Here is a 230,686-nt window from a genome sequence, read left to right on the forward strand (position 1 = left end):
AGGTGAAGGATTTCATCGATAATCTCGGTGCATAAGCAGTCTGCAAAGGGTGACGTATGCGTGCAATATGTGCGCTTGCCCATGGCATCTTATTGCAATCACTCCTATATTCCCCGCGTGGGGGATGTGAGTGAGGAAAGATGCTGAAACGCAATAGCTCGCGCCGGGAAGCTTTTCGGGAAAAGCTTGAGAAGGCAAGTGCCGTTCGGGCGAAGGTGCTCGATGAAGTCAAATTCATCCGTTCCTGGGCTCAGAACCCGCTTCGAACCGGTGCCGTTGCCCCTTCCGGGCCAGAGCTCGCCGCCAAGATGGCGTCCTTTCTGACACCGCGTCCCCATTCAAGGGTTGTGGAACTCGGGCCGGGAACCGGCGTCGTCACGAAGGCGATTCTTGACCGTGGATTTTCCTCCCAACAGGTCAGGCTCATCGAGTATTGCCCGGAATTTTGCGAACTGTTGACCCGCAGATACCCCGGCCTGAAAATTGTCCAGGGTGATGCCTACGCCCTTGGCGCCACCCTCTCGCGCGCCGGCGATACGCTGTCGGCTGCGGAAGACCAGCGCCATTCGCTTGATGGCATCGTGTCGTCCCTGCCGCTGCTGACGCGACCGGAAACGGTCCGCAAGGCGCTGCTGGCGGAAGCTCTGGAAATTCTGAAACCGGGCGCGCCCTTCATCCAGTTTTCCTACGGGCTGGTCGCTCCGGTGAAGCCGGACAACCGCTCTGTCTCCGTCTTCAGTTCGGACTGGGTCTGGAAAAACCTGCCTCCGGCACGCGTCTGGGTTTACCGCAAGGCCCATTGAGGGCTCAGACGGCAGGGGACAGCGGGCAGGAAGCACTCCCATTTCCCGAAAAGCGCTCTAAACTTGCCCTCAGGCGGTTCACTGCGGTGCCACGCGCGAGCCGGACATATGTAGGGTAGGTTCTGATGCGCAATCCGAAGATCCTCGTTTGCTCGGGCTCGGTCCGAAGCGGTTCCTTCAACGGCAGACTGACGGCGCTGGCCGCCAAGAAACTTGCAATCCTGGATGCTCAGGTGACGCATCTGTCGCTGAAGGACTATCCGTTGCCGATCTACGACGGCGATCTGGAGGACACGAATGGCGTTCCGGAAAATGCCAGGAAACTCAAACGCTTGTTCCTGGCGCAGGATGGCATTTTTCTGTCCTGTCCGGAATATAACGCCGGTATCTCGCCGCTGCTGAAAAACACCCTGGACTGGATCAGCCGCGTGAAGGAACCGGGCGATCCCTACAAGACCAAGGTCTTTGCACTCGGTGCAGCTTCGGCCGGCGCGTTCGGCGGCATGCGCGGTCTGATCGGCATGCGCACCATTCTGGAAGTCGGCCTTGGAGCAATGGTCCTGCCGCAGATGGTGGCCGTACCCAAGGCGGCGGGCGCGTTCGACGACAAGGGCGAACTTTCCGATGAACGGGCAGGCGGCCAGCTCGACAAGCTGGTGGACGCACTTTTGCGGGCAACCCGGATCGAGATGTCGCACTGAGGCTTCGAATTGCCGGCAGAAATCGCCCTGAAAATGTGTGTCTTGAGCCGATTTCGGTCGGCTTCATAGCCGAGCTTAACAGGGCCGCATCCCATTGACTGCTTGGAAATACCGGATTTGCCGCCTACATAGGGCGGCAGACAAGATGACCATGAAGATTGCCAAGAGGATTGAATGAGCGAAACGCGCGAACCGGCCCAGTGGCACGGTACGACGATCATGATGGTGCGCAAGGGTGGCAAGGTGGTGATCGCCGGTGACGGCCAGGTCTCCCTCGGCCAGACCGTGATCAAGCACACCGCCCGCAAGGTACGCCTGCTGGCCAAGGGTGAGGTTATTGCCGGTTTTGCCGGTGCAACCGCCGATGCCTTCACCCTGTTCGAGCGCCTTGAAGCGAAGCTGGAACAGTACCCCGGCCAGTTGATGCGCGCCTGCGTGGAACTTGCCAAGGACTGGCGGACCGACCGCTATCTGCGCCGACTGGAAGCAATGATGCTGGTGGCCGACAAGAACGTGTCGCTGGTGCTGACCGGTACCGGCGACGTCCTGGAGCCCGAAGGGGGCGTCATGGGTATCGGGTCTGGCGGCAACTATGCACTTGCGGCCGGACGTGCCCTGGCAGATACCGACTTTGACGCAGAAACCATAGCCCGCAAGGCGATGGCGGTTGCGGCGGAAATCTGCGTTTACACAAACGCCAGCGTGACGGTCGAGTCGCTGGATACGGCCGAGTAAAGGCCGATGATTTCGTTTCGCCCCGTCACCGCCGAGGATTTGCCCATGCTGGCGAATTGGTTGGCGCGGCCGCACTGGCGGCAATGGTGGGGCGATCCGGACGAAGAGTTGAGCAATATCCGGGACATGGTCGAAGGCAGGGATACGACCCGGCCTCTCATCTTTCAGGAAGACGGCACCGACAAGGGCTATATCCAGGTCTGGTGTGTCGGCGATCAGCAGGGAAGCGCATTTGCGGCGGATTATCCCTGGCTGGAGCGGCTGCCGGCAGAGGCTGTCGGTGTCGACCTCTCGATTGCATTCGAGGAAGATCTGTCCCGGGGACTTGGAACAAGAACTTTGCAGGCGTTTGTCCGCCAGTTGCGCGAGGAAGGTCACGAACGGATCATCATCGATCCGGATCCGGCCAATCTCAGGGCCCTGAAGGCCTATCGCAAGGCGGGCTTTCAGGAGATCGAAGCGCTTCTGGGACGCACCGGCGACTGCCTGCTGATGGAACTCGTAAGTAAAGAAGGCGTGTCTTAAACAATGTCCGATTTTTCTCCGCGTGAGATCGTTTCCGAACTCGACCGCTACATCGTCGGCCAGAAAGATGCCAAGCGCGCGGTCGCAATTGCATTGCGCAACCGCTGGCGCCGCCAGCAGCTGCAAGGCCAGATGCGCGAGGAAGTTCTGCCGAAGAACATCCTGATGATCGGCCCGACCGGCGTCGGCAAGACCGAGATTTCCCGCCGTCTGGCAAAGCTGGCAAATGCCCCCTTCACCAAGGTGGAAGCCACCAAGTTCACAGAGGTCGGCTATGTCGGCCGCGACGTGGAGCAGATCGTCCGTGATCTGGTGGAAGCCGGCATCACGCTGGTGCGCGACCAGAAGCGCGAAGCGGTGAAGGCCAAGGCACACATGCTGGCCGAGGAACGCGTGCTGGATGCGCTGGTCGGCAAGAACGCAAGCCCGGCAACCCGGGACAGCTTCCGCACCAAGCTGCGCAATGGCGAGATGGACGAGAAGGAAATCGAGGTCGAGGTCCGGGCCCAGGCACAGATGCCGAGCTTTGATCTGCCGGGTATGCCGGGTGCCAGCGTCGGGGTGATGAATGTCTCCGATCTGCTGGGCAAGGCGTTCGGCGGCCAGACCAAGACCAAACGCACCACCGTTCGCGACAGCTACCAGCTCCTGATCAACGAGGAATCTGACAAGCTGCTCGACGACGACAAGGTGGTGGAAGAAGCAATCTCACTTGTCGAGAATTCCGGCATCGTCTTTTTGGACGAGATCGACAAGATCTGTGCCCGTGAAGGCCGTGCGGGAGCCGATGTCTCTCGTGAAGGCGTGCAGCGCGACCTGCTGCCGCTGATCGAAGGAACAGTCGTCTCCACCAAGCACGGACCGGTCAAGACCGACCACATCCTGTTCATCGCTTCCGGTGCATTCCACGTCGCAAAGCCTTCGGACCTTTTGCCGGAACTGCAGGGCCGCCTGCCGATCCGGGTCGAGCTGCGTGCGCTCGACAAGGACGATTTCCGCGCGATCCTGACCGAACCGGAAGCCAGCCTCATCAAGCAGTATGTGGCTCTGATGGAAACGGAAAAGGTCACGCTGAACTTTACAGAGGATGCCATCGACGAGATCGCCTCGATTGCGGTTGATCTCAATGCCTCTGTCGAGAACATCGGTGCCCGCCGCCTGCAGACGGTGATGGAGCGCATTCTCGACGAGATTTCCTTCACGGCGCCGGACCGTCCGGGTGAAGAGGTGGAGATCACGGGCAAATTCGTTCGCGACAACATCGGCGACCTTGCCAAGAACGTCGACCTGTCGAAGTTCATCCTCTAGGAGGCATGCGGAAAGACACCGGTTGAGCGCTTCGTGCGCGGCGATTTCGCCGCTTGCGGAGTGCGCGGACCGGTGGCAGCATGCGGCCCATGGTAGCTATCAGAAAAAGCAACGAGGAAGGCCACCGCCGGAAGTTCCTGGTCGTGGTCGACGAGACGCCCGAATGTGACCGGGCGATCGTATATGCCGCGAAACGGGCGGCCCGGACCGGCGGCGTCGTGACGCTGGTCTTCATCATTGCGCCTGGCGACTTCCAGCATTGGCTGGGGGTTGAAGACATCATGCGGGCGGAAGCCCAGGAAGAAGCCGAAGCAGCGCTTGCGAAAGCCGCCGAGCGCGTGCGGTCCGTTGCCCGTACCGAACCGGAATCGGTGGTGCGGGAAGGGACAAAGGCCGAGGAGATCATGGAGCTGATCGAGGCGGATGCCGACATCGCGATCCTGATCCTGGCGGCCAGCACGGGCTCTGAAGGGCCGGGACCGCTGGTGTCGTCGATTGCCGGAAAATCCGCGGGAACCTTCCCCATTCCGGTGACGATCGTGCCGGGTAACCTGGACGATGATTCCATCGCCGCGCTGGCTTGAAGAGCGACCGCAGGGCTGCCGGATTCAAGAAGACGGCTTGACCAGGCAGGATCTGCACCTATCTAGTTTTTAACGGTTCCAAACTGCCGAGAGATACGTTAGAAACATTCATCGGCGTTTTGCGATGGAGGTGAGGCGCAAAACGAAGCCGGCAACATGGGCGCGACCTGAAGCGCAAGGACGAGACAAGATGTTCATTCAAACCGAAGCCACTCCCAATCCGGCGACACTGAAATTCCTGCCGGGACGGGTTGTCCTGCCGGAGGGAACCTACGATTTCCGCTCCAGGACGGACGCAGGGGTGTCGCCTCTCGCACAGAAACTGTTCGACGTGCCGGGCGTGGTCGCGGTCTTCTTCGGCCACGACTTCGTGACCGTGACCAAGGACGAAACCGACTGGCAGCACATGAAACCCGCCATCCTGGGCGTGATCATGGAGCAGTTCATGTCCGGACAGCCGGTCATGGCCACCAGCGAAGCGGAAAATATCGAGGAAGGCGAATTCTTCGAGGCAGGTGACGCAGACACCGTCAGCACCATCAAGGAACTCCTGGAAACCCGGGTGCGTCCGGCTGTGGCGCAGGATGGTGGCGACATCACCTTCAAGGGCTTCAAGGAAGGCGTGGTCTATCTGTCCATGCGCGGCGCTTGCGCCGGCTGCCCGTCATCCACGGCAACACTGCAGCACGGCATCCAGAACCTGCTGCGTCACTTCGTTCCGGAAGTCGAGGAAGTCCGCCCGATCTGATCGGAGCATTCCTGAAGAATTTCAAAGGCCCGGCCTCTTGTCCGGGCCTTTAATATTTTCGACTCCCATTCTTTGTGGAAGGCAAGCCCCCCTTTGGACTTAGGTCCAAAGCCCCGCTCGACTCGCGGGCCGGGGCGGGGTAGTGGCATGTGGGACACGAAAACCATGAGCCAAACCGGAATGCGCGTCCTCGCCATCGATACAGCCCTTGCCAATTGCGCCGCCGCCGTTCTCGACGACGGTGACGAAACCGCGTGTTTCGAGGCGTGCGGCGAGGAGATCGGCCGCGGTCATGCCGAGAAGCTGATGGACATGATCGGTGAGGTCATGGCCGAGTCGTCCACCACCTTTTCCGAGCTCGACCGCGTTGCCGTGACCATCGGACCCGGCAGCTTTACCGGCCTTCGCGTCGGACTGGCGGTTGCCCGCGGCTTTGGTCTCGTGCTCGGAAAGCCGGTTGTCGGCGTAACGACACTGGCAGCCATTGCCCGTTCCGCCGTGCCGGGAGATGACGGCGGTCCCGTGCTGGTGGCGCTGACGGGAAAGGCAGACGAGGTCTACTGCCAGCTTTATCATGCGTCCGGCACCGCTGCCGATGAAGCCGGTGTCCGAACCATCGCAGATCTTGCGGCGAACCTGCCCAAGGACATAAGATTGGCAGGATCGGCATCGGAAAAAATCGCGATGGAGCTTGGGCTTCCGGAAAGCGCGATATTGTCCCGCAGCACTTTCCCGGGTATTCGGGATGTCGCGGAACTGGGGATCTCCGCCGATCCTTCGAGGTCATCCCCTTCGCCACTCTATTTGCGGCCGCCCGATGCGACGCCGCAAACGAAGGGAAGGATAGAACGGCAATGAGTTTTTGGTGGTTCTGGACCCAGCCGCCGGTGATAGAAGAGGCGCTGGACGAGGATCTACCGAAGATTGCCGACATCCACGCGCTTTGTTTCAAGCACAAATGGAATACGGACGAGCTTGCGCGGATGAAAGCGCACGCCGGGACGATGTTTCTGGTGGCACGCCGGGCGAGCCCCTATGGCACGCGCGCACCGCTTGGTTTCCTGATCGTGCGCACCGTTGCTGACGAAGCCGAGGTCATCACCATTGCGGTTCACCCGCGCCAGCGCGGCCGCGGCATCGGCAAGAAGCTGATGGAAGCCGGCCTGTTTCGGCTCTACGGTGAACGTTGCAAACACCTTTTTCTGGAAGTGGACGCAGCCAACGAACCGGCTCTGCTGCTGTACCGGGCGCTCGGCTTCAAGGAAGTCGGCAGCCGCAAAGGCTATTACAGCGACAGTGGAGGAGACGGCACCGCGCTTGTCATGCGCGTCGATCTTGGTTAAGCGCTGTAGCGGAAACGGATACGGTATCGGAAACAGACAGCGGACGGCATCGCAATGGCGGAAGAGCGGCAATCAACGCTAGCGGACTTGTGCATCGAAAAAGGTATGCGCATGACCGAACAGCGTCGCGTCATTGCCTCCGTCATCGAAGCCGCGTCCGACGAGCACCCGGACGTCGAGGAACTCTACCGCCGCTCCGTGGCGATCGATCCCGGCATTTCCATTTCGACGGTCTATCGTACGGTGAAGCTGTTCGAGGACGCCGGCATGATCGAACGGCACGATTTTCGTGACGGCCGGTCGCGTTATGAAACCGTTCCGGACGAGCATCACGACCATCTGATCGATCTGCGCTCCGGTCAGGTCATCGAGTTCCGCAACGAGGAAATCGAGGCCTTGCAGGAATTCATCGCCAAGAAGCTGGGTTACCGTCTGGTCGATCACCGGCTGGAACTTTATGGCGTCCCGCTCGATGTCCCGAAGGATAATCAGGGCGATGGCTGAGCTCAAGGCCGGGGTTATCATCTTCCTTCTGACGCTGGTCTCGCTGGTGCTGATCCCGCTTCAGTGGCTGGCGGTAAAGCTCGGGCTGAAGATGCAGCGAAAACTGCCCCAGCTCTGGCACCGGATCGCCACCCGGCTCGTGGGCATCAAGATCGAGCAGATCGGGGCCCCTGCCGTGGACCGGCCGTTGCTGATCGCCTCCAACCACGCATCCTGGGTCGATATCACCGTGGTCGGCTCGCTGATGCCTCTCTCCTTCATCGCCAAGTCCGAGGTTTCCGGCTGGCCCATTTTCGGCCTGTTCGCCAAGCTTCAGCGCACGGTGTTCGTCAATCGCACCCGGCGCACGGAAACAGCCCAGGTGGCCGATGCCATCGCCGATCGCATGGCTGCCGGCGACGCGATGGTCCTGTTTGCCGAAGGGACCTCCAACGACGGCAATTGCGTCCTGCCGTTTCGCTCGGCCCTACTGGGCGCCGCCACCCGTGCGGTCGGCGAGGACGAAACCTCGAAAGTCTGGGTGCAGCCGCTTTCGGTCGCCTATCAGGGCTTCTACGGCCTGCCGATGGGCCGGGCCCATCGGCCGCATGTCGCCTGGTATGGCGATATGGAACTCGCCGGCCATCTGTGGGGCATCTTTTCGCGCGGTGCACTCGACGTGGTGGTGCGCTGGGGCGAGCCGGTTCTGGTTGACCGGACAACGGACCGGAAAGCCCTGACCCGCCGTCTGGAAACGGAGGTTCGGGCGATGACGATAGCCTCGCTGCTGCAAAAGCCGGTCGACACCGAAGATTTCAGCGAAATCGAGACACTCGAGTTCTTCTCAAACGCGGAAAAAACCGCTAAAGCTGGCGCCTGAATTTGCAAGGTGCCGTCCGCCGCCGGTCTCAGGCGCGGGTCCCGGGCATGAAGGACGGATCGATCCTGTGCCTGTGCCGGGTGAACTGCCCGATGAAGGTACCGACATTCACGACATCCGGCCGCCTGAAAAAGGCCAGCGTATCAAGGCCATGAGGAGCCCCACGAGGAGCGAATGACAAGCCGCCCTGAACAAGACATGGAAACGAACGTCACCGCCGTTTCCGCCGCCGATATGACAGACGCCCGCAAGGGCGGAAACACCCGCAAGGTGTTCGTGCGTACCTATGGCTGCCAGATGAACGTCTACGACAGCGAGCGCATGACCGATGTGCTGGCACCGGAAGGATTCGAGGCGACGGACGATCTGGAAGACGCGGATCTTGTCATTCTGAACACCTGCCATATTCGTGAAAAGGCAGCCGAGAAAGTCTATTCGGAGCTTGGCCGCATCCGCAAGGTCAAGGAAGAGCGGGCTAAATCCGGCAAGGACATGATGGTGGGTGTCGCCGGCTGCGTTGCGCAGGCGGAGGGCGAGGAAATTTCTCGCCGGGCGCCGATTGTCGATCTTGTGGTGGGCCCGCAGAGCTATCATCAGTTGCCGTCCCTTCTGGAAAAGGCCCGCGCAGGCTCCAAGGTTGTCGAGACCGAGTTCGACATCGACGCCAAGTTCAATCACTTGTCGGAACGTGCCGAAAAGCAGGTTCTCAAACGCCCGCCATCCGCCTTCCTGACTGTGCAGGAAGGCTGCGACAAGTTCTGCACCTTCTGCGTCGTTCCCTACACGCGCGGGGCCGAAGTCTCCCGCTCTGTCGAACAGATCGTCAGCGAAGCCGAACGCATGGCCGCGGCCGGGGTACGCGAGATCACGCTCCTGGGCCAGAACGTCAACGCGTATCACGGCACATCGCCGGAAGGTGCCGTCTGGGGTCTTGGCCGGTTGCTGCGTCGTCTGGCGGAAATCGACGGTCTGGACCGGCTGCGCTACACCACCAGCCATCCGCGCGACATGGATGATGACCTGATCGAGGCGCATCGGGACCTGAAAAGCCTGATGCCGTATCTGCACCTGCCGGTGCAGTCCGGGTCCGACAAGATCCTGAAGGCGATGAACCGCCGGCACACGCGCGATGAGTATCTCCGCCTGATCGACCGCATTCGCGAGGTATCTCCCGACATTGCGCTCTCAGGCGATTTCATTGTCGGTTTCCCGGGCGAGAGTGACCAGGATTTCGAAGACACGATGGATCTGATTCGACAGGTCGGCTACGGCTCGGCCTTCTCGTTCAAATACAGTTCCAGGCCTGGTACGCCCGGCGCATCCATGGACGAACAGGTGCCGGAGGACGTCAAGTCCGCACGGCTGGCCGCGCTTCAGGCGCTGGTTGCCGAGCAGCAGAAGGCGTTCAACGCCTCGCGTCTGGGCATGACCTGCGATGTGCTTCTGGAGAAGACCGGCCGCAATCCCGGACAGCTGGTTGGGAAGTCGCCGTGGTTGCAGCCGGTGCAACTGGATGCACCTGAAGACCTCATCGGGTCGATACAAGCGGTGGAAATCGTCGACATCGGGTCCAATTCCCTGTTCGGGCGGCTGATTGCGGGGCAAGATGATCTTGGAAGGTCCGGACGCATCCCGGCTCCGGCGGCCTAAAGGAGACGTCATTTGACGCGCGACAGCCACTCTTCATCCCGCAAGTCTTCGGTACAATCCTCTGCGGCCGGTTCGGCCTCCGACATGACCCATATTGTTCTTGCCTTTGAAGATAACCGGCTGATCGGAGATCTGTTTGGGCAATTCGACCAGAACCTTGCGCTGATCGAGCAGCGTCTTGGGATCGATGCGATTGCCCGGGGCAACCAGGTGACACTGAAAGGCAGCCAGGTTGGCTGCGCCCAGGCGCGCACGGCTCTGGAAGCCATGTATCAGCGTTTGCTGCAGGGGCAGGAAATCCACCCGGGTGATGTCGACGGCGCGCTGCGCATGGCAGCGGCTGCGGAAGCGCAGCTGCCGTTGCCGACGCTGGAGCCGAAGTCCCGGCTGGCCTTCGCCCAGATCGCGACCCGCCGGAAAACGATCGTCGCCCGCACACCGACCCAGGATGCCTACATCCGGTCGATGGATCGGGCCGACCTGATTTTCGGAACCGGCCCGGCCGGTACCGGCAAGACCTTTCTGGCGGTTGCCTATGCAGCAGCTCTTCTGGAGCGCGGCGATGTGGCCCGTCTGATCCTGTCCCGTCCCGCCGTGGAAGCCGGTGAGCGCCTCGGCTTCCTGCCGGGTGAAATGAAGGACAAGGTCGATCCGTACCTGCGACCGATCTACGATGCGCTTTACGAGATGATGCCTGCCGAGAAGGTCGATCGTGGCTTGCAGTCCGGCATGATCGAAGTGGCGCCGCTCGCCTTCATGCGCGGCCGCACGCTCTCCAACGCGGTGGTGCTGCTCGACGAGGCGCAGAACACGACCTCCATGCAGATGAAGATGTTCCTGACGCGTCTTGGGGAAGGTTCGAAGATGATCGTCACCGGCGATCCGAGCCAGATCGACCTGCCGTCAGGACAGATGTCCGGTCTGCGCGAAGCGCTGGGGCTTTTGACGGACATTCCGGAAGTTGCCCATATCCGCTTCAACGAGAAGGACGTTGTCCGTCACGAGCTGGTCGGACGGATCGTGACCGCTTACGACAACGCCTCTCGGGAAGAATCGGAAGCGCGCGAGCGCCGCTTTGCCGAGCGACAACGTGGTGCGGACCGCGACGGTGCCTCTGCGCGCCCTCGTGAAGCCGCAAATTCCTGAAAAGCCCTTGCCGACGATGCCAGACCGATTGCCTGATAGTTTTCAGATAGACCTGTCGATAGAAGCAGGCGATTGGCCGGCGGAAAGCCAGTTGGAGGCAATAGCTGCAAAGGCCATCACCGCTGCCTTTGCAGGGGCGGATCTGGAAGTGCTGGAGGGAACCGAAGTCTCGCTGCTGTTTACCGACGACGCGTCGATCCGGCAGCTGAACGCGAAATGGCGCGACAAGGACAAGGCAACGAACGTCCTGTCCTTTCCCGGCAGCGATCCGCAAGGCGACGTTTATGGCCCCCTTCTGGGGGACGTCGTTTTCGCCTATGAAACCGTCGCGGCGGAAGCTGTAGACCTTGGAATTGAATTTTCCGATCACCTTACCCATCTGACTGTTCACGGTTTGCTTCACCTTTTCGATTATGATCATCAGGAAAGTGAAGAGGCGGAACTGATGGAAAGCCTTGAGAAGTCCATTCTGGCGTCTCTTGGCATCGATGACCCTTACGCGGACAGGCCACTTGTGGCCGACGGCGGTTAAGTGGCATCATGGGATGTGATGTTCTTGATTGATGGATGATGAACTCAATTGAACCGCAAAGTCCGGCAACCGGGCAGAAGCCTGCCAGCACCGGACAGGACCAGGACGGGGAAGACCCGCAACAGCTGAAGCCGCAGAAACCTGCGGCCTTTCTCGATCTTCTCAAACGCTTCCTGCGCTTGGGCCGCCAGTCTTCGAGCTTGCGCGAGAACCTGGAGGACGAGCTTGCTCGCGAAGGTGGTGATGCTGCCTTCTCGCCGGAGGAGCGAATGCTCCTCGGCAACATTCTGAGACTGCGTGAATTGCGCGTCGACGACGTCATGATCCCGCGTGCGGATATCGACGCGGTCGATCTGGAAACCAGCCTCAGCCGCGTCATGGAACTGTTCCAGACGAGCGGGCATTCGCGCATGCCGGTTTACGAAGAGACGCTCGACGATCCGCGTGGCATGGTCCACATCAAGGATTTGATGGCCTATATCGCGGAACGTGGTGCTTCGAACCGTCCTGCAACTTCTGTGGACAATGAAAACGATACAACCGGCTTTCAACCGTCCAATTCGAATGCGCCTGCGCGGAACGGTCACAACATGCCCGACCTGGACCTGTCCTGCGTCGACCTGTCGGTTTCGCTGAAGGACACGGATCTGCTGCGCAATCTCTTGTTCGTGCCGCCGTCGATGCCGGCGACGGACCTGATGGCGAAAATGCAGGCCGATCGTATCCAGATGGCGCTGGTGATCGACGAATACGGCGGAACCGACGGACTTGTGTCGCTGGAAGATCTTGTCGAGGAAGTTGTCGGTGATATCGAAGACGAACACGACGAGGACGAGGAAGCCATGCTGGCTGCCGCCGGCGAGGGCGTGTGGATCGCAGATCCGCGTCTGCCGCTTGAAGAACTCGACGAAGCGCTCGGCACGCAGCTGAACGACGGCGAGATTTCCGAGGACGTCGATACGCTCGGTGGTCTGCTCTATGTCTCCGTTGGCCGCGTACCGGTCCGCGGCGAGCTGCTGCTGGTGCCGGATGAAGTGCCCGGGTTCGAATTCGAGATAATGGATGCGGATCCGCGCCGCATCAAGCGCCTGAAGATCCGCCGCCGCCGCGCCGACGCGCGCCCGCCGGATCTTCGCCGCCGTCCTAAGCGGACCGATTCCGTTTCCGGCGAGAGCAGCCAGGACAGCGAAAGCACCAAGACCAAGGTTGCTGCGTCCAGCGGAAACGGATGAGCGGCCGGACGCCGAAACCAACCAAAAGGATGCTTGCCAACGGTGCCGATGGCCCGTCGTCTCGAAGCCACTTCTTCGCGCGCCGTTGGTATTAACCCTTGACCCCACTGCGGCGAGCCGACAAATCTCCTGACCGCAAGTATGGGGAAGCTCTTTGATGCAATGGTTGTCACACCGCCTGTCGGCCCTGCCAAATACCTTTCTTCTGGCATGGGGCTGGCAGCGCCGTCTCTTGTGCGCCGCCTGCGGTGCGCTGACGGCCTTTGCGCTTCCCCCTTATGACTTCACTTTCGTGCTTCTGGTCACGTTTCCCTGTCTGGTCTGGATGCTGGACGGAGCGGTCGATCCCGCACCCGGCAAGCGGGTTCAGCGGTTTCGCACGGGTTTCGCGCTCGGCTGGTTGTTCGGCTTCGGCTATTTTCTCTCGGGCCTTTGGTGGATCGGCGCGGCGTTTCTGGTGGAAGCGGAGCGCTTTGCCTGGCTGATGCCCTTTGCCGTGCTGGCAATGCCTGTCGGACTGGCGCTGTTCACGGGCCTTGGGGTGGGGCTGGCCGCGATATTCTGGAGTGACCAGTTTCGCCGCATCCTGGTGCTTGCTGCCGGCCTGACCCTGACGGACTGGCTGCGCGGCCATGTCCTGACCGGATTTCCCTGGAATGCCTTCGGTTATGGCGTGTCCGGATCGCTGAGCGTGTCGCAGGCGGCAAGTCTTGTCGGGCTCTATGGTCTCACCTTCTTCGTGGTTGCGGTCTTTTCGACGCCGGCCGTTCTGGCCGACGCTCGCCCGTTTCGCCAGCGCGTGACGGCCGTTGTCGTTGCCGCGGTTGCCCTGGCCGCGGTTGCAGGTTATGGCGCCGTCAGGCTCTGGCAGACGGCATTGCCCGTTGCCGATCTCGACATCCGAATCGTACAGCCATCGATCGATCAGAAAGACAAATGGCGGCCGGAGCTGCGCGACGAGATCTTTCAGACCTTCCTCGACATGACCGAAGCGCCGCTTGGCGGTGCCGCGCGCGTCGGACAGCCGCGCATGGTGGTCTGGCCGGAATCGGCCGTTCCCTTCCTGCTGACACAGGAGCCGGGAGCCTTGTTCCGGATCGGTCAGTCGCTCGGTGACAAGACCGAACTGGTGACCGGTGCGATCCGGGCCGAGCCCGGCATGAGAGGGGCTGATTACTTCAACAGCGTCTTCGTCATCGGCACCGAGGGCACCGTTCAGGGCATCTACGACAAGGTTCGGCTCGTGCCTTTCGGCGAATACGTTCCGTTTAAACCTCTGCTTGAATCACTGGGAATTTCTAACCTTGCGGGCCCCATGGATGGGTTCGAAGCCGGGTATCAACCGCGTGTACTGACCACCTCCGAAAGTTTTAGTTTTCTACCCATGATTTGCTATGAGGCAATTTTTCCGGGATCTCTGGACGGTGTTTCCAGAAGGCCGGACTTTCTGCTGAACGTTACCAACGACGCCTGGTTTGGCCGGACGCCCGGCCCTTATCAGCATCTCGCACAGGCTCGTTTACGTGCAATCGAAACCGGCCTGCCGCTGATTAGAGCTGCAAATACAGGCATTTCAGCGGTGATTGATGCCAAAGGTCAGGTGGTCGCGAAACTCGCGATATTCGAAAAAGGTCTGATCGATTCCAAGCTTCCGCAGAGACTAGACAATACTCTCTACGGCATTTTTGGCGATCTGCCCGTGCTCGTTATCTCGTTTCTTATCGTAGTATTTGCCGGGTTTTACCAATACAACCGCGATTCGCGTGTAAATTGATATTTTTTGTTTGAGTTGAGTGAAGAAACTGTGATACAACCGTGAAATAGCCGATTGAAGGCTGCTTCATGTACAAGTGAAAGGTTGCGGGCAAACTTCGGTCTCTTGAGCCTGTGGGGGGATGTCAGGAGAGCTTGTGCAAACGAAAACGAGCGGGCTTTTTCCGCGAGAAAAAGAAAGAGCGACACAGATGCCCAGTAAAAAGTCTCCGAATCCGATCGATATTCATGTTGGCAGCCGCGTCCGGCTTCGCCGCATGATGCTAGGCATGAGTCAGGAAAAGCTTGGCGAAAGTCTGGGCATCACCTTCCAGCAGATCCAGAAATACGAAAAAGGCACCAACCGTATCGGTGCCAGCCGGTTGCAACACATCGCAACCGTTCTGAAAGTCCCGGTTTCCTTTTTCTTCGAAGATGCGCCCGGTACGCCTGAAGAGGCGGAAGGCTTCGGCGAAACGCAGCCGACCTCTTATGTCGTCGACTTCCTGTCTTCTTCCGAAGGCCTGTCCCTGAACAAGGCATTCGTGCGGATTGAAGACCCGAAAGTACGCCGCCGGATCGTCGATCTGGTCCGGTCCCTGGCTGGCGACGACTGACAAAATTCACGCGCGCGCTTGACGCGGCGAAGAACTTCTAAGATTGATGCAGACGGAGCGGCGATGACAATCGCCGCTCCTGTCATATTCATTCCCAGAAGGACGATCGCCAATGGCACGTCAGAATTACCTGTTTACCTCCGAGTCCGTCTCCGAAGGGCATCCGGATAAAGTATGCGACCGTATTTCCGATGCGGTTGTAGATGCCTACCTCAAGGAAATGCCGGAAGCGCGCGTTGCTTGTGAAACCCTGGCAACGACCAACCGCATCGTGATCGCCGGCGAAACCCGCGGTCCGTCAACCATCACCAACGATTACATCGCTCATCTTGCCCGCATGGCCGTCAAGGATATCGGCTACGAGCAAGATGGTTTCCATTGGGAAAACTGCGATATCGCCGTTCACCTTCACGCGCAGTCAGCGCACATCGCCCAGGGCGTTGATGCTGCCGACAACAAGGACGAAGGTGCTGGCGATCAGGGCATCATGTTCGGTTACGCCTGCCGTGAAACCGAAGAATTGATGCCGGCTCCGATCCTGTTTTCGCACAAGATCCTGCGTCTTCTGGCCGACGTCCGCAAATCCGGTCAGGAGCCTGCGCTCGGCCCGGACGCGAAGAGCCAGGTAACCGTCCGCTACGTCGACGGCAAGCCGGTCGAGGCAACCTCGATCGTTCTGTCGACCCAGCATCTGGATCCGGCCCTGACCTCCTCCGACGTACGCGCCATTGTCGAGCCTTACATCCGCACTGCACTGCCGGAAGGCTTCATCACCGGCGACACCGTCTGGCACGTCAACCCGACCGGTGCCTTCGTCATCGGCGGCCCTGACGGCGATGCCGGCTTGACTGGCCGCAAGATCATTGTCGACACCTACGGTGGTGCGGCTCCGCATGGCGGCGGCGCATTCTCCGGCAAGGACCCGACCAAGGTGGACCGTTCTGCAGCCTACGCGGCGCGCTATCTTGCCAAGAACGTTGTTGCAGCCGATCTGTCCGACCGCTGCACCATTCAGCTTTCCTACGCCATCGGCGTTCCGGAGCCTCTGTCGGTCTACGTCGACCTGCATGGTACCGGCCGTTGCGATGAAGCCAAGCTGGAAAAAGCGTTGCGCGATGTCATGGGCCTCAGCCCGCGCGGCATCCGCCAGCACCTGAAGCTGAACAACCCGATCTATGAGCGCACCGCCGCTTACGGCCACTTCGGCCGCGAACCTGAGGCCGATGGCGGCTTCAGCTGGGAAAAGACGGATCTGGTTGACGCGCTGCGCCCGCTTGCGGGATAAGCTGCGCCTACGCTGAACATGGAAGAAGTGAAGCAGATCGCCGGTTCAGTGCCGGCGATCTGTCGTTTTGAAGTTGAATTATGACTGACCGCTACGAAGGTTCCTTTTACGGCCGCCGCAAGGGCAAGCCGTTGAGCCCGCGCCGTGAGGCGCTGATGGAAAACGAACTGCCGCGCCTGGCGCTGGACCTGGCAACACCCGCTCCGGAGGATCTGAAGACCCTCTTTGACGCGGATGTCGACGAGGTGTGTCTGGAGGTCGGCTTTGGTGGCGGTGAGCATCTGCTTCACCGGGCCAGAACCAATCCGCGTGTCGGCTTCATCGGCGTCGAACCTTTCGTCGGCAGCATGGCCAAGGCCGTGAATGCCGTCGTGGGGGAGGGGTTCCGCAATATCCGCCTTTACGATGATGATGCCGTCAATGTTCTGGACTGGTTGCCCGAGGCAAGTCTCGACCTGGCCTATCAGCTCTATCCGGATCCCTGGCCGAAAAAGCGCCACTGGAAGCGCCGGTTCATCAACGAACAGAATCTCGATCGCTATGCCCGTGCCATCAAGCCCGGCCACGAATTCCGTTTTGCCAGCGACATCGATACCTACGTCGACTGGACACTGCGCCATTGCCGCGACCATGCGGCGTTCGAATGGGCGGCGGAAACAGCGTCCGACTGGAAAACACCCTGGGAAGGCTGGCCGAGTACACGCTACGAGGCGAAGGCCATCCGCGAGGGGCGTATCGGACGCTACCTGACTTTCCGCAGGGTGTAGCGGCGCATCGCGGAGAACGGCGCGTTTGCTGCCGTTTATCGGGGGATTCCGGACTGGCGCCAACTTCTTTGAGGAATTTGGCCCGGCCTCTTGCCTTTTTGCCCCCTTTGGCGTTATACAGCCCGTGTTTCACCTCAAACGGCTTATCTGAGCACTTTGAGAGTGGGCCCGCCGGGGACCCGCTCTTTTTTGCTTACATAACCGGAAACCAACGAGTTCGAGCAGGACTGCCCTATGTAAATCGACAATCAGGTGCATCTGATGCTCAAGAGCCGGTAACGGCCGCCAACAGGAGCCAAGTGTGAGCGCACACGAACCGAGAATTGTGACGGAACAGGGTCTTGATGCCCGTGTTGCCGCAATTGTGGAGCCGGTCATCGAGGACCTCGGCTACCGACTGGTGCGTACGAAGATCAGTGCTCAGAACGGCTGCACCCTGCAGATCATGGCGGAGCGCCCGGACGGCACCATGACGGTCGAGGACTGCGAAACCATCAGCCGGGCCGTGTCGCCTGCGCTCGACGTCGAAGACCCGATCAACCGGGCATATCATCTAGAAGTTTCATCTCCAGGTATCGACCGTCCGCTCGTGCGGGCCGGCGATTTCAATCGCTGGGCAGGCCATGAGCTGAAGGTCGAGATGGCCGTCATGCTGGATGGCCGCAAGCGATTCCGGGGCAAGCTCCTCGGCGCGGAAGACGGCAAGGCCAACCTTCGGCTGCCCGATGTGCGGGAAGGTGAAGAGGACACCGTGGCGCTGCCGCTGGAGAACATCGGCGAAGCCAAGCTGGTTCTGACCGATGACTTGATTACCGCAGCTCTTCAGGCGGAAAAGGCGGCGCTTGCCGCCCGTGGCCAGGATGACGAGCTGTCGCAGGACAACATGCCCAACTGAGCCACAGGCTCTAAGGGAAAGAAGAAGAACGCGCCCGAACCGATCCTTGGCGCAAGAGGAGTGGAATATGGCAATCAGCGCGAACCGGCTGGAACTGCTGCAAATCGCTGACGCGGTCGCACGGGAAAAATCCATCGACCGGATGATCGTCATCAATGCAATGGAAGACGCGATCCAGAAGGCAGCCCGCTCCCGCTATGGTACGGAAACGGAAGTCCGCGCCGAAATCAATCCGAAGACCGGCGAGATCCGTTTGCAGCGCCTGCTTCAGGTCGTTGACACTGTCGAGAACGTTTCCACCGACATCTCTCTTGATGATGCACAGGCCCGCAATCCGGAAGCCAGCATTGGCGACTTCATTGCCGAGCCGCTGCCGCCGCTCGATTTCGGCCGTATCGCCGCCCAGTCCGCCAAGCAGGTTATCGTGCAGAAAGTGCGCGAAGCCGAGCGTGACCGTCAGTACGAAGAATTCAAGGACCGTGTCGGCGAAGTCGTCAACGGTGTCGTCAAGCGCGCCGAATACGGCAACGTCATCGTCGATCTTGGCCGCGGCGAAGGCATCGTCCGCCGCGACGAGCTGATCCCGCGCGAAATCTTCCGCACGGGCGACCGCATCCGCGCCATCATTTACGACGTTCGTCGCGAACAGCGCGGCCCGCAGATCTTCCTGTCGCGCACGCATCCGCAGTTCATGGCGAAGCTGTTTGCCCAGGAAGTTCCGGAAATCTACGACGGCGTCATCGAGATCAAGTCCGTTGCCCGTGACCCGGGTTCGCGCGCGAAAATCGCCGTGATCTCCAAGGACAGCTCCATCGACCCGGTCGGCGCCTGCGTGGGTATGCGCGGCAGCCGCGTCCAGGCCGTTGTTGGCGAGCTCCAGGGCGAAAAGATCGACATCATCCCGTGGAACGAAGAAGCGGCAACCTTCATCGTCAACGCCCTGCAGCCGGCCGAAGTTGCCAAGGTTGTTCTGGACGAAGACGCCGAACGTATTGAAGTTGTCGTTCCCGATGACCAACTATCACTGGCGATCGGCCGCCGCGGCCAGAACGTGCGTCTGGCCTCACAGCTGACCGGCTGGGCCATCGACATCATGACCGAGCAGGAAGAAAGCGACCGCCGCCAGAAGGAATTCCTGGAGCGCTCGCAGCTGTTCATGGAAGCCCTCAACGTGGACGAGATGGTCGGACAGTTGCTGGCGACCGAAGGCTTTACCTCGGTTGAGGAAGTTGCCTATGTGGAGCTCGACGAGATCTCCATGATCGAAGGCTTCGACGACGACACCGCCGTCGAAATCCAGGCACGTGCCCGGGATTACCTGGCCGAGCTGGAAGCAAAACTCGACGAAGAGCGTATTTCGCTCGGTGTTGCCGACGACTTGAGGTCGATTGATGGCCTGACAACGGCTATGCTGGTTGCCTTGGGCAAGGACGACATCAAGACGATGGAAGACCTCGCCGGTTGCGCTGCTGACGATCTCGTCGGCTGGACCGAACGCAAGGACGGCGAAACCAAGCGCTTCGAAGGTGCTCTTTCGGAATTCGACATGTCCCGCGCTGAAGCGGAAAACGTCGTGATGGCCGCCCGTCTGGCCGCCGGCTGGATCACCGAGGAAGAACTCGCAGCTCAGGCTGAGGCAGAAGAAGCCGAAGAAGAAGACGAGGCCGAAATGGCCGAGACCGTTGGAGAAGAGCCGCAGGGCGGCGCGATCCTGAACGGGTAACGAGAGAGGCAAAAGCCTCCTGTATGAGGCTTCCGGTCTGGCCCCGGCCGATCGGCAGCTTCGAATTCGCAAGTTCGATCAACTTTTCTGCGCCGAAGGTGTTCGCACCGGAAAGCAGGTTGATCTAAAGGAGTGGCAGCGTGCCCAGGAAGAGTGAGCCGACCGAACGGCAATGTGCCGTGACCCGGGAGGTTCAGCCCGTCAGTGCGCTGATCCGGTTCGTCCTCGACCCGCAAGGCGAGGTGGTTCCGGATCTGAAGCGGGTTCTTCCAGGGCGTGGTGTTTGGATAACCGCCACGAAAGAAGTCGTGGCTGTTGCCGAAAAGGACCGGAAAAAGGTCTTCGGCAGGGGTTTTAAAGGGGAAGCCTCTGTCGAGCCGGGACTGGCGGATCGGGTTGATGCGCTCATGGAACGATCGGCGCTGCAAGCGCTCTCCATGACGCGCAAGGCCGGCGAGCTGGTAACGGGATATGCGAAAGTTGAAGCAGCTCTGCGGCAGGAAGATGTCGCCGGGCTGGTCCATGCCTCGGACGCTGCAGAAGACGGGGTAAGGAAGCTGGCGGCACTGGCTGCCGGCACTCAGGAACACGCAAACGGATGCCAAATCGTCCGTTTGTTCGATTCGGACCAATTGGATTTGGCATTGGGCCGGTCAAATGTGATACATGCTGCACTGCTTGCGGGGCAGGCGAGCGAAAACTTCCTGTCGCGGGTGCGTGACCTGGAGCGTTTTCGCAACTCCTCCGGGGCAAGCAGCGATAATGGCAACGCTTGAAAAGGCGGTTGCGCAGGACTGAAGGCAATATGAGCGATACGAAAAATCCAGGCGACAAGACAATCAGCGTTGAGCGTGGCAAAACGCTTGGCCTAAAGCGCGGCGGTGGCGATCAGGGAACTGTTCGGCAGTCCTTCTCGCATGGCCGGACCAAAGCCGTCGTCGTGGAAAAGAAGAAGCGTCGTGTTGTACTCCCGGGGCAGGAAGCGAAAGCAGAAGCTCCTGCGCCGACAACACAGCGCCTCGAGCGGCCGGCTGAAGCGCCGCGTACGCCGCCACAGCCAGATCCACAGGCGACCAAGCAGGCCCGCCGGTCTGCCTCCGGCCAGCGCCAAAAGGGCAACGGCAACGTTCTGCGCACCCTGACCAAGGAAGAAGCGGCAGCCCGTGCGGCAGCCCTTCAGATGGCGAAGGTGCGCGACGAGGAAGACCGCAAGCGCCGCGAAGAAGAAGACAAGCGCCGGGCTGTTGAAGCCGCGCAGCGTCAGGCCGAAGAAGAGGCCCGCGCCAAGGTGGAAGCGGAAGAGCGCGCAAAGCGTGAAGCCGAAGAAGCTCTACAGGCTGCGGAACAGGCCAAGGCCGAACCGAAGAGCGAACCTGTTGCCGAAGCGGCAACGGAAGCTGCTGCGCCCGTGCGCAAGGAAGCAACCGGTCGCACCGTGGTTCGCAAGCCGGCTCACGCCGACGGCGGCAAGCCGCCCAGCCTTGACGACATGGGCAAGCGCAAGGCGCCGGAAGCTCCGGCCGCACGTGCGAAACCCGAACGCGGAGAATCCGAAGAAGACGATCGCAACAACAAGAGCGTTCGTGCGGTCAAGCGTCCGAAGCAGGCTCCGGCTCCCGCCGCGCGTCCGCGCACCGGAGACGATCGCCGCCGCTCCAAGCTGACCATCTCCGCCGCCACCGGTGGCGACGACGGCCAGCGTGCGCGGTCTCTGGCCTCCATGCGCCGTCGCCAGGAAAAGGCGAAGCGCGGGCAGCAGCAGGTCGTGCGTGAGAAGATCATGCGTGAAGTCGTTCTGCCGGAAGCCATCACGATCCAGGAACTCGCCAACCGTATGGCAGAGCGCGCCGTGGACGTGATCAAGCTTCTCATGAAGCAGGGCCAGATGCTCAAGATCAACGACGTTATCGACGCCGATACCGCCGAACTGATCGCCGAGGAAATGGGCCACACGGTCAAGCGCGTGTCTGAAGCAGACGTTGAAGAAGGTCTGTTCACCACGGAAGACGAACCGTCCACCCTGCTGCCGCGTCCTCCGGTCGTGACCATCATGGGTCACGTCGATCACGGCAAGACCTCGCTGCTCGATGCGATCCGCAAGTCGAAGGTTGTCACCGGCGAAGCCGGCGGCATTACCCAGCACATCGGCGCCTATCAGGTCGATCAGGACGGCAACAAGATCACCTTCATCGATACCCCGGGCCACGCTGCGTTCTCGCAGATGCGTGCTCGCGGTGCAAAGTCGACCGATATCGTGATCCTTGTTGTTGCTGCCGACGATGGCGTCATGCCGCAGACCAAGGAAGCCGTTGCGCACGCCAAGGCTGCCGACGTGCCGATCATCGTGGCCATCAATAAGATGGACAAGCCGGAAGCCGATCCGAACCGCGTCCGTACCGAACTTCTCAGCGAGAGCCTCGTTGTGGAATCGATGGGCGGTGACGTGATCGATGTGGAAGTCTCGGCCAAGAGTGGCCAGGGCCTCGACAAGCTTCTGGAAATGATCCTGCTGCAATCCGAAGTTCTGGAACTCCAGGCAAATCCGGACCGCAAGGCGGAAGGTATCGTCATCGAAGCGCAGCTCGACAAGGGTCGCGGTCCGGTTGCCACCGTTCTGGTGCAGAAGGGCACTCTCAAGCCGGGCGACATTCTTGTTGCCGGTGCCGAGTGGGGCCGCGTCCGCGCCATGCTCGACGAGAATGGCAACCAGGTGAAGGAAGCCGGTCCGGCCAAACCGGTCGAGGTTCTGGGCTTCCAGGGCACGCCGGAAGCCGGTGACATGGTTGCGGTCGTCGACAACGAAGCCCGCGCCCGTGAAATTACCGACTACCGTCAGCGCCAGATCCGCGAGAAGGCCTCCGTGGTCGCCTCCGGTACGCGTGGTTCGCTCGAGCAGATGATGAACCGTCTGCAGGAAACCGGCAAAAAAGAGTTCCCGCTGGTGCTCAAGGCCGACGTGCAGGGCTCCGCGGAAGCGATTGCCCATGCGCTCAACGAACTCGGCAACGAGGAAGTCGGCGCACGCATCCTGCTGTCCGGTGTCGGTGGCATCACCGAAAGCGACGTCACGCTGGCGCTCGCTTCCAAGGCTCCGATCATCGGCTTCAACGTGCGTGCCAACAAGCAGGCCCGTGAAGCGGCAAGCCGCGAAGGCATCGAGATCCGTTACTACAACGTGATCTACGACCTGGTCGATGACATCAAGGCGGCCCTGTCGGGCATGCTGTCGCCGGAGCGCCGCGAGACCTTCCTCGGCAATGCGGAGATCAAGGAAATCTTCCACATCTCCAAGGTAGGCAAGGTTGCAGGCTGTCTGGTCACCGAAGGTGTCGTGGAACGTGGCGCCAACGTTCGCCTCATTCGCGACGACGTGGTCATCCACGAAGGCGAACTGGGCACGCTCAAGCGCTTCAAGGACGAGGTCAAGTCTGTCGAATCCGGTCAGGAATGCGGCATGAACTTCGTCAAGTACCAGGACATGCGTCCGGGCGACGTCATCGAGTGCTTCCGCGTCGAGCAGATCGCACGGACACTCTGATCGAAGTCAGAAATTTACTTGAAACTGATGTCAGCGGCTTATTCAATTAAGCCGCTGACGTCGTATCTGGTCGCAGGTAACGCCGTCATGCCATGGCTCGGCCGTGGTATTCGCACCATCCAAATGGTCTCGCCACCGTCCGCGCTTCAGGCCCGGCAATGGCGCGGATCGCTGGGACCGGTCCGCCAACGGCACCCGAAACGTCGGGACGCATTGCGCTGCCAGAGATGCAGGAACAACAAAATGGCAAGACAACACGGACAGGACAGCCGCGGCCCCTCCCAGCGCCAGTTGCGCGTTGGCGAGACGGTCCGCAAGGAGCTGTCCGATATTCTGACCCGGGGTCGGTTCTCCGACCCCGATCTCGACGGGGTGATCGTCACGATCCCCGAAGTGCGCATGACGCCGGACCTGCGCCTGGCCACCTGCCTAGTGATGCCGCTTGGGGGCGTCAACGCTGAAAATGTCGAAAAGGCCCTGAACCGCAGCGCCAAATATCTGCGCGGCCAGGTGTCCCGCCGGCTGACCATGAAATACATGCCGGACCTGCGCTTCGTTCTCGACACCAGGTTCGACGACGACGACCGCATCGGCACGCTGCTGCATTCCCCGGAAGTCTCCCGCGATCTCGACGCGGACGAGGACGGCGACCCAACCAAGGACTGATTGCCGCGCTGAAACCACAATTCACGATTCAATTCGAAATTGCGTGAATTCGAGTTCTTAGCCCTCGGTAATTGTAGCCTCGCCGGGAAATGGAAAACTGAATTTGTCTGGTCGGTCGACTTGAATGTGTGCCGTGTCTGCAAGTCACTTGATGTGAAAGAAGATGGCGCTCTTCAGAACTATCGCAGCAATCGCACTTGGTGCAGCGACCTCTGCATGTGTCGTGTTTTCCGTTCTACGCGTCCTCGCGCCTGAGGTTTCGGGTGTGCTGTTAAACGATGGTATGCCGGTTGCAAATGCAGAGATTGAGTTGGTGGCAGCATTGGCTCCATCAGACGCATCAAAAGATAACCCGCCAGGGTCAAGGCATGCAGTCACCAGAACGGATGCAGATGGCAAATTCAAAGTGGGGCATGCGACTTGGCGAAGGCGCATAAAGTTGGAAACCAGGTGACTTACTGTGACCACAACAGACTTGAAAAACTCAAGAATGATCGCTGACGAAAGCTGATGTCTTCAGGGTCTCGCTGTTGCGCATGGATGGTGGGGCTGACCGTCAGTGTTTCTTTTGTCGCCGTAAAACAATTGCAAACGTATTGAAACGCACTCATGGCACGCCAAAAACAATTCAAAAGAAAAAAGAACGCAATCAACGGATGGCTCGTGCTGGACAAGCCATATGGCATCTCCTCCAACGAGGCGCTTGGCAAGATCAAGCGGATCTTCTCGCCGGAAAAGGTAGGCCATGCCGGAACGCTTGATCCGCGCGCGTCCGGCCTCCTGCCGGTTGCCTTCGGCGAAGCCACGAAAACCGTGCCCTTCGTCATGGATGGCCGCAAGGTCTACCGTTTCGAGGTGACCTGGGGCGTGGAAACCAATACCGACGACACCGAAGGCGAGGCGGTTGCAACGTCCGACGTGCGGCCGAGTGCGGATGAAATCTCGGCAGTCCTTGGCGAGTTTGTCGGCACGATCATGCAGGTCCCGCCAAAATTCTCCGCCATCAAGGTCGCCGGTGAACGGGCGTATGATCTGGCGCGTGACGGTGAGGAAGTCGAACTGGAAGCCCGTCCGATCGACGTGCACCGGCTGGATCTGGTTGAACGTCCGGATGAGAACCGCGCCGTCTTCGAGGCTGAATGCGGCAAGGGCACCTATGTGCGGGCCATCGCACGCGATCTCGGCCGCCGGCTCGGCAGCCGCGGTCACGTGACCGAGTTGCGCCGTTTGCTGGTCGGTCCGTTCGCCGAAGAGGACCTGATCGGGCTGGACGAAATCCAGGAAGCAGCCGAGGCGCTTGAGGAAGGCGCCGGCGTCGAGGCTCTGGTCGAGGAGTTCGTCCTGCCGGTTCGTGAGGCGATGGACAATCTGATCGAGGTACCCGTTTCGCTCGATGACGCCGCCAGGATCCGCAAAGGCATGGCCGTGCTGCTACGCGGCCGGGATGCTCCGCTCAACACGGAAGTCGCCTTTGCCAGCCACGCCAGCGTGCCGGTTGCCATCGGCTCAATTGACAAGGGCCGGTTCCAGCCGACCAGGGTGTTTCACCTGTAAATTCTGGTGTGGCGAAAAAACCTGAGAAACCTCTGGATTTTCGAAGGGTTTTCCGCCATATTCCGCCGCCATTGGGCACTGATGTTCAATTCGTCCGGACGGATCCTTTGCTGAACGACATCTCGGCTCTGGAAACATCCGGATCAGGCCGGTCTCCGGCATTTCAACGTGTCCGGTCAACGGACCCCACTCTTTGAAAGGAAAGAGCGATGTCGATTACTGCAGAGCGCAAAGCTGAGCTCATCAAGGAATACGCCATCAAAGAAGGCGACACCGGTTCCCCGGAAGTACAGGTCGCGATCCTCACCGAGCGGATCAACAACCTGACCGAACACTTCAAGGGTCATGGCAAGGATAACCACTCCCGCCGCGGTCTTCTGAAAATGGTTGCGCAGCGCCGGTCCCTTCTGGACTACACGCGCGGCAAGAGCGAAGAACGCTACAAGTCGCTGATCACGCGTCTTGGCATTCGCCGCTAAGAACTCAGAACCTGAAAGCGCGGTGGGTGAGAACCCGCCGCGTTTTTGTATTGCGTGACGGCATTTGCCGGACGCAGCTCTTGCGGGCAAAACACTGATCCACTTCGGGTCTTTGTTCCGCGAAAGAGCTTTGAGTGTTTCAAATTCGAATGGAACGCTCTATAGAGACCTCGTGACACGTCATGGGGCAGGATTGCCGGCTTCTTTCCGTCTTGAGCCGAAAGCAGCTCGTCGTCTTGCCCGTGACCTGTCCGCCGGTAACCGGCCCATACGGGGCCGACCGGGAATGTGTCTGCCATGACCGTGCTGTACCGAAAGCAGCCAAAGGCAGGCAAAGCTGTAAGGACAGATGATGTTTGATATTCATCGTGTAGAAGTCGAGTGGGGCGGACGCCCGCTCGTCCTCGAAACGGGCAAGGTTGCCCGTCAGGCCGACGGCGCCGTCATGGCGACCTATGGCGAAACGAAGGTTCTGGCGACGGTTGTTTCCGCCAAGTCTCCGAAGCCGGGCCAGGATTTTTTCCCGCTCACCGTGAACTACCAGGAAAAGGCATTTGCCGCTGGTAAGATCCCGGGTGGCTACTTCAAGCGTGAAGGCCGTCCGTCGGAGCACGAGACGCTGACGTCCCGCCTGATCGACCGTCCGATCCGCCCGCTGTTCGCAGACGGCTACAAGAACGACACCCAGGTGGTGATCACCGTTCTGTCGCACGATCTGGAAAACGCTCCGGACATCCTGGCGATGGTGGCTTCTTCCGCTGCTCTGACCCTGTCGGGCGTTCCCTTCATGGGTCCGATCGGCGGCGCGCGCGTTGGCTACATCAACGGCGAATACGTGCTGAACCCGCTGGTCGACGACATGCCGGAATCCTCGCTGGATCTGGTTGTTGCCGGTACCAATGACGCCGTTCTGATGGTTGAATCCGAAGCCAAGGAACTGAACGAAGACATCATGCTCGGCGCTGTGATGTTCGGCCACAAGGGCTTCCAGCCGGTGATCGACGCGATCATCAAACTGGCTGAAACCGCTGCCAAGGAACCGCGCGAGCTGGTCCTGCCGGATCATTCCGAGCTGTTCGGCAAGGTCAAGGCTCTGGCCGAAGCCGAGCTTGTTGCCGCTTACAAGATCACGTCCAAGACCGACCGCAAGAACGCAGTCGACGCTGCCAAGGCGAAGGTCGTTGAAGCGCTGATCACCAACGCTGCCGAAGGCGAAGCCGTCGAAAGCACCGTTCTGGGCGAGCAGTTCAAGAAACTGGAAGCTGAAATCGTTCGTGGCGCGATCCTCGACACCGGCACCCGTATCGACGGACGTGACCTGTCGACTGTCCGTGCGATCTCTTCAGAAGTCGGCATTCTGCCGCGTGCGCACGGTTCCGCACTCTTCACCCGTGGTGAAACCCAGGGCCTGGTCGTTGCCACCCTCGGCACCGGCGAAGACGAGCAGTTCATCGATCTTCTGGAAGGCACCGTGAAGTCTCACTTCATGCTGCACTACAACTTCCCGCCTTACTCCGTCGGTGAAACCGGCCGCATGGGCTCCCCGGGACGCCGCGAAATCGGTCACGGCAAGCTGGCATGGCGTGCAATCAACCCGATGATGCCTCCGCATCACGAGTTCCCGTATACCGTCCGCGTCGTTTCCGAAGTCACCGAATCCAACGGTTCGTCTTCCATGGCAACCGTCTGCGGCACTTCGCTGTCGCTGATGGATGCCGGCGTTCCGCTGAAGGCACCGGTTGCCGGTATCGCCATGGGCCTGATCAAGGACGGCGACCGTTTTGCGGTTCTGTCCGACATCCTGGGCGATGAAGATCACCTCGGCGACATGGACTTCAAGGTCGCCGGTACCCAGGACGGTATCACCTCGCTGCAGATGGACATCAAGATCGACGGTATCACCGAAGAGATCATGAAGGTCGCTCTGGGTCAGGCCAAGGACGGCCGTATCCACATCCTCGGCGAAATGTCCAAGGCCATCACCGAGGCTCGTGCCGAGCTCGGCGAACATGCTCCGCGCATCGAAGTGATGAAGATCCCGGTCGACAAGATCCGTGAAGTCATCGGTTCGGGCGGCAAGGTCATCCGCGAAATCGTGGAAAAGACCGGCGCGAAGGTCAACATCGAAGACGACGGCACCGTCAAGATCGCATCTGCCGACGGCAAGGCGATCAAGGCTGCCGTCAACTGGATCAACTCCATCGCCGCTGAGCCGGAAGTGGGCATGATCTACGAAGGCACCGTCGTCAAATGCGTTGATTTCGGCGCATTCGTGAACTTCTTCGGTGCGAAGGACGGTCTGGTCCACATCTCCCAGCTGGCTCCGAAGAAAGTTGCCAAGGTCACCGACGTGATCAAGGAAGGCGACAAGGTCTGGGTCAAGCTCATGGGCTTCGACGAGCGCGGCAAGGTCCGCCTGTCCATGAAGGTTGTCGACCAGGAAACCGGCAAGGAAATCGAAAAGAAGGAAGAAGCTGAATAAGCTTCCGTCCGACTGACGCAAGATATGAAACGGGGACCGAAAGGTCCCCGTTTTTGTTTGTCTTGAAGCGAGAAAGGCTGGTCAGCCAGCCCGGGCGGCAACTGAATCGACGCCGTTCATCTTGGCGAGATAGCGGTGGAAGTCGACGCCGGAAAGCGGGCGCGAAAAGCTGTACCCCTGGATGAGCGAGCAGCCGAAGGAATGGATCAGCTCGCATTGTTCGTGCGTTTCGGCTCCCTCGCACACGACTTCGATATGCAGCGAGCCGGCCATTGAAATGATCGCCTGAACCAGTGCCTGGCCGTCCACATCCCGCTCCAGGCCCATGATGAAGGTCCGGTCGATCTTGAGCGTGTCGATCGGCAGGCGCTTCAGGTAGCTGAGCGACGAATAGCCGGTGCCGAAATCATCCAGGGAGATCTTGATGCCGAGGTTGCTGATGGCTTCCAGAATTTCGACCGGGTTGACGCGCTGGTCGTCGAACATCACGCTTTCGGTGACTTCCAGTTGCAGACGTGTCGGGTCCATGCCGGTCTCGTCGAGGATTTCTCTCAGCCGAGGCAGGAAATCCGCATCCCTGCACTGGCGCGGCGAGATGTTGACGCTGATCCCGTCGAGCTGCAGGCCGTTACGGTTGCAGGACTGGAAGAATTCGCAGGCCTCGCGCAGCACCTGTTCACCAAGCGGCACGATGAGCCCACAGTCTTCGGCCACCTTGATGAATTCGGTCGGCGGAACGACGCCCAACTTGGGATCGGTCCAGCGTGCCAGGGTTTCGCAGCTCACCACGCGGTTCTTTTCATAGTCCACAATCGGCTGGAAATTCAGGTGCAGCTCGCCCTTGTCGATGGCTTGCCGGAGGCAGATCTCGATCTGGCTTGCGCGGGCTGCCTGTTCATTCATGCGCGTGGCAAAGAACCGGTAACTCGCACCGCTATCGGCCTTGGCCTGCAGCATGCTGGTGTCGGCCTGCATCAGCAGCGCTTCCTCGTGTGTGCCGTCGTGCGGGCAGACGGTAATGCCGAGACTGCCGGCAAGCACGGCATCATTGCCGTCTTCCAGTTCGATCGGGTCACCGATCGCCTTCAGAATGTCACGCGCGGTCTGTTCGATCTGCCAGCGATCTTCCGGGTTCGACAGGATAATGGCGAATTCGTCGCCACCCATGCGGGCCACGGTCTGGTCCGGGCCAAGGGTCCTGGTCAGACGCGCGGCTACGGTTTCGATGACCTTGTCCCCTGCCTTGGGGCCATAGGTTTCGTTGACGGTCTTGAACCTGTCGAGGTCGAGGATCATCAGCGCCGTCAGGTCGCCCATATGTTTGCCGCGCTGGATGGCCTGGCGCAAACGGTCCATGAACAGGCGCCGGTTCGGCAGACCGGTCAGAATGTCGAAGTTGGCATTCTTGGTTGCCAGTTCCTCCTGCCGCTTGCGCTCGCTGATATCTGTGATGGTGGCGTAATAGGCGCGTTCCCCGCGCCATTCCGTCAACCGGACATGCTGCTCCAGCCAGATCGTCTCGCCATCCTTGCGGATGCCCTTGACCTCATAGGCGCGGGGTGCGCCTTCGCCATTTTCACGCATGTTGTAATAGCTGCGCAACCGGCTGTGCTCTTCCGGCGCATAGATCACCAGTGTGGGGGACTCGACAAGCTGTTCGGGTTCTCCGGGGGCGTAACCACACATTTTCAGCAGGGCGTCGTTCACATAAAGGATGCGATGGTTGGCATGAACCAGCACGCCGTGCATCGAGCCGTCGATCATGTCCTTGAACTGGGCATCGCGGTCACGAACGGATTCAAACGCCGCCTGGAACATGGTCGCCAGTTTGTTGAATTCGAAGATCAGCCCGGGCGGCGGCGGCGACACCACCTTGTCCTGCCGCAGGCTCATCGCGTAGTTCAGCAGCCTGCCCAGGCCGGCCGTGGTGATGCGATTGACCAGAAGCGCGGCACCGATTGCCAGTATCGCCGTATAAAGCAGGAACGGCGTGAACAGCTGGCTGTAGGTTTCCTCGACCTTTTGCAGGGTGTCCACGGGCTGCTTGATCACGGTCGCAAGCATGTGGCCGTCCAGGCCCTGCATCAGCGGAGCAAAAACGAAAAGGTTCTCTCCGTTCAGCGCGTAATTGACGTCGTCAGGTGTAGCGTAGAGCCGTTCGGGAAGCACTTCCGTGGTCAGGTCACCCATGCCTGCCACAACATCCTCATGGTGATAGAAGGCGATATCTTCCACCCGTAGCGCCTTGGCGAGGACACCCGGCAGGGAGAAGGAATCGGTGATAGTCGTCCCGCCATAAATCCTGCCGAGGACTCGGCCGGTATCGGGATCGAGAACCAGAACAGAGAGCGCTGCGGTGATCTGTATGGGATCGGAATCATGGTCCGCGTAAGTTACCCAGATGTCGGGCGGCATGGCCGCACGTATCTTCACCGGCAACTGGTGGCTCAGGTCGATCAGGCCGAGACTGCCGTTTACCCAGCCGTTTTCACCTGGAAGATCGATCAGGAGAATGTCCAGAACCGCGCTGGTCATACCTTCGGAAGCGCGTTCAATGATGACCTTGGCGGTCTCCTTGTCGTTGTCCACCAGTGCCTGCCGGATATCCGGGTTGGCCGCGACCGCGCGGATCTGCGTTTCGAGTTTGTCCAGATGCTGGGTGAAGACGAGCCTTGCGAGTGTTGCCTTGGATTTCGCGCTGCGGGCAATTTCATGTTCGGCAATCGACAGGCTGCCAAGGTACGTAATCCAGAAGAGTGCGATCGCCGTTCCCATGAGGCCGAACGCAAACAGAGCCATGACAAGGCGGCTGAAGGGAATGGAAAAACTGGCCTTCAACGAAGCGCTCCTGAACCGGCGGGCATCATCTGACAGGATAATGGGACGTGACGGGAAGCAAGGCGGGGCGGGGTCCTTCTCGGTTGGAACAACAGGTTGTTGCTGGTCTTGCAAGTACAAGGCACCCGGCGGCGGGTGTGGACAGCTTCGGGAAAAGACAGCTTGTGACGAACCGATGCGTCCATAAGCACAGTATCATGAAACATGGTCCTCGTTTTGCAATTGTAAGAAAATACACTTACAGACTTAAACGTAACTGCTCGAGGTTTACCTTTGGTGAATTGGAATGGTGAAGATGTTGCGACTTTATTGTCAATTTAACTTGCTGTTCATTAATAATGTCGCGGTTGAATATAGTAATATTTGACAAGAGCTATTTCTATTGAGCGCTGCAGTCCCCTTGCATGATCGGGCGTTTGCCTCCCCCGGCGAAACTGGTATACCCCCATCGTGAAGTGAATTGAGGTCGATTGGCCTATTGCGGAAGACGGAGCCACTTGATGGGGCAGATGCGCTTGGTAGTCGTTGGAGCCGGTGGCCGAATGGGCCGGGCATTGACGCGGGCGGTCACGGAAACAACAGGTGCTACCGTCGTCGCGGCGATCGAACGCGAGGGCTCCGAGTTTCTTGGCAAGGATGTGGGCGACCTGGCAGGAACAGGTTCCTTGGGCGTTCCTGTCACCGACGATCCCTTGACCGCCTTTGCCGCCTCTGACGGCGTCCTGGATTTCACGGCTCCGGCGGCAAGCCTCTGGTTTGCCGAGCTGGCCGCGCAGGCTCGCATCGTCCATGTCATCGGCACCACCGGTTGGGCTGAAGGGCAGGACGAACCTCTGAAGGCGGCTGCCCGCCATGCCCGGATCGTCAAATCCGGAAACATGAGCCTGGGTGTCAATCTGCTGGCGAGCCTGGTGCGCAAGGCTGCCGCCGCGCTTGATGCGGATTTCGACATCGAGGTTCTGGAAATGCATCACAAGCACAAGGTGGATGCCCCCTCGGGCACGGCGCTGTTGCTTGGCGAAGCGGCTGCACAGGGCCGGGGCCTGGATCTGGCCGCCCATTCGGTCCGTTCGCGCGACGGTATCATGGACCCTCGCAAGACCGGCGACATAGGCTTTGCAACCCTGCGGGGCGGGTCGGTCATCGGGGAGCATTCAGTGATTTTTGCAGGTGAAGGCGAGCGCATCGAACTCACTCACCGGGCGGAAGACCGGCAACTGTTCGCCCGCGGGGCCGTCAAGGCGGCACTGTGGGGATTTGACCAGAAGCCCGGGTTTTATTCGATGGCCGATGTCCTCGGCCTGGATTCTTGAAGATACGCATTTAGCTTGAGGAGAATGGCATGGACCGCCTTCTTGTGCTTGTCCGTCACGGACAGAGCGACTGGAATTTGAAGAACCTGTTCACCGGCTGGAAAAACCCGGACCTGACCGAGCAGGGCGTGGCGGAGGCTCACAAGGCCGGCGAGCAGCTCAGGGATCTGAAGCTGTCCTTCGACGTTGCTTTCACCTCCGATCTGTCGCGTGCACAGAAGACGCTGGACATCATCCTGGAAGAACTGGGCCAGACCGGCCTTGAAACCTTCAAGGATCAGGCTCTCAACGAGCGTGACTACGGTGACATCACCGGCATGAACAAGGACGAAGCGCGCGAGAAATTCGGCGAAGAGCAGGTCCATATCTGGCGCCGCTCCTACGACATTCCGCCTCCGGGCGGTGAAAGCCTGAAGATGACCGCAGAGCGCGTTCTGCCTTACTACAAGTCGGAAATTCTGCCGCGCGTCCTGGCTGGCAGCCGCACGATCGTCGCCGCGCATGGCAACTCGCTGCGGTCGCTGATCATGGATCTGGAAGATCTTTCACCGGAAGAAATCCTGAAGCGTGAACTCGGCACCGGAACGCCGATCATCTATCGCCTCGATGAAAACGGCGGCGTGGTCAGCGTCCAGGATCTCGCCGACTAAGACCAGTCCGCATTGCCGAAATACATGTCCCGCTGCTTCCAGGAGGCAGCGGGACTTGTTTTTGAAAGGCAGCTTGCAGTCCGCCAGGTGCCTGCGTTGCCCGGGGCGTAACCGAATGAGCCTTTGAAGCGGGCGTGTGCCGTCTGCAATCCCCCGGCAATTTCTTCGCAAAAACAGTCCTGAATAGTGATTTGCATTCGATGTCTCTCCCATTTGAGGGAGGGCCGATCTGCCACGCCTCTGTAGGCTTCCAGCCGTCGACCACGGTTGGAGCATTTTTAGATGGCCGAATGCACGAAAGTTTCTTCCCGCTTGCAGAAGCTGGTGCGCAGATCAGGAAAATCGGGACGTTCGCTATTTCAGGCAGCTGCAGTTTTTCTGCTCGGCGCGGTTTCGGCGCAGGCCCAGACAAACCTGACAGCTGAAGAACAGGCCAGGCTGGCCGCAGCCGACAGCGGCCAGGCACCGACTGCCACCGCGATCGAACTTCCCTTCGAGGAGCCGTTTGACGGCAAGGATCTGGCCGGGCACTGGCAGCTCCTGAATGCTGACAAGGACTCCTTCGTTGTAGAGAACGGCATCCTGCTTGCGCTCACGAGTGGCGGCAAGAACAGTCTGCGAAATGCGGATACGAGCAACATCTTCGAGCTGCAAGGCGTGCCGCCTGAGGGAGACTTCGATCTTGCTATCAAGGGCAAGCTCGATCCGAAAACTGGTTACGACGAAGTCTGGCTGGGACTTCGGGAAAGTCCGGACAATTTTATTGCAGCCCATCTTTATGTGCTCACCAAGGGGTGCGGTCCTGCACTGTTCCTGCGGACTGTCGCCAATCAGCCGGTAATGCCGGAAGGCGAGCCGTTTTTGACCGCCGCCAACCACAGCCTGTTTGATGGTCCCATCATCAAGTCTGTTTGCGACAAGGCCGGCCGGCCCCTCGGGGATCAGATCCTGTCGAACCTGTTTGCAGAAGGTTTTGAGCTGACCCTTTCCAGAAGAGGGTTGCGCTACCGGACCTCCCTGACATTGACCGTTCCGGACAGAGGGGCGCAAAAGCCCGCCGGTCTCGAGACCGTTCACACCAACTGGATTGCCCGCATGGCGCCTTTCGGCAAACCGGTTTTCCTGCTTGGCCAGGGCAGCCGCGCCGGTAGCGGTGAAACGCTGGCCGAGTTCGACCACTTCAGCATCCGCCGTCCGCAACAATGAGCCCGGAGTTTCCCATGACTGCTCTTCCCTCTCGGGCGCGCGTACTGCGGCTCGTGGTTCCTTTCTCGTTCGCCCTTTGTGCAGCTTTACCTTCTCATGCTCAGCAAGGTGATGTCGCCGCCGCAGAGAACCTCGTGCGGCTGTTTTATGCCGAACATTCCAAGCGGTTCAACGACGGCGATACGCCGCTCCTGAACGACGCTCCGGCCGCAAAGGAGTTCCTCGTCGACGGCCTCGTGCAAGGGGAGCTTCAGGGGATTTTGCAATTCGATCCGGTCTATGATGCACAGGACGCGAGCATTTCCGATCTCAGCATTCAGCCCGATCCGGACGCACCCCTCTTGCAGGGCGCTGCCCGGATAAAGGTGACTTTTACCAACTTCGGAATGCCGATCCGGCACATCTACACGCTGATAACCGTGCCGGACGGTTCCTGGCAGATCAACGACATCTATTCCGAAACAAACGACTGGTCGCTGTCTGATCTCCTGCAGTCCGCCGGTGTGGACATCAGATCGGATCCAGGTTCCGAGATCACGCTCAAGGGCAGTTCAGCGGCCGGGTCCACCGTTGGATCGGGGCAGACACAGGCTGCAAACGGCGGAGACGCGGTAATACCCGGCATGGAAGAAGGGGACCTTCCCGGAAACGGCCTGTCCTCTGAAGGGAGCGACCTTCTGTTCGTTCTGGACGGTTCAGGCTCCATGTGGGGTCAGGTCGACGGTGTTGCCAAGATCACCACTGCGAAGCAGGCGCTGACAGGCCTTATCGGTGACCTGCCGGCTCAGACCAACGTCGGCCTCATGGCCTACGGACACCGCCGGGAAGGGGATTGCGGAGACACCGAGATCCTGTATCCGGTTTCCAACTTCGATACCGAACGTCTGAAGCCGGTTATCGACGCGATTACGCCTCGTGGAAAAACCCCCATCGCAGCCGCCCTGCAACAGGCGGCTTCCGCCATGCCCGCCTCCAACCGGCCGGCAAACGTGCTTCTGATTTCAGACGGGCTGGAAACCTGCGGCGGTGACCCATGCGCCGCGGCCAAGGCATTGGCCGAGCGGGGTATCAACGCCCGCGTCCATGTGGTCGGGTTTGACCTGACGCAGGAGGAGAACCAGGCCCTTCAGTGCATTGCCGAAAATGGCGGCGGCAACTATTACGCCGCCAACAATGCCGAAAGCTTCACCGAGGCCGTCAAGCAGGCTGTCGCGGACGCAGGCAAGGCAGCGGAACCTTCCGCACCGGCGCCGGAAGCTGAAGAGGTCGTTCCGGCCAGCACCCTTGTGTTTGAGGAAACATTTGACGGCCCGGAGCTGGCAGCCAGCTGGCAGACGCTGAATGGAACCGACAGGCTGACCAGGTTTACCGGAAGTGGCACCCTGTTTGTCTCCGCACTGGGGGGCGACACGATCTACGACAACAAGAACGCGCTGAACCGCCTCGTTCTTGACGAGCCGCTGCCTGACGGTGATTTCGACCTGAGTCTCAAGTTCAAGCTGCATGAACAAAGCGGTCATGAAAGCGTATCGTTGTCGCTGCTGGAGGATACGAACAACCAGATCGGCGCAATGGCCTGGATCTGGACGAAAGGCTGCGGTTCTTATCTGAACCTGTCCTTGACCCGCCTCTCCGGAGATCCTGAAGGCAAGCCTGAAGTATCGCGTTTCGATGTCAATCTGTTCAGCAAGCAGATCGTCAAGACCGTGTGCGACAAGGCAGGCAGGGCTTATGGCAACAAGGTTCTGGAATCGCTTTCGACCGATGGTGCTCTGCTGCGTCTGAAACGGCGAGGACGTGCGCTCTCCGCTGCCATCGAACTGGAATTACCCGCTGCTGACGGTCAGGAGGGCGGCCCCTACGTCCTCGAGACCGATCCGGTTACCGTGCTGCGCCTTGCCGGCAAGCCGAGCGTGCTCGCCGGTCAGTGGAACAAGGCAAAGTCGCAAGAGAGCCATTTCGAGTTCGACAGGTTTGCAATCGAGCTGGTTTCGCAATGAGGATTCGTCCTCGCCGTGCTTATCTGGCCTTTGTAATCCCCTGGTTCCTGTTGGAAGCGGTTTTCGCGCAAGGTCCCGGCGTCCAGGCCCCAGGGGTCGAAGACCTCGCTTGTGCGGCGGGATATGGCTGCCAAGGCGTTTCGTCTTCGCAATGCGACGTCCTGGCGATGCTGGGCTTGATGACCACGGGAGAGGCCCGGGACCTGTTCGCCCAGGCTTATCCCGCACGGTTTACGGAGGTGGCAAGAAACGTATCCTTGCCACCGTCCGAATGCCTGCAGGCTGCCGGTTCCGGTATAGGCATCGGCGCGGGCAGCCTTTCAAGTTCGGGTATCGAGGACACCAGCGCATCGCCGAATGGCAGCGGTGCACAAGCCTTGCCCGACTTCGCAAGTCTCGACGGATTTTCCGAGACACCATGTCCGGGCAATGTGTCCGTCGATCCGATCTTCGTGCAGGGGCAACCGGACATCCGGGTGCTCGCCTGTTTCAAGGGAGCGGACAATCGCTACAGCGAATGCGGCAAGGCAGCGGCTCGTGCCTATTGTCTGAAATTCGGTCAGCCGGACGTTGCCTGTTTCGGCGACATCAAGCTCGTAGGAAAGGCCGCCACTGTCGACGCCTATTGCGAAGCTGGCGGGTGTCCCGCTTTTGGTTTCATTGTCTGCAAATAAGTGTCACCCGGCGCCGGAACCGCATCGATGCTCACCCAAATGGGAGAGGCTTCAGCCGGATCGAAACGTCAGTCTTGCGTCATCGACATGTCTCGCCAACAAGACCGGAGACTGAAATGCGGAAGATTTGGATGATACTTTTTCTGGCGCTGGGGACGAGTTTCCTGCTGCCAACCTTTTCGGCGCAGGCCAAGACGATCTGCACGATCCAGGCGGAGAGCGCTTTCAGCAAGGGTCACAAGACCCGGGCCGGTGCCGAGGCAAGAGCCTGGGTAAACTGGCAAGGCAAGATGAGGAACAGCCATGGCCGCCGGTTTGCCGTTTCCATGGCCCGGGTGACAAAAGGCTATCCCAAGTTCGATGGCACCCGGTTTAACCACAGGGTGGTGGTTCGCGCCCAGGGTTGCTACGTCAAAGGCGTTTCCTGCCTCACCGGCACTGGGATCACCCCTTCCTGCGAGTGCCAGAGCGACCGTCGCGCCGCCTTGAAGCAGGGATGTTCCGTCTACGCTGCTGGCAGGTGACAGGCGTTAGGAATACTTCCCGAATGGAATGCGTGCGGACGGTCTATTTCAACCAGCCGACAGGCCCGGCCATCAGCCGGGCCACAAGCTCCGACTGACTGTGCACGCCGATCTTCTGGAAACTCTTTTTGAGATGCCCGCGGGCCGTGCTGACCAGAATTCCCTGGTTGTCTGCAATCTGATCCAGCGATCGTCCTTCGGCGATCTCGAGGGCAATCTCCGCTTCCTTGCCGGTCAGGCCATAGGCCAGTTCTATCAGGGTCTTTCGGGTTTCGGAGGTGTCTTCGCCGGTCTGCACCCTCAACAACAACAAGCTGGCAGGCCCGTGCCTTTGAAGGCTGGTCTGTTTGAGGGCGGCAGGAAAAAACTGAAAGCCGACAGGCTTGCCCTCATGGATAATCAGTCTTTCCCCGTTCTGGCGAGAAATGACTGCCGCTTCGTTTTCTGCCAGAAGCGACTTTACCCGCGCCTTCGCGGTTTCTTGAATTTGACAAGCGTCGTCCTGCGGCAACAGGCTCGAGAGCGAGGTTTCGAAGGCGCCGTTGCAATGCAGGAGGTCGTTTTGCCTGTCCAGCAGGGCAACACCGATCTGCAGTCGCTCGATCACGCTTTCCAGAAGAACGCCGAGCGTCGCGCTCATCATGACCTGCTTGTTCAGGTTGAACGCCCGTTCCCAGTGCGGCATCAGCCGGCTGATGCGCTCGTGCAGTTCTTCCTCGTTGACGTTCCCGGAGAGTTCTGCCTCATGGATCATCCGGTAGATGATTTCCGTCCATCGGCTGTCGTCGTCGATGGCGTTGTAACAGAGCTCGACAAGTTCATCCGGCTCCAGCTGCCGTGCGCCGGTTTCGCTGATCCGGTTGAGGATGTCCGAGGCAAGCTCTTCCACGCCGACTTCCCTGATATCGGCCTCAGGGCGTCTGTTTTTCTGGACCCAGTCCAGGATCCGTCCGCTGATCGAGAATTTGTCCTCTTCCAGAAACAGCGCCGACCGGGCTCCGTCGACACGTTCGGAGGCAACGTCCTCAATGCCAATCCGCGACAGGAAGCGCTCGATGGGCGGCAGGAAACCGCCGTCGCGGAGCATTGCATCTTCGCCGCCGAAGACGACAAGGCACCGCGTGCCCGGTTTCATCTGAGCGTCACGCGGCCACGACCACGCACTGAGCATGCCTTCGAAAATCTGCTTCCAATATGCGGGTGTCGGTGTCGGCCAGCCGTGCGGGTCTTCCAGGACCTGCTGAATGACGCGGTGATCCGTACTCATGACATCAGCAAGGTGCCTGCGATCCTTCAGGTGCGCGCCAAGGAAGGAATAGAGATGGTGCAGGGTCTGTTCGTCGGGCGTATCCGCGCCTTTCAGGCGGATTCGAACCTCGGAAAAAGTCTTGCCGAACAACGCCAGCGTCTTCTGGTTGGGCGGCGGCGAGATGAACACGATGTGCCGGGCAAGGTCCGGCCAGGTCTTCATGACTTCCAAGGTCAGCAGGGCGGTGATATTGGGAACGACGATCAACCGGTCCTGCCAGGGCGTGTCCTCAAAGCTCTGCTCCAGCAGGTGCCGCATGTCTTCTACAGCCGATTTCCAGCCGTCTCGCGGATCCAGATGCCCGGCAACCGAGGTCTTGTCGAAACTCTTGCCGTGTCCCCGGATATCGCCGGAGTGGACGTCCCAGCCGGAGGCGCGGAACCCGGCTGCGAGTGGCTGCAGCATTCCTGAATGCGTTGGTTGGCTGTGGCCCAGGAAAACGGTTCTCTTTCCCGAATAGAGACGGCGCGTCATGTTGACGGGCCAATGACGGTAATAAAGCGAAGGCCCGTCAGGTCTCGGTAGGTATTTTGCTTCCATGCGCAGATCTCGTCTCAGAACCACATCTGCCCAATGTGTCAAAAGTCCCCTTGCAGACGCCCGCCGCGAGACTGCAGCAGAAAGCCGCCGTTGCAAATCTATGAAAATCCATAGGGTCTGGCTGCAAAAGCGGCGTTTCATGCCGAGAGCCCCTATTCGACGGTATTCTTGAGAGAGAACTTTGCAGCCTCGAACTCGGTCAGCAGGTCGACGAGATGTGCATCGACCCGGTCCGGATGCGCGTTGGCACCGACAAGCTTGTCCTGTGCCAGAAAGAACAGGACATCGTCGTCAACCACGAAGCCGACAGTATGATACCGCTCAAGCAGATCGAGCAGGGTGGTCTGAGTAGCAGGCGTCAGGATGCTGAGAACGGCAAGGTCTGCATCCGCTCCGACATCGTTTGAACAGGAGACATGGAATGCCTCGTTGAAGGCGATGGACTCCGTCTTGATGTCCCGATCCAGAGGGCCCTTGTGGAAGAGGTTCTCCGGTCGCACTGCGGCCCGGACGCCTGTCTTGCGGCCAAGTTTATAAGCGCCCAGGAGGGAGTAGAACACGCCGAAGCCCCCTCTGCCGCCACGGGCGTCACGCCTCAGGGCAGGGTTCGCCGCAAGGCCGGCTTCCATTTCCATGGCACCGATTGCGACCCAGAACGGCAATCCGTCGTTGCTGCTTGTGCCCCAGAATTCGCCATCGAATTGGGCACCGACAAAGGATCCGACCTGAAGCCTGGTCAGTTCGGGGACGCGGTCCTCTACGGCAAGCGCCCTTTCGGATTTGACCAGGTGCGTTCGGCGATCCGCGCCGTCCGATGTCATGACGGTGCCGAATTCGCGCACGCGCTCCATGAGCTTGCCACTGTAGCTCCAGCCTTTCCTGCGTGCGAGTTCGACCCGACGCTTCAGCTGTCGGCCGTCCCTGTTTTCAAGCTCCCCCGCCAGAAACATGAGCGCGAACATCACGGTCGTGACCGCAACAGGCACAAACGGAAAGCCGTCCGTCCAGAAGCCCTGCACTATGGTCCACAAAAGGGCAAGGATCGCCCCTATCGGCAGCATGCGCCGGAGCGGAGCCGGCAGAACAACACCGGATCGGATGTCGGAGACATCAGGGGTCTCCACGGAGATTTCACCCTTGATCGGGTCCCAGTGCGTGACGCGCCCACTCATGACGGCGCTCTTGTCAGGTCGATTGGCGGTACGGCTTCAACGGATTTCAACTGGTCTGCATCGAGTGCGAAAAACGCTGCCCGTTCGAAGCCGAGGATCGAGCCGACCCAACACGAAGGGATAGCATCCAGCAACGTGTTGTAGCGATCCACATTGCCGTTATAGAGCCGGCGCGCGGCACTGATCTGGTCCTCGGTTTCCTCCAGCTGTTTTTGCAGTTGAAGGATGTTCTCCGTCGAAGTCACATCAGGATGATGTTCCGTGTATCCAAGGAAGGTGCTCAGCCCCGCGGTCAGGTCGTTTTCGGCCCGTTCGATGTCTTCCAGGCTGCCCTGCCGGACCGCAATCGCCTTCTCCCGCACGTCCAGAAGACGGTCGAAGACATGGTTTTCCTGACGGATGGCGGAGCGGACCGCACTCACCAGCCCGGGAACAAGGTCATGCCGCCGCTTGAGTTGTACCTGAATGCCCGAACGCCCGTTCGCAACGGCATTTCTGGCCGCTGCCAGGCGATTCTGCAGGTAGACGAACCCGCCAAGGCTCATGATCAGTAGGATGAAAAGCGTCGTCATGCATGTCTCCGGAAAATCCATGTCCGGAAGACAACAGAACAGTTGGGGTGGCACGCGCCCTCTCCCATTTAAGGGAGCTTGAATACGTGAAAGGCACAGGACACCTTTCCCACATTCCTGACTAAGGGGAAATCAGCCCGTTGAGCAGCGCGATGGCAATTGCCTGTTCGCGGGTCGCGGCGCGAAGTTTTGTGCGGGCGTTCTTGAGATGGAGTTCGACGGTAACCGGCCTGAGGCCGAGCTTGTCTGCGATCTGCTTGCTGCGCAGGCCTTGCGCGACCCAAAGGAGGCATTCCTTTTCCCTCGGGCTCAGCGCGATGTCCCTGTGCTCGTTTTCCAGCGCGGCCTGCAGGCGCTGGTGCGCAAAGAAGGCTGTCAGGCGGAGCAGGTCGGCATGTTCTGAAAATATCTTCTCGATTTCGTGACGCGGCAGGCTTGATCCGAGGTTCCAGCCACCAGCTCCACCAGGGCCCGCTTGCCGCACGATACAGGACATGCCGGCACGCATGCCGGTTTCTCCAGCTTCCTGAATGAGTTGGCGCTGGGCGGTGCACAGATACGGGTAGTCCGAAAGATAGTCGATGCCTGTCCCCATAGGAGTAGTCGAGGTGCAGCAGTAGGCAAAGAAGGGGTCGATCCGCTCATAGGCGGCGGCGCGGTAATGAGAGGTCCAGCTTTCCGGAAAGGTGGTGAACATCGACAGACCCGCCATCGTGCGGTCGATGTAAATGAGCTTGTCGAAGCCAAAGGATTCGAAGAATTGCGCACTGGCTGTCCAGGCACTGTTGGAAGAAATTCCTTCAGGCAATTTCTCGATCAAACTGGGCGGCACTGCGTCTGTCCAAGCATAAACTATGGTTTTCCATATATTGGAGATCATAGGGTGCCGGGTTACATCGGACAACGGTTAGAGTTCACGGGGATTTTTACCTGACCAGGGCCCGTCGGACGGAACACGTTTTCGAGGGGCCGCTTCTGACGTGACAGGTACGGGATCACAGACAATCGTCCTTGGAACGCTTCTGTTGGGGCCGCTGGTTTACGCCTTCTGGCGCAGCCGCAAGGGGACGCGAGCCGACTACATTTTCAACTCGGGTCGCACGGGGTTGCTGGCCACGGTCGCCGGTATCATTTGCGGCAATATCGGCATCGGTACATTCGTTGCCCTGGTGCTGTTTTCCGCGGCAAGCCCGGTCATCGGCCTGTCGCTCGCGCTGGCCTATGGCTCCGGGCTGATGATGTGTGCCCTTGTCGCTCCGGGTGTCCACAGATTGTCGCAAAAATACGGGGTGAGGGGGCTGATCGACCTCATCGTGGTCACCCACAAGGTGCGGCACCCGATCCTGATATGGGTGCCGGTTGCCTTTGTCTTTCTTCTGCGGGCCTCGGTACAATTGATTGCCCTGGCCGTTATCCTGACGGCTGTCCTTCCAATTCCGCCGCTTGCGGCAGTCGTGCTCGCAACATTCGTTGCAGGAGCCTATACGGCGATTGGCGGCTACAGGGTAGCAACGGAAACCGACATTCCGCAGGCCGTGGTCATTCTCGTCGGCATTGCGATCCTCGGGATGTGGAACATGGAAGCGCCTACGCGGGAGCTCGTGTTTTTCGACCTTGGTCCCTACCGCTTTCCGATCCTGATCGGCATCTGGCTGTTCATACCGGCAAGCGCTGTTCTGGCCGTCGACAACTGGCAGCGGATGGCGACCGCACGGGAGCCGTCGGTTGCCCGGCGGGCATTCCTGCTCGGAGCCCCGATATGCCTTGCGGGATACCTCATAATCGTCTGGCTCGGGCTGCACAGCATGCCTGGCGGGGACGTGATGCAGATCCTGCACACGTCGGTGCCGCAGACCTGGATATGGCTTGTCGACCTGATGCTCATCGCCGTGGTGATGTCGACGATGGACACGTTCGTGATGCCGCTGATGGCCGGTCTGGAACGGACAGAACTGTCGCTGGGGAGATTGCAGCTTATCGTTGCCGCGCTGTTCACGTTGCTCGGTCTTTCAGCGGCCTTGTTCGCGGATGTCCTGAACTCGATCATTTCCGCCTTCAGTTCGCTGGCGGTTTTCTTGCCGGTTGTCTGGGCGTCGGTTCGCGGCCGGCGCGTGAGCGCGCCGGCGGCAATCGTGTCGCTGAACGTCGGGATCGCGGTCACCGTGCTGCTGACAACGGTGGACCTGAATTCCGCGGCTTTGGTCGGCTGTCTTCTGTCCTGGCTGCTGTATGAGACAGTGTCACGCTTTGCCCCGGGCCAGTCCCTGGCGCTTCGCAAGGTTGCTGAAAGAGACGCGAGAGCTTGATGCTTCGCTGCCTAAGTAACTGCGATTTCCGCTCAAGCTCTCCCATATGGGACATTTGCGGTCTGCAAGGATCGCCTACTCCTTGCCGAGTTTCGGCTCAAAGGAGACAATCTGATGAAATACGCCTACGCTCTTGCAGCTGGCCTTCTGCTGGGTCTGCCGGCAGAATTTGCGATAGCACAGTCGCGCTCCAATGAGGGAGTGACAGGTCAACCACAGGCCTGTCCGTTCAACCATCCTGTTGGTTGCTTCATCAAGACCGGTTCCAAGGGGCCGGTGAAGTCCGTCTACTTCTTCAACGACTACAAGCAAAACCGGTGCGGGGTTCATACGCAGGTCTGCCCCGAAGGGCGCAAATGTTTCACGCGCACGGAGAAACTGAGCCTGAACACAGCGACGGGAGAATTCTATTCAAGCCGGATCAATGGAGCGGTCACCGTGACGAACAGTTACGGGTTCTCGACCAAGACGATTGGCGCCGGTTACCCCGCCTTCATGCGGGCGAAGGTCAAATATGTCGGGAAAAACGGCAAGGCGAGAACCAGCACATTGTCCTTCAAGGCGTCGTCTGAAGGGTGCTGACGAGCGTTCATGGTTCGCAGCAATCAGCTCCTGCCAGCTTGAAGGCCAAGGTCCTGTTTCAAAAGGAGCACTTGTTGTCCCGAAAGGTCACCTCCCTGCGCAAAAGCGCAGGGAGCACCATAAATCATCAGCGAGATGCCGATGGCTGCAATAATCTTGCTGATCATCCGTTTGCTCCCGAAAAATCAAACCTGGAAAGCGGCAGGCTCCGGATCCGTTCGCCGGTGAGAACAGCTACGGCATTTGCGACTGCCGGCGGCACGCCAGGAAGCCCGGGTTCACCGACACCTCCCATCGGCGCACCGCTCTCCACGATACGGACATGAACGCGCGGCATGCGCTCAGGAGGCAGGATCGGATACATGTCGTAATTGCGGGCTTCGGGCATACCATCGGTGTAGACGACCTCTTCCAGCAATGCGGAAGAGAGACCGAGTGCCACGGCGGAGTTTACCTGGGCTTCGATAATCGCTGGATTGACGATGCTGCCCGGATCGATAGCGACCCAGACATCGTGAACGACCACTTCGCCGCCATCCAGGGAGACTTCTGCAATCGTTGCCACCTTGCTGCCGAAAGGAGAGGCCATTGCAACACCGCGGGCGCGCCGCGTTCCGTCTTCCGCCTCAAAGGGCCCTCTTTTCCAACCACCGGACAAGTCACCAACCGTCTGCAGGAGTGTCTTGTGGCGTGGGCTGTGGTCCAGCAACTTGAGACGCAGTTCAAAGGGATCCTGCTCGCCGGCATCAGCCATTTCGTCGAAAAAGGACTCATAGAAGAAATCATTCATCGAATGACCGACGGAACGCCAGAACCCGATAATGGCCGGATCGTCGACATGGATCTGGCCCACACGCTTGTTTGCGATCGCGTAGGGCTTGCCGGCAATTCCCTCGACCGATGAGCTGTCGACCTTGTCCGGCTGACGACCGTACCAGCGTCCGGTGGGGCCTTCGCCGACGGCAACCGCATCGAAAGCCAGGGGATGGCCATCCGGGTCGATCGCAGCCCTGAACCGCACCGTGCCAATTGGCCGAAGAGCGTCGCGCAGGAATTCTTCCTCGCGGCTCCAAAGGAGTTTTACCGGGCGGCCTGCCGCCTTGGACAGCTGGATCGCCTGCGGATAGGGATTTGCCGTCTGATAGAGGAAATGACGGCCGAAGAAGCCCCCAAGCATCGGGGAATGAACAATGACCTTGTCCGCAGATATCCCGGCCACCTTCGCGGCATCGGCCTGGAACATCTCGGGAGCCTGGTTCGGGACCCACATTTCCAGCGTGCCGTCATCGTTCCAGCGCACAAGTGCAGAGGGCGGCTCAAGCTGACCGTGTGCCAGATAGGGGGCGTCATAGGCGGCTTCGATCACCTTGGCGGATGATGATAGCGCGGCATCGGCATCGCCTTCGGCTTCAAACGCGATCCCTTGACCAGCCGTCGCCTTGAGCATTTCCTTGTGCGCTTCGGAGGAGAAGGTGTCCGGCATGGCGCGAGCGGTACCTGCGGGAGCTTCTCTCCACTCGACTTCCAGCTTCTCAACGGCCATCCGGGCGCGCCACCAGCTGTCGGCCAGAACCGCGACGGCACCGGGCAATTTGTGAAGGGAATGCACACCGGGCATCGCCGCGACGTCTGCCTCATTGGCGTATGCGCCAGGTTGCTGGCCAAGACGCGGCGCATGTTGTACCGCACCGTAGAGCATGCCATCGACCGAAAGATCGATCGCGTATTGCGCCTGTCCCGTGGACTTGTCGAGAACGTCCAGCCTGTCGTGCGGCTTTCCGATCCAGCGGAATTCATCCTTCGACCGCAATTCGACAGTTTCCGGCACCGGAAGGTCCGCCGCAGCTGTCGCAAGGTCTCCGTAGGGGATCGATTGCCCGGAGGCCGGATGAACCACTTTCCCGGGTTCGGTCGTGAGGGTTTCAATCGGCACGCCAAGGCGCCCAGAAGCGGCTTGCAGCAGCATCTGACGGGCAGTCGCACCAAGCTTGCGCATGGCGTCATAGCTCATGCGCACGGACATGCTGCCGCCGGTAAAGCGAATTTGCCCGCCGATCAGCAGGTAGTCGGGTCCCGGGGGCGCCGTTTCAACTTGAAAGTTGCCCGGCTCGACATCCAGTTCCTCACCGACAATCTGGGCCATGGCAGTGTAGATACCCTGCCCACCTTCCACAAAAGCGCTGCGGAATTTCACCGTACTGTCGGCCAGAATTTCCAGGTAGGCATCGATCCGGGTACCCGGCGTGGTCTGGCCGGCCTGCGCAATCGCCCGCCCGGTTCCAGCAGGAAGAGATACGGTCAGAACCAGCGCGCTGATAGAACCGGCGAGAAAGCCACGGCGTGAGACGTTCAGCGGGCGCGCTGCGTTTATATCGGCGCGCGTGAAACCGGAATTTTCATCATTTTTCATGGGAGCGCCTCCTTAAGCTTCAGCAGCCTGACGCACGGCTTTCGAAATCGCATTGTAAGTGCCGCATCGGCACAGATTGGTCATTGCTGCGGCAATGTCGTCTTCCGATGGGCTGGCGTTTTCCTTGAGAAGGGACGTGGCAGCCATGACCTGGCCAGACTGGCAATAGCCGCATTGCGGCACCTGGTTTTCCACCCAGGCGTCGACCACTTTCCTGCCGATCGGATCTTGTTCAATTGCTTCGATTGTCGTGATCTCGGAACCGGCGACACTTTCGACCGGGGTGACACAGGTACGGGTCGCGTAACCGTCGACAAGCACCGTGCAGGCTCCGCATTGAGCAAGGCCACATCCGTATTTGGTGCCGGTCATTCCGAGCGTGTCCCGCAATACCCACAGCAACGGGGTGTCGGGTTCAACGTCAACCTGGTGCCGGGATCCATTGATGTTCAGTTCCATGGTGCCTCTCCTCGAGCTTTCATGAAGGCGTGCCGACGGCTGATTGCGCAACGCGGCAACATACTTGCGTCCGTATCGCTTCAGGCAGCGTCATGCCCGGCGCGTCACGGGTAATATGAAGTCATCAGGCCGGGGGATTAAGGCGCGTCTCTTGAAACGAGTTATGATCTGGCCTCATGAAACGAACCGGGCGAACCAAGTGGATGTCCCTGGCCTGCACACAGCGACAGCCCACTGACAAAGCAGGCAAGGTCTGGTCATTGAGCGATGTCGAGGGCGCTTCTGCCGCCGGCGTCACACTGTCGGTCGGGTACCACGACGACTGACGAACAGCATGGCTGCAACGCCGATCAGGCTGCTGACGGTGCTGACAATGACCGCCCCATGCCAGCCGGCAAAAAAGCCCTCGACCGTCGGTTCTGCAATCAGAAGGGAGACAAGTGCAATGCCGATGGCCGAACCGAGGTAGCGGGCCGTGTTGTTGGCGGCGGACCCCATGGCACTGCGTTCTGGGGGGACCGTCTGCACAGCTTCGTGGCCCAGGGAAGCGTTCAGGACGCCATTGGCCAGCCCGGCGATGAACAGACCGGGAAGAACGGCCGCCCAGGTCGTATCGGCATCAGCGGCAATCAGCAGGAACTGGGCAAGTGCACAACCGAGAATGGCCCAGATAACCCTTTGTCTAGAAGTGAACCGGTCCGGCAGCAGGCGTGCCGCAAGAGCGGCGATAACGGTGACACCGGACCAGGCGACAAGAACAACGGCAGTAAACAGCGGTTCCATTCCAAGGCCGCGGACCAGAACGGTCGGAACCATGGACATAAGGGCAAGCACACCCGCGCCCGAGGCGAAGGCCGCAATTGTGGCTCCCGCGAAATTGGCATCACCGAAAAGATCCAGTGTCAGGATCGGATTTCTGACCCGTTTTTCGATCGCCAGAAAAATCGCGACGAGCAGAAGACCGGAAGCCGAAAGGATTACGACCGTCATCGCGGACCCGACCCGCGCCTCGGTCAATGCCGAAAGAAGGCATCCGAGCCCGGCCATCAGAACGACGCTTCCCGCCAGATCGACCTTCTGACCGCTGGGTTGGCTTTCCGGAAGGCGTGCCCGGGCCGCGAGGGCGAGCAGGGCCGAGGTCACCGCTATCAGCCAGTGTATCGCGGCCCAGCCCGAAACCCCGAGGAGGAGCGATGCGATGATCGGACCTGCAGCCACACCGCCGCCAAGTGCCGCCGCCCAGATCGCCGCTGCGTGCCGGCGAGCTTCGCCCTGGTAGATCTGTCCGAGCAACCCGAGGCCACAGGCCATGATGCCGGCACTTCCAAGGCCCTGTACGATGCGCATGAGGATCAGAAACAGGCCGCTGGTGGCAAGCGCTGCGGCAACCGACGACAGAACCGTGAGCCACAATCCACCGGTGAACGTCATTCGCCGGCCGAGTGTATCGCCGAGGGCGCCTGCGGTCAGCAGGCCGCAGGCCGCACCCAGTGGCATGCCGCCCATGACCCACGCCTGACCGGCCGACGACAGGTTCAGTTCACGTGTCATCGCTTCCAGCGTCGTCAGCGGCGCGGTGAAGACGACGAGTGCAAGGAACGTCGCGAAGGTTATGATGATCAGGGCCCCGGCAGGGGGATGAGATTCAGATGTCACTGTCATTCCGGTCTCGATGGGACGTGTCCCGGATCACCTTGTGGCGGATCCAGATGGTTCCGTCGTCGAATGTGCTGGAGGAGATGAGTTCGAGCCTGCGGGCATCACACGGTTGCGTATGCTCGTAAATGGCTGGAATGCCGCTCTGTCCATCAATAACAGGGAAGACGAGTGTGCTGGTTTCATCGATCATGTCGGCTGCCAGAAACGCGCCGTTGAGAGTACCGCCGCCTTCCAGCAACAGACGCCGGCAATCGAAGGCTTCCGAAATCCTGGTCAGCGCAACGAACAGGTCGGTTCCCTCCGCACCGGCAAAGAAAACGGAAATGCCGCGGGCGTACAGATCCTGGACATGGTCATCCGCAACTCTTTCCGAGAGCACGATCACGAGATGATCGCCGTCGAGGTCTCCGGTTTCGGGGCGTAGACGTCCGGAGCGGTCAAAGCAGATTGCGACCTTGTTTCCAGAAGAGCCGGCTATGAGATCCGGACGCGGAACTGGACCTGTAGAGATGCAGGGTTCAGCTGAGGCAATGAAATCTTCCATTGTGCGCCGACCGACAATCCAGCCGTCATTGTCCAGACGTTCGGCAGCGCTTTCGTAGGCTGTCATGACTTCTTCCTCGTTGGCCGGCCAGCGACCGGGAAGGAGGCGGCCGTCGAGAGAGGTGATCATGTGGCAGATGATGAAGGGGCGTTGCATTTGATGCGTTGCTTCCGGTTTCAAGGCGCTTGGGAGGCAAGTCGAATTTGGAGCTGACACATTACCCCGCAGACCGGATGGAAAATATGCCCTGAGCCCAGCTTGCACTGATGAGAAGGACTCATGAAACAAGCCGGCTTTCTTTGACGAAATTGGCTCAACACCAGCTTCAATCAAACACGGGGTTCAATACAACCATACCGATGTATGAGCGGTAAGACCTGCCGTACAATGGTTCCACGGTGCCCTTTCCCGCAGGCTGATGACGTCACCGCAGGCACCGCCTGCATCAGCTACGGGGAACAACATGTCCATGAAATCTGTCACGCGACGCTTCGTTCTTGAAGGACTGGCATCGGCCCCCGCGATCGGCGGGGCCGTATCCATCGTTATGCAACCGACCCCCGCCACGGCGGAAGAAATCAGGGGAACAAGCCAGATGACCGCGCAATTCGTTACCACCGCAGACGGCACCGAAATCTTTTACAAGGATTGGGGTCCGAAAAATGCCCAGCCGATCCTGTTTCACCACGGCTGGCCGCTTTCTGCCGATGACTGGGACGCCCAGATGATGTTCTTTCTGGCGAAGGGGTACCGGGTGCTGGCGCACGACCGGCGCGGCCACGGCCGTTCGACCCAGACCTTCGACGGCAACGAGATGGACACTTACGCCGATGACGTGAAGGCGCTGGTGGAAGCGTTGGACCTGCAAAACGTCATCCACGTCGGCCACAGCACCGGCGGTGGCGAGGTGGCCCGCTACCTCGGCCGTCACGGTACAGCCCGTGCTTCAAAGGCCGTGCTGCTTGGCGCTGTGCCGCCGTTGATGGTCAAGACAGCGGCCAATCCGGGTGGTCTGCCGCTGGAAGTGTTCGACGGTTTCCGGGAAACCTTTCTGGCCAACCGTTCGCAGTTCTTCCACGATATTCCGGCAGGCCCGTTTTACGGTTTCAACCGGCCGGGTGCCGTTGTCAGCCAGGGCATCGTCGACAATTGGTGGCGCCAGGGCATGATGGGGGGAGCAAAGGCTCATTACGACTGCATCAAGGCGTTTTCCCAGACCGACTTCACGGAAGACCTGAAAAAAATCGATATTCCGGTTCTGGTCATGCACGGCGACGACGACCAGATCGTCCCGATCGGGGCCTCGGCACTGGAAAGCATCAAGCTGCTGCCGAAAGGCACGCTGAAGGCCTATGAGGGGCTGCCGCACGGCCTTGCAACGACCCATCCGGACATCGTCAATCCCGATCTTCAGGAGTTCTTCGTCCAGCCGGCGTGAGGACTCGGTTTCAGCCAGATAAACGGGAGGACGGCAGCGTCCTCCCGATCATGTTTGCACCGCTGCAGAGGCAACGGGCAGCTCCACCTGGAACCGTGCACCGCCGAGCGGTGAACCGTCCGCCAGGATCCTGCCGCCATGACCTTCCACGATATTGCGGCAGATGGACAGGCCGATGCCAAGTCCGGTCTGTTTGGTGGTGTAGAAGCTTTCGAATATACGCTCGCGCATCTCCGCCGGAATGCCGGCACCGGTATCTTCCACGCGGATGACAACCCTGTTGTCCACCTGCGAGGTCGTGACTTCGATCAGCGGGAAGGGGATGTTCTTGCGGGCAAGTTCCTGGACGGCGTTGAGAATGAGATTGACCACCACCTGCTGGATCTGCACCCGGTCGACAAGGACATCCGGCAGGCCGTCCTTCAGCGCGGTTCGTGTATTTGTGCCGTGGGCTTGCAGCTCGTGGGAAAGAAAAACCAGAGCCTCCTCGATGATCCGATTGACTGATGCTGCAAGCTGCTGGGTCTCCCGCTTGGTGGCCATGGAGCGGATCCTGGACACGATGTCGGCCGCGCGCCTTGCGTCGCAGACCATCGCCTCGTTGATGGCCATCAGTTCCTCAAGATCGGGGTCGGGCCGCTTCAGCCAGCGGCTGGCGGCTGACCCGTTTGCGGCGATTGCCGCCAGCGGCTGGTTGACCTCATGGGCGATGGAGGCTGCCAGTTCCCCGAGCACCGAAAGCCGGGAAGCATGGGCGAATTCGGCCTGAAGCTTTTGCAGGGCGGACCTTGCCTCGACTTCATCCGTGATGTCGACGAGCCCGACAAGCGTCATCTTCCTTGCCCGCAGGATCGGCGAGGCATTGACCAGAAACATCGTGTCGAACTCGCTGCCGTCGAGGCGGCAGTTCCGGGCGCGGACTTCGAACGGGGTTGCCGAGGCGAAGCTGTGCTGAAGCACGGCCCGGAAGGCCTCTTCACCGGACGCTGGCCAGAAGCGGGATACTGTCTGGCCTATGAGGTCCTCTGCCGTTTCCGCACCAAGTATCTTGAGAGCGGCTGTATTGACCTCAACGATGAGGCAGCCCTCCATAGCGCTCCTGAGATCCTCCGGATGGTCGTCAAGATGAGCGCCCATGTCGGTAATGCCTTGGGCTTGCAAGTCGTCATAGAAGCCAAGCAAGCCCGCAGTGTCGAGCTGGAACAAGGCCGTGGACATGGCCTGGAAAAGATCGCGGAAACGCAGTTCCGACTGTCTCAGTTCCTCTTCCGCCTTGACGCGGTCGGTAAGGTCAATGACACCGACCAGAACCGAGCCACGACCATGATGGCCCTCCGGCCAACACACCGTGAAGAGCGCATCGATCAGCTGCCCGTCGAGCGTCGATAGCCGGGTTTCAGTCTGCAAGTTGGGTTCACGCCGCAGGGCGGCCAGCAAGGATCGGGCATAGATGGTCCGGCTTTCCTGCGGCCAGAATGGCGAGATGTTTCGGCCGATCATGCCGTCCCGGTCCTTGCCCCCGAACAGCCGCACAGTCGCATCGTTGACATCCAGGATCGTCGTGCGGGCAATGGCCTCGTCGATAAACTCGGGATGGTTTTGAAAATAGGCCGCGAAATCGGTGACGCCGGATTGCAGCAGGCCGCCGATCATCTGGCGGACTTCGGTGAAGTCCAGTTCCCAGAACGAGGCTGCCATGGCCTGGAACACGTTGGTATACTGGTGGGTGAGTGTGCGGACGGAGATTTCCGCATCACTCAACGCGGTGATGTCGCGTCCGTATTCGATGATCCACTCGGACTGCCCGTCTGCCGCTGGCACCATCGCCCAGGTCGTTTCGACGGTGAGAGTGTTGCCGGAGGCGGTGGTGCGTTCCAGATCACCGTCCCAGGCCCGGTGCGTTGAGAAAGTCTGCTGCAGGGCCTGGACGGGTTGGGGATGCCGGCTTTGCAGCAGCGTGTTCAGCTCCTGTCCGAGTACTTGAGCCGATGTCCAGCCATAGAGCGTTTCGCTCGCCCGGTTCCAGTATGCGATGCGCCAGGTTCCGTCGCACAGGACGACGCTTTGCGGGGCATGGTCCAGAAGGGCGGTTGCTGCCGCGTCAGGGCGCTGCAATTCAGAAAGAGGGATAGGTCCTTCCAGCATGCGGCATCTCCCGTTCAGTCGGCAAGGGCCTGCTCGATCGTGTTGAGTAAGTCGTCGGTATCGAAGGGTTTCCGGAACACCGAGTAGGCTCCCGAGGCCTCCGCCCGGTCAAGCAGATTCTGCTCGGTCTTGGCGGTGATCATGATCACGGGGACCTGGCAGTCCAGATCGTCGAGCCGGTCTTTCAACTCGATGCCGGACATGCCCGGCATGTGAATGTCTGTAATGATCAGATCGGTGTCGCCAAGCACCGCGCGGTTCAGGAAAAGGTCGGCGGTGGCAAAGGTTGAAACGCGCATTCCCACTGAACGCAGCAGCGACGAAATGGCGTTGCGCAGCGATTCATCGTCATCGATGACCGCCACGCAGGCTGCCTCAGAGGTCATGACTGTCGAGCCTCGCCAATCCGGAGGCATCCACATGAGGGTCTTTCAGACCGAGGATCTGGGCCATGCGCACAAGGTCGGCCAGGGTTCTGGCTCTCATTTTTTTCATCATCGTTCCACGGTGGATCTTTACTGTGATTTCGCTGAGGTCGAGATCCGCTGCGACCTGCTTGTTGAGGCGTCCGGCGCAGACACGCGTCATCACCTGCCGTTCGCGCCGGGTCAGGCTTTCGTACAGAGCCTGCAACTGGTCTTTTTCCCGATTGTCGGTCCGATTGCGGCTGTCGCGTTCGATTGCAATTGCCACCGCATCCAGAAGGTCCTGGTCGCGGAAAGGCTTCGGCAAAAAGTCGACTGCACCCGCCTTCATCGCGCTGACGGACATCGGGATATCTCCGTGGCCGGTCATCATGATGGCCGGCATACGGATCCCGAGATCCTCCAGTTGACGTTGAAAGTCGAGACCGCTCATGCCGGGCAAGCGCACATCGAGCAAAAGACACCCCGGAGTGTCGTTGTTGCCGGCCTCAAGAAAAGCCGCGACGGACACATAAGGCCTCGCCTCAAGACCAACGGACCGGAACAGCCGGACCAGGGCTTCGCGTAGCGAGGTGTCATCGTCGATGATGTGAACAATCGGATTGTCAGTCATGGCCAAGTCCTCGCATGGGCCTGCAGTCCGTTCAATCATACGCCAGTATAAGTGCAGCATCCTGGCAGATAATGGTTCCGGGACCCGTCTTGGCTCACCTTCTAGCCATCAGCCGGAAAGGCAAGCGATCCGGCGCTATTCGGCAAGGAGCAGAGGAGACGGACATGCTCGACAAGATTGCAGAAAACGATGCCCTGACGGCACCGACCCAATTCATCGAAACCGGTGGCAGAACTCTGGCTTACAGGTCCATCGGCAAAGGCAAGCCGATCCTGCTGGCAACGCGCTTTCGCGGCACTCTGGATCTCTGGGATCCGGCCTTCCTGAACGGGCTTGCCGAAAAAGGCTTTCGTGTCATCACCTTCGACTATTCCGGCCTTGGCCTGTCCACCGGCACACCCAGTTACAATCCCCTGGAGATGGCCGCAGATCCGCGTGATCTTATCCAGGCGCTGGGCCTGAAGGACGTGATCCTGCTCGGTTGGTCGATCGGCGGCATGGCGGCCCAGGTGGCGCTGACGCTTTATCCGCAGGAGATCAGCCACCTTGTGCTCTTGGGCTCGACACCTCCCGGCGATCTGGTGAAACCGGCAGAGCAGCTTTTTTACGACCTTGCCGGCAAGGACGTGAACGACTTCGAAGACGTGGTTGCCCTTTTCTTCGAACCGAAATCGGCTTCAAGCCGTGCGGCCGCAAGCCGGTCCCAGGCACGCATCGAAGCGCGTGAGGGCGATACCAGCCCGGCAGTTCCGATAGATTTTGCACGGGCTCGCATTGCCGGTGGTCCGGCCAATCCGGCTTTCCCGGCTCCGCCGGTGATGGAGATGCTGAAGACGACCAGCGTGCCGGTCCTGCATATCGGCGGAGATCACGACATCATCTTCCCGGTCGAGAACTGGTACGCGCTGAACGGGGTCCTGCCAACAGTCACACTGGTGACTTACCCCAGCGCAGGCCATGGGCCCCAGCATCAGCATCCTGAACTGACGGCGGACATCATCGCCAGTTTTGTCCGCAACGCCTGATGCAGGTTGAAACTTCGGCGCCGGCAGATTTCGGTTCGAAATTGCCGGCGCTGAAGCTCCCGGGCGCACAGACTCTTCCCGCCACTTACGCAGGCCGGATTGAATTGTTCAATATTCGATTACAATGTGATCTGATTTTGATGGCTTATAATCAGATAAGTAGACGATATCTTTTAACCAGGCCCGGACGAATAAGGAAAGTCCGGCAAAACAGGAGTACTGAAAATGGCAAATCTCGATGTATCGGCCGCACCTGAAGGCGGCTCCGCACTCACCCGCAGTCTGGACGGCGCCGTGCCGCTGGCCGCACGCCTGCTGATCGCCCCTTTGTTTCTGCTTTCCGGCATTTCCAAACTTGGGTCTGCAGAAGCTACCATCGCCTGGATCGATGCGGCAGGCCTGCCCTTCGCAACGCTCGCCTATGTCGGCGCAGTTGCAGTTGAAATCGTCGGCAGTCTGGCGCTGATCGCGGGTTATCAGACCCGTCTCGTTGCCGCAGTCATGGCGCTCTTTACTGTGGCAGCAGCTCTGACCTTCCACAATCAGCTCGGTGATCAGAACCAGTTCATCCACTTCTTCAAGAACATATCGATCGCCGGTGGACTGTTGCAGATCGTAGCCTATGGCGCCGGCCGCTTTAGCGTCGATGCCCGGATCGGCACTCGACTGCAGTAATCGCATCCCTGTAAAAACTGAAAAACGCTTCACGGCCTCCGCCCATCCCGGAGGCCGTGCGCGTTTGTGCCGGGTGCAATGGGGCGTGAAATGAACAGCAATCGCGCCAAGGCAATACTGTGCCCCCATGCGAAGAGATGTCATACTCCTGCCCATGATGCGGCGTGGAGTTCCAAAACAAGACATCTTCTTTGTCACCGCCAAAGATGGTGCGCGCATTGCCTGCGCCTCGTCAGGGCGTGGGCCGACCATCGTTCGAGCCGCTCACTGGCTGACCCATATCTCCCGCGATCTTGACAGTCCCGTCTGGCAACACTGGCTTGCCGAGTTGACTGGCTTCGGACGTCTCGTGCGATACGACCTTCGCGGCTGTGGTCTTTCTTCGCGAAACATCTCCGAGATCAGCTTCGAGGCCTGGCTGTCGGACCTGGAAGCCGTGACCGAAGCAATCGACGAACCCTTTACCCTGCTCGGCATGTCTCAAGGTGCCGCGCTTTCCATCGCTTACGCGCTTCGCCATCCGGACAAGGTGGAACGACTGGTCTTGATCGGCGGTTACGCGCGCGGACTGTTGGCTCGCGACACCAGCGACAGGGCAAGACTGGAAGCGGCCACGCTGACCAACCTGATGCGGCTGGGGTGGGGCAGGGACGATACTGCTTTCAATCAGGTTTTTACGCATCTCTTCATTCCGGACGGAACGCTTGCGCAGCACAAATGGTGGCGGTCTCTTGAACAAGACACCGCATCTGCAGACATTGCAGCCCGCACGATGGAAACGCTTCATCGTATCGACGTCCTGAATCTGGCTGCGCAATTGAAAGTGCCGACGCTGGTGCTGCACGCAAATGGCGACGCACGTGTTCCCTTCGCTCAGGGACGCGAGCTTGCCATGACCATCCCCGATGCCAAATTCGTGCCCCTGGACAGCAACAATCACGTATTGCTGGACACGGAACCTGCGTGGAACGTTCTTCTTTCATCCTTGCGGGACTTCCTCGGAACCAGCGCCGACCTCGCGGTATCCGACACGGATTTCGGGCTCACCACCGCGGAGGAACAAGTGCTGACTTTGGTGGCGAAGGGGCTGAGCAATTCGGAAATTGCGGAGCTTCTGGACAAGAGCGAAAAGACCGTGAGAAATCAGGTCTCTTCGCTCTTCGACAAGGTTGGGGTGCACACCCGTTCCGAGTTGATCGTGCGCGTTCTGTCGGCACAGACGGGACAAACACCCTAGGCAATACGTCACTTTATCAAGCGCAGCGGGACATCGATCTCATGTGCGCCGGTCGGTTTTGGCGTCTGATCTCCACAGATCAAGCCGAAGGATGACCGAAAGATGAGACAAGCAATCCAAAAAGACACCACGGCGGCAATTGCCGCGCTCGTTTTTGCGACCCTGTTCTGGTCGGGAAACTTTATCGCCGGACGTGCGATCCGCGGTGAGATCACGCCCCTGGAACTCAACACGATCCGATGGGGCCTTTGCCTGGCGATGATGCTGCCTTTCACGTTGCGAGGCCTGGTCTCCTATCGCCGGGAGCTTGTTGCATCATGGCGCGTGGTCGCATTGCTTGGGATCACCGGCATCGCCGCGTTTCACACGATGGTCTACCAGGCGCTCTCGCAGACTGCCGCGGTGAACTGTCTCCTGATCCTGGCGCTGGCTCCGGTCGCGACAGTTGCCGGTGGAATGATCTGGAGCGGGTTCCGGCCGACCTTGTTCCAGATCGCCGGGCTGCTTGTGTCGCTGCTGGGTGCCTCGGTTCTGGTCCTGGCTGGCGGAACCGTCGGCGTGTCCCTTCTTCAGGTTGATACCGGCAAGGTCTGGATGCTCGGCGCGATTTTGATCTGGGCCTGGTATACGCTTTTGCTGCGCCACAAGCCGTCCGCCGTGCCGCAGAGCGTGACGCTGGTGGCAAGCATTCTGGTGGCGCTTTGCGTGATGGCGGCTTTCCTCCTCGTACGCGGGGTGGAACGGCCTGAGTTCACCGAAGAGTCGCTGCTTGCTGTCGCCTATATTGCGGTTTTTGCGTCGGCGATCGGGTTTCTGCTGTGGTCCTACGGCATTGGCGTCATCGGCCCGGAACGCGGCGGGCAATTTGTCCACCTGATGCCAATCTTCGGCAGCATCCTGGCAGTGCTCCTGCTGGGGGAGCAGCTGACTTTTTCACTTCTTGCAGGAGCGGCATTCGTCGTCGCCGGGATCGTACTTGTCAATCGATGAGTGACCCGGAACTTGGGGAAGTCCAGCCTTTGCACGGTGATGTGGCACGCGGAAAGTGATCGATTTGAAGAAGCCGAAATTTGTCCTTGACCTCAACTTAGGTTGAGGTCTTAAGAAGGCGTCCGGGTCTGCGTCTACAGGCTCATCGGCGTGCCCAAACCTGCCGCCGGTACCTCGTACTCATTACCGGATAACCAATGCACGTCAGGCTCTTTCCCGACTTACTCCCGCTCCTTGCGGTTCTGATAATACTCAGTGGCTGCAGTCCTTCCGAAGAAACTTCGCATGCCAGTTTCCCGCCGCCGGCCGTGAAGACGATCACGGTGGCCGGCGAGGACATGCCGCTCAAGAAAGATTATCCGGGTCGACTGGTGCCCATTCGTCTGGCCGAAGTCAGGGCGCGGGTTTCCGGCATCGTACTGGAACGGCAATTCGAACAGGGTAGCGACGTCCACAAGGGCGACGTGTTGTTCGAAATCGACCCGGCCAAATTCGCGGCCGCCGTGGCTTCCGCAAAGGCGCAGCTTTCGCGGGCGGAAGCAGCGCTCAGCCTGGCGAACCAGCGGGCAGACCGGGTGAAGCGTCTGCTCGCGCGAAATGTCGCCAGCACGGAACAGCACGATGTTGCGCTGGCGGACCGCAAGCAGGCCCAGGCGGAAGTTGCCGTTGCCAAGGCCAATCTCCAGACCGCGGAACTTGAACTCAGCTATGCCTCGGTCCGCTCACCAATTGACGGTCATATTGGCGCTGCGCTGGTGTCCGAAGGCGCTCTGGTTCGCCAGGAGGACGGAACGCAAATGGCGATCGTGCGGGATATCAGTTCACTCTATGTGGACTTCATCGCGCCGCTCGCGGAATTGTCCAGGGTCCGCCGCGAAATCGATGCTGGCGACATGCAGCCGGTTGAAAGCAGCAATGCCATCGAGCTGATCCTTGACGACGGCAGCACCTATGAACATCCGGGCCGATTGCTGTTTTCATCCGCCGTGGTCGATGAAACCACGGGTCAGGTGCTGCTCCGCGCCGAGTTCGAAAATCCGCAGGGCAAACTGTTGCCCGGCACCTATGTCCGCGTCCGTGTGACGGAAGGCGTCGCTCACCAGGCGGTGCTCGTTCCGCAAAGGGCCGTCCAGTGGGACACGCTGGGCCAGGCGAGCGTGATGACGGTCAGGGACGGCAAGGCGGCCGCACAGCCTATCCTGACAAGTCGTTCCGTCGGCGACCGTTGGCTCGTCACCCAGGGACTGAAGTCAGGCGATCAGGTGATCGTCGACGGCCTCGATCGTGCGATGCCCGGTCAGCCCGTCTCGGCCGCACCGGCGGAAGCGGCTGCAGAAAAGGCCGCCGAACGCGGCACCGTATCAGACTGCAGTGCCGCAGAACCGTGCGATATCCCGAGCTAGAACAGGTCCTTCCAAATGCCGCAGTATTTCATCGAACGGCCCGTTTTTGCCTGGGTCATCGCACTTGCCATTGCCCTGGCAGGTGCGATCGCAATTCCGTTCCTGCCCATCTCGCAATATCCGAACGTGGCACCAACCACGATTGCGGTGACAACCAGCTATCCCGGCGCGACGCCTGAAAATCTCTATGACAGTGTCACCAAGCTCATCGAACAGGAGATGAACGGCGCGACGGGGATGCTCTATTTCGATTCCGTCAGCGATGCGCAAGGCAGCGTGACCATCAACATCACGTTCGAAGCGGGCACCGATCCGCAGGTCGCGACCGTGGATGTGCAGAACCGGATCAGCCGTGTGGAGGCGCGCTTGCCGCCTTCGGTTCGCCAGCAAGGGGTGCGGGTCGAGGAAACGAGCAGCTCCTTTCTGCTCTTTGTCGGCCTTGTCTCGACGGATGGCCGTTTGAACGCTGTCGACCTGGGCGAGTTCGCAGCCAGGAATGTGATTGATGAATTGCGGCGTTTGCCTGGTGTCGGCAAGGCGCAACTGTTCGCAACAGAACGGGCGATGCGCGTCTGGATCGACACGAAAAAGCTCGTCGGCCTCAACCTGACAGCAAGGGACGTGACTGGCGCGATTGCTGGACAGAACGCACAGGTGTCGTCCGGCAGCATTGGAGCCCAGCCGAGTGCGGCTGGCCAGGAAATTACGGCCACCGTCTCGACCACGGGTCAGTTGTCGACCACCGAGGAGTTTGCGGAAATCGTACTGCGGGCCAACCCCGACGGATCCGTGGTGCGCCTCGGAGACGTGGCGCGCGTGGAATTCGGCGCGCAAAGTTATGCGATCTCCTCGAGTATCAACGGTCAGGAAGCCGCGATGATCGGCATCCAGCTGAATGCGAGTGGAAACGCGCTGGTGACCGCCGACGCTGTCAAGTCGAGGATGGCGGAACTGGCGGCAAACTTTCCCCAGGGCGTCAGTTTCGAGATCCCTTATGACACCACGCCCTTTGTTTCGATTTCCATCGAGAAGGTCATTCACACGCTGATCGAGGCGGTGGTGCTGGTCTTCGTCATCATGTTCCTGTTCCTGCAGAACCTCCGCTACACGCTGATCCCGTCGCTTGTCGTGCCGATCGCCTTGCTGGGAACATGTGCCGCGCTGCAGCTATTCGGGTTCTCGATCAACGTGCTGACCATGTTCGCGATGGTGCTTGCGATCGGTATCCTGGTCGATGATGCGATCGTGGTTGTCGAAAACGTCGAGCGCATCATGGCCGAGGAAGGTCTTCCGCCGAAAGAGGCGACCGTCAAGGCTATGAAGCAGATCACGGGTGCCGTCATCGGCATCACGGTCGTCCTGATTGCGGTGTTTGTGCCGATGGCGTTCTTTCCCGGGGCCATCGGGATCATCTACAAGCAGTTCTCCGTGACGATCGTCATGTCGATGGTGTTTTCGGCCTTCATGGCTCTGACCCTTACGCCGGCGCTGTGCGCGACGATCCTGAAACCAATCCCCGAAGGCCATGCCCATCACAAGAACTGGTTCTTCCGTGGGTTCGACTGGTTGATCGGCAAGACGACAAATGGCTACGGCCACGTCGTCGGCGGGGCCGTGAAACGCAATTACCGCATGATGGTGATCTACATGGCGATCCTGGCGGGCCTGGGTTACACCTATGTTCGCCTGCCTTCGGGCTTTCTGCCGGTGGAAGACCAGGGATATGCTATCGCCGCGACGCAATTGCCAGCCGGGTCTACCGCGCAGCGGACCGCCGGTGTTCTCGATCAGGTCGATGACTTCTTCATGAACAGGTCAGGCGTCAGGAAAATCGTCTCGATCCTTGGCTTCGGGTTCAACGGCAACGGCCAGAACGCGGGGATCTCCTTCGCAACCTACGAGGACTGGGCGGAAAGAGGACCGGGGGATTCTTCCGAAGCCATCGTCGGTTCGGCCCTGGGAGCACTTGCTGGCATTCCGGAAGGCTCCGTGTTCACCCTGACGCCGCCGCCCATTACAGCGCTCGGCAATGCCAGCGGGTTCAGTTTCCGTTTGCAGGACCGTGCCAATCACGGAAATGACGCGCTTGTGCAGGCTGCCAACGCCCTTTTGGGCATGGCCTGGCAAAGCCCGATCCTGCAATACCCTTACATCGAAGGTCTGCCGCCTGCTCCGCAGATCATGCTCGATATCGATCGCCGGCAGGCGAACGCCTATGGGGTCGCCTTCGATGAAATCAATGCGGTCTTGTCCACGTCGATCGGATCGAGCTATGTCGCGGACTTTCCGAACGCTGGCCGGATGCAGCGTGTCATCGTTCAGGCAGAAGCGGCCGAACGGATGGACGTTGCGAGCCTGCTTGACCTGAACGCCCGCAACAGCCGCGGCGAGATGGTGCCGCTCTCCGCCTTCGCGAGTGCGCGCTGGGAATTGGGACCGACGCAAGTGGTCGGGTACAACGGTCTCCAGGCGATCAAGATCAGCGGCAGCCCTGCGCCCGGCCACACCAGTGGCGAGGCGATGGCAGAAATGGAACGGCTTTTCCAGTCTTTGCCGCATGGTTTCGGCTACGAATGGACGGGCTTGTCGTACCAGGAAAAGGCTTCAGGCAACGCAGCTCCCTTCCTGCTCGGCCTGTCGCTCGTCTTCGTGTTCCTGTGCCTTGCCGCGCTCTACGAAAGCTGGTCGGTTCCAATCGCCGTGATGCTTGTCGTTCCGCTTGGCGCAGTCGGGGCCATCGTTGCGGTCACCATGCGAAACCTGCCCAACGACATCTATTTCACGGTGGGGCTGATCACGATCATCGGACTGTCTGCCAAGAACGCCATCCTGATCATCGAGTTTGCCCGGGATCTCAGGAACGAGGGGCGTTCCCTGCTGGAAGCAACGGTCGAAGCGTCGAAACTGCGCTTCCGGCCGATCCTGATGACGTCGTTCGCCTTCATTCTCGGCGTGGTTCCGCTTGCTTTTGCGACGGGCGCCAGTTCGGCCAGCCAGCGAGCAATCGGTACGGGTGTTCTTGGAGGAATGATATCGGCAACGGTGCTTGCGGTGCTTCTGGTGCCGACATTCTACGTCGTCGTTTCGAAGCTCTTCGGCCGCAGGTCCAAGGCCGCCGATTCCACTCCCCGGAGTGCCGAAGACGAGGAATTGCCTGACGGGAACAGCCGGCAATCGGCGTGAATACGTGAACGTCCTCCAGCCGTTGGTGAACAGCACGGGGGACGTCAGTCGCAGGTGTCGAAAAACGGACATTCTCCGAGGCATGGCAGCCGGGCCTTTGGGCCCGGCTGGCGGTCGTTCAGCCGGTGTAATCTTCGTCCGAGACCTTCTCCATCCAGGTGACGGGGGAGCCGTCGATGCTTTCCTGAATGGCGATGTGGCTCATGGCTGTGTCGGGTGCGGCACCGTGCCAATGCTTTTCTCCGGCGGGAAACCAGACGACGTCACCCTGGGAAATCTCTTCCACGGGACCGCCTTCGCGCTGAACCCGGCCACGGCCGAAGGTCACGATCAGCGTCTGTCCGGCAGGATGGGTGTGCCAGGCCGTGCGTGCGCCGGGCTCGAAGGTGACATGGGCACCGCCGGTCCGGCCGGGTTCTTCGGCCTGGAAAAGCGGGTCGATGCGCACAGTGCCAGTGAACCAGTCGTCGGGCCCCTTGACGGACGAAGCAGTCCCGGAACGGATGATTTTCATTTTCAACTCCCTGTTGCTTGTCGCGCGGTCAGCCGCGCAGCTTTTCAAAACGGTAGGTTAGGGCAGGCCCCCCGGGTTGGCTGTAGGCCAACTCGGCGGTGACCATGGCAAAGGGCTCTGCGAAGCGGGCCGTGCGAAGTGGGCCGGCTTCAAGAGGATCGAAACCGATGTCCCGGATCAGGAGACCGGCGACTTCCTTTGCACCGGCATCGTCCCCATAAACCATGACTTGCGGCCTTGGTGTCCGCTCCTTTTGCGAAAAAACCGGCATGAATGCCTCGGAGGGAACCGTGTTAAAACAGGAAACCCAGCGGGCCTGCGGCCGCATGGCGGCCAGCTCTTCGGCTCCGGACGACTGGATACCGACCACCAGATCCGTGTTCGTTGGATCGAGGGGCACGCAGCAGTTCAGCACCACGGCTCCGGCAAGATCGCCGGCTTGCGCGAGGACGTCGTTCACCCGCGACCAGTGAACGGCCAGCAGCAGCACGTCCGCGTTCTCGACCGCATCCGCCACCGACCCGTGCGAAGCGCCTGCCGCCTGGGCGAGACGCTCGAGCTTCGAGCGGCTGCGGGAATAGGCGAAGGTCACTTCATGGCCGCAACGTGCCCAGAGCTGTCCAAGCTTGGCGCCCATAAGACCCGACCCCAGAATGCCTATCTTCATGTCTCAGTTCCGATCTTTCGTGCGGCAAGGCCGGCTCCGGCGGGAACCGGTTACTGCGCGCGTTTTTCGAACACGGCCTTGGCAACCGGCAATGCCGAAAACACCTTCGGCCAACCGGCATAGAATGCCAGGTGAGAAAGCATGGCACCGGCTTCTTCCTGTGTCAGGCCATTGTCCATGGCGCGGTTGAGGTGAAATGTCATCTGTTCGGGCTGACCGGCTGCAATCAAGGCGGCTACCGTCACGAGGCTCCGGTCGCGGGGTGCGAGATCTGGACGCAGCCAGAGGTCGCGGAACAGCAGCTCACGCGTGTTGTCCACGACACCCATGCTCACATCCGCATAGTTGCCGCGTACGAGGTTTTCACGGGCAGCTTCGGCCTCTTCGTTGAGCGGCAGCAGGTCCGGGTCGGAGGCCGGCAGGTCTTCAATGGTGATCTCCCTTTCCTCAAACACCGGCGCGGCTGCTTCGGCGGCCGCGGTGGCATTGCCCCAGCCTGTATAGAAGGCGAGATGGGTGATGGTTTCGGAGATCTCTGCCGGGGTAACGCCTGAATCGAGAGCCAACGATACATGGCTTGCAAGATTTCCGGTCTCGTGCCGCGTCATGAGGGCGGCAAAGGTGACCAGTGCCCGGTCTCTCTTGGAAAGGCCTGCCCCGTTCCATTCCGCACCGAATAGATCGTCCTTCGCATAGGCTTCAAGTGCCGGGGCAACGCGGCCAACGGCTGCAGGCAAGGTTCCTGCCGCGTCCTGAGCGGCTGCAGTCGTGGCCATCAACGCCAGACCGGCTGCGGTGAGAATGGATTTCATCGGGAGCTCCCTTTCGGCAAGTGGGCAATTACCCTGCTAATCTGGAGCGCAAAAAACGTATCTTAATAACCGGGTCTTTCAAACCACTCATGACGTCACCTCATGAGTGGGCTCAACCACGATCCCGCAGGGCATCCAGGACGACCTGGAAGGCGAACGAGGGCTTTTGCCGGCTGGGGTAATAAAGGTGAAAACCGGGAAACGACGGGCTGAAGTCACAAAGACATGTGCGCAAGGTTCCGGCCGCAAGATGTTCCTGCGCCAACCTTTCGGGAACCAGTGCCAGTCCATGACCGTCCACGGACGCACGCATGACCGGGTTGATCGTATTGAAGCAGGCTTGTCCCTTTACCTTCACCCGGATTTCGTTGCCGTCCTTGTCTTCGAACTCCCAGGCATAGAGTGCGCCATGGGTGGAAAGCCGCAGGTTGATGCAACTATGGTCCGCGAGATCCTGGGGTGTTTCCGGCTCGCCAACCCTGTCCAGATAGTCGGGTGATCCGACACAGACCATGCGCTCGTCCGGACCGATACGCATCGAGATCATGCCCTCGCTGACCTGTTCGCCATACCGCACACCTGCGTCACATTGGGAATCGGCAAGGTCCGTGTAACCGTAGTCCATGACGAATTCGACATTGACCAGCGGATGGGCCTTGAGAACCGGAGAAAGCTTCGGCCAGAGGAGGCTTTCTATGGCGTATTCCGTGGCGACGATCCTTACTGTTCCTGTGGGCTGGTCACGTGCATCGTTGAGTGCCTGAAGCCGGGCTTCGATCTTTTCGAGGCATGGTGTCAGGGTAGCCAGAAGGTCTTCGCCTTCGATCGTGGGAGCGACGGAGCGGGTCGTCCGCGTCAAAAGCCTCAGGCCCAGGCGTTGCTCCAGTCCCTTGATCGTGTGGCTCAGGGCGGACTGAGACACGTTCAACCGCGCTGCGGCCCGCGTGAAACTGCGTTCCTCCGCAACAGCCGCAAGCGCGATGAGATCATTGATATTTTCTCGGAGCATGTGGGAGGTCCCGTTCTGATCATCCAGAATCATCACTGTCTCTCCCACATATATGTGCCGGGCTCATGAGGTCCATCGATTATGCAATCAGGGATCAAGCCGGATCAGCCTGTCTTCAGAAGCCCCTTCCCGCCGGGGAGACCGGTTTGTGGTGATTGCATAGATCACGCCATCCGACACAAGCACGTCCCGGATACGTTCTCCGGCCTGGTAGGCTTCGGATACCCGGCCATCGGTGGTCACTTCCAGAATGCCGTTCACTCTCAAGCCCGCAAGAAGCAGCCGGTCACCGTCCGAGGTCAGGCCTGAAGGCGCCCAGGTGCTCTGGCCCGAATGCGCCAGCGGTGCGAGCAGGCCGTCGCGGGTTTCATCGCCCTGGATCAGCGGCCAGCCGTAGTTGCCGCCCCGCTCAATCCGGTTCACCTCGTCATGGCCGGACTGCCCGTGCTCGGCTGCGAAGAGCTGCCCGGAGGCGTCCCAGGCAAGGCCCTGGGGATTGCGATGGCCGAGCGACCAGACCGGTGAACCCGCGAACGGATTGTCTGAAGGGATTTCGCCGTCCGGCGTCACGCGCAATATCTTCCCGGCAAGGCTGCTGAGGTCTTGCGGACGCTCCCTGTTTTCGGTCCAACCGGTGGTGACATAAAGCATGCCGTCGGGACCGAAGGCCACGCGTCCGCCGTTGTAGAGCGGGTGGCCCGGAATGGCGTCGATAAGAACACGTGTCTCTTTCCATTGATCCCCGAGACGCTCGGCCTCGATGACACGGTTCATCCGGGCGTCCGGGGTGCCGTAGTGCTGGAAGAGCACGATGCGGCCGGTGTCCGGGAAGTCCGGGCTGATGGCCAGACCAAGCAGGCCGCCGCCGCGGTCATCCAGGATCGGCTGACTGGTCTCGACGGGAAGGCGCGTGAAGGAACCTTCGGCAAGAATGCCGACTGTTCCGCTCTTCTCTGTCACATAGATCTTGCCGCCATGGGTTTCGATATCCCAGGGATAGTCAAGGCCGTTCAGCACGGTGTCCGCTGCAGAGGCGGACACCGGTACCAGCATCGCAAACAAGACGCCACAAAAGTGGACGGCAAGCTTACTGGCCATATTCTTCGTCCGTCACATGATCGCCCCAGGCAACGGCGGACCCGTCAACCGTCGCCTGAATTGCGTAATGGGAAACGGCCGTGGTGTCGGTCGCGCCGTGCCAATGCTCGACATCAGGCGGGCACCAGACCACATCACCGGCCTGCATGATCTGCTTTTCCTGGCCGCGCTCCTGCACCCAGCCGGTCCCCGATGTCACGACAAGCATCTGGCCCGCAGGATGCGTGTGCCAGGCGGAGCGGGCTCCGGGCAGAAACGTGACGTGACCGGCGCTGACATCGTTCATGACAGGCGGGAAAACAGGGGCGACATAGGCAGTACCGGTAAAATAGTCGCCGCTTCCCAATTGGCCCGCCAGGGTTTCGGAGCGGGTTATTTCCATGGATTGTGCAAATGCAGCCGGAGCCGCAAGAACGAGTGCGAGCGTTGCAAGGGTGCGTTTCATCTCAGGTCGTCTCCATCAGTCGTGAGGCGGCCTTTCGGCCTTCCTCAAGAACGTAGGCAACTCGCACGCGTGGATAATGGTGGCTCTGTCGGAAGCAGTCATGAGGATCACTCATGAACCCGGTGGAGCTGTCCGTCTGTCCACGAGCTCCACTCCTTCCGGTGTGACCTGGGCGCGGATTAATGAGTGCTGCTCATGAGAGGCAGTACCTGAAGGGGGCTTAATCCTTGTCGGTCTGACGCCTAGATTGGAAGCAACAGAACGGAGGAACCCCGCAATGCCCGCTTTCAGGTCAAGATTGCTCTCGTTGGCAATGACACTGTTTTGCGCCGGGGCGGGGGCTTCCGGAAACGCAACCGAACCATCGAACGAGGCTCGCATGATCCGCATCAAGGTGATCGTTGAAGACGTGGTTCTTCCGGCGACGCTCGACGATACGCTCGCCGGCAGGGACTTCGCGGCCCTGTTGCCACTCGACCTGACCCTGACCGACTATCACGGGACAGAAAAGGTCGCGGACCTGCCACGCAAGCTCGATATCTCCGAAGCCCCGGCAAGCTACACGCCGCGAAAGGGCGATATCACGCACTACGCGCCCTGGGGAAACATCGCGATCTTCTACAAGCCGTTTCAGAATTCCCGGGGCCTCGTGAGGCTCGGCGCATTCGACGGATCGATCGATGCCCTTCTGGGCGATGGACCGCTTTCGGTCCGCATCGAAGCGGCCGACTGATACGGCCAAAGATCGGCAAATTCTGGAACGGGCTGTCCACCCGTCGGGATTGCCTGACTGCAGGTGTCTTCATTTTCGACACCTTCGAAAACGCTTTCGCTTCCGCAGAACGGATCTGTCTGGACCCGGTGAACCGGGCCATTCCTCTGCCTGAACAAGAACACTCAGAACCCAAGGAGACTATCATGTCCGACAACATCAAGGGAAAAGTCGTCATCATTACCGGAGCCTCCTCCGGCATCGGCGAAGCAACCGCAAAGCTGCTGGCCAGCAAGGGGGCGAAGATCGTGCTGGGTGCACGGCGCACCGACAAGCTGGAAACCATCGCGAACGAGATCAAGGCTGCTGGCGGCGAAGCCATCTATCAGGCGCTGGACGTCACCGTGCCGGCTGAAAACGAGGCTATCGTCAAACTGGCGAAGGACACTTACGGAAAACTCGACGTCATTTTCCTGAACGCGGGGCTCATGCCGTCCTCGCCGATTTCCGCACTCAAGACGAACGAGTGGGAGCAGATGGTCGACGTCAACGTCAAGGGCGTGCTGAACGGTGTTGCAGCCGTCATGCCCACCTTTGCCGAACAGAAGTCCGGCCATGTCATCGCGACCTCTTCCGTTGCAGGTCTGAAAGCTTATCCTGGCGGTGCGGTCTATTGCGGCACCAAGTGGTTCGTGCGCTCGTTCATGGAAGTCCTGCGGATGGAATCTGCCATGGAAGGCACCAACATCCGTACGGCAACCATCTACCCGGCGGCAATCAACACCGAACTTCTGAACACGATCAGCGACAAGGGCAGTTCCGAAGCGTTCCAGGCCCTTTACGACCAGTACGGCATCTCCGCCGACCGGATCGCGGCGGTCGTCGAGTTTGCAGTGTCGCTGCCGGAGGACACGACGGTCAACGAATTCACCGTCGGTCCGGCCAATCAGCCCTGGTAAGACCCGGTGAAATGACCGGTGGCGGCGGCAAATTTACGCTGCCGTCACCGGTCTCATACGCGGTTAAAAACCATGCGCATCCAATGAGGCATCTATACGGGCACGCCATTGCGGGTCTTTGAAGGGAAAAGCCTCCAGAAACATTTGCCTGGTCGCGTCGGCACGTCGGGACCGTACATCTTTCGCCCAACGCTCGGCCCGTTCGGTTTGTCCGGCCAGGGTTGCAAATGAAACGACGATCATGCTGACAAGGTAGTGGGCTCCCGGTGTCAGCGCACTGCGTTCGGCCATTTCGGCAGCCTCGGCAAGCCTGTGCTGATGCAGGAAACCCATGGCCTGCGTACCGAATGTTCCGTAGGCCAGCGGGTCAAGAGGGCTCAGGCGATAGGAAAGACGGCCGCGCGAAATCGCCTCTTCCGCGTTTCCCGACAACCCCTGAAGAAAGCCGAGCGCATAGTGTCCTTGCGCGTAATTCGGGTTGAGGGATACGGCACGCTCAATGTGCACGATGCCGGTATCCAGCTCACCATCCAGCCAGAATGTCCGTCCCCAGACATAATTCGAAAACGGATCGAAGGAATCCGCTTCCATCGCTTTTGCCGCATGGGCCTTGGCCTGTGTGAGGGCCGCCTCTCGGTTGCCGTCGTAGTGTGCAAATGCGTCCTGGAACCGGGTGAACGACAGGCCTGCATGCGCACGGGCGAACTTGGGGTCGAGTTCGACGGCCCTGCGGAAATGCGTTGCGGCAACCGCATTGGCATTCGCGTTGAAGCGGTACATCTGCTGCAGGCCAAGGTGATAGGACGACCAGGCGTCGAGCTGGTCCGTTCCCGTTTTCTGGGCGTGGGCAGCTTCGAGCGCATGAATTCTGAGATCAATTTCCGCTGTGATCGCGCTCGCGATGACAGCCCGCGCATGAAGAAGATCGTCTTTCGCAAGCAGGTACCGTTCCGCCCAGACGACGGTGTCGCAGTCCGTGTCGAGCAACTGAACCGTTGCCGCAAAGTGTGTACCGTCTCTTTCAAGCTGACCGAACAGAAGGTAGCGGGCATCCAGGGCTGCGCCGATCGTCTCCGCCTTTGCCTCCGGCAGGGACCGGAAGCGAAATGTCGTGCCACGTGAAATGACGGTCAGCCAGCGCAAGCGCGACAGCTGCAGGATGAGTTCGTGCGGCAAGGCTTCGGCCAGAAGCTGAAGGTCCGGATCCGGTTCGTAGGTCTGAAGCGGCAGGATGCCGATCGAGGGCGGGCCTCGCTCGGTGCGCTCAGGACCTGCCTGCCCGAAAGTGACACGTCCCAGAAAGCGAAAACCTTTTCCGTGAACGGTGCGCACCAGCCGTTGTTCGCGCCCAGCATCACCGACGGCGGCACGCACGGCGCTGATGCGGCTGTCGATCGCGGCGTCGGAGATGGGCCGACCATCCCATATGCTTTCGACGATCTCGTCACGTGTCGTCAACCGATCGCCGTTGGACACCAGCAACAGAAGCAATTGGTAGACTTGCCGTTCCAGAGGCACAGCCGTGCCGTCGGATCTTCTCAGCTCAACCCGATCCGTATCCAGTTCGAAAGTGTCAAAACGGAATAGCATCCCTCGAGATTATCAAAAAAACGGGGGTTCTAAAGTTTTTCTGAAGGTTCTCTCCAAGCTTCCAGGCCACGAAAGGAGGAATGTCAAACGAGCAGCACCGCCCGCGTTGAAAGACGCAGGCATCAGCTGGGTCGATGATCATCGCGGTCGCAATTCGCATTCCGTGCGTTCGTTCCAATCGAGGGAGAGCAGTAATGATATACGAGGCAGGCGCCGTATCCCGCAAGGCCGAGGAAACGCTTGATCCCGATGATTGGGACCGGATGGAAGCCACGGCGCGAAAGGCGCTTGCGTATTCGCTCGCGCATATCCGCAACGTTCGCTCCAGACCACTCTGGCGCCAGATGCCGCCCGAGGTGCGCGCCAGATTTACCGGAGGCGTGCCCCATGCATCCACGTCGCTCGACAACGTCCTGGAAGAACTCAAGGAAGACCTGCTTCCCTACTCGATGGGAAACCTGCATCCACGCTTCTGGATGTGGTTCATGGGATCGGGCAGCTTTACAGGTGCACTCGCAGACTTCCTGGCTGCTATCGACGGTTCCAATCTTGGTGGCGGCGACACGGCGGCTGCCCTCGTCGACAGACAGGTCGTCGGTTGGCTCAAGCAGATGGTCGGGTTTCCCGAGGGTGCAAGTGGCACAATCGTCAGCGGTGGATCCATGGCGAACATGATCGGCCTGACCATTGCCCGCAACCAGATGGCGGGCGTGGATGTTCGAAGCGAAGGGGTGGCGGCAATCCCCTCGCAGTTGCGTTTCTACGCATCCGATCAGGTCCACTCTTGCCACCAGAAGTCGCTTGAAGCCTTGGGGCTTGGCAACAAGGCGCTGGTTCGTGTCGCAACCGGACCTGATGGAAACATTGATCTTTCAGCACTGGAAAAAGCGATAGCCGGCGATCGTGCCGGCGGGAAGAAGCCTGCTTGCGTGATCGCGACTGCAGGCACCGTAAACACGGGCGCCATTGATGACCTGAATGCAATCGGTGCCTTGTGCAAACGCGAGGGGCTCTGGTTTCATGTCGACGGCTGCATCGGTGCCCTGATCGCGATTGCTCCGGAAAGCCGCGGGCTTGTTGCCGGACTGGAGACCGCGGATTCATTGGCGCTCGATCCGCACAAATGGCTGCATGTTCCGTTTACTGCAGGGTGCGCGCTGGTGCGCGATGCCCAGGCTCACCGAAAGGCCTTTACCCTGTCGCCGGAATACCTGGAGGAGAAACCTCGCGGGATCGCCGGTGCGCCGTTTCTGCACGATCTCAACATGGGCACATCCGCGGGATTTGCAGCACTGAAGATCTGGATGGCGCTGAAGGAAAACGGCGTCGAAAAATTCGGACGCCTGATCGATCAGAACATCTCTCAGGCAAAAGAGCTCTCGGCAAGGATCGAAAACGAACCGCGGCTGCAGCTCATGGCCCCGACCGTGATCAATATCGTGAATTTTCGGTACGACCCGGGCGGAATGGACGAAGCTTCGCTGAAAGCTCTGAATACGGAAATCATGCTTCGCCTTCAGGAGGAAGGTATTGCAGCGCTCTCGGATACCACTGTCAGGGGTCGCCATAGCCTTCGCGTCGCCATTTGCAACCACCGTACACGAAGCGAAGACCTCGAGTTGCTTGTCAGGGAAATTTTGCGCGTTACAGACGCGATTGAAGTTGCCGCCTAACCGGGTAGGCTAACTTCATTATTTTTGAGAACAGCAAGTGACAAGGGCTGCAAACAAGCGATGATATGAAGGTTCCGATGCTTGGGGTGAAACCGACATGGATTTTTGGCGGCTGACAGTTGTTGAAGCAGTGGAGATGTTTCGAGGCCGCAGAATGTCCTGCCGAGACTATGTCGAGGCGTTGATTGACAGATCAGAACGGTTCGTTGACCTGAATGCCTTCACCCAGTTTGCCCCGGAAAATATCCGCAGCGCTGCGCGCAAGGCCGATGAGCACCAGGCAAACGGTGGGTTTTTGGGGCCACTGCATGGCATTCCCGTCGCCATCAAGGACTGCATCGACGTTGCCGGCATGGCGACGACTGCTGCAACGCCAGGCCTGAAAGATCACGTGGTCAAGAGGACCGCATCGGTGGTCACGAAACTGGAAAACGCCGGGGCACTGGTCTTCGGCAAGACCAACATGTACGAGCTCGCCTTCGGCATCACCAGCAACAACGATCACACTGGCCCCGTTCGAAACCCGCACGATCCTTCTCGTTCAGCGGGGGGAAGCAGCAGTGGTTCTGCCGCTGCCGTGGCCGCGGGTCTGGTTCCGGCTGCTCTTGGCACGGACACGGCAGGTTCGGTGCGAATTCCGGCATCATTTTGCGGGGTTTTCGGCTTTCGCCCCACAAGTGGCCGCTACAAGACTGACGGTGTCATGCCTTTGTTTCCAACGCGCGATGTGCCTGGCTCATTTGCGCGATCTGCAGAAGATCTGCTGCTTCTGGATGCCGTTTTGTGTGGGCAGAGTGAGCGGTCTGCCATCGATCTTCGAAGCCTGCGGCTTGGCCTTCCCGGAAAGTATTTCCTGTCCGGCCTGGAAAGCGGCGTCGCCCGGGCGTTTGAGGAAACCGTTGACCAGCTTGTCTCTTGGGGCGTCACGGTCGTTGAGGCAGAGATGCCGGAGGTTTCAAGCTGGCTTGGCGAAATGTCGGAGCCAATCCGTGCGTGGGAGCTGGAAAGATCGCTGGAAGAGTACTTGTCGGATTCTGGCGCTGCCGTCGATGTTCGGTCGCTCGTTGCCGGCATAGCCGGGCAATACGTTCGTGAGGAATTCGACGAGGCTTTGCGTGGTGCGGACGCCAAGGACCTGGCAGCACGATACGAGCATGTGATTTCCGTGTCGCTCCCCCGGTGTCGCAAGCAATACTGCGCGCATTTGGAGCAGTACAAACTTGACGCGATCGTTTTTCCAACGACACCGATTGCGGCAACGGCACTGGGTGAAGAAGGGCGTGTCGTCGTTGACGGCAAGGAAGTGTCTGTCTGGAAGACCATGCGCAACACGGTGCCGGCGACATTCTTTGGCGCCCCTGGCGTGAGTTTGCCAATGGCACGGAGTGTTCGCGGAGTACCCGCAGGCCTGGAAATCGATGGGCTACCGGGGGCAGATCGAAAGGTGCTGGCAATCGCGGCAGCGATTGAAGCAATGCAATCGAAGGAAAACGGCATGCGTCGGTAGCAGTTGCCGGTTCTGAAAAGGGCGGCCCGAAGGCCGCCCCTGAAAAGGTTCAGATCTCGAAGCCGCTCTGGCCGGCGATGTTTTTCAAGGCCCGTTCCGGCCGGGCGCCGACGTGGCTGATGACGCTCGCGGCGCACAGGCAACCAAGCTCGGTGGCTTCCGCGAGCTTGTAGTCGCGGGCAAGTCCGAACAGGAAGCCGGAGGCGAACAGGTCGCCGGCGCCTGTCAGGTCAACCACGTTGTCGACAGTCTGCGCGGGAACCTTGACAGTTTCCTCGCGGCTGATTGCCATCGCACCGTTCTCGCCGAGGGTCAGGGCGGTCAGGGCACCGGAGTCCCGGGCCGCATTTACCGCACTGTCCAGATCCGATGTTTCGTAAAGGGCCTTCAGCTCATGCTCGTTGGCAAACATCAAGTCGACGACACCATCGGTCAGAAGGGCCTGAAATTCGCTGCGGTAGCGGTCGACACAGAACGAGTCGGACAGGGTGATCGCGACCTGACGCCCGTTAGCATGCGCGATTTCCGCAGCTTTCAGGAACGCCTTCTTGGCGTCTGCCGGGTCCCACAGATAGCCTTCCATGTAGGTGACGGCTGCGGCGGCAACGACTTCCTCGTCAACATCGGCGATGCCGAATTCGGTGCATGCACCCAGATAGGTGTTCATCGTGCGTTCGCCGTCCGGCGTGATCAGGATCATCGACCGGGCGGTCGGCTTGCCTTCCTTGAGGCGGGGCGTGTTGAAATAGACGCCGGTGCCGTTCATGTCGTGATAATAGCTGTCGCCCAGTTCGTCCTCGGCAACCTTGCCGAAATAGGCAGGGCGTCCGCCGAGCGAGGCAATGCCAGCCGCCGTGTTGCCGGCGCTGCCGCCGGAAATGCGGACGGTCTGTCCCATCTTGTCGAACAGGCGTACTGCCTCGTCGGTGTCGATCAGGCGCATGGAGCCTTTGACGAGGTTTTCCTGAAGCAGGAAATCCTCTTCGACATGGGCGAAGACGTCGCAAATGGCATTGCCGATGCACAGGGCATCAAATCTTGTTTCAGTCATAGAGTTCCTCTGGTGGTGTCGGGTAGCCGCCGTTACGAGTAGGGATTGGGCCGGAGAGCACGGTTGGATTCCGGCTCCCTGATCTTGTCCCTGAACGGGCTTGCCCGGTAGACGCCGAGCATGTTCAGCTCGGCACAGAAGAAGGCCAGCTCCTCGAGCGCCAGGGCCACCTTCGGATCTTCCGGATGGCCTTCGACGTCCGCATAGAACATCGACGCGAAAAACTGCCCTTCAAGCTGATAGGATTCCAGCTTGGTCATGTTGACCCCGTTGGTGGCAAATCCTCCCAGGGCCTTGTAGAGCGCTGCCGGGACGTTGCGAACCCGGAAGATGAAAGTCGTGATGACCGGCTGGCCGTTGTGCGCGGCCTCCATCTTGTCGCGCGAGAGAATGACGAAGCGGGTCGTGTTGTGCGCCTCATCCTCCACATCCCGGCGCAGAATGTCCAGACCGTAGATTTCGGCGGCCATTTCCGGCGCAAGAGCGCCGACGCTGGGATCACCCAGCTCGGCGATCTGCCGGGCGGAGCCCGCGGTATCGCCGCCGACGACTGCCGTCAGGCCGAGTTCACGGATCACGTTCCGGCACTGGCCAAGGGCATGCACATGGCTTTGCACCTTTTTCAGATCTTCGATCTTTGCACCCTTGACCGCCATGAGCTGAAACCGGATCGGCATGAAATATTCGCCGATGATGTGCAGGTCCGATTTGGGCAGCAGATGATGAATGTCCGCGACGCGGCCGGCAACGGAGTTCTCGATCGGGATCATGGCAAGGTCTGCCGACCCGTCGGCCATGGCCGAAAAGCAGTCCTCGAAGGTGGCGCAGGGGATGGCTTCGTAATCGGGATAAACGCTCCGGCAGGCCATGTGCGAGTTGGCACCGGTTTCTCCCTGGAACACGATTCTTTTTCTGTCGGTCATATGTCTTTCCGCCTTTCGGCAGTCTTTCGTCAGTTTGTCTGATAGGCCGCCCGGGCTCGTTCCAGATCTTCGGGCGTGTTCACGTCCATCGGCGCGCTGTCGATGACGGAGGCATCAATCCGCATGCCCGCTTCCAGGGCCCGCAACTGCTCCAGCTTTTCACGCTGTTCCAGCGGCGAAGGCGGCAGCTGGACGAATTTCGCCAGGGCTGCCCTGCGGTAGGCATAGATGCCGATGTGGTGGTAGTACGGGCCGTCACCGTGCGGGGCGACGGCCCTGGTAAAGTAAAGCGCGCGATGATGGCCGTGGCCGTTGGGCGTGGTGACTGCCTTGACGAAATTCGGATCGTCCCGGAAGGCGGTATTGGTGAACTCGGTCATGATGGTGCCCAGGTCGACATCGGCAATGGCGAGCGGTGCAAAGGCCGCCCGGATGGCTTCCGGTGCGATCAGCGGTACATCGCCCTGCACGTTCAGGATGACATCGTGCTTTCCGTCCGGATCGATCAGTCCCGCTGCCTCGTGAATGCGATCGGATCCGGAGGCGTGGTCGGCACGCGTCATGACCGCCTTGCCGCCGTGGTCCTGCACCGCTTCGAAAATGTCCTTGTCGTCACATGCAACGGCCACCGGACCGATATCCGCGTTGCGAGCCTGTTCCAGAACACGCACGATCATGGGTTTTCCGCAGATGTCGGCAAGCGGTTTGCGCGGCAGTCGGGTGGCAGCGAGGCGGGCCGGGATTATCACAAGAGCAGCGGTCAATCGGGTCTCCATGGAGCCGGACGGGCGGAAGAAATGCAAAAAAACACGTGCCGCGTCCGTTTGTCGTATCAGATGCCCTTTTAAAGCTATGGACAGCAAGGTCAAAAAATTTGTAGGTTCCGGCAAAATTCGAAAAGCTGATAGGGGTCGCAGCGACGCTGCGGGCCCGGACGCGTATGAGCTTGGAGCCGGAGAGAATGGATTCCTTCACGCTGAACAAGGCCGCTGGTGCGGTACTGATGGTTCTGATTCTGACTATGGGTGTCGGCATTGTCTCCGACATCATCTTCCATCCGACGATCCCGGGTAAACCGGGTTATGAAATCGTCGTGGCGTCTGCAGAGGATAGCACCTCGGAAGTCGGCGCGGTTCCGGAAGTGGTGCCGATCTCCGAGCGTCTGGTCGAAGCATCTGCTGAAGACGGCGCGAAGGTGGCCAAGAAATGCGCCGCCTGCCACGACTTCACGCAGGGCGGTGCCAACAAGGTTGGCCCGGGTCTTTGGGATGTCGTCGGCCGCAAGCCGGGTTCCCACGAAGGTTTCGGCTATTCTTCCGCAATGACCGCATTCGGTGAAGAAAATCCGGAGTGGACCTACGAAGAGCTGGATCACTTCCTGGAGTCCCCGAAGAACTTCATCTCCGGCACCACGATGGGTTTTGCCGGTCTGCGTAAACCGGAAGACCGGGCAGACCTGATTGCCTACCTGCGTGAACAGGCCGATTCGCCTGCACCGCTGCCGACCGAGTAAAATCTCGTCGACATCGCAGACGTGACTTGAATTGTAGAGAAGCCGGGTTAACTACCCGGCTTTTTTATTTGATTTATAAGAAAAATTAACAAATCTTACGTTACGTAGTTCTGTTGAAAGTGGGCTAAGGTCGGGCAAGGACCCTATGGGCATCAACTTGACGAGGAATGTATTTTCTAAGTCGAATGGAACGTGGATCGCTTCCATCGTTGCTGCCGTCTGTTTTCTCGCTGGTATCGCCGTCACTGCGCACGTCGGTCAACTGGTTCGCAACGAACTTGTTTCCCAGCACAAACGTCAGGCCGTCGCCTCGCTCTCCGAAGCGCGGGCGCGCCTTGAAGGCGAAATCAACCGGACAGTGGCCCACGGTCTCGGGATCCGGGCCTATGTGTCCCAGTTCGTCGAACAGCCATTCGATATGGAAGACTACCGGGAAATCGCGGTCGAACTGATCGAGGAAAATCCGTCCATCCGCTCTATCGGCCTGGCACCCAACAACATTCTTCGCGCGGTGTTTCCGCTGGAGCCAAACCAGGCGGCGCTCGGTCTGAACTACCGCATGAACACGGCGCAGTGGCCCGCAATCCAGCAGGCAATGGTGACGCGTGAAGTCGTTATTGCAGGCCCACTGGAACTTGTGCAGGGGGGCAGGGCCCTCCTGATCCGAATTCCCATCTTTCCAGCCAGCTTCCTTGGGCAACCGCTCAAGGAACGCAGTTACTGGGGTGTCGCCACCCTGGTGCTGGACGAAGAGGGCATGATGAAGACTGCCGGCATCACGGATGTCATCAACGGCATCCGTATCGGCCTTGTGAACCGGAGCGCGGTTGCCTCCAACAACATGATTTTTGGCAGCCAGTCTCTCCTTGAAAAGGACCATGTGTCCCTGCCTCTGCATCTTCCCGGCGGTCTGAACTGGGAGCTTGTCGGCCTTCCGGAGGCCGGCTGGTCGAGCACGGGCAACCAGGTCTGGATCACGCAACTCGTCGGCAGCCTGATCTCGCTTGTCTTTGGCGCCATGGCGTTTCTGTTGATCAGCGAAGTCTACAAGGTTCGCTCCATGGCGCTGCATGACCCGCTGACAGGACTGGCGAACCGGCGCCTGCTGGAAGACCGCATGCACCAGCTTGCCGCCATGTGCGAGCGCAGTGGCGCGGGCTTCGAGATTTTTTACGTCGATCTGGATGCCTTCAAGCCGGTCAACGACAACTATGGTCACGCAGTTGGCGATCAGCTTCTGATCGAGGTCGGGCAGCGGCTGCAGAACCAGATCCGGCAGACGGATACCGTCGCCAGGGTCGGTGGCGACGAGTTCATCGTGTTGACGCCAGGCAACATGCGGCGCCAGGAGAAGGACACCTTTCTCAATCGACTTGGTGAGCGTGTGACCGAGGCTTTCGAGTATTCGGGTGCCCGTATCGACGTGAAGGCCAGTATTGGTTCTGCAAGCTATCCCGGCGATGCCGCTACGGTGGAAGATTTACTTAGGGTTGCTGACGGTAGAATGTACGCGCAAAAGGCAAAGTCCAAGAGAAATTCACAGGATATTCCCGGAAACGGCCTCCCCCAGACAGGTTAAATTTCTGTCATCTCGGCAGCCAGCAGGTGACGCAGGGCCAACAGGTCCCTACACTGATTCTCTAAACCCGTGATTTGGGTTCAGGAACCGGAAGGGGACGGAGAAGCCGATGGTGTTCAAATGGCATGTAGGGAAGCGGGCCGCAGCTGGGCTTGCACTGGCAAGTGTGGTGGTGATGTCGGGGATCGGATCCGTACCGGCTGTCGCAGCTGAACCGGAATGGCATCATGCGGCCGCCCTCAACGGAACACCTAAATACGGCGCCGATGCCAGGCATTTCGATTACGTCAATCCCGATGCCCCCAAGGGCGGCACGGTTCGGCTAGCCGCCAGCGGCGGTTTCGATACGTTCAACATTCTGGCGCAGAAGGGCAATATCGCCCCCGGCATCCTGAATATCTACGAAAGCCTGATGGAGCCTTCTCTGGACGAAGAGGACATCAGTGCCCAATACGGTGTCTTGGCCGAAGCGGTCCGCTTTCCCGACGACTATTCCTGGGTCGAATATAGGCTCAACCCGGATGCAAGGTGGCATGACGGCGAGCCGGTAACCGCCGACGATGTCATCTGGTCGTTTGAAAAGTCCATCGAGCTGGACCCGCAGCGCAAGTACTACTTCCAGAATGTCCAGAAGTCCGAGATTGTCGGCGATGGCACCGTGCGTTTCACCTTTGATGTCAGCGGAAACCGCGAGCTTCCCAAGATCATGGGCCAGCTGACTGTCCTGCCCAGACACTGGTGGGAAGGCACGAACAGCAAGGGAGAACAGCGTGACATCTCCCGCACCACTCTGGAGCCGCCACTCGGTTCCGGTGCCTACAAGATGAAAGAGTTCTCGCCCAACCGTCAGGTGATCTACGAGCGCGTGCCGGACTATTGGGGAAAGGACCTGCCGATCCGCGTCGGAACCGATAATTTCGAGGAGATCCGTTACATCTCCTTCCTCGATGATTCCGTGCAGTTCGAAGCCTTCAAGGGTGACCAGTACGACTTCCATACCGAGCGCAGCTCGAGCCAGTGGGCCAAGCGCTACGACTTCCCAGCCATCAAGGATGGCCGGGTGGTGAAGGAAATCTTCCCGGACAAGTCCAGGGGCGTCATGCAGGGCTTCTTCCTGAACCAGCGCCGTGAAAAATTCCAGAACCCTGATGTCCGTCAGGCATTGAACTATGCCTACGATTTCGAAACCACCAACGAGATCGTTTCCGCCAATCTTCTCAAGAGGGTCAATTCCTATTTCGCCGGCACGGAGCTGGCATCCAGCGGTCTGCCGCAGGGCAAGGAGTTGGAGATCCTGGAGGAAGTGCGGGACATGGTGCCGCCCGAAGTCTTCACGGAAGAATTCAAGAACCCGGTTGGCGGCAATCCGCAGAACGTGCGCGCGAACCTGCGTGAAGCCGTCAAGTTGCTCCGCAAGGCCGGCTATGAGCTGAAAGACCGCAAGATGGTCGATCCGAAAACCGGCGAACAGCTCAGCATCGAATTCCTCTACCGTGACAAGGCCAGCGAACGCACTCTTCTGCCGTATTCGCAGAACCTGGAAGCCATCGGCATCAAGCCGATCCTGCGTCTGGTCGATACGTCGCAGTTCGTCAATCGTGTCCGCAGCCGTGATTTCGACACCGTGGTCCTGGCGATCGGCCAGTCCCTGTCGCCCGGAAACGAGCAGCGGGAGTACTGGGGGTCTGAATCTGCTGATAACGAAAGTTCGGCCAACTATGCCGGCATCAAGAACCCCGCGATCGACAAGCTGATCGACAAGGTCATCTTTGCCGAAGACCGGGAAACGCTGGTGGCTGCCACCCGCGCGCTCGACCGCGTGTTGCTGTGGAACCATTATGTGGTGCCGCAGTTCTATTCCGACGAAACTCGCACGGCACGCTGGAACCGCTTCGGCCATCCGCAACAGATGCCGGAATACAGCACCGGGTTCCCGACCATCTGGTGGTACGACGAGGCCCTGGCCGCCAAGACGGGAGCTGCGCGATGAGTGGGGCTCTGACGACTTCCCGGCGCCGTTTCCTGCAAATGAGCAGCGCCGCGGCGTTTGCGTCGGCAGCACCCTGGCCGGTGTCCACGGCCTTCGCGTCACAAACCGCCTATCCGGACGGTCCCGTACACGGCCTGTCCGTGTTCGGCGATCTGAAATACGGACCGGACTTCACCCAGTTCGACTATGTCAACCGGCTGGCTCCGAAAGGCGGAACGTTCTCGTTTCAGGCGCCTTACTGGTACTTCAACCAGAATGTCCTGACCTATAACACTTTCAATGCCTTTATCCTGAAAGGCGATGCCCCGCCCCGCATGGAGCTGTGTTTCGACACCTTGATGGTGCGCGCTTACGATGAGCCGGACGCGGTCTACGGCCTGCTGGCGGAAACGGTAAAGGTGTCGGAGGACGGCAACGTCTTCACGTTCAGTCTGAGGCCTGAAGCCAGATTTCACGACGGCTCCAAACTGACTGCAGAGGACGTCGCCTTTTCGCTGCTGCTTCTGAAAGCCGATGGTCACCCCATGCTCAGCCAGCCGTTGTCGTCATTGAAGGACGCGGTCATTCTGGACGACCACAAGGTCGCGCTGCAGTTCGACGGCTCGCAGTCGCGCAACCTGCCGCTCGTCGTTGCGGCCGATTATCCGATCTTTTCCAAGCGGTATTACACCGCCTACGATTTCAAGCAATCGACCCTGACACCGCCCCTGTCCTCCGGTCCCTACAAGGTCGGAAAACACGCCGTCGGTCACTATGTCGAATACCACCAGGTCGAAAACTACTGGGCAAAGGATCTGCCGGTCAGGGTCGGGCACTGCAATTTCGCGGTTATACGGGTGGAGTTCTACCGTGAACGCCAGACGGCATTCGAAGCCTTCAAGAAGGGCAAGACGTTCTACCGCGAGGAATTCACGTCCAAGAACTGGGCGACGGAGTACAATTTTCCGGCTGTGGAAGAAGGCAAGGTCATCCGCCGCGAGTTTCCCGATGGCCGACCGTCAGGGGCGCAGGGCTGGTTCATCAACACCCGGCTCGACAAGTTCAAGGACCCGCGCGTGCGCGAGGCTCTTGGATACGCCTTCGATTTCGAATGGTCGAACCAGAACCTGTTCTACGGGCTTTATACGAGAACCCAGTCCTTCTTCGAAAACTCCGACATGAAGGCGGAGGGGATGCCCTCGACCGCGGAGCTTGCGTTGCTGGAGCCCTTCCGGGACCAGTTGCCGGAGGCTGTCTTCGGCGAAGCGGTGATGCAGCCCGTCAGCGATGGATCCGGCAATGACCGCAAGCTGCTGAAACGGGCGAGCGAACTTCTGGCCGAAGCCGGGTTTACCCGGAAAGGCACCGACCTGATCGGCCCGGACGGAAATCAGCTGACGATCGAATTCCTGAACAACACCGCCGCTTACGAACGGATCGTCAATCCGATGATCAAGAACCTGGAACGGCTCGGCATCAAGGCGAGCCTGCGGATCGTCGATCCGGCGCAATATGAGGCCAGGCTCAACGACTACGACTTTGATATCGCCAGCCGCAGGCTCAGCCTTTCGCCGACACTGTCGGATACCATACGCGAGATGTGGGGCTCCAAGGCGGCGACAATTCCGGGCACCTACAACACATCCGGCATATCCAGCCCGGTTGTCGATGCGCTGATCGACAAGGCCATCGCGGCGACAACGCGCGATGAGATGACCAACGCGGCGCGGGCCCTCGACCGCGTGTTGCGGGCCGGTCATTACTGGATCCCGCAATGGTTCAAGAACGTCCACACTGTTGCCATGTGGGATGTCTACGGCTTTCCCGAAGAAACTCCGCGCTACTTCTTCCCGGTTGAAGAACTGTGGTGGATAGACAAGGAAAAGGCGGAAAAACTCGGCAAAGCCGGGTAATATTTCCAGCGAAACCTCGGGCCCGCTCCAGAAGGCCAAGACAAAAGGGACTGCACACACTCCATGGGCGCCTACATCCTCCGCCGCTTGCTGCTGATGATACCGACGCTGGTCGGGATCATGGCAATCAACTTCGTCATCATCCAGTTTGCGCCAGGTGGTCCGGTCGAGCGGGTCATTGCCCAGTTGCAGGGAACGGACGTTTCGGCGACATCACGCATCAGCGGTGGTGGCAGCGACATGCTGGGGGGCGGCAACGACGCCTCCGGTGGCAGTGGTGGCGCAACTGCAGACTCGGCCAGTTCGAAATATCGCGGTGCCCAGGGGCTTGACCCGGAATTCATCAAGGAACTGGAAGCGCAGTTCGGTTTCGACAAGCCGCCGCTGGAACGCTTCCTGAAGATGCTGGGCGACTATGCCCGCTTCGATTTCGGTGAAAGCTATTTCCGCGATATCAAGATCATCGATCTGATTGCCGAAAAACTGCCGGTTTCGATCTCGCTCGGCCTCTGGATGACGTTGATATCCTACGCGGTGTCGATACCGCTCGGGATCCGCAAGGCCGTTTCGGACGGTTCGCGGTTCGACGTCTGGACCTCCGGTGTCATCGTCGTGGCTTACGCCATACCGGGCTTTCTCTTTGCGGTTCTCTTGATCGTGCTTTTCGCCGGCGGGTCCTTCTGGGATATCTTTCCCTTGCGGGGGCTGGTGTCTGACAATTGGGAACAGCTCTCGTGGCCTGCCCGGATCGCCGACTATTTCTGGCACCTTGCCCTGCCCTTGACGGCCATGGCTCTGTCGGCCTTTGCCACCACCACCTTGCTGACCAAGAACTCGTTCCTGGATGAAATCCGCAAGCAATACGTGATCACCGCAAGGGCAAAGGGACTGACGGAAAGCCAGGTGCTTTACGGACATGTGTTCCGCAACGCCATGCTGATCGTGGTGGCCGGTTTTCCGGGGGCCTTCATCTCGTCCTTCTTTGCCGGCTCGCTCCTCATCGAGACGATCTTCTCGCTCGATGGCCTGGGATTGCTCAGTTTTGAATCGGTGATCAATCGCGACTACGCGGTTGTTTTCGCAACCCTCTACATCTTCTCGCTCATGGGCCTTCTGGTGAACCTCATTTCCGACCTGACCTACACCTGGATCGATCCGCGGATCGACTTCGAAAGCAGGGAGGTCTGATCGATGGCGACCGATTCAGACAGTGATGCAGGAAGTGCAAACTACGAGACCGGCAGTGGCGGACATGAGGCTGGCGGATATGAAGCCGAAAGCCGCGAGCGGTCCAGGGCGGCCTACTTCGAAGCAGCTGTAACGGATGATCGCGAGGCGTTTGTCGTCCCGGCAAAGGGTTCCAAGGCACGCCTCTCGCCGATAAACCAGCGGCGACTGGTGAACTTCAAGGCCAACAGGCGCGGATATTGGTCGCTTTGGATCTTCCTGGTGCTGTTCGTCATGGCCATGCTGGCAGAATTCCTGACCAATGATCGGCCGATCCTTGTTTCCTACAACGGCGAATTGCTGGCGCCGGTCTTCGTCGACTACCCGGAAGAAAAGTTCGGCGGCTTCCTGGCGGTGACCGACTACCGCGATCCGTTCATCCAGGAAGAGATCAGCGCCAACGGCTGGATGCTGTGGCCGCCGGTGCGTTATTCCTACCGATCGGTCAACAATGATATTCCGGTCCCGGCACCCGCACCTCCCTCCTGGACGATGGACAAGGAAAAGCGTTGCTCGCGCTATCCGCTTGGCGCGGAAGATCCCAATTGCGTCATGGGCAACTGGAACTGGCTCGGTACGGACGACCAGGGCCGGGATGTGCTTGCGCGTCTCGTCTACGGCTTCCGGATTTCCGTGCTGTTCGGCCTGGCGCTGACGCTGGCATCCTCCGTCATCGGCATCGCGGCAGGGGCCGTGCAGGGCTATTATGGCGGCTGGACCGATCTCCTGTTCCAGCGTTTCATCGAGATCTGGACAGCGGTGCCAACGCTTTACCTCATCCTGATCGTGTCGTCGTTTCTGGTGCCCGGCTTCTGGACCCTTTTCACCATCCTGCTGGCATTTTCCTGGGTGGCACTCGTGGGTGTCGTGCGCGCGGAATTCCTGCGCGGCCGGAACCTGGAATACATATCCGCAGCCCGGGCACTCGGCGTTTCCAATCCGGTGATCATGTGGCGGCACCTGCTTCCCAACGCCATGGTGGCGACGCTTACCTTCATGCCGTTCATTCTCAACGGTTCGATTTCCACCCTGACGGCGCTGGATTTCCTCGGCTTCGGCCTGCCGCCAGGGTCGGCATCACTTGGCGAACTGCTGGCGCAGGGCAAGAACAACCTTCAGGCGCCCTGGCTCGGGATCACCGGATTCATGGTCATTTCACTGATGTTGAGCCTGTTGATCTTTATCGGCGAGGCAGTGCGTGATGCGTTCGACCCGCGCAAGAGTCTGGGGTGAGGAACACAAGATGACAAAAGAAACGCTCCTCTCCGTAGAAGACCTGTCCGTCGCCTTTTCCCAAGGCGGCAGCAAGAACCTTGCGGTCGACCGGATCACCTTCGACATCAAGAAGGGTGAGACCGTCGCACTGGTGGGGGAAAGCGGCTCGGGTAAGTCCGTAACCGCTCAGTCGATCTTGCGGCTTCTGCCTTATCCCGCAGCCTCGCACCCCTCCGGCAGGATCCTGATGAACGGTCAGGATCTTCTGGCGGTTGAAGAAGCCGAACTGCGCAAGGTACGCGGCAACGGCATCTCGATGATTTTCCAGGAACCGATGACCTCGCTCAATCCGCTGCACTCGGTGGAAAAGCAGGTTTCGGAAATTCTGAAGATCCACCGGGGCATGAGCGATACAAAGGCGCGTGAGCGCGTGCTGGAACTGCTCAACCAGGTGGGTATCCGCGATCCTGAAAAACGTCTCAACTCCTATCCGCACCAGCTTTCCGGCGGCCAGCGCCAGCGCGTGATGATTGCCATGTCGCTGGCCAACGAACCGGATCTGCTGATTGCCGACGAACCGACGACGGCGCTCGACGTCACGGTTCAGGCGCAGATCCTGGAGTTGCTGAAGGACCTTCAGCGCCGCCACGGCATGGCAATGCTGTTCATTACCCACGACCTTGGGATCGTGCGCAAGTTCGCCGACCGGGTCTGCGTGATGACCAAGGGCAAGATCGTCGAGCAGGGACCGGTCGCCGATATCTTCGACCGGCCGCAGCACGCCTACACCAAGCACCTTCTCACCGCGGAGCCCAAGGGCGAACCACCGGCGACGGACAAGAGCAAGCCGATTGTCGTTCAGGCAGATGATCTGAAGGTGTGGTTCCCGGTCAAGCGGGGCTTCCTGCGCAAGACCGTCGACCACATCAAGGCGGTGGACGGGATCGATGTGGAAGTGCGGCAGGGCCAGACGCTCGGGATCGTCGGCGAAAGCGGATCGGGCAAGACAACACTCGGTCTTGCGATCCTGCGCATGATTTCCTCCACCGGGCGGATTGCCTTCAACGGTGCCGAAATCCAGAAGAATTCCTGGAAGGAAATGCGCCCGCTGCGCCGGGACATGCAGATCGTGTTTCAGGATCCCTTTGGTGCGCTGAGCCCGCGCATGTCGGTGGCTGAAATCGTCGGTGAGGGACTGCAGGTGCATTTCCCCGGTATTTCGGCCGATGAGCGCGACCGCAAGGTCGCCAAGGCCCTGGAGGAAGTCGGGCTCGATGCGTCCACCCGGCATCGCTATCCGCATGAATTCTCAGGCGGCCAGCGTCAGCGCATCTCCATCGCACGGGCCATGGTTCTTGAGCCGAAGTTCGTCATGCTGGACGAGCCGACTTCAGCCCTCGACATGAGTGTCCAGGCCCAGGTGGTCGATCTGTTGCGAGATCTGCAGAAGGCGCACGGTCTTGCCTATCTGTTCATTTCACACGACCTGAAGGTTGTCCGCGCCCTGGCCAACGAGGTTATCGTCATGCGGCAGGGCAAGGTGGTGGAACAGGGCGCCTCCGAACAGATCTTCGATGCGCCCCGGACTGATTACACCAAGGCCCTGATGGCTGCCGCCTTCCGCCTGGAAGCCGCACCGGAAGGTGTGGTGAGCGCGTAATCCTGTTGGACCGGGCAGGGCACATGCGCTGCCTCGTCCAAAGGTGTGCCGTCTGCCGGTCTCGACGGACGGACAGTGCACTCGCTTGAGCCGTTATCCTTCAGTAGCGGCGCGGGCGTCCGTACAGCGCGGCAGGCCACCATCGACGCCGTACTTGCCGTCAGCCATCTGTTCCTCAAGATCGACATCGCGCAGCAGTGGTATGTAGCCGCCCAGCTCATCCGCTTTCAGATAGGTGCTGACGAGGATACGCGCGGGCCGGTGCTCGAAAGCAAGGCAGCCGTCGACGCCGACTTCCATATTGCCTTCGATCTCGTCCCGTTCAGCCTTGTCCATTGTCAGAAGATACGTCTGAAAGGCCTTGAAGGCGGGGATCTTGTCGTTGGGTAGCCGGTAGATCGCAATCCGCCGGCCTTCCTGCAGTTCGGCGCTCAGCTCCGCCCGCTCGGCCTTGGACGATACGCGGACGAAAGCAAGTTTCTCCTCCATAACCAGCTTGCCGGTCTTCTTGTCCTTCACCGTCAGCATCATGCGTGCTCCGCCTTCCGGGATACGGATGCTGGCCGGATATCGGACGGCAACTCGCAAGCCTGCCGGGTTGGTTTTCAGAAGGTCGAAGTTTGCCAGTTTGACCATGGTGGCAACTGGAACATGACTGCAGGCAGCCAACAGAAACAGGGGCAGGCAAAGCATAACCGCAAGCAGTGAGCGGCTTGAAAAAGTGGTCGACATGGGAAGTGCGTTTCGATCCTAAGACAGGAATGTGTGATTGTCCGTGGCAAGGGTGGGCAAGGTCTGGGGTGACCTTGCCCGCTTCCCCGGTCATGAACAGGGCGGGATCGAGTTCTCGAGGTCGTTGCGGCTTGAAGCCTGCGTGTTTCGCAGGTCGAAATTCTCCGCCAGAGCCACGAAGGTCTCCAGTTCCGATGTCTTGAGATAAGTCGAAATCAGCATTTCGCCGGTATCGTCAGCATCGAGCTTGCAGCCGGTGACGTCGATCGACAGGGATCCGCCAATCGTTTGCTGACGAGACTGGGGCATGGCCAGATACTTGGCCTGCAGTGCTCGCAATTCAGCTACCTGTTTTGCCGGGATCCGATACACAGTCACCACGTTTTCCGGTGCCTCCGTACGCACTTCAGCTGCCTGTTCGCCGGTTGTGGTCCTTTGCAGCTCGATCCGCTTTTCCTGGACAACGCGCCCCGTTTCCTTGTCGGACAGGACAACATGAACCGTTGCGGCTCCATCTGGAACCTTCATTCTGTCGGGATGACGGACCGCTAGCCGGAAGAGGTTCGGGTCGGTCGTGGCGGGATTGAACCGGTCGAGTGGGTCCGCAAAGGACGATGCGGTGCCAAAGGCCGTCAGAAAAAGAGCAATAAGAAGGGTTCTCGCGCGCACCCGAGGGTTCGCGCCGCAAGACGACAAAACAGACATGTGGAGTGGCTCCAATTTAAGTTGCAGCGATTAATTATCGTAAAACAATAAAAAATAAAAGCAGAAAATATATGCAACGCACACGGCATCAGGCCTTTGGCTGGTCGTAACCAAAGGGGAAACTGGGAATTCCAGCTGAAAACTTTGTGTTTTGAATGTCCTGCAGGCGGTGACCGGGCGTGTCAGCGTTCCGGCATCGACCAGTCGTCCGGCTGCTTCTTGCGTTCGCGCAGCCTGAGGGCAAGACCGATTGAAACGCCAACGCCGATGGCGACGGTCAGATCGATCAGGACCGTCAGGATCAGCGTGGTCAACAGCAACATGCGGTCGGCCATCGGGGCGCTCAGATAAGATTTCCACTTGTGCGGTTCGCTCATGCTCCAGGCAGTGAGAACCAGCAAGGCCGCCATGGCGGGCAAGGCAAGGTATCCGGCCAGGGGGGCGGCAACCAGCATGATCAGCAAGATGGCAAGCGCATGCACCAGCCCGGATACCGGCGTCTTGCCACCGGCACGGACGTTTGTGGCCGTGCGGGCAATGGCACCGGTGGCCGGAAGGCCGCCAAAAAGGGCAGACGCGATATTGGCGGTTCCCTGTGCCAGCATCTCGGCGTTGGGGCGGTGGCTTCCTTCGATCATCCTGTCGGCCACCATCGCGGACAGAAGTGATTCCACGCCGGCAAGGAACGCGATCACGATGGCGGAGGGAAACAGCTCCACGACCCGCTCGACAGTGACGCTCGGCAGCGCCGGAAGTGGCAGCGTGTTGGGCAGGGCACCGAAGCGCGAGGCTATGGTCTCTACCGGCAGGGTGGCCAGAACGACAGCCAGCGAGGCCAGTGACACGGCAACGATCAGCCCCGGAAAGGCCGGAGCCATCCGGCGCAGGGTGACGATCATCACCAGCGTGACCAGGGCAAGTCCGCTGGCGGCCAGCGAGGCGGTGTCACGTGCCTCCCAGAGAACGGGAAGTTTTTCCAGAAAGTCCGCCGGTACCTCGGAGATCTGAAGGCCGAAGAAATCCTTGATCTGGCTGGAGGCGATGATGATCGCGATGCCGATGGTGAACCCGTTGACCACGGCTTCCGGCACATAGCGGATCAGCCTGCCGATCCGGAAATACCCGCCGATCAATAGCAGTATGCCTGCCATGAAGGTTGCCAGCACCAGCCCGTCGTAACCGTGATCGGCAATGACGCCGTAAACCACCACGATGAAAGCGCCGGTCGGCCCGCCAATCTGCACCCGGCTGCCGCCAAGAAGCGAGATGAAGAACCCGCCGACAATCGCCGTCACCAGCCCTTTCGCTGGATCGGCCCCCGAAGCAATGGCGATCGCCAGGCTGAGCGGCAGGGCAACCATGGCAACGGTGATCCCGGCGACGAGGTCGGCACGGAAGAGCGGCAGGGAATAATCCTGCAATGTGGTAACGATCTTGGGGAGCCGCATGAAGGCACCGGAGAAGCAGTAAGGAAGGATGTGGACACAGTCTTCCGCACTGCACGCCCAAAATCAACTGTTTGTTGAAACGGGCATCCCGCGGCGCTTGGTCACGGGATACTTCTACCTGGAAACAGCAGTTTTGTGGGCATCTTGAAAAACAACCCAGGAGAGTGGACAGGGTGTGTTCTAGCCGACCCAGCAAGTCGCGAAGAAGCCGTTCTTCTCCTGGTCCTTGCCGATGGATCGACGGGTCTTGAAGCCGATCAGGCCATCGGCGCCCCCCACGTCATGCCCCAGTCCCTCAAGCCTCTGCTGAAGGTTCCGTACCGCGCCTCTGGTTGTTTCCTTCATCGGTTTCCAGTCGCCGACAAAACCGCTGTTGTTGCCATACCTGTCCGCCAGGTGACCGACGAAGAGCGCATAGGTGTCGCTCTCGTTGTAGTCCTTGATGACGTAGAAGTTTTCCGTGGCAATGAAGGCTGGGCCGTAGCGGCCGGCAGGCAGCAGGATGTTCCCCGGCCGGTTGACCTCGTTGGCAGGAAAAGGCTTGCCGCTGACGCGCTTGACGCCTTCACGCACGAAGTCGGAAATCTTCTGGCGGTTGTCCGGACCTTCCCGCGTACATGAGACGTTGTCGGGAAGATGGACTTCATATCCCCAGTCGCGGTCAGCTACCCAGCCATGTGCCGAGAGATAATGGGCAATGGAGGCCATCGTGTCGATGTCGGAGGTCCAGATGTTACGCTTGCCGTCACCGTCGAAATCGACCGCATACTTCCAGAAGGAAGACGGCAGAAACTGTGGTTGTCCCATGGCTCCACCCCAGGAACTTTTCATGCCCTGCCTGGATACATCGCCATTTTGCAGGATCTTCAATCCGGCGATCAATTCGCCTTTGAAGAAGTCCGGCCTCTGGCCCATGAAGGCCTGCGTCGCCAGAACGCGGATCGCGTCATAGGGGATCTTGGCCCCGCCATAGCCTGATTCCCTTGCCCAGATGGCCAGGATGATCCGGCTGGGTACACCGTATTTCGCTTCGATCCGCGACAGCACGGCCGCGTGTTTCTGCATCAGCGATCGCCCGCGCGGCACAAGGGCGTTGAATTGGCTGTCTCGGAAGTAGCGGCTTGGGGAACCGAACTCGGCCTGAAAGTTGATCTTGGGCGGCGTGCCCTTGCCGCCCGGCCCGACCAGCCCCGGCAGGGAAGTGTCGGGTGTCAGACCTTTCAGTTCCCGGTCGAGAGTTGCCTGGGAGATGCCTTGCTGGCGCGCCGCCGGAGCAACTTCTGAAGACAGGAACTGCCGGAATTGGGCATCATATTGACCCGCGTTGGCGGGCAGGAATGTAACGGCGAGGCAGCTCAGGGTCGCAAGAACAAGCTTCGGCAAACGGCAGATCACATCGGGCTCCCGGATCACGACAGGTCGGGGCAGCCTAACATGTTCCGGGTCTTCGTCCGACCGTGCTTAAAGGTCTGTCCAAGCCAAATTGCGCCCGGCCTGGCTCATCAGCCAGGATTTCTCGAAGCGGTACCAGCTGCCGCCGCGTCTCTGGTCATGATGGCGGGAAATCGGTGTGGCCATCAGATGGCACATCAGCAAGGTGCCGACGGCGCCATGACCGACGAACAGGACCGGGTCTTCCTCGGGAATGTGGCGCAGGGCGCTTTTAACACCATTGACGATCCGGTCCTGGGCGTCGATCGCACGTTCCCAGCCGCGAACGGAGTGATGCGGATCGGCAAAGAAAAGATCTGCAGTCTGCTCGAACTCTTCAGGTGGCAGAAAGCCGGTCGCACTCCGGTCATTCTCGTGCAGGAACGGAAGCGACCGCTGAAAGACGCGGAGGCGGCCGGAGAAGACCTGCGCGGTATCAAGCGCCTTCTTTTCGGCACTGGAGATTACCTGTCGGATGTCCTTGGCAAACGGCAGGACAGTGGCTTTCGCCGCACGCTCCCGGCCCGTATCCGACAGGCCCCACTCGGGAACGGGAACGTCCGGGTCGATAAGGACTTCCGGATGGGTCAGGTAAGCGCACCAGGTCATCAGAGCGTTCCGTCGAGCCAGCCCTTGATCAGTTCAAAGGCGATTGAAATCGAAGGCGGTATCTTGTGACCCTCGGGATGCGTATCGGCCAGCATTTGCCGCACTTCGTCCCGGTCGCACCACTTGCAGGCTTCCAGCTCGTCGTCCTCGATGGCGATGTCGAAGGAGGTCGCCTTGCCGATACAGCCGAGCATCAGGTTTGCCGGAAACGGCCAGGGCTGGTTGGCAATCAGGCGGACGTCGCCAACAATGATCCCGCTTTCCTCCAGCGTTTCGCGCCGCACGGCCTGTTCGATTGTTTCTCCCGGTTCCATGAAACCGGCAAGCGTGGTGTAAATGCCCTCCGGAAGTCGGGCCGGGCGGCCCAGCAGGGCCTTGTCTCCGCTCTCGTCGGTAATCAGCATGATGACACAGGGGTCTGTGCGCGGAAAATGCTGGCCGCCACAGGACGGGCAATCGCGACGGTATCCGGCTTCGGACAGATGGCTTTTCTCGCCGCAGCGCGAACAGAACTGATGCGTGCGATGCCAGTGGATCAGGGCGCGGGCCTGGGCAAGTGCGCCCATGTCCTGCGGTGCAAAAGCGTTCTGCAGGGCAAGGGTGCGCAAGTCGATAAGCTGAAGGTCCGTGCGATCCGCAAGGTCTTCGTCTGTCGCGGGCAAGGCCGTTGCGAACAGGGCCTCGCCGTTTTCCGGGCGCAGTCCCAGGAAAATCATCTCCTCCCGCACGGCCCCGAGCGAAAGGGCCACCTCCAGCCGATGCCCGACGGTAAGGTTTCCGCCCGCGACAAAGACCAAAGTCCGGTCCGTCGACAGCACGATGCGCGTATCGGGCTTTTCCAGAAGACTTGCCAGATAGGCGATATCGCCACGCCGTGTCGATTGCCGGTCAAGCGTGTTGCCGAGGAAACTCATTTCCATGGCCAGGGAACCGGCTGGGTTGGCGTTCATTTCAAAGTCCTTGGAAGAGAAAAGGGCGGGAGGTCAATCGATGCTGGTTCTTCACGTAGTGCATTTTTCAGTTCGGAGAAACTGCTTCCTGCCGGTGCCGCCGATCACATCTGAATGCAGATTGAAACAGCTACGAGGCAGGATGTTGGACCGGTCCGGCAATCAGTCGTCGTCACCGGCAAGGGTATCCCGCAACTTCTCGATCAGGGTTTCCACCCTGTCGTGGGAATACTCCTGCGCCGGAACCGCACCCCAGACCGGCCCGGGCCAGGCCGGATCGTCCCGATAACGGGCGATCACATGGACATGCAGTTGGGACACCTGATTGCCGAGAGCGCCGACATTCAGCTTCTCGCAGTCGGTCACTTCGCGCAGCACCCGGCTGGCCAGGGCGATTTCTCGCATCAACTGCATCTGGTCGGCCTCCTCCAGATCGATGATCTCGACGAGGTCCGACTGGCGCGGAATGAGCAGCAGCCAGGGATAGTTGGCATCTTTCAGCAAACGGACGGTGCACAGCGTCAGATCGCTGACGAAGTAGCTGTCGCCTTCGAGACGGGCATTGAGGGCAAAGGATGACATGAAACACTCCGGGCAGAATTTCCCGAAGGCTACACGCTTCGTGGCGGGTTTGGGAGTGTGATTTCCCGGCGAACAAAAAACCGTGTTGCCCTCTTGCCAAACCCCATCCTTCTTCTGATATAAGGCCCTCGGGAGGTTGGTGGTGGACGAGCCACTCGCCAACCGGGTCAGGTCCGGAAGGAAGCAGCCCTAACGAGCCTCGGCACGGGTCGCCGTGCCAGCCTCCCACCCTATCCAAAGCATCAGCTTTACCAAAAAGCACCGCCGGTTCTCCGCGGTGCTTTTTTGTTTTTCGGGCTAGGGCTCTCCGCATCTCAAATCGACAAGTTGACTTACATGGTACATTGGTACCATGATAACATCATGGAGAAATCAGTTGAGCGCGTTCAAACCGGTGTGCGCCTGGAAAAACGGTTGCTGAAGGTCCTGAAAGGGCTCGCCGAACATCTGGACATCAGTCTTGGCGACCTGATCGAGGGCATGGCGCTGCATGCTTTTGAGAACAAGCCGCCGTTTTCGAAGGAGACGCTGGACAAGATCCGGCAACTCAAGAGCGTTTACGACCTCGATCTGAGCGCGGCCGACAGCCACAAACTGAAGGACGAAACAAATGCCGGAGCTTAGGGATTACGCGCAGCTTTCCGATCGCTTCGAAGCTGGCCAGCTGGATGCAAAAGGCTTCAGCCATGTGGACCATATCGGCGTTGCCTGCCAGATGCTGCAGAAGTACGAGTTTCTGGAAGCGGCTTGCCGATATGGCAACGCCTTGCGTGGCCTTGCCTCCAGAGCAGGCGTGCCGGAGAAATTCAACACCACCATCACCCTGGCCTTCCTGGGCATCTTGTCGGAGCGGATGGCCGAGACGCCGCATGAAACCTTCGGCGAATTTCTTGCCAAGAACCCGGATCTCAGCTCAAGGGCGTTGATGGCAACGTGGTATTCGGACGCGCGGCTTGGGTCGCCAGGCGCAAGGCAACGGTTTTTGTTGCCGGACAGATATCAGGGTTGAGGAAATAGGATAACTACTGCGGTTTCCTGCTCAGGCGCTTGGCGTTTGCGCGGACACGCTTCGCATAGGGCCGTGTGCCCTTTGCCGCGATTGATTGCCCACCCAGCCAGTACCGCTGAAACGACGTCATTCCATCACGTAGCAGCGCCCTGTTCATGGCCAGCGCGCTTTCCGTCGCAGCTGCAGCCTTTTCGCTGATCATCCGATGAAGCTCCGGATTGGTCCAGGCCGTGCCCGCCGCAAGGTTTGCGGTCCAGTTCTGGCAGCGCAGGGTGATGACGACAGGCGCCTGGAACCAGAGGCTGAACAGGTCGTGCGAGAGTTTTCCAGACATATCGTCTCCCTGATGAAAACCGGCTGAAAATAACGGCCGGCAGTTACTCAATGCGTGGCTTGGGCAAAGGGTTCCCTGAAGGTATTGCGGCCCGGGGCAGTCCGACGCACAAAAACTTTCAAAAGCCCGTCCCACTTTTCGAAAAAATGGTTATGGTGCGGCTCATGGACGAGACAGGCTTTTCCGAAAGTGACGGCGGGCAGACGCCGGGGTTGATGGCGGATCAGGGCGCGGTGAAACCGGCGACCGACGATGGTGCTTACCGCGTTCTTGCGCGCAAGTACCGGCCGAAGACGTTTGAGGATCTGGTCGGCCAGGAGCCGATGGTGCAGACGCTGGAAAATGCGTTTGAAACCGGGCGGATTGCGCAGGCCTGGATGCTGACCGGGGTGCGCGGCGTTGGCAAGACCACCACCGCCCGCATCCTCGCGCGGGGCCTAAACTACGAAGTGCCGGGCGTTGCCGACAAGCCGACGGTGAAGCTCACCCAGGAAGGCACGCACTGCAAGGCCATCATGGAAGGCCGCCATGTCGACGTCATCGAGATGGACGCCGCCTCCCACACCGGCATCAACGATATTCGCGAAATCATCGATGCGGCCCGCTACCGCCCGGCAACGGCGCGCTACAAGGTCTACATCATCGACGAAGTGCACATGCTTTCGAACGCCGCCTTCAACGGTCTGCTGAAGACCCTTGAAGAGCCGCCGGAGCACGTGAAGTTCATCTTCGCGACGACGGAGATCCGCAAGGTACCGATCACGGTCCTGTCGCGCTGCCAGCGTTTCGACCTGCGCCGGATCGAACAATCCAAGCTGATCGGTCTGCTGCGCCGGATCTCCGATGCCGAGGGCATCCAGATTTCCGACGAAGCCCTGATGCTGATTGCCCGTGCGGGGGAGGGATCGGCGCGCGATTCCCTGTCCCTGCTCGATCAGGCCATGGCCCATGGCGCCGGCGCCATCGAGGCGGAAGACCTGCGTCAGATGCTGGGTCTTGCGGACCGTGCCCGGGTGATAGACCTTTTCGGCCACATCATGGCCGGCCGGATCGAGGACGCCCTGGGCGAACTGCAGGCGCAATATGAGGTAGGTGCGGATCCGGCCATCGTGCTGACGGATCTGGCGGACTTCACGCACCTTGTCACGCGCATGAAGGTTGCGCCGAAATCGGCTGACGAAGCGTCCGTGACCGAAGCTGAACGGGCGCGCGGCCGTGAGTTTGCAGAGCAGATTTCCGTTCGGCTTCTGTCCCGCGCCTGGCAGATCCTCTTGAAGGGTGTCCAGGAAGTTCAGTCCGCGTCCAAGCCACTGGCCGCTGCCGACATGGTGTTGGTGCGCCTTGCCTATGCCGCGGACCTGCCGGATCCGGGCGACCTGATGGCACAGATCAAGAATGGCCAGAACCCGTTTGGCGGTGCGGCACCATCTGGTGGTGGCGGAGCACCTGCCGGTGGTGGCGGTGGTACATCTGCCATGGCTGTCGGCATGAACTACGCGCCTGGCAGTTCAGGCAGTGGCCCGACCATGCAGGCAAGCGCCCGTCCTCAGCTCTCGGCCATCCAGGGTGGCAGGCCCGCGCCTCAGGGAGTGCCGCAAGCCGCGCCCGAACCGCAGGCTCAGCCGGCGTATAATCTCAAGAGCCTCTACGATTGCGCCGCCCTTGCGTCCGAGAAGGGCGACATTCCGTTCAAGGTCAAGATCCAGCGCCTCATGCGTCTGGTGAAATTCGAACCCGGCAAGATCGAGATCCAGCCGACGGACGACGCCCCGGCCGATATCGCCGGCGAGTTCGGCCGCAAACTGACCGAATGGACCGGACAGCGCTGGTTTGTCGTGGTTTCCCGCAATCAGGGACGCCCGACCATCCACGAGGAGCAGGAGGCCAACCAGCAGCAACTCCTGTCCGACGCGAAGTCGCACCCAACCGTTGCTGCCCTGCTGGCGCAGTTCCCGGGTGCCCGTGTTGTCGACGTGAAGGTTCAGGTTACCGAAGAAGACGACGCTGCTCTGGCCGACCCGATGGTCAGCGATCCGCTCCTGAGCGAAGCGCTCGGGGATGACGAAGACGATTGATCCGCGCTTCTTGTTCTTCTAAATGCAGTTCCCAGATAGGTAAGGTCGCGGAAATCCGCGCCATGTGAGGGTTTGGAAGGAGTCGTTCCATGGATTTCCTCAAGATGATGAAACAGGCCAAGCAAATGCAGGAGCAGATGGGCTCGCTGCAGGAGCAGATCGTTGAGATCGAGGCCGAAGGCTCGGCCGGTGGCGGCCTGGTCACCGTGCGTCTCAACGGCAAGAGCGATCTGAAGTCGCTGTCGATCGATCCGTCTCTTCTGAAGGAAGAGGAAAAGGAGATCCTTGAGGATCTGCTGATTGCTGCCCACACCGAAGCCCGTGCCAAGGTCGAGCAGGCAATTCAGGAAAAGACCCAGGAACTGATGGGTGGTCTGGGCCTGCCTGCCGGCATGAAACTGCCGTTCTGATACCAACTGAAGTGCGTGGCGGCCGTAAGGGCCTCGCGCCATGCCTCGTAAGCCAGCCTCTTGGTCGCTTCCTGGAAATCAGGGGAGCGATCCGGCCGGTTTGACGCAGCAGGTCTTTCAGGTGGTCGTCAACGCGCGCTGAAGAGAAAACCATGGCACAGAAAAGTGTGGCAGGACCGGAAATCGAACGGCTGATCCAGCTCCTGGCGAAATTGCCGGGGCTTGGCCCGCGTTCGGCGCGCCGTGCCGCGCTGCATCTGATCAAGAAAAAGGATCAGCTGCTGGTGCCGCTGGCGGACGCCATGGGCATTGCTGTTCGGGAAATCGGCATCTGCTCGACTTGTGGCACTGTCGATACGTCCGATCCCTGTACCATCTGTTCAGATCCGAAACGCGATCAGAGTGTTCTGGTGGTGGTCGAGGATGTTGCCGATCTTTGGGCGCTGGAACGTGCCGGTGCGGTCAATGCCCGGTATCACGTCCTGGGCGGTACCCTGTCGCCTCTCGACGGCATCGGCCCGGAGGATCTCAATCTCGCCTCGCTGATCGACCGTTGCGGGTCGGAAGGCTTTTCGGAAGTCATTCTGGCGATAAACGCCACCGTCGAGGGGCAGACAACGGCCCACTACATCATGGACCAGCTGTCCCATCTTGAGGTCAATGTCACCCGCCTGGCCCATGGGGTGCCCGTCGGCGGCGAACTGGACTATCTGGACGAAGGCACGCTGGCGCAGGCGCTGCGCGCCCGGACGCGGTTCTAGAAACACGCTGGAAACCAGGCACCTCGCACACTGCCGAAACCGACAGCCTCACTTCTCATACAAAAACGCCGCGCAAAACAGATCGCCGGGAAACCGGAAGATCTCTCGGCTCGATGTAAAACCAGCTGTCTCGCCCATCGCCAACCAGTCTTCCGGGGTTTCGGGAAAGTCGTGCGTGCTGATGTGTTCCCAGAGGTGGTCATATTCGGCGTCGGTTAGTGAACGAAACCGGTGGCGCAGTTCTTTCTGCCAGCGGTGTGTGTAATCGGCTCGTGTTTCGCCGGGCAGGCACACAGGCTCCGCGCAGACGAAGACGCCGCCCGGCTTGAGCGCGTTGCAGACCGCTGACAGCATTTCCTGCTTTTGCGCGCGCTGAAGATGATGGATGGAATAACCACACCAGATGAAGTTGGCGCTGGCCGGACGGCTCACGATGCCTTCCACCATGTCTTCTTCGGCAAGTTCCACATCATACGGCACGTCCTTCATCACCCGGGCGGCGCATTGCAGCGCCGGGCGTGACAGGTCGAGGGCCTCGTAGGTCGCGACCTTGCTGTCCTGAAGCACCGTTTGCGCAAGACTGGCGTCGCCGCAGGCCAGATCCAGAAAAGCGAAAGGCCTGTCAAAACGTTTGCCGATCTCGTCGCGCAAGAGCTGGCCGATTTCCCGGTGGTGCATTTCGTTGGCACGCACCAGCTTGTGATAGATGTTCCACTCGAACTGGAACATTTTCAGGGCTTCGGGTGCCAGCCCTTTGGTGATGTCGGTGTCGGGGGCGAAATGAAGATGCAGCATCGTGCGGTCCGAACCTGGGGTGTAAAGTACCGGCAACGAACAACCGTTTACCAAATGCTAGTTTCAGAAGCTGGTTTGCACAACAATAAGTTTAGTTTTCGGTCGCCTATCGTCCGCGGGCTTGCACATGATCGGCGCTGCACTTATGTCGAGGCGGTCGTTCACGAGAAATTTGAAGGTGTCATGTTCCAAGCTGCTTCCCGCGCCATGTCCGAGGTGTTCGAACCGCCGTTCCGGGCAATTTTCTGGAAGATGCTTGGCTTTACACTTGGCGTGCTGGTTGTCATCTGGATCGCCCTGCAGGGCGTGATCGCGGCCTTCGTCGCGCTGCCCTATGCCTGGATGGACACGGCAATTTCCGTTCTGACGGGCATTGGCGCAATTTTCGTACTCGGCTTCCTGATTGCGCCTATTTCAGCGCTTTTCGCCGGCCTCTTTCAGGACGAGATCGCGGATATCGTCGACAAGAAGGACTATCCGCACGATCAGCCGGGCCGCGCACTGCCGCTGTCGCAGTCGATCGTGCAGACCATCAAGTTCACCGGCGTCGTGATTTTGGGCAACCTGTTTGCCCTGGTGCTGCTGCTTGTGCCCGGTGTCAATCTGGTCGCCTTCTTCATCGTCAACGGTTACCTGCTCGGCCGGGAATTCTTCGAATTCGCCGCCATGCGGTTTCTTCCGGCGGCCGAGGCGAAGGCATTCCGCAAGGCGCGGGGCGGTACCGTTTTTCTCGGTGGACTGATCATCGCCGGCTTGCTTGCCGTGCCGATTCTCAACCTGGTGACACCGATCTTTGCGACCATCTTCATGCTGCACCTTTTCAAGCTGCTGGCAGCGCAGCGACAGAATGTGGCGCGCGCCTGAAGATTGTCTCGCTCTTGCGAGGCGGGAGACGGCACCCTGCAATTGAGGCTGCCAGGATGGCGCCACGTCACCCGACACTTGCATATCCCATGGCAATCTGACCAAGTGCCCCTCCGAACCGGAGGAGCACATGCAGGAATTGCTGACGGAAATCGCGGAAGCCGCTGCGGCCAATCCCGACAAAGGCAATGTCGCGACCTATATTCCCGAACTGGCAGGCATCGATCCCAACCAGTTCGGCATAGCCGTCGCCCTGGCCGATGGCAGGGTGTTTACCGCCGGCAATGCCGATGTGCCGTTCTCCATCCAGTCCGTCTCCAAGATTTTTGCCCTTGCTCTGGCGCTCGGCCGGGTCGGAGATCAGCTCTGGTACAGGGTTGGGCGCGAACCCTCCGGGCTGTCCTTCGATTCGATCCTGCTTCTGGAGCGGGAAGACGGCATTCCCCGCAATCCGTTCATCAATGCTGGGGCGCTGGTGACGACGGATACCTATCTGGCCGGATCAACGCCACGGGAAGCTCTGGGCGAACTGCTGCGCTTTATTCGCGCCGCCTGCGACGACGACAGCATCCACATGAACGAGAAGGTCGCGAAGTCGGAACTCGCCACCGGACACCGCAATTTCTCCCTTGCCCATTATCTGGCGTCCTACGGCAATCTGCGGGCTTCCGTCGACAAGGTGCTTGGCACCTACTGCCATCAATGCGCCATTGAGATGTCCTGCCGGCAGCTTGCGCTTGCCGGCCGCTTTCTGGTGGATGCGCCCCGGATGCCGGGCCTTGTTTCGATCGAGCGCCGGAGGCGGATCAATGCCCTCATGATGACTTGTGGCCATTACGACGGTTCGGGCGATTTCGCCTTTCGTGTCGGCATGCCGGGCAAAAGTGGTGTCGGCGGCGGCATTCTCGTGATTTCACCAAGCCGGGCGTCGATCGCCGTCTGGTCGCCAGGTCTCAACAAGTACGGCAATTCCAAGCTGGGCACGGAAGCAATGGAGCATTTTGCTCACAAAACCGGCTGGTCGGTGTTCGGCGTTCCCCACGGGGGCGAAGGGGCTCACGTTTAGGTCACTTTCTGTCACCGGATGAATTTAAACGATATAGAAGTAGTTTCCTTGCAATTAGGCCTATAGGATATTTTGACCTTTTGAAGCGTTGGCGCTATTACGCACCTAGACAACGCTTTGATTTGCTTACGTTTGCGTAAACGTAAACTGGGGTGAGGTGAGTTGAGGTTGGGTCGTTTGGCCAGAAGGCTGCGCCGGTTCGTCCGGGGTCGGAATCAGGTTCAAACGGGTCATCTTAAGCGCATTTCGCTCTAGCGTCGTACGGGAGAGGAATTCCATGTCGAACGCCGATCTGCGGGGCAACCGCCCGCTGTCGCCCCATCTTCAGATTTACAAGCCCATTCTGACGATGGTCATGTCGATTCTGCACCGCATCACTGGCGCGGCGCTCTATTTCGGCACTGTCCTGCTGGCCTGGTGGCTGATCGCCGCTGCGGCGGGCCCCAGCTACTTCGATTTCGTCAACGGCATCTACGGCTCGATCATCGGCCGTCTGATCGTGTTCGGCTTCACCTGGGCGCTTGTGCATCACATGCTCGGCGGCCTGCGCCACTTCATCTGGGACATGGGTGCGGGCTTCGGCAAGGAAGCGCGCGAGTGGCTCGCCAAGGCGACCATCATCGGGTCCGTTGCCGTCACGCTGATCCTCTGGATCATCGGCTACGCGGTTCGCTAAGGAGAGTGTCATGACAGATATGCGCACACCCCTGAACAAGGTACGCGGCCTTGGATCTGCCAAGGAAGGCACCGATCACTTCTGGAAGCAGCGTCTGACCGCTGTCGCCAACGTGTTCCTGATCTCGTTCTTCGTGATCCTGGTGATCGCGATGCAGGGCTCCTCCCACGGAGACGTGGTCGAGACCCTCAAGAACCCGCTCGTTTCGATCATCCTGCTCCTGGTTATCCTCTCCGGCGTCTATCACATGAAGCTCGGCATGCAGGTGATCATCGAAGACTATGTGCATGGCGAAGGCATCAAGTTCCTCACGTTGATGGCGAACACCTTCTTCTGCGCCTTTATCGGTTTCGGCTGCGTCTTCGCAGTGCTCAAGATTGGCTTTGGAGGCTGACCCGAATGGCCAAGACGTATGAATTTGTCGACCACACCTATGATGTGGTGGTCGTCGGCGCCGGTGGCGCAGGCCTGCGGGCCACGCTCGGCATGGCCGAGCAGGGCCTGAGAACGGCCTGCATCACCAAGGTGTTTCCGACCCGCTCCCACACCGTTGCTGCCCAGGGCGGCATCGCCGCGTCGCTCAAGAACATGACGCCGGACTGCTGGGAATGGCACATGTACGACACGGTGAAGGGGTCCGACTGGCTCGGGGACACCGACGCCATGGAATACCTGGCCCGTGAAGCGCCAAAGGCGGTCTACGAACTGGAACACTATGGTGTGCCGTTCTCCCGGACCGAAGACGGCCGCATCTATCAGCGCCCGTTCGGCGGCCACATGCAGAACTACGGTGAAGGTCCTCCCGTTCAGCGCACTTGCGCAGCAGCCGACCGGACCGGACACGCCATCCTGCACACGCTGTACGGCCAGTCCCTGCGCAACAATGCCGAATTCTACATCGAGTATTTCGCGCTCGACCTGATCATGTCCGAAGACGGCGTGTGCCAGGGCGTGATCGCGTGGAACCTCGATGACGGCACCATGCATCGCTTTGCCGCCAAGATGGTGGTTCTGGCGACCGGCGGTTACGGCCGCGCCTTCTTCTCGGCAACCTCCGCCCACACCTGCACCGGTGACGGCGGCGGCATGGTGGCCCGTGCGGGCCTGCCGCTTCAGGACATGGAATTCGTCCAGTTCCACCCGACCGGTATCTACGGCTCCGGCTGCCTGATCACCGAAGGGGCACGCGGCGAAGGCGGTTATCTGGTCAACTCCGAGGGCGAACGCTTCATGGAGCGCTACGCACCGTCGGCCAAGGACCTTGCCTCCCGTGACGTGGTCTCGCGCTGCATGACCATGGAAATCCGCGAAGGCCGCGGCGTCGGCAAGGACAAGGACCACATCTTCCTGCACCTGGATCACCTCGATCCGGCTCTGCTGGCCGAACGTCTGCCGGGCATTTCCGAAAGCGCCCGCATCTTCGCCGGCGTGGATGTGACCAAGGATCCGATCCCGGTCCTGCCGACCGTTCACTACAACATGGGCGGCATTCCGACCAACTACTGGGGCGAAGTGCTGAACGCGGACGGCAACAATCCGAACCGCATTCAGGAAGGCCTGATGGCCGTCGGGGAAGCCGGCTGTGCATCGGTTCACGGTGCCAACCGTCTCGGCTCCAACTCGCTGATCGACCTTGTGGTCTTCGGCCGCGCGGCGGCGATCAAGGCAGGCGAGGTCGTCGATCCGAAATCGGCCGTGCCGGCGCCGAACGAAGCTTCCTGTGAAAAGATCATGGACCGCTTCGACAAGCTGCGGAACGCTTCCGGTTCCATCCCGACCGCCGATCTTCGCGACAAGATGCAGCGCGCCATGCAGGAAGATGCTGCCGTCTTCCGGACCCAGGAAAGCCTGGAGCAGGGCTGCAAGCGTCTGACCGAGATCTGGGGCGAAACGAAGGACCTCAAGGTCTCCGACCGTTCGCTGATCTGGAACTCCGATCTGGTGGAAACACTGGAGCTGGAGAACCTGATGGCCAACGCCATCACCACGGTCTACGGCGCGGAAGCCCGCAAGGAAAGCCGCGGCGCCCATGCCCGCGAGGACTACAAGGACGGTCCGTTCGCCGGCCGCGACGACGAGAACTGGCGCAAGCACACGCTCTCGTGGGTCGACGAAGCCGGCAACGTCAAGCTGGACTACCGTCCGGTGGTGCTCGATCCGCTGACCACCCTTGAAGAGGGTGGCATCGATCCGAAGAAGATCGCGCCGAAAGCGCGCGTCTACTAAGGAGACGGCACGGTGAGCCAGGTGGCAACCCTTTTGGACACGAGAAGTCCGTTCGGCACATATCCCGCCGAGCGGATGGTCCGGGCTGCCTGGCGTCTTGCCGACCGGCACGACCTTTCAAAGGGCCTGCGCAAGCGTATCCGCTCCCTCGTGGCGCGGTTCTTCAAGGGCCCCTACGACCTGGAAGCCGACGGTCTGAAGTTCCGGATCTATCCGGGTGAAAACTATGACGACCGCAAGATCCTGGCCAAGGGCCGCCTGCCGGAGCGCGAAGAGCACAAGCTGATCGAACCGCATCTGGGCAAGGGCAAGGTGTTTGTCGATATCGGCGCCAACATCGGCTCCTATTCGATCTTTGCCGCCGGTCTCGGCGCGGAGGTTGTTGCAATAGAGGCCAACCCGCAGACGGCAACGAAGCTCGGCTTCAACGTACGTGCAAACGACCTGGACACCGTGACGGTGGTCAATTCAGCCGTTGGCCCGCGCGACGATACGCTGCCGCTGTGGCAGGAACCGAGCAACTGCGGCTTTGCCACCTTCGTGAAGGACCTGACCACCGGCGAATGGGCTGGCGACTGGACACCGACCTTCGTGAAGGTTCGTCCGCTGACGGCCATAGCCGACGATCAGGGCCTCACCCGGATCGATGTTTTGAAAGTTGATGTGGAAGGCTTTGAGGACCGTGTGGTCCTGCCTTTCCTGAGGCACGCGGACCGGAGCCTCTGGCCCCGCGTGATCCTGCTTGAAACCAATTGCCGGCCCTACTGGACCGAGGATTGCCTGAGTGAACTGGCAAACCGCGGCTACGGGGTAACCGGCCAGACGAATGACAACATGGTCTTTGAGCTCTCTGCCTGAGCGAAAGACGATTTGGCCCTGGACGCGAAACCAAGGGCCCAACGCGGAGCAGTAACGAGATGGTTCAGCTGACGCTTCCCCGGAACTCCCAGGTGACGGAAGGCAAGGTGTGGGACAAGCCGGAAGGCGCCACCAACCTGCGTGAATACCGCATCTATCGCTGGAACCCGGACGATGGCCGCAACCCGCGCGTCGATACCTATTTCATCAATGCGGACGATTGTGGGCCGATGGTGCTCGACGGCCTCATCTACATCAAGAACAAGATCGATCCGACACTGACCTTCCGCCGGTCCTGCCGCGAAGGTATCTGCGGGTCCTGCGCGATGAACATCGACGGCACCAATACTCTGGCCTGCACCAAGGGCATGGACGAGATTGCCGGCGACGTCGTCAAGATCTACCCGCTGCCGCACATGCCGGTGGTCAAGGACCTTGTGCCGGATCTGACCAATTTCTATGCCCAGCACCGCTCGATCGAGCCGTGGCTGAAGACAGTATCGCCAGCCCCGGAAAAGGAATGGCGCCAGTCGCATGAAGACCGGGTGAAGCTTGATGGCCTGTATGAGTGCATTCTGTGCGCCTGCTGTTCCACGTCCTGCCCGAGTTACTGGTGGAACGGCGACCGCTATCTCGGCCCGGCCGTCCTTCTGCAGGCCTATCGCTGGCTGATCGACAGCCGGGACGAGGCCACCGGCGAGCGTCTGGACAATCTGGAAGACCCCTTCCGTCTCTATCGCTGCCACACCATCATGAACTGCTCGCAAGCCTGCCCGAAGGGCCTGAACCCGGCGAAGGCCATTGCCGAGATCAAGAAGATGATGGTCGAACGCCGGGTTTGATTGACCGGTCAGATTTGTTCTGCGATTTGGCCGCCCTCGGGCGGCCATTTCTTTGGGAGGACATGGTCCATGGATCCGCAAATTGTATATGAAATTCAAGCTCGGCTGAAAGAGCTGGAGACTCGGGAGCGGATCACCATTCCGCTGGCCATCGAAAGCGGCAGCAGGGCATGGGGGTTTCCTTCAGCCGACAGTGACTATGACTGCCGCTTTGTCTACGTCCGCACAGTCGAGAAGACGGTGACACTGTTTCCGGTGCGCGACGTCATCGAGGAGCCGCTGACACCGGTCTTCGACATAAACGGCTGGGACCTGGCGAAGGCCCTGCGGCTCATGTATGCGGGCAATGCGGTGATTGTGGAGTGGTTGAAGTCGGTATTCGCCTATCAACTGCACGAACCTTTTCGCGACGCCGCGCTTGACCTAGCAGATGTCGTGTGTGACCGCAGACTAATCTGCAAGCACTACTATCATCTCGCCAAAGCACAGATCCATAGGCAGAATTTTTTCCAAGGCGATGTATCCCTGAAGAAGACGCTCTATTGCCTCAGGCCGCTCGCAGCGCTCATGTGGTTAAGTCACCATCCCGAGCGCGCGGTCGCACCGATGAATTTTCAGGATCTACGTCAGAACGCCGGTTTCCCGGATGTCGTTTCCCGCGAGATCGACATCTTGCTGGAACGCAAAGCGTTGAGTTCCGAAATGGGCTCCGAAAGGTTGAACCCCGTATTGTCTGGGTTCATTCTCGATACTTTCGACGGTTTCCAGTCCTTTGCCAACGCAGGCGAGCCCTGTGCGGTGCATCAGGGCCGAATAGATGATTTCTGGCGGCATTGGTCTGCCGAGCTTAGTCCTCGCTAGAGTGCAAGACCGGCTAGCCCTGAAAACTCACACCTTAGCCCGGCACACCAGAAGCGAGCTGTTGCACCAGCCCCTGAACCCGGGAACACGACCAAGCGTGCGGGTAAGGGCGATTTCAGCGGGTTTCAGCGGGCCCCATTCGAAGGTCTTTCCGCGCAGGTGGTGGAACAGTTTCCCGTGGCGGTTGGTTTCCTCGTACCAGGGGCTGAGCATCGGCAGATAGGGCAGGCACGAGAGATAGCCGATGCCGTGCACCGACTCGATCGTGACCGCGCGGCCGATGATCTCCGACCATTCGTTCAAGGTCATGCGGACCTGGTGCTCGGCGTAGTGCAGGTGGCTCAGCTTTAGCCGGTCGAGACGGTAGAGCTGCGGGACCACGGCTAGGATCAGTCCACCCGGCGCAATGACCTCACCACATTGACGCATCACGGATTCGATCGCCGGTCCACGGCCTGGCAGATGCTCCAGCACGTCCAGAAGGGCGATCACATCCGGTTGCCAGGGAAGGTCGTCGCGGTGTTCGGAAAGACGGGTGGCATCCAGCACGATGTCCGGTTCGAACGCCGCTTCATAATCGGCACCGCAATAGTCGAAATCCAGGCCGGTGTCGGCGAGATATTCTTTCGAAATCGAGGTCGAGCAACCGATATCGAGAATGCGCGGCGGCCGACCAAGGTCTTGTGCCCAGTCCCGGATGGTGCGGGCGACAATGTCGAACTTCACCGTTCCGTACAGGTTTCTCTGGGCGTTCGCGAGCTTCTTGACCAGATACTGCGAATGGACCGTAACTTCGGATTGCTCATCATCCGCTAGGTCTGGTCTCTCTGTTCGATCCAGAGTTTGGTGCACACTGCCTCTCCTTCTGTCGCCAAGCGGTGAATGCCGGGTTCGTAGGTGTAGGTGGTCAGGTCGGCCATCAGCACGATCAGTTCGCCGAGGATCAGCTCGACCACTTCATCGGCAACGCTGCCGGAGCCGGGAATGAAATTGGCCGGGTAGCCGTCGTTGACGAGGCAGATCTGCTTGTCCGCCCCCTGTTGGCCGGGAAGCTGGAAAGCCTTGATTGACGGATGAATGTCGCAGGCTGGCGACTGTTCCAGAAAATCGACGTCGATTTCGATACGCCGGGAACTGGCGCTCGCCACCAGGCAGCCGTTGCGAAGCTGCTGCAGCACGTCCCGGGTTATCGACAAGCGCCCTGCCGCCCCGACGACCAGGTCGCATTGCTCGAGATCCGTGGGATGAAGGGTCGCCGGATAACCTGACAACCTTGCTTCTGCGATTTTCAGCGGGTCGACATCGATCAGCGAGACGATGACATCCAGCCGGCGCAGGGCCTTGGCCACGCCGAAGCCGATCCAGCCTGCTCCGAAGACAGCAGCGCGCCGGCCGGCCAGGGAGTTGCCGAGATCGCGCATGAGCCCATCCAGGCACCGGGCAATGGTCTCGCCGCAACGTACCGCTTCCAGGCGCTTCAGCTCGCTGTCGGCACAGTGGAGCACAGGCACCCGCAGCCGTGTCTGCCCGGCCCGCCAGACGCCTTGCTTGGTGATCTCCACCACGCCTTCGACAAGGTGCAGCTGATCCTGAAACCGCTCGTGCAGCAATTCGACGGCATAACCGCCGACTTCCTGAATGACGAGCTTCTGGTCGGAGGCCCGGCAGGCATCCAGGCTCTTCTGCAAGGCCTTGGCCAGGACCTCTTTGAATTCTGGCTCGGTCTTCGGGCACTGGACCTTGTCGCCGTATACGGCCTGCCATTTAAGACGTGTCACATCACTACCGGAGGAATACGGGATGCCGATGATTGCATCGAAATCCATGACCCCTTCCAGCGCATCGATCATGCGCCTTGTGTCGTCAAACAGATGCGCCACCAGCAGATACCGGTGCGCTTCACTCTTGAAGAGATCGAGCCGCTTGACCAGCGCCGGCAGATAGTCCGCACGTCGGGCATAGGCGGGCGCGGCCGCGGTAGATATGTCGCTTAATGGATGCATTGTTAGTTATTCCGAGGGTTCTGCCATTCTGGCACTGCGCCGCCGGTACGCACAAGTGCGAGTTGTGAAATAGACAGGAAAAATGAGGCAGCAATCCAACAACTTTTGAGCCACTGCACAGGAACTGCACAAACAATACTGAAAAGCCGCTCGGCCACGCCCTTTTGTGTCCTGTTCTGTCTTCAATGATCGCCCTGTTGACCGGGTGTCCGCCTGACGGGACATCCTTCTGGCAGAGGGTTGATTTGCATGACAAGCGATACTGAAAACGACACCATTGAACAACCGCAGGAGCGACCTCAATTTTCGCAGCCCCGCTCACCCCGTGAACAGCCGGTGCGCCGAACGTCTTTTCTTGGGTCTCCGGCAGTCAAGTTCGTGATCATCGGAGTGTTGACCGTGATGCTGCTGGTGCCGAGCCTGTTTGTCTGGCTGCTGGTGGAAGAACGGGCCGAAAGGGCCCGGGATGTCGCTCAGGACATCGCCCGGTCCTGGGGTGGCGTCCAGGAGATCAACGGACCCTACCTGGTTGTTCCGTTCAGCGAGACCTTCACTGTTTCCACCGGAGAAAACGCCAAGACCGAAATTCGCTGGCACACTGCAATCCTGTTTCCGGAAAAGCTGGATGTGAGTGGCGACATCTCCGTTCAGGAGCGCAGGAAATCGATCTATTCGCTGCCCGTCTATCATGGCGACGTGACATTGAAGGGCCGGTTCGCGGCAACGTCGTCCGAAAACTTTCAGCCGCAGTTCGGTGGGCAAATCGACATTGCCGGGGACAAGGCGGTTCTTGTGGTCGGCATCGGCGACATCGCAGCGCTGAAAAGCGAGGTCGCACTGGTCCTGAACGACAGTGGTTCCGTGCCGTTCGAGCCTGGGCTCGGGCCGCTGACAATGGAGCCGATACGGCGGTCTGTTGCCGCGATCAACGCGTCCGGTATCAACGCACCTGTCGCTGCGGGTTTGTGGCGAAACGGCTTTTCTTTCGACATCCCGATGCAGCTGAACGGCTCCACCGCCTTCTACGTTGCCCCGGCCGGTCAAACGACCAGCGTATCCCTTCAATCCGACTGGCCGCATCCCGGCTTCACCGGCGCATTCCTGCCGGAAGCCCGAGAAATCGGTGATGCCGGTTTCAACGCATCCTGGACCATCCCCTATCTTGCCCGCGGCATTCCCAAACTGGTGCTCGGCCCGCAAATGCCGTTGCAAAACAAGGTTCTGGGAGTGCAATTCGTTGAACCCGTCAATTTCTATCAGACCATTTCCAGGTCGTTGAAATACGCAGTCTGCTTCATCAGTCTGACCTTCCTGGCGGTCTTCGTTCTGGAAATGCGCTCCGGATGGCGGGTCCATTGGATCCAGTATGGCCTGGTCGGACTGTCCCTGATCGTCTTCTACGTCATGCTGCTTGCCTTTGCAGAGCATGTTGGCTACGGCCTGGCCTATCTTGTCGCCGCTGCCGCCGCGACGCTGCTGAATGCGCTCTATATCGGGACTTCGCTCAAGAGCCGTCTTGCCGGAAGCGTGATGCTTGCGGTCCTGGCTGCGATATTCGGCGTGCTTTATGCGCTCATGCAGGAGCAGGACTACGCGCTCCTGATCGGTTCGATGATCGGGTTCCTGTCACTTGCCGTTACCATGTTTGCCACCCAGCGGATCGACTGGTCCGGGCAACAACAGGTCGGCATGAGGCCGCAAGCCGAAGCGGTCTGACGGTCATTCTGTCATTCCGGTATGTCGCCAATCCGGTCGGCGGTGTGGCTTCGCTGCGCCGCCGATTTTGCTTGGCATTTGCCGGTTGAGCGCATCGCAGCTCTAAAACGAGGCTTGCAATTTCCCCTTGAGTGTTCTTATTTTGTTCTATTGAGGTGAGTGGGAGGACGTGATGTCCATTCTTGATCATATCGGTTTTGCGGTCAGCGATTTTCCGGCGTCTCGTGCGTTCTACGAAAAGGCCCTGGCGCCACTTGACATCAAGGTGTTGATGGACGTCACCGCTGAAATGACGGGTGGACCCGCCTATTGCGGTTTCGGCAAGGACAAGCCGGACTTCTGGATTGGTGAAGGCAAAGCCCCCGGAACACCGGTGCATGTCGCCTTTGCTGCTTCGAACCGGGCGCTCGTCGATGCCTTCTACGAGGCTGCGATCGCAGCCGGCGGCAAGGATAACGGCGCACCGGGTCTGCGGCCGCAGTACCACGAAAATTACTACGGTGCTTTCGTACTCGACCCGGATGGTCTGAATATCGAGGCGGTCTGTCACCTGCCTGAATAAGTCTTTGTTTCCTGATTTCAATTTGGAGAAAAAAATGCACAAGAGCCGGCTGGGAGATCTGGTGATCGACTGTGAAGGTGGCGATATCGACCGCCATGCGGAATTCTGGGCCGGTGCGCTCGGGCGCACTGTTGAAGCTGAGCCGAAAAACCCACGCTATCGCCGCCTGATCGGCACGGAAGATGAAATCGGCATCCTGCTCCAGTCGGTCGAGCATCCTTCCCGCATGCACCTGGATATCGAAACCGACGATCCGGAAAAGGAAGTTGCCCGGCTTGAAGGTCTGGGCGCGACTATCGTTCAGAAACTGGACGGCTGGACAGTGATGCAGGCAACCAGCGGTCACCGGTTCTGCGTCGTCAAACCGCAACTCGCCGGTTTTGAGGAGGCTGCCAAGGCCTGGGAGGCCTGAGAACGGCCTGATCGGACATGGCTTTGGCTGCCCGAAACGAGGGGACACACGCCAGGCTCACGGGCATGTGCTGGTTTGGGGAGCGGAGTTGAGTTTGTCTCAGCCGCCGGGCGCGTTACCTCTTTCGGGTAGAACTCGAAATGCCTTCACGGATCTTCCAACCCATGAAGCGTATTTCAAAGTCGAAGACCACAGCTCGAAACCCAAGCGCGCTGGTCGTCTTTCCGGTCGGGGTTTCGCCATCATCACCAGGTTGGCGCCCCCTTAGGAAAGGTCGACCACAACCAACTGCCCGGAGGACCTGACATGAAACGCCTGCTCCCGCTCACTTTCTTTGCCGCGCTCGTGGCGTCGATGCCTCCGGGTACCGCACAGGCCGAAACCGCGGTGCTTGCCGGAGGATGCTTCTGGTGCGTTGAATCCGATCTTGAGAAACTTCCCGGCGTGCGCGATGTCGTTTCCGGCTATGCCGGTGGGGAGACCCAGAATCCTACCTACAAGGATTATGATCGTGGCGGTCACCGGGAGGTCGTCAAGGTCGATTTCGACGAGAACAAGATCAGTTACGCCGAACTTGTCGGGATCTTCCTGCGCACCGTCGATGTGACGGATGCCGGCGGTCAATTCTGCGACCGGGGACATGCCTATTCCACCGCCATCTATCCTCTGGACGAAACCCAGGCGAAACAGGCCAGGGCGGAAATCGCGAAGGCGGAAAAGGCACTCGGCGGAAAGATCGTAACGCCGGTCGAGGCTCCGGCCGTTTTCTGGCCCGCCGAGGACTACCACCAGGCCTATTACAAGAGCCAGGTTCGTACGCTCACCCGCTTCGGCTACGTCACCCGCGCCGACGCCTACAAAGGCTACAGGAAAGGGTGCGGCAGGGATGCACAGGTCAAGGCTGTGTGGGGCAGCGAAGCCTTCAAGGGGCTGCCCAAGGCAGGATCATAACATTCGAAAATGGGCCGTTTCCGCGGGGAACGGCCCAAAAGAACAGCATTTTCGTCGAATTTTCAGGCATCAATTTGCCGTAGGGTAAGGTGTACACTACATACTTTCAGTGGGCTTACGTCTGAAAGGACGCTAACATGCTGAGCTTGTTTGGAAGTCGCGTTACAGCAGAGCCGGAATTTATTTCTGAATTGAGAGCCGTCGAGACGGAAGACCGCCTTCGAAGATCCACCGCCGCCATGCTGGAAGCAGCAGGGTTGGAGATCTGTGACACCAACACACCGACCGAATTTGCGGCAGCTGCCACCGTGTCGATCATGAAGCTCGTGCTGAAAGTGGTCGAGCGCGACTTTGACGAACTGTGCTTCGAAAACCGATTTGTCACCGGCCTGTTCGGGTTCCTGATTGCCCATAACCTGACGCGCCGCACCAATGCTGATCTTGGTGTCGTGCTGGGTATTGCGGGTCTGGACCTCTTCTCGCATGAGGAAATCGAACAGATCTACAAGCTCGGCTCGTCCTACAGGCGTCTGCGCCAGCACCGGAACATGCATCTGGCGCTCAGGGACATCATCGACAGTTTCCTGTCGCATCCTGATGAAGAAACCTTGTCGGATCTTGCCGGGGTTTATCAGCTCTGCCTGCAGCAGGACGGTTGACCGGATTTCATCGGCAACCATCGTGGCGGTCATACGCCGGCTTCAAATGCCTCGACCAGCTCGAGGAACGCCTCGCCGTATTTTTCAAGTTTGGACTGCCCGACACCGGAAACGGCCAGCAGCGCATCTTCGGTCACCGGGCGCGCAGCGGAAATCCCGGCCAGCGTCGCGTCCGTGAACACCACATAGGGCGGTACGCCCTGATCGCGGGCAATCTGGGTCCGCAGCCTGCGCAAGCGTTCAAACAGCAGCCTGTCTTCATGGTCCAGTTCATCGGCGATGGAGGCCGTACGTGAAGAACTCGTCCGTTTCAGGCCTGCCGCGCTCCGGTCCTTGCGCAAGGCGAGCTTCTCGTCACCGCGCAGGACGCTCCGCGCCTTTTCCGTCAGAACCAGAGCACCGAACTGGGCATGGTCGACATCGACATAGCCTGCGGCGACAAGCTGACGGGCAATCGACTGCCAGGTCTTCTGCGGGACGTCCTGACCAATTCCGAAAACCGACAGCGTGTCATGGCCGAAGCGGGTGCTTTTCTCGTTGGTCTTGCCCAGAAGCACATCTATGACATGCGCCGTGCCGAAACGTTGACCAGTACGATAGATCGCCGACATCAGCTTTTGGGCAGCTTCCGTGCCGTCCCAGGTCTCCACCGGGGACAGGCAGGTGTCGCAGTTGCCACAGGGTTTGGGGTAGGTCTCGCCAAAATGGGCCAGCAGGGCCTGACGACGGCAACCGGCCGTTTCACAAATGCCGAGAAGCGCATTCAGCTTGGCATTTTCCGCGCGCTTGACCTCCTCGGGCGCATCGCCCTCGGCAATCATGCGTCGGCGCTGCACCAGATCTGCCATGCCGTAAGCCATAAAGGCTTCGGAGGGAGCGCCGTCGCGGCCTGCGCGGCCGGTTTCCTGGTAATAGGCCTCGACCGAAGACGGCAGATCCAGATGCGCGACATAGCGCACATCCGGCTTGTCGATACCCATGCCGAAGGCAACCGTCGCCACCAGGCACAGCCCTTCTTCCAGCAGAAACGCATCCTGGTTGGCGGAGCGCTGTTCCGCAGGCAATCCGGCGTGATAGGGCAGGGCCCTGATGCCCTTAGAGGTCAGCCATTCGGCGATATCCTCGACCTTTGCCCGCGACAGGCAATAAACGATGCCGCTCTCGCCGGAGTGTTTCTTCAGGAAATCCAGCAGCTGCTGGCGCTGGTTGGTGCGCTCGACAATCTCGTAGCGGATGTTGGGCCGGTCGAAGCTGGTGGAAAAGACGGCGGCGTCTTCCAGCTGCAGGCGGGCCAGAATGTCTTTTTGGGTGTGCGGGTCGGCAGTCGCGGTCAACGCCACACGCGGCACGCCCGGATAGCGGTCGCGCAGACAGGACAGCGACATGTACTCCGGACGGAAGTCATGTCCCCACTGGCTGACGCAATGCGCTTCATCGATGGCAAAAAGGGCAATCTGCAGCGTGTCCAGGAACTTGCGGAAGCTCTCGGTGCCCAGCCGCTCCGGTGTCACGTAGAGCAGGTCGATTTCACCGCGGCGCAGGGCACTGCGAATGCCGTCCTGTTCTTCCGGTGACAGCGTGGAATTGAGGGCCGCGGCCTGAACGCCAGCGGCGCGAAGCGCACCGACCTGGTCTTTCATCAGCGCGATCAGTGGCGAGACGACAATGCCCACCCCACGCCGGCACAGTGCCGGGATCTGGTAACAGAGCGACTTGCCTGCGCCGGTTGGAAACAGAACGACAGCGTCGTTGCCGTCCACAAGCGTTTCGATCACCGCCTGCTGTTTGCCCCTGAAGCTGCTGTAGCCGAAAACCTTCTGCAGAACCGCAAGCGGCTTCGGCTCCGGACGCACGGTCGGAGCAACGGCATGCTGCACTGGAATGACTTCCTCCGCGGCAACAGCGGGCGAAACGGGCATGGGTGAGACGGGTCCTTTGATTCTCCCGCACAATGTCTTATTCGCGGAAGAAGGGCAATGAAGGCGGAACCGCGCCTGTGGATGACGTGCAGGCCCTGGTCAGAGCATCAAAAAATCAGATGCTTAGGAGACGCGTGGAGGCGGTGCGTTGGCACCTAGAACTCGGCGTCCGGATCCGTCGCCAGCGTTTCGGCGCAGTGAATGCGCATCTGTTCAGTCAGATCGCCAAGGTCGCCTTCAAGTTTTTCCGGCCGGATCGGCTTGCCGAAATGCACGTTGAACTTGGCATGTTCCTTGTTGAGCAATTCGTTGAAGACCGTCATGTCGCGCAATTCGGTCGACACTCTTGCAAGGAAATAGAACAGGCCGGAATTGCGCCCGCCCATGTGCATGGGAATGATCGGGGCCTTGTTCTTGCGTGCCAGCGCCAGGGCTGACGTCATCCAGGGCCGTTCTGTCAGCTTGCCGTCGTGCCAATAGGCCAGGCGCCCGGAGGGAAACAGCACCACCACCCGCTCCTTGGCAAAGGCGGAGGAGGCGAGCTTGATCGTTTCCTTGGATTTTTCGCGGGTCTTGAAGTCAGCACGCCATTCGACCGGAATGATCATGTCGGCAAGGCGCGGGTTGATGCGGATGGCATCGCGATTGGCAAAGATCGCAAGATCGTTCCGGCGGGACTTGATCGCATCATAAAGCACGATGCCGTCGGCAATGCCGGTCGGGTGGTTGGACACCAGAACGACGGGGCCTTCCTGCGGAACCCGTTCAAGGCCAAGCGTGGTGACGTCAAGCGACAGCAATCCGCTCAAATGGGCAAAAACCTCCAGCGCTTCCATCTGCGCAATGGTGTCGGCCATTTCGACGGCGGACTTGTAGCGAAGGATCTTGTGAGCGAAGGGTCTGATGAAGGGCCACCACGGGCTGGCCATCACCAGCTTGCCCCGTTCGGCAATCAGAAGGTCGACGATATGCTGCTCAGAAATCTGCCTCTGTGCCGCGGCCTGACGGCGCGTCGGCAAGGTGTCTGTCGTCTGGTCGGTCGTCCGCACAATGCACCTCTGCCCACGAGATTACTGCCTCACTCCGATGCATCGTTAACGAAATCAGCCTCTTGGTGCAAATGATCGTTGTACGAATTTCAGGATCGGAATCCGCCCATCGGCGGCTCAGCTCCATAGGGAACTGGTGAAAATTGCCAGCGATGTCAAGAAGGAGGCTGCCCAGGCAAGCGAGCGCGGCGAGGCGCGGTCCGCCCAGTAGCAGCCGATATAAATGATCCTCAGTAACACGAAAAGCACGGCGAGCCTGTCGATCCAGTGCGGGTCGCCGCCCTGGTTGAGGCCAACGAAAACGGCAACCGCAAACAGGGGAAATGCCTCGAAGCCATTCGCCTGTGCCCCCTGTGCGCGGGCGCGGAAACCGTCTCGCCAATAGTCCGGGTCACGTGGGCGGGCGTTGTCGAAGGACTTGTCCAGTTTTGCCGGAAAGACGGAAAGCAGCGGCAGGATGGCGGCGGCAAGGACACACCAGAAGGCGACGGGCATGTGGGCTCCTCAGGAACGTGTTGCAGGTCTTGCGCGCGAATACCCGGAATGAGGCTGCAGCGGGGTACCGGGCTGCACGCGAGCGTTTGTGCGCATATCTATCAGGCTCGTGGAAGATATCCTCATGATTTTCGATGTTGCCCCGGGTTTGTCATAAAGTCTTCCCGTCCCGGCGCTAGGGGGAGGCCGCCCATGACGTGATTGGCATGGGCCGCAGCCGCGAAGGAATACCCCTTGTCGAAAACAACCGTTCTGTTCGTCTGTCCGGACAACAGCCTGCTGTCGCCCCTGGCCGAAGCCTATCTGAATTTTCGGGCAGGTGGTCTGATGCGGGCGTTCTCCGCAGGTGTGGCTCCTTCCCAGGAGCTGAGCCGGCATGTGCGCCGGATACTGTCGGCACGGGGAATTGATGCCAAAGGGCTTGCGCCCAAGCCGATCGACATTTTCCTGATGCCGCATGCTGAAATTCCCGACAGGGTCGTCTATCTCGCTGACCAGGCGCCGGTGGCCTTGCCGCCGCAGTGGAAGACCACGACATCGAGCCATTGGTGGAACATTGCCGCAAAACCGCCTTTTCCGGATGGTTTTGGTGCCTGCGCCACTTATTTCGAGAAGATTGCCGAGGCGATCGACAGGCTTGTGGAGCCGCCAAAAACAGCAGGCAAGGCCGTCTCGAACCGGGTTGCCTGAGTGATCTGAAAACGGTCGATTCTCAGGATTTTGGATTTTCGACAAATTGTGGGCTAAGAGTTGCTCCCATATTGGGACGAAGGTGAGGGATTGATTCGTCATGATGCGCGCGGGAAAGTTTGTTTTGATCGTCGGCCTGGTGGTCCTGGCAGCTGGTTGCCAGAGATTGTCCGGAGGCCGGAATTATGCCGAACCGCTGCCGGCGACCCCGACTACACCCGTAGGCTCGGGACAGCTTGCACCGCTTGATCCCAACGCGCCGGCCGGCGGTCTCAACGATCCGTCGGCTCAGCCGACCGACCTGGCCAGCAACCCGGTTGCAGCGCCTGCCGATGCCAAGGAAGTTGGCCGGACAGACCTTCTGGGTGGCTGGAAAATCACCTCCGCTGGCGACAACTGCATGGCCTTCATGACGCTGACAACATGGTCCGGCGGCTACCGTGCAAATACCAGAGGTTGTGCTTCGCCTGTACTGTCCGGGATCTCTGCATGGGACCTGAGCGGCAATCAGGTGGTTCTGAAGGACGGCACCGGCCTGATCGTTGCACAGCTTTACTCCAGCGCTTCCGGCCAGTTCAACGGTCAGACCTCTACCGGATCGCCGATCTCGCTGTACCGTTAAGGCCCCTCCGTATTTATGCTGGACAGCTCGCGCTATAGGTGTATATTTGCATAGCTACCGGAAAGGCTGTGCAAATGTCAAAATATGAACCACTGCGGGAACACTTGGCACGACTGGAAGATGTTGTCTGGGCGGCCAAGCTGAACGAAGTCGAAGATATCATAGGCTCGTCGCTGCCCAAGAGCGCCCGGGAACACCGGACATGGTGGGCAAATTCCGGCGGCAGTCTCGTTCACCAGAACGCCTGGCTTGATGCCGGCTGGCGGGTAGAGCGAACCGATCTCATGCGCGATGTCATCGTCTTCCGCCGGTTGCGCATCGGCGGAACCGTGGCCGGGGTGTCCGCCCGTATGGATCGGACCGCCAAGAATCCGCAGAAAACTGCAGAAAAGCGGCTCACCAAGGAAATGGCGGCCCTTCGTCAGCCTGCAACCGTAACGTTGCGCTCCGAATGGACCACGCTTGGCGATGTCCAGCGCACGCCCTGTTCCAATTCCATCATTCCGCAGGAGGGCGGCGTTGTGCGCTTTGCGGCCATGGAAGGCGACGAAGTCGTCACTGCCATCGTCGCAACCTTGTCGGTTCACAAGGCCTATCGCAGCCTGCGCATGGCGATGAAGGGTCTGGACGACGATACCGGCAGCCGTGTCGGCACGGAGCTGTTCAAGAAAGCCGGTTTTGATGCCGCCGCACCAATCGAATGCGATGTCGTCAAGTCCGGCAATGCCTGGCTGCTGACCGACGGTCGTGGCCGCAAGGCCAATCTGGACGACCAGTCCGAGTGTTATCTGGTTGCCCAGCTGCTCTATCTTCAGGAAGTTCAGAACGGTCGAAAGACAGCCCTTTACCTGCGCTAAGCGTTGTCTGAGTGCTTTTTGCGCTCAGCCGGGCACAGGCATGATGGCCGGGTCCAGTCAGGCCGAGCCGTTTGGGTGTTCATGATTGCGTTCCTCCCGCACAGGACCCCTCCCTGTGCCCTGCGCCCGTAACCCTCCCACCGGTTGCGGGCGCTGTTTGTTCAGAGGGCGTGCTGCCTTCCTGTTTCGAGTTCCTCAAGGCTTGGCCTGTGCTTTTCTGTCCCTAATCAGTGAATTTCGAACCGGGCTGCTGGGTGCAGTGTTCCGTTAAGTGGGGCAGTGATGGCGGCGCCGGAAGGAGCGTCATCGCTGGATCAGTCGCATACCTTCCGCTGAGAGCACGCCTTCGATGAAGGATGTCTTGCCGGAATTGTATGTTTCCCAGTCGGGGGTCGAACCGGCCTTGAGGGCAAGGCCCTGTTTCAATACGGCATAGCGCCCAGCAAGGCTGGCATCGCCGCGCAAGGCGTCGCGAAACTTGCGCCGCTGATCAGGTGAGGGGCAATCGGATGCACACAGACACAGCCGATGCGCGATAATCAGCTCGTGATTTTCCCTCTCGTTCGACCGGAGACCTGGTCCGGCTGGCCGGGTCATTTGCACTTCGTCTTCCCGAAAGCGGGCGCCGAGATCATGGTAGCCATACAGCAGGAGGTCGTTGCTGAGTGCAGCCGGTGAAAATCCGGGAGCCAGCGTTACATCGATATGAAGTTTGGGTTTGGCAATCAGCCCAGGGACGGCCGTGGACCCGACATGGTCCAGGCGCAGGGCCTTAGCTCCCAGGAGATGTCCGAGGTCGTCGATCAGCAGGTCAGCCTGGCGAAACCAGTCCGGATTATGTGGGAGTAACGGAATGGACATGAGGTCTGAAATCCTTAAATTTCAAACGGTTGAAAAACAAATCCGTAAGAATGTGTGATCGTATGCAACCATATCATGACTTGCATCTGCGACGTTTTGACCTTATTCCGCCGTGCAAATAGATACGTCCAAGACCCCATGAATTCTCATGGAGGGAGCAGCACCCTTGAAGATGGAACTGCCGGTCAACCGCGCCCTGAGCGCCCGCTACGACGCGCTCATCGCGTCGGGTGAGATCAAGGAAGACCCCGTGCAACGGGAGGCGGTGCGCCAGCTCGATCTCCTGAACACCCGTCTTGCCGAAACCCGCCTGGCCTCCAAGAAAAGTTCACTTGGCTGGCTGTTCGCCAACAAGAAGAACCAGCTCTGGGCCTCCGTACAGGGGCTGTACATGTGGGGCGGTGTCGGGCGCGGCAAGACGATGCTGATGGACCTCTTTTACGAGGTCACGGTCATCCGCCGCAAAAGGCGTGTGCATTTCCACGAATTCATGACCGATGTGCACGAGCGCATTCATGCCCACCGCCAGGCGCACAAGCGCGGCGAGGTCAAGGGTGACGATCCGATCCCGCCCGTGGCGAGCCAGATTGCCGAAGAAACGCGGCTGCTGCTGTTTGATGAGTTCTCGGTGACCGACATTGCCGATGCGATGATCCTCGGCCGCCTGTTCACCCAGCTTTTCGAGCGCGGCGTCATCGTTGTCGCCACGTCCAACGTCGAGCCGTCTCTCCTGTACAAGGACGGGCTCAATCGCCAGCTGTTCCTGCCCTTCATCAAGATGCTGACCTCCAAGGTGGAAGTGCTGCATCTGGACAGTCCGACGGATTACCGGCTGGAGAAGCTTGCTGGTGCGCCGGTCTATGTCACGCCTCTTGGCGAGAGTGCAAACGCCCAGATGGATGAGCTCTTTGCCAAGCTGACGCACGGCATGACACCGCATTCCGAAGAGCTGGAGAACAAGGGCCGCAAGATCGCCGTTCCCTGTGTCGCGGCCGGAGCGGCCAGGTTCACCTTCGACGACCTGTGCATGCAGCCGTTGGGGGCAAGTGATTATCTGCGCATCGCTCATGCCTTCGGCACGGTGTTTCTGGACAACGTGCCCGTGCTGTCCAAGGCGCGGCGCAACGAAGCCAAGCGCTTCATCAATCTGATCGATACGCTTTACGATAACGGCATCAAGCTGGTGGTATCGGCTGAGGCTGAGCCGCAGGATCTTTACGTCGGCGAGGACGGCACGGAAGCCTTTGAATTCGACCGGACAGCCTCCCGGTTGATCGAGATGCGGTCCGAGGCGTACCTTGCGGGAGAAAGACGACAAGTACACGCATAGGTCTGCATTCCCTATAGGTGAATTATGCAGGCGGGAAGATCTGAGAAAATTTGTCCGGCATCGCGCAATATTCTTTTGGCGAGGTTGCGCGGGCGGATCAAAGGGAGTAGTGCCATCCTCAGTCATCAGAGGATGGCATGGAGTTCCATCTTACGTAAAGGGAAACTTTCGAAATGGCGCGGAACAAGATTGCCTTGATCGGCTCTGGTCAGATCGGCGGCACGCTCGCACATCTGGCAGGTTTGAAGGAACTGGGAGACATCGTGCTCTTCGACATCGCGGAAGGTGTTCCGCAGGGTAAGGCGCTCGACCTGGCCGAGTCCTCCCCGGTCGATGGCTTCGATGCCAAAATGGCGGGTGCCAACAGCTACGAAGCCATCGAAGGCTCGGATGTTGTCATTGTGACCGCCGGTGTTCCGCGTAAACCCGGCATGAGCCGCGACGACCTTCTGGAAATCAACCTGAAGGTTATGGAGCAGGTTGGCGCCGGCATCGCAAAGTATGCCCCGAACGCATTCGTCATCTGCATCACCAACCCGCTCGACGCGATGGTCTGGGCCCTGCAGAAGTTCTCCGGTCTGCCGAAGAACAAGGTCGTCGGCATGGCAGGCGTACTGGATAGCGCCCGTTTCCGTTACTTCCTGGCAGACGAGTTCAACGTCTCCATCGAAGATGTGACCGCATTCGTTCTCGGCGGCCACGGCGACACCATGGTGCCGCTGACCCGCTACTCCACCGTTGCCGGCATCCCGCTCACCGATCTGGTCAAGATGGGCTGGTGCACCGCCGAGCGTCTGGAAGAAATCGTCCAGCGCACCCGTGACGGCGGCGCGGAGATCGTCGGCCTCCTGAAGACCGGCTCCGCTTTCTACGCACCTGCTGCTTCCGCCATCGCAATGGCCGAAAGCTACCTGAAGGACAAGAAGCGCGTTCTGCCGTGTGCAGCTGCTCTCGACGGTCAGTACGGCCTGAAGGACACCTATGTGGGCGTTCCGGTCGTGATCGGCGCCGATGGCGTCGAGCGCATCATCGAGATCGACCTGCAGGGCGACGAAAAGGCCAACTTCGACAAGTCTGTCGCTTCCGTCGACGGTCTGGTCGAGGCCTGCAAGAAAATTCAGCCGGCGCTCGCCTGAACCGGGCCCGCCTAAGGGAATTTGCGGCCGTTCTTCCTGCCGGGAAGAACGGTCCTCCGACAACGGGGGAAACACATGAACATTCATGAATACCAGGCCAAGGCCGTTCTGAAGGAATACGGTGCACCGGTGGCCGAAGGCGTTGCCATCTTCTCCGCCGACGAAGCCGAAGCAGCCGCCAAGAGCCTTCCGGGCCCGCTCTGGGTCGTGAAGTCGCAGATCCACGCTGGTGGCCGCGGCAAGGGCAAGTTCAAGGAACTGTCCGCTGATGCCAAGGGCGGTGTCCGTCTGGCTTTCTCGCTGGACGAAGTCACGTCCAACGCCAAGGAAATGCTCGGCAACACGCTGGTCACCAAACAGACCGGTGCCGCAGGCAAGGTAGTCAACCGTCTCTACATCGAAGACGGCGCCGACATCGAGCGTGAGCTTTACCTCTCCATTCTGGTCGACCGGACCGTTGGCCGCCCGGCTTTCGTTGTCTCCACCGAAGGTGGCATGGACATTGAAGCGGTTGCCGAAGAAACCCCTGAAAAGATCGTCACCCTGCCGATCGATCCGGAAACCGGTGTGACCGAAGCCGATGCCGCCAAGCTGTGCGACGCGCTGGAACTGACCGGTGCGGCACGCGAAGACGGCATGAAGCTGTTCCCGATCCTGCACACGGCTTTCGTCGAGAAGGACATGAGCCTTCTGGAAGTCAACCCGCTGATCGTCATGAAGGACGGCCGCCTGCGCGTACTGGACGCCAAGGTTTCCTTCGACGGCAACGCCCTGTTCCGTCATCCGGACATCATGGAGCTGCGCGACGTCACCGAGGAAGACGACAAGGAAATCGAGGCCTCCAAGTATGACCTCGCATATGTCGCTCTCGACGGTGACATCGGCTGCATGGTCAACGGTGCCGGCCTTGCCATGGCGACCATGGACATCATCAAGCTCTACGGCGCCGAGCCGGCCAACTTCCTCGATGTTGGCGGTGGCGCTTCCAAGGAGAAGGTGACGGCCGCGTTCAAGATCATCACGTCCGATCCGAACGTGAAGGGCATCCTGGTCAACATCTTCGGCGGCATCATGCGCTGCGACGTGATCGCGGAAGGCGTGGTTGCAGCCGTCAAGGAAGTCGGCCTGCAGGTTCCGCTCGTTGTTCGCCTGGAAGGCACCAACGTGGAACTCGGCAAGAAGATCATCAACGAAAGCGGTCTGAACGTGATCGCCGCTGACGATCTCGACGACGCCGCCCAGAAAATCGTGAAAGCCGTGAAGGGCTGAATGTGAAAACGGCAGCGCTCAAATTGCTTTGCTTAGCGGCTATTACGACCCTGGTTTCTGCCGGGGTGGCTGTTGCGCGCTGCCCGCTTGAGGACTTTGCCAAAGTCTGTCTCCATAATTCGAGCAAACAAGAACTGCTCACCTGGGTTGAAGCCAACGGCTGGAAGATCCTTGGTTCTGACGGTTCATTGTCAGGTGACGGATTCCTAAGACTACAATCTTCGGACGGACTGGTTTTCGTGTCGGATTTTGTGGATTTCGACCAAGTCGTTCACATGGAATGTTCGACAACGTTGGAAACTCCGGTGGGGTTCGAAAAGGGAATAGTCTCGGACAGTTCAGGTTTGGACGGGAAACAATTTGTTGTCGCACCACCGGCTTGGGGGGCTCCGACATTGCAATGCTTGAACATGAAAGATCAGCTTCAGGCTTTGCTTCCCACTGAAAGTGTCGTTTTGCAGGAAGCAGAAGGCGCTCTCAAATTACGGACCGAACTTGATGGAAACTATTTGATCGTTATCGGTTCTCAAGCGGCTCACAATGCCTCGCATTCCACTTTTACTGCGACCAAAATCATCTTTAGGGAAGGCAGCTAAATGTCCATCCTCGTCAATAAAGACACGAAAATCATCGTTCAGGGCCTGACCGGCAAGACCGGCACGTTCCACACGGAACAGGCACTTGAATATTACGGCACCAAGATGGTCGCCGGTGTGCACCCGAAAAAGGGTGGCGAAACCTGGTCTTCCGGTGTCGACAGCGCGGCCTCTCTGCCGATCTTTGCGAGCGTTGGCGAAGCCAGGGAAGCAACCGGTGCCGACGCCTCCGTGATCTACGTTCCGCCGGCAGGCGCGGGCGCCGCGATCATCGAGGCCATCGAAGCGGAAGTTCCGTTCATCGTCTGCATCACCGAAGGCATCCCGGTTGCCGACATGGTCAAGGTCAAGGCCAAGCTGGAGAAATCCAAGTCGCGCCTCCTCGGCCCGAACTGCCCCGGTATCCTGACCCCGGAAGAATGCAAGATCGGCATCATGCCGGGCTCCATCTTCAAGAAAGGCTCCGTCGGTGTTGTTTCCCGCTCCGGCACCCTTACTTATGAAGCTGTTTTCCAGACCACAAATGCCGGCCTCGGCCAGACGACGGCTGTCGGCATCGGTGGCGACCCGGTCAAGGGCACCGAGTTCATCGACGTCCTGGAAATGTTCCTGGCCGACGACGAAACCCAGTCGATCATCATGATCGGCGAAATCGGTGGCTCCGCGGAAGAAGACGCGGCGCAGTTCCTGAAGGACGAAGCCAAGCGCGGCCGGTCCAAGCCGATGGCTGGTTTCATCGCCGGACGGACAGCGCCTCCGGGCCGCACCATGGGCCACGCCGGTGCCGTTATTTCAGGCGGCAAGGGCGGTGCAGAAGACAAGATCGCTGCGATGGAAGCTGCTGGCATCAAGGTGTCACCGTCTCCTGCGAAGCTCGGCGAGACCCTTCTCGAAGTCTTGAAGGGCTGATTCTGCAAGAATCTTTAGCGATGGGGACGGAAACTGTTTACGTTTCCTGTCGCATGATGAAAGGATGGGTTCCGGCGCGGTTGACGTGCCGTAACCATTTTTCGAGGGGTCGGTGGAAACCATCGGCCATTGTAGGGAAACCGGCCGCGGGTCAATTTTTCGGGCCCGCCTAAACAAAAGGGCGGAGGATACCTCCGCTAAAGGACATGGCACGGCAGGAAGCGAACAACGTATTCGCACTGACGTCGTTGCTTTACGGCGCCAACGCAGCCTATATCGAAGACCTCTACGCACAGTACAAGACAGATCCGAGCTCGGTCGACGCCGAGTGGCAGGACTTCTTTGCGGCCTTCCAGGACGAGAAGGAAGCCGTGCTGAAAGAGGCTCGCGGGGCGACCTGGAAACGCAAGGACTGGCCGATCGAGGCCAATGGCGACCTCGTCAATGCATTCGACGGCAATTGGGGCCCGATTGAGCAGAAGCTCGGCGACAAACTGAAAAAGAAGGCTGAAGCCAAGGGCGAGCCGGTTTCGGATCAGGAAGTTCATCAGGCGACCCGCGATTCCGTTCGCGCCCTGATGATGATCCGCGCCTATCGCATGCGCGGCCATCTTCATGCAGATCTCGACCCCCTCGGCCTGGCCGGCAAGGGCGATCACGAGGAGCTGCATCCCTCCTCCTACGGCTTTACCGAAGCCGACTGGGACCACAAGATCTTCATCGACCACGTGCTGGGTCTGGAATACGCCACCATCCGCGAGATGATGGACATCCTGAAGCGGACCTATTGCTCGACGCTGGGTGTCGAGTTCATGCATATCTCCGATCCGGCGGCCAAGGCCTGGATCCAGGAGCGCATTGAAGGTCCGGACAAGCAGGTTGCCTTCACCACGGAAGGCAAGAAGGCGATCCTGAACAAGCTGGTCGAAGCCGAAGGTTTCGAAAAGTTTCTGGACGTCAAATACACCGGCACCAAGCGCTTCGGCCTGGATGGCGGTGAAGCGCTGATCCCGGCGCTGGAACAGATCATCAAACGCGGCGGCTCGATGGGCCTTAAGGAAATCGTGTTCGGCATGGCCCACCGCGGCCGCCTGAACGTGCTTTCCCAGGTGATGGCCAAGCCGCACCGGGCAATCTTCCACGAGTTCAAGGGCGGCTCCTACGCGCCGGACGATGTGGAAGGCTCCGGCGACGTGAAGTATCACCTCGGCGCGTCTTCCGACCGGACGTTCGACGGCAATGACGTGCACCTGTCGCTGACGGCAAACCCCTCGCACCTGGAAATCGTCAACCCGGTGGTTCTGGGCAAGGCGCGCGCCAAGCAGGATCAGCTGGCTGCCGACGAGAACGGCAATTTCGTCGATACGACCGAAATCGACCGCGGCACGGTTCTGCCGCTGCTGCTGCACGGCGACGCCGCATTCGCCGGCCAGGGCGTTGTTGCGGAATGCTTTGGCCTGTCCGCGCTGCGTGGCCACCGCACCGGCGGTTCGGTCCATGTGATCATCAACAACCAGATCGGCTTCACCACCAACCCGCGCTTCTCGCGGTCTTCGCCCTATCCGTCGGATATGGCGAAGGTGATCGAGGCACCGATCTTCCACGTCAACGCGGATGATCCGGAAGCCGTCGTCTTTGCGGCCAAGATCGCGATTGAATATCGCCAGACGTTCCATCGTCCGGTGGTCATCGACATGATCTGCTATCGCCGCTTCGGCCACAACGAGGGCGACGAGCCGGCGTTCACGCAGCCGATCATGTACCGCAAGATCCGCAAGCATGCGACGACGCTGCAGCTCTACTCCGAACGCCTGATCAAGGAAGGTGTTCTGACGCAGGACGAAGTCGAGCACATGAAAGCCGACTGGCGCAAGCATCTGGACGACGAGTTCGATGCCGGTCAGGCCTTCAAGCCGAACAAGGCCGACTGGCTGGACGGCAAGTGGGCAGGCATGAAACGGGCCGACGACGAGGACGATCCGCGTCGCGGTGAAACCGGTCTGCCAATGGATGAACTGAAGTCGATCGGCCGGGCTCTGACCCACGTGCCGGACGGTTTCAACATCCACCGCACGATCGCGCGCTTCATGAACCAGCGCGAGCGCATGATCGAGACCGGCGAAGGCATCGACTGGGCAACCGCTGAAGCGCTTGCCTTCGGTTCGCTGCTGAAGGAAGGCCACCCGGTGCGCCTGTCCGGTCAGGATTGCGAACGCGGCACGTTCTCGCAGCGCCATTCGGTTCTGTATGATCAGGAAGACGAGAGCCGGTACATTCCGCTCAACAACGTCTCTCCCGATCAGCAGCGCTACGAGGTCATCAACTCGATGCTCTCGGAAGAAGCCGTACTCGGCTTCGAATATGGCTACTCGCTGGCAGAGCCGCGTGCTCTGACACTCTGGGAAGCCCAGTTCGGCGATTTCGCCAACGGCGCCCAGGTGGTGTTCGACCAGTTCATCTCTTCGGGTGAGCGCAAGTGGCTGCGCATGTCCGGCCTCGTCTGCCTGCTGCCGCATGGCTACGAAGGTCAGGGACCTGAGCACTCTTCCGCCCGTCTGGAGCGTTACCTCCAGCTTTGCGCTGAAGACAACATGCAGGTTGCGAATTGTTCGACGCCGTCGAACTACTTCCACATCCTGCGTCGTCAGCTGCGCCGCGATATCCGCAAGCCGCTTATCCTCATGACGCCGAAATCCTTGCTGCGTCACAAGAAGGCGGTATCCACGCTGCAGGAACTCGGTCCGGAGTCCTCCTTCCACCGTCTGTTGTGGGACGACTGGGGCCCCAACCTGAATTCGGAAGGCAAGCTGGTTTCAGACGACAAGATCCGGCGCGTCGTGATGTGCTCGGGCAAGGTCTACTACGATCTGTTCGAAGAGCGCGAAAAGCGCGGCGTCAACGACGTCTACCTGCTCCGCGTCGAACAGCTCTATCCGTTCCCGAAAAAGGCGCTGATGCTGGAACTAGCGCGCTTCCCGCAGGCCGAAATGGTCTGGTGTCAGGAAGAGCCCAAGAACATGGGCAGCTGGTTCTTCGTCGAGTCCTACATCGAATGGGTCCTGGAGCAGATCGACGCCAAGCACAAGCGCCCGCGCTATGCTGGCCGCAATGCGATGGCATCGACCGCAACCGGCCTGATGTCCTCGCATCTGGCGCAGTTGCAGGCGTTCCTCGAAGAGGCTCTGGGAAGTTAGTCACAAGAGGGCCTTCGGGCCCTCTTTCAAAAATTTGGCCAGGTAATTTTAAGAGAAGGCGACCATGGCAACCGAAATTCGCGTCCCCACGCTGGGTGAATCCGTTTCCGAAGCGACTATTGCGCAGTGGTTCAAGAAACCGGGCGACGCCGTCAGCCAGGACGAGCCCCTTGTGGAACTGGAAACCGACAAGGTAACCGTCGAAGTTCCGGCACCGGCCGCGGGCACGCTGGAAAGCATCGTGGTCAAGGAAGGCGACACCGTTGAAGTTGGCGCCCTGCTCGGTCAGATCGCAGAAGGCGCCGGTGCTCCGGCCGCGAAGGCTGAAGCGGCTCCGGCAAAGGCTGACGCCAAGGCCGAAACCAAATCCGAAAAGGCTCAGCTGGTCGATGTCGTCACGCCGAGCGCGGGCGAATCCGTCACCGAGGCGGAAGTCGGCGAATGGAGCGTGAAGGTCGGTGATGTGGTCAAGGCCGACGACACGCTGGTGGAACTGGAAACCGACAAGGCGGCCCAGGAAGTTCCGGCCCCGGTTGCCGGCACCATCGTCAAGATCGCAGTCGAAACCGGTACGACCGTTGAGCCCGGCGTTCTGCTCTGCCAGATCGATCCGTCAGGCGAAGGTGCTGCCGCCGCTCCGGCAGCCGCTGCACCGGCACCGGCTGCGTCCGCTCCGGCCGCAAGCGGCGGGTCTTCCATGCCGCCGGCTCCGTCTGCTCAGAAGATGATGGCTGAAAACAACCTTTCCGCCGACCAGGTTGCCGGGTCCGGCAAGCGTGGTCAGGTACTGAAGGAAGACGTCATCAACGCGATCGCCTCCGGTGCAACCTCTTCGTCGGCAGCCCCGTCGGCTGCTCCCGTTGCCCGTGGCCCGGTTGCCGCCCAGGACGAAATTCGCGAAGAACGCGTTCGCATGACCAAGCTGCGCCAGACCATTGCGCGCCGCCTGAAAGACGCACAGAACTCCGCGGCCATGCTTACCACCTACAACGAAGTGGACATGGGCCCGGTCATGGAACTGCGCAAGCAGTACAAGGACCTGTTTGAGAAGAAACACGGCGTCAAGCTCGGCTTCATGGGCTTCTTCACCAAGGCGGTGACCCATGCGCTGAAAGAGATCCCGGCAGTCAATGCCGAGATCGACGGCACCGACATCATCTACAAGAACTTCTGCCACATCGGCGTCGCCGTCGGCACGGACAAGGGTCTCGTGGTTCCGGTTGTGCGCGACGCGGACCAGATGTCCATCGCAGAGATCGAGCAGGAAATCGGCAATCTCGGCCGCAAGGCGCGCGACGGCAAGCTGGGCATGGCTGATATGTCCGGCGGCACCTTCACCATCTCCAATGGCGGGGTGTATGGTTCACTGATGTCTTCGCCGATCCTGAACGCGCCGCAGTCCGGTATCCTGGGCATGCACAAGATCCAGGAACGTCCGATGGCTGTGAACGGCCAGGTGGTGATCCGCCCGATGATGTATCTGGCGCTCTCCTATGACCACCGGATTGTCGACGGCAAGGAAGCCGTGACCTTCCTGGTTCGCGTCAAGGAAAGCCTGGAAGATCCGCAGCGTCTGGTTCTGGATCTCTGATCCGGTTCAGGGCCTAGCTTGTGCCTTGCCGGGAACGCTCCGGCAGGGTACCCGGACATTTTAAGGTTGCCTGGCCAGCGGCGTTCCAGCTCTCGCGGTTGAATGCCCGTCGGTCTGGCCCAGGAGGAGCCGCATTGTGAGCCTGGAATTTCTGATTACTGCTCTTGTCGTGGTGCTCGTTCCGGGCACCGGTGTTGTTTATACGGTTGCCGTCGGACTTGGCAGAGGCCGTCAGGCATCCGTTGCCGCGGCCTTCGGCTGCACCCTCGGTATCATTCCCGCAATTCTGGCGTCCGTCGTGGGCCTGGCGGCGCTGATGCACACCAGTGCCCTGGTGTTCCAGGGCGTGAAATACGCCGGTGTCGCCTATCTTCTCTACCTTGCCTGGCAGACGCTGAAAGACAGCGGACCGATGGAACTGAAAGCCGACAGGGGTTCGCGCAAGAGCTTCCTTGCAACGGCGCGCACCGGCTTCCTGATCAACATCCTCAATCCCAAGCTGACGGTATTCTTCCTCGCCTTCCTGCCGCAATTCGTCAGCCATGATGCCGTCAATCCAACGCTCGACATGCTGCTGATGGGCGGCGTCTTCATGGCAATGACCTTCGTTGTCTTTGTCATCTATGGCGCGTTTGCTTCACTGGTCGGCGAGAAGGTGTTGAAGAGCGATCGCGTGATGGTCTGGATGCGCCGGACGGTGGCTGCAACCTTTGCCGGGTTCGGCTTGCGGCTGGCTCTGGCGGAGCAATAATCGGATCATCGCCGACACGGTGTGAGACGGTCAGGAGGAACAGGAATATGAACGCCATAAAGCGTTATGCCCTTTCGGTTGTTCTTGTCGTCTGGACCGTCCTCGGACTGATAGTCGCTTCGCACGCAAGCGAACAACGCACTGCGCTTGTGATCGGAAACGCGCAATATGGCTATGGCCCGCTCGCCAATCCGGTCAATGACGCTCTGGCCATCGCCCGCGCCCTCGACAAGGCGGGTTTCGAGGTGATCCTTCAGACTGACGCCAACCGCGATGCCATGGAGCAGGCAATCCGGGCCTTCGGTGATCGGCTGAAAAAGGAGGGTGGCGTCGGCCTGTTCTATTACGCCGGCCACGGTATCCAGATTAAGGGCGAAAACTACCTGCTGCCTGTGGCAGGAGATGCGCCGGCGGACGAGGTCCTGCAGCAGCAGTCGGTCGCGGTCAGCGAGGCCGTGGAAGTAATGACGTCGTCCCATGACGGGCTCAACATCGTCGTGCTGGACGCTTGCCGCAACAATCCCCTCGGTGGGGCATCGTCCGGCCTGTCGCGGATCGACAGCAATGCGCGCCTGTTCGTCTCGTATTCGACGTCTCCTGGCTCCGTGGCTCTGGACGGGCAGGGCAGCAACAGCCCTTTCACCAAGCATCTGGCCAGCGCCATCGCAACCCCGGCGCTCAATCTGGAAGAAACCTTCAAGCGCACGCTGAAGGGCGTCTTTCAGGAAACGAACGGCCAGCAAACGCCCTGGATTTCCTCGTCCTTCTTCGGAGATTTTACCTTCGTTGACGGTGGCACGGATAATCCGGCAGGATCAGTGCCCAAGATGGCCGCTCTTGCGGCAATCGGAACCGCGCTCAAGGAGAGCACCGCGCGCACCGGTCCGGCCCGCCAGATTTCGGGTGTTTACCGGGTTGAGGGAACCAACCCGAACGGAACGACCTACGACGGCATGCTGGCAATCACGCCGGAAGACCGGAATGTGCGGCTCACCTGGTGGATCGGGACCGACGTCTTCACCGGCGTCGGCGAGTTCGCCGGCCGCATGCTGGTGGTCAACTGGGGAGACAAGCACCCTGTCGTCTATTCCTTCACTGGCGCGGAAACGCTGGATGGTGAATGGGCGGACGGCTCGGCCAGCGAAAAGCTGACGCTCTATTCGCGCACTGCACCGGTCGAGGCGGAAGGGCTGACTGGCAACTATTCGGTTGCCGGCCGAAATCCGGACGGCACGACATATGACGGTACGGTCGTGTTGACGCAGCAGGGCCGGACATTCACGCTGATCTGGACAGTCGGCACCGACAGCTATCGCGGCGTGGGCGAACTGGATGGCAACGTGCTGACGGTGGACTGGGGCGACAAGACGCCGGTGGTTTACGCGGTCATGGCGGACGGGCATTTGAAAGGCCTCTGGGCCGCGGGCCGCGGCGCTGAAGAACTGACGCGCATTCAAGGGCAATAGGAACGGGAGCCGGTGGGAATTCATGACTGACACGGTTGTATTGGTAACGGGCGGGAGCCGGGGGATCGGCGCTGCCGTCAGCCGCAAGGTTGCGGCGCTCGGTCACAAGGTGATCGTCAACTACACGCACAACCAGGCTGCCGCTGATGCTCTCGTCGAGGAAATCAAGGCGGCCGGCGGCGAGGCCGTGGCAGTTCAGGGGGACGTCCAGAATGAAGCCGACGTGCTGCATCTTTTCGCCGAAGCCGACAAGCTCGGCACTCTCAAGGGCCTGGTCAACAATGCCGGTGTTGTCGACTATTCCCAGCGCGTCGATGAAATGACCCTGGAACGTCTGACACGAATGTTCTCCATCAACGTGATCGGCGCCTTCCTGTGTGCCCGCGAAGCGGTCAGACGCATGTCGACCAAGCATGGCGGCACCGGCGGTGTGATCGTCAATCTCGGGTCTGCAGCCTCCAAGCTGGGGTCACCTTCCCAATATGTCGACTATGCTGCCTCCAAGGGGGCTATCGATACCATGACTGTCGGATTGGCGCTGGAAGTTGCCGACGAAGGTGTTCGCGTCAACGGTATTCGTCCCGGCATTATCGACACCGATATCCATGCCTCGGGGGGCCATCCTGACCGGGTGGCCCAGCTCAGGTCCAAACTGCCGATGAAACGTGCCGGAACCGCCGACGAGGTGGCCGAAGCGATTCTGTGGCTTCTCTCCGACCAGTCCAGCTATACGACCGGTGCCATCCTCGATGTCTCCGGCGGCCGGGCAATCCTTCCCTAACCCCCATTCAAACCAGAAATGAAAGAGGCAAAGGCGACCAAAATGTCCCAATATGATCTCGTCGTCATCGGAACCGGTCCTGGCGGCTACGTCTGCGCGATCAAGGCTGCGCAGCTCGGCCTGAAAACGGCTGTCGTCGAAAAACGCGCAACGCTTGGCGGCACCTGCCTCAACATCGGCTGCATTCCGTCCAAGGCGCTGCTGCATGCCTCGGAAATGTTCGAGGAAGCCGGCCACGGTTTCGAAAAACTCGGCATCAAGGTCGCGAAGCCCAAGCTCGATTTGCCGGCGATGATGGAACACAAGACCGGTGTGGTCGATGCCAATGTGAACGGCGTTGCCTTCCTGATGAAGAAGAACAAGATCGACGTTCACACCGGTACCGGCAAGATCCTGGCCAAAGGCAAGGTCGAGGTTACCGATGCCGACGGCAAGGCAAGCGTACTGGAAACGAAGAACATCGTGATTGCCACCGGTTCCGACGTCATGCCGCTGCCGGGTGTCGAGATCGATGAGAAGCAGGTGGTTTCTTCCACCGGCGCTCTGGAACTGGACAAGGTGCCTGGCAAGCTGCTCGTCGTTGGTGGTGGTGTCATCGGCCTTGAGCTCGGCTCCGTCTGGAACCGTCTCGGGTCGGAAGTGACCGTGGTGGAGTTCATGGACAAGATCCTCGGCCCGATGGACGGTGACGTTTCCAAGAACTTCCAGCGCATGCTGAAAAAGCAGGGCATGGAATTCAAGTTGTCCTCCAAGGTCACGGGCGTCGAAAAGAAAGGCAAGGGCCTTGCCGTGACTGTCGAGCCGGCAAAGGGTGGCGATGCGCAGGTTCTCGAGGCCGACATCGTTCTGGTTGCCATCGGTCGCCGTCCATACACGGAAGGCCTGGGCCTTGATGGGGCAGGTGTTGCCCTGGACGAGCGCGGCCGTGTCAAGATCGACACCCACTACAAGACCAATGTCGACGGCATCTACGCCATCGGCGATGTGGTCGTCGGTCCGATGCTGGCCCACAAGGCCGAGGACGAAGGCGTTGCCGTTGCCGAAATGCTGGCAGGCCAGGCTGGTCACGTGAACTATGATGTCATCCCGGGTGTTGTCTACACCCAGCCGGAAGTCGCTTCCGTCGGCAAGACCGAGGAAGAACTGAAGGCGGCCGGCGTCGAGTACAAGACCGGCAAATTTGTCTTCTCCGCAAACGGCCGCGCGCGCGCCATGAACAAGACCGACGGCTTTGCCAAGGTTCTGGCGGACGCAAAGACCGACCGCGTGCTTGGTGTTCACATCGTCGGCTTCGGTGCCGGTGAGATGATCCACGAAGCTGCTGTCCTGATGGAGTTCGGTGGATCTTCCGAAGACCTTGCGCGCACCTGCCACGCCCACCCGACCATGTCGGAAGCGGTCAAGGAAGCAGCCCTCGGCGCATTTGCGAAGTCGATCCACGCGTAATCAACGCTTGAACGATGTCTTTTCGATATCGGTCGGGGCATCCGGTCACCGGGTGCCCCGTAACATTTTTGTTGGATCGGCCGTCCTGCGGACCGGCAGACGCCATTCAAGTTTGAAGTTATGCAAGTAAACGTAAAAAATGCCGCGCATCTGCAACTAATGCGCTAGAGTGTTGTCCTGTCAGGGGTGGTGCATTTCAACAAAAGGCAGGAGATGCTTTGCTTGAAAGGCAACGGGGCAACAATCAAAATCTGAATCTCACCCGCGGCTGGCTGCCAGTCGTTGCAGGGGGCGTATTGCCGTTGGTTTGCGGCCTGGTGTTTTTCTGGCCGGAGCGAACCATTCCCTACGTGGATGACCTCTTCTTTATTCCCTGGGCATCCGAATTTGCGCAAACGGGCCGTCACTTGAATCCGCTTCTTGCGGTCCAGTTCCCGGGGCTGGAATCCTATCATCTCCAGCCAAGGCTTCATTTCATTCTGTCCGGATGGTTTTTGAAAGCCGCGGGGATCAGCACCGCGACAATCGTCCTGTACGAATTCCTCTGTTACGTGGCGACCAGCCTGGTCTTCGTAGTGTTCTGCCTCAGATTGAACCTTCGCACCGCTGCGCTTTTCACACCGTTGATCTTTGCGCCCATGTATGTCGTTTCCGGCTTCCGGCTGGAACTGACGGGTTCATTCATCTGGATGCTCGGGCTGCTGCTGGTCCTGCCGGTTGCAGTCAGGGCAGGTACGGGTGACACACGGCAGACCGGTCCGGAAACCGTTGCCGGCGTTGCGGGTACCGCGCTTTTGGGAATTGCTCCGCTGACTGCACTGTCCATGCTTGCCTGGAGTGTTGGCGTCATTGCCGTTCTTCAGATCTGGAGGCTCAGGACGCGGCAGGCAAGCCTCGTTCGTGTGCTGAGTGAAGGCCTTGTCGCCCTCGCGATTGCCGTTGCCCTGTTTGCGGTCTCGGTGAACTTCGAGTTCGCCGAGTTCTTCCGGCAGATCGCCTATCACTCCAGCCGGTCACATGGCTCCGGCAAGTTCAATGTCGAAGCGATCTTCCGGGCTGCCATGTTTGCAGGCGTATCTTGGGTTGTTTTCCGCAAGTCCCGCACTGCCGGGATAATCGGCTTTTGCCTTGCCGCTGGACAATTCTTCGGCGCCTTCGTGCATGACCGGCCGCTGATCCGGAATCTTGCGGCCGCAATGTTGTTTCTGCTGGCGGTCGACGTGCTGTTGAAAGACCGCTGGCACTGTGTGAAGCTTGGCCTTTGCGCCGCATTGGTGCTGGCGCTTTCCTCCAACTTCATCGTTTTCTATGTGCTGTCGGAACCTTTGCCCAACAGGCAAGCGGTGGTCGAGGCCTACCGGCAGGATCTGGCGGACGGAAAGCGAGTCTTTATCGACGAAACGATGGCCCACCATTTTCTGGATCAGAAAACGTCCGGTGCCGTGTCCTGGACCTGGGGAGGTACTTTTCCCAAGGGGCGGCCGACCAGTATGGGAGACCTGAAGGAAGGCGACGTCTGGTATGTCAGCGAATATACCCTGCTCGGATACCTGAAGGGCAGGCATGACGTTGCTGAAAGGGTTTGGCCGAAGAACGACTATCCCCACGTCCTCCAGTTCTCATGCATTCTGGGCCGTCATTCCTGTAATCTGCCTGCCAAACGCTGGACAATGATGCGTCTGGAAAGGCTAGGGGGAACGGTGATGGCAACGGAACTCGGCTCAGGCACCGGACCAAGACCGATAGACGAAAGCTAGCAGCACGCTCCCTGGTGGTTGCCATCGGCACGAACGTGCATGCCGTAGGGGAGACACAGGACTGGACAAGGCTTGCCTGAAGCCGGGCAAAAAGGCTTGTCAGTGCTCCTTCAGGCAGAGGCCATGGTCGCCGAAAGCCTTCAGAACGTTGCATTCGGTCACCGTGTGGTCGCCTTCGCAGCTTGTTGCGATGCGCTTCAATTCCGCCTCCAGTTTGCGCAGGTGGGCAATCCGCTGGCGCACTGCCTTCAACTGATCTTCGGCAATCCGGTTGGCGGTTTCGCACGGTTTGTCCGGATGCTGGCTGAGGTCTATCAGGTCGCGGATGGCCGGCATTGGCAGGCCGAGGTCGCGGCAATGCTTGATGAAGCCAAGCCTTTCCAGGTCGCTGGACCGGTAGCGCCTCTGGTTGCCCTCGCTGCGGATCGGCGCTTCCAGTAGGCCTTCCTTTTCGTAATAGCGAATCGTCGGAACCTTTACGCCGGTTCGTCTTGAAAGGTCACCAATTGAAAAATCCATAAAAAGCCTCTTGAAGCTCTAGTCGCTATAGCAATTACAAGGGACAGGAACCGAAAATCAAGCGACTCGAACAAGGAGTGCATCATGGGTGCCTGTTGCGGACATTCCCACGGAACATTTGACGGAATGTCGAAGGACTATCGCCGCCGTCTCTGGCTGGTGATCGCGTTGAACGGTGGCATGTTCATCGTCGAGATGATTGCTGGCCAGGCAGCCGGCTCAAAGGCGCTGCAGGCCGACGCCCTCGATTTCTTCGGCGACGCGGTCACCTACGGCATATCATTGGCTGTCATTGGCGCATCGCTAAAGACCCGGGCCCTGGCCGCGCTTGCAAAGGGCACAAGCCTGTTTCTGATGGGCGTCTGGGTGGCTGCCACCACGCTCTATCAGGTGTTCGTGCTTGGCGTGCCGCAGGCCGCGGTGATGGGCTCCATCGGCTTTCTGGCGCTGGCCGTAAACCTTGCCAGTGTCCTGCTGCTGGTCCGATACAAGGATGGTGATGCCAATGTGCGCTCCGTCTGGCTGTGTTCGCGCAACGATGCCATAGGCAACGTCGCCGTCATGCTGGCGGCCGCCGGTGTCTGGGGAACGGCAAGCGCCTGGCCGGACCTGATTGTCGCCGGTCTCATGGCGGCTCTCTTCGTCAGTTCCTCGGTCCAGATCCTGAGCCAGGCCATAAAGGAATACCGGCACAAGACGGAGCACGAAGTGGCGGCTGAATAATTCGCCCTTTCCGGAACATGACTCAAGTGGTGGTGCTTCCCAGATGCACCACCGTTATTTCCGGAGGAACACCGAATCGGACCGGCAGGATCGAGCAGCCAAGACCTCCGGAAACGATGAGGTGGCGGGGCTCCGTTTCAAAGCCCAGGTGCCTTGCCAGCTTCGTCCCTTCCGTTTCAACGATGTGGCCATAGGCGTAGCTTTTGACGCTGCGTTTGGGAAAGGCAGGTTTGTAACCGAAACAGTTGACCTGCCCGCCATGGGTGTGACCGCTGAGCGTCAGGCTGATGCGGCCCGGCACTTCGCGGATGATGTCAGGCTCATGTGCCATCAGCAGCACGGGCGCATCGTCCGTCACCTGGGCAAGCGTGCCGGTTAGGTCATCCAAACCTTTCCAGCGGTGCCGTTTGATCTTGCGGTGCGGTCTCAGCGCCAACTGGTCGTCGACGCCGGCAAGCCAGAAAGCCTGGCCGTCCTTCTCGAACCGTTGAGCCCGGTTCTGGTAAAGGGGAATGCCGGCGTTCAGCAACGCCTGACCATATCTGGTCGGTCCACCGCCAGTCAGCTGTGCGTCCGCGTCGTCCCACCAGTCGTGATTGCCGAGAATGGCGTGGGTCCCGAGCGGGGCCGACAGATCACCGAAAAGATCAGCCCACGCCTGTGGCGGGATCGGGTCGTATTGCCATTTGTGGCTGGCCACATAGTCGCCCAGCATCAGGATGATGTCGGGCTTCAGAGCATTGGTCTGCCGGACGATGGAGCGAACCCGCTCCAGTCCCATCCAGGGATCGCAGACATGCGGGTCGGCTATCAGCGCGGCTTTCAGGTTCAGCCCTGTGGGCCATCGTGGAGGCGTCAGGTGATAATGCTTCAGGCTGAGCCGAAAAGGCTCAACGCCAATCGCATAGGCAGGAGCGGAAACGGCACCCAGCATTGCGATGCCACAGGTTTGCAGGAAACGGCGTCTGGAAATCATGAGACTGTATCAACCGGTTCTTCAGGATAATCGCGAGTGAACCGGGCTATTGAGGCGTCGATACGGCCCGATGAAGGCAGGTTTCAGCAGATTTCGTGCAGATGGTATTCAGCCGAAAAAAAGCCCGCTGCGGAGCAGCGGGTCTTGGTCTGGAGCTTGTTTACCGGTGGGGGTCACTCCGACACGGCTTCGCCGGTGGTCGGCTGAATTACGGTCTCGCTTACGATTGCATCGCTGAGATCGTTGGTGGCGATGGCCACATCCGAGTCGGTGTCCGGGAGGACGGGCGTTTCCGCCACTGTCATCTGTTTGGACTGGGCTGTCTTGTTCCAGCTGCATGCAGCGGCCGGTGCAATTGCAAACGCGGTTACGGCAAGGGCCGCAATGCCGGTGCTCAATAGGCGCATGTTACATCTCCGTCCGTTGGCCTGCGGTATACTTACGCAGTCTTACGTAAGGTAAGGGAAAACGGAGATCTGACAAGGAAAAAGCGAAAGGCGATTGTCGTCGCACTACCCCTGACCTGTTACTCGCGCTGGAGATTGTAGGTGGTCTCGGTTCGCGGTTCGGACAGATCGTTGACGACGTTGATCACGTGAACATCCAGAAGCTCGCCAAAGGCCCGCAATGTCAGTTGCTTGCTGCTCAAGAATCCGATCAGCAGCACCTGGATGGCACCATCTGAGCGCATTTCCCCTTTGGTCCAGCCCCACTTGCAGTCACGCGGAATGCAGGAGGTGAACGCGCGTACGCGCACATGCACCGCTTCATTCTCGCAGCGGCTTTCTACCTCGACGCGCGAGATTTCCTTCGGTTTGGCATTCGGATTGACCCAGACGCCGTCTTCGGGAAGTGGACAGTAGACGCGCTGCGCCAGCGAGGGCGCTGCCGACAGTAGAAGAAGACCGGCTGCGAGTAGTATCAGACGCATTCGTTATCTCCCGGCGAAACAGGCTGTTTCAGCAACCTAACCGTTTGTGGCGGAAGCGGCTACAACGGAGTTGGAACCAACATGGGAATCGAACGAAATTCCCCGCAAACAACAGAGACTTATCATGCAATCACTCGAAACGTCGCGGTTTCGTCTGCGCTTGCCGGAAGAACCGGACTATCCAGTCTACAAGGCGTTCTTCGAGAACGGCGAGGCCTCACACTTCTATGGTGGGCCGTCGCGCGCGGACTCTGCCTGGCGCGTGCTGGCAAACCACCTCGGCCACTGGCAACTGCGCGGCTATGGCATGTGGGTTATCGAACCGAAAACGGGCGCAGATATCATCGGCGGTTGCGGCTTCGTTTGGCCCGAAGGCTGGCCAAGACGGGAGCTGACCTGGTGGCTGATGCCCCAGGCACGCGGCACCGGTGCAGCCGTGGAAGTCTCGCAGGCGACAATCCGCCATGCTTACGAAGTCTATGGCTGGCCTCTGGTTGAAACGCATATGAAGGATGACAACGAGGCAGCAAGGGGACTGGTGCGCAAACTTGGCGGCGAGCCGATTGCGCGCGAGATGTTTCCTGATGGCAAGGAACGGACAGTCTACGGATTTCCGAAACCTGACGGATCCTAACGGCGCGGATGAGCCCTGTCGTAGGCAGACAGGAGATGGGCGCTGTCGATTTCCGTATAGATCTGCGTTGAGGCCAGACTGGCGTGGCCGAGCAGTTCCTGGATAGTCCTGAGATCTCCGCCGCCAGCCAGCAGATGTGTGGCAAAGGAATGGCGCAGGGCATGCGGGGTCGCGCTGTCCGGCAGGCCCAATGCACCGCGCAGGCGTGCCATGGCCAGCTGGATCATGCGCGGGTTCAGCGGACCGCCGCGGGCACCGAGAAACAGGGGGCCGTCGGGCGAAATCGCGTAAGGGCAAAGTTTCAGATAGTGCTCCACCGCCTGGCAGACCGCCGGCAGGATCGGGACAATCCGCTCCTTGCCGCCTTTGCCGACGACACGAAGTGTCTTCGTTCCGGTTTTGGGGGCCATGGCACCGGTCAGCGACAGAGCTTCCGAAATCCGCAGGCCGCAGCCGTACAGCAGGGTCAGGACGGCGGCGTTGCGGGCTTCCAGCCACGGTTCGCGTTCCATCGCCAGGTCTCCGCTGGTCACGTCGATGGCGTCCTTGGAGGAGACGGGTTTCGGCAGGGATCGGGCCTGCCGTGGTGGCCGCACGGCGGAAGACGCCGCGGCGTTCACTTCTCCGCGCCGCTCCAGGTACCTGAGGAACGACCGGATCCCGGCAAGGCCGCGGGCGAGCGATCGACTCTGGGCACCATCACGGCGGCGGCTTGCCAGAAAGCCTCGAAAGTCGGCCGGGCGGAGCGCTGCAATTTCCTTGAGGTCCGGCGCCCCGCCCAGATGGTTGGTCAGGAACCGCAGGAACTGGCGCAGGTCGCGTTCGTAGGCAAGCAGGGTCTTGTCGGAAAGGCGTCGCTCATCGGACAGGTGGTCAAGCCACTGGTCGATGCGGCGGTTGAGTTCCGGCCGGGCGGTGACAAGCAGCGATTCGGATTTGGAGGATGCGGCACACATGGTGCCAATGTGATGCCGGATCCCCAACGGTTCCGTTAACATCGCGCCACATGGCGGCTATTTTTCGTCAAACCGGCCGACAGATGGTCCTCCCCCCACCAGGAGGTGAACAGGACCGTCGAGATCTCCGAGCCTGATCGACTTGTCCCGCAACACGAGGCAAAAGGAATTGGAGCGTCCTGTTACCTTGGCAGGCACTGGAAACGACAACAAAAACGGCCCGGAAATCCGGGCCGTTCGTTCGTCTTAAAGGTCGGTGATCAGAGAATGCTCTGGCCGGTCTTGGCCCAATCAGCCAGGAAAGCTTCAAGGCCCTTGTCGGTCAGCGGATGCTTGACCAGGGCCTTCAGCGTTGCCGGCGGTACGGTCGCGACGTCGGCGCCGATGATGGCGCAATCCTTCACGTGGTTCGGCGTGCGGATCGACGCAGCCAGAATTTCCGTGTCGAAGCCGTAGTTGTCGTAGATCACGCGGATTTCGCGGATCAGCTCAAGCCCGTCGGCATGAATATCATCCAGACGGCCGATGAATGGCGAAATGTAGGTTGCACCGGCCTTGGCTGCGAGCAGGGCCTGGTTGGCCGAGAAGCACAGGGTGACGTTGGTCTTGGTGCCTTCTTCGGTCAGCTGCTTGCACGCCTTCAGGCCATCGAACGTCAGCGGCAGCTTGATGACCACGTTGTTTGCGATCGCGCCAAGGACGTGTGCTTCCTTCATGATCGTGTCGAAATCGGTTGCGGCCACTTCGGCGGAAACATCGCCTTCGGTGATGGCGCAGATTTCTGCGATGACTTCCTTGAAGTCCCGACCGGACTTTGCGATCAGCGAGGGGTTGGTGGTGACACCGTCAAGGAGGCCGGTTGCTTCCAGTTCCTTGATTTCAGCCGTGTCGGCCGTATCGACGAAGAATTTCATCTGTCTTTACTCCCTGTAGGGCTACCGGAGCGTCGCCGGAAACCTGGTCCCGGCTAGCGGGACAAAACGATTGCGTGGTCAGCTGGGCTCTCTTTACCCTAGGATGATGACAAGAAGAACCCCTGATTCTCTGGTGGACGAAATTTTTGCGGTACGTACCTCAAGAATGGCGAGGCTTGATCCCGACGACCGGACGGGCAATGTCACGCCAGGGTTCGGGCCGTGCCTGGCGCATGGTTTCGCGGCCGTTCCCGGAGCGATGAGGACCTGACACCCAGTGCTGTTCGACGATCCAGACTTCCAGGAAACCATTGCCAGCGTGCTGGTGCCGGTCGCGGTTGCGGGGGCCTATACCTACAAGGTGCCGCCCGGCCAGTCCGTGGTTCCGGGCACCATCGTCAAGGTGCCGCTCGGCCCGCGCGAGGTGATCGGCGCTGTCTGGGATATCGAGCCGGACGCGGCCATCAATCCCAAGAAACTGAAGACGATTTCCCATGTCTACGACAAGACGCCGCCGCTTGATGATGATCTGCGCCGGTTCGTCGACTGGGTAGCGAACTGGACACTTGGCGCACCGGGGATGGTGCTGCGCATGGTGTTGCGGTCCGAAGAAGCGCTGGAGCCGGAAGCGCCCGTTCCCGGTGTCCGCCGTATCGAAGGTGCCGAGCCTGATCGTCTGACGCCGGCACGCGGGCGCGTTCTGGCGACCATGGAAGACGGCTTTGCCTGGACGAAAAGCGGCCTTGCCCATGCTGCCGGCGTGTCCGCTTCCGTCATCGACGGCCTGCTTCAGCAAGATGTCCTGGAAACCGTCCTGATGCCGGCGGCTCCTCCGCCGCCGAAACCGCAACTGGACTACGCCCAAAAACCGCTGACCCCGGCGCAGCAGGCTGCGGCAGACGGCCTGACGGCCTGTTTCGGCAAGGGTGGGGCAGTTGCCCTGATCGACGGTGTCACCGGCTCGGGCAAGACGGAAGTCTATTTCGAGGCGATTGCCGAAGCCTTGCGCCGGGGAAAGCAGGCGCTGGTGCTGCTGCCTGAAATCGCACTCACCGAACAGTTCCTGCGGCGCTTCGAACAACGCTTCGGGGTCTATCCGGCCGAATGGCATTCGCAGATCACGGTCAAGAAACGCTCGCGGGTCTGGCGCGGGGTGGCCTCCGGTGATGTGCGGGTGGTGATAGGGGCCCGCTCCTCGCTGTTTCTGCCGTTCAAGGAACTGGGCCTGATCATTGTGGACGAAGAACACGATGCAGCCTTCAAGCAGGATGACCGGGTGCCTTACAGCGCACGCGACATGGCTGTTGTCCGCGGCCATCTCTCCGGCTTCCCCGTTGTTCTGGCGTCGGCCACGCCATCCGTGGAAAGCATCGTCAACGCAGAGGTCGGCCGCTACAAGCTGTTTGAGCTGCCCGAACGGGCATCCGGTGCTGCCCTGCCGGACCTCATGGCCATCGATATGCGCCAGGACGGGCCGGAACGCGGACGCTGGCTGGCACCTGGCCTGGTCCACGGCATCGCCGGCACCTTCGCCGAAGGGGGGCAGTCGCTACTGTTTCTCAATCGGCGCGGTTATGCACCGCTGACCCTTTGCCGTACCTGCGGCCACAGGTTCCAATGCGCTCATTGCAGCGCCTGGCTGGTGGAGCATCGTTTTCAGAAAAAACTCGTCTGTCACCACTGCGGCCATCAGGAGCCGGTTCCCAAGGCCTGTCCGTCCTGCCAGTCGGTAGACAGTCTGGTTGCCTGCGGTCCCGGCGTGGAAAGAATCGCCGAGGAAGTGACCGAGCTCTTTCCGCAGGCGCGTGTGCTCGTGCTTTCGTCGGATATTGCCGGCGGGCCGGATCGGCTGAAGCGCGAAATGAAGATTGTCGAGGAAGGCGGGGCCGACATCGTCATCGGCACGCAGCTGGTTGCCAAGGGGCATAACTTCCCGCTGATGAAACTGGTTGGCGTGGTGGATGCGGACCTTGGCCTTGCCCATGGCGATCCGAGAGCTGCGGAAAAAACCTTCCAGCTGCTTGCCCAGGTGACAGGCCGTGCGGGCCGCGTCACCGGCGGCGGTAAGGGTTTCCTGCAGACCTACAATGCGGATCATCCCGTCATCAAGGCGCTGCTTTCAAGTGACAAGAAGGCGTTCTATCAGGCCGAGATCGAGGCAAGGCGGGCAGCAGGTCTGCCGCCGTTCGGGCGTCTTGCCGCCGTCATCGTCTCCGGACCAGACAGAGGATTTGCAGAAGGCTTCTCGAGGGCCCTTGCCCGTGCCGCACCGCCGGATCAGGCCGTCACGCTCCTTGGGCCTGCGGAAGCCGCCCTTGCCATGGTGCGCGGACGCTATCGTTTCCGCCTGCTGGCAATGGCCCCCCGCCAGTACGATCTGCAGGCCTATCTGCGGCATTGGCTGAGCATCGGCCCGAAGCCCACGAAGGGGCTGCGCCTGCAAGTGGACATCGACCCGCAGCATTTTCTCTAGGTGGTTTTTGCGTTCATCGGAAAAAGCGCCTGCCGTTCATACGAGTTCGGCGTGGGAGAATCGGGTGGAACCGCAAGGTCATTGTTTGCAATTGTGGCAACGCTGCTGACGGCAATAATCCCGCCTTCCGCGCAGCTGCGGCAAAAACGCCCTCCTAGCTTGCCCCTTTCAGCCCTGCGCAAAGGCCTTTTTGCCTGCTCTGCAGAAAACCGTCTAAAGGTTTATGACGGTGCGGAGACGTTGATCTGAAACGTTTTTTATCGACCTTTGACAAAAAACACCGAGGAATCGGCAATAACAGTCTTTAGGCGAAGTTGCACACTGAGAAACCCTGTGCTAATTGAGGCGCGGCTTTGGGGGCAGCGGTTTAACCGTCATACCTTCTGACCTTGAAATCATTCATTTTTTCAATGCTTTGCGAGCGCTAGCCGTTTCGTGGGCATGAAAAACGTCAGAGAGCACGGACCTGGTGACTGACAACGTATCTCTCGTATCCGGCGTGGCACAGCGTTATGCGTCCGCCCTTCTCGACCTCGCCGAAGGCGAAGGTGTAACGGCTGACGTGGAGCGGGATCTGACAGCTTTCGAAGGCATGCTTGCCGAAAGCGAAGATCTCGTCCGTCTCGTGAAAAGCCCGGTATTCAGTGTGGAGGAGCAGCTTGCAGCGCTTACCGCACTTCTCGACAAGGCAGGCATCAAAGGCCTGGCTGCTAATTTCGTGAAGCTGGCAGCCCGTAACCGGCGCCTCTTCGTTCTTCCCGGCATGATCAAGGCATTCCGCACCCTGCTTGCGCAAAAGCGTGGTGAGGAAACGGCTGAGGTAACCTCCGCAGCTGCCCTTTCCGACGATCATGTCGCTGCCCTGAAAGAAGCTCTCTCGGCTTCCACGGGCAAATCTGTAAACATCGTGGCAAAGGTTGATCCTGCCCTGATCGGTGGCCTCGTGGTCAAGGTCGGCTCCCGCATGATCGACACGTCGCTGCGTACCAAGCTCAATTCACTCAAGTTCGCGATGAAAGAGGTCGGCTGATGGATATTCGGGCCGCGGAAATCTCCGCAATCCTCAAGGACCAGATCAAGAGCTTTGGCCAGGAAGCCGAAGTTTCTGAAGTCGGTCAGGTGCTCTCCGTCGGTGACGGTATCGCCCGTGTTTATGGTCTGGACAAAGTCCAGGCTGGTGAAATGGTCGAATTCCCGGGTGGTATCAAGGGCATGGCCCTGAACCTGGAAACCGACAACGTTGGTGTCGTTATCTTCGGCTCCGACCGTGACATTAAAGAAGGCGACACCGTCAAGCGGACCGGCGCCATCGTGGAAGTGCCGGTCGGCAAGGGCCTCCTGGGCCGCGTTGTTGACCCGCTTGGCAACCCGATCGACGGCAAAGGCCCGATCGAGGCAACCGAAAAGCGCCGCGTGGACGTCAAGGCGCCGGGCATTCTGCCGCGCAAGTCCGTGCACGAGCCGATGTCTACCGGCCTGAAAGCCATCGACGCCCTGATCCCGGTTGGCCGTGGTCAGCGCGAGCTGGTCATCGGTGACCGTCAGACCGGCAAGACCGCGATCATTCTCGACACCTTCCTGAACCAGAAGCCGCTGCATGCTTCTGACGACGAAGACGCCAAGCTGTACTGCATTTACGTTGCTGTCGGCCAGAAGCGCTCCACCGTCGCTCAGTTCGTGAAGACCCTGGAAGACGCCGGCGCGCTGGAATACTCCATCGTCGTCGCAGCTACCGCTTCCGACGCTGCTCCGCTGCAGTTCCTGGCACCGTTTGCCGGCTGCGCGATGGGCGAGTTCTTCCGTGACAACTCCATGCACGCCGTGATCGGCTACGACGATCTGACCAAGCAGGCTGTGGCCTACCGTCAGATGTCCCTGCTGCTCCGTCGTCCGCCGGGACGTGAAGCTTTCCCGGGTGACGTTTTCTACCTGCACTCCCGTCTGCTGGAACGTGCTGCGAAGCTGAACGAAGACCATGGCAAGGGCTCTCTGACCGCACTGCCGGTTATTGAAACCCAGGGCAACGACGTGTCCGCGTTTATTCCGACCAACGTGATCTCGATCACCGACGGTCAGATCTTCCTGGAAACGGATCTGTTCTACCAGGGTATCCGCCCGGCCGTGAACGTTGGTCTGTCGGTGTCCCGCGTGGGTTCCTCCGCTCAGATCAAGGCGATGAAACAGGTTGCCGGCCCGATTAAGGGTGAACTGGCTCAGTACCGCGAAATGGCGGCCTTTGCACAGTTCGGCTCCGACCTCGACGCCACGACCCAGCGCCTCCTGAACCGTGGTGCACGTCTGACCGAACTTCTGAAGCAGCCGCAGTTCTCGCCGCTGAAGACCGAAGAACAGGTTGCAGTCATCTATGCCGGCGTGAACGGCTACCTGGATGCAATCCCGGTCAACCGCGTGAAGGACTTCGAAGAAGGCCTGCTTCTGTTCCTTCGTGGCGAGCACAAAGCGCTGCTCGACGCCATCTGGGAGAAGAAGGCACTCGACGACGAGCTGACTGGCAAGCTGAAAGCTGCCATCGACGCGTTCGCCAAGAACTTCGCTTAAGACCACGCCGGGATAAGGAGCAGGGGCGGCCATGCCGAGCCTGAAGGACTTACGAAACCGCATCGCTTCCGTTAAGGCGACGCAGAAAATCACCAAGGCCATGCAAATGGTGGCCGCGGCGAAGCTGCGTCGTGCTCAGGAAGCTGCGGAGGCCGCTCGCCCCTATGCGGAACGCATGGGTGCGGTGCTGGCCAACCTCGCGGTGGCCTTCGAGGGGCGCGACGACGCTCCGAAGCTCATGTCCGGCACCGGCAATGACCAGGTTCATCTCCTGCTCGTTGCCACGGCCGAACGTGGGCTGTGTGGGGGCTTCAACACCAACATTGCAAAGCTTGCGCGTGAAAAAGCGCGCAGCCTGCTGAAGCAGGGCAAGACGGTCAAGATCATCTGTGTCGGCAAGAAGGGCTACGACGCTCTGAAGCGCGAGCTCGGCCAGCACATCATCAAGACCATCGACCTGCGCAGTGTTAAGAACGTTGGCTTCAACAACGCGGACGACATCGGCCGCGAAGTGCTCTCCATGTACGACAATGGCGAGTTCGACGTTTGCACGCTGTTCTATTCGACTTTCAAATCCGTGATCGCGCAGGAACCGACTGCAACTCAGCTGATCCCGGCCCATTTCGAGGCTGGCAGCACTGATGCAGGCGCAGGTGCCAACGCGGTTTACGAATATGAACCGGAAGAGACAGAGATCCTTGCGGATCTGCTGCCGCGCAACATCTCCGTTCAGATTTTCCGGGCACTTCTGGAAAATGCTGCGTCTGAACAGGGTGCACGTATGTCCGCAATGGACAACGCGACCCGCAACGCCGGCGAGATGATCGACAAACTGACGATCAACTACAACCGCCAGCGCCAGGCTCAGATTACGACGGAACTGATTGAAATTATCTCGGGCGCGGAAGCGCTCTAACGGGATCGAGACGAGGATTAGGGATATGGCTGACAAAAAGGTCGGACGGATCACCCAGGTCATCGGCGCCGTTGTCGACGTCAAGTTCGATGACCACCTGCCGCTGATCCTGAACGCTCTTGAAGTTGACAACCAGGGCACGCGTCTTGTGCTTGAAGTTGCTCAGCACCTTGGCGAAAACACGGTACGTACCATCGCGATGGACTCCACCGAGGGTCTGGTGCGCGGTCAGGAAGTGGTCGACACCGATGCACCGATCGTGGTGCCGGTTGGCGACGGCACCCTGGGCCGTATCATGAACGTGATCGGCGAGCCGGTCGACGAAGCCGGTGAGATCCCGCACGAAAGCAAGCGTGCGATCCACCAGGACGCTCCGGAGTTCATCGAACAGTCCACCGAAGCTGAAATCCTTGTGACGGGCATCAAGGTCGTTGACCTTCTGGCTCCGTACGCAAAGGGCGGTAAGATCGGCCTGTTCGGCGGCGCCGGCGTGGGCAAGACCGTTCTCATCATGGAACTGATCAACAACGTCGCCAAGGCGCACGGCGGTTACTCCGTGTTCGCAGGTGTTGGCGAGCGTACCCGTGAAGGTAACGACCTTTACTGGGAAATGATCGAATCCGGCGTGAACAAGGAAGGCGGCGGAGAAGGCTCCAAGGCTGCGCTGGTTTACGGCCAGATGAACGAGCCCCCGGGAGCCCGTGCACGTGTTGCTCTGACCGGTCTGACCGTTGCAGAACACTTCCGTGACCAGGGCCAGGACGTGCTGTTCTTCGTGGACAACATCTTCCGCTTTACCCAGGCAGGTTCCGAAGTGTCCGCACTTCTCGGCCGTATCCCGTCCGCTGTGGGCTACCAGCCGACGCTGGCCACCGACATGGGCGGCATGCAGGAGCGCATCACCACCACGAACAAGGGCTCGATCACGTCCGTGCAGGCCGTGTACGTTCCGGCCGATGACTTGACCGACCCGGCACCGGCTTCGACCTTTGCTCACTTGGACGCAACGACGGTTCTTAACCGCTCGATCGCTGAAAAAGGCATCTACCCGGCTGTGGATCCGCTGGACTCCACTTCCCGTATGCTTGATGCCCGCATCATCGGTGAAGAGCACTACGAAACGGCTCGTGCGGTTCAGGTTACTCTGCAGCGCTACAAGGCTCTGCAGGACATCATCGCCATCCTGGGCATGGACGAACTGTCTGAAGAAGACAAACTCACCGTTGCCCGCGCACGTAAGATCGAGCGCTTCCTGTCCCAGCCGTTCTTCGTGGCTGAAGTCTTCACCGGTTCTCCGGGCAAGCTGGTTGCCCTCGAAGACACCATCAAGGGCTTCAAGGGTCTGGTCGAAGGCGAATACGACCACCTGCCGGAAGCTGCTTTCTACATGGTTGGCTCCATCGATGAAGCCATCGAGAAAGCACAGCGCCTGGCTGCTGAAGCCGCTTGATCGGCGAATTGACCGGACGCCCGTTATCGGGCGTCCGTCTTCTTCATGCTTGATGGCTTGCCATCAGAATTAGACTGACAAGGAAGACGCCAAATGGCTGAACTTTTCCAGTTTGAGTTGGTCTCGCCGGAGCGCCAGCTCCTCTCCGAACAGGTCGCAGAGGTCGTTGTACCGGGCGCCGAAGGCGAGTTTGGCGTTCTGAAGAACCATGCCCCGTTCATCTCCACCATCCTGCCGGGCATCCTGAAGGTGCGCAGCAGCGAAAATGGTGGCTGGGACGAATATTTCGTCCGCGGTGGTTTTGCCGATGTTGCAGCAGGCGGTCTCACCGTTCTGGCCGAACAGGCCGTTCCGGTTGGCGAGATCAGCCGTGAGCAGCTCGACCAGGCAATCCAGGATGCGCAGGAAGATGTTTCCGACGCCAAGGACGATGCCTCGCGGCAGAAAGCCGAAATGACACTGGCTCAGCTCAAGGACGTCGCAGAAGCCCTCACCAAGGCCTGATACGACCCCCTCAAGCTTCATTCAATGACGCGGTCCGGCAACGGGCCGCGTTTTTTGTTCTTGGGGGAAGCGATCGGTCAAGTATGCAAGAGGCACGGTTCTGACGTGTCTGGCAGGCTACCTCTCAAACAGTCGGCTCTCGATCAGAAGGCCGAACGTCAGGCGCGAGCAAACCGCGCGACGTCTTCCTCTTCGAAGAACTTGAACCCGTTACGCCCGTTATGCTTGACCTCGTATAGCGCCATATCAGCGCGCTTTATCACTGGACGAGGATCCAGTTCCGTGCCCGTTATCGGAGAAATTCCGACGCTGACGCCAACCGAAATAATGTGATCATGGACAGCGAAAGGTGCCCCGATCTTGCGGACGATACGATCGGCTATCTCGGCTGTACTGGCGTTGCCGGAACCGGTTCCGGTCAGGATGATCCCGAATTCGTCGCCGCCGAGACGAGCGACCAGATCTGAGGACCGGACACACTCGCGCAGTCGCTGTGCGACTGTTTTAAGAAGTTCGTCACCGACATCATGACCGAAGCTGTCATTCACCGGTTTGAACTTGTCGAGATCAAGCAGCATCAGGTCGCCTGCAATGCCATTGGCCGATGCCGCATTCAGGGCTTCATCCAGCTTTGCATTGAAAAGCGTTCGGTTCGCGAGCCCGGTCAAGGTGTCATGGTGAGCGGCAAACTGGATCTTTTCAGCCGCCAGTTCACGGGACGTGACATCTTCATGCGTACCGATCCAGCCGCCCGCCGGCAAGGGCGCATGGACCGCGCTGACAATCCTGCCGTTGGGATGTTTGAACTTGGAACGGACCACTTCGCCTGCCGAAAGACGGATCATCAGATCCATGACGTGTTCCTTAACGTCGCCTTCGAATTCGCCGCGATCCTTCTCGGCCTGGATCAATTCGATGAGGCTGACACCCTCGTAAACATCGCCCTCAGGTTTGTTGAAGATTTCGATGTACTGCCGGTTCCACAATGACAGTCGGCCACGCGCATCAAAGACGCTGACCCCCTGGCGCATATTGGCGAGAATGGCTTCGAGTTCCTGCGAGCGATGCCGTGCCAGCCGTTCGTTCGCGGCAAGTTGTTCTTCCAGGTTCTTGCGGTCGGTGATGTCGTAAAAATTATGGATCAGACCACCTGACGGCAGTGGCGTGCTCCGGGTTTCGATGTACGTGCCGTTTGCTGCACGCCGTTCGAACACCTGCGATTTTTTCAGGTCGTACTTCCTAAACCGCTCCAGAGCGAGAGCCTCTGGGTCGCCAGGGCCATAGTCACCTCTTCGAGCGTTGAAGAGAAAGAAGTCGTAAAGATAAGGCCGATCTTCAATCAACTCATCAGAATATTCGAGAAGGTCACGGAACTGCTGATTGCTCGATGCGAGCCGGAGCGTTTCATCGTAGTGAACGATCCCACCCGGAAAGTTGTCGAAGATGCTTTGCAGCGTGTCGGCCTGTTGCTTGGTCTCGGTAATGTCCGTCAGGGAGACGACGACACCGTCCAGATCGAACTCCTGATCGTCGTCGATTGGCATGGCGCTCAGGCGAAGCCACTTCCTCGGATGCCCGTTGGTGGGGGAGAGACGGGCGATGACGTCCCTCAGTGATCCCGGGTCGCGGGCAGCAAGCTCCAGCGGTGCATCGCACGGACCCTTGCCTTCAAGGTCACAGCGAAGGCCAAAATCAATGTCGGTTACGTTCAACCCGACCAGCTCCCTGCCGGTCACGCCCAAGAGGTCGATCGCAGCAGGATTGGCTGACTGGATCTCGCCGGTATGTGTCAGCAGAAGAATACCTTCGCTGAGAGACTCGAGCGTTGTCCTTTGGACGGCCTCGGAATACCGCAAGACGTTCTCTGCCCGCTTGCGCTCCGAAATATCAAAGAAACTGGTGATAAGGCCGCCGCTCGGCAGAGGGATCCCACGGACTTCCAGATGTGTCCCATCGGGGCTGACGCGCTCGTAAATATGCGGTTTGGGATCATTGAAATACCTGAACCGTTCTTCCAGAAGCTTGTCCGGGTCTCCCGGACCGTAGTCTCCCCGCTTTGCCAGATATGTCGCCACCTCCAGCAACGGCGCCTTGCGATCAATAAATTCCTGCGGCAGTTGCAGAAGGCGCTGAAAATCCTTGTTGCAGACCGCAAGCCGTCTGTCGGGATCATAATAGACGAGGCCACCCGGCAGGTTGTCGAAAATGGCTTGCAGAGCGATGAGCTGCCGCTTGGTCGCGGTGACGTCGGTCAGGGAAAGGACAACGCCGTCGAGGCCATACGCATTGTCGTCGCCAATCGATTTCGCATTCAGCCGCAGCCAGACGGACTGGTCGGTCCCGCGGCGGGTCACGTTTGCAACGACGTTACAAACCTTGTCTGGATTGACCGCTGCCTGTTGCAGGGGATTGCAGCCGGAAACGTGGCCGTCTTCTTCGCATTCGATATCGAGGTCGAGATCCTGAAGCTTTTGACCTTTCATTTCCCCGACGGTGTAGCCGAGCAATGCAGCTGCTGCAGGATTGAAGGACTGGATCTGTCCGGCTCTGTTGACGAGGAGAATCCCTTCACTCAGGGATTCCAGGGTGGTGCGATGGACCGCTTCGGAATGAAGCACGGCCTGTTCGGATTGCTTGCGTTCGGTAATGTCCTGGAAGGCACCGATCAAACGGGTCGCGCGACCATCTTCGATGATGGGCCTGCCCGCGGTGCGAACCCAGATCTCACGCCCCCTGGCGGTCACGAACGGGAGTTCAAGATCCCAGGCAACGCCTTCCTTGACACTTTTGATGACGGCATCCGAGATCTGGCGACGGCAATCCGGTGCGTAGAAGGAAAGCGCCATATCGACAGTCGGAACAAAGTCGTCATCCACTTCATGGATTTCGCAGGTTTTTTCCGTCCAGGTTACTGTGTCGGTATCAATATCCACTTCCCAGCCGCCAACACCGGAAACGGCCGTGATCTCTTCCAGCAGATCGCTCTTGCGCATCGCAAGCCGTTGCTGTTCTTCGGTCGCCCGAAGGGCAGATTGCGTTTCACTCTGGGCGCGATGAGACTTCATCAGACCGAGGACGATCGATCCCATACGCTGTAATTGGCGGAGCTGTGTTTCGCTTGGCTGCCGTGGTTTGGTGTCGACGACGCAGAGTGTCCCAAGGATGTGCGTGCCATCCAGGCACAACGGCAAACCTGCATAAAAGCGTGTGTAGGGTGGACCGGCAACGAGGCTCGTATCGCGGAAGCGGGGGTCTTCAAGGGCGTTGGGAACGACCATCAACTCACGCGAGAGGATCGCCTGATCGCAAAAAGTGCCCTTTCTTGGAGTGCCGTCGACGTCTATGCCGATCTTGGCCTTGAACCAGAGGTCATCCTTCCCGACGATGGAAATGAAGGCCATCGGGGCATCGAAGATCGTGGCAAGGGTCTCCACGAGATCGTCATATTCCGGCAGGCGTTCAGAATTGAGAATCTGAAGGGTCGCCAGTGCGTCCAGGCGGTCCTGTTCGCTGTCTCCCTGCACAGGGGTCATGATGCACTGTGCCTCTCTGCCGAACGCGTCACTATCTCGGTTTTAGTTTGTTTACTCTTAGGTATAGAACTAAAACAAAGTATTAACTTTGCGAGATTGAATTAAATTGTCCATAAAGGCAGGGTTGTTTTGCGCGGTGAGGGTGATTGTATTTTAACGAAGAATCGCCTCTAGGTAATATTCAGTAAGAATATTTGCTTAGATCGAAAAAATCGCATGAAATCTTCTGTTCACGCAGAGGTTGCTCGATGTTGACATGCTTTTCGTCCAGCCTTGCGGGCTTGAAATCCAGCACGGGAAAATCCGGGCAATAAAAAACCCGGCCTGAGGGCCGGGTTTCGAGGTACGTGGTGTTCCACGGAATATCTGCTTTTTTAGTTCAAGCAGCTTGTATTCTTATGCCGCGCGGCGGAAGGACAGGCTCATGCCACCACCGGAACGGTTGCGGCGGCGCTCTTCCGGCGGGATGTAGACGATGGCGCTATGTTCGGTGCAATAGGAGACACCTGCTTCGACGCGCGTGCTGCACGGGAAGATGTAGTTACCAGAATCACCTTCTGCCCATTTGCAGCAGCCCGGGCGCGGGAGAGACAAGTCAGCCATGACGTTTTCCTTCGTTCTTCTTTTAACCAAGCGACAAAAGCGCTCGAGCATCCTCGGGAGGGAGGATCCGAACAGCTTTCGACAGGAATCGGATGTAAGCGGCGCCCGGGACGTCATCCGTTGTCCAACCCAATTGGGTGCCCTTCAGCAAGCGCAGGCATTACATAAGCGGCATGTCACAAAATTGCAATAGAATAGCTGGCAATTCCGGCCTGCACTCAGTGCATACCGGGTTAATGTAATGTTATCGTTTGGCTTTATTGCTTCGGCTTACTTTACCAGGCCAAAGGTTTAGCCTTTTGGCTCAGGCAACTTGCCTCCAGCCTGCCGAAGCGCATCGGGTGTATCAAGATCCAGTCTTGCGGCGGATCCGATCTCGACTTCGGCCACGAACCCGGGGTTTTCGCCAATGATGTGGCGTGCTCCAACGTCGCCGCTCAAGGATTTCAGGGCTTCGAAGAAGCGTCGGTCCCACAAGACCGGATTGCCCCGTTTCCCATCCGCCGTTGCGGTGACGATCAGACTGTTGTCGTTTTCGCGGTAAGTGCCGATCAGCCTCTTCAGAACATCGCTGCCGATGCGTGGCATGTCGCCCAGAAGAACGATCACCGCATCGGTATCTGCGGCGAGAGCATTCATGCCGGTGCGGATGGACCCGGCCATGCCGTCTGCAAAATCCGGGTTGTGCACCAGCGTAACATCCAGATCTTCGACCTGAGCGCCGACTTCTTCAGCCAGATGCCCGGTTACCAGAACGGTCTGTGACAGACCGGCGCCGGCGGCAGCTTCCGCGGCATGCCGGATCAGGGTCTTGCCGTCCAGCGTCGCAAGCAGCTTGTTCGGACCGCCCATGCGGGACGACTTGCCTGCGCCAAGGATCAGTGCCGCGATCCTGGCAGCTTCGCCCTTGCGTTTGCCTTCGCGGGGCTGCGGCCGTGTCCCGATTTCCATCAAGAGGCCTCCAACACCCATCGCGGTAATGTCGTCGGGGTGAACTTCCAGTCCGGCAAGCAGGCGGTCCAGAACCCAGTCGAAACCGTTCTCCTTCGGGCTTCGGGCGCAGCCCGGTGCGCCCAGCACGGGAATGCCGTCGAGACTTCCGAGCATCAGCAGGTTGCCGGGGTCCACCGGCATGCCCAGGTGGTGCACCGTCCCGCCGGCAAGATCCAGACCCGCAGGCAGCACGTCCTGCCTGTCGACAACGGCAGAAGCCCCGAACAGGATCAGAAAATTAGCGCCTTCTTCCTTCAGCGACCGCAAGGCTTCGGCAACGGCCTCCCTGCTGTGGGCGACCCTGTGCTCGTTCAGGACGGTTGATCCGCTCGGCAACAGCCTGTCTTCCAGCACGCGGCGGGTCTTGTCCATGGTCGAGGGCTTGAGATGCGGCAGTTGCGTTGCGACAAGGCCAACCTTGCGCGGACTGAAGCCGGCAACGCGGACTGCACCCCTGAGAGCGTTTGCGGCGGCTCCCAGTTGTTCTTCTGGAACGGCAAAGGAAATGATCTTCGCGGTTGCAACCATACGGCCGGCCAGAACCTTGCTGTAGTTCGGCAGGGTCGCAAAGGTGATGGCCGGATCAATCCGGTTGGCCGCGGTAACCGCATCCGCATCGACCACCAGGACGCCGTTGGTGGCGGCATAGAGGTTCATGCGCCCCGTAAAGGCGGTGTCGGTCTCAAGACCCGCACCTGCAGCAGCCGTGGCGAGCTGCTCAGCCGCGGCATCCTCTCCGGTGTCGCCGGGTTCTATCCGGGCAACCATGAGGCTGTCGATGCCGGCGGCGGCAATCTCGGCGCAGTCTTGTCCCGTCAGGCGGCGGCCTTTTTTCAGCACACGCTTCGGCAGGGCTGTCCGGTGCGCGAGAATACAGCCTTCGGCATCTTCCGGCGGACAAGGGCCGAATATCATGCGGCAGCTCCCGGAGCGGTCCGTAACGCCTTGATGATGGCGCCCAGCACGGCCACCGCAATTTCCTCCGGCGAAGCTGCTCCGATATCGAGACCGATCGGAGCATCGATCCGGTCAAACAGCTCAGGTGCCAGGCCGGCTTCGGTAAAGCGTTCCAGACGCTTGCCGTGGGTCTTGCGGCTGCCGAGCGCCCCGACATAGAAACATCCCGTCTTCAGCGCTTCCATCAGGGGGAAGTCATCTATCTTCGGATCATGAGTGACAGCGGCAACGGCCGTGAAGGCATCAAGGGGCGCATCCTTCAAGACCTCTTCGGGCCAGTCCGCCTTGAGTGTGCTTCCGGGAAAGCGGTCTTCGGTGGCAAAGGCCGTGCGCGGATCAATGACGGTCACATCAAGCCCCGCAATCTCCGCCATCGGAACAAGCGCCTGGCTGATGTGCACTGCGCCGATGATGACCAGGCGCGGCGCAGGCAAGGATACGTTCAGGAAGACTTCGCCACTTTCTCCGGTGATCATGCCGGATTTACCTGAGCGGAAACGCCTTGCAAGTTCCTCAGCCAGGGGATCGCCGGAAAAATCGTCGGATTTGCGGACGAGGCGTTGCTGCCCGTCCACCATGTCGGTCACCAGGATCGCCGCACGGCGCGCGGCACGGTCCTTGTTGAGGTCACTTAGCAGGGAAAAGTCCATGGTCTATGCGCGGTCCGTTGCCAGTTTCAATCCAAGTCCCACCAGAAGCGATCCTCCAAGCCAGCGAGTGAGGCTCTGGAACTTCGATGTCCTGGTCAGCCGCTTTTTCACTTGGCTTGCAAAAAGAACGGTGACGATATCTGCCGAGGTGAAAGCGAAGTTGACGAACGTTCCCAGGATCAGAAACTGCGCCCAGATCGGCAGGCTTGCGTCAGAGGTGACGAACTGAGGCAGGAAGGCGATGAAGAAGATGGCGACCTTGGGATTGAGAACCTCCACCAGCACGCTGTCTGCAAAGGCCCGTTTCTCGGATTTTTGGGGCAGATTGGGTGTCGGTCCGGCCACTACGCGGGTCCGGATCATCTGGATGCCGAGAAAGATCAGGTAAAGCCCGCCAACCAGCTTCAGCGCAAAATAGAGTGTCGGTACGACACTGAAGATAGCCGACAGGCCAAAGGCCGCGGCAAAGACATGCACATAACAGCCCAGGTGAATACCCGCGGCAGCCATGAAACCGGCCCGCTGTCCGCGGGCGATCGTCTGTGCGGCGGTATAAAGCAGGGCCGGGCCAGGCATATAGGCAAAAAGAGCCGTAGCGGCGACGAAGGCAAGCAGGGTTTCCGTGGTCATCGAGATCAGGTCCGGGATCAGGTGACGGGTTCGACGTAGACGCGAATGCGGCCGCCGCATGAAAGGCCGACACGCCAGGCTGTCTCATCGGCAACGCCAAATTCCAGCGTGGTCGGCTTGCCGGTCTCGATGACGTCGATTGCCTCGGACACCACCGCCCCTTCGACACAGCCGCCGGAGACGGAGCCTTCGAAGTTGCCTTCGGCATCAATGACAAGATGGGACCCGACCGGGCGTGGCGCGGAACCCCAGGTCTCGACCACGGTCGCCAGTGCAACGGAACGTCCCGCACCGCGCCAGCTTTCGGCTGTCTTCAAAACGTCGGGAATGGAAGTCGTCTCTGTGGCCGTCATGAGGTCGCCCCTTCAAGGTAGGACCTTCAATATAGATCTTTCTGAATTTGATGAAAGAGAGCAGGCGAGGGAAAGCAAGCGCAGCATCACCCTGTGCTCCTCGCGCCAACGGCGGACGTTCTCAGCGATCATCCATCCGGCGCGACGTCGTGATCGGGAAGCACAAGAGCGTTGTCTACCCATGAAAAAACGGCTCCTCGAGGGGGAGGAGCCGTTCAGGTTTTGCGGGGTATTATTTTCGGGCTTATTCGGCAGCCATACGCACGGCGGGAGCGGCATTCAGCACGGCACCGTCGACATGGGCTTCAAAGGTCGCGAAGTTCTTGACGAACATTTGCACCAGCTTGGCGGCCTGAACGTCATAGGCATCCTTGTCCGTCCAGGTTTCGCGCGGGGTCAGGATCGTATCGTCGACACCTTCGACGGAAACCGGCACATCGAAGCCGAAGTTCGCATCGGTGCGGAACTCGGCGTCCTTCAGGCTGCCGTTCAGTGCGGAAGTGAGCAGCGTGCGGGTGGCCTTGATCGGCATGCGCTGCCCGGTGCCGTATGCACCGCCGGTCCAGCCGGTGTTGACCAGCCAGCAATCCACATTGTGCTTGGCAATGAGGTCCTTCAACAGGTTGCCGTATTCGGACGGATGCCTCGGCAGGAACGGCGCGCCGAAGCAGGTCGAGAAGGTCGCCTGCGGCTCGGTAACACCCTTTTCCGTGCCGGCCACCTTGGCGGTGTACCCGGACAGGAAGTGATACATTGCCTGGGCTGGTGTCAGACGCGCGATCGGCGGCATGACGCCGAAGGCATCGGCCGTCAGCATGATGATGGTCTTCGGCATCGGCGCGCAGCCGGTGTCGCTGGCATTGGAGATGAAGTGGATCGGGTAGGCAGCACGGGTGTTTTCGGTTTTCGAACCGTCGTCGAAATCCGGCACCCGGTTCTCGTCCAGAACCACGTTTTCCAGAACAGTGCCGAAGCGCTGGGTGGTGGAGTAGATCTCCGGCTCGGCTTCAGCGGAAAGCTTGATGGTCTTGGCGTAGCAGCCGCCTTCGAAGTTGAAGACGCCGCTTTCACCCCAGCCGTGCTCGTCGTCGCCGATCAGCGTGCGGGACGGGTCGGCGGAGAGCGTGGTCTTGCCTGTGCCGGACAGGCCAAAGAACACTGCGGTATCGCCTGCATCGCCCAAGTTCGCCGAGCAGTGCATGGACATGACGCCCTTTGCCGGCAGCAGGTGGTTCAGCATGGTGAAGACGGACTTCTTCATTTCGCCTGCATAGGAGGTTCCGCCGATCAGGACGATCTTGCGGGTCAGGTCGCAGGCGATCACGGTTTCTGTCCGGCAGCCGTAGCGTTCCGGATCCGCCTTGAAGCTTGGCAGATCGATAATTGTCATGTCCGGCGCAAAGCCTTCCAGCTCGGAACTCTCGGGCCTTAGAAGGAGGTTGCGGATGAACAGCGAATGCCAGGCATATTCCGTATAGACGCGTACAGGCAGGCGATGGGTCTTGTCAGCGCCGCCGTAAAGGTCCTGTGCGAACAGCTCCATGCCCTCGGCGTGCGCGAGGAAATCGGACAGCAGCAGGTCGAAATTGGCTTTCGACATCTGGGCGTTGTTGTCCCACCACACGGTGTCGCGGGTCTCGTCGTCCAGAACCACGAACTTGTCTTTCGGCGAGCGGCCGGTGTGAACACCGGTTTCGGCAACAATCGCGCCGCCGGCAGCTAGCTTTGCTTCGCCGCGGGAGAGGGAATATTCATAAAGAGCAGGCTCGTTCTGGTTCCAATAGAGCGCTTTCAGGCCTTTGAAGCCGAAAGTTTCGCAACCAATTGAGGGATTCCTGACACCTACTTCTTGCATGTTCCCGCAGTCCTCGTGATGGGGGCTAGTTTTGTCACGGCCGGAGAAAGTTAAGAAAAGCTAAATCTGGCTGTGAGGGCTGCGAACGTAGTGGAATGACTAAACGGCAGCAAGACTACCAAAGGTGCTATGTAATTGTTTAATCGATTAAAAATCACCATTAAATTGCCAATGATTAATTTGGACGTCGAACTAAAATTCGAAACTTTCGGAATGTTCGAAATGTTGATTGAATCGAAAGAAAGTGCGTTCATTTCGCACTTGTAGTAGAGACTCGACTGAGCCCCGCCACCAATGTACGAGACTTGACGTTAAGTTGGTCTCTTGAAATCTTTTACAGTGATCCCCACCAATGCAGCCGGCTGGGCGGTCTTTGTGTCATGCAAGCATATCCGGAGGCGGATTGCCTTAATTTATGCGCATTTAGCAGGCCAAAGGCTGTGTGTTACATTAATGCCGATGCGCGCCATCGGTGCGTTGCCGGAAATGGAAAAACAAAGCATGCCGACAATTGCCCTGGTCGATGACGACCGCAACATTTTGACTTCGGTCTCTATCGCATTGGAAGCGGAAGGCTATCGCGTTCAAACCTACACCGACGGTACATCGGCGCTCGACGGCCTGCAGAGCGACCCGCCGGAACTCGCGATTTTCGATATCAAGATGCCACGTATGGACGGCATGGAACTGCTGCGCCGCCTGCGCCAGAACTCCGATCTGCCGGTAATCTTCCTGACCTCCAAGGATGACGAGATCGACGAACTCTTCGGCCTGAAGATGGGCGCCGACGATTTCATCCGCAAACCCTTTTCGCAGCGGCTTCTGGTCGAGCGTGTGCGAGCGGTGCTGCGCCGGGCGCAACCGCGTGACGCATCCACGCCGCGCGACGATGCCGACAAACTGCTGGAACGTGGCCAGCTTGTGATGGACCAGGAGCGTCACACCTGCACCTGGAACGGCAAACCTGTCACGCTGACCGTGACCGAATTCCTGATCCTGTCCGCGCTCGCGCAGCGGCCCGGTGTCGTCAAGAGCCGTAACGCGCTCATGGACGCGGCCTATGACGATCAGGTCTATGTGGATGACCGCACCATCGATAGCCACATCAAGCGGCTGCGCAAGAAGTTCAAGGTTGTTGATGACGACTTCGACATGATCGAAACCCTCTACGGTGTCGGGTATCGTTTCCGGGAAGTCTGAAACGGACCGGTAGAGCGACTGTCCCGGTAAAACCTGGAAACGATCTGCTTTTGGCTGTTCAGTCGGTTTCGATTGAACAGCCTTTGATCTAATGTGAGCCTGAATGGCGGTGGAAAGCGAGAGCGCGGAAGAGATTGGTGCCTCTGAACCTCAGAACGGTTCGGATCGCTCCCGTCTGCGCCGGCTTGGCAACAAGCGCATCCGTCGCCGTCTGCTCAGCCAGTTGGGCCGTATCTTCGGAACCTATGTTCTCTCGTCGCTGACGCGCCGGATCATCGCCATCAACCTCGTGGGTCTGCTGGCACTGGTGATCGGTATCCTGTACCTCAACCAGTTTCGCGCGGGTCTGATCGATGCACGGGTGCAGAGCCTTCTGACCCAGGGCGAAATCATTGCTGGCGCCATTGCCGCTTCCGCCACCGTCGATACGGGCACGATCACCGTCGACCCCGAACGCCTGTTGCAGTTGCAGGCGGGCGAAAGCATCACCCCGACCCAGGAAGATCTCGACAGTCTCGACTTTCCGATCAACCCGGAACGGGTCGGTCCCGTGCTGCGCCGCCTGATTTCGCCGACCAAGACCCGGGCGCGGATCTATGATCCGGAAGGCATTCTCATCCTCGACAGCCGCCACCTTTATACCAGCGCCCAGATCCTGCGCTTCGATCTGCCGCCTCCGACGGCGGAGGAGGAAGGCTTCTGGGATTCGACCTGGCAATGGGTCAAGCGCTGGCTGCGCCAGGGTGACCTGCCGATCTATCAGGACGTAGGCGGCGGCGATGGCCGTGCCTATCCGGAAGTGGAGGCGGCGCTTGCCGGGTCCCCGGCCAGCGTGACGCGGATCTCGCAACGGGGCGAGCTGATCGTTTCCGTTGCCGTGCCGATACAGCGGTTCCGCGCGGTCCTTGGGGCCTTGCTCCTGTCGACACAGGGCGGTGACATCGACGCCATCGTGCGGGCTGAACGTATCGCCATCATTCGCGTGTTCCTGTTTGCCGCCACAGTGACCATCCTTCTGTCGATCCTTTTGGCCGGGACGATTGCCGGCCCGGTCCGGCGCCTTGCGGCTGCCGCGGACCGCGTGCGGCGAGGCTCGACCTCTCGCGAGGAGATACCGGACTTTTCGGATCGGCAGGACGAGATCGGCCATCTGGCGCGTTCGTTCCGGGAAATGACCCACGCACTCTACAACAAGATCGATGCGATCGAGCAGTTTGCCGCCGATGTCGCGCACGAATTGAAGAACCCGCTGACATCGCTGCGCAGTGCCGTGGAAACCCTGCCGCTGGCCAAGTCCAAGAATTCGCAGGACCGGTTGATGGAAGTGATCCAGCATGACGTGCGCCGCCTCGATCGTCTGATCAGCGACATCTCCGATGCTTCCCGCCTTGATGCGGAACTGGCCCGCATCCAGGCCGAGCCGATCGACCTGGCCGAGCTGCTGCGCAACATGGCCGATGCCGCCAACCAGCGGTCCGGAGCGGAAGAGGCAAGTGTCAAGCTGGCCGTTGCAGATGCTCAGGGCAGCAAGCCTTATCAGATGCAAGGCCATGATATTCGCCTCGGACAGGTCGTCAGCAACCTTCTGGACAACGCCAGGTCCTTCTCGCCCGCCGGCGGAACGGTTCGGGTGGATCTCAGCCGGGACGGCCGGATGATCAAGATCATCGTGGACGATGATGGCCCCGGCATCCGTGCTGAAAACACCGAACGCATTTTTGAACGCTTCTATACCGACAGGCCGGAAGGCGAAGGCTTCGGCAACAATTCCGGTCTGGGCCTGTCGATCTCCCGGCAGATCATCGAAGCCCATGGCGGGACCATAGTTGCCACCAACCGGCTGGTGCCCGGTCGGGACGGCAAGCAGAAGATTGCAGGTGCTCGTTTCACCATCTATCTGCCGGCAGGGCGGAGCAAGTGACGCCTCCGGCGGTTCATGCCAATTGCGTGGTGGTGGGCACAGCCGGCCTTCTGATCCGGGGTGGTGCCGGAAGCGGCAAGACAACCCTTTCGGATATTCTCATCGAGGCGGCACGGGCCAAAGGCAATCTCGGCCTTCTGGTGGCTGACGACTACACGCATGTTGCTGCAGCCGATGGACGGCTCGAGGCGCATGCGCCGCGGACGATAGAAGGCCGCATGGAAGTACGCGGTTTCGGTGTTGTCGAAACGCGCTTTCTGCCGTACGCGCAAGTGCATCTGCTGGTCGAACTGAAGCAGGCCGACGCCATCGAGAGGATGCCGGAGCAGGTTCTCGCGACGACCTGCCTTGAAGGCGTGCATTTACCGGTGGTTATGTGCCCGCAAAACGACCCTGAGCACAGCCTGCGCCTGATCCGTTGGGCGTTACGGCACCTTTTCCCCAAAGGACCGGATTATATTTGAGGCAGCAGGGGCGTTTTTTGCTTGCAACTGACGAAGCGGTTGAAGAGAGTGCATCAGACTGATAAACGCCCGGCTCTTTCCGGATCTCTTTTGGGATCCTGAGCTTAACGCACTCGATAATCAGGCTAACTGACGCATGATCGGACTTGTACTTGTTACGCACGGGCGCCTTGCTGAGGAATTCAAAGCGGCGCTGGAACATGTTGTCGGTCCACAGGAACAGGTTGAAACCATCTCCATTGGTCCGGATGACGACATGGAGCAGCGGCGCCAGGACATTCTGGCCGCTGTGGAAGCTGCCAATTCCGGCAAGGGTGTGGTGCTTCTGACGGACATGTTCGGTGGCACACCTTCCAACCTCGCAATTTCCGTGATGGACAGCAAATCCGTTGAAGTGGTGGCCGGTGTCAATCTGCCGATGCTGATCAAGCTTGCCAGCGTGCGCGCAGATCGCGAACTGGCCGATGCTGTCGATGAAGCCCGTCAGGCCGGCCAGAAATACATCTCGGTTGCCAGCCAGGTGCTGTCGGGACAGAACTAAAACAACAATGACAGCGCAGACCGTGTTGGAAAAAGACCTGACAATCGTCAACCGCCGTGGCCTGCATGCCAGGGCTTCCGCAAAGCTGGTGAAGCTGGTGGAGACGTTTGACGCAGACGTCCAGGTTTCCAAGGACGGCCAGACCGTCGGCGGAACGTCGATCATGGGTCTCATGATGCTCGCCGCCAGCCCGGGTTGCTTTATCACTGTCAGCGTCACCGGCTCTGATGCAGGAGACGCCATGGCGGCGATTGCCGAACTCGTCGAAAGCGGCTTTGGCGAAGAAGATTGATTTTGACATTTCGTGCCGCCACCCTGCGGTGCACATTCCTGCTGCGGTCGATCGAGTGAATTCCGGGCATCGGCCACACCCTTCCAAACCGAACCGGGGGCCGACATGGCGAGCCACACTCAGGACCGACTGATTTCCGCCGCGCGCACTGCACTTACCCATGTCCATGAGGCGTTGGACCTTCAATTCGCGTTCGAACTCTGGGACGGATCCCGGGTACCTGCCGATGCGCCGGCGGACGGTCTGCGGCTTGCTCTTTCCGAAACGGCGCTGACGCGTCTTCTTCGCCGTCCCGGCATCAAGACGCTGATCGATCTCTATGCAAATGGCGACGTCGACCCGCGCGGTGGCAGCATTTTCGACTTTGCCGAAAAGCGGCCGACACTCAAAAGCCGGGAAATTCGCAAACGCCTCAACAAGACCCTGCTGCTGAAAACCGGATTTTCGCTCTGGCGCGGTTCTGGTCGCAAGGCTGAAGCCAACCCGGACGGGCTTGATGCCGGTCAGTCAGCGGACCGAAGCTCCGGCAGCCGCAAGGACGACATCGCGTTCCATTACGACGTTTCCAACGACTTCTATCGGCTCTTTCTCGATCCGGAGATGGTCTACACCTGCGCCTATTTCTCCGACTGGTCGAACGATCTGGCGACGGCGCAGAAAGACAAGCTCGACATGATCTGCCGCAAGTTGCGGCTGAAGCCGGGTGACCGGATGCTCGATATCGGTTGCGGCTGGGGCGCCCTGATTTGCCACGCCGCCGAACATTATGGCGTGACAGCCGTTGGGGTCACGCTGGCGGAAGAACAGCTGAAGCTTGCCGAGGAGCGGATCAAGGCGCGTGGCCTTGAAGACAAGGTCTCGGTCAAGCTGATCGACTATCGCGACATGGACGGCAAGTTCGACAAGATCTCATCCATCGGCATGTTCGAGGCGGTCGGGCTGGACAATTACGATAATTATTTCCAGAGCGTGCACCGCCTGCTGAAACCGCGGGGTGTCTACCTGCACCATGCGATCACCCGCCGCGGCAAAAAGGATCTGAAGGCGTTCCGCCGCAAGAAGCCGGAATACCAGGCGCTGGTACGCTATATCTTCCCGGGAGGGGAGGTCGACCACATTGGCTGGACGCTGACCAATCTGGAAGCGCACGGCTTCGAGGTGCACGACGTCGAAGCCTGGCGCGAGCACTATGCTCGCACGACACGGCAGTGGGCGGAAAACCTGATGAAGGTAAAGGACGCGGCTGTCGCGGAAATAGGCGAGCACAAATATCGTCTGTGGCTGGCCTATCTCATTGGCGTCTCGCTCGGCTTTGAACGCGGCTCCATCGGCATCTTCCAAACGGTCGCGACGCGTCGCACCAAGGGTCCGTCGGGCATGCCGCCATCACGCGCGGATCTCTACCGGACGTGATTGGGATATATGATATAAAGAATTCTTTATATCTTTATTGCGTGATGACCCTGCTGACGCTATAACCCCTTCCAACGATTTCCGGAGCCTTCCGGATTTCGGCTGTCGCCCGCCCCTGGCGCCGTTTTGGCACTGGTTCACGAGATGGCGGCGACACTCAAGGGGCCTTGCGCCTGAAGCTGGCTCAAAACAGCAGGACTTATTCATGACCGACTACATCGTTAAAGACATCGGGCTCGCAGACTGGGGCCGCACCGAAATCGAGATCGCCGAGCACGAAATGCCGGGCCTGATGGCCTGCCGCGCCGAATTCGGTGACTCCAAGCCGCTCAAGGGCGCCCGCATTGCCGGTTCCCTGCACATGACCATTCAGACCGCCGTTCTGATCGAAACGCTGGTTGCACTGGGTGCGGAAGTCCGTTGGGCGTCCTGCAACATCTATTCCACGCAGGATCAGGCAGCCGCTGCGATTGCAGCTGCAGGCATTCCGGTTTTCGCAACCAAGGGCGAAACCCTGGAAGAATACTGGGATTATGCCGACAAGATCTTCGACTTCCCCGAAGGTGCGAACATGATCCTGGACGATGGCGGCGACGCCACGCTCTACATCCTGCTCGGTGCACGGGTCGAAGCCGGTGAAACCGGTCTGATCGATAACCCGAAGTCGGACGAGGAAGTGTGCCTGTTCGCGCAGATCAAGAAGCGCATGGCTGCCAACCCGGGCTGGTTCACCAAGCAGAAAGAGCTGATCCAGGGCGTTTCGGAAGAAACCACCACTGGCGTTCTGCGTCTTTATGAAATGCAGAAGAAGGGCGACCTGCCGTTCCCGGCGATCAACGTCAACGACAGCGTCACCAAGTCCAAGTTCGACAACCGTTATGGCTGCCGTGAGTCCCTGGTCGACGGTATCCGCCGCGGCACCGACGTGATGATGTCCGGCAAGGTTGCCGTTGTCTGCGGTTACGGCGACGTCGGCAAAGGTTCCGCTCAGTCCCTGGCTGGTGCCGGTGCCCGCGTGATCGTCACCGAAATCGACCCGATCTGCGCCCTGCAGGCTTCCATGGACGGTTTCGAGGTCAAGACCATCGAGCAGGCTCTTCCGGAAGGCGATATCTACGTCACCGCGACCGGCAACAAGGACATCATCACCTTCGACCACATGCGTGGCATGAAGGACATGGCGATCGTCTGTAACATCGGCCACTTCGACAACGAGATCCAGGTTGCTGCCCTCAAGAACACCAAGTGCCGCCCGGTCAAGGACCAGGTCGACATGTATGTGTTCCCGGATGGCAAGCGCATGATCCTGCTCTCGCAGGGCCGTCTGGTGAACCTCGGCAATGCGACCGGCCACCCGAGCTTCGTGATGTCCGCAAGCTTTACCAACCAGGTTCTGGCGCAGATCGAACTCTTCACCAAGGGCGATCAGTACAAGAACGAAGTCTACGTGCTGCCGAAACATCTGGACGAGAAGGTTGCCCGCCTTCACCTGGAGAAGCTGGGCGTCACGTTAACCGAATTGTCGGACGAGCAATCTCAATATCTGGGGATTAATAAGGCTGGTCCGTTCAAGTCGGAACACTACAAATACTGATTCCGGCGAGGCGGCCCACTAGATGTGGTGATCGCCTCGATTCGGGTCTGTGAACAAAAAAATGCAGGACCCTTTAATTTTAAGGGTCCTGTTAACTTTTCAATAACGGACTCTTCTGCGTGATTCTCAAAAAGGTTATGGTTTAGGCGAATCAAAGGCCACGAGGCGGATGTCTTTGATTTGCTCCCAGAAACCGGGAGCTGCGGCCCACAAGAACAGGGCAAGGCGGCACAAGGGGATCACAATATGCCGATAAGCGGCAGGAACGACGCGCGGCCACGCGCGGCGTGGCGAGATTGGAGTCTGAAATCGGTGAAGCTCGGCGGAACGGCGCTGGCAGGCTGGAGCCTGTCTTGCGGTTCAGCGGCAGCCGACATGCTCGCCGACACGACTGCTGCCATTTCCCCCGATAACATGATTCTTTTTGGTGCGTTAGGCGGAATGTGCGCCTTTGCCGTCACCGCATCTGTCGCTCTCGTGCGTCATCGCAAACAATCCGGATTGCTGACCGACGCGCTGGAAAAGGAAAAGAGCGATCTCAAATTCCGGGTCGACCGCCTGGAGGCGATGCTCAATACCGATGAGCAACGCGTCATCGTCTGGACCGGTAACGGCGCCATGCCCCAGATCTGGGGCATCCTTCCCGAAAAATCTGGCGTGCCGCGCCCCCCGGCGCAACTTCTTGCGTTCGGCAGCTGGCTGACGGCGAAATGCGCCGGCGACCTGGAACGTCATCTGGACATGCTGTTCCGTACCGGCGAAGCCTTCACCACCACCTTGAAGACCCGCACCGGAACCTACGTGGAAGCGCTGGGGCGCACCACCGGCGGTGCTGTGGTCCTGCGTCTGCGCGATCTGACAGGCGAACGTCAGATGCAGGCGGAACTTGCTGCCCGCAATGCCAAGATCTCGGGCGAACTGCATATGCTGCACGCGCTGCTGGATGCGATGCCGGCACCGGCCTGGCAGCGCGATGCGGAAGGAAATCTCATCTGGGCCAACCAGGCCTATGCGGAAGCGGTCGACATGACCGACGCCGATCTTGCGATCAAGGAAGGGGCAACCTTCCTCGACGCTGCTGCGCGCACCGCCATGGCCGTCCAGCGGAACGAAGACGGCTGTTTCAACGCACGCATTCCCATCGTTGCCTCCGGTGAACGCCGGGTGTTCGAAGTGACCGATGTCAATGCCAATGTCGGCGGAGCCGGCATTGCCGTGGACATCAGCGAACTGGAACAGGCCCAGAAGGAACTCGGCCGCGCCGAGGACTTCCACGGCCGCACGCTGGACCAGCTGGCGGCTGCGGTTGCCATCTACAGCGCCGATCGCAAGCTACAATTCTACAACGCGGCCTTCCGCCAGTTGTGGGATCTCGATCCCGCTTTCCTGGAAAGCCGGCCGGAAGACAGCGCGGTTCTGGATGCCTTGCGCGCGGCGCGCAAGATCCCGGAACAGGCGGACTATCGCGTCTGGCGCAACAAGATGATGGAGAGCTACCAGTCACTGGAAGCTCGCGAAAGCTGGTGGCATCTTCCCGATGGCCGCACCCTGCGCGTCATTGCCAATCCGCACCCGCAAGGCGGCGTCACCTATATCTATGAAAACGTCACCGAGCAGCTCGATCTGGAAAGCCGCTACAACGCGCTGACCCGCGTCCAGGGGGAAACCCTCGACAATCTGTCGGAAGCCGTTGCCGTGTTCGGGTCCGACGGGCGTCTGCGCCTTTGGAACCCTGCTTTCGGTCGTATCTGGGGTCTGGAAGAGGATCAGCTGTCCGAACTGCCGCACGTCAAGGAAGTCGTCTCCGCCTGCACGCTCAATGAAACCGAGCGCGATGCCTGGGAACAGCTTGCCGGCAATGTAACGGGACTCCTCGACAACCGCACCCAGAAGGTCAGCCGTCTGGAACGCCACAACGGCGATGTCGTCGACTATGCCACTGTTCCGCTGCCCGACGGCGGTACGCTGGTGACCTTTGTCGACGTAACGGACAGCGTCAATGTCGAGCGGGCTCTTCTGGAAAAGAACGAGGCACTGGAACAGGCCGACCAGATCAAGAACGCCTTCATCCAGCATGTTTCCTACGAGCTGCGCTCGCCGCTGACCAACATCATCGGCTTCGCCCAGTTGCTGGCAGATCCGAAATTCGGAGAGCTCTCCGACAAGCAGAGCGAATATGCGGACTACATCCAGTCGTCCTCCTCGGCGTTGCTTGCCATCATCAACGACATTCTGGATCTGGCAACGTTGGATGCCGGCATCATGGAACTGGACCTGGGTGAAGTCGACGTCGCACCGACGGTTGCGGCCGCCGTCGAAGGGCTGAAGGACCGGATCGCCGAAGCACGCATCAACCTGCGGACCCATGTGCCGGGTGATGTCGGCATGATGGTTGCCGACGAAAAACGCCTGCGCCAGGTCCTGTTCAACCTCATCTCCAATGCCGTGCGCTATTCCGAGCCCGACGGTGTGGTCGATGTCAGCTGCAGCCGCGAAGACGACAAGGTGACCTTCGTCGTTCAGGATCATGGCTATGGCATTCCCGCTGAAATCCTCACCCAGGTCTTCAACCGCTTTGTCGGGCATGACACAGGATCGCGCCGTCAGGGCGCAGGTCTCGGCCTTGCCATCGTCAAGAGCTTTGTCGAACTCCATGGCGGCACGGTCGACATTCAGTCCGCCGAAGGCAAGGGCACGACGGTGACCTGCGTTTTCCCCGCACGGCCCGAACTGGCGGACCAGGCGGCGGCCGAGTAGGACGCCGGATGGCAGACCACCAGCTGCAAGCCCTGTCGGGCGCCTTTCAGACAATCGAAATTGCCGACGAACAGGGCACGCGGCGACTTGCCAACGACATCGCGATGGTCCTGAAGCCCGGCGATGTCATTTGCCTGTCGGGCGATCTTGGTGCCGGGAAGTCCACGTTCACCAGGGCGCTGATCCGGGCCTTTGCCGGTGAGCCGGAGCTGGAAGTGCCGAGCCCGACCTTCACGCTCGTGCAGACCTACGATTTGCCGCGTTTCGACCTGTCCCACTTCGATCTTTACCGGCTTGAAGAGCCCGAAGAACTGGAAGAGCTCGGGCTGGATGACCTTCTGGAAACGGGAGCCGCGCTGATCGAATGGCCGGAGAAGGCGAACGAGCTGCTGCCCGGCAATGCCCTCTGGATCCAGATCACCCAGCCGACTGACAGCGATGACCATCGCCGGTTCAGCCTCTATTCGGACGCCCCGCACTGGCAGAACCGGATCGGGCAATCGCTGGCAACGCGGTCCTTTCTGGGGACCGCTGGTCTTCCGGATGCCGAGCGCCGTTTCCTGGCAGGCGATGCCTCCCTGCGAACGTTCGAGACGGTTGCAACAGGGTCTTCGACAGCTGTTCTGATGCGCTGGCCTTTCCAGGGGGACGCGGTGCCGGAAGCTGTCCGCGCCTACATGGAAAAGGTGCATCTGGCGCGCGACTGCCGGGCGATTGTCGCGGTGGGAACGGAACTCAGGAACCATGGTCTTCGCGCGCCCGATCTTTTGGCGAGCGACCTGGAAAACGGGCTGATCCTCTCGTCCGATCTTGGCCGGGATACCATCGTGGTAGACGGCAAACCGGTGCGCGAAAGATATTTTGCTGCCGTCGATGTCCTGGCGAAGATGCATGGTGAGGCCTGGCCAAAAACGGTCTCGCTCGCTGATGGTGGGCTGTATCGGGTCCCAGACTATTCAGCGGACGCGCTTGTTGCCGAAGCGGCGCTGTTTCTGGATTGGTATGTCCCGAAGGTTGCCGGAAAGCCGGCCGACGAGAGCACGCGCTCGGAATTCGAACGGCTATGGCGCGAAGCACTTGAAGACATAAGCGAGGCCCAGACAGGTTGGGTGCTGCGCGATTTTCATTCGCCGAACCTCCTTTGGCAGGCGGGTGCTGAAGGAACCGACAGGATCGGCCTGATCGATTTCCAGGACACAGTCTATGGCCCGGTTGCCTATGATGTTGCATCCCTGCTGCTGGACGCCCGCACGGACATGGACGAAGCTCTGGAAACGGCGCTCTACGATGCTTATCTCTCGGCAAGAAAAATGCAGTCCGCAGAGTTCGATGAAGTTGGTTTTTCGAAAGCCTTTGCGGTCATGGCGGCGCAGCGGATCTCCAAGATCCTCGGCATCTTCGTCCGTCTGGCCGAGCGCGATGGTAAGCCGGCTTACTTGAGCCATTTGCCGCGCATGCTAGGCTATCTCGACCGGGTGCTTGACAGGCCGTTCCTGTCGGATTTGAAAGACTGGTACGCACGCTACCGGCACTGAACGCGCCGCGTTCAACCGGTCGCACATTTGAGACAGATGATGACAGACAAGCGGTTTCGCCCTTCCAAAGCCATGATCCTGGCCGCAGGCCTCGGCAAGCGCATGCGCCCGCTGACGGCAACGACGCCCAAGCCCCTGATCGAGGTCAACGGTCAGGCCCTGATCGACCATGGCATGGACCGGCTGGCGGCAGCCGGCGTGAAGACCTGTGTGGTCAACGTGCACTACCTTGCCGATCTGGTGGAGGTTCATGTCCGTCGCCGCCCTGATATGGAAATCCTGATTTCCGACGAACGCGATCAGCTTCTGGAAACCGGGGGCGGTATCAAGAAAGCGCTGCCGCTATTGGGCGAAGAGCCGTTCTTTCAGCTCAATGCCGACACCTGCTACTGGATCGAAGGCGTCAAACCCAACCTGGAACACATGATCGAAGCCTGGGACGAGAGCCGCATGGACGCCCTGCTTCTGGTTGCCGAAACCGTGAAAGCGGTCGGTTATTCCGGCCGTGGTGATTTCGACATGGCAAAGGATGGGGCGTTGACCCGGCGGCAGGAAAAGGGCGTGACGCCCTTTGCCTATGCAGGAGCAACCATTTTGCACCCGCGCCTGTTCGAAGATGCCCCGGACGGGCCGTTCTCCATGAACAGGCTTTTCGACAGGGCGATTGAAGCCGGGCGTCTTTACGGCGTTCAGATGGAAGGCCTGTGGCTGCATATCGGAACCCCGGAGGCCATTCGTGCCGCCGAATATGCCGTTCGCGAGAGTGCCGCCTGAGGATGGCCCGCAGCGCGCGCCTCTGGTCTGTCCCGCCGTCCGTCCCTTTCCTGAAAACGCTGGTCGACACACTGGTCGACGGCAGCCTGATCCCTGGCTTTCGCCCGCTGGACGATCCACTGCTGCTGCCGTCGGTCACGCTATATCTGCCGACGCGCCGCGCCGCGCGCCTGCTGCCGGAGCTTTTCCAGCAGCGGTTTGGTGGCCGGCCGGTTCTCCTGCCTGCCATCCGCCCGGTGGGCGATGCCGACGAGGATGCGCAGAGCCTGACCGCCAATGCGGATCTGGAACCTCTGCCGCCGGCAATGCCCCTTCTGGAACGTCATCTTGCGATGACGCGGCTGGTGAAGGCCTGGAAGGGCATGCTGCGCCGGGAAGCGCTCAGTCTGAGGTCCGACGAACCTCTCGGCCTTCCGGCGTCGACGGCCGATGCAGCCTGGTTGGCGGCAGACCTGCTGACGCTGATGGACGAGGTTGAAACGGAAGAAGCCGACTGGACGGAACTGTCCGGTCTGGTGCCGGAGGACCACGCCCGGTACTGGCAGATCACGCTCGATTTCCTGCAGATCGTGCGGGAGGCCTGGCCCGCGCATCTGGCCGAACTGAAAATGATGGACCCGAAGGCACGCCGCTCGGCCCTTATCCGGCGCGAGGCCGAGCGCCTGGAACGGACACCTCCTCGTGGCCCGGTCATTGTTGCGGGTGTCACCGGCTCGGTTCCGGCCACCGCCGAATTGCTGAAGGTTGTCTCCCGGCTTGAAACCGGCGTCGTCGTGCTGCCTGGACTGGACCGCTATCTGGACAGCCGCTCCTGGGCCGTATTGGGAGAAAAGACGGGCAAGGCCTCGACCCGCAAGGGGGTGATGCAGAAAGACGCGGCAACCCTGCCTTCACATCCGCAGTATTCGCTGAAGCAGTTGCTTGATCGGCTGGGTGCCGGGCGGGAAGAGGTCGTAACACTCGGGCCAAACCCGGACCGGGGGCTCCTGCTGCGTGAGGAACTGGTCTCCGAGGCCCTGCGTCCCGCCGATACCTCCGATGGCTGGACAGCCTATCTGGACGCCCGTCCCGAAACGGACAGGGCCGAGGCGCTGGATGGTGTTTCGATCATGACTGCCCGCAACGAGGCGGACGAAGCCTTGAGCGTGGCGATTGCCTTGCGCGAAGCGATCGAGCGGCAGGAAAGTGCGGCCCTCATTTCGCCGGACCGCATGTTGACGCGCCGGGTTGCGGCGGAGCTTGCTCGCTGGAACATCCAGGTGGACGACAGTGCCGGCCGTCCGCTCGATCAGACCGCACCGGCGATCCTGGCGATCCTGGCAGCAAAACTCGCACTTGGCGGCTGCGAGCCTATCGATCTTCTGGCGCTTCTGAAGCATCCGCTGACACGGCTGGGCCTGCCGGTGAAGGACATCCGGTCTGCCGCCCGCGCGCTGGAGCGTGGCGTGGTTCGCGGACCGCGCGCCCGGCCGGGAACGGCAGGTTTGCGGCTGGCTGTCGAGGCGAGCCGGGAAGATGCGGGCAAGGCACATACGCCACGCTGGAAAAAGATCCACGACGAAGACTGGGATGTGATTGCGAACCTTGTCGACCGGCTGGCGAACGCACTGAAACCGCTGGAAGAACTTGCCGCAGAAGGCGGCACGATCCTTCTGACCGACCTCGCACGGCGGCATGTCGATGTGATCGAGGCGATCTCGATCGATCACGAAGGTTCGGTGGCCGAACTTTACGACGGTGAGGCGGGCGAGGCGCTGGCCCAGTTCCTGACCGGTCTTCTGGAAGCAAGCTCCAGCGGACTGGAAATTCCCGCCGGCGAATGGCCGTCGGTACTGCCTGCGCTGATGTCCGGTCAGGCCGTACGGCGCAGGCTGCCGGGCGACCAGCGGGTGCAGATCCTCGGTCCCATGGAAGCACGGCTTCAGGCCTTTGATTTTGCGATCCTGGGTGGCCTCAATGAGGGCGTCTGGCCTCAACGCACGCGCAATGATCCATGGCTGAACCGGCCGATGAAGCGCGACATGGGGCTGGAACCCCCGGAACGCCGGCTCGGTGCGGCCGCACATGACTTTGCGCAAGGCATGGGTGCACGGCGGGTCCTTCTGTCGCGTGCCGCACGCTCCGACGGCGCTCCCACTGTCGCATCGCGCTGGCTGCAGCGCCTGACCACGCTTGCCGGGCCTGACCTGACGAAGAAACTGGAAGCGCAAGGGGCGGTATATTCCGCCCTTGCAGCACAGCTCGACCGGCCGGAAGGCGCAGTGCGGCCCGCGTCCCGGCCTCACCCTCGTCCGCCCTTGGCAGCGCGCCCGAAATCGCTCTCCATCACCGAAATCGAACGCTTGATCCGCGATCCCTACGCGATCTTTGCCCGTCACGTGCTTGAGCTGCAGCCGGTCGACCCGATCGGCGGCGAACCCGGTGCGGCCGACAAGGGCAACCTCATTCACGATGCGCTGGCAGATTTCCTGCTGACCTGGACCGGCGCATTCGACGACAGTGCCGTAAAGGCCCTGACAGAGATCGGCGAGGAGCTGTTTGAGCCTCTTGATGCGTTTCCGGCGATCCGGGCGCTCTGGTGGCCGCGTTTCCAGAAGATCGCGGCTGGCTTCGTTGCCTACGAAGCGAGGCGGTCGCAACACGTCAGTCAGCGGTTCCTGGAAATCGGGGGCGGTGTGGAATTGAAGTTGCCCGGCTTCGATTTCCGCCTGCGCGGCCGGGCAGACCGGATCGACCTTCTGAGTGGCGGCGGGCTGTCCGTGGTCGACTACAAGACAGGGCAGGTGCCCTCGCAAAAGCAGGTCGACGCGCTCCTGTCGCCGCAATTGCCGCTGGAGGCCGCGATGGTCCGGCGGTTCGGGTTCAAGGATGTGCCGGCTGATGCGCCCATATCCGAGCTTTTGTATCTGCAGCTGAAGGGCGGCAGCGAACCTGTGATCGAAGCGCCGCGAAACCCGAAGGATACGCCGCTGGAAGATCTGGTGGAAGACGCCTGGACGCGGCTGGAACAGTTGATCGCCCACTATGTCAGGGAAGACATTGGTTACCTGTCCCGTGCCCGCGTCATGCGTGAGCGGCAGATGGGCGGTGACTATGATCATCTTGCCAGAACGCAGGAATGGGCACTTGGATCGGAGGAGCCTTCATGAGCTTTCAGATCCCTGAAGTGACAAGGCAACGGCAGGACCTTGCCTCCCGCCCACGGGCCTCGGCCTGGGTGAGTGCCAATGCCGGATCGGGCAAGACCTTCGTTCTGTCCCGCAGGGTGGTGCGGCTGCTGCTGGATGGCACCGATCCCTCTCGTATTCTTGCGCTGACCTTTACCAAGGCCGCTGCTGCCGAAATGGCGACCCGCGTTTTCAAGATCCTCGGCGAATGGGTCACCAAGGATGATGCCGCACTCGCGGCCGAATTGCAGGATATTGAAGGCCGCAAACCAGACGCCGCGCGCCTGGCGATGGCGCGTCGCCTGTTTGCCCGGGCACTGGAAACACCGGGCGGGTTGAAGATCCAGACCATTCACGGTTTCTGCGAATCCCTGCTGCACCAGTTTCCGCTGGAAGCAAACGTCGCGGGCCATTTTGCAGTGCTCGACGACCGGGTGGCCGCGGAACTCATGGCGACCTCTCGCGCGACCGTGCTGCATGTTGCCGAGACCCAGCCGGAAAGCGCCTTTGGCAGGGCTCTGGCGTCTGTCATTGATCTGATGAGCGACGGCGGCGCCCAGAAGGCTCTGGACGAGTTGATCCAGAGCCGTGACGCCTTCCGCCGCTGGACGATTGATGCCGGCGATCTGGAAACCGCGCTCGCCGAGCTTGCCGGTCTTCTGGAAACCGATCCGGCTCTGCGGCTCGCGGATTTCGACGAGCAGTTTCGGTCCGCATGCTCGTTTGATCTGAACACCTGTCTTGCCTATGCCGAGGCACTGCGAACCGGCACCAAGACCGATCAGGCGCGTGCGGACGATCTGGTTGCCGCCGCGAGGCTCACGGACATAACCGCTTTCCGCGAGGCCTGGCAGGCGATTTTCCTGACAGCCAAGCTTGAGCCGCGAAAGTCGCTCGCCACCAAGAAGGTCGCTGAAACGTTCCCCCAGATGCTTGAGGCGCTGGAGGCGGAACAACATCGCCTGCTGGAGCTGCTGGACCAGCGCCGGAAGGTGGCGACCTATGAGGGAACCACAGCCCTGCTGCGTCTCGCCGACGCGGTGATCGGTCATTATGAGCGCGCCAAGACCGCCCGCGGGTATCTCGATTTCGAGGATCTGGTGGTCAAGACGGCAACACTGCTGCAGAAGTCCGATGCGGCGCTCTGGGTGCAATACAAGCTCGACCAGGGGCTTGATCATATCCTTGTTGATGAGGCTCAGGACACCAGCCCGCGCCAATGGGAAGTGGTGACTTCGCTTGCCTCCGAGTTCTTCGCCGGGACTGGTGCAAGAGACCGGGTCCGCACGCTGTTTGCGGTGGGCGACGAAAAACAGTCTATCTACTCGTTCCAGGGCGCTGTTCCGGCCTATTTCGATGCCATGCGCCGGGCCTTTTCCGGCAAGGCCGAGGCGGCCGAGCTTGAGTTTCATTCCGTCAATCTGCTGCTCTCCTTCCGCTCCACGCCGGATGTTCTTGGAGCGGTCGACAAGGTGTTTCACGACGAAAGCGCCCACAAAGGACTGTCGCAGGACGTGAAAGCGCCGGTCCATGAAGCCATCCGGCGCGACCCGGGGATCGTTGATCTGTGGCCACTGGAGGCCGAGGCGGAGATCGAGGAGCCGGACGACTGGCGCCAGCCGATCGACCACGTCGGTTCGGGCAGCCCGATGCTGAAGGTGGCCAGGCGTATTGCTGCTGAAATTGCCCAGTGGATGCGCGATGGCACGGCAAATCCCGGCGATGTGATGATCCTCGTGCGCAAGCGCGGGCCTTTTGTCGAAGCGCTCAACCGGGAACTGAAGGAGCTGGACATCCCGGCTGCCGGCAGTGACCGCCTTGTTCTGACGGACCATATCGCTGTTCAGGATCTTGCCGCTCTCGGCAGGTTCCTGTTGCTGCCGGAAGACGACCTGTCGCTTGCCTGCGTGCTGAAGAGCCCGCTGTTCGACCTGACGGACGACGACCTGCTGGAGGTTGCCCGGGAAACGCCGGAAAAGGTGCGCCCCGGAACGCTGTGGCAGATGCTGGTGAAACGGTCGGACAGTTCGGACAAATGGAAGGCCGTGCGCGCAAGGCTGGAAGACTGGCGCGCACGCGCCGACTTCGTGCCGCCTTACGAATTCTATGCCCGGCTGCTGGGGGCTGATGGTGGCCGGAAAGCATTTCGCGCTCGCCTCGGCGTGGAAGTCGATGACGTTCTGGACGAGTTCCTGGCGCTCACCATTGCCTATGAGCAATCCGGCACGCCGGGCCTGGAAGGGTTCCTTGCCTGGATGGCAGCGGCACCGACCGAGATCAAGCGTGAGTTGACCAATACCAAGGGCATGGTCCGCATCATGACCGTGCATGGTTCCAAGGGGCTGGAAGCGCGGATCGTCGTTCTGGTCGATCCGGGGGCAGCCCCCGTCAGCGCAATCCACGATCCGGCCTTCCTGCCGCGCAAGCGTCTGGAAAACGATCTTCTGCCACCGGCTCTGGTCTGGCTGCCGCCCAAGGCGGACCGGACGCCCTGGCACGACGCGGCGGTGGAAGCCCTGCGGGACGCGCAGGAGGAAGAATACCGGCGCCTGTTGTATGTGGCTCTGACCCGCGCCGAAGACCGGCTGATCGTCTGCGGCTGGGAACCGAAACGCGGTGCCCACGAGAACTGCTGGTATTCGATGGTCTCGCGGGCGTTGAAGCCCGAGGCGCGTGAACTGACAGCGACGGATGGATCCGTCTCCGCCTGGCGCTGGCAGAAGGACGGCGTCATCGCCGAGCCCGAGGCAGGCGCGGCGCCGCATACCTCCGCAGAGCCGCGCAGCGAAGAACTGCCGTTGCCGGACTGGCTCTCCAGTCCCGTCCGTCCGCTTGCCAGGAAGAAACGCCTTCAGCCCTCACGGGCATTCGAGGCGATGGAGGAAAAGGACGGCATCGAACCGGTGCCTGCGGTATCTCGCCTGCAGGCGGGCAGGGATCTTGCTTCCTGGCCCCTGGAGCGCGGTCGCCTGATCCACCGGCTTCTGGAGCTGTTGCCGGACTTGGCTGAAGACGCCCGCATGGCAGCGTCGGAAGCCTACCTCAAGCAGGCCCTGAAGCCGGAATTTGCCGAGCGCTTGCCTCACCTTCTGCGCGAAGTGGCTGCGATTCTCGAGATGCCGGAATTCGAGACGTTGTTTTGCGGTCATGCCCGCGCCGAAGTTCCGCTGGTCGGGACGATTCGGGCAAGCGACGGCACGGAAGTCGAGATATCCGGACAGATCGACCGGCTGGTGGTTGAGGATAACCGGGTGGTGATTGTGGATTACAAGACCAATTTCCATCCGCCGGCATCAGTTGCCGAAATCCCGCTCGAGTACCGCGCACAGCTTTGTGTTTACAGGGAAATGCTGAAGCAGATTTATCCGGACAGGGAGATTTCCGCCCAGCTTCTGTGGACCGCGGTGCCGAGCCTGATGGAAATCCCCGAAAAGGTGCTGGAAGAAACCTTCGCCGGACTGCGTCCTGACGGCACATCGGCTTGACGGCAGGCCCTCGGCTTCCTACGTTCTTGCCAACTGACGCGCTTACATCGGGTAGGCGCGATCCTGAGACCTACGAGATCTAGTTATGGCTACCACACAAGTTACCGACTCTTCGTTTGAAGCCGAAGTCCTGAAATCCGACGGCCCGGTCGTGGTCGACTTCTGGGCCGAATGGTGCGGTCCGTGTAAGATGATCGCTCCGGCTCTTGAAGAAATCTCCGAAGAGATGAATGGCCAGGTGAAGATCACCAAGCTCAACATCGACGAGAACCAGGACATGGCGATGAAATACGGCGTTCGGTCCATTCCGATGCTGATCCTGTTCAAGGACGGCGAGCCGATGGCAACCCAGATCGGTGCAGCGCCGAAGGGCAAACTCTCCGACTGGATCAAGAGCGCCCTTTAATTCCGAAATATATCTGCGGCTGACCGGCTGCGGTTCATATGAGCGCATCCGGCGGGTAAGCGAAAGCCTATCCGCCGATGCTCTTTGAAAAAACGCCAACCGGTCGTATAAGCACCCGCAAACAGTCTGAGCAAACGGATCATTCATGAGCGACGAAAACAAAACCCCGGAAGAGCAGCCGGCAGAAGCAACGCCGGAAACCGCAGCAGCGGAACAGCCGGAAGCTGTCGAAGCGGCCGGTGTCGATCCGATCGAAGTTCTGAAAGCCGAAAACGCGGATCTGAAGGATCGCGCGCTTCGCGTCATGGCGGAAATGGAAAACCTGCGCCGCCGCACGGAAAAGGAAGTCAAGGACGCCCGCCAGTACGCCGTGTCAGGTTTTGCCCGTGACATGCTGACGGTTTCCGACAACCTGCGCCGCGCACTTGAGGCGTTGCCGGAAGATGACCGCAAGAACGCCGATGCGGGTGTTGCTTCGCTGATCGAAGGCGTCGAGATGATCGAGCGCGATCTGCTCAACCAGCTTGAAAAGAATGGCGTCAAGAAACTGGACCCGGAAGGCCAGAAGTTCGACCCGAACTTCCACCAAGCCATGTTCGAGGTGCCGAACACCGCAGTGCCGAACAACACGGTTGTACAGGTCATGCAGGCCGGCTACGTCATTGGCGACCGCGTGCTACGCCCGGCCATGGTCGGCGTTTCCAAGGGTGGCCCGAAGGATGTTGCGGCGTCGGCTGAAGCCGGACAGACAGTCGACAAGAACGCCTGATTTCAACCGACCCTAGAGCTTTGAAGGGCTGCTCCGCATCCAGCGGAGTGGCCCCTTTTCTTTGGGGCAACCCTTTCGTCAACACAGCCAACCGGAGCCAGTCCTGCTGTCGACGCGACGCGCGAGGATGACAGCCCAACGATCAGTGTTTTCCAGAAAGCGGTCTGGTCGAACTTTCCTAATCCCTTGAGCGAGATATGCAGCCCCTCAGACGTAGGGCCGAGCGCCGGCGTGGCATGCTACGGGATGACAAAGACCCGGACCTCAGGTACTGCCTTCGGAAAGAAAGTGGCTATGGGGGACGGAATGCTGCTGCAAATGCTGGACTATCTCGGGGTGGCGGTATTCGCCATTACCGGCGGCATCGTCGCTTCGCGCAAGCAGCTGGATATCGTTGCCCTGCTGTTCTTTGCCACGCTGACGGGGATCGGTGGTGGTACCCTGCGTGACCTTTTGCTGGGTGTACCGGTCTTCTGGGTGGAGAACGAATGGTATCTGCTGGTGTGCTTCGTCGTCAGCGCGCTGGTCTGGTATTTTGCCGAGTGGATCGAAAAGCTCAGCAAACCCTTGAGATGGGCCGATGCTATCGGTATTGCGGCCTATTCTGTCATGGGAGCTGCCAAGGCCCTGACTGTCGGTGACACGATCCTGGTGGCGATCCTGATGGGTGTCTCGACGGCAACTTTCGGCGGCATCCTGCGGGACACCATCGCCCGTGAACCTTCCTCCATCGTGAAGCCGGAAATCTATGTCGGTGCGGCTTTTGCCGGTGCGGGTGGATTTGTTGTGCTGGTGCAATTGGGTGCGCCGCAAATCCTTGCCGCGATCCTTGCCGCAAGCTTTGCGCTGATCTTGCGCGGCGGAGCGATCCTGCGTGGCTGGACCTTGCCCGGACACCGTTTTGGAACAGGTTCAGATCCCAGCTAAGCCGGGATGGCTTTCCGTCCCGTGGCCTCAGCGGACAGTCCAGGAACGACAAAAGCCGGCCCACGGGGAACCGGCTTCACGATTATCGTATGACGGGTTTGGCGCGATCGGCCGAACGTGCCAAACCCTTGGAGGCAGCCGGTCTCGCCCGTAGGGTCGAACGGCCAGGGTGCCATCAAGGCACTAGTAGACAAGCCCCGAGCAGGCTGACACATAGTACATCAGCCCAATTGCGATTGCCGGAAGGCTTGCCGAATAGGCAAGCGTCGTCAGCATGATTTGCTCCTTCAAGATACCAATGAGAAACCCATGGCGGCCAAGCCGTCATCCGGGCGACCCTTTTCGGGCGCTCGCTTTCATGGATTCCCCCTGCTGTTCCGGGATATGGTGTGCACAGGCACGAGTTCCAGAGGTCACGTCCTCAAAAAAACGTGTGCAGCCAGTGCGTAGTCTGCGAGCCCGGTGCGCGGGGCAGGCAAAAACAGCGTGCGCTGGCCGTAGTAACGCCGGCCGGCTTTCGTGCCCTGTGTGAGGTCTTTCAGGTCGGCAGCCCATTCAAGATCCGGCCGCGGCGGTTCGCTCAGGTCGGTGGTGAACAGCCGTGCTTCCTGCAGCAGTTCTGTCGGCAATTGTGCTTCCGGATCCAGCACATCTACGTGACAGCCCGCAGGAGGATCCAGGTAGGTGAGGGCGTGATGGGTGCCTGTTTCGTTTTCCGGACCGGCAATGCAGATCATGTCCGCGCCTTCCTGCGCGGCATAGATCTCGTTCGTGATGCCGACATTGACCCCCTTGAGCGCGGGCAAGGCGGCGATCCTTTTCTGGATTTCCGGCGACACGCCGGCCAGAAGGATCGACGTCAGGTTGCGCACGGCCGCATAACCGCACACAAGCCGGGGCAATCTCGGGTCGTCGCCGATGACCAGCAGGCGGGACGTGTCTTCGCGGGACAGGTAACTTGCCCCGAGCGCATGAAGACCGGCCGTGCGCCAGACTGTAAGGCGCATGCCATCCAGAAGGGCGATCGGTTGTCCGCCGGAACCGGAAAATAATAGGTAGAGACTTGAGGACAGGCCCGTTTGTTCAGGAAGATCCAGCGCCAGGGAGCAGCCGATATAGCCGCGCTTGACGTCGCCTTGTTGGGTAAAGTCAGTCCAGGCCGGCTGTACGGTAAACGCGCCTTGCTGCTGGTTCAGCCGGCCGATGGGCAAGGGGGAAGCCTTGGGCGCGACTGTGCTTGAGCGATAGGCCCGGCGCAGCGTTTCAAGAACGGCCCTGTCTTCCAGGCAGGCATCGATCTCGTCGCTGGAGATAATACGCATGGTAATGTCGGCCGGTCAGGCGGCGTTGCGGTTGCCCGGTCCTGCCAGTCCCTTGAGATTGGATGCCGGCTGACCTGCGGTGTTCATTTCCCGCAGCTGGTCGGCTTCCTTGTGCCATTTCGCGGCTTCCCGGCGCTTCACGCGTGCTTCCTTGCGCCAGCGGCCCTGTTTGGCCCATGCACCAAGTCCACCGACGATGATGCCGACACCCAGACTTGCGAAGATGATCCAGAACAGCGGAATGTCCGGGATCGTCAGGCGCGGGTCCTGCGGGTCGAGGGGATTGAGCGACAGGGAGACCGTGTGCCGGTTCGCCACCGACAACGGGATCAGGACAACCGCGATAACGAACAAGATCACGTTCTTGAGGAAACGGGTCACTGGGTTCTCCCGGTTTTGGCCAGATCAGAAGTCGATTTTAAATGGCGTGCCGTGGCAAACGCAATCAGTCGTCGCCGTGGTCCACACCATCGTTCAACCGTATACGCATTTCCTTGCCGGTTTTGAAGAAGGGCACGAACTTTTCGTCCACTTCGACCTTTTGACCGGTTCGCGGATTGCGGCCGACGCGAGCGGGGCGGTTCTTGACGGAAAACGCGCCGAAGCCGCGCAACTCCACCCGGTCGCCGCGCATAAGCGCTTCGGTAACCTCATCCAAGATGGCGTTGACGATGTTCTCAACGTCCCGCTGATAGAGATGCGGATTTTGTTCGGCGATATGCTGAACCAGCTCAGATTTGATCATGAAGTGCCCCCTCGCTTACGGATTATTGTCTGCCGCGTCAGAAGCCTGCCAAACGGATACGAGCCCGTCAAGCGTAAGCCCTCGTGGAATCAGCCCCTTAGCTTCACTAACCGGCTCCAGAATGGCCGATCCGATGCCTTTTCCGAACTCTCGCGAGACCCGGGAGGAAAACGGCAGCTCTTCCAGATTTTCGTTGGCGCTCCAGGTGACGACTGGAAGATCTTTCGGAACGCCCTTCTCGCTTACTAGCCAGTCGATTGCGACATCTTCGCCGCCAATGGCATCGATCAGCTTTTCCGTCTGGGCATCGTGGCCCGTCAGAATGCGGCCGTCTGCAAGTTCCTTGGCCCTGGGCATGTCGAGAGATCGCCGCTCGGCGACCAGTGCAACGAACCAGTCGTAGGAATTGTCGACGAGCTTTTGCAGCATGGCGCGTGCCTCGGGGCTCGTCTGGGAATAGAAGTCGGGCTCGGCCTTCAGCGGAGCACTCTTGACCGCATCCATTTCCACGCCGACCGTTTCCATCAGTTTGCTGATATTGCCGAACTGGAACAGCACGCCGATGGAGCCGGTGATGGAATTGTATCTCGCGACGATGTGATCGGAGGCAAGGGCGATCATGTAGCCCGCGGAGGTTCCGATGGTGCGGATTTCGGCGACCACCGGCTTCTTTTCGGAAAGCTTGCGCAGCGCTTCATACAGCGCTTCGCCGCCGGTTGTGCTGCCACCGGGAGAATTGATGGAGATCACCACACCCTTGACCGCATCGGACTTGCCGATCTTCTCGATCATCTGCAGGGTCTTGCGGCTTTCGAGGATGACGCCTTCGATCGGGATGCGGGCGATATGCGCCGTCCGCTTGGACAATTCCGAAGCCCCGGAGACGTAGATAAGCCCCCCGATCAGTGCCGCGGCGATGACGACAAAAGTCGCGATCCGCCAGAAGGTCACTTTGCGTCTGAGGCGCCGTCTGTCTACCAGCGCGTCAACATCTACCGACATGAATACGATGTCCCCGACAAGAGCTTATGAAAACCAATAACATACATAGGGTGACCGTTGTAAGAAATGCAATCGGCTTCTCTCAGTTTCACATCAGATTGCGGCGGTTTCTGGCAAGCCGGCGCAGTTTCGTGTGTTCATGAGGCTCAATCGCCCAGAGGTTGAGGTCCGGTGCGGCCATGGAAGGCGGTCAGGGAAGAGCGGATCCGGCGCAGGTTTTCGCTTGTGGTGGCGGCCCGGACTTGCGCGACCGTCATGGCGATGGCGTCGACAATCACCAGGTGCGCGTATCGCGAGGCGGTGGGCTTGAAGATGTCCGGGTCCTCGGGAAGATCGACCAGGATGGGGATCTTGGAAATCATTGCAAGGCGAGAGCCTTTCGGTGCGATCGCGATCGTGGTGGCCCCATAGCCGCCGGCAATCTCGGCTGCGCTGACCAGTTCATCCGCTTCGCCGCTGGCGGAGACACACAGCAGAACGTCGTCGGGCCCGAGCGTCGCCGCGCGCATCTGCAGGAGATAGCTGTCGTGCAGGGCGACAGACGGGATGCCAAGGCGGAAAAAGCGGCTCGCCGCTTCACCGGCCACCATCGTCGACCCACCGCCGATCCCGGCGGTGAGAAGCTGCCGGCTTTTGGCGATCTTTTCGACGGCCCGCTCGATAACGGCCGGATCGACCTGCTGCCGCATGACATTGGCGGTCGCATAAAGCGCGCCCAGAACGCGGTCGATCGCCGTTTCGCTGGCAACCTGCTCGGTGGTCGATGGCGCGGAAATATACTGCAGGCTGACGGCAAGGTTCTGTGCAAGTCGCAGCTTGAATTCCCGGAAACCGTCACAGCCGAGTGTCCTGCAAAAGCGAACGACGGTCGGTGTACTGACGCCGCAGGCTTTTGCCAGTTCGGCGATCGTCATGTCCGAAATCGCGGACAGATGTTTTTGCACATAGTCCGCAACCTTTTGTTCCCGCGCCGGAAACTGGCCGGCGTGATCGCGGAGTGCGGAAATGAGATCGATAGCGGCATGGCCGTTTGTATTGTCGCCGGTCGGGGTTCGGATCTTTGCCTGCACACATGTCTCCCTGGTTGCGGGATTTGTAATTTGATTACACAAAATCGTCAATCAGCGCCTGATCATAGCCTCATTTACGCGAGAAATGTAATTTAAAAACAAAATACGCTTGACGAAACGCAATTTCTGCTCTGAAAATGTAATTAAGGTACATTTCGGTGGAGGGATTATGCGCGAGTGGGCTGCCAGAACCAGTGCCAGGCTGAATACGGGCGTCGAGGCTGTAATAGCCTTGCTGATGGCACTGCTTGTGCTTGATGTCTGGCTCGGCGTGGTTGATCGCTACTTCTTTCATTGGCAGTTGCCCTGGCCGGAGATCCTTGCGCGCTACCTGATGATCTGGGCAGCCATGCTGGCCGTCTCGTCCGGCATCGCCAGACGGGACCATATAGGACTGACGGCTGCCATCATGCGCGTGCCGGTGTCGTTGCGCCGCATTGTGCTGATGGCGATTGATCTCTGCGTTCTGGCGCTGTTTCTCTACGTGCTGTGGTACGGGCTCGGTTTCGCGCAAAGCGGCGCCAAGCGGCAGGCCATGATCTTCGGTATCAGTTTGCAGCCGTTCTATGCGGCAATCCCGGCCGCCGCCGCCCTTGCCTCGATCCAGACCGTTCTGGCGATGATCCGGGACAACGGCACCCATCTCGACAATCCCCCGTTTGCGGAGGCCGCAGCATGATCGTTGCCGCTGTCTTCATCGGATTTGTCCTGCTCGGCATGCCTATCGGCTTTGCCATTGGCGCGGCCGGCGTCATCGGCCTCATTCATATGGGCGGTGACCAGTTCCTGGCCATCGGGCCGAGCCGTATCTTCAACGGGTTGAACATCTTCCCCTTTCTGGCGATGCCGTTCTTCATTCTGGCCGGCGAAATCATGAACCAGACGGGTATCACCGACCGGCTGGTGAAGCTGGCCCAGGTGCTGGTCGGCCATTTCCGGGGTGGGCTGGCCCATACAAATATGCTCGCCTCCGTGTTCTTTGCGGGGCTAACGGGTTCGGCAACGGCAGATGCGGCGGCCTTCGGGCGCACCTTGGTGCCCGCCATGGTCAAGGAAGGCTACAAGCGCGATTACGCGTGCGCCGTAACGGCGGCCGGTTCGATCATCGGACCGACCATCCCGCCGTCCGGTCTGATGGTTGTCTACGGCTCGCTCATGGGCGTTTCCATTGGCGGGTTGTTCGCCGCAGGCATTCTGCCAGGTCTCGTCATCTGCGGTGTCTGCATGGCCGTCATTACCCTTGGTGCGGCCCGCAACAGCCTGCCCAAGGCGGAGCGCCGGGCCAATCTTAAGGAAATCTGGCAGGTCTTCGTTTCCTCAATTACCGCACTGCTGATGCCGGTGATCATCCTGGGAGGTATTCTCGGCGGTGTCGTCACGCCGACGGAAGCTGCTTCCATTGCAGTCGCCTATGCGCTCTTCATCGGTGCATTCGTCTACCGCACGCTGACCTTGCCCGCGCTTTACCAGATGCTCGTGCGCACAGCGCGCATCACCGGCGTGATCTTCGTCATCATCGCCTTTGCCGGCATCCTCGGCTGGTGGATGAGCTTTGAAAAAATCCCCCAGATGCTGGCCGAGACCATCCTGGGTCTGGCCGACAACCGCTATGCGGTCATCGCCATCATCATCGGACTTCTGCTTATCGTCGGCATGGTCATGGATATCACCGCCATCCTGATCATCCTGGCACCGGTTCTTGTTCCGCTCACCGCTCAGGTGGGTCTGGAGCCGATCCATGCGGGGATCATCTTCGTTCTGGCACTCAACATCTCGCTGATGACGCCGCCTGTCGGCGCGTGCCTGTTCGTTCTCTCATCGGTCACCGGTGAGAAACTGGAACGGATTGCCATCAAGCTGGGGCCGTTCCTGGTCGCAGAAGTGGCGGTCCTGTTCCTGTTCGCCTTCTGGGAAAGCGCGGCGATGATGCTGCCGCGTGCTCTCGGGTTTGCCCAATAACAAAAAAACAACCTGACAGAGGAATGGAGAAAATCATGAAGAAGTTCGCAAAGGGACTGGCGGTCGGGCTGACCGCTGCGCTTATGGCCGGCAGCGCGCTGGCAGATGGAAAGGTGTTGAAGTTCGGACACGACAACAAGACCGATCCGTTCGAAAATCCGGCTCATGCCTGCACCGCGGTGTTCTCCAACATCGTCAACGCAGACACCAACGGTGCCGTCGAAGTGGAGGTCTTCGGTTCCAACCAGCTCGGTTCGGCTGCCGAGCATGTGCAGCATGTGCGCGACGGCATCATCCAGGCAACACTGACGTCCACCGGCGCGCTGGCCAGCTACTACCCACGTATCGACGTTTTGAACCTGCCGTTCGCCTTCGCCGACAACGCCGCCACCTACGCGGTTTTCGACGGTGATTTCGGCAAGGCTCTGGCTGCCGACATCGAGGAAGCCCTTGGAGATGTTGTGGTGCTCGGTTTCCCGGACACGGGCGGGTTCTTCGCTGTTACCAATTCCAAGCACCCGATCGCGTCGCTCGACGATTTTGACGGCATCCGCATCCGCACCATGACGCTGCCGTCTCACCAGACCATCATTCAGGCGCTTGGCGCGCAGGCCTATCCGCTATCCTGGGGCGAGGTCTATTCCGGTCTGCAGACCGGCGTCATCGACGGTCAGATGAACCCGGTGCCGATCATTTCCTTCGCGAACTTCTCTGAAGTTCAGAAGTACATGACGCTGACCAACCACCTGTTCTCGCCCTACACGTTCATGGTCAACCGGGACTTCTTCGAAGGATTGAGCGAAGAGCAGCAGAAGACCCTGCGCTATGCCGCGGAAAGCTGCGTAACCGCCAGCCGTGGCCTGTCGCGCATCATCGAAGCCTCCGACAGGGGATTGGCAGGCCTGATGGACAAGATGGAAGTGACCGCTCTCACCGCCGACCAGCGCGCGTCCATGGCTGCAGCGGCCCAGCCGGCTTTCGAAACGCACGTGGCTGAAAACCTCGACCCGAAAGCCAACGAACTGCTTGGCCTGTTCAAGACCGAGGTCCAGAAAGCCAACGACAGCGTCTATATGGACTGAAGCATGGTCTGACATTTTCGCGCGCCGGCTTGCAGCGCCGGTGCGTGAAAAAAGAAGCCCCGCGGCGAACCGCGGGGCTTTTGTCTTTTCAGCGTTCAGACCTCATCAGGGAGCCGAAATCGGCTTCTGACTTTGCCACCGCCAGCCAAACCGGAACCGGTGGGCCTCAGTTGATCCCCGTCAGCTGGATCTCGAACGTCAGCACCTTGCCGGCCAACGGGTGGTTGGCGTCCAGAATGACTTCGTTTTCGGAAATCTCGATCACGGTCACGGTCATCATCTGGCCGTTCTCTGTCTGCGCCTGCAGCTGCATGCCGACTTCCAGCGGGATGTTGGCCGGAATGTTGGTCCGCGGAACAGCCTGGCGTGCGGCCGGATTGTGGGGACCGTAGGCGCTGTCGGGTTCGATGCGGACCGTCTTCTCGTCGCCAACCTTCATGCCGGGAATGGCCTGGTCGAGACCCGGAATGATCTGGCCGGATCCAACGGTGAATTCCAGCGGGTCGCGTCCTTCGGAGCTGTCGAAGACGGAGCCGTCGTCCAGCGTGCCCTTATAATGAAGACGAACCGTGTCGCCGCTTTTGGCTTCGGTCATGGAGCGTTTCGCAATTCTGTCTGTTGGGTGAGTTTTGAGGCCGCGTTTCGTTGGCGGGTGCTCGTCGTGAAACCAAGCCTAAAGGACGGGCAGCAAAAGTAAAGTCTGCCGGATCGTCAGCTTCTGGATAGTTTCGCGGACAAATCATGGCTGAAATGGTGCAGCCACGACGCCGATCGTTTCAAACGATGGCTCCGGCGCCGTGGTTCTTCTTTGTCGGATGGCGATTGCGCCGCTATTTCTTGCCGAAATTCGCACCTAGCCGCATCTGGATATAGTCATGCGCCGTCATCGGCTCATACTTACCTTCCGGCCCTGCAAGCACCGTATCCATGTTGGCCTGGGCGAAATAGGCCATCGAGTAGCGAGGACCGAGATATTCCTCCGGCTTGGGCATGCGCACCCGGTGAAGGTTTGACAGAAGCTTGTCGTCCGACCAGCGCATCAGCATGTCGCCGATGTTGCAGGTGATAACGCCTTCCAGCGGGGGCACGTCGGTCCAGGCAATCGCCCGGCCCTGGCTGTCCTTGCCCGGGCAAAGCTGTAGCCCGCCCTGGCCTGCCTTCTGGTGCAGCAGTGTCAGGCAGTCGAAGTCGGTGTGGGCACCGGCCCGCCAGAACTTGAAGTCCTCTGGCTTGGCATCTTCCATGCCCAGATAATGGATCAGCCGCAGGGTCGACTGGTATTCCGGTGTCAGCGGGTCATGTCCTTCGGTGAAGAAGTCCGGCGGAAACTGCAGCTTGTCGGCAAAGCAGGACAGAACCTTCATCGCCAGCGCCCAGTTGTGCCGCTCGAATGCCAGCATGGTCGCCTTGAATCCGGACAGTTCTTCGCCGGTCGGCCAGAGACCTGTCATGCGCGGCAGGGTGATCTGGTAGCTTTCCTTCTGGTCGGCAGTACCGGTTGAAGGGCGGACCTGCGCCTTGAATTCCCAGCCTGCATTGGTGCCGGGCCGAAGCGGATATTGTTCTTTCGTCTCGGCCGGCAGGTCGAAGAAGCCGGCCGACAGTCGAAAAGCCTCGTCGATCAGTTCCTGCGGGATGCCGTGGTTGCTCAGCTGGAAAAAGCCGATGTCCGTCGCGGCAGCCCACAGATCGTCGGTGATCTCTGCCTTGCGCGAAAAGAAATCCGACATGTCGACCTGGGGAATTGATCGATCGATCGTCTCACCGACGCCGCCGAAGCCTTTTTCCTTTTCCAGTTCAACGAGACCATAAGATGCAGAGGTGCTCATATTTCCGTTCTCCTTGAGAAAGAGGTCCGGGAGCAATGACCCGTGCTCATGGGCACTGACAGCTTCTACTCCACATAAGAATGTGCCTGCCCGACGCAGGCGATTTGCCATCAGGCCTGGGCGGCGCGGGCCCGGTGAGGCGCCGTTATTTCCTTTCTGCGTTCGATCAGTTGCCGGGTAACACGCCTTGCGTCCGAACCGAGCCCGGCCAGGTCCAGTCCGGGGATGGAACCGTCCCGGACGATCTGCCGCCCGCCGACAAAGCTGTGACGCAGGCTTGCGGCACCCGTCAGCACGGGAGCAAGGGCCGGATCGTGAAGTCCCATGTTGCGAGGGGCGGAAATGTCGAAAACGGCAATGTCGGCGATCATGCCGGGACGCAGCACGCCGATCTCCTCAAAGCCGAGCACCTTGGCGCCGCCTTCGGTTGCCCAGTTGAGCAGGCTTTCGGCTTTCAATGCCTGCACGCCCTTTGTCGCTCGGTGCAGCGCGAAGGCACTGTAGAGGGCAGCGCCCATGTCGGCGGCCTCGTTCGCGCCTGCGCCATCAACAGCCAGCGAAACTCTGCCGCCAAGGTCGTGCAGGGCGTCAGCTGGAGCAATGCCTGAGCCAAGCCTTGCATTTGCTTGCGGACAGTGCGCCATCCCGGTTCCGGTTTCTGCGAGCATGCGCACCTCGTCCCGGTCGCATTCCACCAGATGGGCAAACCAGACATCCGGCCCGAGCCACTCCTGCTCGGCAAGCCAATCAACCGGTCGCTTGCCGTATTTCGCCAGGGTGAAGTCGACGTAGGTCCGGTTTTCCGAAAGATGCGAATGAAGGCGCAGGCCTTTGCCGCGAGCAAAGCGGGCGATGTCGGCAAGCTCTCCCGCATCGACGTTGAACGTCGGCGTGGTCGGTGCGACGGCTACCCGCCTGCTGGAACCTGGGGAGGGGTCATGCCAGCGGTTTGCAGTCCGCTCGATGCTTGCCAGAAATTTGTCCAGTGGCTCGCTTGGTGACGGTGGCAGGCTCGGATCGGGAAAAGACCGGCCTTTCGTTCCACCACCCCGGGCCAGGACGAAACGGATGCCAAGCGCTTCCGCCTCTTCAAAAAGCACGTCCGCCGGATCGTAGTCATAGTGGTCGGAATAGACGTAGTGATGATCGCAGACCGTTGTCGTTCCGGTGAGAAGCAGTTCTGCCAGTCCGATCCTGGCCGATACGCGAAGGGTTTCCTCGTCGATCAGCGGCCAGTAGCTGTAGGGAACGTTCATGAGCCAGTCGTCAAGTGGCGCATTCATGCCTTCCGGCACGGCCTTCAGGACAGACTGGAATAGATGGTGATGGGTGTTCACCAGTCCCGGTGTGACCACGCATCCGCTCGCATCGACAATCCGTTCGCCTTGCCGGGGTTGCAAGTGGCCGATTTCCGCAATCCCGCCGTCGTGAACGCGGATTGCACCGCTGAGGCGGTCTCCCTCCCGGGTTCCGGTGAGGCCGTAGTCAATGTTGTTGATCAGGAAGCTCGTCATTTCTGTCCCTTCGGCAGTGACCAGGGAAAGAAGATCCGCTGTGCGAGGCTGACAAGCTGGAAGAGGACCAGCGACATGATCACGAGGATGACCAGTCCGGCCCAGGCCTGGGGCAGTTTGAACATCGACGTGGAGAACTGGATGAAGTAGCCGATGCCTTTTTCGGCGGCGACGAATTCGGAAACGACAGCGCCGATGACCGAAAGCGTGATCGAAATCTTCATGCCCGAAAAGATGTAAGGCGTCGCATAGGGCAAGCGGATTTGCGTGATCTCCCGGAAGGACGGCGCGCGCAGCGACCTGGACAATTCGATCAGTTCAGGCGGCGTGGCGGCCAGACCCGTCGTCATGGAAACGACCAGCGGAAAGAAGGAGATCATGAAGGTGATCACGACGCGTGGAGCATCACCGGTGCCCAGCACCACGATGATGATCGGGGCAACGGCGACGACCGGGACAGACTGGATGACCACCAGCAACGGGTAGAACGCTCCGGAGAGCAGACGCGACTTTGCCAGGCCGACGGCAATCGGAAGCGAGATGACAAATGAAACGGCATAGCCGATGAGGGCGACCCGAAGTGTTGCCCAGATATGCTCCATCCAGCGTCCGGCTGTAACGCTCTCAAATCCGCCCAGAATGCGGGAAGGGGCGGGCAGCACGAAAGAGGGAACGGAAAACAGCCGTGTCCCGGCTTCCCAGATGACCAGGATCAGGAGAAAGGTGATCAGGGGAAGTACGACAGGCATCCGGAGCAGCTTTTCGGAAACCGGCAACGGCCGCTCCAGACGCTCGGGCTTTGGGGAGGTCTTCGCCGCGGCGGAGTCCTGTGTTTCGCTGACAGTCATCAGGCGGCCTCCTTTCTGATCAGCAGCGAGCGGAGTTCGGCCGAGAAATCCTGCATCTCCGGCGTTCTCAGCGCGCTTTCGTCTCTCGGACGGGCGGTCGGCACCTGCAGGTCCGCGATGATGCGGCCGGGGCGCTCGCTGAGCACAAGGATCCTGTCGGCCAGCAGCGCGGCTTCCGGAATCGAGTGGGTGATGAAAAGGACTGTCTTCGGACTTGCTTGCCACAACCGAAGAAGTTCAAAGCCCATGGCATCGCGGGTCAGTGCATCAAGCGCTGAAAACGGTTCGTCCATCAGAAGAATGTCCGGATTGAGAAGCAGAGCCCGGGCAATGCCGACCCGTTGCTGCATGCCGCCGGAAAGCTCCGACGGCAGCCGCTTTTCAAATCCTTTCAGGTCGACGGTCTCGATGATGGTGCGGGCCTGTTCGCGGTCCTCCGTCGTCACCCGTCCGTATTTGTGGCGAACCGGAAAGACGACGTTGTCCTCTACGTTGGCCCAGGGAAGCAATGTCGGTTTCTGGAAGACGATGCCGACATCGTCCCTCGGCATCGTCACCTCTTTGCCGAAGACACTCACCGTTCCCTTTGAAGGTTTCATCAGTCCGGCGGTCACCCTCAGCAAGGTTGATTTTCCGCATCCGGATGGACCGAGCACTGCTACAAACTCATGCTGCGCAACGGTGACGGTGACCCCGTCCAGGGCGGTGACGGATCCCGAGCCGGTCAGAAATGTCTGACCGACCGAGGAAAAGCTGATCGCGTTGTTGGTGAGTGCCACTTGAGGGTTACTCCGCTGCCGGCAGGAACGAGCGGTTGACAGCGTCTTCAGGTTTAAGGGATGCCGGGTCCAGATCCTGCGCTGCTGCAACGCGGGTCCATGTCGCCGCCAGCCTGTCGGCATCGATTGTGCCGAGCGGGAATTTTTCAGTGACATCGTTAAAGGCAAGCTTGGACGCATCCAGCCAGGATCCCTTGACGTCTTCCGCCGAAAGCTCCGGCACCTGTGCGGAAACTGCCGCGGCTGCCTTGTCCGGGTTTGCATAGGCAAATTCGAGGGACTTCTTGAAGGCCGCAACGAAGCGCTTGGCGACGTCCGGGCGCTCCTCCAGGAACGTGTCGCCCGCAACTAGCGATGCGGAATAAAGCTCAAGACCTGCGTCTGCCCAGGGCAGCACGACCAGTTCCTTGCCGGCCTCCGTCGCCTGGCCGGAATAGCGCGAGACATCGGTCAGCCAGGCGATGATCGCGTCCGACTGGCCGGTCATCAGCAGCGGCCCCAACGCGCCGGGGTCGGATTTGGTCAGGGTGATATCTTCTTCCGACAATCCGTTGTCGGCCAGAACCAGAGGCAGGAACACGTTGGAGGAGGTGAAAGGCGAAGTCGCGATCTTCTTGCCTTTGACATCCTTGATCGAGGCAATGCCACTGTCCTTGGTGGTGTAGAAGGCATGCGGTCCCATGTTGAAGATGGTCATGACCGCGGTCACCGGCACGCCTTCGGTCGCCTTGGCTGCCATCAGGGCGCCCATGCCCGCGGAACCGATGTCCGATGCCCCCGTGGCGATCTTGGTGATGGCCTCGGAAGACCCGCGCCCCGGTTCGATCTTGATCTCGAGACCGGCTTCTTCGCAGAAGCCTTCCTGAATGCAGACATAGATCGGCGCCTTGTCACCGCCGGGCAACCAGTCGAGCTGATAGGTCACGAGATCGGCCGCAGCCGCCGGAAACGACCCAACCATTGCCGCCATGGCAACAACCAACGACTTACCGTCAAACATGCGCATCGGCACACCCTTTCGCTGTACTTTCTCTGGAAGGTTTTCGAGTGGCGGGAGCGTTTTGTTGTCTTCGGCCGGCATTCTCATCTCCTGGTCTTGGATGCGGGCGCGTTCGTGCCGGGCATCGTCGATCAACTGAAAGATGAGCAATGTCGGAACCGTTGGGCTCCACCGCTTCTACTCGACCTCTACGGGAAACCGGTGCGCGATTTTTGTCAAGAAAGCCTCAAGATGAAACCGCGAGAATAGTGATCAAGAGGCCAATATTTCAGCAGTTGCCTTTTAAATCGCCAGTCTTTTGATGTGTTTCTGTTCAACGTGACTGACTGTTTGCAAAGTCTTGCGGGGTGAGCGTGTTCATGCTCCCTTCAGGGGGAAGAAATCAAAGGAGCCTTGCGTGACTGATACTCATGACGACAAAGATATCGCGCTGTTGCGCCGGGCATTCGAAATCGCGCGACAGGCGCGGGAAACGGGCGATCATCCATTCGGCTGCCTGCTGGCAGGCCCGGACGGAGAGGTTCTGATGGAGCAGGGTAACGGTTATTCCGCCGAAGGGCAGGACATGACCGCCCATGCAGAAAGGCTGCTGGCGACACGTGCAAGCAAGCGCTGGCGCCCGGATTTTCTGGAAAGCTGCACCATGTACACGTCGGCAGAGCCGTGCGCCATGTGCTCCGGCGCTGTCTACTGGGCGGGCATTGGTCGGGTCGTCTTTGGCCAGACCGAAAAGTCCCTGAAGGAACAGACGGGCGATCACGAGGAAAATCCGACACTCGATCTGCCCTGCAGGACGGTGTTTGCGGCGGGGCAACGCAAGGTGGAGGTTGTCGGTCCGCTTCTGGAAGAGGAAGCGGCCGGCCTGCAGGCGGATTTCTGGGCAGGGAAATAGTCACCGCTTGTTGCGGTCTTGATGCTGAACCTTTGCAGGCCAGTCAGTCTTTTTCCGCAGCCTTTGAACCGGAACGCAGTGGCGCGCGGCTGAGGTCGTTGACCGCCTCTGTCGCCTTTTGCAAGAGACGCATGAAATCGTCAGCCTCTTGGCGGTCGAGCCCGCTGAGCATCACCTGTTGCGCCTTTTCCACCGCAGGGCCAAGCCGCGACAGCGCATCGGTTCCGGCGTCCGTCATGTGCAGCACCTTCGCGCGCCTGTCCTTTTCGCTCACGGCGCGTGACAGGAAGCCCTTCTGCACCAGCCGGTCGACAACGCCGGCTATCGTGGTCCGGTCATAGGCAATCAGGCCTGCCAGCGTTATCTGGTCGATGCCCGGGTTTTCCGCCACCCGGACCAGCGCCGCGAATTGCACCGGCGTCATGTCGAATCCGACGGCATCCACTTCCGTATGAAACACTGCCACCGCGATCTGCTGCAAACGGCGGATCAGGTGTCCGGGCATCTGTTCAAGGTTTCGCATCGCCGCCTCCAGGGAGTTCAAAAAAGGAAGTATGCTGATTATATTTGACAGCATGCTGATAATCAGTATGCTTTCTAATTAATCCGTTGTCGATGTTTGTTTGGACATCGCGGCGGAATTGTCAAACGCGAAAGACCCGCAATGCGGCAAGGAAGTCCGGGATTGAACACCGGCAGCTTTCGCGTGGCCCCATCATGCTGGCGCCGGCCTTTCCCAGAAGGAAGGCCGGTTGCCAAACAGCCGGAAAGTGGCGGAGGAGACGGTTTCATGCAATTTCATCTCGACGGCTTCAAGACCGGTGATCCGGACATTCATGAACCTAATTCCGATGCCACTGCGCTGGCCAACACAGACAGCCTGCCGGAAGAAGTCGATGTCCTCATTGTCGGTTGCGGTCCCGCAGGCCTGACGCTTGCCGCGCAACTTGCGGCTTTCCCGGACATCCGAACCCGTATCGTGGAGCAGAAAGCCGGCCCCCTGAAGCTTGGCCAGGCGGATGGTGTCGCCTGTCGGACAATGGAAATGTTCGAGGCGTTCGGCTTTGCCGAGCGACTGGAAAAGGAAGCTTACTGGGTCAACGAGACCACTTTCTGGAAACCGGACCCGGCGTCTCCGGACACGATCGCCCGCAGCGGCAGGGTTCAGGATGTCGAGGACGGTCTGTCCGAGTTTCCGCATGTCATTTTGAACCAGGCGCGCGTTCACGACTTTTATCTCGAGATCATGCGCAATTCGCCAAACAGGTTGGAGCCCAACTACTCCCGCCAGTTGGTCGATCTGGATATGGCGGTCGAAGCAGGGCAGGAGTGGCCGGTTACGGTTCAGCTGGAACGCACGGATCCCGGACACGAAGGTGAAACGGAAACCGTACGCGCAAGATACGTGGTCGGTTGCGACGGCGCCCGCAGTTCCGTGCGCAGGGCGCTGGGCCGCGAGTTGAAGGGCGACAGTGCCAATCAGGCCTGGGGCGTGATGGACGTTCTTGCCGTGACGGACTTCCCGGATATTCGCTTCAAGGCGTTGGTGCAGTCGGCCAGTGAAGGCAGCATCCTGATCATTCCGCGTGAAGGCGGATATCTGGTCCGCATCTATGTCGAACTCGACAAGCTGCGGCCGGACGAGCGGGTCGCCAACCGGAACATTACGGTCGATCATCTGATCGCCGCAGCCGGACGCATCCTTCATCCCTATTCTCTCGACGTGAAGGAAGTCGCCTGGTGGTCGGTCTACGAAATCGGTCAGCGGCTTTGCGACAAGTTCGATGATGTTCCGGCAGAAGGTGCTCCGGGCCGCTTGCCTCACGTTTTTATTGCAGGCGATGCCTGCCACACGCACAGCCCGAAGGCCGGGCAGGGCATGAACGTCTCCATGCAGGACACGTTCAATCTTGGCTGGAAACTCGCCCACGTACTGAAGGGACTGAGTGAACCGGACCTGCTTGCCAGCTATTCGGCCGAACGCCAGGCGATTGCGCAGAACCTGATCGATTTCGACCGGGAATGGGCAAAGCTTGTCAGCGCGCCGGTGAAGTCGGAAAGCAATCCCGATGGCGTCGAACCGGCTGAAGTTCAGAAATACTTTGTGCAGCATGGCCGTTATACCGCCGGGACAGCCTCGCGCTATCTCCCGTCCCTGTTGACGGGTGAGGGTGCGCATCAGCAATTGGCGGAAGGTTTCCAGATCGGCATGCGGTTTCATTCCGCCCCTGTCGTTCGTCTTGCCGACGCCAAGCCGGTACAGCTGGGCCATGTCGTAAAGGCAGACGGTCGCTGGCGGATCTTCGCATTTGCCGATAAAGGCGACCCGGCAGCGGAAACGTCGGCCATCCGTCGTCTTTGCAACTTTCTGAAAGACGATCAGAGCTCACCGGTTTTGCGTCATACGGCGGCAGGGGAAGATATAGACGCGGTTATCGATCTTCGCGCAGTCTTCCAGCAAAACCATCGCGATCTGGCCCTTGGGCGCATGCCGTCACTGCTGCTACCGGCAAAAGGCCGCTACGGGTTGAGGGACTATGAAAAGATGTTCTGCCCGGATCTCAAAAGCGGCAACGACATTTTCGAAATGCGCGGCATTGACCGGGATAAAGGCTGTTTGGTCATCGTCCGGCCCGATCAATACGTCGCCGAGGTATTGCCGCTGGATGCCCATGAAGCATTGTCGGGCTATTTCCAGGGCATTCTGAAAGAGCGGCGCTAAGTCCGCGTTTCCCAGCACAGGCGTAACGCGCCAGGCCGGATTGACGTCACCCGCCTGGGAACTTGGTATCAGCGTGCGCCGATACGCCAGGCGACGGCCATGGACTTGAGCGCGGCGAGAACTGCGAAATAGGGCATGATGACCAGAGGCTCGGCAAACGAGCCCAGTGCGAAGGCCATCACGAGATAGAACAGGGAAACGATTGTCGCAAAGAGGCTGGCTGAAACAGCCTTGAACCCGCCGCCGCGGGCCTGGACGAACACGACCACCGCCCAGACAATGGCAATTGCGAAGGCAATGCCGACGAATATGCTGACGATCAGATTGTCTTCCAGGAAATTACGCAGGTCATACCAGTCGAACATGCTCTTGCTCCAGATGGTGGCATGACCGGAAGCTAATGCACGTCGGAGCTGGCCGCATTCCCCATTTGGGGCGTAAGTTGGAGGGCGCGTTGCCTACACTACCCCCCTCGCAACGCAGAAACAAAAAGCCCGGCATTGCTGCCGGGCTTTTCGCTTTCAACTCTCGTGAGAGAGACGAAAATCTTAGTCTTCGGACTGCTGCTTCAGAGCTGCACCGAGGATGTCGCCGAGGGACGCACCGCTGTCGGAAGAGCCGTACTGAGCGACAGCTTCCTTCTCTTCTGCGATCTCGAGAGCCTTGATCGACACGGTGACCCGACGGGTCTTCTTGTCGAACTGGGTGATGCGGGCATCGAACTTGTCGCCAACGGAGTAACGCTCCGGACGCTGTTCCTCGCGATCGCGGGACAGGTCGGCGCGACGGATGAAGGCAGTCAGGTCGCTGTCTGCGATCTTGACGTCCAGGCCGCCGTCTTTGATTTCGATGACTTCACAGGTCACGACGGAGTTCTTGCGCAGTTCGCCAGCTGCACCCGATTCCATCGGATCGCCGGAAAGCTGCTTGATGCCGAGGGAGATACGCTCCTTGTCGACGTCAACATCCAGAACGACGGCCTTGACCATGTCGCCCTTCTTGAACTCTTCGATAACCTGCTCGCCCGGGCGGTTCCAGTCGAGGTCGGAGAGGTGAACCATGCCGTCCACGTCGCCGTCGAGGCCGATGAACAGGCCGAATTCGGTCTTGTTCTTGACTTCGCCTTCGACTTCGGTGCCGATCGGGAATTGCTCGGCAAATGCATCCCACGGGTTCTGCAGGGTCTGCTTGAGGCCCAGGGAGATGCGGCGCTTGACCGGGTCGACTTCCAGGATCATCACTTCGACTTCCTGAGAAGTGGAAACGATCTTGCCCGGATGGACGTTCTTCTTGGTCCAGGACATTTCGGAAACGTGGATCAGGCCTTCGATGCCCGGCTCCAGTTCCACGAATGCGCCGTAGTCGGTGATGTTGGTCACGCGGCCAGTGAACTTGGCTTCGATCGGGTACTTGGCTTCGATGCCATCCCACGGATCGGTTTCAAGCTGCTTCATGCCGAGGCTGATGCGATGCGTGTCCTGGTTGACGCGGATGATCTGCACCTTGACGGTCTGGCCGATGGTGAGAACTTCCGACGGATGGTTGATGCGGCGCCACGCGATGTCGGTGACGTGCAGCAGGCCATCGATACCGCCGAGGTCGACGAACGCACCGTAATCGGTGATGTTCTTGACCACACCTTCCACGGTATGACCTTCTTCCAGGCTCTGGACCAGTTCCGAACGCTGTTCGGCGCGGGTTTCTTCCAGAACGACACGGCGAGACACGACGATGTTGCCGCGGCGCTTGTCCATCTTCAGGATCTGGAACGGCTGCGGGGTGTGCATCAGCGGGGTCACGTCGCGAACCGGACGGATATCGACCTGCGAACGCGGCAGGAAGGCAACTGCGCCATCCAGATCGACGGTGAAACCACCCTTGACCTGGTTGAAGATCTGGCCGTTGACCTTTTCGTTTGCTTCGAAAGCAACTTCCAGGCGGACCCAGCTTTCTTCGCGGCGAGCTTTTTCGCGCGACAGAACAGCTTCGCCAAGAGCGTTTTCAACGCGCTCCAGGTAAACCTCGACTTCGTCGCCGACCTTCATTTCGCCGTCACGGCCTTTTGCGCCGAATTCCTTCAGCGGCACGCGGCCTTCGACCTTCAGACCAACGTCGATGACTGCCAGGTCTTTTTCGATCGCGACGACGGTGCCCTTTACGACGGCACCTTCATACAGGTCGTTCTGAACGAAGGACTCTTCGAGAAGAGCGGAGAAATCCTCCATGGAGGGATTGTAATCAGACATATATGCTCCTGGCGCCTTCAGGCGCGCCGCCGGCGGGTTGGTGTTGCACTCCGGATCTGTCCTTCTCCCGGGATCGCGGTTTCCGCTGATCCTGCCGCTATCGAAAGCGGGCCGGCGGGGCGAGAGGCGGAAAATCCGGTCTCGTCACAGGTCGCCGGAAAAGGCGCCCTGCCGAAATTCTCTGGTCGTTCCGTAAAGAACTGATGGCCTGAGGCCACATGCGTTCCGGATGCACAAACAGGGGCGCACCGGTGGTGAACCCCTTGTCCTTATCAGGCACCCCTGGCGCGGGAGATGATATCCACAGCCGCCTGGAACGCGGTCTCTATATCCATTTCTGTCGTATCAAGCAAGACCGCATCGTCCGCCTGGCGCATTGGAGCCACGGTTCGCTTGGAATCGCGCTCGTCCCGGCGCTTGAGATCTTCCAGAACGGCGGCATATTGCGCGTCCTGCCCCTTGGAGACCATCTCGTCGGTCCGGCGCTTTGCGCGGGCCTCGGGAGAGGCGGTCACGAACAGCTTCACTGTTGCATCGGGGCACACCACCGTGCCGATGTCGCGACCGTCGAGAACAGCGCCGGGAGGCGTCTGGGCGAAACGCCGCTGCAGCTTCACCAACTCGTCGCGAAGGCCGCCGAGAACCGCGATGCGTGACGCCGCTTCGCCGATCTCGTGCGCCGACAGGACGGACTTGTCCATCTGGGCCAGATCGAGATTATGGGCAATCTCGATGGCAACACCTTCGTCGCCAAGCGGCAGGCCATTGGCCAGAAGCGCGGCCGCAACCGCGCGATAGGTCAGCCCGGTGTCCAGGTGCCGCAGTCCGAAATGATCTGCCAGCCGGCGGGAGAGGGTCCCCTTGCCGGAAGCCGCCGGTCCGTCGATTGCGATGATCATGCGGCCTCGCTGGTGTTTGCGGAAATCTTAGCGCCAAGGCCGTCGAAGAGACCGGTGAAGGTCGGAAAGCTGGTCGCGATCACAGCGCCGTCGTCAACCGTCACCGGCTTGTGGGCAGCCATGCCCAGCACCAGGAAGGACATGGCGATGCGGTGGTCGAGATGGGTCACCACCGTGCCGCCACCGATCGCATCGGCACCACCTGTCACGGTCAGCGTATCCTCGGTTTCAACGCAAGGTATGCCGTTGGCTTCCAGCCCGCGGGCAACAGCGGCCAGGCGGTCGGATTCCTTCACGCGCAGCTCCTCGAGCCCCGGCATGAACGTATCGCCTTCGGCAAATGCGGCAGCAATGGCCAGCACCGGATATTCGTCGATCATCGACGGCGCCCGGTCGGCCGGAACAGTGATGCCCTTCAGCTTGCTGGCCTTCACGTGCAGATCGCCCACTTCCTCGCCGCCCGTCTCGCGGCGATTGACGATGGAAATATCGCCGCCCATTTCAATCAGGGTGGTGATGAGACCGGTGCGGTGCTCGTTCAGGAGAACGTTTTCGATGACGACGTCGGAACCCGGCACGATCAATGCCGCCACCAGGGGGAAGCCCGCGGAGGAGGGATCGCCAGGCACGTCAATGTCCTGCGGCTTCAGTTCAGGCTGGCCCTGCAGCTTGATCACGCGCTCGCCGGCCTCGTTCACGGATACGGAAATGTCGGCGCCGAAACCCTTCAGCATCTTTTCCGTGTGGTCGCGTGTCGGGATAGGTTCGATGACGGTGGTTTCGCCGGCGGCATTGAGGCCGGCCAGCAGAACGGCCGATTTGACCTGCGCCGAAGGCATGGGCACCCGATAGGTGATCGGCAGCGCCTGCTCCGGGCCGCGGATGGACGCCGGCAGACGGTCGCCGTCGCGGGCAATCACGTTGGTACCCATGTCGCGCAGCGGATTGAGCACACGGCCCATCGGTCGTTTGGAAAGGGAAGCGTCGCCGACAAATGTAGCGGCGATGTTGTGGCTTCCGAAGATGCCCATCGTCAGGCGCACGCCCGTGCCGGCATTGCCGAAGTCGATGACATGCTCCGGCTCAAGCAGGCTGCCGAGGCCGATCCCGTCGACGGTATAGCTGCCGTCCTCGAGCTTGGTGATGGTTGCGCCGACAGCACGCATGGCGTCAGCCGTGGCCAGCACGTCTTCCGATTCAAGCAGACCCTTCACGGTGGTACGGCCGACGGCAAGCGCGCCGAACATCAGGGATCTGTGGGAGATGGACTTGTCGCCGGGCACGCGGATCGTGCCGGTCAAGGGGCTGCCCAGGCTGGAAGTCAGAGGCTTGGGCGCAGAATCGTGTGACATTTTCAATGTCCGCAAATTGGATCGGTTGTCAAAAGGTGACACGTCCTATCATGTGGATGCGCCTGCGTCATCCGTTCAGACCACCCGAATCCGAACTTCGCAAAATTTCCCGGCATTAGCAGAACGACAAGCAGATTCAAACGTGTGCCGGTCTGCAGGGCGTGTGGGTAACGCGGTCAGGTGCTTGAAATTTGAGTCACAACGTGCAGAACAATAATCCGAAGAATGTTTTTCGATTGATTTGCCTTTGACACCGGAACGGCTTGAGGCTATGGGGCGGCCCACGAATTCAAGTCGATTGCATAACGAAGAAGGGTGAGCACAGTGGCAAAACCTGAACTTGGCACAAAGCGGCTCTGCCCGAGCTGCGGCGCCAAATACTACGATCTCAACCGGAACCCGGTCACCTGCCCGAAATGCGGCACGGTGTTCGAGGCGGTCATGACCTCCCGTGCCGCGAAGGCTGCGAAGGTCGAAGAGACGCCGGAAGACGATGAAGAAGAAGACGACGTCGCAGCTCCGGAAATCGTGACCTTGGAAGAGGCCGATGCGGAAGCGGAAGGCGGCGACGACGATGTGCCGGATCTGGAAGATACGGACGTCGATCTCGACGACGACGAAAATAGTGACGACGACGACGTCTTTATCGACGATGAAGATGAAGACGAAGAATCCGTCCCGGGCATCCGCGTCGAAATCGACGAAGATACGGATCGCTAAGCTATTGTCCGGACAGGCTTTTCAGTCTGTCCGGGCTTTTCCACAAGCGGCAGAAAAGATCCTGATATTTTCTGCTTGATCTTGTGTGGAGGTGTGACTATAACCCGCCTCCATCGACGCCGGCACCCAAACCGGCTCTCATATGGAACTTGGGGCCATAGCTCAGTTGGGAGAGCGCTACAATGGCATTGTAGAGGTCAGGGGTTCGATTCCCCTTGGCTCCACCATTCCAGTCTTTCTTCGAAAAATTTGCATTTTGAGCCGACCAGGCAGTAGGCCGTGTGCGGTTTGTCATTGCCGCGAGCGATCGCCGATTGACTGTTCTGCTGCCACCGGGAAGCTGTTCCCGAACCCTTGTATCGCGTCCCAGCGGGCGTTGGCACGGACACCTTCCACATATCCAGACCCATTGTCAGATTCGCCGATTAACGGCATTGAAACAATTCACCGCTAGTGTTTCCCGGCATGAGATAAGGTCGTTTCGGTCAGACAGCTCGACGGAAACGGCTTCTTTGTTTTCAGGATGTGAACAGGTTTTTCCGATGCCGGCCGAGCGCAATTTCAGCATATGGATCGACCGTCTTTCCAGCGGTTGCTGACGGTGGTTTCATGAAGGACGCCGGGAGCGCATCTACTGTCGTGGAACGCGACGGCAAACAAAAGTCAGGGTCGTCTTCCTTGAACCGTTACAATGCGATTGCAAAGCGCTTCTCGGGATTTGCCCTGATCTCCGGCATAGGCTGGTGCCTGGATTTCCTGACCATGGCAACGCTCACGCAGAGTGGCCTGCCCGTGTTCTGGGCAAACTTCATCGGTGCCTTCTGCGGCGTGACCTTCGTTTTCTTCGTTGCCGGCAAGCACATCTTCGAGAAGGCCGGCAACAGGTCGACGACAGTGCTCCTGGCGCTCTACTGGATCTGGCAGGTTGTCGCGGTAACCGCCGCCTCGGCTCTGACGGCCGGGTTGAGCTGGGCTTTGATGTCGTTGCTGGTCACAGTTGACGGCACTGCCTTCGTTGCCGGTTTGGGACTGAAGCCAGTGACCTTGTGCGGGGTCGCGGCCAAGATGCTGGTCACGCCTTTCACCCTTGTCGCGAATTTCTTTTTCATGCGGTTTCTGCTCGAACACCGCAAGTCAGATTGAGGTGCCCTTCATGACCGGCCGGGTTCTCGTTTTCATTCCCTGCTACAATTGCGAAGCGCAGATCCCGCGTGTGCTGAAGCAACTGGAGGCACCGGAAGTTCAGGCTGTCGTTGATGGTGTCCTGTGTGTCGACAACCGGTCGACGGACGGCACGCGCGAGGCGGCACAGGCGGGGTTGGCGAAACTCGGATACGCCGAAACGGCCTTGCTGCACAACGACGACAATTACGGTCTCGGCGGTTCGCACAAGGTCGCGATCAATTTCGCGATGGTGAACGGCTACGACTATCTTGTGGTGTTGCATGGTGACGATCAGGGCGCGATTGCCGATCTCGTGCCGCATATCGCGGCCGGCCGTCACAAGGATCTCGACTTTCTGATGGGCGCGCGCTTCATGAAAGGCTCCAAGCTGGAGGGTTATTCCTTGCTGCGCACGGCGGCCAACCACACCTTCAACCTGATCTTTTCGGCAATCAGCGGCCAGCGTCTCTTTGACCTCGGCTCCGGACTGAACCTGTTCAAGGTAGAGGCCTTCAAGTCCGGCTTTCACCTGAAATACGCCGACGACCTGACGTTCAACTATTACCTGATCCTGGGTGTTGTCCGGAACCGGTTCCGGCTGGGGTTCTTTCCGCTCACCTGGCGTGAAGACGACCAGATATCCAATGCCAAGCTGAGCAAGATGGGCTTTCAGCTTCTGCGCATCGTCAGCTTCCGTCTGTTCAAACCGGCCGCTTTCTTTGCGACCGATCACCGGCAGACACCGCGCGCCGCCTATCCCTCGACACGGATTGCCTGAGGTGAGGTCTGTGCGGACATCCTCACGCTTGCGGCAGGCCAGGTTGCCGGCCGGCCTTGCCCTGCATTACGCGGTCCTGTTCCTGCCGTTCGGTCTCGCGATCTGGTGGCTGGCCGAGCAGGGGCTGGGTGAGCTTGCGGGCAAGCCGTGGCAGGCGCTCCTTGTTGCAGGCGGCATCTATCTCGGCTCGCATTGTGTGCGCGCTGTTCGTCTTGCGATCATGGCTTCGCGGCTGCTCGGCATTTCCGGGCGCTCCAGCGCGCTGCTGCATCTGGTGACCAGCCCGGGTGCCCTCGTCATTCCCTTCAAGCTTGGCGAGATCCTGAGGCTGCACCAGCTCTGGTATCTGGGCAAAAGCTTTCCCGGCGCGCTGATCATCATCCTTCTGGAGAGGTTTTTCGACGGGTTGATGATCCTCGTCCTGCTCGTCGTCGTTTATGCCTACCACGGTCCGTTGGCCACCGGGCCGATGGTCCTTCTGGCCGTCACCTGCCTTGCAGTGCTGGCGGGCCTTGTCGTCTTCGTGCTTGGCCCCGGCATCCTGCGGGCCGTGCAACATTATGTGGTTCTGAACCACCGGAACCCGAATTCCTTGCGACACCTGGGTCAGCTGGACGGATTGCGTCAGATCACGACACGTGGGGCCGATCTTTTCCGCGTACAGGGACCGGTGCTGCTGGTCATGTCCATGGTCATCTGGGGCCTGGAAGCCCTGGCGGCGACTGTGCTGGCATACACCTCCGCCAATTTTGTCGAAACCAGCGGGATCGTGATTCTGGCCGAGCGGGTGTTCGAGGGGCCGGTTGCCAGTTTCCAGGGCGCCATCGGCGCCTGGAGCAGCCTGTGTCTTCTGTCCCTTGCGCTGGTCTGGCCGCTCGCCATGTGGATCTACCTTCCGCGAGTGCGCAACGAACCGCTACGTGCCCAGAACAGGACCGGTGCCTTATGACGAAAGCACTTTCCGTAATCCTAGACGACCGGGATCCGCCGGCAGAAAGCGTGCGGGCCGCGCTTGGCGAAGTCCGGTTCTCCGACATCATGCGCCGCCGCCAGACACTGGCGAAAGAACTGACGGCCATGTCCCTGGAGGCCGGTGCGGAAACGGTGGAACACCTGATGTCGCCTGAAAGCGGTGTCGAGCTTGCAGACCGCATCCGCGACTGGGGCGACGCCGCAATCTATCTGCGCGTGCCGCTCTGTCTGCCGCCGCTCGATCCGGAAGGCTTTTCGGTGCTGGTGCGCAAGGCCGGATACGCCTTGAAGACCATGCTCGCCAGCCCGGTCATCGACGATGAGGCCGTCGCCGTTCTGTTCCATGCCGAAGCCGCGTCGCTTCTATGCGCGGAAACGCCTGAGGCCCGCCGTCTCCTGCTGCTGTCGTTGCGCGATCGTACCGAGATCATCACGGACCACGCCCGCTTCATCGATATCCGCGAGCCGCGCAACCTGATGCTGTTTCTGTCCGGTGCGACAGAACTTCGGCATTTCAATTCCGCTCGTTCGGAAGACAGCGTCTTTCACAAGCAGTCCACCGACATTGCAAAAATGCGTGCCGAGCACGGCTTCTTCCATGCCGCACCGCCTGAACTGCAACGTTTCCTGCTGCCCACGTTCGGGTTCTGGGAAGACGGCAAGAAGGCCGGCTACCAGATGGAGCATCTGGCGATCCCGGATGCGGCGTTGCAATGGGTGCATCACTCGTTCACGGAAGGTGATTTCAAGGTCCTGCTCGATCAGATCTTCACCTACCTGAACGCAAGAACGCCGGGAAAGAAAGACGGAGCGCGGGCCGAAACCCAGATCCTGGAAAAACTGGACAAGCGGCTGGCGGGGTTCCTGGAGACGGAGCGCGGCAGACAGACCAACCAGATTCTGGAAAAAGCCGGCCCGCGCGGTGGTTTGCCCGACATGCTGGAGCAGGCGCGCCCCTTCATTCGAAAGGCGGTCGGCACGACGGATCAGCTGGTGTTTTCCCACGGCGATCCGTGCTTTTCCAACGTCCTGTTCGACAGGCGGATCGGGCTGATGCGGCTGATCGATCCGCGCGGAGCGTTGTCCGCGGATGATGCGATGATGCATCCGCTTTATGATGTCGCCAAGATCAGTCACTCCATTCTGGGCTGCTATGACTACGTCAACAACGGCCTGTTCCGCGTCTATCTGAACAAGGAACTGCGGTTGGAACTCGACTGGACGATCGCGCCTCCCGCGGATTGGGCCGAGCGGCACTTCTGCGACAGGCTGGAGGCGGAAGGCCTCGACATCGCCCATGTGCGTGCGGTCGAACTGTCACTGTTCCTGTCGATGCTGCCGCTTCACACCGACCACCCCGACAAACTCGTCGGCTTTGCGCTGATCGCGGCCTCGATCCTCGATCAGCTTGAAAGCGGACAGAAACGGCAGAGAAAGGCCAGCTGATGAGCGGCGTAGTAGCGATTACGATGGCCGGGATGGGCAGCCGTTTCACCAAGGCGGGCTACGACCGTCCGAAGTATGAAATCGAGGCGCTCGGCCGACCCCTGTTCGACTGGTCCATGCTCTCGATGGAGGCCTACCGCGAGGCGGGCTGGTCGTTCTGCTTTGCCGTGCGCAGCGGATTGAACGCGCCGGAGTTCCTGACAGCCCGCTGCAAGGCGCTCGGCATTCAGGTTGACGGCATCGTCGAGCTTGACGAACTCACCGACGGCCAGGCGACAACAGCTCTGGAACTTGTTGCCACGGCTTCGGAAAACCAGCCACTCGCCATCTTCAACATCGACACTTACGTGGCGCCAGGTGCGATGAAGCCGGCAGACCCGGCGGTTTGTGCCGGGCATGTCCCGTGTTTTCCCGGACCGGGTAACGGCTGGTCCTTCGCACGCACCGATGCGGATGGACGTGTGGTGGAGCTTCGCGAAAAGCAACGCATTTCCGATCATGCGACCGTCGGCCTCTACTGGTTCGACAGCGTCGCCCGCTACCGGGACGTCTATGCCCGCTTCTTCCGCAACAGCGGCGAGGAGAAGGGCGAGCGCTACATCGCGCCGATGTACAACCAGATCATCGCGGACGGGGCAGCTGTCTCCATCAGTCAGCTGGCGTTCGAGGATGTCGGAATGCTCGGTACGCCGGAGCAACTGGAGGCGTTCATCGCCTCTCCGCCGCCTTCCGCAGCAAAGTGGACGATTGCCAAATGATTGCCCTTTCGACTTATGCCTTTGCCATCTTGCTGTTTCCGGTGCTTGTCGCAGTCTGGTATTTGCGAAAGGACCATGCCTCCGGCTTTATCGGCTTGCTTGGCCTGTTGGCCGCCGGTGTGCTGATTGCCGTCAGCGCGACGCTGCCGCACCTGTTCTTTGATCACGAGCGTTACCTGCACGACCTTTGGACCGCCTTTGATACGGCAAACAAATCTGCCTATGGTCAGGCCTCCAGCGTCGATTATTTCAGTCCGATCGGACCGGTCTATGACTGGGTTTTCCGGATCGCGGTCGAGCTACGCCCGCAGGATGCGACTTCGGTTCCCCTGGCAAGTGCCATATTCGGGCTTGGAACCTTCGTTTTGGCGGTTCTCACTCTGACGCGACAGGTGAGTTTCGGCACGCTTGGCCTCGTTCTGCTGGTCGCGGTCGCGACAGTCGTGACACCGCGCGAACCGGACATGATCTTTGCCCAGACCAGCATGAGCTGGCTTGCCCCCTATAACCGTTGGGCGGCGGCCCTTGCAGCTGTCGTAACCGTGGCCTTTTGCTGCCCTCCTGGACGCAGGGGTGTGCCGGAGGCTTTTCTGCTGGGCTTTTCGATTGCCGTCGTCTTTCTGATCAAGGTCACATTCGGCGCCGCCCTCGTGGGCTTGCTGGTCGCGGCAACGGTGTTCCGGAACGTCTCGATCAAGCATGCTGTTGTGGTCTTGATCGGCCTTGCGGCGTCGCTTGCGGCCGCAGAGCTGGTGACGGGCCAGGTCAGCGCGAACCTTGCGGACATCAAGACCGTCTCCGGATTTGCCAAGGAAACCTGGCGCATCATCAAGCTGATTACCCAGCTTGGGGAGGCTGCGGTATGGGCCATCGGCAGCGCTGTGCTTTATCTCCTGCTGTGCGAAAACAGTGCTGAACCCAAACGCTTCACACCTGTCGTCCTGATCCTGGTCGCCGCTGCCATGGCCTGCGTTATTCTCATGCAGAACCATTGGCTGTCGGAAAGCCCGGTCTATGCCATGCTTCCGATCATCGCCGCACAGTGGGCCGGTCTTTTCCGCAAGGGGGAAACAGCGGCGGTCTCCGTCGAAAGACAGTCGAAGGCCCTGACGCTGAAGATCCTGTCGGTCCTCACCATTGCAATCGCCCTCATCTATCCGGCCCGTGATGGCGGTGCCATGGTCGCGCAATTCCTGCAAAGCCGGCAGTATCCGGCAGACGAACGGCTGGCCAATACCGGGCAGGCAGGCTTCGTGCTGCATCCGCGCTGGCTGGAACAGCCTGATGAGGAAGTAACTGTCGACTACAACAGGATGCTGGATGGTTTCAGCCTGCTGCAGGAAGTCGGGGCTGCAGATCCGGATGCCGGGCCGGTACTGGCTCTCAACTTCGCCAATCCGTTTCCGGCCCTTCTCAACAAGCCTTCACCCGCCAGGGTGCCGATCTGGTTCCACAATGGCAGAACCTTCTCCAATGAGATCCACCAGCCGGAAGAAGAGTTCTTCTCCGATGCGGAGTTCGTGATCCTCGGTCATGGCGACCCGTCCGGAGAAGCGCTTTGGGAAATCTACCGGCCGTATGTGCAGGAGCACTACGAAGAAGCTGCCAGCAGCCCTTCCTGGACCGTCTACCGAAAGAAAGGTCAGGACGGTCAGAAACTGTAATACCGATAAATCGGCCGGCACAAAGATAGACAGGCTTCGCGGTCAGCCGGCTGCGAAGCCTGTTTTAACGTCAGTTTTTCGGTGCGTTGTCGAGCAGGGTGTCGATCTCCGATTTTGACATGCGGACGAACTCGTCCGGCCGGATGGCGCGGTCGTCTACATAAAATCCTTCATGTCCGCACCAGGGCTTGCCGACGAAGATCTCGTCGTAGGGAATGTCGTGCTTTTGCAGCCACTCGATGATGATCGGCACCGTGTGCGCCGTGATCTTGCCGACATTGTTCTCATGAGTCCGCATGTTGCGTGCGGTCTGGATCACGATCTCGAAGCCCTGTTCCTTGTACTCCCGCAGCTTCTCGATGAGGGGCAGGTTCGGTGAGACGTTCCTGTAGTCGGAAGTGTCTGCCAGGGTCAGGGTTCCGTCCAAATCGATAACAAGGCGCTTTATGGGTTCAACTCCCCGCTGGTCCGGCTTCTCAGAAGCCGGAAGGTCATGAAAATTGTTGTTCGGGGTGTTGCTATAGCCAAAAATCATCAAGGCCGAGTAAAGCGCCCTCCGTCTGTCGTCTCGCCGTCGTGATCGGCTTTTATGATCAAGATGAAGCCAGGGTTGTCGCATTGTCCGGCTCCTGAAATTCGCAACGCTGTCACATGCCCGTAATACCCGCCCGCTAGAACCCGCTTTGCACACGTGTGCAAAACATGTTTATTCTTTCCACATGGCACTTCCGGGAGGGAGGTGTCGCAACACAGACAGCAGGCGAAATACGATGAGCATTCTCGTTTCCAAACTGCGCCAGTCCACAGCGGCTGCCGTCCTGGCTCTCACCACCGCGGCTTTTGCCGGAGACGCCCTGGCAAAAGACCTCACCATCACCGTCTGGGCAGGCGGTTCCAACGACAGCGACGTCTACCGTCTCGATGCCATCGAGATGGCGGCGGACATCCTGTCCCGCGAATATGCGATTGCTGGTGAAGACCTGAACATCACTGTCGAAAAGAAGCGTGACTTTGCCGGTTGGGAGGAATTCAAGCAGGCCGTGACCCTGGCCGCTGAAGCCGGCAGCGCCCCGAATATTGTTGTGACCAGCCACCTGGATATCGCTCCCTGGAGCCAGTCCGGCCTGATCGTTCCTGTCGAGGATTATGTCGACATGGACACCTGGCCGATCAACAACATCTACGAAAACCTGCTCGATATCACGACCTACAACGGCGTCGTCTACGGTCTGCCGCAGGATGCCGAAAGCCGTCCGTTCTTCTTCTGGCGCGAAACCATGAAGAAGATCGGTTACACGGATGAAGAGATCGACGCGCTTCCGGCCAAGGTCGAAGCCGGCGAATACACGCTCCAGAACGTACTGGAAGACGCCAAGAAAGCCGTCGACATGGAAATCGTCGAAGAAGGCTACGGCTTTTATCCGCGCGTTTCCAACGGGCCGGATTATGCCCAGTTCTACCAGTCCTTCGGCGGCGAACTGATGGACAGCGAAACCGGCAAACTGATCCTCGACAAACAGGCGATGACCGATTTCTACCAGTTCTTCGTGGACGCAGTCGAAGCGAAAGTGACCCGCAAGAACCACATCGGCACCGAGTGGGACCAGTGGTATGCGGAAGTGGCGTCCGGCAAGGCGGCCCTGTGGCACGGCGGCACCTGGCACTATGCGCGCTATACCGGTAAGGAAGGCCTGGACGATTTCTTCGGCAACATCCAGTTCTCGCTCATTCCGGCAGGCAATGAAAACGGCCAGGCCAACACCATCACCCATCCGCTGGCCTATCTGCTCACCAAGCAGGATGACGAAGACGATATCGAGATCGCCGCACAGCTGATCAAGATCGCGTCCGAACCGCGCATCAACACGCTGCACGCGATCAAGTCTGCACACCTGGGCATTGCCCGGGAGCAGTCCAACATCGAGCTTTACGCCAACGACCGTTGGGCAGCCGAAGCGACCCGCCGCCTGCTGCCGCACGCCAATGCACAGCCGAACAACCCGAACTACGGCAAGTTCTCGGAGATCATGTTCAAGGGGCTGGAAACAGCCTGGACCGGCACGAAGTCTCCGGCTGACGCAGTTGCCGAAGTGGAAGCGGAAATGACCGCCGTGCTCGGCGACGACCTGATCGTCCGCTAAGCCATCCATCCTCCATCTGCCTTGCCGGGCGGTCCGCCGCCCGGCTCACATTTCAAGGGGACAAGATGCGACGCGCGCACCTGCTCGGGCTGGGGTTCATGGCCCCTGCGCTCTTCATCATTGTGTTTCTGTTTCTGGCGCCGGTGGCGCTGACAATGATGTTTTCCTTCACCAGCATGAGTTCCGGTACCGGCATTTCCTCCGGCGGTGCCTATGAGGTTACGGAACGCACGATCCGGATGCTCAAGGACCAGGGGTTTCCGGAAGCCACGGCAGATCGTCTGGCCGAGGACACCTACAAGATCGACGCGGCCGGTATCGCAGCCGTCGAAGCCGAATACGGCAAGGCATTCGCGCATGAGATCGAAGCCAGTTTGTCCGGCAAGAGTTTTGCCGGCCGGCGTGACCTGGAGCGCGAACTGAAGCGCCTGAAGGAACGCCCGCGCTCGACACGCGATCTGAAGAAAGCCGCCGATCTCTTCAAGCGCTCGATCCTCAACACGCGCTTTGAAACGGAAGAAGCTTTTATGACGGGCATTGGCGAGCTGGGGCTCGGCCTTCCGGAAAGCGAAACCGACCAGCTTGCCAGGACCGCCTACACCGGCTGGGTCTGGACGACGGAAAACTACAGCCTGATCGCCTCGCTGCCGTCTTCGCTCCGGGCGGCCGGCAACACGCTGATCTACGTTTCGCTGACGCTGTCCTTCAACATCGGATTTGGTCTCTTCCTGGCTGTGACGACCTTCTATCTGCCGGCCGCGGCCGCAACCACATTCCGGACGATCTGGTTCCTACCGCGCATCCTGCCGCCCGTCATCTACGTGATGATGTGGAAGTGGATGGCCTGGGACACCGGTTTCCTGTCCAGCTTTCTGGCCAATTTCGGCGTGCCGCCGCGAAACTGGATGCTGCATTCGGACATCAATGCCTGGGTGGTTGTCATCCTCATCAACGGTTTCGTCGGGGCGTCGCTCGGCATGATCCTGTTTTCCAGTGCCATCAAGGCGATCCCCGAAACCATGCTGCATGCAAGCGAGGTGGATGGCGCCAATCGCCTCCAGCAGATCCGCTACATCATCCTGCCGCAGCTCAGATGGCCGATCCTGTTCACCACCGCCTATCAGACGCTCTCCTTGCTGACGTCCTTCGACTACATCTACCTGTCGACGGACGGAGGACCTGGCAAGGCAACCGAAGTGTGGGCGCTCTACACCTTCCACACCGCGCTGAACAACTATGGCGGCGTTCTGCAATACGGTCTCGGGGCTGCGCTGGCGATGGTCCTGGTGGTCATCGGCATTGCCGCATCGCTGATCTATCTGCGCCTCTTCAATTTCAACGAACTCGTGGCCAAGCCGCGTATCGAGCAATAGGGGAGAGACGGACATGAGACCCAACTTCCGCGTCTGGCCTGTCCTGGTGCTGCTCAGCATCCTGTCGCTGCCACTGGTGCTAATGTATTTCTACCTGGTGGTGGACACGTTCACCGACACCACGGCAGGTTCACTCCTGCCGGACAGCTTCACCCTCGAACACTGGAAATTCCTGTTCGAAACGCCTGAAACCGGACGGGCAAGCATCTGGCCGGTCACGGCCAACACCTTCCTGTTTGCCGGTTCCACCAGCCTGATCGTGGTGATGGTGTCGCTGACGGCAGGCTACGCTCTGTCCCGATTGAACATGCCGTTCCGCAAGTTCTTCCTTGGCGGCGTCCTGACCCTGCACGCCTTCCCGACAGTGACCCTGATCATCGCCATCTTCCTGATGCTGCAGATGAGCGGCCTCTACAACACGCTGATCGGCGTGATCCTGGTGAAGACGGCTCTGGAGTTGCCGCTTGGCATCTGGATCATGAAGGGCTTTTACGACACCGTGCCATGGGAAATCGAAATGGCGGGCATCACCGACGGCGCCAGCCGCTTCACCGTGTGGTGGAAACTGGTTCTGCCCCAGGTGCAGCCCGGCATCGCTGCTCTGGCGCTGTTCTCCTTCCTGGAAGCCTGGAAGGAATTCATCCTGCCGCAGGTTCTGGCCCCCAGTGGTGCGTCGCAGGTGCTGGCGACCTATCTCCAGAACATCATCGCGGACGACCGCAAGCCGGACTTCAACCTCTTCAAGTCCATCGGGCTGTTCTACGCCCTTCCGGTCATTTTCATTTACGTGGTTTTCAACCGCAAACTCATGAACATCTACGGCGGAGGCACGAAAGGCTGATGCGTATCGCACTTGAAAACTTCACCAAGAAATTTGGTGAGACCACCGTCATCGACAACATGTCCCTGACGATCGACAGCGGCGAGATGCTGGCCCTGCTCGGGCCTTCCGGCTGCGGCAAATCCACGACGCTGTTTGCCGTGTGTGGTATTCACCGCATGGACGGTGGCCGTCTTCTGTTTGGCGAAAGGGACGTCACGACTGTTCCCTCGCAGCAACGCAACGTCGGCGTCGTATTCCAGAACTATGCGCTCTACCCGCACATGACCGTCCACGAGAACATCGCGTTTCCGTTGAAGGTGCGCCGGGAGACCAAGGCCGATATTGACCGCAAGGTCCGGGAGATCGCCAGTCTCGTCCAGATCGGAGAGTTGATGGCGCGCCGCCCCGTGCAGCTGTCCGGTGGACAGCAGCAGCGCGTGGCCCTGGCACGGGCACTGGTCCGTGAGCCCGACATTCTGTTGCTCGACGAGCCTCTGGCAAACCTCGATGCGAAACTGCGTCTGGAAATGCGCTCGGAGATCCGGCGCATTCAGCAGGAAACCGGCATTACCGCGGTGCTTGTCACACACGATCAGGTCGAAGCCATGTCCATGTGCGACCGGATCGCGATCATGAAGAAGGGCGAGATCGTTCAACTGTCCAGCCCCTCGGAAATGTATGACAACCCCTCGTCGGACTTCGTCGCAGGCTTCCTCGGCAATCCGCCAATCGCGTTTCTGGACGGGGCAACGGAAGATGGTGGTTTCCGCCTGGCAAACTCGAAGGTCAAACTGCCGATCCCGTCCGGTATTGCGGCCCCCGGTCACGGCGCGCCGATGCGTCTCGGCATTCGTCCGGAGTTCTTTCAGCCGGACCACCCGCTGAAGGTGACCGGAAAGGTCAGCTTCGTCGAGATCCAGGGCCGGGAAGAGCTTTACGACGTCACCCTGGAAAACGGTGCCGTGCTGCGGTCGATCCAGCCGCATGGCGGCAATTACAAGCTGGGTGACGAGGTCACCTGGGGCATTGCGGAAGACCGCATTCTTGCCTTTGGTCCAGACGGCGGCAGGCTCTGATGGAAACGGCATTGCAAGCTTTCAAGCCGGGCCGCGCCTGGCTCGGCGAACCGAGATCCGTTCCGCTTTCCATCGCCCACCGTGGTGCCAGCGCCTATGCCTTCGACAACACCTTGCGGGCATATGAAATCGCCCATGAGCTTGGGGCGGACATGTGGGAGGTCGATGTTCGGCTGACCGTGGACAGGATCCCGGTTGCCTTTCACGATGAAGACCTCAAGGCAATCTGCGGACTTGACCTCAAGGTTGCCGACGTGACCGCCGCCCGGCTGCAGGCTCTGACCGCCGAGTCTGGCCGTGAAGCTCCCCTGTTCTCGCAGATTGCCGGGCTTGCAGCCCGTCTTGGCGCGGGCATCTATCTGGATGCCAAGGAAGGCGAGGCAGCCTCGCTGGCCATCGCGGAGCTTCTGGACCGCCGGATCGAGCGGGTGATCGTTGGCGCAAACACGCCTGACTATGCATCCGAACTGATCGCTGGCGGCTGTCCCTATCCCGTGTCCATTCTGGTCGGGGTGGGCAAGGATCCTTTTCCGATTGCCGATCAGTGCGGCGCCGAAATCCTCCATCCCTGCTGGGAGCGTGCGGGGCAACGGCCGGACCGTTTGCTGGATGAAGCGTTCTTTGCCAGGGCTAGTGAGCGCGGCCTGCCGGTGGTGACCTGGCATGAAGAGCGTGTCGATGTGGTCGAAGCTCTGGTGAAGATGCCGATCCTCGGTATCTGTTCGGATCAGCCGGAAATGGTCGCAAGGTTCGCCCGCTCGGCTGTCACAAGCCCGGAAATCGTCTGCCATCGCGGGGCCTGCAAGGTGGCTCCGGAAAACACTCTGGCTTCGGCAAAGGCTGCCTGGGCAGCAGGTTTCGACTATGTCGAGATCGATGTCCAGGAAACGGCGGACGGACAGCTTGTCGTCCATCATGACGCCACGCTGGACCGAACCACCAGTGGCAGTGGAGCAATCACGGAAAAGACGGGTGCGGAGTTGGCATTGCTGGATGCCGGCCGCAAGTTCGATCCGTTTTTCGAAGGAGAAAGCATCCCGCCCCTGTGTGCGGTTCTGGAAACGGCACTGCGAATGGGCGGCAAGCTCTATGTCGAGCTGAAACAGGCGGATCCGCATCAAACAGTGTCCAAGGTACTGCGAATGATGGCGGCCGAAGACGTGTTCTTCTGGGCCCACGATGTCGGGAGACTGCGAGCCATTCACGATGCCTTTCCGCAAGCGAAACTGATGGTGCGGGCGGAGGATTTCGAGTCCCTCGACACGTGCCTCTCCACCTTCCGTTCCGGGATAGTCGAATTCAATGCGACGAATGCCGGTCCGGCAGCCTTTGAGGCGGTGAGGACGGCCGGGCGCAAGGCGATGATCGCCTACATGGGCAACGACCCTTCCGAGATCAAACGCCTGCTGGCCTTGAAGCCGGATCTCTTCAACGTGAATGAGCCCTTTCTCGTCGCCCGGATGCTCGGTAAAAGCATATAAACGGAAGAAACATGCCTGACGCTCCTGGTCACAAGAAAACAGTCAATTCCTTCGACGTCGCTCGCCTGGCGGGCGTGTCACGGTCGGCTGTTTCCAGAACCTTCACCGACGGTGCCAGCGTCTCCAAGGAAACCCGGGACAAGGTGATCGCAGCCGCGCGTCAACTCGGTTATCGGGTCAACGTGCTGGCCCGCTCGCTGCACAAGCAGAAGTCCGACCTGGTGGGCGTCGTCGCCGCCGATCTCGACAATCCGTTCCGCTCGGAGCAGATAGACCTTCTGTCCAAGGGGCTGCTGGAATGCGGGTTCAGGCCGATCCTGCTGCGGGGAGAAAAGTCGACGGATGTTGCCGACCTGATCGGGTCCCTGCTGCAATACAGTGTCGCCGGGGTCATCGTCACGTCCGATACTCCGCCGGAAGAGATCTGCATCGAATGTCTTGAAAACGGTGTGCCTCTGGTGGTGGTCAACAAGCGTGACCCGGGAGCACCGGTCGACCGGGTCGTGACCGCTTTCGAGGACGGTGGCCGGAAAGCGTATGAACACCTGATCGCAAGCGGGTGCCGAAAGCTGGCGGTCGTCACGCCGGAACGCTCGTCCTTCTCCATCAACGGCCGCGCGCTCGCATTCGAACAGGCGGCCAATGACGGTGGTGTTCCGGTGATACGGATCGCCTGGGGCGCACAGACCTATGACGGCGGACTTGCGGCCGCGGAATTCGTTCACCGGGTGCGCAGCGAGGTCGACGGCGTCTTTTGTACAGCTGACTACCTGGCGCTGGGGGTACTTGACGGCCTGCGCCACATCCACGGGCTGCGCGTGCCACAGGACATTCAGGTGGTCGGCTACGACGACATTCCCCAAGCCGCGTGGAAGGCTTACGACCTGACCACCTTCTCCCAAAGCCGTCATGACCTGTGTGAGGCGACGCTCCATCTGCTGATGCAACGTCTGGAAAACCCTGATCTGCCGCAGCAGGTCAGGGTATGCGACGTGCATCTGGTGCAGCGGGTAACCACCCGGGGGCCAGCCGGCGATTGAGCGAGGTGCTGGTTCAGGGGGCACCAATCGAACTGCTGCTGCCCAACAGCATGTTGGATTAGCAGCGCCGGTCAGCTGTTGGGCGCCATATCCGGCCTTTCTCCGAAGGGCTGTCCCGTGCCAAGCTCCGGAGAAATCTGGAGCAGATGATGAAAAGCATTCTTGCAACGATCGATATTGAAACCGGGACGGAAACCGTTTTGTACGAAACGGACCGCCATCTGGAAGCGCCCAACTGGACGCCTGACGGGTCCGCACTGATTGTGAACGGTGGTGGCCGGCTCTACCGCTTCCCGCTCGACAATCCGGCGTTGATCGAGATCGACACAGGCTTTGCCAAAGCCCTCAACAATGACCACGGCCTGTCACCGGATGGAACGATGCTGGCGGTCAGTGACGGGACAGAGACAGGGGAAAGCTGCATCTACACGCTACCGGTAACAGGCGGCGTGCCACGGCGGATAACGTCGCAGACACCATCCTACTGGCATGGCTGGTCACCGGACGGAGAGACACTTGCCTACGTCGGCAAAAGGCCGGAAACCGGCGACACCTTCCAGGTGTTCACGATTGGCCTGAACAGTGGCGCGGAAAAACAGGTCACCCGTGACTTCGACCATTGCGACGGACCGGACTATACGCCCGACGGCAAGTGGATCTGGTTCAACGGTGAAAGATCGGGATCTGCTCAGCTCTGGCGCATCAGGCCGGACGGCAGCGACTTGCAGCAGATGACAAGCGACGAGCGGGTCAACTGGTTTCCGCATCCTTCGCCCGACGGCAGGTTTGTTGCCTATCTTGCCTATGAGGCTGGCACGACGGGACACCCGGCCAACAGGACGGTCGAACTTCGCCTGATGCCTGCCGACGGTGGTACTCCGCGTATCCTGCGGTCACTCTTCGGCGGGCAGGGAACGCTCAATGTTCCCTCCTGGGCCCCGGACAGCAGGCGCTTTGCCTATGTGAAATACGAGCCGTGACGGGACAGATGCGCGAGCGCTAGCGGGAGGCGGGCGGCACAAGCTGTGCATCGGCGGCTGTGGTCAGTCTCCGGACGCCCCACCGCAGCGTAACCGCAAGGCTGGACAGGATGATGAGCCCCAGGCCGACAAGTTGCAGTGCGCTGATCAGATGGCCGTAGGCAAGAGCATCCACCAGCACCGCACTGGCCGGATAAAGGAACAGCAGCACGGCAATGACAGGCGTCGTCAGTTTCGGCAAGGCCTTGTAGAGTACGACATAAACACCGCCTGTATGAACGAGGCCGATGATCGCCAGCCATCCCCATTGGTCTGCCGATAGGGTCAGTGGACCGGCCGGGCTGAAGGCTGCCAGCATCAAGGTGCCGGTGGCAAACTGAACGGTGGCAAGTTGTGGAGCGGAAATTCCCGTCAGTCCCTTGGCGATGATTGTCACGCCGGCATAAAGAAATGCGGCCGCCAGTGTCGCGGCGAGGCCAAGGAAATAGGACCGGTCTGCCGTCAGTTCCATTCCGCTCAGCCCGGTGGCCAGTGCAAGGCCGACCAGAGCGAGACCGATCCACAGGAGAGTGACCGCCTGTAGCCTTTCCCGAAAGACGAAGGCGCCCAGAACCACCACGAGAAACGGCTGGATGTGGAACGTGATGGTGGCAACGGCAATGCCGGTTCTCTGAATACCTTCGAAGAACAACACCCAATTGCCTGCCATCAGAACGCCGCTGGCAACAGCCATGGCCAGGATGCGTGGCGATAGTCTGGCAAGCCGGGCAAGATCACCCCGATACCAGCAGTAGAGAGCCAGGGCCAGGCCTCCGATCGCACATCGATAGAAGGCGACGGTAACGGGGGCCGCACCACTTTCCAGAACACACAGTCCGATTGTACCAAGCAGGGTCTGCGCCGCGATAAGGCCGATCACGCCTTCCGTCTGTCTGGTCATGGGACGTGTCCTGACTGGCGGCGATTGCACACCGCAAACTGATACAACATCGACGCATTTCCGCCGCTGATCTGTAAATTGAGGCCTCTTTCATTGTTTGGTCAAACGATATAATCTGAAGAAACTTGTTGAAAAAATTGAAGAATAATGCAGCTCGATCACGCTCTTCTGCGAACCTTTCTCGCCTGTGTCGACGCGATGAGCTTCTCTCGCGCGGCAACGCGCGTGCACAAGTCACCTGCAACCGTGTCCATGCAGATTCAGCGGCTGGAAGACCGCATCGGCAAGCCGTTGTTTGTGCGCGATACACGCAACCTCGCGCTCACGCGCGCTGGAGAGGAGCTGGAAGGTTACGCCAGACGGATCCTGCGCCTGCATGATGAGGCGGTGGAAGCCTTTCGCAGGCCCGATATGGAAGGCTCGGTGACCATCGGTGCGCCGGACGATTACATTGCCGCCATGCTGCCGGATGTTTTGCGACGGTTCGCAAGCCTGTTTCCGCGTGTGGAGCTGAATGTCGTCTGTGCCCAGTCGACTGCACTGCTGCCGCAGGTCGATGACGGCAAGATCGACCTGGCGATCGTTACGCGTACGGGCGGCACGGAAGGGCGTCTGATCCGCCGGGAGCCGATGGTCTGGATCAGCTCTCGCGATGGTCAGGCGCTGGAGCGAGACCCGCTCCCCGTAGCCCTTTACGAGCCTGGCAGCCAGGCTCGGACAGTGACCCTGGCGGCGCTGGGCCGCAGCGGCCTGCGATACCGCTCCGCCTATTCCAGTTTCAGCCATTCAGCGCTGGTCACGCTTGTCGAGGCGGGCCTTGCCGTTGCCGCCGTCGTGCAGATGGCGGTTCCCCCAACAGTGGAACATGTCGATCAGGATCGAGGTCTGCCGCCACTGGAGCCGCTGGACATCATCCTGGTACGCAGCAAACGGGCTGAATCCAGAGCTTGTGAAGCCCTTGCAACAGCCCTCCTGGAAGGGGAGGTGAAAACGAGATGAACGGATGTCCTGAAAGCACAGGACAGGCATCGTTCAGTCGTCGTCCTTCAGCCCGTCAAAAGCCGCCAGTGCTTCAGCGCCGTAGATCATGGACGGACCTCCGCCCATATAAACAGAGACGCCGATCACTTCGAGGATCTCGTCCCTGTTCGCGCCGAGGCGTGCTGCGGCACGAGCGTGATAGGCAAGGCAGCCGTCGCAGCGCGCGGTAATGCCGATGGCCAGCGCGATCAGTTCCTTGGTTTTTGCGTCGAGCGCGCCGGGAGCAGTCGCGGCTTTCGCCAGGGATCCGAAGCCTTTTGCGACCTCCGGAATGCCTTTGCGCACGGCGGCCATGCGTTCATCGGTTTGTGCAACGAATTCGTTCCAGTCGGAAACGGCCATACATCATCTCCATGTTGCCGGAAATCACGTCAGCCAGCCTAGGCGCGGACCGCAATACAGGCGTTGATGTGGCTCAAGCTTTGGTTGGCAGAGGATGACTTTGTCAGCCAGACAGCAAACGCTGCCGGAAACCGGGACGAAGCGATGGGCGCGGAGCCGATGTTGGTGACCAGACGGCGCCCATCGTCAATTTCAGCTCATGCGCAGTCTCAGTGAGCCGTCATTTCATGGACGATCTCGTCTCCGTTCAATGCCGCCGGATAATAGGTCGGCCAGTTGGTCAGCTCCTTGAGGATTTCCTGCCGGTCTTCACCCCAGTAAAGATGATAGTGATCGGACTTCGACGGTGCGATCCGGTGATCGCTGAACTGGATGAAGGCCGGGGCACTGTCATCACCTGCGGTTTTCCTGAAAATGAAGCGGACGCCGCGATTGCCTTTTTTGTAGTTCAGGATCTCGAAGCCGTCGGCAATGTACTGCCCTTCGAAGGCACAGGCTTCGGTCTGGAAGGTCACGCTGTCCGCGCCGATCACGATCCGGTCGACATCGGTGCGATAGCCCGTCTCGTAGTAGGCTTTGTACTCTTCAGCCGACTTGCTACCATGTTCGGCCTTGTGCGCCATGACAGGATCGAGTGTTCCATCCTGAAGGTATGGATAGACGGATTGCCATTCGCCTTGCCAATCGGTGAGCTGACGCGGCTGGATCTGGCTGTCCTCGAAGTAACCCTTGTAAATCTGCCGTTCGGCATCACTCGAGTGATCGTGTGAATGCTTGTGCGAATGGTTGTGTTTAGCCGAGTTGTCCTTGGCTTCCTGCGCCTGGATGGGAGCGGCCACGAGAAACGACGCTATGAGCGCACATGCGCCCGCCAGTCTACCAAACCGAGATTGCATGGATCTGATCCTCTGCTGATTGGGGGAGGGAAAGTATCAAAATGATTCGTAATGTTATTACATTACTAAAACTGCCTAACGCAATCCACGTGGCCAGGCAATGTCAAAGTTACAATTTCCAGCCAGCCAGCCAGCCGTCAGCCAGCCAGCCAGACAAGCAGCCACGCCGCGGAGTGGTAGATAATCAGAAGGGGGAAAGAGTGGGGTGTTCTTCTTGGGAAGACGTGCGTTCTGAAGGACAGCTGTCCGCAAGAGGGCGTGAAAGCCTGATAGCGAGTTGTTCGCTTCGTTTGAAAAGGTGCTGTAGATCGCTTCCGGGGATCAGGATCCGGGCAGGGCCTTCTCGATCGCGGCGGTCACGTCCGATGACGTCGGCGGCACAGGTGTCGGGAACCAGGCAAGGATGCTGCCGTCTGGCCCGACGAGATACTTGTGGAAGTTCCAGTAGGGGCGTGCCGTGGGGCCAAGCTCGCTTGCGGCCCATCGATAAAAAGGATGGGCCTTTTCGCCTTTCACGATCGTCTTGGCGGTAAGTGGAAATTCGGCACCGTACTTGGCTTCGCAGAATTTTGCGATGTCGCCGTCGGCGCGCGGTTCCTGGCCGCCGAAATCGTTGGACGGAACCCCGAGTACAAGCAAGCCGCGGTCCGAATAGGTTTCATGCAGCTTCTGCAAGCCGGCCAGTTGCCCACTGAAGCCGCATTCCGTTGCCGTGTTGACGATCAGAATGGCCTTGCCGGCATAATCCTTGAGCGCAATCGGTTCGCCATAGGGCATTTCGAAGGTGAAGGCATGGGCCGACTGAGCTGCTTCGCTTTGGCCCTCGAGGTCCTTGGCTTGAGCAAAGGCACAAAGGCACGTTGCCGCCAGACACCAGACGAAAGAAAGAAGCCGGTACATTTCAACACCCTCACGCTTTGGCAATGGTACGCGCCGGGGCTGGCAACAGATCAGCGCTTGTGTGCCGCAGTACCTGAATGCCGGTTGCCTTCTGTCTGCCGTTACCCGCCGCGGAACCCGGAACTCGACCGGCTGCCGAACCCGCCACGTGAAGCGACGGAAGTCCTTGTCTGGACTTTTGCCGGCTTGGGTGGCGTCTTCACCGCATCGTCATAGGTACGCCAGCTGCCGCCGCCATAACTGCCGACGTAATAGCCGCCGGATGTGTAGTAGCGTTTGCTGCCGCGTTCCGGATAGACCGGGCGGACGTTGCTCTGGATCAGTTGGTTGGTAACGGCGCCGGTCAGTGCCCCTGCCAGGAAATAACCTGCCGGAAATGGCGTGTAGTAGGAAGAGCCGTCGGTGGCACTGTCATAGGCGCAAACGTTGTTGCCGTGTTGCTCGTTACACAGGTTGACGGTGTCATAGCGTGGTCCGGAGGCCTTGTGGATTGACTTGCCGGCGGTAATTGCCTCGACACAAACCTCGTCCGGGACGTAGCTGTCGGCGACACATTCCGCCTCGGTCTTGTAGACCCGGCCATCCAGCGTCGGTTCGTCCGAGCAGCCTGCAATGGTCACGGTCGTCGTTGCCATGACCACCAGCTTGATCGACTTGGAGCGTTTCATGAATTTTCTCCCGACCTTCAAACGGTCTGATGAAATGCTTTGCGTGATACGGTTCGGGGCATCAGCGCAGGGCGGCCCGTACCGCCTCGGTCAGTAGGTGATGCAGGCGGCGTTCAGCAGGCCGACTGTCAGCGAAATGGCAGCAAGATTGGTGCTGATCGCCATTTCACCACCCTTGATCCGGTCCGTGACCTTCGGGAAGAACCGGCGGAAGACCTGGTAGACCACAAGCTGTGCGGCACAGGCGATGATGCCCCAGATGATGAAGTCGATAATGCTCACGGAATTCGCCGCGGCGCTGGCCAACGGCAATGAAAAGCCAAGGAAGGCCGCGCTGAAGACCACCGAAGCGGCAACGTTGTTTTCCTTGATCAACGCCATTTCGTCATGCGGGGTCATGACGGTATAGATTTTCATGAAAATCAGCAGCATGACGATGGCTGTAATGAAATAGGCAATAAAAGGAACGATGCCTGAAAGGGACGCCTGAAGGTCTGCCATATTGGTCTCCACTATTCAGTTCAGACAGAAAAATTGTGCCGCTCAAGCGGGAAGCCTAGCATGAACGCGACGCTGCGTTCCGCATTTTCCGGCTCTTCCATGTTGACGAGCAGCATTTCGTCCCGGCCGTCCTGCAGGGGGCGGGCAAAAAGCATGGCGGTCTGGAATATCTTGCGCCTTCCGCGGCCTTCGCGGTCGTCGCACACTTCCTCCCAGTAGGTCATCGGATCTTCCGGCGCAGTCGACGTATCGAACCAGGCCCGCTCGAAACGGTAGTCGCGATCTTCGCCCGGCAGTGAAAAGCTCGTCTGACGGATCGCGGATTTCACCCGGTTCCACTCGGTGTCGCCGGTCGGGTACTGCACGTCATAGAAGTACCACAGCATGATCTCGTCGACCCGCTCGTCGTTCTTGCCGTCGCCGCCCTGAAACTGGATCAGGAAGCGGTCGTCGTCAGGATAGAAACGATGCATGTGCGATTGTTCGCCAAGGTCGCAATGCCCCTGGGCGGTGATCATCAGCGTGGTGTCGGGACGTTCGATCAGACTGTCGGCAGGCAGCAGGCGAAGCGCGATCGGATCAAAGGAAATGCCTCTGCCGATGGTCAGACCGAGAACTTCCGGCGGCTGCCAGCCTTTGTCCTTCTTGTTAAACAGTGATCCGAACATCAGCTCCCCCCAGACCGGCCGTGATCTCGCCCGCCGCGAGACGTTTGTTGGCGAGATAATAGATCGAGCCGCCTGTCTTCAACGTCTTGGGGAAAGGTCTGAACAGGAAATCCGGATCGTCCGGCTGGGAAACCGCAATCAGCGTACCTTCAGCGCCTGAAAGGGCCTGTTCCAGTTTGTCGGTTTCGGTGCCGCCCCCGCTTTGGACGATGGCCGAATAAATGGTCGCGCCGAGGCCCGCTGTGGAAAGGGCCATCAGGATCTGACCCGCGCCGGGGTCCTGCGCGGCGCGTACCAGTGCTTCGCAGGCGTTCGACACCACCGGTTCGATTCGCGCAAGGTTGCCTGCGCGCCGGGCGGTGTCACGGTCCTCGAAATAGGCCGCAATGTGAACGGTCTCGTTAAGTTCGCGAATGGCAAGGCAGGTGTTGAAGGTTTCGGCATCCGAGCCGGCGTAGACCAGCACTTTCTGCGCGCCTGGAATGGCCGCACGGCGCAGCGACTGCAGGGCGTCCATGCGTTCGGCCCGGATCAGCCGTACGCCCTCCGGCACTTCCACGTTCTTGGAGTCCGCAAGCAGAATGATCTTGTCGTCTCCGTCCTGGCCGGCAACCAGGTTCTCCACCATCAAGGGTGTCTTGTCCCGGTGATAGCCGACAATCACCGTGGCGTTCTGCACGCGCTCATAGTTTCCGTTGCCGTCAGCCATACGCCTCACTCCTTCCACAAGGACACCCGTCAACCGGCCCAGGACGGCCGAGAAAATCAGCAACGCACCCGGGAAGAACCAGAAGGCGGCCACCATCCGGCCTGCTTCCGTCGACGGAGACAGGTCGCCGTAACCGACCGTCGAGGCGGTTGTCGCGGCAAAATAGATGAAGGTCAGCGGATTGCCCGTCAGGCCTGTTTCACCAGCCAGGAAAAACAGGATCCACGAGATCACCATATAGGCGCATATCAGCGTCGCAAGCAGCCAGAGCTTGAGCTCGAGGACGTGTTGGTAGAGCCGAGAAATGATGAGTTGCAGGATTGGCACCGCTGAAATTTGCCCCCTGTTTCGGTCGCCGGCTACTCTGACCAGAGCCCGCCCTATTGTCAATTCGGCATAGCTTTCCGAATAATCGCTTGAAACGGCTAGACGGGGCTTCTACTTGTTCGAGGCCGGATCCCGGCACCGGATTTGAAATGGAGGGCTTTGGATGAGTACGCGGCAATCTCCCTGGACACTTGCGGAGCTGAAGGAAGCTCTGGAGCAATCGGATTCCTTCGCGGCAGGTGAAATCAGCTGCACGGTGAGTTCCGATCAGGCCGGCGTGCTGGAAGTCCAGCTTCACTCGGCCGGTGAAATCACACTGTTCATGGTTGTCGGCGAAACCCAGATCCTGACGTCCACGGTTCTGTGGCCTTGCGATGCTCAGGAGGACCCGGCCTCCTTCGAGGCGATGATGCTGCGCAATCACAAGAAGCTGCTGCCGCTCTGCGCCCTGTCCATCGATATGATCGACGGACGCGAATATTACGAGCTCTTCGGCGCCATGTCCGTGCGCTCGACACTGGATTCGGTCGAGACGGAATTGCGCACCATCGCCAACAGCGCTCTGGAGCTGGCCGCCGACGTCGGTCCCAAGGCCGCTGCCTGATCCCGCCGCCAATTTGAAGAAGGACATTTGAAAATGAGTGTTTGGGGCAAATTGATTACGGCGTTCAAGGGCCACGCCCACAATGCCGCGGAATCCGTTCAGGACGCCAACCTGATGACGATCCTGGAACAGGAAATCCGCGAAGCAAAACAGGCGATCGGTGCAGCCAAGGACGAAAAGGCGCGCATGGCGGCCAACCGCAAGCTGAAGGAAAAATCCGTCGCCGAACTGATGACCGAAATCGAGCGGCGCACGGAAGCAGCCCGCAGTGCCAAGGCACAGGGCGACGAGCCGCTGGCCATCGAGATCATCGAGAGCGTGCTGAAACTGCGCGATAAGGCGGAAGCCGACCAGGCTCTGTTCGATCAGTACAAGTCCACCGAAGAGCGCATGGACAGCACCATTCGCCAGTCGATGAACAAGATCGAGACCCTGCAGCGCAAGATGGAAAGCGCAAAGGCCAACGAAGCGTTGATCAAGGCCCAGAAGGCGGCGTCCACCAACACCACGGCTTCCGACGGCCGGCTGGCCAGTGCGGTCGACAGCCTCGCACGCCTGGAACAGCGCCAGGCGGAACAGCAGGCCATGCTGGAAGCGGCTGAGGAAGACGCTCGCCTGGAAAGCGGCGCCGATCTGGAAGCCAAGATCAAGGCCCTGGAAAATCCGGCCCGCAACGACGTGCAGGCTCTTCTGGCGAAGCTCTGACGTCCCGCTTGCACCATGAAGCGGATCGCAGTTCCTGAAAGACCGGGGTGGAAGGAAGAAGCCGAGCGCCTCGGCTTCGGCTTTCACACCATGTACGGCGCACCGTACTGGGACGAGACCCACGCCTATCAGTTCACTCTGCGCGAGATCGAGGACGACCTCGAGGATCCCTCGCAGGAGCTCTACGGCATGTGCCTCGATCTGGTTGATCGGGCTGTCCGTGACGACAGTCTCATGGACAAGATGGCGATCCCGCAAAAGTACCGCTCCTGGATCCGCAATTCCTGGGAGCAGCAACAGCCCTCGCTTTATGGCCGCTTCGATTTCTTCTACGACGGCAACGGGCCAGCAAAGCTCCTCGAATTCAATGCCGACACGCCAACGGCGCTTTACGAAACCGGCTTCTTTCAGTGGATCTGGCTGGAGCAGCAGATGGCGGCTGGCGTTCTGCCGACCGACAGCGATCAGTTCAACTCCGTTCAGGACCGCCTGATCGAGCGGTTCGCCGCCATGTTCGCGCCCGGCTATCACATTCACTTCGCCTCATCGAAGGATCACGACGAAGATCGCGCAACCGTGCGCTATCTGGAAGACTGCGCGCGTCAGGCGGGGCTGATACCGCATTTTGTTGCTGTGGAAGAGATCGGGCTCGACGGCGAGGGCCGGTTCGCCGACGCCGACAGTTTCGTGATCGACGCCCTGTTCAAGCTGTATCCCTACGAAGACATGCTGCGCGAGGATTACGGCCCCTATCTGCCCGATGCGCCGATACAGTTGCTTGAGCCACCCTGGAAGGCCGTGCTTTCGAACAAGGCAATCCTGCCGCTGCTCTGGCAGATGTTTCCGGACCATCCGAACCTGCTGCCGTCCTACTTCGAGGGGGAGGCGGATGAGACATTCCTGAAGGGCCCGCATGTGCGCAAACCTTTCTTCAGTCGGGAGGGTGCCAACATCACGGTGCGCGGTCTCGGATCTGAAGAACTCAGCACACCCGGCGGGTATGGCGCGGAAGGCCACATCCTGCAGGCCTATGCGGAACCGCCGAAATTTGGCGACGACTACGTCATGATCGGTTCATGGATTATTGGCGGCCAGGCATCGGGCATCTGCCTGCGCGAGGACAAGGCACCGGTGACGCAAGACCTGTCGCGGTTTGTGCCGCATGTCATTCTGGAAAGCTGATTGCCGAAAACGCGCTGGTTGACGGGGTATGGTTGGATGTGAAACCGACCCGGCGGCCGGGCGCGACCGTTTTTTATGGGTCGTTCTTGTTTTCGTGCGCCTCACGGCCGCCGGTCGGTTCACAGGCAGGCTGTGTCAGCCCGCCCTGAAGCGGAACCCGGTATCAGGACCGGCCGGCGGCAACTGATCTCGGCGGTGCCATGCCGTCATCTTGTTCCTGTCCGAAAAACGTTCCACCAAGCTGTCCGCCGGCGTTGGACTTGTCAGCGACCCGCTTGATCTTTTCTGCCTCCTGTTCGGCTTCCTTGCGAAGCTTCGGGCTGAGGTCGTTCATGGAAAGGTCCATCTGGTCCTCCTGTGTTGGTTATGGGTCCATGGAATAAACGGAGCGCACACAGGATGGTTCCTTCTCCAGCCCGGAGAGGGGAGCGGCGGAACGGATTTCTGGACGGACAGAAACTCTGTAAATCGCGAAAAAGCGGGCTGTCTGGACGGTTCGTGTTCCAGGCAATTTTTTTGCGTAAAATTTAGGTCGCGGGATGGAGAGACGCAGCTCCTCAAGAAGCTGCGTCTCTCGGCAAAAGGCCGTTTACAACGGTTGGAACGCTCCGTTCCAGTAAACCAGCGCGCCCGATGACTGGCTTTGCCGGATTGCACGCACCTTGCCAATGACAATCGAATGGGTCGCCCGGTCGATCATCTCCTCGACCTCGCAATCGAAAGCGGCCGGAGCATCTTCCAGCAGAAGTGCCCCGGTTTCCGCCGTGCGCCATGTGGCTCCGGCATAACGTTCCGGTCCCTTGACGCCGCCGAACCCCGAAAAGTTTTCGGCAACCTTGCGGTGCTCGGGCCCAAGCGAAGACCAGCCGAATTTCGGATACTTCTTCAGCAAGGGCCAACTGGAGGAAGCCTTGTTGACGCATGCAAGCACCAGCGGCGGATCGGCGCTGAGAGACATTGCCGATGTGACGAGGAGACCTGAAATGTCCTCTCCCTCACCGACCGTGATGACGGAACAATTGCCCACCAACGCCCGCATGGCGTTGGTGAATTCTCTGGACGGCACGGGGTTCATCACCGGATACCGGCTTCCGCAAGCAGCGGCAGAACATTGTCGCGGAAATACGGGAACTCCTCGACATAGTCGACAAAGGAGAGCGTCGTTCCGGCAAAGCCTGTTTCGTGCAGTTTGAGGATGCCGTCGGCCACCTGCCGCGGAGTTCCAACCAGCGGGAACCCGCCGTGGCCCATGGCGAACAGGTTCTTGATCTGGGCCAGCAGGTCGTGCGGAAACGACTGCGCATGCGCGAACTGCAGATTGACCAGATTGTCCACCGCTTCCCAGTCTGCCAGATCGCCCATCAGCCGGTCTCGGAGGGCGGTCGCCTCTTCCTCAGTTTCCCGGCAGATGACGTGGCTGAAGGTCAGAACTCCCACATCGCGCCCCTTCTCCGCCGCCTGCGCTTTCAGTTCCTTGATTTCGTCGACGGACCGGTTGAGATCGATGGCCGGCGTGAACAGGTAGTCGGCGTTGTCGGTGGCAAAGGTCCGTCCGGTTGCTGAACCTGCCGCGTTCAGGATCGGTGGCCGGCCATTGACGGGCTTGGGGTCGCCGGCAACGTGCTTCAGGTTGAAGTACTTGCCCTCCCAGTCGAAATACTCCTTAGAGGTCCAGAGCTTCTCGACCACATCGAACCATTCCTGGGCGTAGCCGTAACGGGTTTCATGATCGTCGGGCAGGGTCAGGCCCAGGGCTTCGTATTCCGGCTTGTTCCAGCCCGCGACAATGTTCAGACCCGCGCGGCCATTGCCCACCTGATCCATCGTGGCAATCTGCTTGGCCACGACCACCGGATTGTTTGCAGCAGTATGCACCGTGGCGAACACAGTGATGTTTTTCGTTGAGGCCAGCAGCGCGGTTGCCCAGGTGACCGTTTCCAGCACGCTGCCGTGAAAGTCCGTCTCGCCGCCGTAACCGATCCAGCGGGCGATCGGCAGCATGAAGTCGATGCCGGCATCGTCCAGCATCTGGCCGAGTTTCAGGTTGTTTTCCCAGCTATTGACCCATCTGGACGGCGATTTGGTGACCGTCATCCCGGACGAGCAATTGGACGAAAACGTCCCGAGTTTGAAGCCGTTCTTGTCTTTCATCATGTTGGTAGGCATGGATCCCCTCCATTTAGGATAGATTTTCAATTGTATTTTTTATTTAAAACTATGTGCAAAAACGCCCTTACGTCAAACTGAATCGCAGCTATATTCGATCTGAAAAAACGAAGAGGGACCGATGACCGGCAAGTCGGACGATCAGAAGCTCAACTATCACTGGCACCTTTCGGAGAACGATGCGGAGGTCGTCTGCACTGAGCTGGAATTCGCGTTGATGCGCTGTTTCGAGGCGTTCGGGCGATGGCAGACAGAATGCCTGGCGTCTGTCAGCGACGTTGGGGCGACCGGCCCGGAAAACGCACTGCTGCATATCGTGCGCATGAACGACCGGGCAAAAAGCATCAAGGAACTGGCCCGGCTTACCAACCGCGACGACATTCCGAACATCCAGTATTCGATGCGAAAACTCGTGGCGGCGGGGCTGATTGAAAAGCAGGGCTCGGGCCGCACAGGCGTGACCTATCAGGCGACACCGGAAGGCAAGAAGATCACCGATGATTACGGCGCTGTGCGCAAACGGCTGCTGATTGAGCAGATCTCAAGTCTGCCCGAATTTGACAAGCGCCTGAAAGAGGCAGGGCAAAGCCTCAATATCCTGGCGGGCATCTACGAAGAGATATCCCGCATCGCCGCGACCTACCGCCGGTAACGGCGTTCCATACCATTGACGTGTATGGCCAGGCTCGTCGCGCTGTTCCAGCGAGGAGCCGTCTCGCTGCGGCTCTGCTGCGGTTGGTGAGGTAAGTTTGCGCACTGTTGCGTTACGGCTCTGGCAAGCGGGAGGAACTGTGATATGAGCGGGCCAGACGGCCTGGCCGAGACGGGCCACACCTTCAGCGCGGGTTAATTTTCAAAAATGTTGTCAGGGGTTTGTATCGGCGCCAACGATCTTTCGGCTGCCGGCCGGTTTTACGACGAAGTGCTTGCGACAATTGGCATGAAGCGGGTTTTTTCCGATCCCCGCGAGCTTGGCTATGCAGGTGCCGATGGCCGTATATCGTTGTTTGTCTTGTTGCCGTTTGACGGGCGGGCGGCCACATCGGGCAATGGTACGCAGGTCATGTTCTATGCGCCGGATGCCGAGGCCGTCAGGGCGTTTCATGCTGCCGCACTGCGGTGTGGTGGGCGTGATGAAGGCGCACCCGGCCCTCGTTCCTATCACCCGGATTATTTCGGCGCTTATGTGCGTGATCTCGACGGTAACAAGCTGAATGTCTCCGTCAGCCTGGAAAACGGCACCACCGCCTGAACACGCAGTGTTGATCATCAGGCAAAGGAGTTGTCTTGATCGGGCCGGCCATTTTGGGTGCAAGAGGCGCTGGCCAGTTTCAGGAGATGCCAGCCCATGCCCAGATCAAGTCAGCCGATAATCGAGTTTGTGCGCCTGCCGGACATTCCGCTGGAAGAGCTGGTCGCGCATATGTCCGACCCGCGTGTCGGCACCCACATGCCGCTTCTGACCTTCTCATGGGATCTCGAGATGGCTGCGAAGTTCGTCGCGGCCAAGGAGGCTTGCTGGCAACGCGACGGACTTGGTCACTGGGCGTTTCTGGCAGACGGCCGCTATGTCGGCTGGGGTGGTTTTCAGAAAGAAGGCGAGGAGTGGGATTTCGGGCTGGTGCTGCACCCGGCAGCCTTTGGCCTCGGCATGCCGATCACCAGAAAGGCGCTGGCCTTTGCCAATGAAGACCCGCGCATTCCATTCGTCACCTTCCTGCTGCCGCCGTCCCGACGGAACCTCGGTGCACTGCGGCGGATGGGGGCTCGTTTCATCGGCGAGACCGATTATGACGGCACGCGTTTCCTGAAATACCGCCTGGAAACATCAGGCCCCGTTGGCGCGGTCAGCCGGACAGCTTGACCGTCTCCACATTGACGTGACTTGCCTTTCCGGCGAACCAGCCGTTGATGGCGGCGCCAAGGCCAAGCGCCACGAACAGCACCGCACTCCAGGCAAAGCTTCCCGTCCAGCTTCGGATGAGCCCGACGATCAGTGGGCCGATGGCGGCAAGCGTATAGCCGACGCATTGGGCCATGCCCGAAAGCTGCGCAGCGGAATGGGAATCCTGTGTCCGCAACACGATGACCGTAAGCGCCACCGCAATCAGTCCGCCCTGGCCGATGCCCTGCAGCACCGCCCAGATCCAGACGGTGGACAGTGGCGCGAATTGCAGGCCGAGCAGGGCTATAACCGCTATGGCGCAAAGTGCGACGTTGATCAGCCGCTGGTCCTTGCCGCGAACGGCAAGATGCGGTGCTATCAGGCAGGCGGCAGCCTGCACCATCACCGACACCGACACGATTGCGCCGGCAGTGACGCCGTCCAGCCCGCGGGCACGGAGGATCGGTACCAGCCAGCCGAAGACGCAAT

General features: G+C 59.9%; 216 protein-coding genes, 1 tRNA gene and 1 other RNA gene (2 of these 218 running past the window's edge). 138 read left to right on the top strand and 80 right to left on the bottom strand.

Going from position 1 to position 230,686, the window contains the following annotated elements:
* The 28 genes from dnaJ to pnp form a co-directional block, all read left to right on the top strand.
* On the top strand, positions 1-35 hold the 3' end of the coding sequence (gene dnaJ / locus Q666_RS35725; protein ID WP_022999133.1) for a molecular chaperone DnaJ. Its footprint begins 1,096 nt before the window's first position; the window shows 35 of its 1,131 coding nt (coding positions 1,097-1,131); its start codon lies off the left edge, out of view; the stop codon is at positions 33-35.
* 105 nt (positions 36-140) lie between these two features.
* Positions 141-803: an rRNA adenine N-6-methyltransferase family protein gene (locus tag Q666_RS35730; protein ID WP_022999132.1), complete on the top strand. Its 663-nt coding sequence runs from the start codon at positions 141-143 to the stop codon at positions 801-803.
* A 125-nt stretch (positions 804-928) separates the two neighbouring features.
* Positions 929-1,504 carry an NADPH-dependent FMN reductase gene (locus Q666_RS35735; protein WP_022999131.1) on the top strand — a complete coding sequence of 192 codons (576 nt, stop codon included), beginning with the start codon at positions 929-931 and terminating at the stop codon, positions 1,502-1,504.
* Between the two features lie 174 nt (positions 1,505-1,678).
* Positions 1,679-2,239 (top strand): ATP-dependent protease subunit HslV, encoded by a 561-nt coding sequence (gene hslV / locus Q666_RS35740; RefSeq protein WP_022999130.1) that lies wholly within the window; start codon positions 1,679-1,681, stop codon positions 2,237-2,239.
* Between the two features lie 6 nt (positions 2,240-2,245).
* Positions 2,246-2,764, top strand: a complete 519-nt coding sequence (locus Q666_RS35745) for a GNAT family N-acetyltransferase (protein ID WP_031268713.1) — start codon at positions 2,246-2,248, stop codon at positions 2,762-2,764.
* Between the two features lie 3 nt (positions 2,765-2,767).
* On the top strand, positions 2,768-4,072 hold the full coding sequence (gene hslU, locus Q666_RS35750; RefSeq protein WP_022999128.1) for an ATP-dependent protease ATPase subunit HslU: 1,305 nt from the start codon (positions 2,768-2,770) through the stop codon (positions 4,070-4,072).
* Positions 4,073-4,161: 89 nt separating this feature from the next.
* On the top strand, positions 4,162-4,656 hold the full coding sequence (locus Q666_RS35755) for a universal stress protein (RefSeq protein WP_031268712.1): 495 nt from the start codon (positions 4,162-4,164) through the stop codon (positions 4,654-4,656).
* 190 nt (positions 4,657-4,846) lie between these two features.
* Positions 4,847-5,404: a NifU family protein gene (locus Q666_RS35760; protein WP_031268711.1), complete on the top strand. Its 558-nt coding sequence runs from the start codon at positions 4,847-4,849 to the stop codon at positions 5,402-5,404.
* 180 nt (positions 5,405-5,584) lie between these two features.
* Complete coding sequence (gene tsaB / locus Q666_RS35765) at positions 5,585-6,262, top strand: tRNA (adenosine(37)-N6)-threonylcarbamoyltransferase complex dimerization subunit type 1 TsaB (RefSeq protein ID WP_031268710.1); 678 nt, start codon at positions 5,585-5,587, stop codon at positions 6,260-6,262.
* Positions 6,259-6,747, top strand: coding sequence for a ribosomal protein S18-alanine N-acetyltransferase (gene rimI, locus Q666_RS35770; RefSeq protein WP_022999124.1), 489 nt, complete (start codon positions 6,259-6,261; stop codon positions 6,745-6,747). The genes tsaB and rimI overlap by 4 nt, the downstream gene beginning before the upstream one ends.
* A gap of 54 nt (positions 6,748-6,801) precedes the next feature.
* Complete coding sequence (locus Q666_RS35775; RefSeq protein WP_031268709.1) at positions 6,802-7,251, top strand: Fur family transcriptional regulator; 450 nt, start codon at positions 6,802-6,804, stop codon at positions 7,249-7,251.
* Positions 7,244-8,110 carry a lysophospholipid acyltransferase family protein gene (locus Q666_RS35780; protein WP_022999122.1) on the top strand — a complete coding sequence of 289 codons (867 nt, stop codon included), beginning with the start codon at positions 7,244-7,246 and terminating at the stop codon, positions 8,108-8,110. The genes Q666_RS35775 and Q666_RS35780 overlap by 8 nt, the downstream gene beginning before the upstream one ends.
* Before the next feature lie 234 nt (positions 8,111-8,344).
* Positions 8,345-9,760 (top strand): tRNA (N6-isopentenyl adenosine(37)-C2)-methylthiotransferase MiaB, encoded by a 1,416-nt coding sequence (gene miaB, locus Q666_RS35785; RefSeq protein ID WP_152533260.1) that lies wholly within the window; start codon positions 8,345-8,347, stop codon positions 9,758-9,760.
* An 84-nt stretch (positions 9,761-9,844) separates the two neighbouring features.
* Positions 9,845-10,906: a PhoH family protein gene (locus Q666_RS35790; RefSeq protein ID WP_022999120.1), complete on the top strand. Its 1,062-nt coding sequence runs from the start codon at positions 9,845-9,847 to the stop codon at positions 10,904-10,906.
* A 16-nt stretch (positions 10,907-10,922) separates the two neighbouring features.
* Positions 10,923-11,438, top strand: coding sequence for an rRNA maturation RNase YbeY (gene ybeY / locus Q666_RS35795; RefSeq protein WP_031268708.1), 516 nt, complete (start codon positions 10,923-10,925; stop codon positions 11,436-11,438).
* Positions 11,439-11,473: 35 nt separating this feature from the next.
* Positions 11,474-12,670, top strand: coding sequence for a hemolysin family protein (locus Q666_RS35800; RefSeq protein ID WP_022999118.1), 1,197 nt, complete (start codon positions 11,474-11,476; stop codon positions 12,668-12,670).
* Between the two features lie 157 nt (positions 12,671-12,827).
* A complete protein-coding gene (lnt, locus tag Q666_RS35805) occupies positions 12,828-14,444 on the top strand; it encodes an apolipoprotein N-acyltransferase (RefSeq protein ID WP_022999117.1) in 1,617 nt (538 codons plus the stop codon).
* Between the two features lie 190 nt (positions 14,445-14,634).
* Complete coding sequence (locus tag Q666_RS35810) at positions 14,635-15,039, top strand: helix-turn-helix transcriptional regulator (RefSeq protein ID WP_023014432.1); 405 nt, start codon at positions 14,635-14,637, stop codon at positions 15,037-15,039.
* A gap of 112 nt (positions 15,040-15,151) precedes the next feature.
* Entirely contained in the window at positions 15,152-16,324 is a 1,173-nt protein-coding gene (metK, locus tag Q666_RS35815) for a methionine adenosyltransferase (RefSeq protein ID WP_022999115.1), read from the top strand.
* A gap of 80 nt (positions 16,325-16,404) precedes the next feature.
* The gene (locus Q666_RS35820; RefSeq protein ID WP_022999114.1) at positions 16,405-17,091 is read left to right on the top strand and encodes a tRNA (guanine(46)-N(7))-methyltransferase TrmB; all 687 of its coding nucleotides are present in this window, start codon (positions 16,405-16,407) and stop codon (positions 17,089-17,091) included.
* A gap of 301 nt (positions 17,092-17,392) precedes the next feature.
* Positions 17,393-17,986: a ribosome maturation factor RimP gene (rimP, locus tag Q666_RS35825; protein ID WP_031268707.1), complete on the top strand. Its 594-nt coding sequence runs from the start codon at positions 17,393-17,395 to the stop codon at positions 17,984-17,986.
* A 67-nt stretch (positions 17,987-18,053) separates the two neighbouring features.
* Positions 18,054-19,709, top strand: coding sequence for a transcription termination factor NusA (gene nusA, locus Q666_RS35830; RefSeq protein ID WP_022999112.1), 1,656 nt, complete (start codon positions 18,054-18,056; stop codon positions 19,707-19,709).
* Positions 19,710-19,849: 140 nt separating this feature from the next.
* Positions 19,850-20,485 (top strand): RNA-binding protein, encoded by a 636-nt coding sequence (locus tag Q666_RS35835; protein WP_031268706.1) that lies wholly within the window; start codon positions 19,850-19,852, stop codon positions 20,483-20,485.
* A gap of 29 nt (positions 20,486-20,514) precedes the next feature.
* On the top strand, positions 20,515-23,247 hold the full coding sequence (gene infB, locus Q666_RS35840; protein ID WP_022999109.1) for a translation initiation factor IF-2: 2,733 nt from the start codon (positions 20,515-20,517) through the stop codon (positions 23,245-23,247).
* Positions 23,248-23,490: 243 nt separating this feature from the next.
* Positions 23,491-23,913: a 30S ribosome-binding factor RbfA gene (rbfA, locus tag Q666_RS35845; protein ID WP_022999108.1), complete on the top strand. Its 423-nt coding sequence runs from the start codon at positions 23,491-23,493 to the stop codon at positions 23,911-23,913.
* A 609-nt stretch (positions 23,914-24,522) separates the two neighbouring features.
* On the top strand, positions 24,523-25,467 hold the full coding sequence (truB, locus tag Q666_RS35850; protein WP_022999107.1) for a tRNA pseudouridine(55) synthase TruB: 945 nt from the start codon (positions 24,523-24,525) through the stop codon (positions 25,465-25,467).
* 209 nt (positions 25,468-25,676) lie between these two features.
* Positions 25,677-25,946, top strand: a complete 270-nt coding sequence (rpsO, locus tag Q666_RS35855; protein WP_022999106.1) for a 30S ribosomal protein S15 — start codon at positions 25,677-25,679, stop codon at positions 25,944-25,946.
* Between the two features lie 352 nt (positions 25,947-26,298).
* Positions 26,299-28,428: a polyribonucleotide nucleotidyltransferase gene (pnp, locus tag Q666_RS35860; RefSeq protein ID WP_031268705.1), complete on the top strand. Its 2,130-nt coding sequence runs from the start codon at positions 26,299-26,301 to the stop codon at positions 28,426-28,428.
* An 81-nt stretch (positions 28,429-28,509) separates the two neighbouring features.
* Here the strand turns inward: pnp and Q666_RS64655 are convergent, their stop codons facing one another.
* Positions 28,510-31,266: an EAL domain-containing protein gene (locus tag Q666_RS64655; RefSeq protein ID WP_022999104.1), complete on the bottom strand. Its 2,757-nt coding sequence runs from the start codon at positions 31,264-31,266 to the stop codon at positions 28,510-28,512.
* Positions 31,267-31,766: 500 nt separating this feature from the next.
* On the opposite strand from Q666_RS64655, the gene dapB reads away from it, so the two are divergent.
* From dapB to Q666_RS35890, 6 genes are all read left to right on the top strand, one after another.
* On the top strand, positions 31,767-32,579 hold the full coding sequence (dapB, locus tag Q666_RS35865) for a 4-hydroxy-tetrahydrodipicolinate reductase (protein WP_200863749.1): 813 nt from the start codon (positions 31,767-31,769) through the stop codon (positions 32,577-32,579).
* A gap of 29 nt (positions 32,580-32,608) precedes the next feature.
* Entirely contained in the window at positions 32,609-33,229 is a 621-nt protein-coding gene (locus Q666_RS35870; RefSeq protein WP_022999102.1) for a 2,3-bisphosphoglycerate-dependent phosphoglycerate mutase, read from the top strand.
* Positions 33,230-33,511: 282 nt separating this feature from the next.
* Positions 33,512-34,435: a hypothetical protein gene (locus Q666_RS35875; protein ID WP_022999100.1), complete on the top strand. Its 924-nt coding sequence runs from the start codon at positions 33,512-33,514 to the stop codon at positions 34,433-34,435.
* 14 nt (positions 34,436-34,449) lie between these two features.
* The gene (locus Q666_RS64660) at positions 34,450-36,435 is read left to right on the top strand and encodes a VWA domain-containing protein (RefSeq protein ID WP_161633216.1); all 1,986 of its coding nucleotides are present in this window, start codon (positions 34,450-34,452) and stop codon (positions 36,433-36,435) included.
* Positions 36,432-37,109, top strand: coding sequence for a hypothetical protein (locus Q666_RS35885; protein ID WP_022999098.1), 678 nt, complete (start codon positions 36,432-36,434; stop codon positions 37,107-37,109). The genes Q666_RS64660 and Q666_RS35885 overlap by 4 nt, the downstream gene beginning before the upstream one ends.
* Positions 37,110-37,240: 131 nt before the next feature.
* Complete coding sequence (locus Q666_RS35890; protein WP_022999097.1) at positions 37,241-37,633, top strand: hypothetical protein; 393 nt, start codon at positions 37,241-37,243, stop codon at positions 37,631-37,633.
* A gap of 43 nt (positions 37,634-37,676) precedes the next feature.
* On the opposite strand, the gene Q666_RS35895 is transcribed toward Q666_RS35890, so the two are convergent.
* The 4 genes from Q666_RS35895 to Q666_RS35910 form a co-directional block, all read right to left on the bottom strand.
* Positions 37,677-39,623 carry an alpha/beta hydrolase gene (locus Q666_RS35895; RefSeq protein ID WP_081713165.1) on the bottom strand — a complete coding sequence of 649 codons (1,947 nt, stop codon included), beginning with the start codon at positions 39,621-39,623 and terminating at the stop codon, positions 37,677-37,679.
* 11 nt (positions 39,624-39,634) lie between these two features.
* Positions 39,635-40,654, bottom strand: coding sequence for a hypothetical protein (locus Q666_RS35900; protein WP_022999095.1), 1,020 nt, complete (start codon positions 40,652-40,654; stop codon positions 39,635-39,637).
* On the bottom strand, positions 40,651-41,226 hold the full coding sequence (locus tag Q666_RS35905) for a LemA family protein (protein WP_023014434.1): 576 nt from the start codon (positions 41,224-41,226) through the stop codon (positions 40,651-40,653). The genes Q666_RS35900 and Q666_RS35905 overlap by 4 nt, the downstream gene beginning before the upstream one ends.
* A gap of 121 nt (positions 41,227-41,347) precedes the next feature.
* A complete protein-coding gene (locus tag Q666_RS35910) occupies positions 41,348-42,058 on the bottom strand; it encodes a LuxR family transcriptional regulator (RefSeq protein ID WP_161633214.1) in 711 nt (236 codons plus the stop codon).
* A gap of 148 nt (positions 42,059-42,206) precedes the next feature.
* Between Q666_RS35910 and Q666_RS35915 the strand changes: the two genes are divergently transcribed.
* Together Q666_RS35915 and Q666_RS35920 are read left to right on the top strand one after the other, a co-directional pair.
* Entirely contained in the window at positions 42,207-43,532 is a 1,326-nt protein-coding gene (locus Q666_RS35915; protein WP_022999092.1) for a hypothetical protein, read from the top strand.
* A gap of 114 nt (positions 43,533-43,646) precedes the next feature.
* The gene (locus tag Q666_RS35920) at positions 43,647-44,114 is read left to right on the top strand and encodes a hypothetical protein (RefSeq protein ID WP_022999091.1); all 468 of its coding nucleotides are present in this window, start codon (positions 43,647-43,649) and stop codon (positions 44,112-44,114) included.
* 23 nt (positions 44,115-44,137) lie between these two features.
* Here the strand turns inward: Q666_RS35920 and Q666_RS66160 are convergent, their stop codons facing one another.
* The 5 genes from Q666_RS66160 to Q666_RS35940 form a co-directional block, all read right to left on the bottom strand.
* Positions 44,138-44,281, bottom strand: a complete 144-nt coding sequence (locus tag Q666_RS66160) for a hypothetical protein (protein ID WP_022999090.1) — start codon at positions 44,279-44,281, stop codon at positions 44,138-44,140.
* Positions 44,278-46,524 carry a xanthine dehydrogenase family protein molybdopterin-binding subunit gene (locus Q666_RS35925; protein ID WP_022999089.1) on the bottom strand — a complete coding sequence of 749 codons (2,247 nt, stop codon included), beginning with the start codon at positions 46,522-46,524 and terminating at the stop codon, positions 44,278-44,280. Before Q666_RS35925 ends, Q666_RS66160 begins: the two co-directional genes overlap by 4 nt.
* Positions 46,525-46,536: 12 nt before the next feature.
* Positions 46,537-46,983, bottom strand: coding sequence for a (2Fe-2S)-binding protein (locus Q666_RS35930; RefSeq protein ID WP_022999088.1), 447 nt, complete (start codon positions 46,981-46,983; stop codon positions 46,537-46,539).
* Between the two features lie 294 nt (positions 46,984-47,277).
* Complete coding sequence (locus tag Q666_RS35935; RefSeq protein ID WP_022999087.1) at positions 47,278-48,645, bottom strand: MFS transporter; 1,368 nt, start codon at positions 48,643-48,645, stop codon at positions 47,278-47,280.
* Complete coding sequence (locus Q666_RS35940) at positions 48,629-49,342, bottom strand: dihydrofolate reductase family protein (RefSeq protein ID WP_031284937.1); 714 nt, start codon at positions 49,340-49,342, stop codon at positions 48,629-48,631. Before Q666_RS35940 ends, Q666_RS35935 begins: the two co-directional genes overlap by 17 nt.
* Before the next feature lie 439 nt (positions 49,343-49,781).
* Between Q666_RS35940 and Q666_RS35945 the strand changes: the two genes are divergently transcribed.
* Positions 49,782-50,624, top strand: coding sequence for an alpha/beta hydrolase (locus Q666_RS35945; protein ID WP_286133752.1), 843 nt, complete (start codon positions 49,782-49,784; stop codon positions 50,622-50,624).
* 48 nt (positions 50,625-50,672) lie between these two features.
* Here Q666_RS35945 and Q666_RS64665 read toward each other — a convergent pair whose 3' ends face one another.
* From Q666_RS64665 to Q666_RS35955, 3 genes are read right to left on the bottom strand one after another with little or no spacing between them, the layout of a single operon-like run.
* Positions 50,673-52,769 (bottom strand): PAS domain S-box protein, encoded by a 2,097-nt coding sequence (locus Q666_RS64665; protein WP_022999084.1) that lies wholly within the window; start codon positions 52,767-52,769, stop codon positions 50,673-50,675.
* 14 nt (positions 52,770-52,783) lie between these two features.
* The gene (locus Q666_RS35950) at positions 52,784-53,155 is read right to left on the bottom strand and encodes a response regulator (protein ID WP_022999083.1); all 372 of its coding nucleotides are present in this window, start codon (positions 53,153-53,155) and stop codon (positions 52,784-52,786) included.
* Positions 53,145-53,807 (bottom strand): response regulator transcription factor, encoded by a 663-nt coding sequence (locus tag Q666_RS35955; protein WP_022999082.1) that lies wholly within the window; start codon positions 53,805-53,807, stop codon positions 53,145-53,147. Before Q666_RS35955 ends, Q666_RS35950 begins: the two co-directional genes overlap by 11 nt.
* Positions 53,808-53,971: 164 nt before the next feature.
* Between Q666_RS35955 and Q666_RS35960 the strand changes: the two genes are divergently transcribed.
* The 6 genes from Q666_RS35960 to Q666_RS35985 all read left to right on the top strand — a co-directional run bounded on the left by Q666_RS35960 (position 53,972) and on the right by Q666_RS35985 (position 62,320).
* Positions 53,972-54,832: an alpha/beta hydrolase gene (locus Q666_RS35960; RefSeq protein WP_022999081.1), complete on the top strand. Its 861-nt coding sequence runs from the start codon at positions 53,972-53,974 to the stop codon at positions 54,830-54,832.
* Positions 54,833-55,057: 225 nt separating this feature from the next.
* Positions 55,058-55,507, top strand: coding sequence for a DoxX family protein (locus Q666_RS35965; protein WP_022999080.1), 450 nt, complete (start codon positions 55,058-55,060; stop codon positions 55,505-55,507).
* Between the two features lie 127 nt (positions 55,508-55,634).
* Positions 55,635-56,744, top strand: a complete 1,110-nt coding sequence (locus Q666_RS35970) for an alpha/beta fold hydrolase (protein WP_200863748.1) — start codon at positions 55,635-55,637, stop codon at positions 56,742-56,744.
* A 102-nt stretch (positions 56,745-56,846) separates the two neighbouring features.
* On the top strand, positions 56,847-57,734 hold the full coding sequence (locus Q666_RS35975) for a DMT family transporter (RefSeq protein WP_022999078.1): 888 nt from the start codon (positions 56,847-56,849) through the stop codon (positions 57,732-57,734).
* Positions 57,735-58,042: 308 nt separating this feature from the next.
* Positions 58,043-59,137 (top strand): efflux RND transporter periplasmic adaptor subunit, encoded by a 1,095-nt coding sequence (locus Q666_RS35980; RefSeq protein WP_022999077.1) that lies wholly within the window; start codon positions 58,043-58,045, stop codon positions 59,135-59,137.
* Positions 59,138-59,152: 15 nt separating this feature from the next.
* Complete coding sequence (locus Q666_RS35985) at positions 59,153-62,320, top strand: efflux RND transporter permease subunit (protein WP_022999076.1); 3,168 nt, start codon at positions 59,153-59,155, stop codon at positions 62,318-62,320.
* Positions 62,321-62,438: 118 nt separating this feature from the next.
* Here Q666_RS35985 and Q666_RS35990 read toward each other — a convergent pair whose 3' ends face one another.
* The 6 genes from Q666_RS35990 to Q666_RS36015 all read right to left on the bottom strand — a co-directional run bounded on the left by Q666_RS35990 (position 62,439) and on the right by Q666_RS36015 (position 66,865).
* Positions 62,439-62,834: a cupin domain-containing protein gene (locus Q666_RS35990; RefSeq protein ID WP_022999075.1), complete on the bottom strand. Its 396-nt coding sequence runs from the start codon at positions 62,832-62,834 to the stop codon at positions 62,439-62,441.
* A gap of 28 nt (positions 62,835-62,862) precedes the next feature.
* Positions 62,863-63,501 (bottom strand): NAD(P)-binding domain-containing protein, encoded by a 639-nt coding sequence (locus Q666_RS35995; RefSeq protein WP_031268695.1) that lies wholly within the window; start codon positions 63,499-63,501, stop codon positions 62,863-62,865.
* Between the two features lie 50 nt (positions 63,502-63,551).
* Positions 63,552-64,313 carry a carboxymuconolactone decarboxylase family protein gene (locus Q666_RS36000; RefSeq protein WP_022999073.1) on the bottom strand — a complete coding sequence of 254 codons (762 nt, stop codon included), beginning with the start codon at positions 64,311-64,313 and terminating at the stop codon, positions 63,552-63,554.
* Positions 64,314-64,425: 112 nt separating this feature from the next.
* Entirely contained in the window at positions 64,426-65,322 is an 897-nt protein-coding gene (locus tag Q666_RS36005) for a LysR family transcriptional regulator (RefSeq protein WP_031268694.1), read from the bottom strand.
* Between the two features lie 87 nt (positions 65,323-65,409).
* Positions 65,410-66,420, bottom strand: a complete 1,011-nt coding sequence (locus tag Q666_RS36010; protein ID WP_152533251.1) for a PQQ-dependent sugar dehydrogenase — start codon at positions 66,418-66,420, stop codon at positions 65,410-65,412.
* A complete protein-coding gene (locus Q666_RS36015) occupies positions 66,410-66,865 on the bottom strand; it encodes a cupin domain-containing protein (protein ID WP_022999070.1) in 456 nt (151 codons plus the stop codon). Before Q666_RS36015 ends, Q666_RS36010 begins: the two co-directional genes overlap by 11 nt.
* Before the next feature lie 379 nt (positions 66,866-67,244).
* Between Q666_RS36015 and Q666_RS36020 the strand changes: the two genes are divergently transcribed.
* Both Q666_RS36020 and Q666_RS36025 read left to right on the top strand, forming a co-directional pair.
* On the top strand, positions 67,245-67,598 hold the full coding sequence (locus Q666_RS36020) for a cyclophilin-like fold protein (protein ID WP_197923149.1): 354 nt from the start codon (positions 67,245-67,247) through the stop codon (positions 67,596-67,598).
* 185 nt (positions 67,599-67,783) lie between these two features.
* Complete coding sequence (locus tag Q666_RS36025) at positions 67,784-68,536, top strand: SDR family oxidoreductase (RefSeq protein ID WP_031268692.1); 753 nt, start codon at positions 67,784-67,786, stop codon at positions 68,534-68,536.
* A 63-nt stretch (positions 68,537-68,599) separates the two neighbouring features.
* Here the strand turns inward: Q666_RS36025 and Q666_RS36030 are convergent, their stop codons facing one another.
* Positions 68,600-70,126 carry a winged helix-turn-helix domain-containing protein gene (locus tag Q666_RS36030; RefSeq protein ID WP_022999067.1) on the bottom strand — a complete coding sequence of 509 codons (1,527 nt, stop codon included), beginning with the start codon at positions 70,124-70,126 and terminating at the stop codon, positions 68,600-68,602.
* Positions 70,127-70,320: 194 nt separating this feature from the next.
* On the opposite strand from Q666_RS36030, the gene Q666_RS36035 reads away from it, so the two are divergent.
* Positions 70,321-71,799 carry a pyridoxal-dependent decarboxylase gene (locus tag Q666_RS36035; protein WP_022999066.1) on the top strand — a complete coding sequence of 493 codons (1,479 nt, stop codon included), beginning with the start codon at positions 70,321-70,323 and terminating at the stop codon, positions 71,797-71,799.
* Between the two features lie 154 nt (positions 71,800-71,953).
* Positions 71,954-73,306 (top strand): amidase family protein, encoded by a 1,353-nt coding sequence (locus Q666_RS36040; RefSeq protein ID WP_161633213.1) that lies wholly within the window; start codon positions 71,954-71,956, stop codon positions 73,304-73,306.
* A gap of 49 nt (positions 73,307-73,355) precedes the next feature.
* Here Q666_RS36040 and Q666_RS36045 read toward each other — a convergent pair whose 3' ends face one another.
* From Q666_RS36045 to Q666_RS36055, 3 genes are read right to left on the bottom strand one after another with little or no spacing between them, the layout of a single operon-like run.
* The gene (locus Q666_RS36045; protein WP_022999064.1) at positions 73,356-74,357 is read right to left on the bottom strand and encodes an adenosine kinase; all 1,002 of its coding nucleotides are present in this window, start codon (positions 74,355-74,357) and stop codon (positions 73,356-73,358) included.
* Positions 74,358-74,389: 32 nt separating this feature from the next.
* Complete coding sequence (locus Q666_RS36050) at positions 74,390-75,280, bottom strand: prephenate dehydratase (RefSeq protein ID WP_022999063.1); 891 nt, start codon at positions 75,278-75,280, stop codon at positions 74,390-74,392.
* A 29-nt stretch (positions 75,281-75,309) separates the two neighbouring features.
* Complete coding sequence (locus Q666_RS36055; protein ID WP_022999062.1) at positions 75,310-76,056, bottom strand: 3-deoxy-manno-octulosonate cytidylyltransferase; 747 nt, start codon at positions 76,054-76,056, stop codon at positions 75,310-75,312.
* 185 nt (positions 76,057-76,241) lie between these two features.
* Here Q666_RS36055 and Q666_RS36060 point away from each other — a divergent pair, with 185 nt between their 5' ends.
* The 7 genes from Q666_RS36060 (at position 76,242) to Q666_RS36090 (ending at position 86,356) form a co-directional block, all read left to right on the top strand.
* Complete coding sequence (locus Q666_RS36060; protein ID WP_022999061.1) at positions 76,242-76,793, top strand: cytochrome c family protein; 552 nt, start codon at positions 76,242-76,244, stop codon at positions 76,791-76,793.
* A gap of 157 nt (positions 76,794-76,950) precedes the next feature.
* Positions 76,951-78,372 (top strand): diguanylate cyclase, encoded by a 1,422-nt coding sequence (locus Q666_RS36065; RefSeq protein WP_208992167.1) that lies wholly within the window; start codon positions 76,951-76,953, stop codon positions 78,370-78,372.
* A gap of 109 nt (positions 78,373-78,481) precedes the next feature.
* The gene (locus Q666_RS36070; protein ID WP_022999059.1) at positions 78,482-80,362 is read left to right on the top strand and encodes an extracellular solute-binding protein; all 1,881 of its coding nucleotides are present in this window, start codon (positions 78,482-78,484) and stop codon (positions 80,360-80,362) included.
* On the top strand, positions 80,359-82,254 hold the full coding sequence (locus Q666_RS36075) for an extracellular solute-binding protein (protein ID WP_031268690.1): 1,896 nt from the start codon (positions 80,359-80,361) through the stop codon (positions 82,252-82,254). Before Q666_RS36070 ends, Q666_RS36075 begins: the two co-directional genes overlap by 4 nt.
* Before the next feature lie 63 nt (positions 82,255-82,317).
* Positions 82,318-83,442: a microcin C ABC transporter permease YejB gene (locus tag Q666_RS36080; protein WP_022999057.1), complete on the top strand. Its 1,125-nt coding sequence runs from the start codon at positions 82,318-82,320 to the stop codon at positions 83,440-83,442.
* Positions 83,443-83,445: 3 nt separating this feature from the next.
* Complete coding sequence (locus Q666_RS36085; RefSeq protein ID WP_022999056.1) at positions 83,446-84,714, top strand: ABC transporter permease; 1,269 nt, start codon at positions 83,446-83,448, stop codon at positions 84,712-84,714.
* Between the two features lie 10 nt (positions 84,715-84,724).
* Positions 84,725-86,356, top strand: coding sequence for an ABC transporter ATP-binding protein (locus Q666_RS36090; protein WP_031268688.1), 1,632 nt, complete (start codon positions 84,725-84,727; stop codon positions 86,354-86,356).
* Positions 86,357-86,449: 93 nt separating this feature from the next.
* Here the strand turns inward: Q666_RS36090 and Q666_RS36095 are convergent, their stop codons facing one another.
* The 7 genes from Q666_RS36095 to Q666_RS36125 form a co-directional block, all read right to left on the bottom strand.
* A complete protein-coding gene (locus Q666_RS36095) occupies positions 86,450-87,088 on the bottom strand; it encodes a hypothetical protein (RefSeq protein WP_022999054.1) in 639 nt (212 codons plus the stop codon).
* 90 nt (positions 87,089-87,178) lie between these two features.
* Entirely contained in the window at positions 87,179-87,793 is a 615-nt protein-coding gene (locus Q666_RS36100) for a hypothetical protein (RefSeq protein WP_152533252.1), read from the bottom strand.
* A 182-nt stretch (positions 87,794-87,975) separates the two neighbouring features.
* Positions 87,976-89,241, bottom strand: a complete 1,266-nt coding sequence (locus Q666_RS36105) for a SulP family inorganic anion transporter (RefSeq protein ID WP_022999052.1) — start codon at positions 89,239-89,241, stop codon at positions 87,976-87,978.
* 180 nt (positions 89,242-89,421) lie between these two features.
* Positions 89,422-90,636, bottom strand: a complete 1,215-nt coding sequence (locus Q666_RS36110; protein ID WP_031268687.1) for a lytic murein transglycosylase — start codon at positions 90,634-90,636, stop codon at positions 89,422-89,424.
* A gap of 66 nt (positions 90,637-90,702) precedes the next feature.
* Complete coding sequence (locus Q666_RS36115) at positions 90,703-91,281, bottom strand: histidine phosphatase family protein (RefSeq protein WP_022999050.1); 579 nt, start codon at positions 91,279-91,281, stop codon at positions 90,703-90,705.
* Positions 91,281-92,231, bottom strand: a complete 951-nt coding sequence (gene nudC / locus Q666_RS36120; RefSeq protein ID WP_022999049.1) for an NAD(+) diphosphatase — start codon at positions 92,229-92,231, stop codon at positions 91,281-91,283. The genes Q666_RS36115 and nudC overlap by 1 nt, the downstream gene beginning before the upstream one ends.
* Positions 92,232-92,393: 162 nt before the next feature.
* Positions 92,394-92,813, bottom strand: coding sequence for an HIT family protein (locus Q666_RS36125; RefSeq protein WP_022999048.1), 420 nt, complete (start codon positions 92,811-92,813; stop codon positions 92,394-92,396).
* 131 nt (positions 92,814-92,944) lie between these two features.
* Between Q666_RS36125 and ffs the strand changes: the two genes are divergently transcribed.
* The 3 genes from ffs to Q666_RS36135 all read left to right on the top strand — a co-directional run bounded on the left by ffs (position 92,945) and on the right by Q666_RS36135 (position 93,822).
* Positions 92,945-93,042, top strand: an RNA gene (gene ffs / locus Q666_RS65415) — signal recognition particle sRNA small type.
* 134 nt (positions 93,043-93,176) lie between these two features.
* Positions 93,177-93,437, top strand: a complete 261-nt coding sequence (locus tag Q666_RS36130; RefSeq protein WP_022999047.1) for a hypothetical protein — start codon at positions 93,177-93,179, stop codon at positions 93,435-93,437.
* Entirely contained in the window at positions 93,424-93,822 is a 399-nt protein-coding gene (locus Q666_RS36135; RefSeq protein ID WP_022999046.1) for a hypothetical protein, read from the top strand. The genes Q666_RS36130 and Q666_RS36135 overlap by 14 nt, the downstream gene beginning before the upstream one ends.
* A 13-nt stretch (positions 93,823-93,835) precedes the next feature.
* Here Q666_RS36135 and Q666_RS36140 read toward each other — a convergent pair whose 3' ends face one another.
* Complete coding sequence (locus Q666_RS36140; protein ID WP_022999045.1) at positions 93,836-94,156, bottom strand: hypothetical protein; 321 nt, start codon at positions 94,154-94,156, stop codon at positions 93,836-93,838.
* A gap of 215 nt (positions 94,157-94,371) precedes the next feature.
* Between Q666_RS36140 and Q666_RS36145 the strand changes: the two genes are divergently transcribed.
* The 3 genes from Q666_RS36145 to recR all read left to right on the top strand — a co-directional run bounded on the left by Q666_RS36145 (position 94,372) and on the right by recR (position 97,402).
* The gene (locus tag Q666_RS36145; RefSeq protein ID WP_208993823.1) at positions 94,372-96,231 is read left to right on the top strand and encodes a DNA polymerase III subunit gamma/tau; all 1,860 of its coding nucleotides are present in this window, start codon (positions 94,372-94,374) and stop codon (positions 96,229-96,231) included.
* Between the two features lie 89 nt (positions 96,232-96,320).
* Positions 96,321-96,641 carry a YbaB/EbfC family nucleoid-associated protein gene (locus Q666_RS36150; RefSeq protein WP_006935456.1) on the top strand — a complete coding sequence of 107 codons (321 nt, stop codon included), beginning with the start codon at positions 96,321-96,323 and terminating at the stop codon, positions 96,639-96,641.
* Between the two features lie 152 nt (positions 96,642-96,793).
* On the top strand, positions 96,794-97,402 hold the full coding sequence (gene recR, locus Q666_RS36155; RefSeq protein ID WP_022999043.1) for a recombination mediator RecR: 609 nt from the start codon (positions 96,794-96,796) through the stop codon (positions 97,400-97,402).
* Between the two features lie 48 nt (positions 97,403-97,450).
* Here recR and Q666_RS36160 read toward each other — a convergent pair whose 3' ends face one another.
* Complete coding sequence (locus Q666_RS36160; protein WP_022999042.1) at positions 97,451-98,197, bottom strand: class I SAM-dependent methyltransferase; 747 nt, start codon at positions 98,195-98,197, stop codon at positions 97,451-97,453.
* 183 nt (positions 98,198-98,380) lie between these two features.
* On the opposite strand from Q666_RS36160, the gene Q666_RS36165 reads away from it, so the two are divergent.
* From Q666_RS36165 to Q666_RS36200, 8 genes are all read left to right on the top strand, one after another.
* Complete coding sequence (locus tag Q666_RS36165; protein WP_022999041.1) at positions 98,381-99,061, top strand: sulfate transporter family protein; 681 nt, start codon at positions 98,381-98,383, stop codon at positions 99,059-99,061.
* A 130-nt stretch (positions 99,062-99,191) separates the two neighbouring features.
* On the top strand, positions 99,192-100,127 hold the full coding sequence (locus Q666_RS36170; protein WP_022999040.1) for a glutaminase: 936 nt from the start codon (positions 99,192-99,194) through the stop codon (positions 100,125-100,127).
* Positions 100,128-100,404: 277 nt separating this feature from the next.
* A complete protein-coding gene (gene sdhC, locus Q666_RS36175) occupies positions 100,405-100,803 on the top strand; it encodes a succinate dehydrogenase, cytochrome b556 subunit (protein ID WP_022999039.1) in 399 nt (132 codons plus the stop codon).
* Positions 100,804-100,813: 10 nt separating this feature from the next.
* Positions 100,814-101,197, top strand: coding sequence for a succinate dehydrogenase, hydrophobic membrane anchor protein (gene sdhD / locus Q666_RS36180; protein ID WP_022999038.1), 384 nt, complete (start codon positions 100,814-100,816; stop codon positions 101,195-101,197).
* Positions 101,198-101,202: 5 nt separating this feature from the next.
* Positions 101,203-103,029 carry a succinate dehydrogenase flavoprotein subunit gene (gene sdhA / locus Q666_RS36185; RefSeq protein WP_022999037.1) on the top strand — a complete coding sequence of 609 codons (1,827 nt, stop codon included), beginning with the start codon at positions 101,203-101,205 and terminating at the stop codon, positions 103,027-103,029.
* 12 nt (positions 103,030-103,041) lie between these two features.
* Positions 103,042-103,887 carry an FkbM family methyltransferase gene (locus Q666_RS36190; RefSeq protein WP_031268686.1) on the top strand — a complete coding sequence of 282 codons (846 nt, stop codon included), beginning with the start codon at positions 103,042-103,044 and terminating at the stop codon, positions 103,885-103,887.
* A 59-nt stretch (positions 103,888-103,946) separates the two neighbouring features.
* Positions 103,947-104,729, top strand: coding sequence for a succinate dehydrogenase iron-sulfur subunit (locus Q666_RS36195; protein ID WP_031268685.1), 783 nt, complete (start codon positions 103,947-103,949; stop codon positions 104,727-104,729).
* Positions 104,730-105,590 (top strand): nucleotidyltransferase domain-containing protein, encoded by an 861-nt coding sequence (locus Q666_RS36200; protein ID WP_152533253.1) that lies wholly within the window; start codon positions 104,730-104,732, stop codon positions 105,588-105,590. It begins immediately after the preceding gene.
* Between the two features lie 27 nt (positions 105,591-105,617).
* On the opposite strand, the gene Q666_RS36205 is transcribed toward Q666_RS36200, so the two are convergent.
* The gene (locus Q666_RS36205; protein WP_208993819.1) at positions 105,618-106,442 is read right to left on the bottom strand and encodes a methyltransferase domain-containing protein; all 825 of its coding nucleotides are present in this window, start codon (positions 106,440-106,442) and stop codon (positions 105,618-105,620) included.
* Positions 106,403-107,593, bottom strand: coding sequence for an S-adenosylhomocysteine hydrolase (locus Q666_RS36210; RefSeq protein ID WP_022999032.1), 1,191 nt, complete (start codon positions 107,591-107,593; stop codon positions 106,403-106,405). Before Q666_RS36210 ends, Q666_RS36205 begins: the two co-directional genes overlap by 40 nt.
* 249 nt (positions 107,594-107,842) lie before the next feature.
* On the opposite strand from Q666_RS36210, the gene creD reads away from it, so the two are divergent.
* From creD to Q666_RS36235, 5 genes are all read left to right on the top strand, one after another.
* Positions 107,843-109,309 carry a cell envelope integrity protein CreD gene (creD, locus tag Q666_RS36215; protein WP_022999031.1) on the top strand — a complete coding sequence of 489 codons (1,467 nt, stop codon included), beginning with the start codon at positions 107,843-107,845 and terminating at the stop codon, positions 109,307-109,309.
* A gap of 178 nt (positions 109,310-109,487) precedes the next feature.
* Positions 109,488-109,871 (top strand): VOC family protein, encoded by a 384-nt coding sequence (locus Q666_RS36220; RefSeq protein WP_031268681.1) that lies wholly within the window; start codon positions 109,488-109,490, stop codon positions 109,869-109,871.
* A gap of 34 nt (positions 109,872-109,905) precedes the next feature.
* Complete coding sequence (locus tag Q666_RS36225) at positions 109,906-110,283, top strand: VOC family protein (protein ID WP_022999029.1); 378 nt, start codon at positions 109,906-109,908, stop codon at positions 110,281-110,283.
* Positions 110,284-110,637: 354 nt separating this feature from the next.
* A complete protein-coding gene (msrA, locus tag Q666_RS36230) occupies positions 110,638-111,234 on the top strand; it encodes a peptide-methionine (S)-S-oxide reductase MsrA (protein ID WP_152507486.1) in 597 nt (198 codons plus the stop codon).
* Positions 111,235-111,371: 137 nt separating this feature from the next.
* Positions 111,372-111,893: a hypothetical protein gene (locus Q666_RS36235; RefSeq protein ID WP_022999027.1), complete on the top strand. Its 522-nt coding sequence runs from the start codon at positions 111,372-111,374 to the stop codon at positions 111,891-111,893.
* Between the two features lie 29 nt (positions 111,894-111,922).
* On the opposite strand, the gene recQ is transcribed toward Q666_RS36235, so the two are convergent.
* From recQ to Q666_RS36250, 3 genes are all read right to left on the bottom strand, one after another.
* Positions 111,923-113,812 (bottom strand): DNA helicase RecQ, encoded by a 1,890-nt coding sequence (recQ, locus tag Q666_RS36240; protein ID WP_022999026.1) that lies wholly within the window; start codon positions 113,810-113,812, stop codon positions 111,923-111,925.
* Positions 113,813-113,967: 155 nt separating this feature from the next.
* Positions 113,968-114,861 (bottom strand): 1-acyl-sn-glycerol-3-phosphate acyltransferase, encoded by an 894-nt coding sequence (locus Q666_RS36245; RefSeq protein WP_022999025.1) that lies wholly within the window; start codon positions 114,859-114,861, stop codon positions 113,968-113,970.
* A gap of 117 nt (positions 114,862-114,978) precedes the next feature.
* The gene (locus Q666_RS36250) at positions 114,979-115,356 is read right to left on the bottom strand and encodes an MAPEG family protein (protein WP_022999024.1); all 378 of its coding nucleotides are present in this window, start codon (positions 115,354-115,356) and stop codon (positions 114,979-114,981) included.
* Between the two features lie 234 nt (positions 115,357-115,590).
* Here Q666_RS36250 and Q666_RS36255 point away from each other — a divergent pair, with 234 nt between their 5' ends.
* From Q666_RS36255 to Q666_RS36265, 3 genes are all read left to right on the top strand, one after another.
* Positions 115,591-116,046: a hypothetical protein gene (locus tag Q666_RS36255; protein ID WP_022999023.1), complete on the top strand. Its 456-nt coding sequence runs from the start codon at positions 115,591-115,593 to the stop codon at positions 116,044-116,046.
* Positions 116,047-116,146: 100 nt separating this feature from the next.
* Positions 116,147-116,668, top strand: a complete 522-nt coding sequence (locus tag Q666_RS36260) for a protease inhibitor Inh/omp19 family protein (protein WP_022999022.1) — start codon at positions 116,147-116,149, stop codon at positions 116,666-116,668.
* Between the two features lie 74 nt (positions 116,669-116,742).
* Positions 116,743-117,525, top strand: a complete 783-nt coding sequence (locus Q666_RS36265; protein WP_022999021.1) for a hypothetical protein — start codon at positions 116,743-116,745, stop codon at positions 117,523-117,525.
* A 303-nt stretch (positions 117,526-117,828) separates the two neighbouring features.
* Here Q666_RS36265 and Q666_RS36270 read toward each other — a convergent pair whose 3' ends face one another.
* Positions 117,829-118,386 (bottom strand): GrpB family protein, encoded by a 558-nt coding sequence (locus Q666_RS36270; protein ID WP_022999020.1) that lies wholly within the window; start codon positions 118,384-118,386, stop codon positions 117,829-117,831.
* A gap of 172 nt (positions 118,387-118,558) precedes the next feature.
* Between Q666_RS36270 and zapE the strand changes: the two genes are divergently transcribed.
* From zapE to Q666_RS36325, 12 genes are all read left to right on the top strand, one after another.
* Positions 118,559-119,716 carry a cell division protein ZapE gene (gene zapE / locus Q666_RS36275; RefSeq protein WP_031268680.1) on the top strand — a complete coding sequence of 386 codons (1,158 nt, stop codon included), beginning with the start codon at positions 118,559-118,561 and terminating at the stop codon, positions 119,714-119,716.
* A gap of 173 nt (positions 119,717-119,889) precedes the next feature.
* Positions 119,890-120,852 (top strand): malate dehydrogenase, encoded by a 963-nt coding sequence (mdh, locus tag Q666_RS36280; protein ID WP_022999018.1) that lies wholly within the window; start codon positions 119,890-119,892, stop codon positions 120,850-120,852.
* Positions 120,853-120,927: 75 nt separating this feature from the next.
* On the top strand, positions 120,928-122,121 hold the full coding sequence (sucC, locus tag Q666_RS36285) for an ADP-forming succinate--CoA ligase subunit beta (RefSeq protein WP_022999017.1): 1,194 nt from the start codon (positions 120,928-120,930) through the stop codon (positions 122,119-122,121).
* Positions 122,122-122,123: 2 nt separating this feature from the next.
* On the top strand, positions 122,124-122,717 hold the full coding sequence (locus tag Q666_RS36290) for a hypothetical protein (protein ID WP_022999016.1): 594 nt from the start codon (positions 122,124-122,126) through the stop codon (positions 122,715-122,717).
* Positions 122,718-123,626 (top strand): succinate--CoA ligase subunit alpha, encoded by a 909-nt coding sequence (sucD, locus tag Q666_RS36295; protein WP_022999015.1) that lies wholly within the window; start codon positions 122,718-122,720, stop codon positions 123,624-123,626.
* Between the two features lie 206 nt (positions 123,627-123,832).
* Positions 123,833-126,820 (top strand): 2-oxoglutarate dehydrogenase E1 component, encoded by a 2,988-nt coding sequence (locus tag Q666_RS36300; protein WP_022999014.1) that lies wholly within the window; start codon positions 123,833-123,835, stop codon positions 126,818-126,820.
* 64 nt (positions 126,821-126,884) lie between these two features.
* Positions 126,885-128,411, top strand: coding sequence for a 2-oxoglutarate dehydrogenase complex dihydrolipoyllysine-residue succinyltransferase (gene odhB / locus Q666_RS36305; RefSeq protein WP_022999013.1), 1,527 nt, complete (start codon positions 126,885-126,887; stop codon positions 128,409-128,411).
* 136 nt (positions 128,412-128,547) lie between these two features.
* Positions 128,548-129,162 carry a LysE family translocator gene (locus tag Q666_RS36310; protein ID WP_022999012.1) on the top strand — a complete coding sequence of 205 codons (615 nt, stop codon included), beginning with the start codon at positions 128,548-128,550 and terminating at the stop codon, positions 129,160-129,162.
* 47 nt (positions 129,163-129,209) lie between these two features.
* Complete coding sequence (locus tag Q666_RS64670; RefSeq protein WP_022999011.1) at positions 129,210-130,628, top strand: caspase family protein; 1,419 nt, start codon at positions 129,210-129,212, stop codon at positions 130,626-130,628.
* A 22-nt stretch (positions 130,629-130,650) separates the two neighbouring features.
* Complete coding sequence (locus tag Q666_RS36315; RefSeq protein WP_022999010.1) at positions 130,651-131,409, top strand: SDR family oxidoreductase; 759 nt, start codon at positions 130,651-130,653, stop codon at positions 131,407-131,409.
* Between the two features lie 42 nt (positions 131,410-131,451).
* Complete coding sequence (lpdA, locus tag Q666_RS36320; RefSeq protein ID WP_031268678.1) at positions 131,452-132,855, top strand: dihydrolipoyl dehydrogenase; 1,404 nt, start codon at positions 131,452-131,454, stop codon at positions 132,853-132,855.
* A 296-nt stretch (positions 132,856-133,151) separates the two neighbouring features.
* Positions 133,152-134,612, top strand: coding sequence for a hypothetical protein (locus Q666_RS36325; protein ID WP_152533254.1), 1,461 nt, complete (start codon positions 133,152-133,154; stop codon positions 134,610-134,612).
* A 99-nt stretch (positions 134,613-134,711) separates the two neighbouring features.
* Here the strand turns inward: Q666_RS36325 and Q666_RS36330 are convergent, their stop codons facing one another.
* Positions 134,712-135,131, bottom strand: coding sequence for a helix-turn-helix domain-containing protein (locus Q666_RS36330; RefSeq protein WP_022999007.1), 420 nt, complete (start codon positions 135,129-135,131; stop codon positions 134,712-134,714).
* Between the two features lie 84 nt (positions 135,132-135,215).
* On the opposite strand from Q666_RS36330, the gene Q666_RS36335 reads away from it, so the two are divergent.
* Positions 135,216-135,854, top strand: a complete 639-nt coding sequence (locus Q666_RS36335; protein WP_031268677.1) for a cation transporter — start codon at positions 135,216-135,218, stop codon at positions 135,852-135,854.
* Positions 135,855-135,876: 22 nt separating this feature from the next.
* Here Q666_RS36335 and Q666_RS36340 read toward each other — a convergent pair whose 3' ends face one another.
* The 3 genes from Q666_RS36340 to Q666_RS36350 all read right to left on the bottom strand — a co-directional run bounded on the left by Q666_RS36340 (position 135,877) and on the right by Q666_RS36350 (position 137,761).
* Positions 135,877-136,830 carry a metallophosphoesterase gene (locus Q666_RS36340; RefSeq protein WP_022999005.1) on the bottom strand — a complete coding sequence of 318 codons (954 nt, stop codon included), beginning with the start codon at positions 136,828-136,830 and terminating at the stop codon, positions 135,877-135,879.
* 173 nt (positions 136,831-137,003) lie between these two features.
* Positions 137,004-137,237, bottom strand: a complete 234-nt coding sequence (locus Q666_RS36345) for a hypothetical protein (protein WP_139314047.1) — start codon at positions 137,235-137,237, stop codon at positions 137,004-137,006.
* Positions 137,238-137,356: 119 nt separating this feature from the next.
* The gene (locus tag Q666_RS36350) at positions 137,357-137,761 is read right to left on the bottom strand and encodes a hypothetical protein (RefSeq protein ID WP_022999003.1); all 405 of its coding nucleotides are present in this window, start codon (positions 137,759-137,761) and stop codon (positions 137,357-137,359) included.
* 124 nt (positions 137,762-137,885) lie between these two features.
* On the opposite strand from Q666_RS36350, the gene Q666_RS36355 reads away from it, so the two are divergent.
* Positions 137,886-138,395, top strand: coding sequence for a GNAT family N-acetyltransferase (locus Q666_RS36355; protein ID WP_022999002.1), 510 nt, complete (start codon positions 137,886-137,888; stop codon positions 138,393-138,395).
* Here the strand turns inward: Q666_RS36355 and Q666_RS36360 are convergent.
* Both Q666_RS36360 and fsa read right to left on the bottom strand, forming a co-directional pair.
* Positions 138,392-139,351 (bottom strand): tyrosine recombinase XerC, encoded by a 960-nt coding sequence (locus tag Q666_RS36360; protein WP_023014437.1) that lies wholly within the window; start codon positions 139,349-139,351, stop codon positions 138,392-138,394. The genes Q666_RS36355 and Q666_RS36360 overlap by 4 nt on opposite strands.
* A gap of 260 nt (positions 139,352-139,611) precedes the next feature.
* Entirely contained in the window at positions 139,612-140,265 is a 654-nt protein-coding gene (gene fsa / locus Q666_RS36365; RefSeq protein WP_022999000.1) for a fructose-6-phosphate aldolase, read from the bottom strand.
* Between the two features lie 277 nt (positions 140,266-140,542).
* Here fsa and Q666_RS36370 point away from each other — a divergent pair, with 277 nt between their 5' ends.
* The 6 genes from Q666_RS36370 to Q666_RS36400 all read left to right on the top strand — a co-directional run bounded on the left by Q666_RS36370 (position 140,543) and on the right by Q666_RS36400 (position 148,167).
* On the top strand, positions 140,543-142,738 hold the full coding sequence (locus tag Q666_RS36370) for a primosomal protein N' (protein WP_022998999.1): 2,196 nt from the start codon (positions 140,543-140,545) through the stop codon (positions 142,736-142,738).
* A 469-nt stretch (positions 142,739-143,207) separates the two neighbouring features.
* Positions 143,208-143,768 carry a F0F1 ATP synthase subunit delta gene (locus Q666_RS36380; protein WP_022998997.1) on the top strand — a complete coding sequence of 187 codons (561 nt, stop codon included), beginning with the start codon at positions 143,208-143,210 and terminating at the stop codon, positions 143,766-143,768.
* A complete protein-coding gene (atpA, locus tag Q666_RS36385) occupies positions 143,768-145,297 on the top strand; it encodes a F0F1 ATP synthase subunit alpha (protein WP_022998996.1) in 1,530 nt (509 codons plus the stop codon). The genes Q666_RS36380 and atpA overlap by 1 nt, the downstream gene beginning before the upstream one ends.
* Positions 145,298-145,328: 31 nt before the next feature.
* Positions 145,329-146,213, top strand: a complete 885-nt coding sequence (locus tag Q666_RS36390; protein ID WP_023014438.1) for a F0F1 ATP synthase subunit gamma — start codon at positions 145,329-145,331, stop codon at positions 146,211-146,213.
* Positions 146,214-146,229: 16 nt separating this feature from the next.
* Complete coding sequence (gene atpD / locus Q666_RS36395) at positions 146,230-147,663, top strand: F0F1 ATP synthase subunit beta (protein WP_173013971.1); 1,434 nt, start codon at positions 146,230-146,232, stop codon at positions 147,661-147,663.
* A gap of 93 nt (positions 147,664-147,756) precedes the next feature.
* Positions 147,757-148,167 carry a F0F1 ATP synthase subunit epsilon gene (locus Q666_RS36400; protein WP_022998993.1) on the top strand — a complete coding sequence of 137 codons (411 nt, stop codon included), beginning with the start codon at positions 147,757-147,759 and terminating at the stop codon, positions 148,165-148,167.
* Between the two features lie 158 nt (positions 148,168-148,325).
* Here Q666_RS36400 and Q666_RS36405 read toward each other — a convergent pair whose 3' ends face one another.
* From Q666_RS36405 to Q666_RS36440, 7 genes are all read right to left on the bottom strand, one after another.
* Positions 148,326-151,700, bottom strand: coding sequence for a PAS-domain containing protein (locus Q666_RS36405; protein WP_022998992.1), 3,375 nt, complete (start codon positions 151,698-151,700; stop codon positions 148,326-148,328).
* Positions 151,701-152,096: 396 nt separating this feature from the next.
* Entirely contained in the window at positions 152,097-152,303 is a 207-nt protein-coding gene (locus Q666_RS36410; RefSeq protein ID WP_022998990.1) for a hypothetical protein, read from the bottom strand.
* A gap of 291 nt (positions 152,304-152,594) precedes the next feature.
* Positions 152,595-154,211 carry a molybdopterin-binding/glycosyltransferase family 2 protein gene (locus Q666_RS36420; RefSeq protein WP_022998988.1) on the bottom strand — a complete coding sequence of 539 codons (1,617 nt, stop codon included), beginning with the start codon at positions 154,209-154,211 and terminating at the stop codon, positions 152,595-152,597.
* On the bottom strand, positions 154,208-154,903 hold the full coding sequence (locus tag Q666_RS36425; protein WP_022998987.1) for an XdhC family protein: 696 nt from the start codon (positions 154,901-154,903) through the stop codon (positions 154,208-154,210). Before Q666_RS36425 ends, Q666_RS36420 begins: the two co-directional genes overlap by 4 nt.
* Positions 154,904-154,906: 3 nt before the next feature.
* Positions 154,907-155,533 (bottom strand): LysE family translocator, encoded by a 627-nt coding sequence (locus Q666_RS36430; protein ID WP_022998986.1) that lies wholly within the window; start codon positions 155,531-155,533, stop codon positions 154,907-154,909.
* A gap of 17 nt (positions 155,534-155,550) precedes the next feature.
* Positions 155,551-155,886, bottom strand: a complete 336-nt coding sequence (locus Q666_RS36435; protein ID WP_022998985.1) for an XdhC family protein — start codon at positions 155,884-155,886, stop codon at positions 155,551-155,553.
* A gap of 244 nt (positions 155,887-156,130) precedes the next feature.
* A complete protein-coding gene (locus Q666_RS36440) occupies positions 156,131-157,741 on the bottom strand; it encodes a phosphoenolpyruvate carboxykinase (RefSeq protein WP_022998984.1) in 1,611 nt (536 codons plus the stop codon).
* A gap of 501 nt (positions 157,742-158,242) precedes the next feature.
* On the opposite strand from Q666_RS36440, the gene Q666_RS36445 reads away from it, so the two are divergent.
* From Q666_RS36445 to Q666_RS36515, 15 genes are all read left to right on the top strand, one after another.
* Positions 158,243-158,941: a response regulator transcription factor gene (locus Q666_RS36445; protein ID WP_031268674.1), complete on the top strand. Its 699-nt coding sequence runs from the start codon at positions 158,243-158,245 to the stop codon at positions 158,939-158,941.
* A 103-nt stretch (positions 158,942-159,044) separates the two neighbouring features.
* Positions 159,045-160,862: a sensor histidine kinase gene (locus Q666_RS36450; RefSeq protein WP_022998982.1), complete on the top strand. Its 1,818-nt coding sequence runs from the start codon at positions 159,045-159,047 to the stop codon at positions 160,860-160,862.
* Positions 160,859-161,326 carry an aldolase gene (locus Q666_RS36455; RefSeq protein ID WP_022998981.1) on the top strand — a complete coding sequence of 156 codons (468 nt, stop codon included), beginning with the start codon at positions 160,859-160,861 and terminating at the stop codon, positions 161,324-161,326. The genes Q666_RS36450 and Q666_RS36455 overlap by 4 nt, the downstream gene beginning before the upstream one ends.
* 136 nt (positions 161,327-161,462) lie before the next feature.
* Positions 161,463-161,867 carry a PTS sugar transporter subunit IIA gene (locus tag Q666_RS36460; protein ID WP_022998980.1) on the top strand — a complete coding sequence of 135 codons (405 nt, stop codon included), beginning with the start codon at positions 161,463-161,465 and terminating at the stop codon, positions 161,865-161,867.
* A gap of 7 nt (positions 161,868-161,874) precedes the next feature.
* Positions 161,875-162,159, top strand: a complete 285-nt coding sequence (locus Q666_RS36465) for an HPr family phosphocarrier protein (RefSeq protein WP_022998979.1) — start codon at positions 161,875-161,877, stop codon at positions 162,157-162,159.
* A 105-nt stretch (positions 162,160-162,264) separates the two neighbouring features.
* The gene (locus Q666_RS36470; protein ID WP_022998978.1) at positions 162,265-163,572 is read left to right on the top strand and encodes a cyclopropane-fatty-acyl-phospholipid synthase family protein; all 1,308 of its coding nucleotides are present in this window, start codon (positions 162,265-162,267) and stop codon (positions 163,570-163,572) included.
* A gap of 205 nt (positions 163,573-163,777) precedes the next feature.
* Positions 163,778-165,166, top strand: coding sequence for an adenosylhomocysteinase (ahcY, locus tag Q666_RS36475; protein WP_022998977.1), 1,389 nt, complete (start codon positions 163,778-163,780; stop codon positions 165,164-165,166).
* A 312-nt stretch (positions 165,167-165,478) separates the two neighbouring features.
* Positions 165,479-167,923: a PAS domain-containing sensor histidine kinase gene (locus Q666_RS36480; protein ID WP_022998976.1), complete on the top strand. Its 2,445-nt coding sequence runs from the start codon at positions 165,479-165,481 to the stop codon at positions 167,921-167,923.
* 8 nt (positions 167,924-167,931) lie between these two features.
* Complete coding sequence (gene tsaE, locus Q666_RS36485) at positions 167,932-169,458, top strand: tRNA (adenosine(37)-N6)-threonylcarbamoyltransferase complex ATPase subunit type 1 TsaE (RefSeq protein ID WP_022998975.1); 1,527 nt, start codon at positions 167,932-167,934, stop codon at positions 169,456-169,458.
* A 39-nt stretch (positions 169,459-169,497) separates the two neighbouring features.
* The gene (locus Q666_RS36490) at positions 169,498-170,232 is read left to right on the top strand and encodes a nucleotidyltransferase family protein (RefSeq protein ID WP_031268670.1); all 735 of its coding nucleotides are present in this window, start codon (positions 169,498-169,500) and stop codon (positions 170,230-170,232) included.
* 2 nt (positions 170,233-170,234) lie between these two features.
* Positions 170,235-173,381, top strand: coding sequence for a double-strand break repair protein AddB (gene addB, locus Q666_RS36495; protein WP_022998973.1), 3,147 nt, complete (start codon positions 170,235-170,237; stop codon positions 173,379-173,381).
* Positions 173,378-176,884: a double-strand break repair helicase AddA gene (addA, locus tag Q666_RS36500; protein ID WP_022998972.1), complete on the top strand. Its 3,507-nt coding sequence runs from the start codon at positions 173,378-173,380 to the stop codon at positions 176,882-176,884. Before addB ends, addA begins: the two co-directional genes overlap by 4 nt.
* 85 nt (positions 176,885-176,969) lie before the next feature.
* On the top strand, positions 176,970-177,290 hold the full coding sequence (gene trxA / locus Q666_RS36505; protein WP_022998971.1) for a thioredoxin: 321 nt from the start codon (positions 176,970-176,972) through the stop codon (positions 177,288-177,290).
* A gap of 145 nt (positions 177,291-177,435) precedes the next feature.
* Positions 177,436-178,059 (top strand): nucleotide exchange factor GrpE, encoded by a 624-nt coding sequence (gene grpE / locus Q666_RS36510; RefSeq protein ID WP_022998970.1) that lies wholly within the window; start codon positions 177,436-177,438, stop codon positions 178,057-178,059.
* Positions 178,060-178,365: 306 nt separating this feature from the next.
* The gene (locus tag Q666_RS36515) at positions 178,366-178,986 is read left to right on the top strand and encodes a trimeric intracellular cation channel family protein (RefSeq protein WP_022998969.1); all 621 of its coding nucleotides are present in this window, start codon (positions 178,366-178,368) and stop codon (positions 178,984-178,986) included.
* Positions 178,987-179,399: 413 nt separating this feature from the next.
* On the opposite strand, the gene Q666_RS36520 is transcribed toward Q666_RS36515, so the two are convergent.
* The 5 genes from Q666_RS36520 to Q666_RS36540 all read right to left on the bottom strand — a co-directional run bounded on the left by Q666_RS36520 (position 179,400) and on the right by Q666_RS36540 (position 183,125).
* Entirely contained in the window at positions 179,400-180,308 is a 909-nt protein-coding gene (locus Q666_RS36520; RefSeq protein ID WP_022998967.1) for an ornithine cyclodeaminase, read from the bottom strand.
* 15 nt (positions 180,309-180,323) lie between these two features.
* Positions 180,324-180,689, bottom strand: a complete 366-nt coding sequence (locus Q666_RS36525; RefSeq protein ID WP_022998966.1) for a lipopolysaccharide assembly protein LapA domain-containing protein — start codon at positions 180,687-180,689, stop codon at positions 180,324-180,326.
* 64 nt (positions 180,690-180,753) lie between these two features.
* A complete protein-coding gene (gene ihfB / locus Q666_RS36530; protein ID WP_006940254.1) occupies positions 180,754-181,053 on the bottom strand; it encodes an integration host factor subunit beta in 300 nt (99 codons plus the stop codon).
* Positions 181,054-181,068: 15 nt separating this feature from the next.
* On the bottom strand, positions 181,069-182,055 hold the full coding sequence (sppA, locus tag Q666_RS36535; RefSeq protein WP_022998965.1) for a signal peptide peptidase SppA: 987 nt from the start codon (positions 182,053-182,055) through the stop codon (positions 181,069-181,071).
* Positions 182,056-182,201: 146 nt separating this feature from the next.
* Positions 182,202-183,125 (bottom strand): MurR/RpiR family transcriptional regulator, encoded by a 924-nt coding sequence (locus Q666_RS36540; RefSeq protein ID WP_022998964.1) that lies wholly within the window; start codon positions 183,123-183,125, stop codon positions 182,202-182,204.
* Between the two features lie 169 nt (positions 183,126-183,294).
* Between Q666_RS36540 and Q666_RS36545 the strand changes: the two genes are divergently transcribed.
* From Q666_RS36545 to Q666_RS36555, 3 genes are read left to right on the top strand one after another with little or no spacing between them, the layout of a single operon-like run.
* The gene (locus tag Q666_RS36545) at positions 183,295-183,804 is read left to right on the top strand and encodes a TRAP transporter small permease subunit (RefSeq protein WP_022998963.1); all 510 of its coding nucleotides are present in this window, start codon (positions 183,295-183,297) and stop codon (positions 183,802-183,804) included.
* Complete coding sequence (locus Q666_RS36550) at positions 183,801-185,084, top strand: TRAP transporter large permease (protein WP_022998962.1); 1,284 nt, start codon at positions 183,801-183,803, stop codon at positions 185,082-185,084. The genes Q666_RS36545 and Q666_RS36550 overlap by 4 nt, the downstream gene beginning before the upstream one ends.
* Positions 185,085-185,119: 35 nt before the next feature.
* Positions 185,120-186,166 carry a DctP family TRAP transporter solute-binding subunit gene (locus Q666_RS36555; protein ID WP_031268661.1) on the top strand — a complete coding sequence of 349 codons (1,047 nt, stop codon included), beginning with the start codon at positions 185,120-185,122 and terminating at the stop codon, positions 186,164-186,166.
* A 166-nt stretch (positions 186,167-186,332) separates the two neighbouring features.
* Here Q666_RS36555 and Q666_RS36560 read toward each other — a convergent pair whose 3' ends face one another.
* The 6 genes from Q666_RS36560 to Q666_RS36585 form a co-directional block, all read right to left on the bottom strand.
* Positions 186,333-186,761, bottom strand: a complete 429-nt coding sequence (locus tag Q666_RS36560) for a peptidylprolyl isomerase (protein ID WP_022998960.1) — start codon at positions 186,759-186,761, stop codon at positions 186,333-186,335.
* Positions 186,762-186,996: 235 nt separating this feature from the next.
* A complete protein-coding gene (locus Q666_RS36565; protein ID WP_022998959.1) occupies positions 186,997-187,995 on the bottom strand; it encodes a 2-oxoglutarate and iron-dependent oxygenase domain-containing protein in 999 nt (332 codons plus the stop codon).
* A 110-nt stretch (positions 187,996-188,105) separates the two neighbouring features.
* A complete protein-coding gene (locus tag Q666_RS36570) occupies positions 188,106-189,509 on the bottom strand; it encodes an amidohydrolase family protein (protein ID WP_022998958.1) in 1,404 nt (467 codons plus the stop codon).
* Positions 189,506-190,357 (bottom strand): ABC transporter permease, encoded by an 852-nt coding sequence (locus Q666_RS36575; RefSeq protein WP_022998957.1) that lies wholly within the window; start codon positions 190,355-190,357, stop codon positions 189,506-189,508. Before Q666_RS36575 ends, Q666_RS36570 begins: the two co-directional genes overlap by 4 nt.
* Entirely contained in the window at positions 190,357-191,136 is a 780-nt protein-coding gene (locus Q666_RS36580) for an ABC transporter ATP-binding protein (protein ID WP_022998956.1), read from the bottom strand. The genes Q666_RS36575 and Q666_RS36580 overlap by 1 nt, the downstream gene beginning before the upstream one ends.
* Before the next feature lie 7 nt (positions 191,137-191,143).
* Positions 191,144-192,106: an ABC transporter substrate-binding protein gene (locus Q666_RS36585; RefSeq protein ID WP_286133751.1), complete on the bottom strand. Its 963-nt coding sequence runs from the start codon at positions 192,104-192,106 to the stop codon at positions 191,144-191,146.
* Positions 192,107-192,533: 427 nt separating this feature from the next.
* On the opposite strand from Q666_RS36585, the gene Q666_RS36590 reads away from it, so the two are divergent.
* Positions 192,534-193,028 carry a nucleoside deaminase gene (locus tag Q666_RS36590; protein ID WP_022998954.1) on the top strand — a complete coding sequence of 165 codons (495 nt, stop codon included), beginning with the start codon at positions 192,534-192,536 and terminating at the stop codon, positions 193,026-193,028.
* A gap of 43 nt (positions 193,029-193,071) precedes the next feature.
* Here Q666_RS36590 and Q666_RS36595 read toward each other — a convergent pair whose 3' ends face one another.
* Positions 193,072-193,551: a MarR family transcriptional regulator gene (locus Q666_RS36595; RefSeq protein ID WP_023014439.1), complete on the bottom strand. Its 480-nt coding sequence runs from the start codon at positions 193,549-193,551 to the stop codon at positions 193,072-193,074.
* A 267-nt stretch (positions 193,552-193,818) separates the two neighbouring features.
* Between Q666_RS36595 and Q666_RS36600 the strand changes: the two genes are divergently transcribed.
* A complete protein-coding gene (locus Q666_RS36600; RefSeq protein WP_022998952.1) occupies positions 193,819-195,750 on the top strand; it encodes an FAD-binding monooxygenase in 1,932 nt (643 codons plus the stop codon).
* A 68-nt stretch (positions 195,751-195,818) separates the two neighbouring features.
* Here Q666_RS36600 and Q666_RS36605 read toward each other — a convergent pair whose 3' ends face one another.
* The 4 genes from Q666_RS36605 to aroA all read right to left on the bottom strand — a co-directional run bounded on the left by Q666_RS36605 (position 195,819) and on the right by aroA (position 200,247).
* Entirely contained in the window at positions 195,819-196,115 is a 297-nt protein-coding gene (locus Q666_RS36605; protein ID WP_022998951.1) for a hypothetical protein, read from the bottom strand.
* 183 nt (positions 196,116-196,298) lie between these two features.
* Positions 196,299-197,996 carry a 30S ribosomal protein S1 gene (rpsA, locus tag Q666_RS36610; protein ID WP_031268654.1) on the bottom strand — a complete coding sequence of 566 codons (1,698 nt, stop codon included), beginning with the start codon at positions 197,994-197,996 and terminating at the stop codon, positions 196,299-196,301.
* A 272-nt stretch (positions 197,997-198,268) separates the two neighbouring features.
* Positions 198,269-198,895: a (d)CMP kinase gene (cmk, locus tag Q666_RS36615; protein WP_022998949.1), complete on the bottom strand. Its 627-nt coding sequence runs from the start codon at positions 198,893-198,895 to the stop codon at positions 198,269-198,271.
* Positions 198,892-200,247: a 3-phosphoshikimate 1-carboxyvinyltransferase gene (aroA, locus tag Q666_RS36620; RefSeq protein WP_022998948.1), complete on the bottom strand. Its 1,356-nt coding sequence runs from the start codon at positions 200,245-200,247 to the stop codon at positions 198,892-198,894. The genes cmk and aroA overlap by 4 nt, the downstream gene beginning before the upstream one ends.
* Positions 200,248-200,571: 324 nt before the next feature.
* On the opposite strand from aroA, the gene Q666_RS36625 reads away from it, so the two are divergent.
* The 8 genes from Q666_RS36625 to Q666_RS36655 all read left to right on the top strand — a co-directional run bounded on the left by Q666_RS36625 (position 200,572) and on the right by Q666_RS36655 (position 207,749).
* Complete coding sequence (locus Q666_RS36625; RefSeq protein WP_022998947.1) at positions 200,572-200,967, top strand: TIGR02300 family protein; 396 nt, start codon at positions 200,572-200,574, stop codon at positions 200,965-200,967.
* Positions 200,968-201,118: 151 nt separating this feature from the next.
* Positions 201,119-201,194: transfer RNA gene (locus Q666_RS36630), tRNA-Ala, on the top strand.
* A 382-nt stretch (positions 201,195-201,576) separates the two neighbouring features.
* A complete protein-coding gene (locus Q666_RS64675) occupies positions 201,577-202,110 on the top strand; it encodes a GtrA family protein (RefSeq protein ID WP_022998946.1) in 534 nt (177 codons plus the stop codon).
* A gap of 10 nt (positions 202,111-202,120) precedes the next feature.
* On the top strand, positions 202,121-202,909 hold the full coding sequence (locus Q666_RS36635; protein ID WP_022998945.1) for a glycosyltransferase family 2 protein: 789 nt from the start codon (positions 202,121-202,123) through the stop codon (positions 202,907-202,909).
* A 10-nt stretch (positions 202,910-202,919) separates the two neighbouring features.
* Positions 202,920-203,858, top strand: coding sequence for a lysylphosphatidylglycerol synthase domain-containing protein (locus Q666_RS36640; protein WP_161633212.1), 939 nt, complete (start codon positions 202,920-202,922; stop codon positions 203,856-203,858).
* Complete coding sequence (locus Q666_RS36645) at positions 203,855-205,327, top strand: hypothetical protein (RefSeq protein ID WP_022998943.1); 1,473 nt, start codon at positions 203,855-203,857, stop codon at positions 205,325-205,327. Before Q666_RS36640 ends, Q666_RS36645 begins: the two co-directional genes overlap by 4 nt.
* Positions 205,327-206,085 carry a glycosyltransferase family 2 protein gene (locus Q666_RS36650; RefSeq protein WP_022998942.1) on the top strand — a complete coding sequence of 253 codons (759 nt, stop codon included), beginning with the start codon at positions 205,327-205,329 and terminating at the stop codon, positions 206,083-206,085. Before Q666_RS36645 ends, Q666_RS36650 begins: the two co-directional genes overlap by 1 nt.
* The gene (locus tag Q666_RS36655; protein WP_022998941.1) at positions 206,082-207,749 is read left to right on the top strand and encodes a hypothetical protein; all 1,668 of its coding nucleotides are present in this window, start codon (positions 206,082-206,084) and stop codon (positions 207,747-207,749) included. Before Q666_RS36650 ends, Q666_RS36655 begins: the two co-directional genes overlap by 4 nt.
* A 70-nt stretch (positions 207,750-207,819) precedes the next feature.
* Here Q666_RS36655 and Q666_RS36660 read toward each other — a convergent pair whose 3' ends face one another.
* Positions 207,820-208,284: an HAD hydrolase family protein gene (locus Q666_RS36660; RefSeq protein WP_022998940.1), complete on the bottom strand. Its 465-nt coding sequence runs from the start codon at positions 208,282-208,284 to the stop codon at positions 207,820-207,822.
* Between the two features lie 235 nt (positions 208,285-208,519).
* On the opposite strand from Q666_RS36660, the gene Q666_RS36665 reads away from it, so the two are divergent.
* The 7 genes from Q666_RS36665 to Q666_RS36690 all read left to right on the top strand — a co-directional run bounded on the left by Q666_RS36665 (position 208,520) and on the right by Q666_RS36690 (position 216,663).
* Positions 208,520-209,890 carry an extracellular solute-binding protein gene (locus Q666_RS36665; RefSeq protein ID WP_022998939.1) on the top strand — a complete coding sequence of 457 codons (1,371 nt, stop codon included), beginning with the start codon at positions 208,520-208,522 and terminating at the stop codon, positions 209,888-209,890.
* Positions 209,891-209,955: 65 nt separating this feature from the next.
* Positions 209,956-211,263, top strand: coding sequence for a sugar ABC transporter permease (locus Q666_RS36670; protein WP_022998938.1), 1,308 nt, complete (start codon positions 209,956-209,958; stop codon positions 211,261-211,263).
* 13 nt (positions 211,264-211,276) lie between these two features.
* Complete coding sequence (locus Q666_RS36675) at positions 211,277-212,104, top strand: carbohydrate ABC transporter permease (protein WP_022998937.1); 828 nt, start codon at positions 211,277-211,279, stop codon at positions 212,102-212,104.
* Positions 212,104-213,162 (top strand): ABC transporter ATP-binding protein, encoded by a 1,059-nt coding sequence (locus Q666_RS36680; protein ID WP_022998936.1) that lies wholly within the window; start codon positions 212,104-212,106, stop codon positions 213,160-213,162. The genes Q666_RS36675 and Q666_RS36680 overlap by 1 nt, the downstream gene beginning before the upstream one ends.
* Positions 213,162-214,643 carry a glycerophosphodiester phosphodiesterase family protein gene (locus Q666_RS64680; protein ID WP_022998935.1) on the top strand — a complete coding sequence of 494 codons (1,482 nt, stop codon included), beginning with the start codon at positions 213,162-213,164 and terminating at the stop codon, positions 214,641-214,643. Before Q666_RS36680 ends, Q666_RS64680 begins: the two co-directional genes overlap by 1 nt.
* An 11-nt stretch (positions 214,644-214,654) precedes the next feature.
* Positions 214,655-215,683 (top strand): LacI family DNA-binding transcriptional regulator, encoded by a 1,029-nt coding sequence (locus Q666_RS36685; protein ID WP_022998934.1) that lies wholly within the window; start codon positions 214,655-214,657, stop codon positions 215,681-215,683.
* Between the two features lie 149 nt (positions 215,684-215,832).
* The gene (locus Q666_RS36690) at positions 215,833-216,663 is read left to right on the top strand and encodes a TolB family protein (RefSeq protein WP_031268647.1); all 831 of its coding nucleotides are present in this window, start codon (positions 215,833-215,835) and stop codon (positions 216,661-216,663) included.
* Positions 216,664-216,682: 19 nt separating this feature from the next.
* On the opposite strand, the gene Q666_RS36695 is transcribed toward Q666_RS36690, so the two are convergent.
* Positions 216,683-217,603 (bottom strand): DMT family transporter, encoded by a 921-nt coding sequence (locus Q666_RS36695; protein WP_022998932.1) that lies wholly within the window; start codon positions 217,601-217,603, stop codon positions 216,683-216,685.
* Between the two features lie 147 nt (positions 217,604-217,750).
* Between Q666_RS36695 and Q666_RS36700 the strand changes: the two genes are divergently transcribed.
* Complete coding sequence (locus Q666_RS36700) at positions 217,751-218,602, top strand: LysR substrate-binding domain-containing protein (protein WP_022998931.1); 852 nt, start codon at positions 217,751-217,753, stop codon at positions 218,600-218,602.
* 33 nt (positions 218,603-218,635) lie between these two features.
* On the opposite strand, the gene Q666_RS36705 is transcribed toward Q666_RS36700, so the two are convergent.
* From Q666_RS36705 to Q666_RS36735, 7 genes are all read right to left on the bottom strand, one after another.
* Entirely contained in the window at positions 218,636-218,986 is a 351-nt protein-coding gene (locus tag Q666_RS36705) for a carboxymuconolactone decarboxylase family protein (protein ID WP_022998930.1), read from the bottom strand.
* 209 nt (positions 218,987-219,195) lie between these two features.
* The gene (locus Q666_RS36710) at positions 219,196-219,882 is read right to left on the bottom strand and encodes a metal-binding protein ZinT (protein ID WP_031268645.1); all 687 of its coding nucleotides are present in this window, start codon (positions 219,880-219,882) and stop codon (positions 219,196-219,198) included.
* 321 nt (positions 219,883-220,203) lie between these two features.
* On the bottom strand, positions 220,204-220,782 hold the full coding sequence (locus Q666_RS36715) for a glutathione peroxidase (RefSeq protein ID WP_022998928.1): 579 nt from the start codon (positions 220,780-220,782) through the stop codon (positions 220,204-220,206).
* Between the two features lie 101 nt (positions 220,783-220,883).
* Positions 220,884-221,450: a DUF1190 domain-containing protein gene (locus Q666_RS36720; RefSeq protein ID WP_022998927.1), complete on the bottom strand. Its 567-nt coding sequence runs from the start codon at positions 221,448-221,450 to the stop codon at positions 220,884-220,886.
* A gap of 90 nt (positions 221,451-221,540) precedes the next feature.
* Positions 221,541-221,951: a DUF350 domain-containing protein gene (locus Q666_RS36725; protein WP_022998926.1), complete on the bottom strand. Its 411-nt coding sequence runs from the start codon at positions 221,949-221,951 to the stop codon at positions 221,541-221,543.
* Positions 221,952-221,971: 20 nt separating this feature from the next.
* Positions 221,972-222,619: a DUF2491 family protein gene (locus tag Q666_RS36730; protein ID WP_022998925.1), complete on the bottom strand. Its 648-nt coding sequence runs from the start codon at positions 222,617-222,619 to the stop codon at positions 221,972-221,974.
* Positions 222,600-223,655, bottom strand: coding sequence for an ion channel (locus Q666_RS36735; RefSeq protein ID WP_022998924.1), 1,056 nt, complete (start codon positions 223,653-223,655; stop codon positions 222,600-222,602). Before Q666_RS36735 ends, Q666_RS36730 begins: the two co-directional genes overlap by 20 nt.
* Before the next feature lie 163 nt (positions 223,656-223,818).
* Here Q666_RS36735 and Q666_RS36740 point away from each other — a divergent pair, with 163 nt between their 5' ends.
* From Q666_RS36740 to Q666_RS36750, 3 genes are read left to right on the top strand one after another with little or no spacing between them, the layout of a single operon-like run.
* Positions 223,819-224,259 (top strand): DUF2170 family protein, encoded by a 441-nt coding sequence (locus Q666_RS36740; RefSeq protein WP_022998923.1) that lies wholly within the window; start codon positions 223,819-223,821, stop codon positions 224,257-224,259.
* A gap of 33 nt (positions 224,260-224,292) precedes the next feature.
* The gene (locus Q666_RS36745; protein WP_022998922.1) at positions 224,293-224,964 is read left to right on the top strand and encodes a PspA/IM30 family protein; all 672 of its coding nucleotides are present in this window, start codon (positions 224,293-224,295) and stop codon (positions 224,962-224,964) included.
* A gap of 15 nt (positions 224,965-224,979) precedes the next feature.
* A complete protein-coding gene (locus Q666_RS36750; protein ID WP_022998921.1) occupies positions 224,980-226,146 on the top strand; it encodes a glutathionylspermidine synthase family protein in 1,167 nt (388 codons plus the stop codon).
* A 163-nt stretch (positions 226,147-226,309) separates the two neighbouring features.
* On the opposite strand, the gene Q666_RS36755 is transcribed toward Q666_RS36750, so the two are convergent.
* The 3 genes from Q666_RS36755 to Q666_RS36765 all read right to left on the bottom strand — a co-directional run bounded on the left by Q666_RS36755 (position 226,310) and on the right by Q666_RS36765 (position 228,312).
* Positions 226,310-226,492: a hypothetical protein gene (locus tag Q666_RS36755; protein WP_022998920.1), complete on the bottom strand. Its 183-nt coding sequence runs from the start codon at positions 226,490-226,492 to the stop codon at positions 226,310-226,312.
* A gap of 243 nt (positions 226,493-226,735) precedes the next feature.
* Positions 226,736-227,221 carry a flavin reductase family protein gene (locus Q666_RS36760; RefSeq protein WP_022998919.1) on the bottom strand — a complete coding sequence of 162 codons (486 nt, stop codon included), beginning with the start codon at positions 227,219-227,221 and terminating at the stop codon, positions 226,736-226,738.
* A complete protein-coding gene (locus Q666_RS36765) occupies positions 227,221-228,312 on the bottom strand; it encodes an LLM class flavin-dependent oxidoreductase (protein ID WP_022998918.1) in 1,092 nt (363 codons plus the stop codon). The genes Q666_RS36760 and Q666_RS36765 overlap by 1 nt, the downstream gene beginning before the upstream one ends.
* 121 nt (positions 228,313-228,433) lie before the next feature.
* On the opposite strand from Q666_RS36765, the gene Q666_RS36770 reads away from it, so the two are divergent.
* From Q666_RS36770 to Q666_RS36780, 3 genes are all read left to right on the top strand, one after another.
* Complete coding sequence (locus Q666_RS36770; protein ID WP_022998917.1) at positions 228,434-228,964, top strand: winged helix DNA-binding protein; 531 nt, start codon at positions 228,434-228,436, stop codon at positions 228,962-228,964.
* Positions 228,965-229,171: 207 nt separating this feature from the next.
* Complete coding sequence (locus Q666_RS36775; protein WP_022998916.1) at positions 229,172-229,564, top strand: VOC family protein; 393 nt, start codon at positions 229,172-229,174, stop codon at positions 229,562-229,564.
* 96 nt (positions 229,565-229,660) lie between these two features.
* Positions 229,661-230,176 carry a GNAT family N-acetyltransferase gene (locus Q666_RS36780; RefSeq protein ID WP_022998915.1) on the top strand — a complete coding sequence of 172 codons (516 nt, stop codon included), beginning with the start codon at positions 229,661-229,663 and terminating at the stop codon, positions 230,174-230,176.
* On the opposite strand, the gene Q666_RS36785 is transcribed toward Q666_RS36780, so the two are convergent.
* Positions 230,160-230,686, bottom strand: partial view of an MFS transporter gene (locus tag Q666_RS36785; RefSeq protein ID WP_022998914.1) — the final stretch only. 754 nt of this gene lie beyond the right edge of the window; only the last 527 of its 1,281 coding nucleotides appear in the window; its start codon lies beyond the right edge, outside the window; it ends in the stop codon at positions 230,160-230,162. The genes Q666_RS36780 and Q666_RS36785 overlap by 17 nt on opposite strands.

The organism is Labrenzia sp. C1B70 (assembly GCF_000475395.1).
Taxonomy (GTDB): domain Bacteria; phylum Pseudomonadota; class Alphaproteobacteria; order Rhizobiales; family Stappiaceae; genus Roseibium; species Roseibium algicola.

Coding starts and splice junctions, on each gene's coding strand:
- Q666_RS36605 (WP_022998951.1), bottom strand. CDS start 196,115: ATGTTCGACTGGTATGACCTGCGTAATTTCCTGGAAGACAATCTGATC.
- Q666_RS36405 (WP_022998992.1), bottom strand. CDS start 151,700: ATGACCCCTGTGCAGGGAGACAGCGAACAGGACCGCCTGGACGCACTG.
- Q666_RS35775 (WP_031268709.1), top strand. CDS start 6,802: ATGGCGGAAGAGCGGCAATCAACGCTAGCGGACTTGTGCATCGAAAAA.
- Q666_RS36765 (WP_022998918.1), bottom strand. CDS start 228,312: ATGCCTACCAACATGATGAAAGACAAGAACGGCTTCAAACTCGGGACG.
- Q666_RS36030 (WP_022999067.1), bottom strand. CDS start 70,126: ATGCTATTCCGTTTTGACACTTTCGAACTGGATACGGATCGGGTTGAG.
- Q666_RS35870 (WP_022999102.1), top strand. CDS start 32,609: ATGGACCGCCTTCTTGTGCTTGTCCGTCACGGACAGAGCGACTGGAAT.
- Q666_RS36465 (WP_022998979.1), top strand. CDS start 161,875: ATGACAGCGCAGACCGTGTTGGAAAAAGACCTGACAATCGTCAACCGC.
- Q666_RS36430 (WP_022998986.1), bottom strand. CDS start 155,533: ATGACCACGGAAACCCTGCTTGCCTTCGTCGCCGCTACGGCTCTTTTT.
- Q666_RS35745 (WP_031268713.1), top strand. CDS start 2,246: ATGATTTCGTTTCGCCCCGTCACCGCCGAGGATTTGCCCATGCTGGCG.
- mdh (WP_022999018.1), top strand. CDS start 119,890: ATGGCGCGGAACAAGATTGCCTTGATCGGCTCTGGTCAGATCGGCGGC.
- Q666_RS35900 (WP_022999095.1), bottom strand. CDS start 40,654: ATGAGTGGGCGCGTCACGCACTGGGACCCGATCAAGGGTGAAATCTCC.
- Q666_RS36665 (WP_022998939.1), top strand. CDS start 208,520: ATGAGCATTCTCGTTTCCAAACTGCGCCAGTCCACAGCGGCTGCCGTC.
- Q666_RS35955 (WP_022999082.1), bottom strand. CDS start 53,807: ATGACTGACAATCCGATTGTTCACATCATCGACGATGACACCTCGCTA.
- Q666_RS36445 (WP_031268674.1), top strand. CDS start 158,243: ATGCCGACAATTGCCCTGGTCGATGACGACCGCAACATTTTGACTTCG.
- Q666_RS35920 (WP_022999091.1), top strand. CDS start 43,647: ATGAAATACGCCTACGCTCTTGCAGCTGGCCTTCTGCTGGGTCTGCCG.
- Q666_RS35735 (WP_022999131.1), top strand. CDS start 929: ATGCGCAATCCGAAGATCCTCGTTTGCTCGGGCTCGGTCCGAAGCGGT.
- Q666_RS36745 (WP_022998922.1), top strand. CDS start 224,293: ATGAGTGTTTGGGGCAAATTGATTACGGCGTTCAAGGGCCACGCCCAC.
- Q666_RS36655 (WP_022998941.1), top strand. CDS start 206,082: ATGATTGCCCTTTCGACTTATGCCTTTGCCATCTTGCTGTTTCCGGTG.
- Q666_RS36150 (WP_006935456.1), top strand. CDS start 96,321: ATGGATTTCCTCAAGATGATGAAACAGGCCAAGCAAATGCAGGAGCAG.
- creD (WP_022999031.1), top strand. CDS start 107,843: ATGACAAGCGATACTGAAAACGACACCATTGAACAACCGCAGGAGCGA.
- Q666_RS36460 (WP_022998980.1), top strand. CDS start 161,463: ATGATCGGACTTGTACTTGTTACGCACGGGCGCCTTGCTGAGGAATTC.
- Q666_RS36060 (WP_022999061.1), top strand. CDS start 76,242: ATGGATTCCTTCACGCTGAACAAGGCCGCTGGTGCGGTACTGATGGTT.
- Q666_RS36075 (WP_031268690.1), top strand. CDS start 80,359: ATGAGTGGGGCTCTGACGACTTCCCGGCGCCGTTTCCTGCAAATGAGC.
- Q666_RS36470 (WP_022998978.1), top strand. CDS start 162,265: ATGGCGAGCCACACTCAGGACCGACTGATTTCCGCCGCGCGCACTGCA.
- Q666_RS36055 (WP_022999062.1), bottom strand. CDS start 76,056: ATGGAGACCCGATTGACCGCTGCTCTTGTGATAATCCCGGCCCGCCTC.
- sucC (WP_022999017.1), top strand. CDS start 120,928: ATGAACATTCATGAATACCAGGCCAAGGCCGTTCTGAAGGAATACGGT.
- odhB (WP_022999013.1), top strand. CDS start 126,885: ATGGCAACCGAAATTCGCGTCCCCACGCTGGGTGAATCCGTTTCCGAA.
- Q666_RS36550 (WP_022998962.1), top strand. CDS start 183,801: ATGATCGTTGCCGCTGTCTTCATCGGATTTGTCCTGCTCGGCATGCCT.
- Q666_RS35970 (WP_200863748.1), top strand. CDS start 55,635: ATGCGAAGAGATGTCATACTCCTGCCCATGATGCGGCGTGGAGTTCCA.
- Q666_RS35975 (WP_022999078.1), top strand. CDS start 56,847: ATGAGACAAGCAATCCAAAAAGACACCACGGCGGCAATTGCCGCGCTC.
- Q666_RS36425 (WP_022998987.1), bottom strand. CDS start 154,903: ATGGACTTTTCCCTGCTAAGTGACCTCAACAAGGACCGTGCCGCGCGC.
- Q666_RS36005 (WP_031268694.1), bottom strand. CDS start 65,322: ATGCTCCGAGAAAATATCAATGATCTCATCGCGCTTGCGGCTGTTGCG.
- recQ (WP_022999026.1), bottom strand. CDS start 113,812: ATGCCCGTTTCGCCCGCTGTTGCCGCGGAGGAAGTCATTCCAGTGCAG.
- Q666_RS36040 (WP_161633213.1), top strand. CDS start 71,954: ATGTCCTGCCGAGACTATGTCGAGGCGTTGATTGACAGATCAGAACGG.
- Q666_RS36585 (WP_286133751.1), bottom strand. CDS start 192,106: ATGGCGGCAATGGTTGGGTCGTTTCCGGCGGCTGCGGCCGATCTCGTG.
- Q666_RS35790 (WP_022999120.1), top strand. CDS start 9,845: ATGACCCATATTGTTCTTGCCTTTGAAGATAACCGGCTGATCGGAGAT.
- trxA (WP_022998971.1), top strand. CDS start 176,970: ATGGCTACCACACAAGTTACCGACTCTTCGTTTGAAGCCGAAGTCCTG.
- Q666_RS36335 (WP_031268677.1), top strand. CDS start 135,216: ATGGGTGCCTGTTGCGGACATTCCCACGGAACATTTGACGGAATGTCG.
- aroA (WP_022998948.1), bottom strand. CDS start 200,247: ATGTCACACGATTCTGCGCCCAAGCCTCTGACTTCCAGCCTGGGCAGC.
- nusA (WP_022999112.1), top strand. CDS start 18,054: ATGGCAATCAGCGCGAACCGGCTGGAACTGCTGCAAATCGCTGACGCG.
- recR (WP_022999043.1), top strand. CDS start 96,794: ATGGCACAGAAAAGTGTGGCAGGACCGGAAATCGAACGGCTGATCCAG.
- Q666_RS36010 (WP_152533251.1), bottom strand. CDS start 66,420: ATGGCCAGTAAGCTTGCCGTCCACTTTTGTGGCGTCTTGTTTGCGATG.
- Q666_RS36050 (WP_022999063.1), bottom strand. CDS start 75,280: ATGACCGACAGAAAAAGAATCGTGTTCCAGGGAGAAACCGGTGCCAAC.
- Q666_RS36165 (WP_022999041.1), top strand. CDS start 98,381: ATGTTCCAAGCTGCTTCCCGCGCCATGTCCGAGGTGTTCGAACCGCCG.
- Q666_RS36260 (WP_022999022.1), top strand. CDS start 116,147: ATGATGCGCGCGGGAAAGTTTGTTTTGATCGTCGGCCTGGTGGTCCTG.
- sdhA (WP_022999037.1), top strand. CDS start 101,203: ATGGCCAAGACGTATGAATTTGTCGACCACACCTATGATGTGGTGGTC.
- tsaE (WP_022998975.1), top strand. CDS start 167,932: ATGGCAGACCACCAGCTGCAAGCCCTGTCGGGCGCCTTTCAGACAATC.
- Q666_RS35885 (WP_022999098.1), top strand. CDS start 36,432: ATGAGGATTCGTCCTCGCCGTGCTTATCTGGCCTTTGTAATCCCCTGG.
- sdhC (WP_022999039.1), top strand. CDS start 100,405: ATGTCGAACGCCGATCTGCGGGGCAACCGCCCGCTGTCGCCCCATCTT.
- Q666_RS36690 (WP_031268647.1), top strand. CDS start 215,833: ATGAAAAGCATTCTTGCAACGATCGATATTGAAACCGGGACGGAAACC.
- Q666_RS36125 (WP_022999048.1), bottom strand. CDS start 92,813: ATGTCATCCTTTGCCCTCAATGCCCGTCTCGAAGGCGACAGCTACTTC.
- Q666_RS35810 (WP_023014432.1), top strand. CDS start 14,635: ATGCCCAGTAAAAAGTCTCCGAATCCGATCGATATTCATGTTGGCAGC.
- rpsA (WP_031268654.1), bottom strand. CDS start 197,996: ATGTCTGATTACAATCCCTCCATGGAGGATTTCTCCGCTCTTCTCGAA.
- Q666_RS36000 (WP_022999073.1), bottom strand. CDS start 64,313: ATGAAATCCATTCTCACCGCAGCCGGTCTGGCGTTGATGGCCACGACT.
- Q666_RS36515 (WP_022998969.1), top strand. CDS start 178,366: ATGCTGCTGCAAATGCTGGACTATCTCGGGGTGGCGGTATTCGCCATT.
- Q666_RS36685 (WP_022998934.1), top strand. CDS start 214,655: ATGCCTGACGCTCCTGGTCACAAGAAAACAGTCAATTCCTTCGACGTC.
- Q666_RS36705 (WP_022998930.1), bottom strand. CDS start 218,986: ATGGCCGTTTCCGACTGGAACGAATTCGTTGCACAAACCGATGAACGC.
- Q666_RS35940 (WP_031284937.1), bottom strand. CDS start 49,342: ATGCAACGCCCCTTCATCATCTGCCACATGATCACCTCTCTCGACGGC.
- Q666_RS36330 (WP_022999007.1), bottom strand. CDS start 135,131: ATGGATTTTTCAATTGGTGACCTTTCAAGACGAACCGGCGTAAAGGTT.
- Q666_RS36730 (WP_022998925.1), bottom strand. CDS start 222,619: ATGTTCGGATCACTGTTTAACAAGAAGGACAAAGGCTGGCAGCCGCCG.
- lpdA (WP_031268678.1), top strand. CDS start 131,452: ATGTCCCAATATGATCTCGTCGTCATCGGAACCGGTCCTGGCGGCTAC.
- lnt (WP_022999117.1), top strand. CDS start 12,828: ATGCAATGGTTGTCACACCGCCTGTCGGCCCTGCCAAATACCTTTCTT.
- Q666_RS35755 (WP_031268712.1), top strand. CDS start 4,162: ATGGTAGCTATCAGAAAAAGCAACGAGGAAGGCCACCGCCGGAAGTTC.
- sucD (WP_022999015.1), top strand. CDS start 122,718: ATGTCCATCCTCGTCAATAAAGACACGAAAATCATCGTTCAGGGCCTG.
- rimI (WP_022999124.1), top strand. CDS start 6,259: ATGAGTTTTTGGTGGTTCTGGACCCAGCCGCCGGTGATAGAAGAGGCG.
- Q666_RS36450 (WP_022998982.1), top strand. CDS start 159,045: ATGGCGGTGGAAAGCGAGAGCGCGGAAGAGATTGGTGCCTCTGAACCT.
- Q666_RS35995 (WP_031268695.1), bottom strand. CDS start 63,501: ATGAAGATAGGCATTCTGGGGTCGGGTCTTATGGGCGCCAAGCTTGGA.
- Q666_RS35890 (WP_022999097.1), top strand. CDS start 37,241: ATGATACTTTTTCTGGCGCTGGGGACGAGTTTCCTGCTGCCAACCTTT.
- Q666_RS36135 (WP_022999046.1), top strand. CDS start 93,424: ATGCCGGAGCTTAGGGATTACGCGCAGCTTTCCGATCGCTTCGAAGCT.
- Q666_RS36695 (WP_022998932.1), bottom strand. CDS start 217,603: ATGACCAGACAGACGGAAGGCGTGATCGGCCTTATCGCGGCGCAGACC.
- rbfA (WP_022999108.1), top strand. CDS start 23,491: ATGGCAAGACAACACGGACAGGACAGCCGCGGCCCCTCCCAGCGCCAG.
- Q666_RS36740 (WP_022998923.1), top strand. CDS start 223,819: ATGAGTACGCGGCAATCTCCCTGGACACTTGCGGAGCTGAAGGAAGCT.
- Q666_RS36520 (WP_022998967.1), bottom strand. CDS start 180,308: ATGCGTATTATCTCCAGCGACGAGATCGATGCCTGCCTGGAAGACAGG.
- ihfB (WP_006940254.1), bottom strand. CDS start 181,053: ATGATCAAATCTGAGCTGGTTCAGCATATCGCCGAACAAAATCCGCAT.
- Q666_RS64665 (WP_022999084.1), bottom strand. CDS start 52,769: ATGCTGGAAGGACCTATCCCTCTTTCTGAATTGCAGCGCCCTGACGCG.
- Q666_RS36750 (WP_022998921.1), top strand. CDS start 224,980: ATGAAGCGGATCGCAGTTCCTGAAAGACCGGGGTGGAAGGAAGAAGCC.
- Q666_RS36650 (WP_022998942.1), top strand. CDS start 205,327: ATGAGCGGCGTAGTAGCGATTACGATGGCCGGGATGGGCAGCCGTTTC.
- Q666_RS35990 (WP_022999075.1), bottom strand. CDS start 62,834: ATGAAAATCATCCGTTCCGGGACTGCTTCGTCCGTCAAGGGGCCCGAC.
- tsaB (WP_031268710.1), top strand. CDS start 5,585: ATGCGCGTCCTCGCCATCGATACAGCCCTTGCCAATTGCGCCGCCGCC.
- sdhD (WP_022999038.1), top strand. CDS start 100,814: ATGACAGATATGCGCACACCCCTGAACAAGGTACGCGGCCTTGGATCT.
- Q666_RS35925 (WP_022999089.1), bottom strand. CDS start 46,524: ATGAAAAATGATGAAAATTCCGGTTTCACGCGCGCCGATATAAACGCA.
- Q666_RS35945 (WP_286133752.1), top strand. CDS start 49,782: ATGACCGCGCAATTCGTTACCACCGCAGACGGCACCGAAATCTTTTAC.
- Q666_RS35875 (WP_022999100.1), top strand. CDS start 33,512: ATGGCCGAATGCACGAAAGTTTCTTCCCGCTTGCAGAAGCTGGTGCGC.
- msrA (WP_152507486.1), top strand. CDS start 110,638: ATGCCTCCGGGTACCGCACAGGCCGAAACCGCGGTGCTTGCCGGAGGA.
- Q666_RS36195 (WP_031268685.1), top strand. CDS start 103,947: ATGGTTCAGCTGACGCTTCCCCGGAACTCCCAGGTGACGGAAGGCAAG.
- Q666_RS36595 (WP_023014439.1), bottom strand. CDS start 193,551: ATGCGAAACCTTGAACAGATGCCCGGACACCTGATCCGCCGTTTGCAG.
- Q666_RS36755 (WP_022998920.1), bottom strand. CDS start 226,492: ATGGACCTTTCCATGAACGACCTCAGCCCGAAGCTTCGCAAGGAAGCC.
- Q666_RS36775 (WP_022998916.1), top strand. CDS start 229,172: ATGTTGTCAGGGGTTTGTATCGGCGCCAACGATCTTTCGGCTGCCGGC.
- Q666_RS35960 (WP_022999081.1), top strand. CDS start 53,972: ATGCTCGACAAGATTGCAGAAAACGATGCCCTGACGGCACCGACCCAA.
- Q666_RS36130 (WP_022999047.1), top strand. CDS start 93,177: ATGGAGAAATCAGTTGAGCGCGTTCAAACCGGTGTGCGCCTGGAAAAA.
- Q666_RS36020 (WP_197923149.1), top strand. CDS start 67,245: ATGATCCGCATCAAGGTGATCGTTGAAGACGTGGTTCTTCCGGCGACG.
- Q666_RS35965 (WP_022999080.1), top strand. CDS start 55,058: ATGGCAAATCTCGATGTATCGGCCGCACCTGAAGGCGGCTCCGCACTC.
- Q666_RS36770 (WP_022998917.1), top strand. CDS start 228,434: ATGACCGGCAAGTCGGACGATCAGAAGCTCAACTATCACTGGCACCTT.
- Q666_RS36675 (WP_022998937.1), top strand. CDS start 211,277: ATGAGACCCAACTTCCGCGTCTGGCCTGTCCTGGTGCTGCTCAGCATC.
- Q666_RS36490 (WP_031268670.1), top strand. CDS start 169,498: ATGACAGACAAGCGGTTTCGCCCTTCCAAAGCCATGATCCTGGCCGCA.
- Q666_RS36355 (WP_022999002.1), top strand. CDS start 137,886: ATGCAATCACTCGAAACGTCGCGGTTTCGTCTGCGCTTGCCGGAAGAA.
- dapB (WP_200863749.1), top strand. CDS start 31,767: ATGGGGCAGATGCGCTTGGTAGTCGTTGGAGCCGGTGGCCGAATGGGC.
- Q666_RS36090 (WP_031268688.1), top strand. CDS start 84,725: ATGACAAAAGAAACGCTCCTCTCCGTAGAAGACCTGTCCGTCGCCTTT.
- Q666_RS36250 (WP_022999024.1), bottom strand. CDS start 115,356: ATGCCCGTCGCCTTCTGGTGTGTCCTTGCCGCCGCCATCCTGCCGCTG.
- Q666_RS36210 (WP_022999032.1), bottom strand. CDS start 107,593: ATGCATCCATTAAGCGACATATCTACCGCGGCCGCGCCCGCCTATGCC.
- Q666_RS36725 (WP_022998926.1), bottom strand. CDS start 221,951: ATGGCAGACCTTCAGGCGTCCCTTTCAGGCATCGTTCCTTTTATTGCC.
- Q666_RS36225 (WP_022999029.1), top strand. CDS start 109,906: ATGCACAAGAGCCGGCTGGGAGATCTGGTGATCGACTGTGAAGGTGGC.
- zapE (WP_031268680.1), top strand. CDS start 118,559: ATGGAACTGCCGGTCAACCGCGCCCTGAGCGCCCGCTACGACGCGCTC.
- Q666_RS36780 (WP_022998915.1), top strand. CDS start 229,661: ATGCCCAGATCAAGTCAGCCGATAATCGAGTTTGTGCGCCTGCCGGAC.
- Q666_RS35935 (WP_022999087.1), bottom strand. CDS start 48,645: ATGACAGTGACATCTGAATCTCATCCCCCTGCCGGGGCCCTGATCATC.
- Q666_RS36340 (WP_022999005.1), bottom strand. CDS start 136,830: ATGATTTCCAGACGCCGTTTCCTGCAAACCTGTGGCATCGCAATGCTG.
- Q666_RS36080 (WP_022999057.1), top strand. CDS start 82,318: ATGGGCGCCTACATCCTCCGCCGCTTGCTGCTGATGATACCGACGCTG.
- Q666_RS36600 (WP_022998952.1), top strand. CDS start 193,819: ATGCAATTTCATCTCGACGGCTTCAAGACCGGTGATCCGGACATTCAT.
- hslV (WP_022999130.1), top strand. CDS start 1,679: ATGAGCGAAACGCGCGAACCGGCCCAGTGGCACGGTACGACGATCATG.
- Q666_RS36420 (WP_022998988.1), bottom strand. CDS start 154,211: ATGATATTCGGCCCTTGTCCGCCGGAAGATGCCGAAGGCTGTATTCTC.
- Q666_RS36760 (WP_022998919.1), bottom strand. CDS start 227,221: ATGAACCCCGTGCCGTCCAGAGAATTCACCAACGCCATGCGGGCGTTG.
- Q666_RS64670 (WP_022999011.1), top strand. CDS start 129,210: ATGAACGCCATAAAGCGTTATGCCCTTTCGGTTGTTCTTGTCGTCTGG.
- addA (WP_022998972.1), top strand. CDS start 173,378: ATGAGCTTTCAGATCCCTGAAGTGACAAGGCAACGGCAGGACCTTGCC.
- Q666_RS36635 (WP_022998945.1), top strand. CDS start 202,121: ATGACCGGCCGGGTTCTCGTTTTCATTCCCTGCTACAATTGCGAAGCG.
- Q666_RS64660 (WP_161633216.1), top strand. CDS start 34,450: ATGACTGCTCTTCCCTCTCGGGCGCGCGTACTGCGGCTCGTGGTTCCT.
- pnp (WP_031268705.1), top strand. CDS start 26,299: ATGTTTGATATTCATCGTGTAGAAGTCGAGTGGGGCGGACGCCCGCTC.
- Q666_RS36140 (WP_022999045.1), bottom strand. CDS start 94,156: ATGTCTGGAAAACTCTCGCACGACCTGTTCAGCCTCTGGTTCCAGGCG.
- Q666_RS36720 (WP_022998927.1), bottom strand. CDS start 221,450: ATGAAACGCTCCAAGTCGATCAAGCTGGTGGTCATGGCAACGACGACC.
- Q666_RS36435 (WP_022998985.1), bottom strand. CDS start 155,886: ATGACGGCCACAGAGACGACTTCCATTCCCGACGTTTTGAAGACAGCC.
- nudC (WP_022999049.1), bottom strand. CDS start 92,231: ATGAACGCCAACCCAGCCGGTTCCCTGGCCATGGAAATGAGTTTCCTC.
- truB (WP_022999107.1), top strand. CDS start 24,523: ATGGCACGCCAAAAACAATTCAAAAGAAAAAAGAACGCAATCAACGGA.
- Q666_RS36400 (WP_022998993.1), top strand. CDS start 147,757: ATGGCTGAACTTTTCCAGTTTGAGTTGGTCTCGCCGGAGCGCCAGCTC.
- ahcY (WP_022998977.1), top strand. CDS start 163,778: ATGACCGACTACATCGTTAAAGACATCGGGCTCGCAGACTGGGGCCGC.
- Q666_RS66160 (WP_022999090.1), bottom strand. CDS start 44,281: ATGATCAGCAAGATTATTGCAGCCATCGGCATCTCGCTGATGATTTAT.
- Q666_RS36145 (WP_208993823.1), top strand. CDS start 94,372: ATGGCGGATCAGGGCGCGGTGAAACCGGCGACCGACGATGGTGCTTAC.
- Q666_RS36035 (WP_022999066.1), top strand. CDS start 70,321: ATGATATACGAGGCAGGCGCCGTATCCCGCAAGGCCGAGGAAACGCTT.
- Q666_RS36360 (WP_023014437.1), bottom strand. CDS start 139,351: ATGTGTGCCGCATCCTCCAAATCCGAATCGCTGCTTGTCACCGCCCGG.
- infB (WP_022999109.1), top strand. CDS start 20,515: ATGAGCGATACGAAAAATCCAGGCGACAAGACAATCAGCGTTGAGCGT.
- fsa (WP_022999000.1), bottom strand. CDS start 140,265: ATGAAATTCTTCGTCGATACGGCCGACACGGCTGAAATCAAGGAACTG.
- Q666_RS35800 (WP_022999118.1), top strand. CDS start 11,474: ATGATGAACTCAATTGAACCGCAAAGTCCGGCAACCGGGCAGAAGCCT.
- Q666_RS35985 (WP_022999076.1), top strand. CDS start 59,153: ATGCCGCAGTATTTCATCGAACGGCCCGTTTTTGCCTGGGTCATCGCA.
- Q666_RS36045 (WP_022999064.1), bottom strand. CDS start 74,357: ATGACTGAAACAAGATTTGATGCCCTGTGCATCGGCAATGCCATTTGC.
- Q666_RS36025 (WP_031268692.1), top strand. CDS start 67,784: ATGTCCGACAACATCAAGGGAAAAGTCGTCATCATTACCGGAGCCTCC.
- Q666_RS36410 (WP_022998990.1), bottom strand. CDS start 152,303: ATGGCTGACTTGTCTCTCCCGCGCCCGGGCTGCTGCAAATGGGCAGAA.
- Q666_RS35950 (WP_022999083.1), bottom strand. CDS start 53,155: ATGACCTCTGAGGCAGCCTGCGTGGCGGTCATCGATGACGATGAATCG.
- grpE (WP_022998970.1), top strand. CDS start 177,436: ATGAGCGACGAAAACAAAACCCCGGAAGAGCAGCCGGCAGAAGCAACG.
- Q666_RS35730 (WP_022999132.1), top strand. CDS start 141: ATGCTGAAACGCAATAGCTCGCGCCGGGAAGCTTTTCGGGAAAAGCTT.
- Q666_RS36105 (WP_022999052.1), bottom strand. CDS start 89,241: ATGCGGCTCCCCAAGATCGTTACCACATTGCAGGATTATTCCCTGCCG.
- Q666_RS36315 (WP_022999010.1), top strand. CDS start 130,651: ATGACTGACACGGTTGTATTGGTAACGGGCGGGAGCCGGGGGATCGGC.
- Q666_RS36715 (WP_022998928.1), bottom strand. CDS start 220,782: ATGTACCGGCTTCTTTCTTTCGTCTGGTGTCTGGCGGCAACGTGCCTT.
- Q666_RS36390 (WP_023014438.1), top strand. CDS start 145,329: ATGCCGAGCCTGAAGGACTTACGAAACCGCATCGCTTCCGTTAAGGCG.
- atpA (WP_022998996.1), top strand. CDS start 143,768: ATGGATATTCGGGCCGCGGAAATCTCCGCAATCCTCAAGGACCAGATC.
- Q666_RS64680 (WP_022998935.1), top strand. CDS start 213,162: ATGGAAACGGCATTGCAAGCTTTCAAGCCGGGCCGCGCCTGGCTCGGC.
- Q666_RS35820 (WP_022999114.1), top strand. CDS start 16,405: ATGACTGACCGCTACGAAGGTTCCTTTTACGGCCGCCGCAAGGGCAAG.
- Q666_RS36270 (WP_022999020.1), bottom strand. CDS start 118,386: ATGTCCATTCCGTTACTCCCACATAATCCGGACTGGTTTCGCCAGGCT.
- Q666_RS36070 (WP_022999059.1), top strand. CDS start 78,482: ATGGTGTTCAAATGGCATGTAGGGAAGCGGGCCGCAGCTGGGCTTGCA.
- metK (WP_022999115.1), top strand. CDS start 15,152: ATGGCACGTCAGAATTACCTGTTTACCTCCGAGTCCGTCTCCGAAGGG.
- Q666_RS35930 (WP_022999088.1), bottom strand. CDS start 46,983: ATGGAACTGAACATCAATGGATCCCGGCACCAGGTTGACGTTGAACCC.
- cmk (WP_022998949.1), bottom strand. CDS start 198,895: ATGATCATCGCAATCGACGGACCGGCGGCTTCCGGCAAGGGGACCCTC.
- ybeY (WP_031268708.1), top strand. CDS start 10,923: ATGCCAGACCGATTGCCTGATAGTTTTCAGATAGACCTGTCGATAGAA.
- Q666_RS36235 (WP_022999027.1), top strand. CDS start 111,372: ATGCTGAGCTTGTTTGGAAGTCGCGTTACAGCAGAGCCGGAATTTATT.
- Q666_RS36575 (WP_022998957.1), bottom strand. CDS start 190,357: ATGACTGTCAGCGAAACACAGGACTCCGCCGCGGCGAAGACCTCCCCA.
- Q666_RS35905 (WP_023014434.1), bottom strand. CDS start 41,226: ATGACGACGCTTTTCATCCTACTGATCATGAGCCTTGGCGGGTTCGTC.
- Q666_RS36670 (WP_022998938.1), top strand. CDS start 209,956: ATGCGACGCGCGCACCTGCTCGGGCTGGGGTTCATGGCCCCTGCGCTC.
- hslU (WP_022999128.1), top strand. CDS start 2,768: ATGTCCGATTTTTCTCCGCGTGAGATCGTTTCCGAACTCGACCGCTAC.
- Q666_RS36085 (WP_022999056.1), top strand. CDS start 83,446: ATGGCGACCGATTCAGACAGTGATGCAGGAAGTGCAAACTACGAGACC.
- Q666_RS64675 (WP_022998946.1), top strand. CDS start 201,577: ATGAAGGACGCCGGGAGCGCATCTACTGTCGTGGAACGCGACGGCAAA.
- Q666_RS36350 (WP_022999003.1), bottom strand. CDS start 137,761: ATGCGTCTGATACTACTCGCAGCCGGTCTTCTTCTACTGTCGGCAGCG.
- Q666_RS36345 (WP_139314047.1), bottom strand. CDS start 137,237: ATGCGCCTATTGAGCACCGGCATTGCGGCCCTTGCCGTAACCGCGTTT.
- Q666_RS35780 (WP_022999122.1), top strand. CDS start 7,244: ATGGCTGAGCTCAAGGCCGGGGTTATCATCTTCCTTCTGACGCTGGTC.
- Q666_RS36645 (WP_022998943.1), top strand. CDS start 203,855: ATGACGAAAGCACTTTCCGTAATCCTAGACGACCGGGATCCGCCGGCA.
- Q666_RS36545 (WP_022998963.1), top strand. CDS start 183,295: ATGCGCGAGTGGGCTGCCAGAACCAGTGCCAGGCTGAATACGGGCGTC.
- Q666_RS36015 (WP_022999070.1), bottom strand. CDS start 66,865: ATGAAACGCACCCTTGCAACGCTCGCACTCGTTCTTGCGGCTCCGGCT.
- Q666_RS36170 (WP_022999040.1), top strand. CDS start 99,192: ATGCAGGAATTGCTGACGGAAATCGCGGAAGCCGCTGCGGCCAATCCC.
- Q666_RS36660 (WP_022998940.1), bottom strand. CDS start 208,284: ATGATTTTTGGCTATAGCAACACCCCGAACAACAATTTTCATGACCTT.
- addB (WP_022998973.1), top strand. CDS start 170,235: ATGGCCCGCAGCGCGCGCCTCTGGTCTGTCCCGCCGTCCGTCCCTTTC.
- Q666_RS35760 (WP_031268711.1), top strand. CDS start 4,847: ATGTTCATTCAAACCGAAGCCACTCCCAATCCGGCGACACTGAAATTC.
- Q666_RS36300 (WP_022999014.1), top strand. CDS start 123,833: ATGGCACGGCAGGAAGCGAACAACGTATTCGCACTGACGTCGTTGCTT.
- Q666_RS36095 (WP_022999054.1), bottom strand. CDS start 87,088: ATGTCGACCACTTTTTCAAGCCGCTCACTGCTTGCGGTTATGCTTTGC.
- Q666_RS36565 (WP_022998959.1), bottom strand. CDS start 187,995: ATGAGCACCTCTGCATCTTATGGTCTCGTTGAACTGGAAAAGGAAAAA.
- Q666_RS36115 (WP_022999050.1), bottom strand. CDS start 91,281: ATGACCTGGTGCGCTTACCTGACCCATCCGGAAGTCCTTATCGACCCG.
- Q666_RS36680 (WP_022998936.1), top strand. CDS start 212,104: ATGCGTATCGCACTTGAAAACTTCACCAAGAAATTTGGTGAGACCACC.
- Q666_RS36570 (WP_022998958.1), bottom strand. CDS start 189,509: ATGACGAGCTTCCTGATCAACAACATTGACTACGGCCTCACCGGAACC.
- Q666_RS36710 (WP_031268645.1), bottom strand. CDS start 219,882: ATGCAATCTCGGTTTGGTAGACTGGCGGGCGCATGTGCGCTCATAGCG.
- Q666_RS36560 (WP_022998960.1), bottom strand. CDS start 186,761: ATGACCGAAGCCAAAAGCGGCGACACGGTTCGTCTTCATTATAAGGGC.
- Q666_RS36100 (WP_152533252.1), bottom strand. CDS start 87,793: ATGTCTGTTTTGTCGTCTTGCGGCGCGAACCCTCGGGTGCGCGCGAGA.
- Q666_RS35895 (WP_081713165.1), bottom strand. CDS start 39,623: ATGAAACGCCGCTTTTGCAGCCAGACCCTATGGATTTTCATAGATTTG.
- Q666_RS36700 (WP_022998931.1), top strand. CDS start 217,751: ATGCAGCTCGATCACGCTCTTCTGCGAACCTTTCTCGCCTGTGTCGAC.
- Q666_RS36555 (WP_031268661.1), top strand. CDS start 185,120: ATGAAGAAGTTCGCAAAGGGACTGGCGGTCGGGCTGACCGCTGCGCTT.
- Q666_RS36265 (WP_022999021.1), top strand. CDS start 116,743: ATGTCAAAATATGAACCACTGCGGGAACACTTGGCACGACTGGAAGAT.
- Q666_RS36160 (WP_022999042.1), bottom strand. CDS start 98,197: ATGCTGCATCTTCATTTCGCCCCCGACACCGACATCACCAAAGGGCTG.
- Q666_RS36440 (WP_022998984.1), bottom strand. CDS start 157,741: ATGCAAGAAGTAGGTGTCAGGAATCCCTCAATTGGTTGCGAAACTTTC.
- miaB (WP_152533260.1), top strand. CDS start 8,345: ATGACAGACGCCCGCAAGGGCGGAAACACCCGCAAGGTGTTCGTGCGT.
- sppA (WP_022998965.1), bottom strand. CDS start 182,055: ATGTCGGTAGATGTTGACGCGCTGGTAGACAGACGGCGCCTCAGACGC.
- rpsO (WP_022999106.1), top strand. CDS start 25,677: ATGTCGATTACTGCAGAGCGCAAAGCTGAGCTCATCAAGGAATACGCC.